The following is a 225715-nucleotide window of genomic DNA, read 5'->3' as shown; positions in this document are numbered from 1 at the left end:
AGGCGTACATGCGGATGACGCAGGGTGCCGTCGACTACCGCTCGACCGCCGACGCGAAGGCCGGGCTCCAGCAGCCGCTGCCGCCCGGTGCGCAGCCCCCGATGCCGGTGCCCGGGCAGGGCCAGCCCGGCTGGTACGCGCCGCCGGCCCAGCCGGCCGGGCCGCCGTTCCCGCCGCCCGGCCAGCGCCCCGGGGTCCCGGGCGCCGGCCCGGGCGCGCCCCTCGCACCGCCCGCCGCGCCGCCGGCCAACCCGTACGCCCAGCCCGCGCCCCAGGCGCCGCAGCCGCCGCCGGCCGCCCCGGGGCCGGTCCCTGGGCAGCCCGCCCCCGCCACGCCCGCTCCCTCCGCGCCCGCTCCCTCCCCCGCGCCCGCCCCCTCCCCGACCGAGCCCGAGGACGCCCGATGAGCACGCCCCAGCCCCCGATGCCGCAGGCCGCACCCGACCGGTGGGCGGCGCCCGGTCCGGCGTACGCCGGTTACACCTCCCCGATCCCGGTCGTACGGGCCAACCTGTCGCACGCCGTCGCCTCCGAGTGGACGAAGATCCGCTCGGTCCGCTCGACGCTGTGGACGCTCGGGGTGTTCGTGCTGCTGGTGGTCGGCATCGGGCTGCTGGCCGGCGCGGTGGTGGCCGGCAACAGCAGCGACGTGTCCGGCAACCCGCTGCAACTGGGCTTCTTCGGTCTGCTGCTGGGCAGCATGTGCCTGATGTCGCTCGGCGTGCTGACCACCGCGTCGGAGTACGGCACCGGTCTGATCCGCACCACCATGACCGCCTGCCCCAGCCGCGGCCGGGTGCTGGCCGCCAAGGGCCTGGTGTTCTTCCTGGTCTCGTTCGTGGTGACGCTGGTCTCCACCGCGCTCGTCGGCTTCGCGCACGTGGCGATGGTGGGCGGGGCGGCGGACCCCACCGGGCAGGACTGGCTCAAGGCCACCGTCGGCGTCTCGTTCTACATGGCGCTGCTCGGCCTGCTCTCGCTCGCCGTCGGTTCGATCATCCGGCACTCGGCGGGCGCCATCACCATCATGATCGGCCTGTTGCTGGCGCCGCTGGTGGTCGCGCTGTTCATGTTCTCGGAGTCGCTGGCGGACGTGCAGCAGTTCCTGCTGGAGTACTCGATCCCCAACCAGCTCAGCATCTTCTACGCCAACTCGCTGTCCGACTCCGGCCCGTCCGGCTGGGACCCGCTGTGGATCGTGCTCGGCGTCACGGTCGTGGTCTACGGCGCCGCGTTCGCGCTGCTCGAGCGGCGCGACGTCTGACCCCGGGCAACGGCCTCAGAACCGCGGCGCGTTGCGGGACCGCTGCACCCGTGTGGTGCGGCGGTCCTTCGCGTTCCAGCAGGACTTGTGCCAGTGCCGGCGGTCGTCGACGCCCGCGTGGTCCGGCCAGGCCACCACGTGCGGGACGCCGTCCGGGATCATCTGGTCGCAGCCCGGGCAGCGGTAGGACTTGCCCTGCGCGCTCGCGCCCGCCACGTGCCGCACGTACCAGTCCTCGCCCTGCCAGCTCTCGGCGGACTGCCAGCCGCCGTAGCGGCCGGGACGGTCCTCCTCGACGCTGCGGCCGGACGAACCGGCTCCCTTGGGTCGGTTGCGACGCGGGGACACAGGACACCTCACGGGGCTATACGGGGAAGTACGTACCGTAACCAGCCTACGCGGGCGCGACAGGGGGTACGCGTACGGCGCCCGGGGCGGCGGGAGATCCGCACCGGGGGTGTTCCGGGCGCCGTCGGCACCCTGCCGGACGGCCCATTCGGCAGACAATCCGCAAATCTCCTCGCCCGGCCGTGTCCTCGGCACGTGTCAAGCGGTTATGCCCTGTGGGGGAGCTCCGTGTCGGAGCCAAGGAAGCAGGAAAGAACGATGCGCGTAGGTAGTTTCGTGCTGGCGGCCCAGTTCCCGGGGCAGGGCCAGGGGGAGGCACTGCACCGGGCGGTCCGCTCGGCCGAGGTCGCCGAGGAGGCCGGGCTGGACGCGGCCTGGCTGGCCGAGCACCACTTCGTGCCGTACGGCACCTGTCCGTCGGCGGTGACGCTGGCCGCCCTGCTGCTCGGCCGCACCCGCCGGCTGCGGGTCGGTACGGCGGTCAGCGTGCTGCCCACGGCCCATCCGGTGGCCCTCGGCGAGCAGGCCGCGCTGCTGCACGTGACCAGTGGCGGCCGGTTCTCGCTGGGCGTGGGCCGCGGCGGCCCCTGGGTCGACCTGGAGGTCTTCGGCGCGGGCCTCGCGGCGTACGAGGAGGGGTTCCCGGAATCCCTGGACCTGCTGCTGCGCTGGCTGCGGGAACCGGCGGTCGGCGCCATAGGGGAACGCTTCCAGTTCCGCGAGGTGCCGGTCGTGCCGCGCCCCTCGGAGGCGCTCAGCGAGGCGGACGGCCCCGAGGTCGTCGTCGCCTGCACCTCACCGGCGAGTGTCCGGCTGGCCGCCGAGCGGGGGCTGCCGATGCTGCTCGGGATGCATGTCGGCGACGAGGAGAAGGCCGAGATGGTCGCCCTGTGGCAGCGCCGCGCGCGAGCGGCCGGCCGGTCCGCCGAGGAGATCCGGTCCGCCGCCCATGTCTCGGCCGGCGTCTGCCAGATCGCCGACCGGCGCACCGACGCCTCGGAGACGCTGGCCAAGGCGATGCCCGGCTGGCTGCGGCAGGGACTCGGCGCCCATGTCACGGTCGACGGCCGTCCCCGCCGGATGCGCGACCCGCTCGCCTACACCGAACTGCTCTCGGGCCTGCACCCGGTGGGCACCCCCCGGCTGTGCGCCGACCGGCTCACCGCGACCAGCGAACGCACCGGCGTCACCCGCTTCGCCCTGCTGGTGGAGGGCTCCGGCGACCTCACGGCCACCGAGGAGAACGTACGGCGGCTCGGCGCGGAGGTGCTCCCGCAGCTCCGCTGACCGACCGCGGAGAGCTTGCCGCTCCGGTACAACCCGCACCTCCCGCGTACGGAGCGGCAAGCCGACGAATCCGGCGTCAGCAGTCGCGCAGTTCGGGCGACTGGTTCAGCAACTGGTTGCGCACCGAGGTGAACCGGGCCAGCGTGGCGTCCACCGCGGGATCGGTCGGGAAGACCGCCACCCGGTGGCAGTTCTGGAAGGCCAGCCGGACCCCGAAGTGCCGTTGCAGGGCGCCGCGTATCGCGTCACTCGCGAGCACACGCAGCAGCTGGCCGCGTGCCTGCTCGTCCGGCGGAGGCGTCTGGTTGTCGGCGAACTCGCCGCCGTCGACCTTCAGCTGTGCCACCAGGGAGCTGATCATCTCCCACGCGTAGGGCAGGGAGGTCCGGACGCAGTCGACGAAGGCCGCTTCGTCGACCTCGCCTCGCTCGGCCTGTTCGAGTAGGGCCGGTGAGACGTCGAGCGACATGAGTACTCCTCTCGCACCCCCGACCAGCAGGGGTTGCCGGACAGTAAAAGGGAGTCCGCGACATCGAACACGCTGTGTACTCAACTCGCGACCTCCCGTTGAATACCGTAAGCACCCCGGCGGGGCGGCACCAGGAGAATGCCCGGATGCGCGGATTCCTGTAGGCGCACAATCGGCCAGTGCGCAAGGTGGGGTCTATGGGAGAAGTGGGACGGACCGCACACCGCCTCCGCGGGGTGCGAATCGCGCCGGGGCGGGCGCGTCGAGTAGCGTTGCCGACCATGCGTCTCGTCATTGCCCGCTGCTCCGTGGACTACGCCGGGCGGCTCACCGCGCACCTGCCCTCGGCGCCCCGCCTGATCCTGGTCAAGGCGGACGGCAGCGTCTCGATCCACGCCGACGACCGGGCCTACAAGCCCCTGAACTGGATGTCGCCGCCGTGCGCCCTGAAGGAGGGCACGGGCGACGAGGCGGGCGTGTGGACCGTCGTCAACAAGGCGGGTGAGAAGCTCATCATCACGATGGAGGAGATCCTGCACGACTCCTCGCACGAACTGGGCGTGGACCCCGGCCTGATCAAGGACGGTGTGGAAGCGCACCTCCAGGAACTGCTCGCCGACCGCATCGAGACCCTCGGCGCCGGCTACACCCTGATCCGCCGCGAGTACCCGACGGCCATCGGGCCGGTGGACATCCTGTGCCGGGACGCCGACGGGAAGACCGTCGCCGTGGAGATCAAGCGGCGCGGCGAGATCGACGGCGTGGAACAGCTCACCCGCTACCTCGACCTGCTCAACCGCGATCCCCATCTCGCCCCGGTGCGCGGCGTCTTCGCCGCCCAGGAGATCAAGCCGCAGGCCCGGGTGCTGGCCACCGACCGGGGCATCGGCTGCCAGGTGCTGGACTACGACGCGCTGCGCGGCATCGAGGACGACAAACTGCGGCTGTTCTAGGCGGCGGTACGCGCGGCGGTACGCGGCGGTACGCCGAAAGGGCCGGGAGAGATCCCGGCCCTTTCGCTTGGGTTCCTCAGATCAGCCTGGGTTCCTCAGATCAGCTGCGGCGACACCGAGCCCGAACCGGACCGCGTACCGCTCGCGCCGGTCCCCGGCGCGCTCGTGGTGGCGCTGGTGGTGGTCGTCGGTCCGCCGGCCGAGTCGGAGGTCTCCGGGGTGGTCTCCGGGTCCGAGGTCTCCGGCGGCGGCTCGGAGGTCTCCGGCGGCTGGGACGTCTCCGGCGGCTCGGAGGTCTCCGGCGGCTCCGAGGTCTTGGGCGGCTGCGAGGTCGGCGGCTTGGAGGTCGCGGGCGGCTTCGTCGACGTCGACGGGTCGTCCGGACCGTCCGAGCCGCTCGGCCCGCGGCTGCCGCTCGGGTCGTCCGAAGGCGTCCCGGTGCCGGTGGGCGTCGGATCGTCGGAGGTGCCGGGCGTGCCGTCGGGGCCGGGGTCGGTGCTGCCGGCGCCGGCCGCGCCGGGCTCCCCGGCGTCGTCGCCGCCCTCGTCGGCGGGCCGGTCGGCGCCCAGGCCGCCGTCGTCGACGCCCTGGCTGGCCGACGGGTTGACGCCGACCTGGTCCGAGGGGTCGCCGCCCTCGCCGTCGGAGGTGGCGCCGAGCGTGACGACCGTACCGAGCACCGCGACCAGCAGGGCGCCGGCGCCGGCCGCGACCAGGTTGCGCCGGGCGAAGCCCTTGAGGCCGCCGCGCGCCTTGCGGGACGGCCCCTTGCGCGCGCCGGCCGGACCGGCCGCACCGCGGTTGACCACGGTCGGGGCGTACGGGGTCGGCTGGAGCGGCGGGAACGGCGCCGGGACCCCGGCGGGCGGCGACGCCGACTCCTCGTGCCGGGCGTCGGGCACCTCCTCCCCCGCGGTCGGTCCGAACGCGGCCGCGGCGGCGGCGATCCCCAGCGGACCGGCCGCGAGCGCGCCGAGGCCCGGGGTGTCGCCGGAGCGGTCGGCGACCAGCGCGAGGGCCCGCCGGCCGGCCACGGTGCCGCGCTTGTCGGCGGCGGCGCCGCGCAGTCCGACGGACGCCTCCAGTTCGGCGCGGGCCCGGTCGAGCTGGTCCTCGCACAGCGCGAGGACGCCCAGCTCGTGGTGGAAGTAGGCCTGTTCGGCGACGTCGCCGGCGAGCCGGCTGGCCTCGCTGCCGGAGCGCAGGGCCCGCTCCCAGGCGCCCCAGTGCAGTCCGGCGGCGAACGCGGGCGCCGCCGCGCGGGCCAGCCGGACGGCCGGGCTCTCCTCGTCCTCGCCGGTCTCGGGGTCCCGGCCGGGCGGAGTCGCGGCCGGCGCCAGCACGGCCAGGGCGGCCAGTACGGCGTCGGCCTCGGCGCAGACCCGTTCCGGGGTGACCGAGGGGTGCCCGGCCCACCAGGCGTAGTGCTGGGCGGCTTCCAGCAGCCGCCCGGCGGCGGTCTCGCCGTACCCGGCGGCCTCCAGCTGGGTCAGCACCCCGGCGGCGAGCCGGTAGCGGGAGCCGACCGGGGAGACCAGGCCGCAGGCGGCCAGCTCGCCGAGGGCGGCGTCCGCGTGCGTGTCGCCCGCCAGCGCCGGCAGATGCGCCTGGTGCGGCACCTCGCCACCGAGGGCGACGGCGAACTCCAGGGCGGCGCGGGCCGAGCCGCTGAGCCGCGAGGCGAGCAGCGGCGCGGGCGCGGCGGCCTCCCCGAGGGACGGCAGCGGTACGTCGTCGGCGGCGGCCGGGTCGTTGGGGGTGGCGTCCTCGGGGGCGGCGTCGGTGAACACGCCGAACTCGTCGACCGCGTCGGCGCCGGCCCGCAGCCGGTCGCGGCGCCGCAGCAGCGCGCCGGCCTGGACGAAGCGCAGCGGCAGGCCCTCGGACTCGAACCAGAGGTCGCCGGCCCAGTTGGCCTCCTCCTCGGTGAGCGGCCGGCCGGCGGCGCGCTCCAGCAGGGCGACGCCGTCGGCGCGGTCCAGGCCGGTGAGGAAGACCTCCTCGACGGCCGCGTCGGCCGAGGGGGCGGCGACCTCTGGGGTGGCGGCGATCAGGAAGGCGCACTCGGGGGTGGCGTCCAGCAGGTCGTCGAGGGCGGCGCCGCCGAACTCGGCGTCGTCCAGGACGACGACCGCGCCGATCTCCCGGACGTACCCGAGGAGTTCCTCGCGCGCCGGGCGGTGCAGGGGGGCCTGGTGGACGGCGTGGAAGAGGTCGTGCAGCAGGTCGTCGGCCGAGCGGCGGAAGCCGCTGAGGCGGACCACGCCGTCGGGGGCCAGGTCGGCGCAGTCCTCGGCGACCCGGTCCAGGAGGCTGGTGCGGCCGGAGCCGCCGGGGCCGGTGAGGCGGACCGAACGGCCGCGGGCCAGCAGCCGCACCAGGCGGTCCCGCTCGTCCTGGCGGGCCAGCAGCGGCAGCGCGGGCAGCGCCGGGCCGGGCGGCACCGGCGGCCGGCCGGCCCGTTCCGCCTCGGCGCGTTCGGCGGCGGTCAGCTTGCGCGGGCGCTCGGGGCGCTCGCCCGGAGGGCAGACCTCGATCTCGCTGCCGTCGACCGGGTTGACGGTGAGCAGGAAGTCGCCGGCGACCAGTTGCACCGTGCGGGCCAGCGCGGGCGCGGACTGGCCGAAGTCGGGTGTGAGGGGGTCCCTGGGCGGGCGTGGGCGCGGCGCGTCGCCGTCGCCGTCATGGCCGTACTCCGCAGGTCCCCGGCTGTTCGGGTCCATAGGTTCAAGCCCCCCAAAAGCGTCGTGTGCTTCGGTCACCGGTCGGGACCACCCTCCCGGCCTTGCCGCACACCGCGCTGTCGCTTCTGGTCCGGGCCCGCCAGTGGGTGAAACAAGGCAGCGGGCAGCCAGACCCTAAACCGTAGTCCAGTATCTCCGACAGTCCGGGGTACCGCCTCGTCCGAGACGTCACAGTCTCGTGAGGATTGCGTATGTCGTGCGGTTCGGCGGCGGCTGTCCCCTCTCGCCCGGCGCTCGGAGCCCGGCGCTTGGAGCCCGGCGCTCGGAGCCCGCCGGTCCGCCGGGTCACACCCGGGGCAGCGTCTCCACCCCGATGCCGCCCTCGATCGCCAGGATGCGGTGCAGCCGGGTGGCCACCAGCAGGCGCTGCATCTGCGGCGGTACGCCGCGCAGCACCAGGCGCCGGCCGCAGCGGCCGGCCCGCCGGTGGGCTCCCATGATCACGCCTAGTCCGGTGGCGTCCCAGGAGTCCAGTTCGGACAGGTCGAGCACCAGGTCGCCGGCTCCGTCGTCGACGGCCGAGTGCAGGACCGTACGGGCGTCCGCCGCGCTGCGGACGTCGAGGCGGCCCCCGACGACCAGCTCGGCGTGGTCGCCCCTGATGTGCATATGCGCTCCCCGTGCGTGCGTCTCGTGCTCCGCGGTGTGGTCTCGTACCGGTGGTCGGTGTGCTCGATGTGCCGTGAAGGTGATGCAACCTCTGACTGTGTGCAACGCGTCGTGGTTGCCACCTGTGAGCCAACCGATACCGAATTCACTCCGGCGTGTGACGTTCACCGGAGCGAGGGCAGGGCTCAGTGCTTGTAGAAGCCCTGCCCGCTCTTGCGTCCGATGTCACCGGCGTCCACCATCCGGCGCATCAGCTCCGGCGGGGCGAACTTCTCGTCCTGTGACTCCGTGTAGATGTTGCTGGTGGCGTGCAGCAGGATGTCCACGCCGGTCAGGTCGGCGGTGGCCAGCGGGCCCATGGCGTGGCCGAAGCCCAGCTTGCAGGCCAGGTCGATGTCCTCGGCGGTGGCGACGCCGGACTCGTAGAGCTTGGCGGCCTCGACCACGAGGGCGGAGATGAGCCGGGTGGTGACGAACCCGGCGACGTCCCGGTTGACGACGACGCAGGTCTTGCCGGCCGACTCGGCGAACTCCCGGGCGGCGGCGAGGGTTTCGTCGCTCGTCTTGTGACCCCGCACCAGCTCGCACAGCTGCATCATCGGCACCGGCGAGAAGAAGTGCGTGCCGACCACCCGCTCCGGGCGGTCCGTCACGGCCGCGATCTTGGTGATCGGAATGGCGGAGGTGTTGGAGGCGAGGATCGCCCCGTCCTGCACCAGCTTGTCCAGGGCCCGGAAGATCTCGTGCTTGACCTCGAGCCGCTCGAACACGGCCTCGACGACGACATCCGCGTCCGCGACGGCGTCCAGCTCGGTGGTCGCGGTGATCCGGGCGAGCGCGGCGTCGGCGTCGTGCGCCTCGAGCTTCCCCTTGGCGACGAACTTGTCGTACGACGCCTTGATGGACCCGGTACCGCGCCGCAGCGCCTCGTCGGTGACATCGCGCAGCACCACGTCCCAGCCCGCCTGCGCGGAGACCTGGGCGATACCGGCCCCCATGAGGCCGGCTCCGATGACGGCGAGCTTCCGTGCCACTGTGCGACTCCCCTGGATGCGGGTGCTTTTGTCTCTCCGGCGGAGATTAGCGGGCGTGCGGGGCCCTGTGACCGGTAAGTAACGCGCGTCACGTCTCACATGACGGACATCACACCATGGTGGGTCACGCGGCGCCTCGTACGGCGTAGTTGAGCACCTTCTCGCCCAACAGGTCCGCCATCTCGTCCAGGACGGACAGCATCTCCCGGGAGACCCCGGAGGGGGTGCCGCCCGCCAGCATGCGCTGTCCGATCCCGGCCATGACCGTGCTGTGCAGCCAGCTGATCTGACCGGCGATCAGTCCGGGCAGCGGGTCGTGCTCCGCGGCGCCGGTCTCCTCCCGCAGGGTCTGTTCGAGGTCGACGACGACCTCCTGGCCGATGGCCCACATCCGGGAGCGCAGCGCGGGCGAGTCGTGCACCACCCGCATGAACGCCGCGTAGCCGTCCATCAGGCCGACCCGGGGCGACACCGACTCGACCTCCTCGCGCAGCTCGCGCAGGACCGCCGCGGCGGCCGACTCGCCGGCCCGCCGGCCCCGCACCCAGCGGGAGAGCCGGTCCACGACCCCCCGGGAGCGGTCGAGGAAGAGGTCCTCCTTGGCCGGGAAGTAGTTGTACACGGTGTTGACCGAGACGTCGGCGGCCTGCGCGACCTCCGCGACGGTGACGGCGTCGAAGCCGCGCCCGATGAACAGACCGGTGGCGACATCGGAGATGTACTGCCTGGTCTGCCGCTTCTTCCGTTCCCTGAGTCCCTCGGCCACAGCGCCATCCTAGCTTCGCTGGTGCGGATGAAAAGTTGGAGGCATTGCAATTTTGGGGTGCCTCTGTTTTTCTGTCGGCATGGCAATCATCAGTACGGCCGGACTGGCGCGTACCTTCCGGACGAAACGCGGCCCCGTGGCGGCCGTGCGCGGCATCGACCTGACCGTCCGCGAGGGCGAGATCCTCGGCTTCCTCGGCCCGAACGGCGCCGGCAAGACCACCACCCTGCGGATGCTGACCACCCTGCTGGCGCCGACCGGCGGCGCGGCCACGGTGGCCGGGTGCGACCTGGCCGGCGATCCGGCCGGGGTCCGCGCGGCCTGCGGGTACGTGGCGCAGTCCGGCGGCGTCGACCCGCAGATCTCGGTACGGGAGGAGCTCGTCACCCAGGGCCGCCTCTACCGCCTGACCAGGGCGCGGGCGGCCGAGCGCGCCGCGGAACTCGCCCGCGACCTCGGCCTGGCCGAGCTGCTCGACCGCAGGTGCGGCGCGCTCTCCGGCGGTCAGCGGCGGCGCCTGGACATCGCGATGGCGCTCACCCACCGCCCGAAGGTGCTCTTCCTCGACGAGCCGACCACCGGCCTGGACCCCGGCAGCCGGGCCGGCCTGTGGGACCTGGTGCGCCGGCTGCGCGACGAGTACGGCACGACCGTCTTCCTGACCACGCACTACCTCGACGAGGCCGACGCCCTCTCCGACCGGCTGGTCGTGGTCGACCAGGGAGTGGTCGCCGCCGAGGGCACCCCGTCCGCGCTGAAGCTGAAGTACGGCGGCTCCCTGGACGCCTCGCTCCAGGACACCTTCCTCGCCGTCACCGGCCGCGGCCCCGCGTCCGCCGCCGACCCCGCCCCCGTAGCCGTCTAGAGCCCCGAGGACCCTTCCCATGCTTGTGCACGACACCGCTGTCGTCTACGGCCGCTATGCCCGCCAGTCGCTGCGCTCCCGGTTCGCGCTGCTCTTCGGGGTGCTGATGCCGATGCTGTACCTGCTCTTCTTCGGCCCGCTGCTGACCGGGCTGCCGCTGGGCGGGCGGGGTGACTCCTGGCAGGTGCTGGTGCCCGGCCTGCTGCTGCAACTCGCCCTGTTCGGCGCCTCGTTCGCCGGTTTCATGGTGGTGCTGGAGAAGAGCACCGGGGTGCTCGACCGGATGCGGGTGACGCCGGTGAGCCGGCTGGCGCTGCTGCTGGGCCGGGTGCTGCGGGACGCCACGCTGTTCGTCTTCCAGGCGGTGCTGCTGGTGCTGGCCGCGCTGGCGATGGGCCTCCGGGCCCCGCTGCCCGGCGTGCTGATCGGCTTCGCGTTCGTCGCGCTGCTCACGGTCGCGCTCGCCGCGCTGTCGTACACGCTGGCGATGAAGGTGAGCAGCCCGCAGGAGTTCGGGCCCACGGTCAACGCGCTGACCATGCCGTCGATGCTGCTGTCCGGCCTGATGCTGCCGATGGCGCTCGGCCCCGCCTGGCTGGACGTGCTGTCCCACCTGATGCCGCTGCGCTATCTGGTGGACGCGGTGCGGGACGCCTACGTCGGCTCGTACGCCACCGCGCACATGCTGTACGGCGTTCTGGTCGCCGTCGCCTTCGCCGCGCTGGCGGTGGCGGCGGGCACGCGTGTGTTCCGTACCGAGGGCGCGTAACTACGCTGGGCACATGGTCAACCTGACGCGCATCTACACCAGGACCGGCGACCAGGGCAGCACCGCCCTCGGGGACATGAGCCGGGTGCCCAAGACCGATCTCCGGATCGCGGCCTACGCCGACGCCAACGAGGCCAACGCGGTGCTCGGTACGGCGATCGCGCTGGGGGCGCTGGAGGAGGAGGTCGTGAAGGTCCTCGTACGGGTGCAGAACGACCTGTTCGACGTGGGCGCGGACCTGTCGACGCCGGTGGTGCGGGACCCGGCGTACCCACCGCTGCGGGTCGAGCAGTTCTACGTCGACCGGCTGGAGGCGGACTGCGACCGCTACCTCGCCGAGCTGGAGAAGCTGCGCTCCTTCATCCTCCCCGGCGGCACGCCCGGTGCCGCCCTGCTGCACCAGGCGTGCACGGTGGTCCGGCGGGCCGAGCGGTCCACCTGGGCGGCGCTCGACGCGCACGGCGAGACGATGAACCCGCTCACCGCGACCTACCTCAACCGCCTCTCCGATCTGCTGTTCATCCTGGCCCGGTACGCCAACAAGGAGACCGGGGACGTGCTGTGGGTGCCGGGCGGGGAGCGGTAGCACAGCGGCCGCCGCGGCCGGGGAGTTTGGTGATGAGTGTTTAAAAGGCACCTCTCCGGCCAGTGGTCCAGACCTATTGACCTATGGTCCAGACCTTTCTATTCTCGCGGCACTGCGGGCCTGTCGGTCAGGCATGCCCACGACATCACCCATACAAGGGAGGCGCACCGTGCGCTTCAGACACAGAGCCGCGGCCCTGCTCGCGACCCTCGCACTCCCCCTCACCGGACTCGTCGCCCTCGCCGCCCCCGCACAGGCGGCCACCGCGGCGACCGCCACCTACACCAAGGCCTCGGACTGGGGCACCGGCTTCGAGGGCAAGTGGACGGTGAAGAACACCGGCACCACCTCCCTCAGCTCCTGGACCGTCGAGTGGGACTTCCCCTCCGGCACCTCCGTCACCTCCGCCTGGGACGCCGACGTCACCTCCGCCGGCACCCACTGGACCGCCAAGAACAAGTCGTACAACGGGACGCTCGCCCCCGGCGCCTCGGTCTCCTTCGGCTTCAACGGCGCCGGCACCGGCTCCCCCACCGCCTGCAAGCTCAACGGCGGCTCCTGCGACGGCACCTCGGTGCCGGGCGACGCGGCCCCCTCCGCCCCGGGCACCCCGACCGCCTCCGCCATCACCGACACCTCGGTGAAACTGTCCTGGTCGGCGGCGACCGACAACAACGGGATCAAGAACTACGACGTGCTGCGCGACGGCAGTAAGGTCGCCACGGTGACCGGCACCACCTACACCGACACCGGCCTGACCAAGGGCACCGCCTACTCCTACAGCGTGCAGGCCCGGGACACCGCCGACCAGACCGGCCCGGCCAGCGGCGCGGTCAAGGTCACCACCACCGGCGGCGGCTCCACCGACCCCGGCACCCCGGCCGGCAAGGTCAACCTCGGCTACTTCACCGAGTGGGGCGTCTACGGCCGCAACTACCACGTCAAGAACCTGGTGACCTCGGGCTCCGCCTCGAAGATCACCCACATCAACTACGCGTTCGGCAACGTGAAGAACGGCCAGTGCACGGTCGACGACACCTTCGCCGCCTACGAGAAGGCGTACACCGCCGACCAGTCCGTCAGCGGCACCGCCGACACCTGGGACCAGCCGCTGCGCGGCAACTTCAACCAGCTGCGGCAGCTGAAGGCGAAGTACCCGAACATCAAGATCCTGTACTCCTTCGGCGGCTGGACCTACTCCGGCGGCTTCGGGCAGGCCGCGCAGAACGCCGCCGCGTTCGCCAAGTCCTGCAAGGCCGTCGTGGAGGACCCGCGCTGGGCCGATGTCTTCGACGGCATCGACATCGACTGGGAGTACCCGAACGCCTGCGGCCTGACCTGCGACACCTCGGGCGCCGCGGCCCTCAAGAACCTCACCGGCGCGCTGCGCACCGAGTTCGGCGACGACTACCTGATCACCGCCGCGATCACCGCCGACGGCTCCTCCGGCGGCAAGCTCGACGCGGCCGACTACGGCGGCGCCGCGCAGTACCTCGACTGGTACAACGTGATGACCTACGACTACTTCGGCGCCTGGGCGACCACCGGCCCGACCGCCCCGCACTCCCCGCTGACCTCGTACTCCGGCATCCCGACCGCCGGCTTCAACAGCGCGGACGCGATCGCCAAGCTGAAGGCCAAGGGCGTCCCGTCGTCGAAGCTGCTGCTCGGCATCGGGTTCTACGGCCGCGGCTGGACCGGCGTCACCCAGGACGCCCCCGGCGGCACCGCGACCGGCGCGGCACCCGGCACCTACGAGGCCGGCATCGAGGACTACAAGGTGCTGAAGACCTCCTGCCCGGCCACCGGCACCGTGGCCGGCACGGCGTACGCGCACTGCGGCACCCAGTGGTGGTCCTACGACACCCCGGCGACCATCGCCGGGAAGATGAGCTGGGCCAAGAGCCAGGGCCTGGGCGGCGCGTTCTTCTGGGAGTTCAGCGGCGACACCAGCAACGGCGAGCTGGTCAGCGCGATCAGCAGCGGTCTCCAGTAACTCGGATCAGGCTACGTTGACGCTCCCCCAGACTTCGTCCGGGGGAGAGTGAATGTGGCTACGCCACATTCACTCGCTGACCGGGCGGGGCTGCCTCCAGCCACGCGAGGAATCCGGTCAGCGCGTCATCGCTCATCGCCAGTTCAAGACGGGCCCCGCGGTGCAGACACGCGAGGACCACGGCGTCGGAGAGCAGCGCCAGCTCCTCCTCGCCGTCCGGGAGCCGGCGCCCGGCCACCTCGATCGAGCCGCGCTCCAGCACCCGGCGCGGGCGGGGCGAGTACGAGAAGACCCGGTACCACTCGACGCGATCGCCGTTGTACCGGGCCACTCCGTACGCCCATCCCTTGCCGTCACCGCCGCCCTCTTTGGGGGCGTCCCAGCGCAGCGAGCAGTCGAAGGTGCCGCCCGAGCGCTGGATCAGCCGGCGGCGCAGGCCGAAGACGAAGAGTCCCACCGCCACGACGGCGATGACGATTCCGCACACAGTCAGAGCGAGGACCACCGGCACCGACCTCCTCGTCTCCTAGGTAACGGAACGTAAAAAACATCCACATCTGCCTCAGCCGCGGCCGGGTCCGGATCGCTCCGGTCCCAGCCGCGGCTGAGTCACGTCATAGCACGGCGCCCAGGCTCAGCGCGCCGATGCCGCCCGCAGTCGGACATCCGCGCGACGCTCGGCGGAGGCGTCGCCCTCCGCCTTGGCGCGCTCCAGTTCCCGCTCCGCGCTCTGGACGTCGATCTCGTCCGACAGCTCGGCGATCTCGGCCAGCAACGACAGCTTGTCGTCGGCGAACGAGATGAAACCGCCGTGCACCGCGGCGACGACCGTCCCGCCGTCACTCGTACGGATGGTCACCGGGCCCGACTCCAGCACACCGAGCAGCGGCTGGTGACCGGGCATGACGCCGATGTCGCCGGACGTGGTGCGCGCGACGACCAGGGTGGCCTCGCCGGACCAGACCTCTCGGTCGGCCGCGACCAGCGCGACGTGCAGCTCAGCAGCCAAGGTGGCTCCTCGGGTCACCACCCGGCGGGTGCGCCGGGTGTTGGTTACAAGTCTAAGGGGCGTGAGTGAGGGGGCGGGACGCGCCCGCCCCCTCACTCATTCACTCACGCGGAAACCGGGGTCAGGAGACGCCCAGCTCCTTCGCGTTCTTCTTCAGGTCCTCGATGCCACCGCACAGGAAGAACGCCTGCTCCGGGAAGTGGTCGTACTCTCCGTCGCAGATCGCGTTGAACGCGGCGATCGACTCGTCCAGCGACACGTCGGAGCCGTCCACACCGGTGAACTGCTTGGCGACGTGCGTGTTCTGGGACAGGAAGCGCTCCACGCGGCGGGCCCGCTGGACGACCAGCTTGTCCTCCTCGCCGAGCTCGTCGATGCCGAGGATCGCGATGATGTCCTGGAGGTCCTTGTACTTCTGCAGGATGTTCTTCACACGCATGGCCGTGTTGTAGTGCTCGGCCGTGATGTAGCGCGGGTCGAGGATGCGGGACGTGGAGTCCAGCGGGTCCACGGCCGGGTAGATGCCCTTCTCCGAGATCGGACGGGAGAGCACCGTCGTCGCGTCGAGGTGGGCGAAGGTGGTGGCCGGGGCCGGGTCGGTCAGGTCGTCCGCGGGGACGTAGATCGCCTGCATCGAGGTGATCGAGTGACCGCGGGTCGAGGTGATGCGCTCCTGGAGGAGACCCATCTCGTCGGCCAGGTTCGGCTGGTAGCCCACCGCGGAGGGCATCCGGCCGAGCAGGGTCGAGACCTCGGAACCGGCCTGCGTGAAGCGGAAGATGTTGTCGATGAAGAACAGCACGTCCTGCTTCTGGACGTCACGGAAGTACTCGGCCATGGTGAGGCCGGCCAGCGCGACGCGCAGACGGGTGCCCGGCGGCTCGTCCATCTGACCGAAGACCAGCGCGGTCTTGTCGATGACGCCGGACTCCGCCATCTCCTCGATCAGGTCGTTGCCCTCACGGGTGCGCTCGCCGACACCGGCGAACACGGAGACACCGTCGTGGTTGTTGGCGACGCGGTAGATCATCTCCTGGATGAGCACCGTCTTGCCGACGCCGGCGCCGCCGAACAGGCCGATCTTGCCGCCCTTGACGTACGGGGTCAGCAGGTCGATGACCTTGACGCCGGTCTCGAACATCTCGGTCTTCGACTCGAGCTCGTCGAAGTTCGGGGCCTTGCGGTGGATGGTCCAGCGCTCGCCCGAGTACGTCTCGTCGGAGTTCAGCACCTCACCGAGGGTGTTGAACACCTTGCCCTTGGTGAAGTCGCCGACCGGGACGGAGATGCCCGTGCCGGTGTCGGTGACCGGGGCCTGGCGGACCAGGCCGTCGGTGGGCTGCATCGAGATGGTGCGGACCAGGCCGTCACCCAGGTGCTGGGCGACCTCCAGGGTCAGCGTCTTCTTCTCGCCCGCGTTCGCCGGGTCGGCGATCTCGACGTGCAGGGCGTTGTAGATCTCCGGCATCGCGTCGACGGGGAACTCCACGTCGACGACCGGGCCGATGACCCGGGCGACGCGGCCCGTGGCAACGGCCGTCTCAACAGTGGTCGTCATTACTTGTCACTCCCCGCGGTCGCGTCGGCCAGGGCGCTGGCGCCACCGACGATCTCGCTGATTTCCTGGGTGATTTCGGCCTGGCGGGCCGCGTTGGCAAGTCGGGAGAGCGTGTTGATCAGCTCACCCGCGTTGTCGGTGGCCGACTTCATCGCGCGCCGCGTGGCGGCGTGCTTGGAGGCGGCCGACTGGAGCATCGCGTTGTAGATCCGGCTCTCGACGTACCGCGGCAGCAGCGCGTCGAGAACGTCCTCGGCGGACGGCTCGAAGTCGTACAGCGGAAGGATCTCGTCCTTCTTCGCCGACTCCTGGGCCACCTCGTCGAGACGCAGCGGCAGCAGCTGGCTGCCGACCGCGGTCTGCGTCATCATCGACACGAACTCCGTGTAGACGATGTGGAGTTCGTCCACGCCGCCGTCCGCGGTGTCCTTCTCGATGGCCTCGATGAGCGGGGCCGCGACCTGCTTGGCGTCCGCGTACGAGGGCTCGTCGGTGAAGCCGGTGAACGACTCCGCGATCGGGCGCTCACGGAAGTTGTAGTGGGCGACACCCCGGCGGCCGACGATGTAGACGACGACCTCCCGGCCTTCGCGCTCCAGCCGCTCGGTGAGCCGCTCCGCCTGCTTGATGGCGTTGGAGTTGAAGGCACCGGCCAGCCCACGGTCGCTCGTCAGCAGCAGCACCGCTGAGCGGGTGACCGTCTCGGCCTGGGTGGTCAGCGGGTGCTTGGTGTTCGAACCCGTACCGACCGCCGTGACCGCCCGGGTGAGCTCGGTCGCGTACGGCGTGGAGGCCGCCACCTTGCGCTGCGCCTTGACGACGCGCGAGGCGGCGATCATCTCCATCGCCTTGGTGATCTTCTTGGTCGCGGTGACGGATCGGATGCGACGCTTGTAGACCCGGAGCTGGGCTCCCATGAGTCAGGTCCTTCCTTACGTCACTTGGCGGCAGCGGCCGGAGCGTCCTCGCCGAGCAGCTTGCCGTCCGAGGTCTCGAACTGCTTCTTGAACTCCACGATGGCGTCGCTGATGGCCTGGATGGTGTCGTCGGACATCTTGCCGCCCTCCTTGATGGAGGTCATCAGGCCCTGCTCCTTGCGGTGCAGGTGCTCGAGGAGCTCCTTCTCGAAGCGGCGGATGTCGGCGACCGGGACGTCGTCCATCCTGCCGGTGGTACCGGCCCACACGGAGACGACCTGGTCCTCGGTCGGCATCGGCTGGTACTGAGCCTGCTTGAGCAGCTCGACCAGGCGCTGACCGCGCTCCAGCTGGGACTTGGACGCGGCGTCCAGGTCGGAACCGAAGGCGGCGAACGCCTCCAGCTCGCGGTACTGGGCGAGGTCCAGGCGCAGCCGGCCGGAGACCTGCTTCATCGCCTTGTGCTGCGCGGAACCACCGACTCGGGAGACGGAGATACCGACGTTCAGCGCGGGGCGCTGACCGGCGTTGAACAGGTCCGACTCCAGGAAGCACTGGCCGTCGGTGATGGAGATGACGTTGGTCGGGATGAACGCCGAGACGTCGTTGGCCTTGGTCTCGACGATCGGCAGACCGGTCATCGAGCCGGCACCCATGTCGTCGGAGAGCTTGGCGCAGCGCTCAAGGAGACGGGAGTGCAGGTAGAAGACGTCACCCGGGTAGGCCTCGCGCCCCGGCGGGCGGCGCAGCAGCAGGGAGACGGCGCGGTAGGCGTCGGCCTGCTTCGACAGGTCGTCGAAGATGATCAGGACGTGCTTGCCCTCGTACATCCACTGCTGGCCGATGGCCGAGCCGGTGTACGGCGCCAGGTACTTGAAGCCGGCCGGGTCGGAGGCCGGGGCGGCGACGATGGTGGTGTACTCCAGCGCGCCGGCCTCTTCCAGGGCGCCCCGCACGGAGGCGATGGTCGAGCCCTTCTGGCCGATGGCGACGTACACGCAGCGGACCTGCTTGTTCGGGTCGCCCGAGCGCCAGTTGTCGCGCTGGTTGATGATCGTGTCGACGGCCAGCGCGGTCTTGCCGGTCTGGCGGTCACCGATGATCAGCTGACGCTGGCCGCGGCCGACCGGGGTCATGGCGTCGACGGCCTTGTAGCCGGTCTCCATCGGCTCGTGCACCGACTTGCGCTGCATGACCGTGGGGGCCTGCAGCTCAAGGGCGCGGCGACCGCTGGTCTCGATCTCGCCGAGGCCGTCGATCGGGTTGCCGAGGGGGTCGACCACGCGGCCGAGGTAGCCCTCGCCGACCGCGACGGAGAGGACCTCTCCGGTGCGGGTGACCGGCTGGCCCTCCTCGATGCCGCTGAACTCGCCGAGGACGATGGCACCGATCTCGCGCTCTTCGAGGTTGAGCGCGAGGCCGAGGGTGCCGTCCTCGAACTTCAGCAGTTCGTTGGCCATGGCCGAGGGAAGACCCTCGACCCTCGCGATGCCGTCGCCGGCAAGGGTGACCGTACCGACCTCCTCGCGCGAGGCCGCGTCCGGCTGGTACGACTGGACGAAGGTCTCCAGTGCGTCCCGGATCTCCTCCGGCCGGATCGTGAGCTCCGCCATCTGGGTTCCCTGCTCTCCTTGTTGGGCCCGAAGTTTCACTTTGGGGGGATGTCTCAAGACTCCGGACTCCCCCCTGAACGAGGTGAATCCTCTGCACGGCCCAACCGGGCCGTAGGTACACGTACGTACTGCTCGTACTGCTCGTACTGCTATGAAGTTGCGGTCAGCCCGCCAGTCGGCGGCCGGCCTCGGCGAGGCGGTCGGCGATGGAGCCGTTGATGACCTCGTCACCGACCCGCACCTGGAGCCCGCCGAGGACCTCGGGGTCCACGTCGAGGTTGAGGTGCATCGGGCGGCCGTAGAGCTTCGCGAGGGCGGCGCCGAGGCGCTGCTTGTGCGAGTCGCTCAGCGGGACCGCCGAGGTGACGACGGCGACCATGCGGTTGCGACGGTCGGCGGCGAGCTTGGACAGGGACTCGAGGCCCGTCTCCAGGCTACGTCCTCGCGCCGCGGTCACAAGGCGCGTGACCAGCCGCTCGGTGACCGGATTGGCCCTGCCCCCGAGCAGGCTGTGCAGCAGCGCGCTCTTGGCGGAGACGGTGGCCTTGCGGTCGGTCAGCGCGGCCCGCAGCCCGGTGTCCGAGCCGACGATCCGGCCGAAGCGGAACAGCTCGTCCTCGACGTCGTCGAGGCTGCCGTTCTTCTCGGCGGCGGTCAGGTCGGCGGTGTCCGCCAGTTCCTCCAGGGCGTCCACCAGGTCGCGGGACTGCGACCAGCGGGAGCGCACCAGGCCGGCCACCAGGTCGGCGGCGGTGCCGCTGACCTGGCCGCCGAGCAGGCGCTGGACCAGTTGGGCCTTGGCCTCGCCGGTCTGCGCCGGGTCGGTGAGGACCCGACGCAGGCCCACCTCGCGGTGGAGCAGCGCGGTGACGGAGGCCAGCTCGTCGGCGAGCGAGCCGGCGTCCACGGACGTGGAGTCCGTCAGCGCGTCGAGACGCTCGCGTGCGGCGGCCAGGGCCTCGCGGCTCGCTCCGTTCATCGCGCCGCCTCGGCCTTCTCCTCGAGGTCACCGAGGAAGCGGTCGATGACGCGGCTCTGGCGGGCGTGGTCCTCCAGGGACTCACCGACCAGCTTGCCGGCCAGCTCCGTGGCCAGCTTGCCGACGTCCTGCCGCAGCGCGGACGCGGCGGCCTTGCGGTCGGCCTCGATCTGGGCGTGACCGGCGGCGATGATTTCCTCACGCTGCCGCTGGCCTTCCGCGCGCATCTCGGCGATGAGCGTGGCGCCCTGCTCCTGCGCCTCCTGGCGCAGTCGCGCGGCTTCATGCCGGGCCTCGGCGAGCTGTGCCTTGTACTGCTCGAGGACGCTCTGGGCCTCGGTCTGCGCGGCCTCGGCCTTCTCGATACCGCCCTCGATGGCCTCGCGACGCTCGTCCAGAACCTTGTTGATGTTCGGGAGGAGCTTCCAGGCGAGGAAGCCGAAGACGATGACGAAGGCGATCAGGCCGATGACAAGCTCGGGGATCGGCGGGACGAGGGGATTCTCCATCTCCTCGGCCGCCACCGTGAGCAGCTGGCTCATGTAAGTGCCTTTCGTCTAGTCGGCTGGAAGTTGATCCGTGATCACTTGCCGTAGACGAACGGCATGACCAGACCGATCAGGGCGAGCGCCTCACAGAAGGCGAAGCCGAGGATCTGGTTGGCGCGGATCAGGCCGGCCGCCTCGGGCTGACGGGCCAGGGCCTGGGTGCCGTTACCGAAGATGATGCCGACGCCGACGCCGGGGCCGATGGCAGCAAGGCCGTAACCGATGGAGCCGAGCGAGCCGGAAACAGCGGCAAGGGTCTGGGACATGCCAGTTCTTCCTTTTCTTTACGGACCGGTGGGGGTTGGCCACCGGACGATCAGGGGTGGGGGCGGGGCGCTCAGTGGTGCTCGGCGAGCGCGCCCTGGATGTACGTGCACGTGAGGAGCACGAAGACGTACGCCTGAAGTGCCTGGATGAAAAGTTCGAAGGCCGTCATGACGATCGTCATGATGAAGCTGACGCCCGCGTAGGCGATGCCGACGCCGTTCAGCAGGTACCAGCTGGCGATCGTGAAGAGCAGCAGCAGGGTGTGGCCCGCGAACATGTTCGCGAAGAGACGCACGGCGTGCGTGAAGGGCCGCACCAGCAGGTTCGAGAAGAACTCGATCAGCATGGCCAGCGGCAGCACCGCGCCCAGGGACTTGTCGTAACCCGTGACGTTCTTGAAGAAGCCGACGAAGCCGTGCCGCTTGAAGGTCAGGGAGACCCACATGACGTACACGATCAGCGCGAGAACCGCGGGGTAGGCGATGATCGATGTCACCGGGAACTGCGCCACCGGGACGATCGACCAGAGGTTCATCATCCAGATGAAGAAGAAGAGGGAGACGACCAGCGGGACGTACTTCTCTCCTTCCTTCTTGCCGATGGTCTCGTAGACGACACCGCGGCGGATGAAGTCGTATCCGGTCTCGGCGACCATCTGGAGCTTGCCCGGGACAACCTTCGGCTTGCGGAAGGCGGCCCAGAAGAACCCGACGATGATGACCGAGCCGAGCAGCGCCAGCAGCATCGGCTTGTTGAAGTACAAGTTGCTGTCGTGGTCGCCCCACAGGGGCTCGAACAGGAACGAGTGCAGGCCGGGAGCCGGGAAGCCACAGCCGTCGAAGATGTGGCAGTCGGTCTCGAAGGCGAGCACCTGCGTCGGGTCAGCACTCACCGCGGGCTCCTTCAGCGTGGCGCATAGGTACGACAACCTCGTTGTGTCGGCGCGGCGCGGGGCCGCGGTTCGGCACGGGACTGGTGTTACGGATGTGGGGGCGGCTGTGGGGCATCTCGCCTCGCGAATGAGCAGGCGTCAGCTCGGATGCCCGCGCCCGCGATGCCGCAGTTGGCACCGGACGATAGCAGGAGTTCACGTGCCTCTTTATCCCGGCCCTACCCCTCACGACGGGCGGCCCGTCTTCTCGGGCTTGTCGGCCGTCGAGTCGGGCTCGACATAGAGGATCTTGGCCTTCATGTGGGCGCGCGTCTGGGCGGCGATCCACACGAGGGTGGCGACGAGCAAAGTGACCGCGAAGGCACGGGGGTTGAACAGAGTCGTGTGCTTGAACGCGGCGAGGAAGATGAACAGCAGAAGAATCTGCGCCGCGTAGAGCATCAGCCCCATCCCCTGGAAGAGATGCGGAAGCGTTTTGGCGACGCGTTGCAGGACGTACAGCCCGAGCCCCATGAACAGCATCACCAGCAACGTCGCGATGACAGCGCCGATCGCTCCCTTGCCGCCGGCCACGACGGCACTGACGACGGTGGCTACGACACCGACGGCAGCCGTGGGCACGGCGGCATGGAGCAGGATCCGGGCGTCATTGGACGGCATGGCGGCAACTCCGCTTTTCGCAGGGGGCAGGGTGTCGTCATGGACGAGCGTAGTCCCGGGCCGAGTGGGGTCCTCACAGCCAAGGGACCGGCGCAGTGCGGCCCTTCGGCTCTATCCGGGGGTTCTCGTGAACCGTATCACAAACTATTTGATGAGGTCTTTACCTGAGCGTGTGCTCGCTGTCACACATGAGAGTGACGGCGCGCGTTTGTGCAGTCACCGCGCCGACTTGTCTGGTAGTGGGGAACTTTGCTCCCCCACGAGTTGGCAATGCTCTAGTCAGATTCTTACCTTGGCAGCCGGGAGCGGGGGCCCACGGCCGTTGCGCCGTTGACGCCGGAGACTCCGGAGACGCCGGCCAGCACCCGGTCCTCGGGCTCGTCGTCCGCCGGCTCCGCACCGGCGGCCGGGGCACCGACCGCCCGTCGCCGGTAGCGGGGCGGCACGATGCGCTGCGCCCACAGCGGGGCGCGCGGTGTGAACCGCGGCAGCAGGAGCAGCAGCAGCCCGATCGCGCTGAGGAAGACCACCCCGAGCACGATCCACATCGACGCCGAGTTGACCGAGTAGGCCAGGGCGCCGAAGGCGATGAGCGCGGACCAGAAGTACATGATGAGGACGGCCCGGCTGTGGCTGTGCCCGACCTCCAGGAGCCGGTGGTGCAGGTGTCCCCGGTCGGCGGCGAACGGCGACTGCCCGCGCCAGGTGCGCCGCACGATCGCCAGGATCAGGTCGGCGGCCGGGATGGCGATGATGGTCAGCGGCATCAGCAGCGGGATGTAGACCGGCACCATCTGGTGCACGGTGTTGCGCTCGGACCCGGAGAACAGCTTCAGCGCGTCCGGGTCGACCTGCCCGGTCACCGAGATCGCGCCGGCCGCCAGCACCAGCCCGATCAGCATGGAGCCGGAGTCGCCCATGAAGATCCGCGCGGGGTGCATGTTGTGCGGCAGGAAGCCGATGCACATGCCCATCAGGATCGCCGCGAACAGGGTGGCCGGGGCGGCCGCCTCGATGCCGTACGAGTACCAGATCCGGTAGGCGTACATGAAGAACGCCGCCGCCGCGATGCACACCATGCCGGCCGCGAGCCCGTCCAGGCCGTCCACGAAGTTGACCGCGTTGATGGTGATGACCACGAGGGCGACGGTGAGCAGGGTGCCCTGCCACTGGGTGAGCGCCACGTTGCCGACGCCCGGGATGGGCAGCCACAGGATGGTCAGGCCCTGCACCACCATCACACCGGCGGCGATCATCTGGGCGCCCAGCTTGATCAGGGCGTCGATCTCGAACTTGTCGTCCAGGACGCCGATCAGCCAGATCACCGCGGCCCCGGAGAGCAGGGCGCGCGGCTCGTTGGAGGTCTCGAAGACCTCGTTGAGGTTGGTGAGGTGGTCGGCGACCAGCATGCCCGCGCACAGGCCGAAGAACATGGCGATACCGCCGAGCCGCGGGGTGGGTTCCCGGTGCACGTCCCGGGCCCGGATCTCCGGCATCGCCCCCGCCACGATCGCGAACTTCCGTACCGGCCCGGTCAGCAGATACGTCACCGCGGCCGTGATGCAGAGCGTCAGGAGGTATTCACGCACGGGCTTCCCCACAGGTCTCGCTGGCCATTCCAGGCCCACACCCTAGCGATGCGCGCATACGGGTGGGGACTTCCGGGTAGCGACGATGGTTGCACGTGTGGCTGTGCACTCGTGAGCGGCTACCCCGCTTCGTTACGGATACGGCGGGAATGCGGCGGCCAGCTCACTCGCCTCCGCACGCACCCGGGCCGCCCGCGTCCCGTCGGTTAGTGCCCTGGCCAGCAGCCCGGCGACGGTCCGCATCTCGCCCTCGCGCATGCCCTGCGTGGTCAGCGCGGCGGTGCCGAGCCGCAGGCCACGGGCGCCGGCGTGGGGAAGGGCACAGCAGTCCAGGACCATCCCGGCCGCCGCCAGCCGGGCCCGGGCGGTGCGGCCGTCGACGCCGAGCGGGGCCGGGTCGGCGGTGATCAGGTGGGTGTCCGTGCCGCCGGTGACGACCACCAGGCCCTCGGCGGCGAGCCGGCCGGCGAGCACCCGGGCGTTGGCGACGACCTGACGGGCGTACCCGGCGAAGGCGGGGGTGGCGGCCTCGCCGAAGGCGACCGCCTTGGCGGCGATGGTGTGCATCTGCGCACCGCCCTGGGTGAACGGGAAGACGGCCCGGTCGACCCGCTCGGCCAGTTCGCTCCCGCACAGCAGCAGGCCGCCGCGCGGACCGCGCAGCACCTTGTGGGTGGTGGCGCAGACGATGTCGGCGTACGGCACCGGACTGGGCGCCACGCCCCCGGCGACCAGCCCGATCGGGTGCGCGGCGTCCGCGATCAGACAGGCGCCCACCTCGTCGGCGATCTCCCGGAAGGCGGCGTAGTCGAGGTGGCGGGGGTAGGAGATCGAACCGCACACGATGGCCTTGGGCCGGTGGGCGCGGGCCAGGGCGCGCACCTGGCCGTGGTCGACGAGGCCGGTCTCCGGGTCCACCCCGTAGCCGACGAAGTCGAACCAGCGGCCGGAGAAGTTGGCCGGTGAGCCGTGGGTGAGGTGGCCGCCGTGCGGCAGGCCGAGGGCGAGCACGGTGTCGCCGGGGCGCAGCAGCGCCGCGTAGGCGGCCAGTACCGCCGAGGAGCCGGAGTGCGCCTGCACATTGGCGTGCGCGGCGCCGAACAGCGCCTTGGCGCGGTCCACGGCGAGCCGCTCGGCGAGGTCGACCAGCTCGCAGCCGCCGTGGTGCCGGGCGCCCGGGTAGCCCTCGGCGTACTTGTTGGCGAGCGGGGAGCCGAGGGCGGCCAGCACGGCGGGCGAGGTGAAGTTCTCGGCGGCGGTCAGCTGGAGCGTGGTGGCCTGCCGGCGGCGCTCGGCGAGCAGGATCTCGGCCAGCTCGGGGTCCTGCCGGGCGACGACGTCGGTTTCACTGCGGACGGTGGGGGTGACCGACATGGCGTGCTCCGGACGTGCTGCGAGGTGCTGGCTCAGTCCACAGTAGGCCCGGTGCGTCCGCTGCGCCCGGTGTGCGCGGTCGTCAGGTCCGGGCGGGTACTCCGGTGAGCGCCGTGACCACCGGATCGAGTGCCTGGTGTATCTCGTCGCCGATCGACCGGAAGAACGTCAGGGGCGCCCCGTAGGGGTCGTAGACCTCGTCCGCCTCGGCGGTGGGCGCCAGCAGCCAGCCGCGCAGTGCCGCCGCGGCCCGCACCAGGGCCCGGGCGCGGGTGACCAGGCCCTCGTCCAGGGAGGGCAGGGTGGCCGGGTCGATGGCGTTGACCAGCCGGGTGAACTCCTTCAGGGTGAAGGTGCGCAGCCCCGCGGAGTGGCCCATGGAGATGACCTGGGCGCGGTGGTCGCGGGTCGCGGTGAGCACCAGGTCGGCGCGGATGACGTGCTCGTCGAGCAGTTCGCGGCCGGTGAAGCCGGCGGCGTCCGCGCCGAAGTCGGCCAGCACGGCCTCCGCGTTGGCCTCCATCGGGGCGCCCTCGTGGCCCCAGGTGCCCGCGCTCTCCACGACGAGCCCGCCGCCCAGGATGCCGAGCCGCTCCCGCACGAGATGGCGGGTCAGCCGCTCGGTGATGGGTGAGCGGCACACGTTGCCGGTGCTGACGTGGAGGATGCGGAAGGTGTCGCGCGGCAGGCCGACGAAGGTCGTCGTCTGCTCATTCATACCGCCTATGCCACGCCCCTCAGGGGCCGTCAATTCGCCACCTCGAGGTCGGGTACGACCTTCCTCAGTTCCTCCGCCGACAGCGCGCCGGCCCGCAGCAGCCGCGGCACCTCACGGGTGACGTCGACGATGGAGGAGGGCACGTTGCCCGGGGTGGGGCCGCCGTCCAGGTAGACGGAGACGGAGTCGCCGAGCATGGCCTGCGCGGCGTCGCAGTCCTCGGGGGCGGGGTGGCCGGTGAGGTTGGCGGAGGAGACGGCCATCGGGCCGAACTCGGTGAGCAGCTCGATGGCGACCGGGTGCAGCGGCATCCGCACGGCGACGGTGCCCCGGGTGTCGCCGAGGTCCCACTGGAGGGACGGCTGGTGCTTGGCGACCAGGGTGAGGGCGCCCGGCCAGAAGGCGTCGACCAGTTCCCAGGCCAGCTCGGAGAAGTCGGTGACCAGGCCGTGCAGGGTGTTCGGGGAGCCGATCAGGACGGGGCTGGGCATGTTGCGGCCGCGGCCCTTGGCCTCCAGCAGGTCGCCGACGGCCTCGGAGGAGAACGCGTCGGCGCCGATGCCGTACACGGTGTCCGTCGGCAGCACCACCAGCTCGCCACGGCGGACCGCGGAAGCGGCCTCACGCAGACCCGTCACGCGGTCGGTCGCGTCATTGGTGTCGTATCGCCGTGCCATGTCTAGCGGTCCTCCTCGGACACGTACTGCGGGATCGGGATCGTCAGGGGGTTCACGGCAGCGCCTTGCGGGCGGTCGCGAACCGGGGACGGTTGTTGAGGTCGGGGTGGTCGGCCGCGTCGGCCCAGCCCCGTTCCTCGGTGAAGATCCAGGGCACCTGGCCGCCCTGGGTGTCGGCGTGCTCGACGACGACCACGCCGCCGGGCCGCAGCAGCCGGTGCGCGGTGCGCTCCAGGCCGCGGATCAGGTCGAGGCCGTCCTCGCCGGAGAACAGCGCCAGCTGCGGATCGTGGTCGCGGGCCTCGGGGGCGACGTACTCCCACTCGGTGAGCGGGATGTACGGCGGGTTGGAGACCACCAGGTCGACCTGGCCGTCGAGGTCCGGGAAGGCGGTCAGGGCGTCGCCCTGGCGCAGGTCGACCCGGGACCCCAGCATGTTCTTGCGGGTCCACACCAGGGCCTCCTCGCTCAGCTCCACGGCGTGCACCCGGGAGCGCGGCACCTCCTGGGCGAGGGCGAGCGCGATGGCGCCGGAGCCGGTGCACAGGTCGACGATGCAGGGCTCGACGACGTCCATGGCGCGGACCGCGTCTATGGCCCAGCCGACCACCGACTCGGTCTCCGGGCGGGGCACGAAGACGCCCGGCCCGACCTGGAGCTCCAGGTACCGGAAGTAGGCCCGGCCGGTGATGTGCTGGAGCGGCTCGCGGGCCTCGCGGCGGGCGATGACCTCCCAGTACCGGGCGTCGAAGTCCGCGTCCTTGACGGTGTGCAGCTCGCTCCGCTTGACGCCGTGCAGATACGCGGCGAGCTCCTCCGCGTCGGTGCGCGGCGAGGGCACGCCGGCGTCGGCCAGCCGCATGGTGGCCTGGGCCACCTCAGCGAGCAGCAGGTTCACGCTGGTCCTCCGAGCTGTCTGGGCGGGGCGGTACGCGGGTCTAGGCGGCGGCGAGCTTGGCGGCCGAGTCCGCGTCGACGCAGGCCTGGATCACCGCGTCGAGGTCGCCGTCCAGGACCTGGTCCAGGTTGTACGACTTGAAGCCGACGCGGTGGTCCGAGATGCGGTTCTCCGGGAAGTTGTACGTGCGGATCTTCTCGGAGCGGTCGACGGTGCGGACCTGGCTGCGGCGGGCGTCGGCGGCGTTCTTCTCCGCCTCCTCCTGGGCCGCGGCGAGCAGCCTGGAGCGCAGGATACGCATCGCCTGCTCCTTGTTCTGGAGCTGGCTCTTCTCGTTCTGGCAGGAGGCGACGACGCCGGTGGGCAGGTGGGTGATGCGCACCGCGGAGTCGGTGGTGTTGACGGACTGGCCGCCGGGCCCGGACGACCGGTACACGTCGATGCGCAGGTCGTTCGGGTTGATCTCGACGTCGATCTCCTCGGCCTCGGGGGTGACGAGCACACCGGCCGCGGAGGTGTGGATGCGTCCCTGGGACTCCGTCGCCGGGACGCGCTGCACGCGGTGCACGCCGCCCTCGTACTTCAGCCGCGCCCAGACGCCCTGCCCCGGCTCGGTGGCGCCCTGGCCGCCCTTGGTCTTCACGGCGACCTGGACGTCCTTGTAGCCGCCCAGCTCGGACTCGGTGGCGTCGATGATCTCGGTCTTCCAGCCGATCCGCTCGGCGTACCGCAGGTACATGCGCAGCAGGTCGCCGGCGAACAGGGCCGACTCGTCGCCGCCCGCGCCCGCCTTGATCTCGAGGATCACGTCCTTGTCGTCGCTGGGGTCGCGCGGGACGAGCAGCAGGCGCAGCTTCTCGGTCAGCTCCTCGCGGCTCTTCTCCAGCTCCTTGACCTCGGCGGCGAAGTCGGGGTCGGCGGCGGCGAACTCGCGCGCGGTCTCGACGTCGTCGCCGGTCTGCTTCCAGGAGCGGAACGTGGCGACGATCGGGGTCAGCTCGGCGTACCGCTTGTTCAGCTTGCGCGCGTTGGCCTGGTCGGAGTGGACCGACGGGTCGGCGAGCTTCTTCTCCAGGTCGGCGTGCTCGGCGACGAGTTCCTCGACGGCCTCGAACATCTTGGGCTCCTGCTACTGCGACGGCTGCTGCGGAATGGGGGGCGAAGGCGGGCGACCAAAAACGCCGGTCCCGGCGCGCCCTGGGAGGGGGCGCGGCCGTGGACCGGCGATCGGTGGCTCGCTACTTCTTGGAGCCGGCGGCAGCCTTGCCGAAGCGGGCCTCGAAGCGGGCCACGCGGCCACCGGTGTCGAGGATCTTCTGCTTGCCCGTGTAGAACGGGTGGCACTCGGAGCAGACCTCGGCCCGGATGGTGCCGGACTCGATGGTGCTACGGGTGGTGAACGAGGCGCCACAGGTGCAGCTGACCTGCGTCTCGACGTACTCGGGGTGGATGTCGCGCTTCAAGGTGTCTCCTAGGTTCGGGAGGGCGCCGGGTCGCCGCCGCGGGGTGCGGGGGCGTGAACCGGAGCCGACGTACCAGTCTGCCAGGACTGGGGCCATCCCCCAAAACCAGGGGCGGGGCTTCGGTATTCCCCGCGGGTCGGCGGGGTGGCTCGCGCCCGCGCGGCGGAGCTGCGAGCTGATACAGCCCGGCGCTTCTACGGGGCGCTTACCACGCCCTTGGCGCCACCTGCCGCCGTGCCCTCGGTCGCCGTCTTGGGAATGGTCTTGTCCGCCTTCAAGGCGTCCCAGACCTGCTTCGACTTGGTTTCCTCCACCAGGACGCGGTTGGCGTTGGCCGGGTCGTACTGGACCGGCATCGTGACCATGTTCATGTTGGCGGGGGTGATGCCCTTGAGGCCGCCGGCGAAGGAGACCAGCTTGTTCACCGAGCCGAGGTCGGAGTCGGTGGTCACCGTCTTGGTGGCGGTGTCGGCGAGGTCGACGAGCTTCTTCGGGTTGGTGAGGACGCCGATGTCCTTGACCCGGTTGACCAGCGCCTTGATGAACGCCTGCTGGAGCTGGATGCGGCCGAGGTCGGAGCCGTCGCCGACGCCGTGCCGGGTGCGGACCAGGCCGAGCGCCTGCTCGCCGTCCAGGGTGTGGGTGCCGGCCTTCAGGTCGAGGTGGCTGTCGGGGTCGGAGATGTCCTGCGTGGTGGTGATCTCGACGCCGCCCAGGTCGTCGATGAGCTGCTGGAAGCCGCTGAAGTCGACCTCCAGGTAGTGGTCCATGCGCAGGCCGCTCATCGACTCGACGGTCTTGACCGCGCAGGCGGCGCCGCCGGTGGAGTACGCGGAGTTGAACATCACGTCGCTGGCCGCGTCGTGGGTCTGGCCGTCGGTGTCGGTGCACTCGGGGCGTTCGACGAGGGTGTCGCGCGGGATGGAGACCACGCTGGCCTTCTTGTGGCCCTGGTAGACGTGCACGACCATCGCGGTGTCGGAGCGGGCGGTGCCGTCGTCGGTGCCGCCGCCGAGCTTGTCGTTGCCGTCTGCCCGGGTGTCGGAGCCGAGCACCAGGATGTTCTCGGAACCGTTGTCGGCCTTGGCCGGCCGGTCGGTGCCGAGCGCCTGGTCGATGTCGACGCTCTTCAGGTTGCCGTTCAGCTTGAAGTAGAGGTAGCCCGCGCCGGTGCCGCCCAGGACCACGATGCCGGCCGTCGTCCACGCGGCGACCAGCAGGCCCTTACGGCGTCTGCTGCGGGGCCTGCGGCGGCGGCCCTTGCCCCGGTGGCGTGGCCCGCTGGTGCCGGACTCCCCCGGTATGCCGGGTTCCGGTGTGCGCTCGGCGGACATGTGCTCCTCGGCTCTCGTACGGCGGCTGTACCCCCTGCTGTCGGTACCGGACATTCCTCACGGCACCATCGTCGCTCCGATCGGTCAGACGGAGAAACCGGGGACAGGGTTGCACGAGGTGCCGCGCGCGAGCCGTGCCCGTTCCGTGACCCCCCGTGTCCGGAGTTGTCCGGACACCCCCCGCTCACCTGCGCTTTCGCCGGTCCGCCGGGTCTCCTCAGCGTACGGACGGAAACCCTCCGTGTGGGGAAGGTCTCGCGCGCCCGGACATGCGTGCAGGCCGCTCCCCCGTACCCCGGGGGAGCGGCCTGCACGGCTGGACCGTCGGACGACGTCAGTCGCCGTTGCCCGGCGTCGGGGTCGTCTTCTGGATCTGGAGCAGGAACTCGGCGTTCGACTTGGTCTGCTTCATCTTGTCGAGGAGCAGCTCGATCGCCTGCTGGGAGTCGAGCGCGTGCAGCACCCGGCGCAGCTTCCAGACGATGGCCAGCTCGTCGCTGCCGAGCAGGATCTCCTCCTTGCGGGTGCCGGACGCGTCGACGTCCACCGCCGGGAAGATGCGCTTGTCGGCGAGCTTGCGGTCGAGCTTGAGCTCCATGTTGCCGGTGCCCTTGAACTCCTCGAAGATCACCTCGTCCATGCGGGACCCGGTGTCGACCAGCGCGGTGGCGAGGATGGTCAGCGAACCGCCGTCCTCGATGTTGCGCGCGGCGCCGAAGAAGCGCTTGGGCGGGTACAGCGCCGTCGAGTCGACACCACCGGAGAGGATGCGGCCGGACGCCGGGGCGGCGAGGTTGTACGCGCGGCCCAGGCGGGTGATCGAGTCGAGCAGCACGACCACGTCGTGCCCCAGCTCCACCAGGCGCTTGGCGCGCTCGATGGCCAGCTCGGCGACGGTGGTGTGGTCCTCGGCGGGACGGTCGAAGGTCGAGGAGATGACCTCGCCCTTGACCGACCGCTGCATGTCGGTGACCTCTTCCGGACGCTCGTCGACCAGGACGACCATCAGGTGGCACTCGGGGTTGTTGTGCGTGATCGCGTTGGCGACCGCCTGCATGATCATGGTCTTGCCGGTCTTCGGCGGGGCCACGATCAGACCGCGCTGGCCCTTGCCGATCGGCGACACCAGGTCGATGATCCGGGTGGTCAGCACGCCCGGGTCGGTCTCCAGGCGGAGCCGGTCCTGCGGGTACAGCGGCGTGAGCTTGTTGAACTCCGGCCGTCCGCGGCCGTGTTCGGGCGCCATGCCGTTGACCGAGTCGAGCCGGACCAGCGCGTTGAACTTCTCGCGCCGCTCGCCCTCCTTCGGCTGGCGGACCGCGCCGGTGATGTGGTCGCCCTTGCGCAGGCCGTTCTTGCGGACCTGGGCGAGGGAGACGTACACGTCGTTCGGACCGGGCAGGTAGCCCGAGGTGCGGATGAACGCGTAGTTGTCGAGGATGTCGAGGATGCCCGCGACCGGGATCAGCACGTCGTCGTCGGTGATCTGCGGCTCGGCGGCCATGCCCTCGTCGCGTCCGCGCCGGCCCCGGCGGTCGCGGTAGCGCCCGCGCCGGCCGCGCCGGCCGCCCGCGTCGTCGTCGTAGCCGTCGTCCTGGGGGCCGTTGTTGCGGTCCTGGCGGCCGCCGCCCTGCTGCTGGCGCTGCTGCTGGCCGCCGCCCTGGTTCTGCTGGTCGTCGCCCTTGCCCCGGCGGTCCCGGTCGCGGCCGCGGTCCCGGCGGTCGCGGCGGCGGCCCTCGCCGCCGTCGGCGTCGGACCGGCCGTCGCCCTGGTGCTGCTGGCCGCCCTGGTGCTGGTTCTGGTTCTGCTGGGACCGGTCGGCCGACTCGGTCTTCTGGTCACCGCGGGCCTCGTTGCGGGCCTCGGCGGCGACCGTCTCGGTCTGGGCCGCCGGGCTGCCGGCGTCGGCGGTGGCGCGGCGCCGGCCGCGGCCGGCCGGGGCCTCGTCGGCGGCGGGCTGCCCCGGGATCTCGATCTGCTGCTGGGCGGAGGCGGCCTTCTCGGCGGAGTCGGTGGCCTTGGCCGCCTTCTTCTCGGCCTTCTCGGTCTTGTCGACCTTGCCGGCCGCGGGGGCCTCGTCGCCGGTACGGGTCCGGGAGGTGGAGCGGCGCTTGGGCTTGGCCTCGGCGGTGCCGTCGGCGGCCTGGGCGGGGGCGCCGCCCTGGGCCTGCGCTTCCTTGATGACCTCGATCAGCTGGCTCTTGCGCATCCGCGCGGTGCCCCTGATGCCCAGGCCGGAGGCGACCTGCTGCAACTCGGCCAGCACCATGCCGTCGAGGCCGGTACCGCGGCGCCGCCGGGAGCCGGCACCGCTGGCAGGCGCGGAGGCGTCCGTGGCGGGCGCGGCAGCGGTCTCCTCGACACGTGCGCCCATCAGATCGGTGGTGTCGCTCACGAAGGGTCCTTCCCTGGAGCGGACGTCGGCCTGTCTGGCTCGGCGACCGGTTGTGCTGTCCGGCTTCGGTCCTTGCTGTGCGAACCGTGCCGGGGCGGTGGTCCGCCTAAGCGGCGGAAGAGATATCTGGTGATGGCGCTTCCCCTGGCCGTGGCACCCGGTGTCTGTGTCACGCGGCCTGGTCGCACCGGTTCCGGAGCGGTTCCGGACCGCTCAGTGTCGATGGACGCCGTACTGCCCGCGTACGGCGCTCACCGCACAAGGCGGTTTGGGGGGCTCCCGGAAGAATGTCTGTCCCGGACGGGGACACGAGGCACCTCGCCATGGTGGGGTCGGGTGCAGACTTGAGGTTAACACTACCGGATCCAACAAATATTCCCCCTCTCGAAATCCGGCAACCGTGCGCGTCTAAATGTCACCGGAGGCTGCCAGCGGGAGCACGCTCGCCCCCTGCTGATCGAGGCTCAGCCGGTTCGCGGCCCAGTCCTCGCCCGCCAGCGCCTCGACCTTGTCGGCGGCGGAGGCGTCGACCAGCGCCATGACCGTGGGTCCGGCGCCGGAGATCACCGCGGGGATGCCGTCCCCCCGCAGCCGCTCCACCAGCGCCGCGCTCTCCGGCATGGCCGGTGCGCGGTACTCCTGGTGCAGCCGGTCCTCGGTGGCCGGCAGCAGCAGCTCGGGGCGCCGGGTGAGGGCCTCGACGAGCAGCGCGGCACGGCCCGCGTTGGCGGCGGCGTCGACATGCGGGACGGAGCGCGGGAGCAGTCCGCGCGCCGTCTGGGTCAGTACCGGTTTACCCGGTACGAAAACCACCGGAACGATGGAATCGGCGGGTTCCATCCTGATCGCGCGGGCGGCGCCGCTCTCCAGCCAGGACAGGGTGAAACCGCCGAGCAGACAGGCCGCGACGTTGTCGGGGTGGCCCTCGATCTCGGTGGCGAGGTCGAGCAGCGCCGCGTCGTCGAGGCGGGCCTCGCCGCCTATGGTCACCGCGCGGGCGGCGACGATGCCGGCGCAGATGGCGGCGGAGGAGGAGCCGAGGCCGCGGCCGTGCGGGATGCGGTTGGCGCACACGATCTCCAGGCCGCGCGGCTGTCCGCCGAGCAGTTCGAAGGCGGTGCGCAGGGAGCGTACGAGCAGGTGTTTCTCGTCGCGCGGCAGCGTCTCGCTGCCCTCGCCCGCGATGTCGATGCCCAGTCCGGAGTCGGCCACCCGGACGACGACGTCGTCGTAGAGCCCCAGGGCCAGGCCGAGGGCGTCGAAGCCCGGGCCGAGGTTGGCGCTGGTGGCGGGGACGCGCACCCGGACGGCGGCGGCGCGGAAGGCGGGACCGGCCATCGCTCGTTGACTCTCCTTGAGCTGCGTGATGGTCGAACGACTGTCGAGGTCAGTGACTTCTTTCGATGACTTTCGATGACTTCGAGGCCGAATGACTTTCGATGAACATCCGATGACGTACGAGAACCCTGGGGCCGCCGCTCCCTGCCGAACGGGTGGCCGCGCCCCCGGCCGCTTCCGGCCGCGTTCCGGCCGCGGAGACGACGCGGCACCGCGGCATATGCGACGGGCGGGTTCAGTACAGCCTATCGAAGGTAGGTTCCGTGGCGACATAGGGCGCACAGGAGGCGCACGATGCGTGTCGCAAGCCCCCTGTGCAACCCCCCGCCTTACGGCTCCCGTACGGACACTTCCCCGGTGGGCGGTGCGTACACCCGCCGGGGAAGTGGGCGGGCCGGATCAGACCAGGCCGAGGCGCTCGGCCGCCGTCGCGGCGTCGACCGGCACGGTGACCGGCTGCGGCGCGCCGGCCACGGCCCAGTCGGGGTCCTTGAGCCCGTTGCCGGTGACGGTGCAGACGATGCGCTGCCCCGGGTCGACCTTGCCCTGCTCGGCGGCCTTCAGCAGACCGGCGACCGACGCGGCGGAGGCGGGCTCGACGAAGACGCCCTCCTGGGAGGCCAACAGCCGGTAGGCGCGCAGGATCTCACGGTCCGTCACCTCGTCGATGGCGCCGCCCGACTCGTCCCGCGCGGCGATCGCGTAGTCCCAGGAGGCGGGGTTGCCGATCCGGATGGCGGTGGCGATGGTCGAGGGGTCCTTGACCACCTCACCGCGCACGATGGGCGCGCTGCCGGACGCCTGGAACCCCCACATACGGGGCGTCCGCGCGCTGATCCCGTCGGCGGCGTACTCCTTGTACCCCTTCCAGTACGCGGTGATGTTGCCCGCGTTGCCGACCGGCAGGACGTGGATGTCGGGCGCGTCGCCGAGCATGTCGACGATCTCGAAGGCGGCCGTCTTCTGCCCCTCGATCCGCACCGGATTGACCGAATTGACCAGCGCGACAGGGTAGTTGTCGCTGAGCGCGCGGGCCAGCGTCAGGCAGTCGTCGAAGTTGCCGTCGACCTGGAGGATCTTGGCGCCGTGCACGAGCGCCTGCCCCATCTTGCCGAGCGCGATCTTGCCCTGCGGCACGAGCACGGCGGACACCATGCCCGCCCGTACCCCGTACGCGGCGGCGGAGGCCGACGTATTGCCGGTGGAAGCACAGATGACAGCCTGCGCCCCCTCCTCCTTGGCCTTGCTGATGGCCATGGTCATGCCGCGGTCCTTGAAGGACCCGGTGGGGTTCGCACCCTCCACCTTGAGGTGGACCTCGCAGCCCGTGCGCTCGGAGAGCACCTGCGCGGGCACGAGCGGCGTGCCGCCCTCGCGGAGCGTCACGACCGGCGTGCTGTCGGAGACGGGGAGCCGGTCCCGGTACTCCTCGATGATTCCGCGCCACTGGTGGGTCATTGCTGGTTACTCTCCTTCAACCCGCATGATGCTGGCGACACCCCGCACGGTGTCGAGCTTGCGCAACGCCTCGACGGTGCCGCCGAGGGCGGCGTCGGACGCGCGGTGGGTGACGACGACGAGAGAGGCCTCGCCGTCCTTCCCGGACTGCCGGACGGTGTCGATCGACACCCCGTGCTCGGCGAACACCGTGGCCACCTGGGCGAGCACACCCGGTTTGTCGGCGACGTCGAGACTGATGTGGTACCGCGTGGCGACCTCGCCCATCGGCGACACCGGCAGCGCGGCGTACGCGGACTCACCGGGCCCGCGCCCGCCGCCGAGCCGGTTGCGGCAGACCGCGACCAGGTCGCCGAGCACGGCGGACGCGGTCGGCGCGCCGCCCGCCCCGGGCCCGTAGAACATGAGCTGCCCGGCCGCGTCGGACTCCACGAAAACGGCGTTGTACGCACCACGCACACCCGCCAGCGGATGGCTCAGCGGAATCATCGCGGGATGCACGCGAGCCGTGACCGACCCGCCGTCCACCGCCCGCTCACAAATCGCGAGCAGCTTGATGGTGCAGCCCATCTCCTTGGCGGAGGCGAAGTCGGCGGCGGTGACCTCGGTCATGCCCTCGCGGTGCACGTCGTCGAGGCGTACTCGGCTGTGGAAGGCAATCCCGGCGAGGATGGCGGCCTTGGCCGCGGCGTCGAACCCCTCGACATCGGCGGTCGGGTCGGCCTCGGCGTACCCGAGCGCGGTGGCCTCGTCGAGCGCCTCCTGGTACCCGGCCCCGGTCGAGTCCATCTTGTCGAGGATGAAGTTCGTCGTCCCGTTGACGATGCCGAGCACCCGGTTCACCTTGTCCCCGGCGAGGGACTCGCGCAGCGGCCGCAGCAGCGGGATGGCGCCGGCGACGGCGGCCTCGTAGTAGAGGTCCTTCTCGTTCGCGGCCGCGGCGGCGTGCAGCGCGGTGCCGTCCTGGGCGATGAGCGCCTTGTTGGCGGAGACCACGGAGGCGCCGTGCTCGAAGGCGGCGGTGATGAGCGTCCGGGCGGGCTCGATCCCGCCGATGACCTCCACCACGACGTCGATGTCGCCCCGCTTGACCAGCGCGGTCGCGTCGGTGGTGACGAGGGCGGGGTCGATGCCGGCCCGCACCCGGTCGGGCCGCCGTACCGCGACACCCGCCAGCTCCAGCGGCGCGCCGATCCGGGCGGCGAGGTCGTCGGCGTGCGTCGTCATGATGCGCGCCACCTCTGAGCCGACCACTCCACAGCCCAGCAGCGCCATCTTCAGCGGACGCGTACGCATCATCCGACCTCGTTTCCTCATACCGTATGCGGTGGAACCAGTCTCACTCACCGGACGGGAGTTTCTGCCCTTCGTCCGGATCGTGAGACATTTATTTCATTTGTGGGGGCCGGTCGGCGTGAAGATCTCCGGCCCCCTTTCATTTCGCCGGGCCGCTCAGCCGACGTCGAGGCGGAGCAGGTCCTCCTCGGTCTCCCGCCGCACGATGACCCGCGCCTCGCCGTCCCGGACGGCGACCACGGGCGGCCGCAGCACGTGGTTGTAGTTGCTGGCCATGGACCGGCAGTACGCGCCGGTCGCCGGTACGGCGATCAGGTCACCGGGTGCCAGGTCGCCCGGCAGGAAGGCGTCCTTGACCACGATGTCCCCGCTCTCGCAGTGCTTGCCGACGACCCGGGCCAGCATCGGCTCGGCGGCGGAGGCGCGGGAGACCAGGGCGACGCTGTATTCGGCGTCGTAGAGCGCGGTACGGATGTTGTCCGACATGCCGCCGTCGACGGAGACGTAGGTGCGCAGGCCGTCGAGGGGCTTGACGGTGCCGACCTCGTAGAGCGTGAAGGCGGTGGGCCCGACGATGGCCCGGCCGGGCTCGACGGAGATACGGGGAGTGCGGAGGCTGGCGGTGTCGCACTCGCGGGTGACGATCTCCGTCAGGGCCTTGGCGATCTCGTGCGGCTCGCGCGGGTCGTCGTCACTGGTGTAGGCGATCCCGAGGCCGCCCCCGAGATCGATCTCGGGCAGCTCCACGCCATGCTCGTCCCGGATGTCCTTCAGCAGCCCGACCACCCGATGGGCGGCGACCTCGAACCCGGACATGTCGAAGATCTGCGACCCGATGTGCGAGTGGATCCCGATCACCTCCAGCCCGTCGAGCTGCAACGCCCGCCGCACGGCCTCCGCCGCCTGCCCGCCGGCCAGCGGAATCCCGAACTTCTGGTCCTCGTGCGCGGTGGCGATGAACTCGTGGGTGTGCGCCTCGACCCCGACGGTGATCCGGATCTGCACCCGCTGACGCCTGCCCAGCTCCTGGGCGATGTGGGCGACCCGCACGATCTCCTGGAAGGAGTCGAGCACGATCCGCCCGACGCCGGCCTCGACGGCCCGGCGGATCTCGCTCGTCGACTTGTTGTTGCCGTGGAAGGCGATGCGGTCGGCGGGCATCCCGGCGGAGAGCGCGGTGGCCAGCTCTCCCCCGGAGCAGACGTCGAGGTTGAGCCCTTCCTCGTGCAGCCAGCGCACGACGGCCCGGGACAGGAACGCCTTCCCGGCGTAGAACACGTCGGCGTCCGTGCCGAAGGCGCCGCGCCAGGCCCGCGCCCGGGCCCGGAAATCGGCCTCGTCCAGGATGTAGGCGGGGGTGCCGTGCTGCTCGGCGAGCGTCTTGACGTCGAGGCCGCCGACGGTGACGACGCCGTCCTGGTTCCGGCCCACCGTATGGGCCCAGACCTTGGCGTCCAGGTCGTTGAGGTCGGTCGGCGGAGCGGAGTAGTGCCCCTCGGGGAGGACGTCCGCGTGACGGGGTCCGGCGGGGTGTGCGGAGCGGCTCATGATTCTGGTGACTCTCTCGGATATCTCGGTGGTCAGAGGTGGTCGGGTGCGTCGATGCCGAGCAGGCACAGGCCGCCGGCCAGCACCGCCCCGGCGGCTTCGGCGAGCGCGAGCCGGGCACGGTGGGCGGCCGAGGGTTTCTCGTCCCCGAGCGGGAGTACGGCGGGGAGCAGCGACAGCGCGGCATCGGCGACGGCGACCAGGTGCCGGGCGAGCCGGTCGGGGGCGTGCTCGCGGGCGGCGGCGGCGAGGAGGCGGGGGTGGTCGGCGAGGAGGGCTGTCAGCGGTCCGGTAGCTGCGCTTGCGCTGCTGCCGGGCTCGGGGGCGAAACCGAGCTCGGCGGCGTTGCGGAGGAGGGCGCGGGTACGGGCGTGGGCGTACCGGACCCGGAAGAGGGGGTTGCTCTCACGCTGGACGAGGTGCTCGCCGGTACCGGTGCGGGGCCGGTCGTGGGGGGCCGGGTGCAGCAGGGCCCAACGCCCGGCGTCGCGCCCTAGGGCGAGGGCGGCGACGGGGTTGGGGGCGGGGGTGGGGCGGATGGTGACGGGGACGGGGCGGATGGTGACGCCGGGAGCCGCGGGTTCACCGATGACATCGACGCGGACCCCGAGCTCCGCCGCCCATTCCTCCGGCGGCGGGGCCGCACAGCTGGTGCGTACGAGTATGCCCTGGGCGCGCAGCAGTCGGGCGACGCTGTCCGTGACGACGAGGGCGCGGAGTTCGCGGGGGCAGTGCAGGTGGACGACGGCGGCCGGGCGATGACTGGGGCCGTCGGGGCGGTCGATGTGCCCGTAGCGGGGCCCGCGCCGCAGCACTTCCGCGACGAGCGCGCCGGGGGCGGCGGCGTGGAGGGCGAGATTGAGGAACCCGGGCCCGGTGACGACGACGTCGGAGATCCCGTCCACGCCGAGGAGATAGGACCGCAGCGTGTCGGCGACCTCCCGGGGTGGCCGCTTGGCCGGCCGGGCGAGCTGGAGGGCGAGGTTGCTGGCGTAGTCCCCGCATCCCCCGGGCCCCGGCGGCGCGACCACGACGCGCTCCGGAACGGTCACGGTGAGCTTCCCGTCGTCGACAGCGCGACGCACCGCGTGCAGCAGGGTGCGGGAGAGCTCGACGGGGGTCACGGGACCAGCGTATGGGAGGAGGGGGGCGGGTGGGCGAACCGGTTTCCGGGTCGTTCCGGGATGTGGACGCAACCCCGTCCACGTCGCCTCGCGGCGGCTACCCGGCCTGCTCGGCGCGGCTCTCGACGTCCCGGTAGCCGGCCGCCGCGCTCCCCTCGCCCGCCCTGCGCTCGGCGAGCCTGCGCACCAGGCCGACGAGCTCGGCCGGCTCGAACGGCTTGGAGAGGAAGGCGTCGACGCCGACCCCGAGCCCGGCGTCGACCTCGTACTGACCGCACGCGCTGATGATGGCGAGGGGAAGATCCCGGGTCCGCGGATCGGCACGCAGCCGCCCGGCGGTCCGGATCCCGTCAAGCCGCGGCATGACAACGTCGAGCGTCACGACATCGGGCCGCACCTGATGAACGACTTCCAGACACTCGGCACCATCGGCCGCGGTCACGACCTCGAAGCCCTCCAGCTCGAGGTTGACCCTGATCAACTGCCGGATGACCTTGTTGTCGTCCACAACAAGCACCCGGCGCGACGCCCCTGGCACACCTCGAGAGTAGGTCGACGTCGGCCATCGCGTCCGGGTTTTCCCTACTTCTGCCCTGCGCGGGGGACTCGGGGCCCGCCCCGGACCACCGGGCACCTACGGCGACCCGCGGAAACCCGTTCATGACCACCCCGAGCGAGCTGGTAGTGTTCTACCCGTCGCCGCGAGCAAGCAACACCGCGACTGACACGCCCCCGTAGCTCAGGGGATAGAGCAACGGCCTCCGGAGCCGTGTGCGCAGGTTCGAATCCTGCCGGGGGCACTTCGCAGGAAGTGCCTAAAGACCCCGCCACCAGCGAGTTCGCTGGAGTCGGGGTCTTCGCGTATGTGCAGGCGGGTGCCGCCGAAAGCAGCCGTTTGCCAGTGATCACGTAACGACGACGTAATGATCTTGGGCGTGGTTCGCACAGGGTGGGACGCCGTTTCGGGACTGCCCGCGCGGACACGAAGAAGACCCCGGAGCGCGACACCGCCCCAGGGCCTCCGAGCGAGGCGTGTACGCCTCTCACGGCATGCCGTCACCCTCCCCCAGCCCTTGCATGATCCGGTCGTTCATCTCCGCCTCCTGGCCGTCGATGCACTTGGCGTAGATCTTGAGAAGCACGTCCACCGAGTGCCCGGCCCAAACTGCCACCTCCGGTGCGGGGACGCCGGAGTTGAGCCACTGGGACACTCCGGCGTGCCTGAGGTCGTAGGGACGGGCCGTCATGACTGAGGTGACCTGATGCGGCAGGAGGGCCAGTTCCCGCGCTTGCTTCCTCGGTTGCGGTCGGCCGAGCCGACGTAAGAGACGACCGTCAGGAGTTCAGCCCCGACTCAATATCGAAAGCCTCGCCCTTAACCATCGCCGCTCACAGGTCAGAACGGCGGCTATCCGCGAGGGTAATGGCGGCAGCACCCGCACATCGGTGGAGAGCATCGGTTCCTGAGCCCCAGAAGGGCGCTCGCTTCCGCGGGCGCCCTTCGAGTTGTTGCGGTAGGTCACGCAGCCTCCTCCCGGGAAGGCACACAGGCGCCGATCGCTCGCCCGCTCGTAGCCGCCCACGTAGGTGAGCAACTCGCAAGCCTGCCGGGGATTGCGAAGCTAGAACCGCCCTCGGATCTGCTTGCCAGTGTCGCTCTCCGGATGGTTCAGCGCGTCGTAGACCTTGTGGCCGGAGTCACGGGCACCGCCAGCCCAAGAGACGGCACCCCGGTCGGTTACCTTGGCCGCGATGCCGCCCCAGTACTTCGCCTCACGCTCCCACTCGATTCCTTCCAACAAGCGCTCCAAGGTCATGTCCTCGGGCAAAGGATCAGTGCTCCAGGACATGGTGCGATTCATGGTCGCGCCAAGGCCAGCCACGACGGCGGGAGCGGTGATAGCAGTCTTGGCGTGAAATAGCGTGGCGTTCTCCTCGAGGAAAGCGCCCACCGTCTCCATGACCTCGCGCTGGACGACGGCCTTCTCCGGACGGTCACCGCTCTCGTTGGCGGGAATGTCCTCATACTCGATGCCGGTCGACGCGGCGTGGATACCGGCCTTACCGAGCATTGCCGTAGCGACGAGGGTCCGCAGGACCGACATCGTCATCCATTCCACCGCCTTGTCCGACACCTGACGCTTGCCAGTGAGGATCAGACTGGACAGAGGAACCGTGGTCTCACCGGCCGGCACCTTCAGCGACTCCATCAGCTTGCGCGTCACGGTGGTGCCAAAGTCGCGGCCATCCATGGACATGGCCAAGGACTTGTCGACCGGAACACCTTTCAGATTACGGTCGTGGAAGATCTGGCGGGCGGCCATGACGCTGATGCCGTGAAAGATCTCGAACGACAGCGGGATGGCGCCGAAGTCACAATCCTCCAGGTCATACGCGGCCGGGTTTTTCTTGATCCGGTGCCAGGCAGTGACCTGAGTCTCGCTGTCGAGGGCGTAGAGGCCGTCCTTGATCGGCAGGGCCGACGAGCCGTCCTCGGCGATGACCAGTGGGCGAGGCGACCACAGGGTGATCTGCGGCAGCGACCAATGCTCATCAAGATCCCCGCGGAGACCAGCCGCGATGTAGTCGGCGTACTCACCGACGTTCTTAGCTTTCTTGCTGCTCGCAGTACCCAGGAGCCGCTGAATCTCGGCGCGCGTGCGAGCGTACTCGCTGATCGGCTGTCCGGCCTTCTGGGCACGCTTGGCGGCGTCCTCGACCTCCTGCGGGTCGTTGACGATGGCCAGCAGGTTTTCGCAGTCGATGACGCCGTTCGCCATGACCCCCTTGCGAATCTCCCGGAGATCGGCGGGCAGGCCGGTGGTTACCGGCTTCAAAGACGTGGGCATGGTCAGGATTCCCCCCTGTTAGGACGCCGACGTTCTGACGCGTCGTCACTTGAGGGGACGCTATCGGACGCTTCGCCGACAGGTCAACTGAGGCGGCGAGGATACTCAAAATCAAACACCTCAGTGGGCAATTTTCATCTGCGGTGTAAGCGAAACCTGCCCATACGAAGCTGCGGTTAGCTCATTTTCAAAATCTTCGTGTCCGCGGTAGCGAAGGGGATGCCGCCGGGCAACCTTTGATCGGATCAGGCCACAACGTCCGTGCGTGCACAGCTGAAAACACGGCGAATGCTTTCGTCCCCGCTGTCGGGCATGCTCTGGTCAGTGCGCAGCGGTGGAGCAGCCTCGCCATCACTGTTCTGTCGAGCCTGACGTTGCCTGCCGGGCGAGGAATTCCTCGAACGCCGCCTTCTGCTTGGGGTCCATGAAGCCTTGGCGGACATTGCGGGACTCTTCCTCAAGCCAGTGCGCCTCGCCAGGATTCAGTAGTTCGGCGACCACCACGCCTTGGCGAACGACCGCCGTGCGCCCTCCCACTCGGCGACGGAAGAGTGTGAATGGGCCGAATCTCGCCGGGTGGGACAGTTCCGGCTCCTCCGTAACAGCCCGGTTCTCGTTCTCGGCGTCGCGCATCGGGTAGGCGGTCGGTGCCCAGTGTTCCCAGAGCGCCAACGTGGCCGCGGGCACCAGCACCGCGCGCTCCGCTTCTTCGCCCCCCTCCCACATGAACGTGACAGCGACAGGCTCGCCTACCGCCTCGGCCAGACCGAGCACTCTTTCCATTTCATCGTTGATCGGGTAGGCCGCCACAACGTCGATCTGTATGCCCATGGCGCCTGAGGCTACTGGTCGTTGCCGGACCTTTGCCGTACGGCCAGGGGTTCCGTCGCGCGGACGCGCAGGGGCGGGGCCTCGTCCAGGGTCAGGACCACGGTGGGGTCGGTCGCGCCGTGGTGTTCGCTTCGTACGTTGATCACCGTGTGCCACTCGCCCCATGATTTCACTGTCTGGCCGGGCCGTACTGCGGCTGCCGCGACCTCCTTTGTGACGGGGGCGGTGATGATGTCCGGGGCCTTCAGTTCGGCCCATACCGTCTTGCCGATTCCGGTCGCCCGTTCCTCGACGCCCCAGCGGTGGGACAGTGCCTCCACCAGGAGCAGACCTCGGCCGCCGGTTTCGTCGTCGTCGGGGGTGCGTACTTCGGGCCGGCCGGGGCCTGCGTCGCTGACCTCCAGCCGCAGGAGTCCGTCCAGTGGCGATCGTGCGATGCGGATGCCTACCTGGCGGTCGCTCGGTACGGGGACCCGTAGGGCGTTCGTCACCAGTTCGGAGAGGATCAACTCCGCGGAGTCCACGGTGTCTTCGTTCAGGCCCCAGTTGCCGAGTACCGCGTGCACCAGCGCCCTGGCTCTCGGCACGCTGCGGCGGCTGCGGGACAGCCGGAAGGTGACTTCGTTCTGCGCTGACATCGCTGCCCCCAGAGGGTCGACATGCGGGCGGAGTCCCACAGAGGTGGCCAGTTGGCCGTGGGACGCCGGTGTCCATGTCCGGCAGAATGACTGCGTATCGAGTGAAACTGCAACGTTGCCGACTAAGGTAGTGGCGAATTTCCACCTTTCGAGTTAAGCGCCGCTTGCTGCGTCCACGTCTCTGCTAAAGGTGTCGGCATGCTTACCAAGAGCACCACCCCGAATCCGTCGACCGTGCTGGGGCGCCAACTCGGAGATGAGCTGCGTCGGTTGCGAGAGGCTGCCAGGCTGACGACCACGCAGGCGGCCGAGGCTCTGGACTGCACGAAAGGGAAGATCAGCCGCATTGAGAACGGCCGAGTGGCGGTCCGGCTTCCGGACCTGACCGCGATGCTGCATGCCTATGGCGCCGCGGACGCTGAGCTTGTCGCGCGGCTGGGCGCGCTGGCTCGTAAGGCCAACCGGCGGCGCAGGCAGGGGTGGTGGAATCAGTACGGGGCCGTGCTCGCGGACACGTACCGCGACTACATCGCTCTGGAGGCCATGGCAGGGGAGATCCGTACCTTTCAGGCGCAGCTCGTTCCCGGTCTGCTTCAGATTCCGGAGTACGTCCGTGCCGTGACGGTGGCCTCGCGGCAGTGGCAGACGGCTGATGAGATCGAGAAGTTCGTGCAGGTGCGACTTGCTCGGCAGGAACGGCTCGCCGGTGACTCGCCCCTGCGTCTTTGGGCTGTGCTGTCCGAGGCCGTGCTTCTCCAGCAGGTCGGCGGAGCGGCGGTCATGCGCGCGCAGTTGGAAAGCCTGCTGGCTGTCTCCGAGCGGGACAACGTGACCGTCCAGGTGCTGCCGTTCTCGCGCGGGGCGCACGCGAGTATGTTCGGCCCGTACGTAGTACTGGGTTTCCCGGAGGAGGCAGCGCTCGATGTGGTGCTGGCGGACAACCCGACCGGCTCCATCTGGTTGGAGCGGGAGGCGGAAGTCGCCCGCTATCAGGACCTGTTCGATGCCGCTCGTACGTCCGCGCTCTCTCCGCTGGAATCCCGCGCCGTCATTCGACGCAGGGCCGAGGAGCACCGAGCATGAATCGCATACGCCACAGCACGCCGGACCTGTCGGGGGCCGAGTGGCGCAGCAGTAGTTTCAGCGGCGGCAACAACGAGTGCGTCGAGGTCGCCGACAACCTCCCCGCCCTCGTTCCCGTCCGGGACAGCAAGCGGGGCGGCGGTCCCGTGCTGGTGTTCGGGAATGCGGCGTGGGCCGCCTTTGTCGGGGAGGTGCGTCAGTGGCAGGGGGTGCCGTCGTCCTCGCGCCAGGTCAGGTCGGTGACGGTCATCGGCATGGTGAAGTAGCTGCCCGAGACGGCGTTGACGCAGGTCGTGTAGGTGGGGCCCTGGCCGGCGTCGGCCGTGATGACGTACGTCATCGTCATGTCCTGGGACGTGTTGTTGTAGAAGATGTGGCCGGGGGCGCTGCCGGACCACTCGGTCTCGGTTGCCAGGGACGGGGTCATGTCCGTGTCGCCGTACCAGTACTCGGGCCAGACGCAGAAGCTGCCCACCGGGCAGTTGCCGGAGGACCACGCCGAGGCGGTGGGGGCGGCTGCCATGACGCCGAGGAAGGCCGCGGGCACGGCGGCGAGGGCGAGGGCCTTTAAGCGCATGAGGGCTCCAGGTGTGTGGGGTCGCCTCACGCTAAGGTGCGGATCTTGAAGGGTCAAGGATCTGCCAACTCGGCTTTGGGGACTGCCTGTTCAGCCGGTGGGTGCGGGGCGGCCGGTCAGGCGGCGGTGCATCGCCTCGCTCGGTTCGTTGAGGCCGGTGATGGTGACCTTCTTGCCGCGTTCCGCGTATTTCTGCTCGATAGCGTCCAGGGCGGCCACCGAGGACGCGTCCCAGATGTGGGTGGCGGAGAGGTCGATGACTACGTCGGGCGGGTCGTTCCGGTAGTCGAACCGGGTGACCAGGTCGTTGGAGGAGGCGAAGAAGAGTTCGCCGGTGACCGAGTAGACGACCTGGTTGCCGTCGGGGTCGACGACGGCGGTGACCGAGGCCAGGTGGGCCACCCGGCGGGCGAAGATGATCATGGCGGTGATGCTGCCGACCACCACGCCGATGGCCAGGTTGTCGGTCGCCACCACGACGATGACCGTCAGGACCATCACCGTTGTTTCGCCCAAGGGCATGCGCCTCAGGGTGCGGGGGGTGATCGAGTGCCAGTCGAAGGTGCCCACCGAGACCATGACCATGACGGCGACCAGGGCGGCCATGGGGATGTCCGAGACGACTGGGCCGAACACGATGCAGAGGATCATGAGGAAGGTGCCGGCCAGGAAGGTGGACAGGCGGGTGCGGGCGCCCGAGACCTTTACGTTGATCATCGTCTGGCCGATCATCGCGCAGCCGCCCATGCCGCCGAAGAAGGCGGTGACGATGTTGGCGATGCCCTGTCCGATGGACTCCCGGGTCTTGTTCGAGCGGGTGTCGGTGATGTCGTCGACCAGCTGAGCCGTCATCAGGGATTCCATCAGGCCGACCAGGGCCATGGCGAGGGCGTAGGGGGCGATCGTCGTCAGGGTGGACGTGGTGAAGGGGATGTCCGGGAGGCCGGGGGTGGGGAGGGACGAGGGCAGGGTGCCCTTGTCGCCGACCGTCGGGACCGCGATGCCCGCGGCGACCGTGATCACGGTGAGGACGACGATGGAGACCAACGGGGCGGGGACCACTCGGGTCAGTTTCGGGGAGAGGACCAGCAGGGTCAGGCCCGCGAGGATCAGCGGGTAGACCGGCCAGGGCACGTCCCGCATGTTCGGGAGCTGGGCCATGAAGATCATGACGGCCAGGGCGTTGACGAAGCCCGTCATCACCGAGCGGGGGACGAAGCGCATCAGGCGGGCCACGCCCAGGGCGCCCAGGACGATCTGGATGACGCCGGCCAGGATGACCGTGGCGATCAGGTAGCCCAGGCCGTGTTCGCGGTTCATCGGGGCGATGACCAGGGCCACCGCGCCGGTTGCTGCCGAGATCATGGCCTTGCGGCCGCCGACCACCGAGATGACGACCGCCATCGTGAACGAGGCGAAGAGGCCGATGCTCGGGTCCACCCCCGCGATGATCGAGAAGGAGATGGCCTCCGGGATCAGGGCCAGAGCGACCACCAGGCCGGCCAGCACCTCCGTGCGCAGCACCTTGGGGGACGCGAGCCAGTCGGGCTTGGACAAGCGCGGCGGGCGGGCCGCGGACAGCGGTGAGGGCATGCGATCGTTTCTGTTGTCTGTTCTGGGTGGGGACGCGGCAACTCTACCCTTACGTTAGGGAAGAGTGTGGCGCCCGGGATCCGGTCGTCTGGAGGAGAAGGCGCGGCGATGAGTGCAGGGCACATGCGGATCGGCGAGGTGGCCGAGCGAACCGGGCTGTCGCTGCGCACCATGCGTCATTACGAGGAAGTCGGGCTGGTTATTCCCTCGGCGCGCAGCAAGGGCGGCTTCCGGCTGTACACCGAGGCGGATGTGGAGCGGCTCATGGTGATCCGGAGGATGAAGCCGCTGGACTTCTCGCTGGAGGAGATGCGGGATCTGTTGGAGATCACCGATCGGCTTCAGGACACCGACTCCGACGCCGACGCCGACGCCGACGGGGCGGAGCGTGAGCGGCTTCGGGAGCGGCTGGATTCCTACCGGGAGAAGGCCGACGCCCGGGTCGAGGCGTTGCGGGTGCGGCTGGGGATGGCGGAGGAGTTCGCCGGGACGCTGCGGGAGCGGTTGGGGGGAGCGCCGGCGGGGGCGGGGCGGCCGTCTCCGGGGCGCGTTGATTGATTCGGGGCTTCCGTCCGTACCTCCTGGCGTACCAGTCGTCGTCGTTGTGGAGGCGCCGTGCGCATGTCCCGCAGCAGGGTCGGGGTCGTCGTCCTGTTCGGTGTGCTGAGTCTGACCCTCACCGCGCTCGCCTTTCCCGGCATGGTCGGGCTGGAGGGGAAGGGCGGCGGCGGGCAGGACCGGCTCGTGGCCAGTACCAAGTACGGGCCGGTGACCGAGGCCGACCGGGACTTCGTGGTGAAGGTGCGGGCCGCCGGGTTGTGGGAGTACCCGCTGGGTGAGCTCGCCATGAGGCGCGGGACCACCAAGGCGATGAAGGAGGCCGGGGAGCATCTGGTCGTCGGGCATGCCGGGCTCGACGCCGAGTGCCGCAAGGTCGCCACCGAACTGGGGATCACGCTGCCCAACAAGGCGAGTCCGCAGCAGCAGGAGTTCGTGGCGACGGTGCGGGGGAAGGAGGGGAAGGACTTCGACGCGACCGCGGTCACCATCATGCGGGTCACGCACGGGCAGATCTTTCCCGTCATCGCCAATATCCGGGCGACCACCCGGAACACGCTGGTGCGTGAGCTGGCCGACCTCGCCAACGACACCGTGCTCGACCACATGACGGTGCTGGAGAAGACCGGGCTGGTCGGGTTCGGCGACGTCAGTTTCAAGCAGACCGCCCCGGCGAAGCTGCCCAAGGACCGGGTCACGCCGCCCCCGCCGCAGCCGGGCGAGCCGACGGCCGTCCTCACTCCGCGGCCGGATCTGAACGTACGGACCAGCGGGCCGACGGTGGCACCGGCGGCGACGCCGAGTGAGGGCTGAGCGGGGGCTGAGCAGCGGCTGAGTGGGGGCTGTACGGGCGGGGCTGGCCCTCGGGTTCGTCCGGCTCGGTTGCGTACTGCGGCGTACGGCCGCTCCCTCCTGATGTTCCCCGGTGTGGGCTGGCGTTTCGTTTTTGCACCGTGCGATGATCCAGGCCCGCGAGAGGAAGAGGCGATCGTGAGCGGTGCCGGGGCGGGCAGCGGCGGAACGCCGGACGAGGTCTGGCAGAAGTTCCTGACGGACAGCGAGGACGCCATACGGGCCTCCGCGCCCCGGGAACCCTCGGCGCGGGACCGGACACCGGGGTGGCGGCCACTGCCCGCGACCCCCGGACCGGCCGAGACCGTCGGAGAGCTGTGGCGGCCGGACGACACCGAACCGGAGCCGGCCTGGCGGGAGCTGGACGGGCGGGGGCGGTGCCGGCGGGTGGCCCGGGTGCTGGTCACGGCGGCGGCGGTGGTCGTCGCCCTGACGGTCTGGTCCCAGCTCACCAGTGAGTCGCAGGTGCCGTCCGGTGGCCCCGGCGACCGCTTGGTGGAGCGGCTGGAGGAGGCCCCGGCGACCCTGCCCACGGCGGCGCCCGCGCCGGCCGCGGTGCCGGAGTCCGTGACGGCCGCGGTGCCGGAGTCCGCGGCGGCCGGCTCCACGGCAACGGTCTCGGCGTCGGCCTCAACGTCGGCCTCAACGTCGGCCTCGGCCACGGCTTGGACGGTCGGCTGATGTTTCCGCGGGCGGGGATGTGTAGGTCAGGCGCTGCGGCGGCCTGACGCCGTCTTCTTGGCGGCGGGCTTCTTCGCGGGGGGCTTCTTCGCCGTCGACTTCTTCGCGGTCGCCTCCTTGGCCGTCGACTCCTTCGCGGTCGGCTTCCTCGCGGTCGACTTCTTGGCCGTGGTCTTCTTCGCCTTCGCCTTGCCGTCCGGCTCGGCCGTCGCCTTCTTGCTCTCCGTGGTCTTCGTGGTCTTCGTGGTCTTCGTGGGCCTGGAGGCGGGCTTCTTGGCGGTCGCGGCCGCCGACGACTTGCGGCGCGGCAGTTCCCGTACCTCCGCGTCCTGTGCCTGCTCCGCAGTCTCCCCCTCGCCCCGTGATTCGCGGGCCGCCCGCACGCTGTTCTCCAGGGCCGCCATCAGGTCCAGCACCTTGCCGGAGGCGGCCGGGCGCGGGGTCTCCGGCGGGGCCTCGCCGGCCGACTTGGCGGCGATGACCTCCTCCACCGCCTCCCGGTACTCGTCGTGCAGCTCCGTCAGGTCGATCTCGCCGAGGGTGTCCATCAGGGCGTCCGCGAGGTCCAGTTCCTGGTCGCGGACGGTGACGTCGGTGTCGGGGGCGACGCCCTCGGGGGCGCGTACCTCGTCCGGCCAGAGCAGGCCGTGCATGGCGATCGCGTCGTCGACCACCCGCAGCATGCCGAGCCGCTCACGACCGCGCAGCGCGTACTTGGCGATGGCCACCCGGTTGCTGCGCTTGAGCGCCTCGCGCAGCAGGGTGTACGGCTTGGCGGCCGGGGCGCCGCTCGCGGCGAGGTAGTACGCGGAACCCATCTGGAGCGGGTCGATGCGGTCCTCCGGTACGAAGGCCACGATCTCGATGGTCCGCGCGGTCGGGATGGGCAGGGCGGACAGGTCCTCGTCGGTGATCGGGACGATCGAGCCGTCCGCGTCCTCGTAGCCCTTGCCGATCTCCGCCTGGGAGACCTCGCGGTCCTCCAGTTCGCAGACCTTGCGGTAGCGGATGCGGCCGCCGTCCTCCGTATGGATCTGGCGGAAGGAGATCGAGTGGCTCTCGGTCGCGTTCACCAGCTTGATCGGGATGCTGACCAGGCCGAACGAGATGGCGCCGTTCCAGATGGATCTCACGTGCAGCACCTTTCCGATCGGGCGGTTTGTACCTTACGTGTGAGATTCTCATCGTATGGCGCCTATCACCGAGGTGGAGGGGCGGCGGGTGGCCCTCAGCAACCTGGACAAGGTGCTGTATCCCGCGACCGGCCTCACCAAGGCCGAGCTGCTGCACTACTACGCGACCGTGGCGGGCGTGCTGCTGCCGCATCTGCGGGACCGGCCGGTGTCGTTCCTGCGGTATCCGGACGGGCCGGACGGGCAGCTCTTCTTCACCAAGAACGTGCCGCCGGGTACGCCCGACTGGGTCACCACGGCGGAGGTGCCGAGGTCGGAGGGGCCGGCCCGGATGGTGCTGGTGCAGGATCTGGCGAGCCTGATGTGGGCGGCGAACCTGGTGACCGAGTTTCATACGCACCAGTGGGTCGCGGACGATCCGGGCGAGGCCGACCGGCTGGTGTTCGACCTGGACCCGGGGGCGCCCGCCACCGTCGTGCACTGCTGCGAGGTCGCCCGGTGGCTGCGTCGGCGGCTGGCGGCGGACGGGATCGCGGCGTACGCCAAGACCTCCGGGGCGAAGGGGCTGCATCTGCTGGCCGGGGTGCGCGGGGCGTCGTCGGAGCGGGTGTCGGAGTACGCGAAGGCGCTGGCGGTGGAGGCGGAGGCGGCCATGCCGGAACTGGTGGTGCACCGGATGACGCGCAGTCTGCGGCCGGGGAAGGTGTTCGTGGACTGGAGCCAGAACGCGGCGCGCAAGACGACGGCCGCGCCCTACACCGTGCGGGCCCGGGCGGCGCCGGGGGTGTCCGCGCCGGTGACGTGGGACGAGGTGGCGGGGTGCCGGGAGCCGCGGGAGATGGTCTTCCTGCCCGGTGACCTGTCGGCGCGGCTGGCGGCGCACGGTGATCTGCTGGCGCCGCTGTTCGACCGGCGGGCGGCGGGGACGCTGCCGTGACGGCGCCCCGTCCTCAAGGTTGTTACAGCTGGTCCCACGTGTTGCGGTCCCGGGCCATCGCGTGCAGGGCCGCCACGTCCGCCGGCTTGAGGACGCCGCCGGGGCGGGCGAGCTGGGGCAGGTCGGTGTCCGGCAGGACGCGGAGGTCGCGTGGTGGTGGGCCGGTGAGCGCGATGCCGGCCGGGGCGACCAGGGCGAGGACGGGGCGGACCTCGGCGGTCAGCGCATAGGAGGCGCGGTCGGCGTCGGCGCGGACCCGGCGCAGCAGCGGGCGCGGCTCGTGCCGGCCCAGCGTGACCAGGGGGTCGGCGACCCGCACCCGGGCCTTGCGGGCGTACAGGGTGTGGACGGCGAACAGGCCGCCGGGGCCGATCAGCAGGTGGTGGACGCGGTCGCCGCCGGGCAGCGGGATGGAGTGCAGGGTGTGCCAGCCCGCTCCGTCGAGCCGGTCGAGGGTCTCGCCCACCGTCTGTTCGGCGGTCAGGGCGCGGCGGCGCGGGTCGGGGCGCAGGCGGCGGGCCGGTCCGGGGTCGCGGTCGAGGGCGACGAGGAGGGCCTCGCCGGGGCGGTTGGGGGCCAGGTCGTCGTCGGGGTGCAGGGCGAGCCGGGCCAGTTCGGCGGGGGTGGGCACGGGCGGCGGGCCGACCGTCACCGGGCCGGTGAGGAAGGGGGCCAGGGCGGCCAGGACGTCGGCCTCGCGGTGGTCGCTCAGCAGGTTGACCCGGCCGGTCTCACGGTCGTACCAGGCGATGTCGCGGCCGTCCGGGAGACAGACGTAGAGCCGGTCCCGGCCGTGTCGCCGGGCCGGCCGGACGCGCAGTCGGTTCATCCGTCATCACCCCCGACCATGGGACCAGGCGGGGTGCTCCAGGGGCAAGAACCCGGTTACCTTTGAGGGGAGTTGCGCCCGCGGGGCAGGCCCGACGGACGTGAGGGCGGGGAGGCAGCGTTGCGCAGGGGGAGCCAGCCCGACGTACCGGTTCCGGACCGTCCGTGGAGCGAGATCGTGCCGGGCCTGTGGATGGGCGGGCACGAGTACCGGGCGGGGCCCGGACAGGTCGCGTTCGCCTCGGTGGAGGACGAGTTCGATCTCGTACAGACGCTGCTGCGGCTGCCCGGGCACGGGCCGGCGCCGGGGGTGGCGCACCAGGTGTGGCCGATCCCGGACGGCCCGCTCGACGGGACGCAGCTCGCCGGGGTGATGCGGCTGGCGCAGGCCGCGTGCGCGGCGCTGGAGGAGGGGCGGCGGGTCCTCGTCCGCTGCTACCACGGGTACAACCGCTCGGGCCTGGTCGTCGCCCACGCGCTGGTGCGGCGGGGGGCCGGCGCGGATGAGGCGATCCGGCTGATCCGTGCCCGGCGTTCGCCGTGGGCGCTGCACAACGAGCTGTTCGTGGAGTATCTGCGGGCCGGGCTGCCCACGGTGCGGCTGCTGGAGGAGTTGGCCGAGTAGGCGGCCGGGCGGCCCTCGCGAATGGCGCAGTGCGACGGGCGGGGCTCGATCGACGCTCTTAATGTGGCGATTGATCAGGTTTGACCGGCTTGGCCAATGCGGCTGGTCCGGCTGGTTCGGCCAGTGCAACTGGTTCCGCCGGTTCGGCCAGTGCAGCTGGTTCGGCCGGTTCGGCCGGTTTGGCTCTCATCTCTGGAGGTCGTCCCATGTCCCGCACCCCGCGTTCGCCCCTCGTCCGCCGTCTCGCCATAACGGCCGCGGCCGGCGCGCTCGTCACCGCCGCGGCCGTCGCGCCCGCCGTCGCCGGGGACGACGACTGGGGCGACGACCCCGGCCGGAGCAGCTACCACGGGGACGGCGGCGGCCACGAGCAGGGCCGGTACCGCGGTGTGGTCACCGCCGACCGGCTCGCGCTGCGCGGCGCGCCCAACCGCGGCTCCGAGATCATCCGCTACGCCCACCGGGGCGAGACCGTCCGCATCTACTGCAAGACCGGCGGCGAGTCCGTCCAGCGCAACCCCATCTGGTACCTGCTGACGGACGGCACCTGGGCGTGGGGCGCGGCCCGCTACATCGACAACGTCGGCCCCGCGCCGCGCTGGTGCTGATGCATGCCACGAGCCCCGCGAAGCCGACCATTGGGTAAGTTCCGGACATGATGAAGGCCGGAACCGGACCCGGGCCCGGGCTCACCGTGGCGGCGGCGGACGCGCCCGCTCCCGTCGCCCGCCTCCCCCGGCGCCGTGGCGTCGAACTCGCCCTGATCGTGCTGGCCGTCCTGCTGTCGGTGTGCGGCTACTGCGCCGTGGGCCTCGCCCAGCACGGCACCCTCCCGCCCGGCGCCGCCGGTTACGGCGCCGGGCTCGGCGTGCTGGCACTGCTGGCGCATCTGGCGGTGCGGCTGCGCGCGCCGTACGCCGATCCGCTGCCGCTGCCCATCGGGGTGCTGCTCAACGGCCTGGGCGCGGTGCTGATCTACCGCCTGGACCTGGAGACGCCGGGCGACCGGGCCGCCCCCACCCAGCTGGTGTGGTCGGCGCTCGGCATCGCCCTGTTCATCGTCATCGTGCTGATCCTGCGCGACCACCGCCTGCTCCAGCGCTACACCTACGTCTGCGTGGTCGCGGCGCTGGTCCTGCTGACGCTGCCGATCCTGTTCCCGGCGGTGAACGGGGCCCGGATCTGGATCCGGATCGCCGGGTTCTCCATCCAGCCGGGCGAGTTCGCGAAGGTGCTGCTCGCGGTGTTCTTCGCCGCGTACCTGGCGGCGAACCGCGGCGCGCTGGCGTACGCGGGCCGCCGCGTCTGGCGGCTGCAACTGCCCACCGGCCGGGTGCTCGGCCCGATCGTCGCGGTCTGGCTGGTCAGTGTGGGGGTCCTGGTCATGGAGCGGGACCTCGGTACCTCGCTGCTGTTCTTCGGCCTGTTCGTGGTCATGCTGTACGTCGCCACCGGCCGCACCGGCTGGATCGCGCTCGGCCTGCTGCTCGCCGCGGTCGGCGCGGTCGCCGTGGGCTGGCTGGAGCCGCATGTGCACAGCCGGGTGGCGGACTGGCTGCACCCGTTCGCGTCCATCGAGGCCGGGCAGGGCCCGGGCCAGCTCGCGCAGTCGCTGTTCGCGTTCGGCGCGGGCGGGCTGACCGGCAGCGGGCTCGGGCTCGGCCACTCGGTGCTGATCGGCTTCGCCGCCAAGTCGGACTTCATCCTGGCCACCGCCGGGGAGGAGCTGGGCTTCCTCGGGCTGTCCGCGATCTTCCTGCTGTACGGGCTGCTGGTGGAGCGCGGCTTCCGGGCCGGGCTGGCGCTGCGCGACCCGTTCGGGCGGCTGCTGGCGGTGGGGCTGGCCACGCTCGTGGCGCTCCAGGTGTTCGTGATCGCGGGCGGGGTGACCGGGCTGATCCCGCTGACCGGGATGGCGATGCCGTTCCTGGCCCAGGGCGGCTCCTCGGTGGTCACCAACTGGGCGATCGTGGCGCTGCTGATCCGGCTGAGCGACTCCGCCCGGCGACAGGTGGCGAACCGATGACCCGGCACATCCGGCACGCCGCCTTCTTCTGCCTCCTGCTGCTGGCCGCGCTGCTGGTGAACGCGGCCCGGGTGCAGGTGGTGCGAGCCCCGGAGTACGACGCGAACCCGGCCAACCGGCGGCCCGACATCGCCCGCTACCAGCAGCCGCGCGGCGACATCCTGGTCGGCGGCCGGCCGGTCACCGGGTCCCGGGACACCGGCCAGCACCTGCGCTTCGAGCGGACCTACGCCGACGGGCCGATGTGGGCGCCGGTCACCGGTTTCGCCTCGCAGGAGTACGGCACGACGCTGCTGGAGCACGCCGAGGACGGGCTGCTGTCCGGCGCCGACCCGATGCTCGCGCCGCTGCCGCTGTGGAACGACGTCACCGGCTTCCGCAACCCGGGCGGCGACGTGCTGACGACGCTGCACCCGGGGGCGCAGCAGGCGGCGTACCGGGGGCTGGGGCGGCGGACCGGGGCGGTGGCGGCGATCGAGCCGGCCACCGGGCGGATCCTGGCGCTGGTGTCCACGCCGTCCTACGACCCCGGGGAGCTGTCCGGGAACGGGACGGCCGCGCTGCGCGCCTGGCAGCGGCTGAACGACGACCCGCGGCGGCCGATGCTGAACCGGGCGGTGCGCCGGACCTACCCGCCGGGGTCGACGTTCAAGGTGGTCACCGCGGCGGCGGCGCTGGACGCGGGGGTGGTCACCGACCTGGACGCGGCCACCCGCTCGCCCGAGCCGTACACCCTGCCCGGCACCCGCACCCGGCTGACCAACGAGGCGTCGGGCTGTGCGGACGCCTCGCTGCGGGAGGCGTTCGAGCGGTCCTGCAACACGGTGTTCGCCAAGCTCGGGGTGGACGTGGGGGTGGACGCGCTGGCGGCGACGGCGGCGGGGTTCGGCTTCAACGACGACGGGCTGCGCGTCCCGTTCTCGGTGGCCCGCTCCACCTTCGACACCTCGGTGGACCGGGCGCAGCTCGCGCTGTCGGCGATCGGGCAGTACAACACGCGGGCCACGCCGCTCCAGATGGCTTCGGTGGCGGGGGCGGTGGCCAACGGCGGGCGGGCGCGGACGCCGTATCTGGTGGAGCGGACCACCCGGGCGGGCGGCGGGATCGTGTCGACGGCCGGGTCGCGGCCCGCGCGGCAGGTGATGCGGCCGTGGACGGCACTGCGGCTGAAGGAGCTGATGACCGGGGTGGTGGAGAGCGGCACGGGCGGCAACGCGGCGATCCGCGGGGCGATCGTGGGCGGCAAGACCGGTACCGCGCAGCACGGCGTCGGCAACTCCGGGACGCCGTACGCGTGGTTCGTCTCCTGGGCGCAGGGCGAGCGGGACCTGGAGCCGAAGGTGGCGGTCGCGGCGGTGGTGGAGGGCACGGCGGCGGACCACGGGGCGGTCAGCGGGGGCGGTCTCGCGGCGCCGGTGGCGCGGGCGGTGATGGCGGCGGTGCTCGCGGGGTGAGCGGTCCGGGGCTCAGCGCCGGCGGTCGATCGCGGTGAGGTCGATGTCGACGGGGAAGGGGACGGTGAGCTTGAGGCGGTTGTGGAAGATGCCGGTGGGCACGTAGGAACGGGTGGCGGGGTCGAGTTCGTAGACGTAGACGACCGGGAGTCCCTCGTTGTTCTCGACCCGCCAGTGGTGCGGGATGTTCGCCTGCGCGTACTTGCGGGGCTTGACTTCGCGGTCCCGGTCCTCCGAGTCGTCGGAGCCGACCTCGATCGCGATCAGGACGTCCTGCGGCCGGAACCACGTCTGCCGGTGTCCCGTGTCGGCGTCGGCCCGATTGACCAGGACGTCAGGCTCCGGCCTGTTCCGCTCGTCGAGTCTGACGGTCATCTCACGGTTGACTTCCCACTCATCCGGCGCCTGTGCGAGCAGAGCGTGCTCGAACAGGTACATGGCGCGTGAGTGGAAACGGGTCTGTGGACTCACGAAGACGAGGCTCCCGTCGATCAGCTCCGTGTGCGGAGGCAGGTTGGGAAGCTCGTCGAGGTCGTCCGCCGTCCAGCCGCCTTCCGGCGGACGGGGCCACTGGTAGTCGTCGCCCAGCCCGTAGTCGCGTGCGGCGCTCATGATCGCTCCCATGTGCCGGAGTCTGGCGGACGCGGCCAGGGTACCGAGGGCGAACGCCGCTCCGGCGCTCCGCCGAGTGAAGTCACCCCGCCGCATTGACACCTGCCACCTTTACTCGCGGTCAACAAGTTCCGTCCAAGGGATTGACGCGCTTGCTGACGAGCAGTCTCATAAGGGAGGAGTAACCACGGGTAACCCGAACGCCGAGGGACAACGAGGTGGAACAGCCATGACGACCCTGACGGAAGCCGACGCGCTCGACGGTCTGCGCGACGCGCTCGGCCTGCTGAAGGACCGGGAGCAGGTGGCCGAACGGCTGCTCGACTCTTCCGCCAAGCACTCGTTCGACCCGGACAAGGAGCTGGACTGGGACGCGCCCTTCGAGGAGGGCAAGTGGTACTGGCCGCCGGAGCTGGTGTCGCTGTACGGCACCCCGCTGTGGAAGCGGATGAGCGAGGAGCAGCGGATCCTGCTCTCCCAGCACGAGGCGGCCGCCCTGGCCTCGCTCGGCATCTGGTTCGAGCTGATCCTGATGCAACTGCTGGTCCGGCACATCTACGACAAGTCCGCGACCAGCGCGCACGTGCGCTACGCGCTGACCGAGATCGAGGACGAGTGCCGGCACTCCAAGATGTTCGCCCGGCTGATATCGCGCGGCGGGACGCCGTACTACCCGGTCAGTCCGGTCCACCAGCACCTCGGCCGCCTCTTCAAGACCATCTCCACCACCCCCGGCTCCTTCACCGCCACGCTGCTCGGCGAGGAGGTGCTGGACTGGATGCAGCGGCTGACCTTCCCCGACGAGCGCGTGCAGCCGCTGATCCGGGGCGTCACGCGGATCCACGTGGTGGAGGAGGCCCGGCACGTCCGGTACGCCCGTGAGGAGCTGCGCCGCCAGATGGTGACCGCGCCGAAGTGGTCGCAGGAGTTCACCCGGATCACCTCCGGGGAGTTCGCCCGGGTCTTCTCGATCGCCTTCATCAACCCCGAGGTCTACTCGAACGTGGGACTGGACAAGCGCGAGGCGCTCGCCCAGGTGAAGGCCAGCGGCCACCGCAAGGAGATCATGCAGACCGGCGCGAAGCGCCTGACCGACTTCCTGGACGACATCGGCGTGCTGCGCGGCGCCGGGCGGCGGCTGTGGAAGTCGTCCGGGCTGCTGGCGTAACGGAAACGGGCGGGGACGGGTGGTCCGTACCGGTTAGTCTGCGGGACATGACCCCGCAGGCTCCCACCCCCGCCTACCGCCGGCTCAGTGTCGAGGAGCGGCGCGTGCAACTGCTCGACGCCGCGCTCACCCTCTTCGCGCACCGGCCACCGGAGGAGGTGTCGCTCGACGACGTGGCGGAGCAGGCCGGGGTCTCCCGCCCGCTGGTGTACCGGTACTTCCCCGGCGGCAAGCAGCAGCTCTACGAGGCCGCCCTGCGCTCGGCCGCCGACGAGCTGCGGCTCTGCTTCGACGAACCCCGCGAGGGCCCGCTGCTCGCCCGGCTCACCCGCGCCCTGGACCGCTACCTCGCCTTCGTCGACGGGCACGACACCGGCTTCAGCGCGCTGCTGCGCGGCGGCAGCGTCGTGGAGACGTCCCGGACCACGGCCATAGTGGACGGCGTACGCCGGGCCGCCGCCGAGCACATCCTGAGCCACCTGCGGGTGGACGGGCCCGGGCCCCGGCTGCGGATGACGGTCCGGATGTGGATCACCGCGGTGGAGGCCGCCTCGCTGATCTGGCTGGACGAGGAGAAGCAGCCGCCCCTGGAGGAACTGCGCGACTGGCTGGTGGAGCAGTTCGTGGCGGTCCTGTCGGTCACCGGCAGGCGCGACGCGCAGACCGCCGCGCTGGTCGAGGCGCTCGCGGAAGACGTCTGACCCGCCGCCCGGCGGCACTCGGTGATCGCCACCGCCGCGCGGCGCACACTGGTGGGGTGAAGAGCGAAGACACCCCCTTCGAGGGCGGCCCGATGGACGGCCGGGTGCTGCCCGTGCTGGTGGGGATGACCGGGCATCCGCCGAAGACGTACCGCATCCCGGTGCCCGGCACCGACGGCCGGCCGCCGACCGTACTGGTGTACCGGCGGGCCCCCCGGGCGGACGGCCCGCGGCTCGGCTTCGCCCGCTGGAAGTACGTCCACGCGCCCCAGGGCGCGCCCCGCCCCCGTCCCCGCTGGCCCTGGTCGCGGCCCGGCGCCGCGCCGGGCGGCAAGCCGGACGACGCCGACGGGTGACGCCGTTGCGCCGGGCGGCGCACACTCCGCGCGCGAAGCCGCGGCCCGCGCCGGATGCTCGCCGTGCGGAGCGGACGGGCCGCCCCGCAGCGGAGGTGATGACATGTCAGGAAGCCTGCTGCGTCTGGTGTGTACGGCGGCGGTGGCGGCCGGGATCGTCCTCGCGCCCCGGCCCGCCGCGGCGGAACCGGAGAGCGGCGAGCGTTCCGTCGCCGAGCTGCTGACGGACCTTCAGCGGCGGTACCGGGAGGCCGAGCAGGCCACCGAGACCTACAACGGCACCGCGGCGAAGCTGACCCGGCAGCGCGCCGCGGTCCGCCGGCTGGACGCCGAGCTGGCCCGGACCCGGGCCACCCTGCGCGACAGCCGGGGCGCGGCGGCCCGGCTGGCCCGGCAGCAGTACCAGAACAGCGGCACCGGCCTCTCCCCCTACCTGCGGCTGCTGCTGGCCCGCGATCCGCAGCGCGCCCTCGACCAGGGCCATGTGATCGGCCGGCTGGCCCGGGACCGGGCCGCGACGGTCGGCCGGCTCACCGGCAGCGAGCGCAGGGCCGGCGAGCTGGCCCGCCGGGCCCGCGCCGCGCTCGACGCCCAACTCGCCCTCGCGGCACGGCAGCGGGCGGATCGGGACGTGGTACGCGACCGGCTGCGGGACGTGGAGGAGATGATCGCCTCGCTGGACGCCGAGCAGCTCACCGCGCTGTCCGCCGCCGAGGAGCGGGGGACCGCGAAGGCGCAGCGGCGGCTCGTGGCGTCCGGCGCGCTCGGGGACGGCGACGGCAAGCCGTCCGCCGGGGGCGACCGGGCGCTGCGCTTCGCCGTCGAGCAGCTCGGCAAGCCGTACGAGTGGGGTGCGCAGGGGCCCGGGTCCTTCGACTGCTCGGGGCTGACCTCGGTGGCCTGGCAGCGGGCCGGGACACCGATCCCGCGCACCAGCCAGGAGCAGTGGGCCCGGCTGAAGCGGGTGCCGCTGGACGAACTGCGCCCCGGCGACCTGGTCGTCTACTTCCCCGAGGCCACCCATGTGGCGATGTACCTGGGCGATGGAAAGGTGGTCCAGGCCCCGCGGCCGGGCGCCGCGGTGAAGGTCTCCCCCATCACCGCCAACCCGGTGCTGGGCGCCGTACGGCCCGATCCCGGCACGCGGCCGGTGGCGCACTACGCGCCGCCGAGGCTGCCGGCGGGGGCGGCGGACGGGTCGGACGCGGGGTACGGGGCGGCTTACGCGCCGGCCGCGCCCGAGACCTCCGTCAGGTAGTCCTCGGACTTCTTCGGGTCGTAGAAGAAGTTCTCGAAGTCGGCGGGGTGGTCGAAGCCGTTGGCGATGCGGTCGGCGGCGGGCTGGATCTCGCCGGCCGCGCCGATCAGGCCGAGGACGTGCTCCGGGGGCGGGGCCAGCATGGCGTTGGTCCACTTGGTGACGTGCCGCGCGGTCTCCCAGTAGCGGTCGAAGGTGGCCCGCATCCACGCCTCGTCGAACTCCCGCTCGCCGTGCTCCAGGATCGAGGCGAGGTAGGCGGCGGCGCACTTGGCCGCCGAGTTGGCGCCCTGGCCGGTGATCGGGTCGTTGGCGACGACCACGTCGGCGACACCCAGCACCAGGCCGCCGCCGGGGAGCCGGCCGACCGGGTCGCGGACGGTGGGGGTGTAGCGGCCGGCCAGGGTGCCGCCGGCGTCGGTCAGTTCGACCCGGGTGGCCCGCGCGTACTCCCAGGGGACGAACCGCTCCATGAGTGCCAGGGTCCGGGAGAGGTGTTCCGCCGGGTCGCGGACGTCCTTGAAGACGTCCAGCGGGCCGCCGGGTATGCCCTCCAGGAAGAGGATGTCGGCGCGCCCCGAGGTGGTGAACGTCGGCATGACGAACAGTTCGCCGACGCCGGGGACCAGGTTGCAGCGGACCGCGTCGACCTCGGGGTGCTCCGGGCGCGGGGCCAGGCCGTGCACGTAGGCGACGGCGAGGGCGCGCTGCGGCTCGGCGTACGGGGAGCGCTCCGGGTCGCGGGCGAACATCTGGACCAGCTCGCCCTTGCCCGCCGACACCAGGACCAGGTCGTAGGCGCGGGAGAAGTAGTCGAGGTCGCCGACGGCGGCGCCGTGGACGACCAGTTGGCCGCCGCGCTGGGCGAAGGTCTCCATCCAGCCGGCCATCTTCACCCGCTGGTCCACCGACTGGGCGTAGCCGTCCAGCCTGCCCAGCCAGTCGATGGCGCGCCGGGCGGGGCCCGGGTCGTGCGAGCCGGGGGCCGCGACCGAGACGCCGAGCCCCTCGGTCCTCGGGGCCTGGGACTCCCAGAAGTTCAGCGACAGGTCCCGCTCGTGCTGGAGCGCGGTGTGGAACATGACCTGCGTCGACATGACCCGCCCGCTGCGGATCTCGTCGGCGGTCCGGTTGGACATGAGGGTGACCTCGTAGCCGTGCGACTGGAGGCCGAGGGCGAGCTGGAGACCGGACTGACCGGCTCCGACGACGAGTATCTTCCGCATGCGGGGGGTCGCGCCTCCTATTCGGGGGTTTCTTCCAGCGCGTGGCCGACCAGGGTCAGGAGGGTCTCGATCACGGAGATGCGGCGGCGCGCGTCCATGATCATGACAGGTATGTGACGCGGGACCGTCAGCGCCTCCCGTACGTCCTCCTCGTCGAACCGCTCACTGCCCTCGAAGTGGTTCACCGCCACGACGTACGGCAGTCCGCAGCTCTCGAAGTAGTCCAGCGCGGGCCAGCTGTCCTTCAGCCGGCGGGTGTCGGCCAGCACGACGGCGCCGATCGCGCCGCGCACCAGGTCGTCCCACATGAACCAGAACCGCTGCTGGCCCGGGGTGCCGAACAGGTAGAGCACCAGGTCGTCGTCGAGGGTGAGGCGGCCGTAGTCCATGGCCACGGTGGTGGTGTGCTTGTCGGGGGTGGCGGAGAGGTCGTCGACGTCCTCGCTGGCCCGGGTCATCAGCGCCTCGGTCAGCAGCGGCGGGATCTCCGAGACGGCGCCGACCAGCGTGGTCTTGCCGACCCCGAAGCCGCCCGCGATCACGACCTTCGTCGCGACGGGGGCGCGGTCGGTGTTGGTCTCCCAGGGCCGCAGCGGCTCGTCGTCACCCGCGGTGACGGGAGCGGCGACGGCGGTATCAGAGACGGCGGAGTCCACTCAGCACCCTTTCAAGCAGCGCGCGGTCCGGGCGGCCCGTGCCATGGCCGGTTCCGGTGCCGTACACACGGATCTTTCCCTGGTCCGCGAGGTCGCTGAGGAGCACCCGGACCACGCCGAGCGGCATCCTCAGCAGCGCGGCGATCTCGGCCACCGTGCGCATCCGGCGGCACAGTTCGACGATGGCCCGCGTCTCCGGCATCACCCGGGCCGGCGGCGCTCCCCCGCCGCCCAAGGCGTGGGCGGTGTCCCCGGTCGCTTCCCCGCGGTCGTCGGCGGCCGCCGGCGCGGCCGGGCCGGTGGTGGCGCCGACGAAGGTCTCCACCAGCAGGACGTGGCCGAAGCGGGTCCGGCCGCCGGTGAGCGAGTACGGGCGGACCCGGGCGGGCGGGCGGGTCCCCCCGCGCGGGCGCAGCCGGGCATGGGGGAGGTCACGGCCGCGCACGGGCAGTTTGTCCGTGGGGCCTCGGCTCATCGCCCGCTCCCGGCCGCCGCCGACTCCACCGATTGCCGCAGCTCGTTCCTGAGCTCCGGGGTCAGCACATGGCCGGCCCGGCCCACGAACAGCGCCATGTGGTACGCCACCACGCTCATGTCGCAGTCGGCGGCGCCGTGCACGCCGAGCAGCGAGCCGTCGCTGATCGACATCACGAACAGGCTGCCCTCGTCCATCGCGACCATCGTGTGCTTGACGGCGCCGAAGTCCATCAGCTTCGCGGTGCCCACGGTCAGGCTGCCGATGCCGGAGACGACGGTGGCGAGGTCGGCGGCGGAGCCGCGCGGGCCGGTGGTGGACCGGCCCGCGCCCCGGCGGGCCGCCTCGTTGCTCTCCTGGTCGGAGGAGAGCAGCAGCAGGCCGTCGGAGGAGACCACCGCGACGGAGCGGATGCCGGGCACCTCCTCGACGAGATTGGTGAGCAGCCAGTGCAGGTTGCGGGCTTCACTGCTCAGGCCGAAGGTACTGGGCGCGGTCAACTGCTTGCCTCCTCGACAGTGCCCCCCGTGGATTCTTCGGTGCGGTCCGGTGTGGCGTCCGGCGCGTCGTGCCGGGTGCTGGTCTGTTCGGCTTCGGCGATCTCGGCCGCCGCCTCGCGCCGTCCGGCCTCCGCGCCCTTGCGGAAGCCGCCCAGACGGCGGCGGAGCGCGTCGGCGTCCACCGCGCCGGTGCGCGGGCGGGGCGTCGACGCGGCGGTGCTGATCCTCGGGGTCCGCTTGGGCAGGCCCTTGTCGGTGACCGGGTCGGGGTCCTGGTCGGTGTCCGGGTCTGAGTTCGGGCCACCGTCCAGGGCGGTGTCCGGGGCGCCGTCCGGGTCTGTGTCCGGGGCTGTGCCCTCCTCGGGGGTCCGGTCGTGGGTCGGTTCGGCTTCCGAGGCGGGGGCGGGAGCGGGGAGCAGTAGTTCCATGGTGACCTCGGAGGTGGTCTCCGGGGCCTCCGGCTCGTCCTTGGCCTCCGGCCCGTCCTCCGGTACGTCCTTGGCCTCCGGCCCGTCCTCCGGTACGTCCTCGCTCTCCTCGGCGCGGCGTACCGCCTCCTGGGCCAGGGACACCAGCGGGTCGGCGTCCCCGTCGGCCTGGGCGCGGCCCTTGAGCACATTGGAGTTGGCCTCGGCGTCGGCGCCCGGCAGCGAGACGGTCTCCGTGCCGTCGGCGGCGGGCACCGCCGGGGGCGCGGCGGCCGACGGGCCCTGGGCGAGCAGCGGCAGCGGCACGACCACGACGGCCGCCATGCCGCCCTGCTGCTGCTCGCGCAGCCGCACCCGGGCGCCGTGCCGGTGGGCGAGGCGGGCCACGACGTACAGGCCGAGCCCGAGGCCGCTCCCGCCCTCCTCGTCCTGAGGCTGCTCGTAGGGGGCCTCGGGGTCGAAGTCGGTGAGCCGGGCGTTGAGCCGCTCCAGCCGGTCCTGCTCCATGCCGATGCCCTCGTCCTGGACGGAGAGCATCACCTCGCCGTTCTCCAGCAGCCAGCCGGAGACCTCGACGGGCAGGTCCGGCGGTGAGAAGGAGGTGGCGTTCTCCAGGAGTTCGGCGAGCAGGTGGGACAGGTCGTCGGCGGCGAACCCGGCCACGTGCGCGTGCGGCGGCAGCGCGGCGATGCGGACCCGCTCGTAGCGCTCGATCTCGCTGACCGCGGCGCGCACCACGTCGACCAGCGGCACCGGTCCGGCGGTGTGCCGGCCGTGTTCGGCGCCGGCCAGCACGAGGAGGTTCTCACTGTGCCGGCGCATCACGGTGGCGAAGTGGTCGAGCCGGAACAGGGTGGCCAGGCGGTCCGGGTCCTGCTCCCGCTCCTCCATCGACTCGATGACACCGAGCTGGCGCTCGACCAGGCCGAGGGTGCGCAGCGCCAGGTTGACGTAGGTGGAGCCGACGCTCTGGCGGACCTGCTCCAGCCGGGCGGCGGACTCGGCGAGTTCGGCGCGCAGTTCCTCGCGGGCGTCGGCCATCTTCTGCCGCTGGCCGACCAGGTGCTTGCGGTCGGACTCCAGGGTGGTGACCCGCTCGGCGAGGGCGACGGCGTGCGCGTGCAGGGCGTTGACCGAGCGGACCGCCTTGGCGAACTCGTCGTTGCGGCCGGTGAAGGTGAGCGGTTCCTCGGCGGCCGGATTCTCGGCCTCGGCGAGCCGGGCGGTGCCCCGGCGCAGTACCGACAGCGGGCGGGTGAGGCTGCGGGCCAGCGCGGTGGCGACGCCCACGGCGATCAGGATCAGCGCGCCGAGCACGGCGATCCGGATCTCCAGCGCGGTGACGTCGTCGTCGCGCAGCTGGGCCAGGTCGGTGCTGCGCCGCTCGTAGAGGGCGGACTCGGCGCCGCGCATGGCGTCGACCCGGGCGGAGAGCGCGGCGGAGAGTTTGGCGACGCTGGTGGCGAGGTCTTCGTCGGAGAGCGTCGGCTGGTCGGTCAGGGCGGCCAGGTACTTCTCGGCGCTGTCCGCCTCGGGGCCGGTGACCGTGGCGTCGTAGCGCTCCTTGGCCGTCTCCGGGGCGCCCTCGCGGAAGTCGGCCAGGGCGGCGTCGGAGCGGACCCGGGCCTCCTGGGCGGCGGCGGCCAGTGCGTCGCGGGTCTTGGCGTCGGCGTCCGAGGTGGTGCTGGTCTCGGTGGGCAGGCCGGTGATCGGGTCGTACGAGGTCCGGGTGGTGCTCGGCACGCTGAGGGCGGCCAGCAGCAGACCGCGGGTGGCGGCGGCCTGCTGGACGGCGGAGTCCAGCTCGGCCAGCGCGTACGCCCCGGCGCCCGCGCGGGGCGGCATCTGCTCGGCCAGTTGTTCGGCGAGGCCGTGCAGTTCGGTGATGGCGGCGGAGTACGCCTCGTGCGCCGCCAGGGCGCTGGACTTGCCGGTGAGCGCGGCCCGGCGCAGCGTGGCGACGGTGTCCAGGTCGGCGCGCAGGGCGGCGGGCAGGTCGGGGTCGGCGCGCAGTTCCTCGACCTGGCGGTCGACGCGCTTGCCGCGCTGCGCCGAGGGCGCCTTGGACTCGGGGCGGCCGGCGGCGATGTAGGGGGTGACCTCGTCGCGTTCGTCGGCCAGCGAGTGGGCCAGGGTGAGCGCGTCCTGGGTCTGCTCGGCGAGGGTCACCAGGTCCTGGGCGTCGCTGAGCTGCTCCGAGGCGGTGATGACCGAGGGCGCGCCGGCGCCGGCGATCGCGGCGGCCACCACCAGGACGGCGACGATCAGCCGGTTGCGTACGTGGGTGGGCCGGCCCCGGCCCACGGTGGGGGCCGCGACGGCCGGGGCGGGGGTCGCCGCGGGGTCCGGGGCGGGGGTGACGGGGGAGGTTCGCTCCGTACCCCCGGCGGGGGCCGTCTGCTTGCCTGTGCGACGAGGCCGCGTCTTCTGCACCGGTGCTCGCATTCCTGACTCGTGTACCCGTGGGGCCGGGTGGCGCTCCGTCAACCGGCCGGCCGGCCCGTACGTCCGTCTTCACGTCCGTGTTCGATCCGTACGGCCGTCTTCATCCGTCGACCATGCCGGGCGGGCCGTCGGTCGGGTACGGACGGGGCGGGACCCCCACCGGCTCCCGACCCTCCCAGTGCCCATGGGCACCGGGTGTGCAACACCTGGCCCGCCACCCGAAGGAGTGAACCCCGGAGGCGAGTTGGGGAGCAAGTTCCCGTGGCACGTTCGACGGGCCCGCCCCGGGGGCCGGTTGGACGTTCTCGGCGGGGCGGTGGCAGGATGTGCCGCCACGTGCCGCCGGAGTGCGGAATTCCGCCCCAAATCAGGCGCCTGACCTGCACGGCGGTGCCGAAATCGGGTCGTCGGCCGACACCTTGCGCAGGTCGTGAAGGACTCGTGCAGACTGATCGGATGCGTACGGATCTGGTCTCCGAACCCAGCACGTCCCGGCTGCCCAACGAGGACTTCGCGAGCGTCGCCCTCCCGGCCTCCGGACGGGGCGGCGCGGTGGTACTGCTGGACGGGGTGACACCGCCGAAGGACGCGACGGGGTGCGTGCACTCGGTGCCGTGGTTCACCGCGCGCCTCGGCGGGGCGCTGACCGAACTGACCGTTTCACTCCCGGATGTTCCTCTCGCCGACGCGCTGTCCCGCGCCATCGCGGCTACCGCCGAGGCGCACGCCGAAACCTGTGACCTTTCTCACCCGCGAACGCCGCAGGCGACGGTGGTGCTGGCCCGTTGGTCGCCGGAGCGGGTCGAGTACCTGCTGCTGTGCGACTCCGCGCTGCTGGTCGAGTCGCCCGACGGCACGGTCACGGCCCACCTGGACGACCGGCTGGCCCGGCTGCCGCGCGCGGCCCGCGCCACGGACGCGCTGGTGGACGCCAACCTGCGGAACAAGGAGGGCGGGTTCTTCACGGCGGCGGCCGACCCGGCGGTGGCGGCGCGCGCGGTGACGGGGGAACTGCCGCGCGGCGAGGTGCGGGCGCTGGCGGCGCTGAGTGACGGGGCGACCCGGTGGGTGGACAAGTTCGGCGCGGGCGACTGGCCGGACCTGCTGCGGATCGTCCGCAAGGAGGGCGCCCAGAGCCTGGTGGACCGGGTCCGCGAACTGGAACGGGCCGACGGCACGGAACGGGTCTTCCTGGGCCGCAGCAAGACGCATGACGACGCGACGGTGGTTTACGTGGAGTTGTGAATCCGGATGGGGGGCGCGTGGGACGCCGGGGCGGGGCGTGAGGGTCGCCGGGGGGGCGTAAGGGATGCCGGGGACGCACGGGATGCCGGGGGGCGGACGGGTGCCGAGGGGCACGCGGGACGAGGGCGCACTGGGTCCGAGGGGCGACGAAGACGTCCGGGGGTGCAGGAGACGCACCGGTCACGGGATACGCAAGGGTCTCGGAGGGGGCAAGGGGCACAGCGGACGCCCGGATCGCTGGGGACGCACCGGCCATGAGGGACGCAAGGGGCCTCCGGGGGCCCAGGAGACCCGCCGGTCACGGGAGACGCAGGGGTCCCGGAAGACGCAAAAGGCACAGCGAACGCCCGGACCGCTGGGAACGCATCGGCCCTGAGGGACCCAAGATGCCTCCGGTGACGCAGGAAACCCACCAGTCACGGCAGACCCAAGGGTCCCGGAGGACGCAAGGGTCCCGGAGGACGCAAAGGACACAGCGAATGCCCGGATCACTGGGGCACGGAAGACGCACGGGTCGCGGAGACACACGGGACGCAGAAGACGCTAGGGCACGGAAGACGCACGGGTCGCGGAGGGCGTAAGGGCCCCGGAGACACACGGGACGCAGAAGACGCTAGGGCGCGGAGGACGTCCGGGGCGCGAAGAACGCAAGGGACCCGTGCGACGCAGAAGACGCTGGAGCACGGAGGACGCCCGGGTTCCGAAGGACGCAAGGTTCCCGGAGGACACGGGTCCCGGAGGACACAAGCCCCGGAGGACACAGGACGACGCAAAAGGCGCCCGGGGCGTGGGGCCCACTGGGCCTCGGGGCTCAGGGGGCACGGAAGGCACCGGCGTCGCAGGCGTCGCGGTGGTTTACTTCGCCATCCCCCGGTTCAGTTCGTGCAGCAGCCGGGCCAGTTCGGACACCTCCCGGGGGTCCCAGTCGGCGAGGCGGCCGGCGTAGCGGGCCCGGCGGGCCTCGCGGACCCGGCGGACCCGGTCGCGGCCCTCCGGGGTGAGGTCGACCAGCCAGGCGCGGCCGTCGGCCGGGTCCGGCTCCCGGGCGATCAGCCCGAGCTCCTCCAGGGCGCGCAGTTGCCGGGACATGGTCGCCTTGCCGACGCCGATGTAGGCGGCCAGCTCGGTGGCCCGCTGCCCGCCGCACTCCCCCAGCCGCACCAGCAGCCCGTACGCGGAGGACTCCAGGTCGGGATGGACCTCGCGGGCCATCTCGGCCTGGTTGCCCCGGGCCCGGCGCAGCAGCACCGTCAGCTCGCGCTCCAGGGCGAGGAAGCCGGGCTGGTCCACGTCCTTGCCGGCCGCCTCGGATTCAGCCTGCCGTCCGCCGCCGTTCCCGTTCTCGTGCACGTCAGTCCCTGCCTCGGTTTTCCCGGTCCTGAAAGTTTCCGCCGTGCGCCGCCATCGCCGCAGTTCGGCAAGTATTTCGCAGGCTTAGACCAACGGCGGCTGCCGGACCCTCTTCCGGCGGCGGGTCTACGTGCGTAGCGTCTGCCTCGCGCATCCGCAGTGGCATGTCCACACCACTCCCGAGCACCACGAGCCTCGGAGGCCCGTCATGCCCGTGCACAGACCAGGTCCGGCCCGCGGCCGGCGCCGCGCCGCCGTCGGCGCCCTGCTCGCCGCCTTCTCACTGCTTCTCACCCTCCCCTCGGCCGCCGCCGACACCCCCGTCCGCGGCTCCGCGTACCTGGGCATGGGGGTCCCGGCCCACGACGGGGAGCACGGCACGCCCGTCCCCGGTGACGCCACCCAGACCGAGGGCGTCGACGTCTCCAGCCACCAGGGGAACGTCGCCTGGTCGACGCTGTGGAGCAGCGGCGTCAAGTGGGCCTACGCCAAGGCCACCGAGGGGACGTACTACACCAACCCGTACTTCGCCCAGCAGTACAACGGCTCCTACAACGTGGGCATGATCCGCGGCGCGTACCACTTCGCCACCCCGGACACCACCAGCGGCGCCACCCAGGCCAACTACTTCGTCGACCACGGCGGCGGCTGGTCCGGGGACGGCCGGACGCTGCCCGGCGCGCTGGACATCGAGTGGAATCCGTACGGGGCGTCCTGCTACGGCAAGACGCAGAGCCAGATGGTCACCTGGATCAGCGACTTCCTGACCACCTACAAGGCGCGCACCGGCCGGGACGCCGTCATCTACACGGCGACCAGCTGGTGGACCGAGTGCACCGGCGGCTACAGCGGCTTCGCCGCCGCCAGTCCGCTGTGGGTGGCCCGGTACGCCTCGGCGGTGGGGACGCTGCCGGCCGGCTGGTCGTACTACACGATGTGGCAGTACACCTCGTCCGGACCGACGGTCGGGGACCACAACAAGTTCAACGGCGCGCTGGACCGCGTGGTCGCGCTCGCCAACGGCTGACGCGCGCGGGGCCCCCGGTGAGTGCTCACCGGGGGCCCCGGGCCGCCGCGTCACGCCGCGACCGGCACCTCGCTGGTGGCCGGCGCCAGCGCCAGTTCCAGCACCTGGCGGACGTCCGTGACGGCGTGCACGTCCAGCTTGTCCAGGATCTCGGCCGGGACGTCGTCCAGGTCGGGCTCGTTGCGCTTGGGGATGATCACCGTGCTGACCCCGGCGCGGTGCGCGGCCAGCAGCTTCTGCTTGACGCCGCCGATCGGCAGGACGCGGCCGGTCAGCGAGACCTCGCCGGTCATCGCCACGTCGGTGCGGACCAGCCGGCCGGACAGGAGGGAGGCGAGGGCGGTGGTCATGGTGACGCCCGCGCTCGGGCCGTCCTTGGGGACCGCGCCCGCCGGGAAGTGGATGTGCACGCCCCGGTCCTTCAGGTCGGCCACCGGCAGTTCCAGTTCGGCGCCGTGCGAGCGCAGGAAGCTCAGGGCGATCTGCGCGGACTCCTTCATCACGTCGCCGAGCTGCCCGGTCAGGGTCAGCCCCGCCGCGCCGGTCTCCGGGTCGGCCAGCGACGCCTCCACGTAGAGGACGTCACCGCCCGCTCCGGTGACCGCGAGGCCGGTGGCCACGCCCGGCACCGAGGTGCGGCGCTCGGCCGGGTCCTGGGCGGACTCGGGCACGTGGTGCGGCCGTCCGATCAGGTCCCGCAGGTCGTCCGCGCCGACCGTGACCGGCAGCTTCCGGGTGCCCAGTTCGTGCTGGGCCGCCACCTTGCGCAGCAGCCGGGCGACGGACCGCTCCAGGGTGCGCACGCCCGCCTCCCGGGTGTACTCCCCGGCCAGCCTGCGCAGCGCGCCCTCGTCGATCGTGACCTCCCGCTGGTCCAGGCCGGCCCGCTCCAGCTGGCGCGGGAGCAGGTGGTCGCGGGCGATGACGACCTTCTCGTCCTCGGTGTAGCCGTCCAGGCGGACCAGCTCCATGCGGTCGAGCAGGGCCTCCGGGATGGCTTCCAGGACGTTGGCGGTGGCCAGGAACACCACGTCGGAGAGGTCGAGTTCGACCTCCAGGTAGTGGTCGCGGAAGGTGTGGTTCTGGGCCGGGTCGAGGACTTCGAGGAGGGCGGCGGCCGGGTCGCCCCGGAAGTCCGAGCCCACCTTGTCGATCTCGTCCAGGAGCACCACCGGGTTCATCGACCCGGCCTCCTTGATGGCCCGCACGATCCGGCCGGGCAGCGCGCCGACGTAGGTACGGCGGTGGCCGCGGATCTCGGCCTCGTCGCGGACGCCGCCGAGGGCGACCCGGACGAACGAGCGGCCCATGGCGTGGGCGACGGACTCGCCGAGCGAGGTCTTGCCGACGCCGGGCGGGCCGACCAGGGCGAGCACCGCGCCGCCGCGCCGGCCGCCGACGACGCCGAGGCCCCGGTCGGCGCGGCGCTTGCGGACCGCCAGGTACTCGGTGATCCGCTCCTTCACGTCCTGGAGGCCCGCGTGCTCGGCGTCCAGGACCCGCTGGGCGCCCTGGATGTCGTAGGCGTCCTCGGTGCGCTCGTTCCACGGCAGTTCCAGGACCGTGTCGAGCCAGGTGCGGATCCAGGAGCCCTCGGGCGACTGGTCGCTGGCGCGCTCCAGCTTGTCGACCTCCTTGAGGGCGGCCTCGCGGACCTTCTCGGGCAGGTCGGCGGCCTCGACCCGGGCGCGGTAGTCGTCGGACTCCTCGCCCTCCTGGTCGCCATTGAGGTCGCGCAGTTCCTTGCGGACGGCTTCGAGCTGGCGGCGCAGCAGGAATTCGCGCTGCTGCTTGTCGACGCCCTCCTGGACGTCCTTGGCGATGGTCTCGGCGACGTCCTGCTCGGCGAGGTGCTCGCGCAGCTGGGCGGTGGCCAGCTTGAGGCGGGCGACCGGGTCGGCGGTCTCCAGGAGCTCGGTCTTCTGGGCGGTGGTCAGGAACGGCGAGTAGCCGGAGTTGTCGGCCAGCGCCGAGACGTCCTCGATGGCCTGGACCCGGTCCACCACCTGCCAGGCGCCGCGCTTGCGCAGCCAGGCGGTGGCCAGCGCCTTGTACTCCTTGACCAGTTCGGTCACCTGGCCCGGCAGCGGCTCCGGCACGGTCTCGTCGATCCTGGTCCCCTCGACCCACAGCGCGGCGCCGGGGCCGGTGGTCCCGGCGCCGATCCGCACCCGGCGCCGGCCGCGGATCAGCGCGCCGGGGTCGCCGTCGGCCAGCCGGCCGACCTGCTCCACGGTGCCGAGCACGCCGGTGCTCGCGTAGGTGCCGTCGACGCGGGGCACCAGCAGGACCTTCGGCTTGCCGGGCTCGTCGCGGGCGGCGGCCTGGGCGGCCTCCACCGCGGCGCGGACCTCGGCGTCGTTCAGGTCGAGCGGGACCACCATCCCGGGCAGCACGACCTCGTCGTCGAGCGGCAGCACAGGCAGGGCGAGCGGTGTGAACGGCGTGGACTCAGCAGCCATGATCTCCCCTTCGGCAGTCAAGTTGAGTTGCTTGCACTCAAGTACATCGACTCAATGCCCAGCAGGCGCCGGATGTTCCCAGCCCGGCGTTCGCTGTGAGCGATCAACGCGCGGCGGCGGCGGATGCCAGGATGACGGGATGCGGGTCCACGAAATTCCCGAACCCCCGGTGGTCCTGGACCGCCGCGAGGGGCCGTACGGCGAGGTCGTACTGCGCAGGCACGGCGAACTGCTCCAGATCATCGCCAACGGCTGCTTCCTGATGGACACCTCCGACGGCCGCTCGGAGCGGCTGTTGGTCGACGCGGCACTGGCCGCGCTGCCCGCCGGCCGCGCGGACCCGCGCCTGCTGATCGGCGGCCTGGGCGTCGGCTTCTCGCTCGCGCACGCCGCCGCCGACCCCCGCTGGGGGCGGATCACCGTGGTCGAACGCGAACCGGCCGTCATCGACTGGCACCGGGACGGCCCGCTGTCCGCGCTGACCCGCGAGGCGCTGGCCGACCCCCGCACGAAGATCGTCGAAGCGGACCTGGTCGGGTACGTCAATGAGACATCCGACACACGCCCCGGCGGCTACGACGCCCTGTGCCTCGACATCGACAACGGCCCCGACTGGACCGTCACCGAGGGCAACGAGGGGCTCTACGGACCGTCCGGACTGGCGGGCTGCGCAAGGATGTTGGGGCCCGGCGGCGTACTCGCCGTGTGGTCCGCGCAGCCCTCCCCCCATTTCGAAGAAACCTTGCGTAATGCCGGTTTCCAGCAGGTGCGTACCGAAGAGATCCGCGTTGCCCGGGGCGTTCCGGACGTCGTGCACATCTGCGTCGGACCTGGATAGCAAAGGCCCGGTGACTCCCCGTACGCTGCTGCTCTGACGCGGTTCATTCAAGCGTCGAGCGCAGTCATGGGATCACCCCACGGATTCCGTAGAGCACACCTCAGGGGCGGGCGATGGAGCAGACACACACCTCCCACAACGGCACGGCGACCGCTACGCAGGGCGCGCAGCGCCGGGTGCTGGTGGTGGAGGACGACCAGACGATCGTGGACGCCATCGCGACCCGCCTGCGCGCGGAGGGTTTCCTGGTGCAGACGGCGGGCGACGGTCCGGCCGCCGTCGACACCGCCGAGGCCTGGCAGCCCGACCTGCTGATCCTCGACATCATGCTGCCCGGCTTCGACGGCCTGGAGGTCTGCCGCCGGGTGCAGGCCGCCCGGCCGGTGCCGGTGCTGATGCTCACCGCGCGCGACGACGAGACGGACATGCTGGTCGGGCTCGGCGTCGGCGCCGACGACTACATGACCAAGCCGTTCTCGATGCGCGAGCTGGCCGCGCGGGTGCACGTGCTGCTGCGCCGGGTGGAGCGGGCCGTGGTCGCCGCCTCCACGCCCCGCAGCGGCATCCTGCGGCTGGGCGAACTGGAGATCGACCACGCGCAGCGCCGGGTGCGGGTGCGCAGCGAGGACGTGCACCTCACGCCGACCGAGTTCGACCTGCTGGTGTGCCTGGCGAACACGCCGCGCGCGGTGCTCTCCCGGGAGCAGTTGCTGGCCGAGGTGTGGGACTGGGCGGACGCCTCCGGCACCCGGACCGTCGACAGCCACATCAAGGCGCTGCGCCGCAAGATCGGCGCCGAGCGGATCCGCACCGTGCACGGGGTGGGCTACGCGCTGGAGACCCCGACGCCATGAGTGCGGGGCGGCAGGCCGCGCGGCGCAGCAGCGGTCCCCGGTCCGCCGGGCAGCCGTGGGGCGGCGTCCGCCCGTTCTCGATCAAGACCAAGCTCGGCGCGCTGGTCGTCACCTCGGTGCTGATCACCACGGGACTGTCGGTGATCGCCGTGCACACCAAGACGGAGCTGCGCTTCATCACGGTGTTCTCGATGATCGCCACGCTGCTGATCACCCAGTTCGTGGCGCACTCGCTGACCGCGCCGCTGGACGAGATGAACGCGGTGGCCCGGTCCATCTCGCACGGCGACTACACCCGCCGGGTCAGCGAGAACCGCCGCGACGAGCTGGGCGACCTGGCCCAGACGATCAACCACATGGCCGACGACCTGGAGGCCCAGGACCGGCAGCGCAAGGAACTGGTGGCGAACGTCTCGCACGAGCTGCGCACCCCGATCGCGGGGCTGCGCGCCGTGCTGGAGAACATCGTCGACGGGGTCACCGAGGCCGACCCGGAGACCATGCGCACCGCGCTGCGGCAGACCGAGCGGCTCGGCCGGCTGGTGGAGACCCTGCTGGACCTGTCCCGGCTGGACAACGGCGTGGTGCCGCTGCGCACCCGCCGCTTCGAGGTGTGGCCGTATCTGTCCGGGGTGCTGAAGGAGGCCAACATGGTCGCCTCGGCCCGCGCGGGCATCGCCTCCGGCTCCGGCAACCACACCCGCAGCGACGTCCACCTGCGGCTGGACGTGGAGCCGCTGAGCCTGACCGCGCTGGCCGACCCGGAGCGCATCCACCAGGTGGTCGCCAACCTCATCGACAACGCGGTCAAGCACAGCCCGCCGCACGGCCGGGTGACGGTGAAGGCGCGGCCGGGCGAGCTGCCGGACTCGCTGGAGCTGGAGGTGCTCGACGAGGGCCCCGGTATCCCCCGGTCGGAGTGGCACCGGGTGTTCGAGCGGTTCAACCGGGGCGCGGTGACCCGGCCGCACGGTCCCGGCAGCGACGGCGGCACCGGGCTGGGCCTGGCGATCGCGCGCTGGGCGGTGGACCTGCACGGCGGCCGGATCGGAGTGGCCGAATCCGAGCGCGGCTGCCGGATTCTTGTCACCCTTCCGGGCCTGTCTTCGACGCCGAGTTGACGTAGGGTGCTCATCGGAGCCACATGATCCACAGACGTTCGCCCTGACGGACACGTGTGATCAGGCGGAGGCCCGCGCCCACGGGGCGCCCGGGCCCGCTCGCGCCTTCCCTTCTGACGCAGAACCACGCTTGTTTCCCGCCATTTCCAGCGCCGAAACACCTGCCGCGATGTGACTTACACGACGATGGCCCGGCCCGGCCTGACCTTCTCGCTCTTGGAGGCGTAGCCTTTATTCCCGCTGTCCATCACCTTGTGAAGCGGAAGAGGGCGGTTGCCGCCGTGTCGCCACAGTCCCCCAGTAACTCGAGCATCTCGACCGACACCGACCAAGCGGGGAAGAACCCCGCCGCAGCGTTCGGTGCCAATGAGTGGCTCGTAGACGAGATCTATCAGCAGTACCTCCAGGACCCGAATTCGGTCGACCGAGCCTGGTGGGACTTCTTCGCCGACTACAAGCCGGGGGCGGCCGCCGCCCAGGCCGCGTCGGGTACCGCGGCCGCGGGGGCCGCGGAGACCACCGCGCCGGCTCCACAGGCCGCCCAGGCACCCGCCCCGGCGCCGGCTCCGGCCGCCGCCCCGGCGCAGCCGGCCCCGGCACCCGCCGCGCAGCCGGCCGCCGCGCGGCCCGCCCCGGCGCAGGCCGCGCCGGCCGCCCAGCCCGCCGCCGCCAAGGCGGCGCCCGCCAAGGCGGCACCGGCCAAGGCGGCACCGGCGAAGGCGGTGCCCGCCGCGGCGAGCGCCGAGGGTCCCGAGCTGGTCACCCTGCGCGGTCCGTCCGCCGCGGTCGCCAAGAACATGGACGCCTCGCTGGAGATGCCCACGGCCACGTCCGTGCGCGCCGTCCCGGTGAAGCTGCTGTTCGACAACCGCATCGTGATCAACAACCACCTCAAGCGGGCCCGCGGCGGGAAGATCTCCTTCACGCACCTGATCGGGTACGCGATGGTGCAGGCCATCAAGGCCATGCCGTCCATGAACTGGTCGTTCCAGACCAAGGACGGCAAGCCGACCATGGTCAAGCCGGAGCACGTCAACCTCGGTCTCGCCATCGACCTGGTCAAGCCCAACGGCGACCGCCAGCTCGTCGTCGCGGCGATCAAGAAGGCCGAGACGCTGAACTTCTTCGAGTTCTGGCAGGCCTACGAGGACATCGTCCGGCGCGCCCGCGACAACAAGCTGACGATGGCCGACTTCACCGGGGTCACGGTCTCCCTGACCAACCCCGGCGGCCTCGGCACCGTCCACTCGGTGCCCCGCCTGATGCCCGGCCAGTCGGTCATCATGGGCGTCGGCGCGATGGACTACCCGGCGGAGTTCCAGGGCACCAGCCAGGACACCCTGAACAAGCTCGGCATCTCCAAGGTCATGACGCTCACGTCGACCTACGACCACCGCACCATCCAGGGCGCCGCGTCCGGCGAGTTCCTCCGCCAGGTCGCCAACCTGCTGCTCGGCGAGAACGACTTCTACGACGAGATCTTCGAGGCGCTGCGCATCCCCTACGAGCCGGTCCGCTGGCTCAAGGACATCGACGCCAGCCACGACGACGACGTCACCAAGGCCGCCCGGGTCTTCGAGCTGATCCACTCCTACCGGGTGCGCGGCCACGTGATGGCCGACACCGACCCGCTGGAGTACCAGCAGCGCAAGCACCCCGACCTGGACATCACCGAGCACGGGCTCACCCTGTGGGACCTGGAGCGCGAGTTCGCCGTCGGCGGCTTCGCCGGCAAGTCGATGATGAAGCTGCGCGACATCCTCGGCGTGCTGCGCGACTCGTACTGCCGCACCACCGGCATCGAGTTCATGCACATCCAGGACCCCAAGCAGCGCAAGTGGATCCAGGACCGGGTGGAGCGCGGCCACGCCAAGCCCGAGCGCGAGGAGCAGCTGCGCATCCTGCGCCGCCTGAACGCGGCGGAGGCGTTCGAGACCTTCCTCCAGACCAAGTACGTCGGCCAGAAGCGGTTCAGCCTGGAGGGCGGCGAGTCCGTCATCCCGCTCCTGGACGCGGTCCTGGACTCGGCGGCGGAGTCCCGTCTCGACGAGGTCGTCGTCGGCATGGCCCACCGCGGCCGGCTGAACGTGCTGGCCAACATCATCGGCAAGTCGTACGCGCAGATCTTCCGCGAGTTCGAGGGCAACCTCGACCCGAAGTCGATGCACGGCTCCGGTGACGTGAAGTACCACCTGGGCGCCGAGGGCACCTTCACCGGCCTGGACGGCGAGCAGATCAAGGTCAGCCTCTGCGCCAACCCGTCGCACCTGGAGACCGTCGACCCGGTCCTGGAGGGCGTCGCCCGCGCCAAGCAGGACGTCATCAACAAGGGCGGCACGGACTTCACCGTGCTGCCGGTGGCGATCCACGGCGACGCGGCCTTCGCGGGCCAGGGCGTGGTGGCCGAGACCCTGAACATGTCGCAGCTGCGCGGCTACCGCACCGGCGGCACGGTCCACATCGTCATCAACAACCAGGTCGGCTTCACGGCCGCCCCGGAGTCCTCCCGCTCGTCCATGTACGCCACCGACGTGGCGCGGATGATCGAGGCCCCGATCTTCCACGTGAACGGCGACGACCCGGAGGCCGTGGTCCGCGTCGCGCGGCTCGCCTTCGAGTTCCGCCAGGCGTTCAACAAGGACGTGGTGATCGACCTCATCTGCTACCGCCGCCGCGGGCACAACGAGTCGGACAACCCGGCCTTCACCCAGCCGCTGATGTACGACCTGATCGACAAGAAGCGCTCGGTGCGCAAGCTGTACACCGAGTCGCTGATCGGCCGGGGCGACATCACCCTGGAAGAGGCCGAGCAGGCGCTCCAGGACTACCAGGGCCAGCTGGAGAAGGTCTTCACCGAGGTCCGCGAGGCCACCTCGCAGCCCGCCTCGGTGGCGCCCTCCGACCCGCAGGCCGAGTTCCCGGTCACCGTGAACACCGCGGTCACCTCGGAGGTCGTCAAGCGGATCGCCGAGTCCCAGGTCAACATCCCCGACCACGTCACCGTGCACCCGCGGCTGCTGCCGCAGCTGCAGCGCCGGGCGTCGATGGTCGAGGACGGCACCATCGACTGGGGCATGGGCGAGACCCTCGCCATCGGCTCCCTCCTCCTGGAGGGCGTCCCGGTCCGCCTGGCCGGCCAGGACTCGCAGCGCGGCACCTTCGGCCAGCGGCACGCGGTCATCATCGACCGCGCCAAGGGCGACGAGTACACCCCGCTGCAGTACCTCTCCGAGGACCAGGCGCGCCTGAACGTCTACAACTCGCTGCTCTCCGAGTACGCCGCGATGGGCTTCGAGTACGGCTACTCGCTGGCCCGCCCGGACGCGCTGGTGATGTGGGAGGCGCAGTTCGGCGACTTCGTCAACGGCGCGCAGACCATCGTCGACGAGTACATCTCGGCCGCCGAGCAGAAGTGGAACCAGACCTCCGGTGTGGTCCTGCTGCTGCCGCACGGCTACGAGGGCCAGGGCCCGGACCACTCCTCGGCCCGTGTCGAGCGGTTCCTCCAGCTCTGCGCCCAGAACAACATGACGGTCGCCATGCCGACCTCGCCGTCGAACTACTTCCACCTGCTGCGGTGGCAGGTGCACAACCCGCACCACAAGCCGCTGGTGGTCTTCACCCCGAAGTCGATGCTGCGCCTCAAGGCGGCGGCGGCGAAGGCGGAGGAGTTCACCACCGGCCAGTTCCGCCCGGTCATCGGCGACGACTCGGTGGACGCGGCTGCGGTGAAGAAGGTCGTCTTCACGACCGGCAAGGTCTACTACGACCTGGAGGCCGAGCGGAAGAAGCGCGGCACCACGGACACGGCCATCATCCGCATCGAGCGGCTGTACCCGCTGGCGGGTGCCGAGCTCCAGGCGGAGATCGCCAAGTACCCGAACGCCGAGAAGTACCTGTGGGCCCAGGAGGAGCCGGCCAACCAGGGTGCCTGGCCGTTCATCGCGCTCAACCTGATCGACCACCTGGACCTGGCGGTCGGCGCGGACATCCCGGCCGGCGAGCGGCTGCGCCGGATCTCCCGCCCGCACTCCTCGTCCCCGGCGGTGGGTTCCGCGAAGCGGCACCAGGCCGAGCAGGAGCAGCTGGTGCATGAGGTGTTCGACGCGTGAGGCGTTGACCTCTGAGGCATTGACCTCGGCCTGAGGTCCGAGATGGCAGGGCCCGGCCCCGGGTTTCCGGGGCCGGGCCCTGCGGCGTGTGCGCGGCGGTCAGGTGATCTCGAGCCGGGCCTCGGCGCCCCTCCTGACCAGGGTGGCGACCCCGGCGTCGATCTTGATGGCGAGCTGCATCTCAATCTCGTCCGGCCGCGCCGCCGCCTCCAGCTCCCCGAACCGCCGTACCGCCTGGGCGGCGCACCGGCGGGCCAGGTCCAGCCCGTCGGTGCAGACGTCCCGGGCGACCCGGACCACCCGCGCTCCGGCGCCGTCCCGGGTCTCCTCGTCGCCGTGGACGAGGTCGAGCCCGTCCACGGCGGACGGGACGGCCGCCGCGTCCACCTCGGTCCAACTCACGTGTGTTGCGGGAGTGTTGAGAGACCCGGTGGGACCGTCACGTGTGCTGCGGTTCGAAGTCCCAGTACGGCCGGTTGCGGGAGCGCGCCGAGACGGTGTGGGAGTGCTTGCTGCCCAGGGTGGCGTCGAGGTCGGACAGGGCTTCCTGCTCGACCTTCTCGGCCCGCCGCCCGTCCCGCAGTCCCCGCAGGTCGGCCGCGTGGGCGACCCGGGTCGACAGCGTGAGCGGGTGGGTGCGGCCGAGCCACTCGGTGGCCCGCCCCACCGTCTGCCGGCTCAGTTCGGCCGCGCCCTCGACGTCGCCCATGAGGTTGCGCAGCGCGGAGGCGTTCAGCGCGCAGCCCAGGGTCCAGGGGTGGCGCTCCCCCACCGCGTCGGTCATCTCCGCCAGCGCCTGTTCGATCAGGGCGTGGCTGTGGTCCCGTTCGCCCACGTTGCGCAGGATCAGCGCCTGGTTGGCGCGGGCGCCGGCGATGAACGGGTGCCCCTCTGCGTGCATCACCTCGTAGCGGGCGACGACGGCCTCGCTCAGTTCACGGGCCTGGTCGATGTCGCCGTGCTCACGGGCCCAGCAGCTCTGGCCGGTGGCGAAGAGCAGCGTCAGCGGGTGGGTCTCGCCGAGCACCCGCTCGCCGCGCTCCAGAACGCTGGCGAGCAGTTCCCCGGGCTCCTGGGGGCCGTCGCCCCGGTCTCGCCTGCGGTCGCGCTCCCCCATGCGGTAGCGGGACATGGCGAGGTTGTACTCGGCCCGCAGGGTCTGCTGGTTGTCCCGGCCCAGCGCGATGCGGCACTGCTCGACGTTGGCCCGCTGTACCGACTCCGCCTCGGCGTACCGGCCCAGCAGCCGCAGGTCGTTGGCGTACTGGATCTCCGAGTTGAGCGTGAACGGATGCCGCGCGCGCAGGAACTGGCGGCGCGCCTCCATGGTTTCCTTGTCGACGTCCAGGGCCTCCCGGTACCAGCCGAGCAGCCGCAGCGACACCGCCAGGTTGTTCTGCGCGTTGAGGGTGCGCGAGTCCTGTTCGCCGAGCAGTTCGCGGTAGGCGGCCAGCACCCACTGGGACATCTCCAGCGCCTCGTCGTAGCGGCCGAGGCCGCGCAGGTCGGCGGCGAGGCCGGAGGCGGCGCGCAGATGCTCCAGGTCCTGCTCGCCGCGCTCCTCGCGCAGGTGGTCGACGGCGGACCGGCTGAGCGACTCGCTGCGCGCGTAGTCGCCGCTGCCGCGCAGCAGGTTGGTGTAGTGGTACGTGAGTTCCCAGATCCGCGGATGCGCCTCCCCCAGCAGCGTCCGCCACGCCGTCATGGCGCGCTCGGCGAGCTTGACGCCGGAGCGGTACTCGCCGGAGAAGTACATGTAGCGCAGGCAGTTGAAGACCAGGCGCTGCACCTGCGGGTCGCGGCTCTTGAGGACGTCGGCGTGCTTGAGGTGCGGGGCGATCTCGGCGTAGCCGGGCCACAGGTCGGGGTCGGTGGGGCGGCGCGGGTCGGCGGCGGCCAGGGCCCGGCGGACGACGTCGACGAACTCCTTGCGGTCGGCCTCCGGCATGTCGTTGTTCACGATCTGGTGCACCATGCGGTGCAGGTACAGCGACTCGCCCGAGGACGCCGTCTCGTCGCCGGACATCTCGTGCGACTCCAGGCGGACCACGGAGTACGTACGCAGCTGGTTGATGGCCCGGTTCCACAGCAGCGGGTCGTTGAAGAGCCGCACGAGCTGTTCCGGCAGTTCGTCGGCCGGGGTCTCGCGCAGCATCCGGACCGGGATGAAGCCGGGGGCGAAGAACGTGCACAGCCGCAGCAGGTCGACCGACTCCGGGACGGTGTCGCGGAGCTTGTTCAGCAGTATCGACCAGGCGGTCTGGAAGGCGAGCGGGAAGTCGGCGGAGACCCGCACGACGTGGCTGTCCACGCCGTCCTCCAGCATGCCGATGTAGCGCTCCACCGACATGTCCGAGTCGTTGAGCCAGCCGGCCGTCTGGTCGAGCAGCAGCGGCAGGTCCTCCAGCGCCTCGGCCAGCTTGTGCGCCTCCGGCTCGGTCAGCCGGGGCGCGCGGCGCCGGATGAAGGCGACCGACTCGTCCCGGGCGTAGACCTTGACCTCCAGCAGCTGGCTGTTGTGCTCGCTCCACTCCGGGTTGCGGGAGGTGATGATGACGTGGCCCGGCCCGCTGGGCACCATGTCCCAGATCTGGTCCGGCTCGTCCGCGCCGTCCAGGATCAGCAGCCAGCGCGAGTACGGATCACCGCGGCGCAGCGAGTCGCGCACCGCGCGCAGCCGCTCGCCGTACTCCTGGCCGGTCTGGAGGCCGAGCTTCGGGGCCAGTTCCGCCAGTTGCCGGCGGTAGGTGACGCGGCCCTCCGCGTTGACCCACCACACCACGTCGTACTCGGAGCCGAACCGGTGCGCGTACTCGGCCGCCAGCTGGGTCTTGCCGACGCCGGACATGCCGTAGAACGTGACGACACCGGCGCCGGGTTCGGCGTTCTGGAGCAGGTTGTACGCGTCGTTGAAGAGCGGCTCGCGGCCGGTGAAGCGGGTGTTGCGGCGCGGTACGGAGCCCCACACGTCCGGCATCGAGGCGGGGAAGCGCGGGCCGCGGCGGCTCAGGGCGGCCGGCTCCGGCAGCGGCTCGGACGGCAGGTCGAGCCGGTCGAGCAGGCGCCGCTCGGCCTCCTCGGCGCCCATGTTGGTCAGCGCCACCGGGCCGAGCACCGCGGCGGCCGACGGGATGGGCGCCGTGGTGACGGAGACGGCGGCGAACCGGGACGGGTCGGGGCCGACCACCTCGCGCAGCGCCTCGTTCCACTCCTCGTGGGAGCGCGGGCCGAGCTGGAAGTACCAGTCACTGACCACGATGAGGATGCGGCCCTCGGCGAGTTTCAGGTCGCGCAGCAGGTCCACCAGCGGAACGTCGGCCGGTGACTCCCAGCGCAGGTACACCACCCGCTGCCCGCGCCGCTCCAGCCGGTCTCCGATCCAGGCCGCCCAGGCCCGGTTGAAGCCGGCGAAGTGGATGGTGACGGTCTGTTTCGCGGCCCCCCTCTCGGTCGGCCCGACCGGCTTACGAGCTCCAGACATGCAGCGGCCTCCAGCGCGCGTGATACCACGGAATCCTAGGACCTCGGCGCGTCGTACGTAAGGTCGTACGTGAGTCCGCCGGACGACGGAGACACACCTCGGCCAGACGATCTTTCCGCACCCGGGCGGCGCGCGCAGGCATCCTCACTCATTCGGCCCCGGGAGTGCGGAAGCGTGCCGCTGAATCCACAGGGCGCGCGCCGACCTCATGTACGCCCGCGCACGGGCCGTGTGGTCCCGGGGCGCCGGATGGTCGGCCATCCGCTGGTAGCCGGCGGCCATCTCGTCGACGAACCGGCGGCCGGGCCCGGTGAGGTCCGGCGAGCCGACCAGCGCGGGCAGCGCGGCGCCGACCTGGGCGCGGTAGCGGGCGTGCTGGGACCAGGCCCAGTCGCGTTCCGGCGGGCGGGTGAGCAGGGCCCGGCGCTGGTAGTACGCGGCCATCGCCAGGTGCGAGTAGGTGCCCTGGAGCAGGCCGTCGTAGGGGCGCGGGTCGGGTCGCCAGGGGGCGAAGTAGCGGGCCTCGGGGCCGGCCCGGTGCAGGGTCACCAGGTCGGTGAGGGCGGCGAGTTTGGCGTGCTGGAGTTCGTGCACCAGGGTCGCGGCGAAGGTCACCGGGTCGGGCGGCGTACTGCTGAGCAGCGCGCCGAACGCCTCGCGGCGGGTGGCGCTGCAACTGCCCCGGCCGGTGCCGATGTCGGGCGGCATCTCCAGCGGGACCAGGCAGCGCAGCAGGGCCGTGGTCTCGGTGAGCCGGTGGGCGCCGCCGGACCGCAGGGCGACGGCGGTGCCGTTCCACACCTGGAGCCAGCGTTTGCGTTCCGCGTCGTCCAGGGTGGCGGCGCCGCTGAGGCTGCCCCGGTGGGTGCTGTAGGGGGCCTCGCGGTACGGGTCGAGGTCGTCGAGGGGCATGGGCGGCGCGCTGGGGAGCAGTCCGGGGAGCACGTGCGCCGGCGTCCACGCGGGCGCGCCGGACCAGGCGCCGCTGCCGTTCTCCAGGTGGACCCGGACGTCGGGCACGTCCGGCTGCCGGATGGTCAGCACGCCGTCCCGGTGTCGGACGTCGACCGGTACGTCGCCGGCGGCCGCCGTGTGCAGGGCGCCGAGGGACGGGAGGGTGAGGACGCCGGCCCGGGCGGTCAGCCGGGTGGCGAACGCGATGCCCGCCTGGGCGGCGGCGACCGCGGCGACCGCGCTGAAGTGGGCGAGGTCGCGGCGCAGGGTCCGGCCCTCGTCCGGTGTGCCGGGCCGCCCACCGCCGTCCAGGCCGCGCAGGCAGGAGCGGGCCCAGGGGCCGGTGAGAGGGTGGAGGAGGCGGGCTCGGGCGGGGGTGGCAGGGGGAGTGGCGAGAGGGGGAGTGGCAAAAGGGGGAGTGGCGAGAGGGGGAGTGGCAAGAGGGGTGGACGCGGACACGAGGGTGACGCGACCCACCGCGGTGCCCGCGTCCACCGCCGACGTCGCGTCCACTGCCGCCGGCGACGCCACCCTCGCACCCGCGTCCGCCCCGGCAACCGCGTTCACCCCCGCCCCCGCGTCCGCCTCCGCCAACATCGCCCAGTCCTCCCGCAACCGGGCCTTCCGTCCCGCGTCGCACACCGCCCGGTCGGCCCCCTGGGCCGCGTCCAGCACGGCGCGCAGCATCAGCAGCCGCCGGAGGTCCTGGTCGCGTACGAGGAGGCCGAGGGCGTCGGGGCCGCCCTCGGTGCGGGCGAGTTCGGCCAGGATCTGGTCCGGGACCGTCGGGAACATCACGGAGCGCTCCCTTCGCGCAACGGGGACGGGGCGGGCGCCGCGCCGCCGGCCAGCCGCAGCCGCTCGGCCACGTGCCGGATGAAGCGCTCCAGGTCGGCGCAGTACACGGACGGGTTCCGGAAGCCGTGTCCGGCCCGGTAGCGGTGGGCGTAGTGGCCGCCGCCGCAGACCCGCAGCAGCGGACAGGCCCGGCACTGCCCGGCGAGGGCCGCCGCGCCCGCCTGCCGGGCGGCCACACCGGGGTGCCGCAGGGCCTCGTCGAAGGTGTGCCGGAACACGTCGAGGCCGGTCTCCGCGGCGCCCGGGTAGGCCGACTTGAGGGAGTCGACCTGCTCGATCGACCCGTCGGTCTCCACCACCACCGCGTCGAACGGCGCGAGCCCCAGCGCCTCGCCGGCCGCCGGCAGGCCCAGCAGCAGCGCCACGCACTCCTCGAAGAGCCGCACCCGCACCTCCCGCCGCCCGGCCGCCCACCAGCGGTCGAAGACGGCGCACAGCCAGTCGCCGTAGCGGACGCCGGTGCGTCCCGGCGGCGGGGCGGACCAGTTCCCGTGCGGCAGCAGCAGGTCGAGCGCGGGCGGCCGCAGGGCGAGCAGCGACTCGTACGTCTCGACCGGGTCGAGGGCCGGGTCGACGACGGTCAGGACGCCCGCGTACGACGCCGGGAACCGGTCGGCGACCAGCCGGGCGCCGCGGGCCGCCGCCGGCCAGGACGGGCGCCCCGCGTGGTCGACGCGCCGCCGGTTGTGCGCGGCGGTGCCGCCGTCGAGGCTGATGCCGACCCGGATGCCGGCGCCGGCCAGCACGCCGAGCCGGGCCGCGGTCAGCAGCGTGCCGTTGGTCTGCACGACGGCGTGCACGGCGCATCCGGCGGGCACGCGCGCCCGCACCCGATCGGTGAAGCGGGCGAGCGGGCCGGCGCCGGACAGCAGCGGTTCGCCGCCGTGCAGCACCAGGGCGAGGTCGCCGAGGGCGTGCGCGCGGGCGTGTTCGGCGATGCGCGCGGCGGTGCGGTCCAGGACGTCGGCGGAGGCGGCGGCGGGGCGGGTGCGCCAGCCGTGGTCGGGGCCTTCGTACAGGTAGCAGTACGTGCAGGCGAGGTTGCAGCGGCCGTGCGTCTTGATGATGAACTGGCGGAAGGGGACGGGCTGTTCGGTCACTGTGCGCCCACCCCCAGGCCGTACGCCCCCGCGCCGTCACGGCCGTTGCCGTATGAAGCCAAATGCCCGGCGCGGCACCCGCCCGAAACCCGGGCCGCTCGAAGTTGGCCTGATCGGAACGAGTCGTCCCGAATCAGAACGGAACGAGTCGTCCCGGATCAGAACGAGTTGTCGAACCCCCACATCATGTCGCTGGGCTCCGCGGCCCGGGCCCGCAGTTCCCGGAGTACCTCCCGCAGCACCGGATGGTCGACCGTGCCCAGCTCCGCCAGATCCAGTGTCAGCAGGTCGGGCAGCGGCTCGCCGCCGCCGGACTCGTACCCTGCGCCCATGTCCCCGTTCCTCTCCCTCGATGCGCCCCGGCCCGTGCGCCGGCCGGCGCGTCACTCCAGTTCGGCCAGCCGCTGCGCGGTCTGCCGGGCCGTCGGTTCGCCCGTGCCCAGCCGGTCCTGCGGCAGCCGGGCCCAGCGCGCGCGGGCCGCCCGGTAGGCGTCCCGCGCGGCGCGCGGCCGTGCGGCCGCCTCGAAGGACATACCCCGCCAGTGGTGTGCCTGCGCGGCCAGTTCCACGGCCTCCTGCCGGCGGCGTTCCGTTTCGGCCGCCTCCTCCGCGCGGGCGGCGGACTCGGCGGCGGCCCGGAAGACGTCGGCCGCCACGTCCAGCCGGGCCGCCCGGCCCAGGTTCTGGTACGCCTCGAACTGGGCCTGCCCCAGCTCCAGCCGGCAGCGCGCCGCCAGCAGCGGATCGGCCGCGTCCGCCGCCGCGAGCCCGAGCAGGTGCTCGGCCTCCCGCAGGTCCACCCGGTCGCCGCGCACCTGGTAGCGGCGCATCAGCGCCCGGCCGAGGAGCAGCAGCCGGTGGGCCGCCCGCGCGCTGCCCGCCGGGGTCTCCATCCGGCAGTCCCGCAGTACCCGGATCGCCCGGGACAGTTGTTCCCGGGACCGCGGGCCGCTCTCCAGGGCCGCCAGCCGCAGCAGTACCTCGCCCCACTCGGCGAGCACGTCGGCGTGCGCCGGCGCGTCCCGCGGCATCCACTGCGCGGCCTGCGCGAACCAGTCCGCCGCGTGGTGCAGTTCGGCCGGCTCCCCCGAGTCGGCGTACCGGGCCCCGGCGATCCGCCCGGCCCGTACCAGCAGCGCGGCCCGCTGCGCCTGCTCCCGTACCAGGCCGAGCGCCTCGTCGACGCGGGCGCGGGCCGCGTCCAGCGAGCCGCCCGACCCCAGCAGCGCGTCCACCAGGTCGGTCAGGGTCCGCACCCGGGCCCGCACCGGCTCTGCGGCGTCGGCGGGCGGGCCGCTCTCCAGTGCCTGGCCCAGCGAGCGCGCCGCCTGCTCCGCGTAGAGCCGGCGCTGCGCCGGGTCGGGCGTCACCTCCGACAGCCGCAGCAGCACCCGGCCGTGGGCGAGCGGCAGTTCGGCCGGGCGGTCGCGCCGGTCGGGCCAGGCGTCGGCGAACGCCTCCAGCATGCCGACCGCGCCCTGGAGCAGGGCGCTGTCCTTGCCGAGCAGGTACTGGCTCTCCAGGGCGCCGACCCGTTCCAGGGTGAGCCGCAGCGCCTCCCGCTCGTCCAGGCCGGGGGCGGCGCAGGCCACGGCGTACTCGCGGTCGGCGCGGCGCAGCAGTTCCTGGGCGCCGGTCCGGTCGCCGCGCCGCCGGGCGTCGGTGGCGGCGGCGTGCAGCACCCGCGCGAGGACGGCGCGTTCGCGCAGGGCGTGCGGGTGCGCGGCGGCGCGTTCGGCGGCCTGTTCGGCCTCGCCCAGCAGCGCGTCGCCGCCCTGCACCTCCCACAGCCGGAGCGTGCAGCGCGCGTACTCCGCCCACAGCGCGGGGTCGGCGCCGGCCGGGCCGTCGTGCTCGGTGGCGCCGCGCAGCAGCTGCACCGCGTCGATGAGGTCCTGCACCATGCCCTCGTCGTCGAACCGGACCAGCAGGTCGCGGGCCCGGGTGACGGCCTGGTGCGGGGGCCGGGCGGCGGGCGGCGCGGTGCCGCCGGGGCCGGCCGGCCGGCCCTCGTACCGGGCGAACTGCTCGGGCAGCGGCATGAACCGCTCCAGCACCCGGGCGGCGATCTCCGCGAAGGGCTGCGGGACCCGGTCGTCCTCGCCGTGGTCGCCGTTGTCGCCGTTCTCGGCGGGCCCGCCGGCGTAGCGCACGCCGCGGCCCTGGGTACCGCCCGCGCCCCCGCCGCCACCGCCCCCGCTGCCGCCGCCGTCGCCGAGCTGGGCCAGGGCGAGGGCCGGGAAGTTGGGTCCGCCCTTGCCGAAGCGCTGCTCGATGTACTCCGAGCAGTGCTTGAGGACGAGCATGGCCTCGTCGCGGCCGAGCCGGGACAGCAGGGCCTCGCGGACGTCCGGTTCGATCTCGTACCACTGGGTGCCGTCCGGGCCGTACTCCGCGCCGGCCCGGGTGACCAGGCCGCTGACCAGTACCTCGGCCAGTTCGGAGGGGCCGGAGTCGGGCAGCATGGTGCGCTGCACGAGCTGCATCACCGGCAGGCACAGCGGGGCCGCCGCGAGGTACACGGCGAGCCGCCCGGCGGCCGGGGAGGCGACCGAACTGAACCGGCTGACCCGCTGGTACGGCGTCCGCTGCCGGTCGGCGCGCGGCGCCGGGGCGGCCGGCTGGCCGGCCCGTACCCAGCCCACGGCGCCCGGCACCGGGCCCGCGCCGGCCCCGGACAGCAGCCGGGCCCAGGCGCCGAGGGCGACCGGCTCGGGCGGCAGCACCGGCACCGGCAGCGCGCCCTTGCGGGCCGCGGCGGGCCGGCCGCCGGGGACGCGCACCCGCAGGGCGGCGGCGCCGCTCAGGGTGTCGCCGCGCGACAGTTCGCCGAAGGTGACGGGCAGCCGGGTGCGGTTCCACATGCGCTGCGGCAGCGGCTGGAGGACGGCCACCGGGCCCTGCCGGGAGAGCTGGTGGAGCAGCCGGTGGGCGTGCCCGCTGTGCCACAGCGGGCCGGCGCAGTCGCTGACGAACAGCACGATCCGGCGGCCGGTCGGGTCGCTGAGCCGGTCCGCGGAGTGCAGCGGCGCGGTGTGCGCGTCGGGGCCGCGGCTGACCGCCGCGCCGCCGTCCGGGCCCTGGTGCAGATAGCTGACCTCGATGTCCGAGAAGGCGCCCAACTGGCCGAATATCTTCTCCAGTTCGTCGAACAGCCGGTCCCACACCCGCATCGAGGAGGAGGCGTCGAGGACCAGGTGCAGCCGGGCGTCGCGCCGGGTCACCGAGCGGTGCACGGGCAGGATCAGCCCGCCCGCCTGGGCGCTGCGCTCGGCCGTGGCGACCTCGTCCAGCTCGGTGCGCCGGGGCGGGGCGGGGCTGCGGTACGCCTGCAACGGACGTAAGGCGCGCTGGAGTTCGAGCGGGGAGGGCAGTACGGGGGCGGCGGGCACCCCCACCGGCAGCGCGCGGGCCCGGCCGGCGCCGCCCGGTGCCCCGGCGCGCGGCACCGGGTACAGGGCCACCCGCCGGTCGGCCGGGTCGGCGTACGGCGGTTCCTCGGGCGCGGCGGTGCGGGCCGGGTCGTCCGGTCGCGCGTCCGCGGGCCGGGTCCGCGCCGGGAGCTGCGGGGGCGTCGGCCGGCCGGCCCGCGGGTCCGGCACGTCCCCGGGGTCGGCCCGGCGGGCCCAGCCGGCCAGCCACAGGGCGTCGCAGAGCTGCTCGGCGTCGGGGTCGAGGCCGGCCTCCCGCAGCGTGCGGACGAGTTCGGCGAAGGGGTCGGCGCCGGGCGGGCCGGGGCGTCCGGGACCGTGACGGGCCGCTGCGTCGGGCATCAGCGCGTCACCTCGGGCGGTCGAGCCGCTGGACGAGCAGGTCGGCGAGGCGGTCCCGGCTCGGCGCGGCCGCGGCGTCGGTGAGGTAGATGGCGTTCAGCAACTGGTCGGCCGCCAGCAGTTCGCTGCGGGACCGCTCCAGGAACCGGGTGATCAGGTCGTCGCCGGCGCGCGCCGCCTCGTCGCCCAGGTGGGCCCGGACGAAGGTGGCCAGCCGTTTGTGGTCGGGGCGGCCCAGCTCCAGGTGGATGCAGCGGCGCATCAGGGGCGGCGGGAAGTCGCGCTCGCCGTTGCTGGTGAGCACGACGAACGGGAAGGCGCGGCAGCGCACCCGGCCGTCACGCACCCGGACCTTCACCCCGTCCGCGGTGAGCACCTCGGCCTCCCCGTCGGGCAGCCGGTCGGCGATCCGCTCCAGCTCGGGGATGGCGAACTCGCCCTCCTCCAGGACGTTCAGCAAGTCGTTGGGCAGGTCGATGTCGCTCTTGTCCAGCTCGTCGATGAGCAGGACGCGCGGGGTGTCGGAGGGCAGCAGCGCGGTACCGAGCGGCCCGAGCCGGATGTAGCTGCCGATGCCCTCCACCGCCCCCGGCGACCCGGCCGCCGAACCGAACCCCCCCTGGGCGGCGATCTGCACGTCCTGGAGCCGGGCGATGGCGTCGTAGTGGTACAGCCCGTCCTGGAGCCCGGACCGGCTCACGATGGACCAGCGCAGCACGTTGCCCAGCCCGAGTTCGTACGCCACCGAGTGGGCCAGCGTGCTCTTGCCCGCGCCGGGACTGCCGGTGACCAGCAGCGGGCGGCGCAGATACAGCGCCGCGTTGATCATCTCCAGCTCCTCGGCGCCCGGCCGGTGCAGCTCGGCCATGTGCCGGTGGGCGCCGAGCCGGCGGTCCTCGGAGCCGTCGCCCGCGCCCGTCACCTCGTCCCGGCCGGCGAAGTCGCGCCAGGGCGGCGGAGCGGGCAGCCGATCGATGCCGCCGTGGGGCTCCCCGGCGCCTCGGTAGATGAGCCACTCACTGGATTCGGTCATGATCCGGTCCTCGTCGTCACTCGTCCACAGGGGCGGGCGTTCGAACGCCCCTCACGGTATCGATCCTCAAGGGGCCTGGTAAGAAGGCCGACGGACTCGGGGGCGGGCGGGGGCGCGGACGTGGTGGGGGGCCGGGGCGCGGCTCCGGAGGCGGGCGCGGTCAAGGAGCCTCCAGCAGGTCGCCCGCGCCCGGCAGCGGCTGGTGCGGATCGTCGTACAACAGGGCTATTCCGGCCGCCCAGAAGGTCTCGGGCTGGCCGACGCGGAGCTTGCGCCGCAGGTCGTGCACGATCTCGGGCAGTTGGTGGGCGCTCGGCGGGCCGGCGATCTCGTCGAACGTGCCGCGGTGGAACTCGCCGCACACCGCCTCGGGCGAACCGCGCCGGCTGCGCCACAGCGCGACGCTGAAGCCGCCGCGCACGATCCGGGCCAGCTCGGCCGCGTCGTCCTCGTAGCGGTCGTCGCCGAACTGGCACAGCACGGGCACCGTGGCGTGCGACAGACCGCGCAGCTCCTCCAGCCGCGGCACGGGTCCGCGCAGCCCGTCGTCGCAGTCGAGCACCTCGACGGCGGCCCGGTGCCGGTGCAGCCAGCGCCAGCGCGCGCGGCGCTCCTCCTCCAGTTCGAACGGGTCGACGGCCACCGGCCCGGCCCAGTCGCCCGCGCCGCCCGCACCGCCCTCGCCGCTCTCTCCACCCGCGCCGCTCGCGCCGCCCTCGCCGAACGGGTCGTCGTCGCCGAACGGGTCGTCCTCGACGAGCCGGTCCCGGTCCTTGCAGCGCAGCACGACCTGGCGCAGCGCGCCCACCGGCTCGGTGTCCGGGCCCAGCCGCCAGTCGTCGACCGCCAGCCGGCCGAGCAGCCGGTAGGGCACGGCGACCTGGAGCACGGCGGGCCGGCCCGGCCGGTCGGACTGGCGGAACGCCTCGACCAGGGGGGCCGTCAGCCGCTCGGCGAGCTCGGCCAGCGGCACTTCCTCGGCGCCGGTGAGGCGGCGCGCCTCCGCGCCGAGCGGGGCGACGGTCACCGACCAGTCGCAGCGTTCCGGGTCCCAGTGCCGCTGTTCCAGTTCGACCAGGACGACCGGCTGGGCGGGACGCGGGCGCGGGCGGAGCGGGCCGGGGCGGTGCGCCGGGCGCTCCTGGGACCAGTACGTGGCCAGGACGTGGCGCTGGCGGGCCCCGAGCCGCTCGCCGGCCCGCCGCACCCAGTCCCACAGCGCCTCCTCGGCGGCCGGCGTCCGGGGCGCCACGTAGGGCCGCTCGGCGCCGATGACCCGGACCGCGTAGCCGAGGACGAGGTCGAGCGCGCCGTCGTCCCGGGCGCTCTCGTACAGCGCGCCCAGCCCGTCGCGCCAGCCGCGCGGCGCGGGCAGCGGCAGGGGCGCCTCGAAGTCCGGCAGCGACTCCAGGATGTCGAGCAGCGAACGGGTGCTGGCCGGCGGCGGGAGGTCCGCGAGCCGGCCGAGCAACTGGACCCGCTCGTCCGGGCTGAGCGTGCGGCCGGGCCGGGCGCCGAGCTGGCTCTGCACGTCCACCCAGGTGTGCCGGCGCGCGGCGGGGTGGCGCTGCCGGTCCCGGTGGTAGCGGTCGTGGGCCTGGAACACCGCCTGGTACAGGTCGTCGTGCTCGGCCGCCAGCGGCTCGGCGGACACCGGCAGCGTGCGCAGCTGTTCCAGGCCGATGGAGGTGCCGCCGCGCGCGTGGTGCGCCCGGGACTTGACGATGCCGATGACCTCGCCGCGCACCGGGTCGATCACCGGACCGCCGGAGACGCCGTACGGCAGGTCGTTCTCCCCGAGGCGCATCTGGACGTCCGCGGACCAGCTGCCGATCGTGCCCTCGACGCTGAGCGTGCCGTAGAGCATCTGGAGCTGTCCGCCGTACTCGGTCCAGCCCGCGTAGAGCACCTTGCCGTCGCCGTAGTACGCCGCCGGGCGCTCGGACACGTACACGCACTCGTGGTCGACGGGCTCGCTCAGCCGGATCAGCGCGAGGTCCGGCGCCGGCCAGTTGCCGGACGCGGGGGCGGCGCCGTCCGGCAGCGTCGCCACGACCTGGCCGGGGACCGCGGACCTGCCGCGACCCGGCGCCGGCTCGTAGACCACGGCGACTTCACCCCCCTCCCCCTCGCATGCCACGTGCGCGCAGGTCAGAACCCAGTTGGGAGCGACGAAGAAGCCACTTCCCAGAAAGCCGCCGGGTTCGTCCAGGGCATACCCGGCCCCCGCCCGATGAATGCGCACGGTGGCCGCCATGACGAGGCCACTGAGCGCACGCCGGGCGGCATCGAGGGCGCTCGACGCGCCCGGGGCGTGCCCGCCCGTCACGTCCCGCTCCCGGCCGCGGCACCCCCGGTGCCGTCGTGCCCCGCAGCGCCGGGGGACGCGCCGTCGCGCGCGCCAGCGGCCGTACCGGACGACGCGCCCCCCGCGCCCGCCGCCGGCCGCCCCGGGTCGTACGGCACCGCCGGTCCGCTGTTCCAGGTGAGGGTGACCGTGAGGCCGGCCTTGGCCTCGCCGTCGGCGAGCAGGCCGACGACCTTGCCGGCCTTGGCGGTCAGCTCGATGCCGAACTGCACGCTGACCTCGTCGGGCCGCACCGCGCGCAGCGGCTCGGCCAGCGACCGCGCCACCCCGGTCACCAGCGCGTGCAGGCTCTCCACGCTCGCCTCGACCCGCTCGGCGAACCCGGTGTCGCTGTACGCCAGCCCGTCCGGCCGCCCGGACAGCTCGGCCGCGCCCGAGATCCGGGCCCACACCGGGGTCCCGTCCGGTAAGGCGATCCGTGCGACTCTCGTCACTTCCTGGCTCATGGAAGTCCCCCGTTCCCCCGCGTCCCCCTGGCGCCGGCCGCCTTGCGCGGCCAACCGCCGGGTTCCGCCGGCGCGAGGGCTCCGGCGGCCCACCGGGCGCGCCACTCCCTGCGCCTATCCTTTTTCCTGTCTTCTCCGGTCCTCCCCGTCCGGTTCCGCACCGGGCGGAACACCGGGCGGGAAAGACCTCACCTCTTTTTCCCGCAGGAACAGGGTCCTTCCCGCACGGGAGGCTCCCTACCCCTGCGCCGACCGACGGAGCACCACCCATGTACTTCACCGACCGCGGCATCGAGGAGCTGGCGAAGCGGCGCGGCGAGGAGGAGGTCACCTTCGAGTGGCTCGCCGAACAACTGCGCACGTTCGTCGACCTGAACCCGGACTTCGAGGTCCCGGTGGAACGCCTGGCGACCTGGCTGGCCCGGCTGGACGACGAGGACGACGAGTAGCGCCCGGCGCCCGGCCACCCGATCGGGTGTGTTGACTTTCCCCCCGCACGACATATCGTGAATACGCGAAGACACGATATGGCGTGTCGACAGGAGGTCCCACCATGCCCGAGTGGTCCGTCACGGAACCGCAGAAGCTCACCTTCGACACCCCGGTGAACGAACTGCGCGTACGCATCGTCGACGGCACGGTCAACGTCGTCGGCACCGAGGAGGCCCCCGCCCGGCTGGAGGTCACCGCGATGGAGGGCGCCCCCCTGACCGTCACCCAGGTGGGCGGCACCCTCACGGTGGCCTACGACGACCTGCCCTGGAAGGGCTTCCTCAAGTGGCTCGACCGCAGGGGCCGGTGCCGCAGCGCGGTGGTCTCCCTGGCCGTCCCCGCGGGCACCCGCGTGGAGGTGGGGGTGGTCGGCGCCACCGCCGTGGTCTCCGGCGTCGACGGCCGCACCGATGTCCGGGGCGTCACCGGCGACACCACCCTGGTCGGCCTCGCGGGCCCGGTGCGGGCGGACACCGTCTCGGGCGACCTGGATGCCCAGGCCCTCACCGGAGACCTCCGCTTCCACTCGGTCTCCGGCGACCTGACCGTCGTGGAGGCGGGCTCCTCCGTGCGGGCCGACTCGGTGAACGGTTCGATGATCGTCGACTGCGACCCGGCGAGCCGCCCCACCGACATCAACCTGACCAGCGTCTCGGGCGAGATAGCCATCCGGCTGCCCCAGCCCGCCGACGCGCGGGTGGAGGCCAACACGGCGAGCGGCACGGTCTCCAGCGCCTTCGAGGACCTCAGGGTCACCGGCCAGTGGGGCGCCAAGCGGATCACCGGCCGGCTCGGCGCGGGCACCGGCCGCCTGAAGGCGACGACGGTCTCCGGCTCGATCGCCCTGCTGCGCCGCCCGCCGGCGGAGGAACAGCCGTGGGACCCGGAGCCGGTGGACACCCCCGGCGACGCCCCCACCGCCGGCCCGACCGACAAGAAGGTGCTCTGACATGCCCTCCGTCTTCGCCCACGGCCGTCTGCGCCTCTACCTCCTGAAGCTGCTCGACGAGGCCCCCCGGCACGGCTACGAGGTCATCCGCCTCCTGGAAGAACGCTTCCAGGGCCTGTACGCGCCGTCGGCCGGCACGGTGTACCCGCGCCTGGCGAAACTGGAGGCCGAGGGCCTGGTCACGCACACCACCGAGGGCGGCCGCAAGGTCTACTCCATCACGGACGCCGGCCGCTCCGAACTGGCCGACCGCAGCGGCGAGCTGGCCGACCTGGAGCTGGAGATCCGCGAGTCGGTCGCCCAACTGGCCGCGGAGATCCGGGCCGACGTCCGGGGCGCCGCGGGCGACCTGCGCCGCGAGATGCGGGCGGCGGCGGCCACCGCGGCCCGCCGGAGCCCCGGTCCGGGCGGCTCCGGCGACGGGCCCGCCGCCGGCGACTACGAGAGTGCCGAGGCGTGGCGCACCGCCAAGGAGGAGCTGCGCCGCGTCAAGCAGGAGTGGAAGGAGCAGGCCCGGCGCGCCAAGGACGAGAGCCGCCGAGCCCGCGAGGAGGCCCAACGGGCCCGCCGCCAGGCGAAGGAGGCCCAGGAGTGGGCCCGGACCCAGGCCCAGGAAGAAGTACAGCGCATCGCCCGCCGGGTCCAGGAACAGGTACAGACCCACTTCGTCCGGGGCGACTGGCCGACCGGCCTGCGCGAGGGTCTGAGCGAACTGGCCAGGGAGGTGGGCGAGTTCGGCAAGGACTTCACAAAGCCCGCCACCCCCCACCCGGACAACTCCCCGCCGACACCCCCAAAAACACCCCCGACGACACCCCCGGAGTACTCACCCACCCCCGAGGACTTCCCCGCCGCCTACGAACCGTCCTGGGCCCACGAGACCCCCTCCGACACCACCACCGACACCACCGGCGACCCGGCCCGCGACCTGGACCGCCTGCTGGACCGCTTCCGGGACGACATCCGGGACGCGGCCCGGGACCACGGCGTCACAACGGACCAGTTCCGCGACGCCCGCCGCCACCTGTCGACGGCGGCAGCCCACATCGCCGCCCTGCTCAACACACCAAAAACCTGACCGCGAGAGGAGCGAGAGGGAGCGAGAGGCAGCCCTCTCACCCCTCCCCTCCCCCTCCCCTCCCGTCACCCGAACCGTCGGCAGTCAGCCACCCGCCGCCAACCACCCGCCGTCAGCCGCCCGCCGTCAGTCACCGGCCCCCAGCACGATCTTGCCGAAGCGCTCCCCCGACGCCATCCGCTCGAAGCCCTCGCGCGCCCGGTCCAACGGCAGCACCTCATCGATCACGGGACGCACCCCGGTGGCCGCGCAGAACGCCAGCAGGTCCTCCAACTCGTCCTTGGTCCCCATCGTGGACCCCACGACCTTCAACTCCAGGAAGAAGATCCGGGTCAGCTCGGCGTGCGCCGGCCGGTCCCCACTCGTCGCCCCGGAGATGACCAGCGTCCCCCCGGGCCGCAACGACTTCACCGAATGCGACCAGGTGGCGGCCCCCACCGTCTCGATCACGGCATCCACCCGCTGCGGCAGCCGCGCCCCCGGCTCGAAGGCCGCCACGGCCCCCAGCTCCACCGCCCGCTTCCGCTTGGCCTCGTCCCTGCTGGTGGCGAACATCCGCAGCCCGGCGGCCTTGCCCAGCACGATCGCGGCCGTCGCGACCCCGCCCCCGGCCCCCTGCACCAGCACCGAGTCCCCGGGCCGCACGCCCGCGTTGGTGAACAGCATCCGGTACGCCGTCAGCCAGGCCGTCGGCAGACAGGCCGCCTCGGCGAACGACAACTCCTTGGGCTTGGGCAGCAGATTCCAAGTCGGCACCGCGACCTTCTCCGCGAAGGTCCCCTGGTAGCGCTCGGTCAGGATGGACCGGGGCTCCCCCACCCGCACCCCATAACCACTCTGGCCGATGACGGAATGCAGGACGACCTCGTTGCCGTCCTCGTCGACCCCGGCGGCATCGCACCCCAGGATCATCGGCAGCCGGTCCTCCGCGAGGCCGACGCCGCGCAGGGACCACAGGTCGTGATGGTTGAGTGAAGCGGCCCTGACCTCGACGACACTCCAGCCGGACCGGGCCTCGGGAGCCGGCCGCTCCCCCAACTCCAGACCACTCAGCGGCTGATCACGGTCGATTCGGGCGGCGTAGACAGCGAACATGCCCCCGACGATAGATTCCCCACCGCCCCACGAGAACCGACCGCCCTTGTGACACGCGTCCTCTTGCCAACACGCACGGGCGCGGGAGGGCCGGGGGTCCGCCCCCGCACTCGCGTACGGCGGCAAGGGGACGGGGTGGGGGGTGTCCGCCCGCAGCGGTTGGCGCGTCAACCCGGGTGAGCCCCGTAGCAGACCGACTCCGCGCCGTTCCGAGGACGGACACCCCCCACCCCGGCCCCGACCCACCACCAAACCGAAGGCGCTACGCGCACCCCCACCAAACCCGCACAGGCCGCCGCAGGCATACGGCGAAGGGCCCGCCCCGGAAAGCCAAGGACGGACCCTTCACGCCGAACACGGCGTCGATGTCGGCATCGTCACCGACGCGCGACCCCCTCCGCCCGAGCCGCCGCGGCCACCGCCGCCGTCACCGCCGGCGCGACCCGCTCGTCGAACGGGGACGGAATCACATAGTCCGCCGAGAGATCGTCACCCACGACGGACGCCAGCGCCTCCGCCGCCGCCAGCTTCATCCCCTCGGTGATCCGAGCGGCCCGCACCTGCAACGCCCCCGCGAAGATCCCCGGGAACGCCAGCACGTTGTTGATCTGGTTCGGGAAGTCCGACCGCCCGGTGGCGACCACCGCCGCGTACTTGTGCGCGACCTCCGGATGCACCTCAGGATTCGGGTTCGCCATCGCGAACACGAACGCCCCCGGCGCCATCGACGCCACCGCGGCCTCCGGCACCGTACCCCCGGAGACTCCGATGAAGACGTCCGCCCCGTCCAGCGCCGCCTCCAGCGACCCCGTCCGCCCAGCCTTGTTCGTGAACTCGGCCAGCTCCCGCTTGACCGGCGTCAGATCGTCCCGGTCCGCCGACACGACCCCCTTCCGGTCGGCCACCGCGACATCCCCGATCCCGGCCTCGACAAGCATCTTCGCGATGGCGACCCCCGCCGCACCCGCGCCCGAGATCACCGCCCGCAGCTCCCCGATCGACCGCCCGCTCAGCCGCGCGGCGTTCCGCAGCGCCGCCAGCGTGACGACCGCCGTACCGTGCTGGTCGTCGTGGAAGACCGGAATGTCCAGCCGTTCCTGAAGCTTCCGCTCGATCTCGAAGCACCGGGGCGCCGAGATGTCCTCCAGGTTGACCCCGCCGAACGACGGCGCCAGCCGCACCACCGTCTCGACGATCTCGTCCGCGTCCGTGCAGTCCAGCGCGATCGGCACCGCGTCCACGCCACCGAACTGCTTGAACAGGATGGCCTTCCCCTCCATCACCGGAAGGGACGCCTGCGGCCCGATGTCTCCGAGCCCGAGCACCGCCGTACCGTCCGTCACGACGGCCACGACCGATGACTTCCACGTGTACTCGTCGACCAGCTCCGGCCGCTCGGCGATCGCGCTGCACACTTTCGCGACCCCGGGCGTGTAGGCCAAGGACAGGTCGTCCTTGTCCCGCACCGGCACCGTGGCCTGCACGGCCATTTTGCCGCCGCGATGCAACGCGAACGCGGGATCGAGGTCGAGGGAGTCGACGGAAGAGTCACTGTCGCTGCGAGGATTGACGATCTCCGCTGCCACTTCGTAATACCCCTTAAGAGTTCATGAGTGAGGGTGTGTCCGCTCCTGGTGAGGAGCGGGCGGGACCGCGCAAGACCCAGGTCACTGATACGTACGGGCCTGTACGCGACGAGCGCGCCGCACACGCGCCCTGAGCCCCGGATGAGGGGTGTAAAGAACCTTCTTACCGGACGGACACCCCCCGCGACGAGTCCAATGGGCGCAAGCTCACATACCGACCCCCGCACACCTCACACGGCTCCCCGCACACTCCCCACCCGCACCCCACCCGCACCCCGTACGCACCCGCACACCACATCCCGTACGCACCCGCACGCCGCCCCGGTACGCCGCCCCCGTACACACCCCCACACGACTCCGTACGCACCCGCACGCCACCCCGGCCGCCCGCATGCCGGACACCCGCCACCACATGCCGGTGATACACCCCACACCCCGCCCCGCCCCGGCCCCGAGAACAACTTCCGGCCGACCCCCCGGCGCCGTAAATCTTGCGGCCAGCCACCCCGCACACGCCGATTCCCGCAAACCTTCGGCCGAGATTGACCGACCTGCTCCACTTCGCGCCCGTACCCGTTATCCGATTTTGACATCGCAGGTCCCCTGAACAGCGGCGTCCGAATGGCAAGATGCCGTAATCGCACGAGGTGGCGACACTCAAAGACGTGTGCCAACGCCACCCCTCGCGCACCGCCGTCGACAACCGCCGCGCGCACCCGTCGACCCACGGCGCCCGCCGGCCCCGCCGACGGACGCCCCGCCCCATCGGCTGCTCCAGTCAGGCTGCTCCACTCATCCGCCGGAGGAACCCACATGACCGCACGCTCCACCCGTCGCACGACCGCCGCGTCCTCCCGCACCGCCGCGGTCGGCGCGATCGCGGTCGCGGGCGCGCTGCTGCTCACCGGCTGCGGCGACCAGACCAAGGACAAGGACTCCGACGAGACCGCCTCGTCGAGCAGCGCCCCGCTGGCCGACAAGCTCCCCCAGGCCATCCGCGACAAGGGTGTCGTAAAGGTCGGTTCCGACATCGCCTACGCACCGGTGGAGTTCAAGGACGACTCCGGCAAGACGGTCGGTATCGACCCGGACCTCGCGGTGGCGATGGGCAAGCAGCTCGGCGTGACGTTCGAGTTCGAGAACGCCACCTTCGACACCCTGATCGGCGGCCTGGCGTCCAAGCGCTACGACATCGCCATGTCGGCGATGACCGACACCAAGGACCGCCAGGAGGGCGTCGACGCCGACACCGGCAAGAAGGTCGGCACCGGCGTCGACTTCGTCGACTACTTCACCGCGGGCGTCTCGCTCTACACCAACAAGGGCGACGACCAGGGGATCAAGACCTGGGACGACCTGTGCGGCAAGACGATGGCCGTGCAGCGCAACACGTTCTCCCACGACCTCGCCAAGGACCAGGCGAAGAAGTGTACGGAGGACGGCGAGAAGACCCTGAAGATCGAGCCGTTCGGCACCAACCCCGAGGCCGAGACCCGGATGCGTTCCAAGGGCGCGGACGTCGTCTCCGCCGACTTCCCGATCGCCGCGTACTCGGTGAAGAACTCCGGCGGCGGCAAGTACTTCGAGCTGGTCGGCGACCAGGTCGAGGCCGGCCCGTACGGCATCGCCGTGGCCAAGGACAACACCGAACTGCGGGACGCGCTCCAGGCGGCCGTCCAGGCCATCATCGACAACGGCGAGTACAAGAAGATCATCGACAAGTGGGGCGTGGCGGACGGCGCGATCACCGAGTCCAAGATCAACGGCGGCTCCTGACCGGCTGCCCGACCCGGTACCGACCCGGCACTGAAAGGCTCCACCCGTGACTGCTGACGTCAGCAAGACGGACGGCGACGGCCCCGGCACCACTCCCCCCGCCCGGCCGGAGGCCGTCAAGGCCATCCCGGTCCGGCACCCGTGGCGGTACGTGTCCGCGGTCGTCGCCCTCGCCCTCCTGGGCTCCGTCGTCTACGCCTTCGCCCAAGGCAAGATCAACTGGGGCGCGGTCCCCGACTACTTCTTCGACGACCGCATCCTCGAAGGCGTCTGGAACACCCTCCTGCTCACCGTGCTGTCGATGGTCATCGGCATCGTCGGCGGCATCCTGCTCGCGGTGATGCGTCTGTCGAAGAACCCGGTGACCTCGTCCATCGCGTGGTTCTACATCTGGTTCTTCCGCGGCACCCCGGTCCTGGTCCAGCTCTTCGTCTGGTTCAACCTCGGCCTGGTCTTCGAGTACATCAACCTGGGCCCGATCTACAAGGACTACTGGTCGTCCTTCATGACGCCGCTGCTCACGGCGCTGCTCGGCCTCGGCCTGAACGAGGCCGCGTACATGGCCGAGATCTGCCGGGCCGGCCTGCTCTCGGTCGACGAGGGCCAGACCGAGGCGTCGCACGCGCTCGGCATGAGCCAGGGCCGGACCCTGCGCCGGATCGTCATCCCGCAGGCGATGCGGGTGATCGTGCCGCCCACCGGCAACGAGGTCATCAACATGCTGAAGACGACCTCGCTCGTCTCGGCGGTGCAGTACTACGACCTGTTCAAGGAGGCGCAGGACATCGGCCAGAACGCGGGTTCCACGGTGGAGATGTACTTCCTCGCCGCCGCCTGGTACCTGATCATGACCTCGGTCCTGAGCGTCGGCCAGTACTACATCGAGCGCTACTACGCCCGGGGTTCGACCCGCGCGCTGCCCCCGACCCCGCTCCAGCGCTTCCGGTCCGCCGTCCTCCCCGCCCGCCGCCCGAAGGGAGTCCCGGCATGACCCAGGAGACGACACAGGCCGCCCCGATGGTGCGGGCCGAGGGCGTCCACAAGTCCTTCGGCCCGGTGGAGGTCCTCAAGGGCATCGACCTCCAGGTCGACTCCGGCGAGGTCTTCTGCCTCATCGGCCCCTCCGGCTCCGGCAAGTCCACCTTCCTGAGGTGTATCAACCACCTCGAGAAGATCAACGCCGGGCGTCTGTACGTCGACGGCGAGCTGGTCGGCTACCGGCAGAAGGGCGACAAGCTCTACGAGCTCAAGGACAGCGAGGTCGCCCGCAAGCGCCGGGACATCGGCATGGTCTTCCAGCGCTTCAACCTGTTCCCGCACATGACGGCCGTGGAGAACGTCATGGAGGCCCCGGTCCAGGTCAAGGGCGTGCCCCGGCCCCAGGCCCGGGACCGCGCCGGCGAACTGCTGGACCGCGTCGGCCTGGCCGACAAGGCGAACAGCTACCCCTCCCAGCTCTCCGGCGGCCAGCAGCAGCGCGTGGCGATCGCCCGGGCGCTGGCCATGGACCCGAAGCTGATGCTGTTCGACGAGCCGACCTCGGCGCTCGACCCGGAACTGGTCGGCGACGTCCTGGACGTCATGCGCGACCTGGCCGAGTCCGGCATGACGATGGTCGTCGTCACCCACGAGATGGGTTTCGCCCGCGAGGTCGGCGACAGCCTGGTCTTCATGGACGGCGGCGTGGTGGTCGAGTCGGGCAACCCGCGCGACGTCCTGACCGACCCGCAGCAGGAACGCACGAAGGCGTTCCTGTCCAAGGTGCTCTGAGGCCCCCGGCCGAACCGCGGGGGCGGTACGGAAACACGTACCGCCCCTGGCACCCGCCCCTCCCACTTCCTACTTCCTACTTCAGAGCCAGCAGCAACGTGTCCGAGGGTGAGCACCACACCGGCCGCACCTCCCCGAACCCCTTCTCCCGCAGCACCCGGGCGTGCCACGCCACCGGCGGCGTGTCCCCCTCGGCATGCTCGCCGTAGAGGGCGAACCGCCGGGCCGTGGGCTCCGCGAGCACCGGGTCCTCGGCGGCCAGTCGCCACCACTGGGACCAGTCCAGCGCCCCGTCCCGCCGGGCCGCCGCCATCCCGGCGTGCCGCAGTGCCCGCTCGGCCGCGTTGATCCGGGGCGTCGTGTCGTCGATCATGTGGTCCGCGTTCAGGAAGACACCACCGTCGCGGACCAGCTCCGCGACCCGACCGTAGAGAGCCGCGAGGGGTTCGGCGTGCAGCCAGTGCAGGGCCGTGGCGGTCAGTACCGCGTCGTACGAGTCGTACGGCAGTCCGTCCGCCCAACCGGGGTCCTTGAGGTCGGCGGTGACCAGCGAGACCCGCTCGTCACCGGCGAACGTACCCGCCGCGATGGCCAGCAGCGCCGGATCGAGGTCGACCCCGGTGCTGGTGGCCTCGGGGAACCGGGCGAGTACCCGCGCCGTGATACTGCCCGTGCCGCACGCGAGATCGAGCACCCGCGGCGCCGGGCCGACCAGGGCCGCCACCATGTCCAGCATGATCCGGAAGCGTTCCTCCCGGTCGGGCATGTACCACTCCTGCTGCCGGTCCCAGCTCTCCTGCCAGGCCTGCCAGTCGACACCGGCGGTGGTCGTGTCCGCGTCCGTCATGGAGCCCTCCCGAATACCGTGCGCGTAATACCCTGAAAGCACGATCAGCCATTACCCGACCGCAGGCACGACCATAGAGCCCCCTCGTAAGGACTACAAGTGGAACTGGCCTATTACTCGGATTACGCCGTACGTCTCGTCAACACCGAGGAACCGGCCCGGGGCAAGGACTCCCTGACCTCGGTCGCGGCCGTCCGCGAGCTGTTCGGCACCAACCAGTCGGCCGCCCGGCGGACCGCGGAGGCGGACGTCACCCGGTTCCGCGCGGTCCGCGCCCGGCTGCGCGCGGTCTTCGAGGCCGCCGACGCCGGCGACGAGACGCTCGCCGTGGACCTGCTGAACTCGCTGCTGCTGGAGTTCCCGGTCAGCCCCCAGATCTCCGGCCACGACCACCGCGACGACGACGGCCACCCCCTGTGGCACATGCACCTGGCGGACCACCCGTCCAACGCCACGGCCGGCTACGCCGCCATCGCCGCGATGGGCCTCGCCTTCCACCTCACCGAACACGGCGTGGACCGGCTCGGCCTGTGCGAGGCGTCCCCCTGCCGCAACGCCTACCTGGACACCTCCACCAACCGGTCCCGGCGCTACTGCTCCGACCGCTGCGCCACCCGCGCCAACGTCGCCGCCTACCGGGCCCGCAAACGCCTGGCGGCGGACCGGTCGGACAGCACCGGCCTGACCGCCGACAGCCCCCAGCGCAGCATCGCGAACGGCGACCGCCGCCCCGGCCTCAGCGGGCGGTAACGCAGCCGCACCCGCCCCAGCACCAGCTCCTCGGGCACGGCCCCGTAATCGGTGCTGTCACCCCCGGCGTACGCGTTGTCCCCGAGCACCCACCAGCCGCCCTCGCGCAACTCTACGGCCCGCTTGACGACCAGCAGGTCCTGTTGGAAGGGATGCCGCAGCACGACCACGTCCCCCGCCCGGACCCTGGCCCCCCAGTGCACCAGCAGCACGTCCCCGTGATGCAGCGTGGGCACCATGGACGGCCCGGTCACCTCGGCTGGTCCGAAGGGCAACGGCCCGCTCGCGCGCTCGGTCTCCTGCGACAGCTCCGGCATCACCCGGCACCTCCCCGGTCATTCCTCCACCAGTCTCAGTGTCACCCCGGACTTTTGTCCTAAGCCCACGGGGGCACTCGCGAAATCGCCTCCTCCAGGGAGTAATGTCCCCCCTGAGAAGACGATCACGAGGAAGGAACGCTTCATGCTTTCCCGCCTGTTTGCCCCCAAGGTCAAGGTCAGCGCCCACTGCGACCTGCCCTGCGGCGTGTACGACCCGGCCCAGGCCCGTATCGAGGCGGAGTCGGTCAAGGCCGTCCAGGAGAAGATGGCCGGCAACGACGACCCGCACTTCCAGGCCCGCGCCACGGTCATCAAGGAGCAGCGCGCGGAGCTGGCCAAGCACCACGTGTCGGTCCTGTGGAGCGACTACTTCAAGCCGCCGCACTTCGAGAAGTACCCGGAGCTGCACCAGCTGGTCAACGACACCCTGAAGGCCCTCTCGGCCGCCAAGGCGTCCACCGACCCGGCGACCGGCCAGAAGGCCCTGGACTACATCGCCCAGATCGACAAGATCTTCTGGGAGACGAAGAAGGCCTGACCACCGGTCGGCCTCCGGGAGGCCGGCGATCGGTGCACCATCGCGGGCCCACGGGCATGTCCGAAGGGGCCCGGCCACACCGGCCGGGCCCCTTCGCCGTGCGCGGGCCGGGGACCCGTACCGGAACCCAAGACCGGCCGCAGACCGGACAGACCTGCCGGCCGCTGTCCATAGCCCCGGCGTGAAGCGGCGCGGGCCCGCCGGAGGACGGGGCCGCACCCCGTGACGTGGGCGCGGCCCCGTCGGGCCGGAGCCGGGCGGTGCGGCCGTACGCCGACGGGCGCCGTACGGCTCTGCGGGCTCCGGGGTCTCGGACCACCGGCACCCGAGAGGCTGCCTCGGGTGCCACCCGAAGGGCCGTCTCAGGTGTTTCTGCGGGTCACGAACTCGGCCAGGGCGAGCAGACCGCCCGCCGCCTCCGGGTCGGGTACCGCCCGGGACAGTTCCTGCATCGCCCGGCCCATCCGGTCGGCCGCCTCGGCCTGGGCCCAGTCCCGGCCGCCCGCCCGCTCCACCAGCAGCGCGGTGGCGGCGAGGTCCTCCGTGGCCTCCTCGTACGGCCGCGCGTACAGCGCGGCCAGCTCGGCCGCCGCGGGGGTGCCGGAGGTGAGCGCGGCCACCACGGGCAGCGACTTCTTGCGCACCGCCAGGTCCGCGCCGGCCGGCTTGCCGGTGCGGCGCGGATCGCCCCACAGGCCGATCACGTCGTCGATCAGCTGGAAGGCGAGCCCTGCCTCCCGGCCGAACGCGTCCAGCGCCCGTACGTCCTCCTGGGGGGCGCCCGCGTACAACGCGCCCAGGGCGGCGGCACCGCCCAGCAGCGCGCCGGTCTTGGCCTCGGCCATGGCGAGCGTCTCGTCGAGGGTGATGCCGACCGGGCCGCGCCGCTCCATGGCCGTGTCCGCCTGCTGTCCCGCGCACAGTTCCACCACGCAGTCGGCGAGCCGGACGAGGGCCGCCGCGGACGCCGGGTGCGGGTCCTCGGCGAGCAGTCTCAGCGCCAGCGCCTGGAGCGCGTCGCCCGCCAGGATCGCGTCGGCGTCACCGAACACGGTCCAGGCGGTGGGCCGGTGCCGCCGGGTGGTGTCCCGGTCCATCACGTCGTCGTGCAACAGCGTGAAGTTGTGCACCAGTTCCACCGCGGCCGCCGCCCGCACGGCCGCCGCCGTGGCCTCGGGACCGCCGAGGGCGGCGGCCGAGGCGAGGACCAGCGCGGGCCGGATCGCCTTGCCGGAGTTGCCCGCCGCCGGTGTCCCGTCCGCCTCCTGCCAGCCGAAGTGGTGCAGCGCCACCCGGCCCAGCGGCCCCGGCAGGGAGCCGAGCGCGGACCGCAGCTCCGGGTCGACCGACGCCCGGGCCCGGCGCAGCAGGTCCGCCGCCTCGTGCCCGTCGGCGCCCTCCGGCTCGGCGGGCCCCCGCCCCTCGGCCGGCGGCCCCTGGGACACCGGCCCCCGGCTCGTGGGGCCTTCGGTCGCCGGCCGCCCGTCGTCCCGCTGTGTCCCGAGGGGACCGCGCCCTTGTGGTGTCACGTGCTCTTCCGGTGTCACGTGCCGTTCCAGCGACACGTCCGTCATGGACTCCCCCCGCCCCGGCCAGCCCACGGCGTCCGGGCGCCGGACGTCACCGCCAGCGGCCGATCTCGACGTTCTCCAGCACGCCGAGCGCGTCCGGCACCAGCACCGCCGCCGAGTAGTAGGCCGTGACCAGGTACTTGATGACGGCCTGTTCGTTGATGCCCATGAAGCGCACCGACAGGCTCGGCTCGATCTCGTCCGGGATGCCGGTGGCGCGCAGGCCGATGACGCCCTGGTCCGCCTCACCGGTACGCAGCGCGATGATCGAGGTGGTGCGGGCCTCGGTGACCGGGATCTTGTTGCACGGGTAGATCGGTACGCCGCGCCAGGTGGGGATGCGGTTGCCGGCGATGTCGATGGTCTCGGGGACCAGGCCGCGCTTGTTCAGCTCGCGGCCGATCGCGGCGATCGCGCGGGGGTGGGCGAGCAGCAGCTTGGTGCCCCGGCGCCGGCTGAGCAGCTCGTCGAGGTCGTCCGGTCCCGGCACGCCTTCGTGCGGCTGGATGCGCTGGTCGTACTCGCAGTTGTGCAGCAGGCCGAACTCGCGGTTGTTGACCAGCTCGTGCTCCTGGCGCTCCTTGAGCGCCTCGACGGTGAGCCGGATCTGCTGCTCGGTCTGGTTCATCGGCTGGTTGTAGAGGTCGGCGACGCGCGAGTGGATGCGCAGCACGGTCTGGGCGACGCTCAGCTCGTACTCGCGCGGCTTGGCGTCGTAGTCGACGAAGGTGTGCGGGATGTCCGGCTCGCCGCTGTGGCCGGCGGCGAGGTCGATCGCCTTCTCGCCGTGCTTGTTGGTGTCCTGCTGGGGCTCCGCGCGGCGCTGCTGGAGGTGCTCGCGCAGGGAGTCGCTGCGCTCGGCGACCTGGTCCACCGCCTGGCGGGGCAGCACCAGGACGGTGCAGGCGGTCACCGCGCGGGCGGTGTACTCCCAGATGGCGTCGCCGTCGAGCAGCGCCTGCTCGCCGAAGTAGGCGCCGTCGGCGAGGACCGCGAGGACCGCGTCGTCGCCGTAGGGGCCGGTGCCGACCTTCTCCACCTTGCCGTGCGCCAGCAGGTGGACCTCGTCGTTCGCGCTGCCGAACGAGGCGATCACGTCGCCCGGGCCGAACTGGCGTTGCTCGCAGCGCCGGGCCAGTTCCGAGAGCACCTCGTCGTCCTCGTACGACCGCAGGGCCGGCAGCTCGCCCAGCTCCGCGGGGATGACCTCCACCCGGTCGCCGGTCTTCACGAACGTCACCCGGCCGTCGCCCACGGCGAAGGTCAGGCGCCGGTTCACGCGGTACGTACCGCCCTGGATGTCCACCCAGGGCAGCATGCGCAGCAGCCAGCGGGAGCTGATCTCCTGCATCTGCGGTACGGACTTGGTCGTGGTGGCCAGGTTCCGCGCGGCCGCCGTGCCGAGGCTCTGCTGCGGCCTGGTCTGCTCGGTGCGGACCTCTTCGCCTACCGACATAAGGAATTGCCCTCCCGGTCATGCCCGGCGCGACCGCGCACGGGCATCGATGTGCAGGGGCCAGCCTTCCGCACGGAACGTGCCGGTGCTATTACCCGAAAGAGCGGGAATGGATCAGGCTCCGCCGGGGCAGACTTGGGCCTTCCGTCCCGCCCTTCCGGGACCCGGCGGCCCCTTCGAAGGCGCCTGCGGGGCAGCGAAGTTGTCCGAATCGGCTCGCACGGCGGCCGAACAGGCGGTAGACATGCCTCCGTTTTGGTACAAGCACCGTACGAGGCGGTCGCGTCGGGCGGTCGCGCGAAGGCTAAGGAGCCGGTGATGGCCACACCGATGTCCGCGAGCGGATTCCTGAGGGCGCTGAGGGCGGAGGGCCTCACGGTCGTCGAGGTGGGCGACTGGCGTACGCACAACCGCAACTCCAAGGGCGCCTGGGGCCCGGTGCACGGCGTGATGATCCACCACACGGTGACCAAGGGCAGCGCGCGGACCGTGGGCCTCTGCCGCAAGGGCTACGAGGGGCTGCCCGGCCCGCTGTGCCACGGCGTCATCACCAAGGACGGCAGAGTCCACCTGGTCGGCTACGGCCGGGCCAACCACGCCGGGCTCGGCGACGACGAAGTGCTGCGCGCGGTGATCGCCGAGAAGGCGCTGCCCAAGGACAACGAGGCGAACACCGACGGCAACGCCCGCTTCTACGGGTTCGAGTGCGAGAACCTGGGCGACGGCGACGACCCCTGGCCCGAGGCCCAGCTGGAGGCCATCGAGAAGGCCGCCGCGGCGGTCTGCCGGCACCACGGCTGGAACCAGCGGTCGGTGATCGGGCACCTGGAGTGGCAGCCGGGGAAGGTGGACCCGCGCGGGTTCACGATGGCGTCGATGCGCGAGCGCGTCCGGGACCGTCTCAAGTGACCCCGGCCCGCCCCGGCGCGTCCCGGCGCACGGGGTGACAATGGCCAGGTGACCAGTACCGCCGCCCTCGGCCCCCGGCTGCCCTCGCCGGTCCAGGAGCTCACCGACGAGCGGTTCGAGCGGCGCGGCGTACGGCTGCTGCTCAAGCGGGACGACCTGATCCACCCCGCGCTGGTCGGCAACAAGTGGCGCAAGCTGGCGCCGAACCTGGCGGCGGCGGCCGGCCGGCCGGTGCTGACCTTCGGCGGCGCCTACTCCAACCACCTGCGCGCCACCGCCGCCGCCGGGCGGCTGCTCGGCCTGTCCGCGGTCGGCGTGGTGCGCGGCCAGGAGCTGGCCGGCCGGCCGCTCAACGACTCCCTCGCGCGGTGCGCCGCCGACGGCATGCGGCTGCACTTCGTGGACCGGTCGACGTACCGCCGCAAGACCGAGCCCGAGACCCTGGCGGCGCTGCTGACGGCGGCCGGGGCGCCGGAGGCGTACGTGGTGCCCGAGGGCGGCAGCAACGCCGAGGCGGTACGCGGCTGCCGGGCCCTGGGCGAGGAGCTGGACGGGGCCGCCGACGTGGTCGCCGTCGCCTGCGGCACCGGCGGCACGCTGGCCGGGCTGGCCGCCGGTCTCGGCCCCGGGCAGCGGGCGCTCGGCGTCCCGGTGCTCAAGGGCGGCTTCCTGGCGGGCGACATACGGCGGCTCCAGGAGCGCGCGTTCGGCGGACCGCGCGGCACCTGGAGCCTGGACGACCGGTTCCACTTCGGCGGGTACGCGCGCGTACCCGCCGGGCTGGACCGCTTCGCCGCCGACTTCGAACACCGGCACGGGCTGCCCGTGGAGCGGCTCTATGTCGCCAAGTTGCTGCACGCCCTGCTCACCCTCACCGAGGAGGGTGCCTTCCCGCCCGGGACCGCGCTGGCCGCGGTGATCACCGGCCGCCCGTTCCCCGAGCACCCGTGAGTGCTCACGCGGTCTCCCGGTACGCCGCCGCCTCCTCCAGGTCCAGCCGGCGCAGCAGCGTGCGCAGCATCTCGTCGTCGATGTGCCGGCCGTCCCGGAGCTTGACGAAGACCTCGCGCTCGGCGCCGATCATCTCCCCGGCCAGCCGCCGGTAGGTGTCGTCGACGGTCTCCCCGGTGACGGTGTTCACCTGGCCGAGCCGTTCCCAGACGGCGTTGCGGCGGCGTTCCAGGACCGTGCGCAGCCGCTCGGCGAGCGGTCCGGGCAGCGCGTTGCGCGGGTCGGTGAGCAGGTCGTCCAGGCGCTGTTCGGCGACCCGGGACGCCTGTGCCTGGGCGTTGGCCTCGGCCAGCGTCTCGGCCTGGACGTCGTGGCCGGGGAACTTCAGCAGCCGGATCAGCGGCGGCAGGGTCACGCCCTGCACCACCAGGGTGCCGATGACGGTGGTGAAGGTGAGGAACAGGATGAGGTTGCGCTCGGGGAAGGGTTCGCCGCCGTGCACGGTGAGCGGGATGGAGAAGGCGATGGCCAGGGAGACCACGCCGCGCATCCCGGCCCAGCCGATGACGAAGGGCTGTTTCCAGGTCGGGTTCTCCTCGCGGGCACGCACGCGTGCCGACAGCAGGCGGGGCAGGAAGGTCGCCGGGTACGACCAGACGAACCGCGCGGCGACCACCACCAGGAAGAGCGCGAGCGCGTACCAGGCGGCCTCGATCCCCTCGTAGGCGCCGAGGCCCTTGAGGACCACGGGGAGCTGGAGGCCGATCAGGGCGAACACGGCCGACTCCAGGACGAAGGCGACCATCTTCCACACCGCGTCCTCCTGGAGGCGGGTGGCGAAACCGACCTCCCACGCGCGGTGGCCGAGGTGCAGCGCGACGACGACGACCGCCAGCACCCCGGAGGCGTGCACCTGCTCGGCCGCCGCGTAGGCGACGAACGGGATGAGCAGCGAGAGGGTGTTCTGGAGCAGCGGCTCCTTCAGCCGGGTGCGCAGCCAGTGCAGCGGCACCATGAGGATCAGTCCGACGCCGACGCCGCCGACCGCGGCGATCAGGAACTCGCCGATGCCGCCGGCCCAGGTGGCGCCCTCGCCGACCGCCGCGGCGAGCGCCACCTTGTAGGCGGTGATGGCGGTGGCGTCGTTCACCAGGGACTCGCCCTGGAGGATGGTGGTGATCCGGGACGGCAGTCCGACCCGGCGGGCGACCGCCGTGGCGGCCACGGCGTCCGGCGGCGCCACCACCGCGCCGAGCACCAGGGCGGCGGTCAGCGGCAGCCCCGGCACGATCAGGTAGGCGGCCCAGCCGACCACGAAGGTCGCGAACAGCACGTAGCCCACGGAGAGCAGGGCGACCGGCCGGACCTGGGCGCGCAGGTCCAGATAGGAGCTGTCGGTGCCCGCGGTGTACAGCAGCGGGGGCAGCAGCAGCGGCAGTACGACGTGCGGGTCGAGGGTGTAGTCGGGCACGCCGGGGACGTAGCTGACCGCCAGCCCCACGGCGACCAGCAGCAGTGGGGCCGGTACCGGTGTGCGCCGGCCCGCCGCGGCGACCGCCGCGCTCCCCGCCACCAGCAACAGCAGCGGCATCACATCCATGGTCCCGGCCCACCCTTTTCCTCCGCGCGGTCTTCCGCACGCCCGTCGTAACCTGGCAATCATGAAACAGTGCACGCATGCCGACGCGCTGCCGCACCCGGAGCCGGAGCCGCTGAGCGAGACCTGCCCGGAGTGCCTGGCCGACGGCACGGACCCGGTGCAGCTGCGGCTGTGCCTCACCTGCGGTCATGTCGGCTGCTGCGACTCCTCCCCGAAACGGCATGCCACGGGGCATCATGAACAGACCGGGCATCCCGTGATGCGGACCTTCGAGCCCGGCGAGAACTGGCGCTGGTGCTTCGTCGACCATGTGCTCGTGTAGCCGCGCAGGGGCGACAGGAAGGTACGGTTCGACCGCCTGACGTCTGGGTACGTCAACCCGGCGCGCGCTCTTCCGATTTGGACCCGCCCAACCCCTAGCCACTGTGCGTGTTCACGTGTTTACTATGAGTGACAGCAAGGGGTTGGGGTCTCGGGGACAGGAAAGTACGGAGCGCGATAACGTCACCGCTGAACCACGTATCGCGTCACCGCGTTACCCGAGGGGTGACCCTCGGCCCTGAAACGCTTGTACCACCTTGGAGGTGAGGGTGTCCCAGTTCGCAGGCGAGCCCGCGACCCAGGACTTCGTGGAAGTCCGGCTGCCGGCCGCGGGGGCCTACCTGTCGGTGCTGCGTACGGCGACGGCCGGCCTCGCGGCCCGTTTGGACTTCACCCTCGACGAGATCGAGGACCTGCGCATCGCGGTGGACGAGGCCTGCGCGATCCTGCTTCAGCAGGCCGTGCCCGGCTCCGTGCTCAGCTGCGTCTTCCGCCTTGTCGACGACTCGCTGGAGGTCACCGTCTCGGCACCGACCACGGACGGCCACGCGCCCGCGCGGGACACCTTCGCCTGGACCGTGCTGTCCGCGCTGGCGGGCAAGGTCTCCTCCGCAGTCGACGAGGACGACACCGTGTCGATCAGCCTCTACAAACAGCGCGGCGCGGGACCCGGGCCGGCGTGAGGGAGGACGGGCCGGTGCGGGACGAAGAGCGCGGCACGCGGGAGCTGCCGGCCGAGGGCACACGTTCTCCGAGCGGGGCCCGCGGCAGGGCGGCCGGCATCGACGGCATTCCCGAGCAGGCCCGTCCGCATCCCGAGGACGCCGGTGTCCGGTCCGGCCTCCCGGGCGGCGGGCAGCGGGCCGGGGAGCCGGACGACGCCGTGCAGAGCGTGCCTTCGGACGGGCGGGGCGGGGGCGATCCCGTTCTGCCCGGCCGATCGGAGGCGAGGGCTCCGGAAAGGGCTACGGGCGGGACCATGAGCGAGCACGAGCGACACTCCGAGGACGAGGTGCCCGGCGCGCGGAGCGTGCCGGCGCAGCACGGCCGGCACGACCGGCACGACCCCCAGGACCGCAGCGGGGCGCGTGCCCTCTTCGCGGATCTGCGCCGCATGGACGACGGCAGCGCCGAGTACGCGGAGCTGCGCAACCGGCTGGTGCGCATGCACCTGCCACTGGTCGAGCACCTCGCCCGCCGCTTCCGCAACCGCGGCGAGCCGCTCGACGACCTCACCCAGGTCGCCACCATCGGGCTGATCAAGTCGGTCGACCGGTTCGATCCGGAGCGCGGCGTGGAGTTCTCCACGTACGCCACCCCGACGGTCGTCGGCGAGATCAAGCGGCACTTCCGCGACAAGGGCTGGGCGGTGCGGGTGCCGCGCCGGCTCCAGGAGCTGCGGCTGTCCCTGACCACGGCGACGGCCGAGCTGTCCCAGCTGCACGGCCGCTCCCCCACCGTGCACGAGCTGGCCGAGAAGCTGGCCATCTCGGAGGAGGAGGTCCTGGAGGGCCTGGAGTCCGCCAACGCGTACTCCACGCTGTCGCTGGACGTCCCCGACACCGACGACGAGTCTCCGGCGGTCGCGGACACCCTCGGCGCGGAGGACGAGGCGCTGGAGGGGGTGGAGTACCGGGAGTCGCTCAAGCCGCTCCTGGAGGATCTGCCGCCCCGGGAGAAACGCATCCTGCTGCTGCGCTTCTTCGGCAACATGACGCAGTCGCAGATCGCGCAGGAGGTCGGCATCTCCCAGATGCACGTGTCCCGGCTGCTGGCCCGCACGCTGGCCCAGCTGCGGGAGAAGCTGCTGGTCGAGGAGTAGGGCCAAGAGGAGCAGGGCCAAGAGAGCAGGGCCAAGAGAGCAGGGCCGAGGAGAGAGCTCCGCCGGCGCCGTTACCGCTGCGGCGGCCGGCCGGGTCCCCGGATGCCGAGGGCCCGGGTGGTCTCGGGGTTGACGAGCAGGACCAGCGCCGCGACGGCCACCGCGGCCAGCGCGATGCCCCCCGGGATCGCCATGCTGTCGGCCTGGAGCAGGTTGTAGGCCACCGGCAGCGCCATGATCTGCGTGATCACCGCCGGGCCCCGGCTCCAGCCGCGCCGGGCCAGCAGCCCCCGGGCGGCGAGCAGCGGCAGCAGGGCCAGGACGATCAGGGTGACGCCGCCGGTGACCGCCTGGGTGCGGTCGTCGGGGTGGCCCGTGAGACCGCCGACGAGGATCCAGGCGCCGCCGGCGACGAGTGCGAGGCCCTCCAGACCGGCGAGCGCCGCGGCGGCGGTCACCCGGGCGGGACGGGCGCCCGCCTCCTCGGCGGGGGCGGCTCCATCGGTACGGGGGTTCTGCTCGCTGCTCACCCCAGCAGGGTAGCCCGCACCGCGGGGCCGCTCCGGGGCGAGGTTCCCGTACCCCGTCGACCACCCGCCGCCGGGACCCTCTGCCAGTGCCGGGGGCGCCCGTGGTGAGGTTCACGTCGGTCAGGTGTCCTGATCCACCGATCGGCCTGGGCCCGGTACCACCCAGTAGGTACGCTCGTCCCATGCGTGCACTTCTCGTGGTCAACCCGGCGGCAACCACCACGAGCGCGCGCACGCGCGAAGTACTGATCCACGCGCTCGCCAGCGAGATGAAGCTGGAGGCGGTCACCACCGAGTACCGCGGGCACGCCCGTGACCTGGGCCGGCAGGCCGCGCAGAGCGACGACGTCGAGCTGGTGGTGGCGCTCGGCGGCGACGGCACGGTCAACGAGGTCGTCAACGGCCTGCTGCACGCCGGCCCCGACCCGGACCACCTGCCGCGCCTCGCGGTCGTCCCCGGCGGTTCCACCAACGTCTTCGCCCGCGCCCTCGGCCTGCCCAACCACGCGGTGGAGGCCACCGGCGCCCTGCTGGACGCGCTGCGCGAGGGCAGCGAGCGGACCGTCGGGCTGGGGCTGACGTCGGGCACCCCGGGGACCGAGGACGAGGCGGTGCCGTCCCGCTGGTTCACCTTCAACGCGGGCCTCGGCTTCGACGCCGGCGTGGTCGGCCGGGTCGAACAGCACCGCGAGCGGGGCCGGAAGTCCACCCACGCGCTCTACGTCCGTCAGGTGCTGCGCCAGTTCTTCGGCGAGGCGCACCGGCGGCACGGGACGATCACGCTGGAGCGGCCGGACGCCGACCCGGTGACCGATCTGGTGCTCTCCATAGTCTCGAACACCTCGCCGTGGACCTTCCTGGGCAATCACCCGATGTACGCGTCGCCTAAGGCTTCGTTCGATAAAGGGCTCGACGTACTCGGTCTCAGCCGCATGACGACGACCGCGGTCGCCCGGTATGGCACCCAGTTGCTCACTTCGTCCCCCGAGCGCGGACCCCACGGCAGACACGCGGTCTCTCTGCACGACATGTCCGAGTTCACCTTGCATTCGAAGGTCCCGCTCCCCCTCCAGATGGACGGTGACCACCTGGGGCTGCGCACGAGCGTGACGTTCACAGGCGTACGCCGTGCACTGCGTGTGATTGTGTGAGCAGAAGCGGCGAAAGTCCTTTCACTCGAACGTTTAGGCCACGGTCCACCCCTTAGAAGTACGGCTGTGACCTAGTCGACACCGAAGAATCAAAAAAAACTTTCCGGAAGGGGTTGTATCCGCCGCTGAGGTTTGCGAGTCTCTACGTGGCGATCGGGACGGCCCGCAACATCGGCCTCCACAGATCACCGGAACCCCTCTTCAAACCAAGGACCACGCCAGGGAACCTGGCAGTCGGCCCTTCCCTTGTTGAGGGATTCGTGAAAGCGTTCACATTCACAAGCAATCTGCATGTAATACCAAGGAGAGGTAGCAGCCATGGACTGGCGTCACCGCGCCGTTTGCCGCGAGGAAGACCCCGAGCTCTTCTTCCCCATCGGCAACACCGGTCCTGCGCTGCTGCAGATCGAGGAAGCCAAGGCCGTCTGCCGCCGCTGCCCCGTCATGGAGCAGTGCCTGCAGTGGGCGCTCGAGTCCGGTCAGGACTCCGGCGTCTGGGGTGGTCTCAGCGAGGACGAGCGCCGTGCCATGAAGCGCCGCGCCGCCCGCAACCGGGCCCGTCAGGCCTCCGCCTGACACACCCGCCCCACGACAGCCTCAGCTTGGCGGCGCGTACAGCGAGTACGCATCCCCCCGCCCCCGAGCCGCAGCGCGCAGTACCCCCGCAGCGAGCACTGGCCCCGGATCACTGTTGATCCGGGGCTTTTTGCTGCGCCGGGCACCGGCAGCAACCGCCTACTTCTGTGAGCGCACCGGCAGGTCGAGGATCACCCGGGTGCCGCCGCCGGGCGCCGGCACCATGTCGAAGGAGCCGCTCAGCTCGCCCTCCACCAGCGTGCGGACGATCTGGAGGCCGAGGTTGCCCGAGCGGTGCGGGTCGAAGTCCGCGGGCAGGCCGACCCCGTCGTCCTGGACGGTGACCAGCAGCCGCGCCTCCTTCGACGTGCCGCCGCGGACCGCGGAGACCTCCACCGTGCCGGTGTCGCCCTCCCGGAAGCCATGCTCCAGCGCGTTCTGCAGCACCTCGGTCAGCACCATGGACAGCGGGGTCGCCACCTCGGCGTCCAGGATGCCGAAGTGACCGGTGCGCCGGCCGGTGACCTTGCCCGGCGAGATCTCGGCGACCATCGCGAGGACCCGGTCGGCGATCTCGTCGAACTCCACCCGCTCGTCCAGATTCTGGGACAGCGTCTCATGCACGATGGCGATCGAGCCGACCCGGCGGACCGCCTCCTCCAGCGCCTCGCGCCCGCGTTCGGACTCGATGCGCCGGGCCTGGAGCCGGAGCAGGGCGGCCACCGTCTGGAGGTTGTTCTTCACCCGGTGGTGGATCTCCCGGATGGTGGCGTCCTTGGTGATCAACTCGCGCTCCCGGCGGCGCAGTTCCGTGACGTCCCGCAGCAGCACCAGGGAACCGATGCGGGTGCCCTTGGGTTTGAGCGGGATGGCGCGGAACTGGATCACGCCGTCGGCGGCCTCGATCTCGAACTCGCGCGGCGCCCAGCCGCTGGCCACCTTGGCCAGCGCCTCGTCCACCGGCCCGTGGGTCGGGGCGAGTTCGGCGGTGGTACGGCCCAGGTGATGGCCGACCAGGTCGGCGGCGAGGCCCATGCGGTGGTAGGCCGACAGGGCGTTCGGCGAGGCGTACTGGACGATGCCGTCGCCGTCGACCCGGATCAGGCCGTCACCGACGCGCGGCGAGGCGTCCATGTCGACCTGCTGGTTCTCGAACGGGAAGGCGCCCGCCGCGATCATCTGGGCGAGGTCGGAGGCGCTCTGCAGGTAGGTGAGTTCGAGGCGGCTCGGGGTGCGCACGGTCAGCAGGTTGGTGTTGCGGGCGATCACACCGAGCACCCGGCCCTGGCGCCGGACCGGGATCGACTCGATGCGGACCGGGACCTCCTCGCGCCACTCCGGGTCGCCCTCGCGCACGATCCGGCCCTCGTCCAGGGCGATGTCCAGCATGGGGCGCCGGCCGCGCGGGACGAGGTGCCCGACCATGTCGTCCTGGTACGAGGTGGGGCCGGTGTTCGGCCGCATCTGCGCGACGGAGACGTACCGGGTGCCGTCCCGGGTGGGGACCCACAGGACCAGGTCGGCGAAGGAGAGGTCGGAGAGGAGCTGCCACTCCGACACCAGCAGGTGCAGCCATTCCAGGTCGGACCTGTCGAGGGCGGTGTGCTGGCGTACGAGTTCGTTCATGGAGGGCACGGGGTTGAGCGTACCTGGCGGTACGGACCGCCCCCGGAATCAGCCGCCTTCGGGCCCCTGGGGGGCACCCGCGGGCCGCGGCGCCTGGGAGGGACCCTCAACCCTCCCGGCACCGCAGCCCGGAGCAACCACGGCCGTGGGGTGTGCGGTCCCGGTCGGCCGAAGGTCGAGGAGCCGGAGCAGTCAGGGCAGAGAGCCTCGGATCCTCGGTCCGCCCTCCTGTGCGGGGAGAGCGGAAGCATGACGTCATTCTGGACTAGACCACTAGTGGTGTCCATGCATCGGAACGGGTCAGTCGTTGTCGGTTTCCCACGACTGCTCGGACGTCCGAGCAGTCGGCAGCAGCCTAGCCCGGACGGGGCAAGCGCGGGACCGGTAAGGGGCCGCTCTGTTAGATTGGTCCGAGGATTGGTCTAAACCACAGAACGGCTAAACCACAGAACGGCAGGCCAGCGTGGAAGTTGTCATCGTTTCGGACGCCAGGGCGGGCGGCGAGCTGATCGCCGAGGCCATGGCGCAGCTGCTCAGGCGCAAGTCCGACGCCCTGCTCGGGGTGGCCACCGGCTCGACGCCACTGCCCGTGTACGAGGCGCTCGCGGCGAAGGTGCGCGCGGGTTCGGTGGACACCGCGCGGGCCCGGATCGCCCAGCTCGACGAGTACGTGGGGCTGCCGGCCGACCATCCGGAGTCGTACCGGTCGGTGCTGCGGCGCGAGGTGCTTCAGCCGCTCGGCATCGGCATGGACGCGTTCCTGGGGCCGGACGGCACGGCGGCGGACGTACAGGCGGCGTGCGAGGCGTACGACCGGGCGCTGGCCGGGGCCGGCGGGGTCGACCTCCAGCTGCTGGGGATCGGCACCGACGGGCACATCGGTTTCAACGAGCCGTGTTCCTCGCTGGCCTCGCGGACCCGGATCAAGACGCTGACCGAGCAGACCCGGGTGGACAACGCGCGGTTCTTCGGCGGTGACATCGCGCAGGTGCCGCACCACGTGATCACGCAGGGCATCGGCACCATCCTGGAGGCCCGGCACCTGGTGCTGCTGGCCACCGGCGAGGGCAAGGCGGACGCGGTCGCCGCGACGGTGGAGGGACCGGTGGCGGCGGTGTGCCCGGCCTCGGCGCTCCAGCTCCACCCGCACGCCACCGTCGTGGTCGACGAGCCGGCCGCGTCCAAGCTGAAGCTGGCCGACTACTTCCGGCACACCTACGCCAACAAGCCGGAGTGGCAGGGCATCTGAGTCCCCGGTACGGACGGACGGACCGAAAAGGCGCCGGCTCCCTCTCAGGGGGCCGGCGCCTTTCGCGGTACGTACCTGCCATCACACCCCCGCGACGACCTCCGCCGCCGCCCGGCCGCAGACCCGGGCCGCGCCGTGGGTGGCCAGGTGGAGGGCGCCGCGGGGCGGGGCCTGCGGGATGCCCATCTCGACCACGATCGTGTCGGGGCGGGCGGCCAGCAGGGTGTCCAGGGCCGTCGCCATCCAGGGGTGGCGGTGCTCGTCGCGGACCACGGCCACCACCCGGCGCGCCCCGGCCGCCCGCAGCACCTCGGGGCCGGCCGCCGGACCGGTGAAGCTGCCCGTCTCCGTCCCCGGCAGCAGCCGCGACAGCTCGGCGGCGACGCCCCAGGGGGTCTCGTCGCCGACCGCGATGTTCGGGGCGGGGGTGAGCTGGGCGACGTAGGGCGGTGCGGTGAGGGGGGCGAACGGGGCGCCGGTGACCCGCAGGGCGCGGCGGGCGGCGCGCAGGCCGACCTCCGGGTCGGGGGCGGGCCGGGTGCCGGAGTTGCGGGCGGCCGTCGTCCAGCGGGCCAGCGAGCGGACCCGTTCGGCGGCGTCGGCGAGGCGTTCCTCGGGCAGTTCGCCGGCGCGGACGGCGCCGACCAGGGCGTCCCGCAGCCGCCGTACGGTGTCCTCGTCGCTGAGGCCGCCGCCCACGCAGATGGCGTCGGCGCCGGCCGCGATGGCCAGGGCGGTGCCGCGTTCGATGCCGTAGGTGCCGGCGATGGCGCGCATCTCGATGCCGTCGGTGACGATCAGGCCGTCGTAGCCGAGTTCCTCGCGGAGCAGTTCGGTCAGCACCCGCCGGGAGAGGGTGCCGGGAAGGTCGGGGTCCAGGGCCGGGGCCAGGATGTGGGCGCTCATCACCGCGCGGGTGCCGGCGGCGATCGCGGCGCGGAAGGGGACGAGGTCGCGCTCCGCCAGCACCGTGGCGTCCGCGTCGATCCGGGGCACCGCGTGGTGGGAGTCGACGGCGGTGTCGCCGTGGCCCGGGAAGTGCTTGGTGCACGCCGCCACGCCCGCCGACTGCAGGCCGGTGACATAGGCGGCGGTGTGCCGGGCGACCAGGGCCGGGTCGGCGCCGAAGGAGCGGACGCCGATCACCGGGTTGTCGGGGTTGGCGTTGACGTCGGCGGCCGGGGCCCAGTCGAAGTCGACGCCGCAGGCGGCGAGCCGGCGGCCGAGTTCGGCGGCGACCGCCCGGGTCAGAGCGGTGTCGTCGACCGCGCCGAGGGCGTTGTTGCCGGGGAAGGACGATCCGGTGCGCACCTCCAGCCGGGTGACGTCGCCGCCCTCCTCGTCGATGGCGATCAGTACGTCGTCGCGTTCGGCGCGGACCTGCGCGGTGAGCGCGGCGACCTGCTCGGCGGTGTGGATGTTGCGGCCGAACAGGGCGACCGCGGCCAGTCCTTCGCCGAGCCGGCGCAGCAGCCAGTCGGGGGCGGTGGTGCCGGTGAAGCCGGGCTGGAGGACGGCGAGCGCGTCGCGGGTGAGGGTGTCGGTGCCGCTGGTGAGTGTCGTCATCGGTGGCGTCAGCCCTTCACGGCACCGGCGGTCAGGCCGCTGACGGCCCGGCGCTGGAGGAAGACGAACAGGATCAGGATCGGGATGGCGAAGAGCGAGGAGGCGGCCATGGTCGCGCCCCAGTCGTCGCCGAAGACGGTCTGGAAGCTGGACAGCCACAGCGGCAGGGTCTGCGCCCCGGCCTCCTTGTTGACCACCAGGACCAGCGGGAACTCGTTCCAGGCGGTGATGAAGCCGAACATGGAGGTGGACATCAGGCCCGGGGCCAGCAGCGGCAGGATGACCAGCCGGAACGCCTGCGGGCGGGTGCAGCCGTCGACCATCGCGGACTCCTCCAGCTCCTTGGGCACGGCGGCGACGAAGCCGCGCAGCGTCAGGATGGTGAAGGGCAGGATCATCATCGTGTAGAAGAGCGTCAGCGGGACCAGGCTGTTCAGCATCGAGGCGTCCCGGACGATCATGTAGATCGCGATGATCATGACTTCCCAGGGTGCCATCTGGGCACACATGAAGCCGATGATGAAGCCGCGCCGCCCCTTGAACCGCATCCGGGCCAGCGCGAAGGCGCCGAGCAGCGCGACGACCAGGGAGAAGACCACCGCGAGGACGGTGACGATCAGCGAGTTGGCGACCATCGTCCAGAAGTTGTCGGCGTCGATCGCCGTCCGGAAGTGGTCGAAGGTGACCTCGGTCGGGAACCAGACCGGGGTCTCCGAGATGATGTCGCCGGTCGGTTTGAACGCCGTGGCGAACATCCAGTACACCGGGAAGACGAAGCCGATGAACAACACGACGGCCGTGACGTTGGGCCACAGGCGGCCGAAGAGCGAGCGCTTCACGCCTCGTCCTCCTCTTGCTTGAGCACGATCCTCAGGTAGTACGCGGTCAGGCCGAGCATGATCAGGATGGTCAGGACGGCGATCGCCGCGCCCATGCCGTAGTGCTGGTTGCCGACGCCCTCGACGTAGGCGTAGACGGGCAGGATCTCGGTGAGCCGGTCCGGGCCGCCGCCGTTGAAGCTGAAGACCTGGACGAACGCCTTGAAGACCCAGATGATCTCCAGGAACGTCGTCGCGTACAGGAACGGCCGCAGGAACGGCATGGTCACGGTGGTGAAGCTGCGCCAGACCCCGGCCCCGTCCAGGGCGGCGGCCTCGTAGAGCTCGCCGGGGATGGTGGTGGTCGCCGCGTAGAGGTTGATCGCGACGAACGGGATGGACATCCAGACGATCAGCAGGGTGACGACGAAGAACGTCGACAGCTGGCTGCTGGTCCAGGAGTAGTCGGCCATCGAGTGCCAGCCGAGCTTGTCCAGGACCCAGTTGACGACGCCGAAGCGCTGGGCGAACAGCCACTGGTAGACAGTGGTCGCCGCGACCACCGGCATCGCCCAGGCCAGCACCAGGCCGATCAGCAGGGTGACTCGCATCCGCTTGCCGAGCCGGGCCAGCAGCAGGCCGGTCAGGGTGCCCGCGATCATGATCAGGGCGACGTTGACCGCCGTGAACAGGATCGAGCGCAGGGTGACCCGCCAGAAGTCCTCGCCGGTCAGGACCTGCTTGTAGTTCTCGACGCCGTTCCACTCGGTGGCGTGCTGGATCAGCTGCGCCATGTTGAGGTTCTGGAACGACAGCAGCAGGTCCTTCAGCAGCGGCCAGCCGAGCAGCAGCACGGTGGCCGCGACGGCGGGCAGCAGCAACAGGTAGGGGGCGAGCCGGCCGGCCCGCGACCCGGCTTTCGGGGCCGGCCCGCCAGCTGCCCCACCGGCCGTCCCCCGGACGTCCGACGGGCCGGACGGCGGCCGTTCGGTCTGCACGGTCATGCTCGCGATCTCTCTACTCGGCCTGTACGACACCGGGCACGGGGACCGGTACGGCAGCCGGTCCCCGTGTCCGCCGAAGCGCTTGCGGCTGCTACTGCTGCTGCGCCAGGCGCTTGTTGAACTCGCCCTCGACCTGCTTCGCGGCCGCCGCCGGGGACTTCCCGTTCAGCACGGCCGTCATGTACGTCTTGATCGGGTTGGGCGCGTTCTCCACCGCGGCCCACTCCGGGATCAGCGGCGTGGTGCCGCCGACCGCGGCGGCCGGCGCGGCGGCCTCGGCCGGGGCGTTGCCCTTCAGGTTGGTCTGCAGCGACTCCTTGTTCGGGATGACGCCGTTCTCCTTGGCGAGCTGGCCCTCGAACTTGTCGGACAGGGCGAGCTTCAGGAACTCCTTGGCCAGGTCCTGCTTGCTGGAACCGGCCGCGACGGCCAGGTTGGAGCCGCCGAGGAAGACGCCCTCGGGCTTGTCGGCCGTGGCGCCCGGGATGGTGAAGTAGCCGATGTCCTGCTCGATCTTCGGGTTGGCCTGGATGGCGGTGGCGGCCTCCCAGCCCATGCCGATGAAGGCGCCGACGTCGCCCTTGGCGAACACCTCGGCCTGCTGCGGGGTGGCCTCGTCCTTGTCCTTGGGGGCGTCGGAGAGGGCCTGGAACTTCTGGTAGGTCTCCATCGCCGCGGTGACCTTGGGGTCGTCGAGGTTGGAGACGTACTTGTCGCCGTCCTTCTTGACCAGTTCGGCACCTTCTCCGACCACCAGGCCGACGAAGTGGTACCAGTTCTGACCGGGCAGGTAGATCGGCTCGGCGTCGGTCTTGTCGCCGATGGTCTTCAGGTCGGCGTAGAACTCGTCCCGGGTCTTGGGCGTGTCCTTGATGCCCGCGTCGGCCCAGACCTGCTTGTTGTAGACGACGACGCGGTTGGCGAAGTACCAGGGCGTCGCGTACTGCTTGCCCTCGTAGACGGACGAGGCGTTGAGGGACTCGGTCCAGTCGCCGCCGATCTCGGACTTCAGGTCACCGAGGTCGGCGAGGCCGCCGGTCTTGGCGTAGGCCGGGGTCTGGGTGTTGCCGATCTCGAAGACGTCCGGCGGGTTCTCCTCGGAAAGGGCGGTGGTCAGCTTCTGCTGGATGCCGTTCCACTGCTGGATCTCGAACTTGACCTTCGATCCGGTCTGCTTCTCGAAGGCGGCGCCCAGGTCCTTCTGCCACTTGTCCGGGGAGGAGCCGTCCATCACCCACACGGTGAGGGTCTGGCCCTTCGTCCCGGCCTCGCTGTCGCCGCCGTCGCCCCCGCACGCCGCGATGGAGACCATCATGCCCGCGACACCGATCGCGGATATCAGCTTGCGCTTCACGCCACCCTCCTCAGGGATGCCACAACCCCCCTGCCTCCCCGCGGTAACTCGCCGACGCGTGACCGCCCTTGGGGCCGGGACTGGACCAATGGTGTAGACCAGTACGGGGAGACTGGCCCAGACCAATAAGACTGTCAAGGGTGTTCCACCACCCTCCGGGCCTCCGTGATGCGACCGAGATATGCAGGGTTCCTTCATTCCGCGAGCCGCCGCCCGGACCCCGCCCGGCGCCTGTACCAGACCGCCGCGGACCGCGGTCCGAAGGGGCTCCGCGGGCGCGTACCACCGGGTCTTGACGGCGCGGTGGACTAGACCAACGGGGGTCGCGCAGGTATACAGAGTGAGTCACGGAGCGTGCGGGGCCACCCGGTAGCGAGCCGTGCCACGATGTGAGCCGTGGCCGACCGGGGACGTCGGCCGCTTCGGCATCCGGAGCCGGGAAGGCAGCGATGAGCACCGACGTCAGCAGTGCGGAGAACGAGGGTGGGGCGAGTGTCCGTACCGCGCGCGTGCCCAAGTACTACCACCTGAAGAAGCACCTGCTGGACATGGTGCGGACCCAGGCGCCCGGCACCCCGGTCCCGCCGGAGCGCACGCTGGCCGCCGAGTTCGACACCTCCCGCACCACGGTCCGCCAGGCCCTCCAGGAACTGGTGGTCGAAGGCCGCCTGGAGCGCATCCAGGGCAAGGGCACCTTCGTCGCCAAGCCCAAGGTCTCGCAGGCGCTGCAACTGACCTCCTACACCGAGGACATGCGCGCCCAGGGCCTGGAGCCCACCTCGCAGCTCCTCGACATCGGCTACATCACCGCCGACGACCGGATCGCCGCGCTCCTCGACATCACCGCCGGCGGCCGGGTGCTGCGCATCGAGCGGCTGCGGATGGCCAACGCCGAGCCGATGGCCATCGAGACCACCCACCTGAGCGCCAAGCGCTTCCCGGCGCTGCGCCGCTCGCTGGTCAAGTACACGTCCCTCTACACGGCACTCGCCGAGGTCTACGACGTCCGCCTGGCCGAGGCCGAGGAGACCATCGAGACCTCGCTGGCCACCCCGCGCGAGGCCGGCCTGCTCGGCACCGACGTGGGGCTGCCGATGCTGATGCTCTCCCGGCACTCCCGGGACCGGGACGGACAGCCGGTGGAGTGGGTGCGGTCGGTGTACCGGGGGGACCGGTACAAGTTCGTGGCCCGGCTCAAGCGGCCGGTCGAGTAAGCCATTTGAGGCGTCCGCGTACCTAGCCGAACGGCGCTCGCTGTTCTACGTTCCTCCCGTCGCCGCGTGGACGGGAGGGCTCCCCCAGTGCGTACCGCGAACCCTCGTACGGTCGTCGTGTGGGCCCTGGTCGCGCTGGTCGGCGCGGCGGGCTGGTCGGTGCTGGCGCTGTCCAGGGGCGAGGAGGTCTCGGCCGCCTGGATGGTGGCGGCGGCCCTCGGCTCGTACGCCATCGGCTACCGCTTCTACGCCAGGTTCATCGCGCGCCGCGTGCTCGAGGTCGACGGGACCCGGGCCACCGCGGCCGAGCGGCTGGACAACGGCATCGACTTCCACCCGACCGACCGCCGGGTGCTGCTCGGCCACCACTTCGCCGCCATCGCGGGCGCCGGACCGCTGGTCGGGCCGGTACTGGCCGCGCAGATGGGCTATCTGCCCGGCACCATCTGGATCATCGTCGGGGTGATCTTCGCGGGCGCGGTGCAGGACATGATCGTGCTGTTCTTCTCCACCCGCCGGGACGGCCGCTCGCTGGGGCAGACGGCCCGGGAGGAGATCGGCCCGTTCGGCGGGGCGGCGGCGCTGGTGGCCGCGTTCGCCATCATGATCATCCTGCTCGGGGTGCTGGCCCTGGTCGTCGTCAACGCGCTGGCCGGCTCCCCGTGGGGCACCTTCTCCATCGCGATGACCATCCCGATCGCCCTGCTGATGGGCTGCTACCTGCGGGTGCTGCGCCCCGGCCGGGTGGTGGAGGTCTCCCTGATCGGCGTGGCGCTGCTGCTCCTCGCGCTGGTCTCCGGCCGCTGGGTCGCCGAGTCGTCCTGGGCGGACGCCTTCACCCTCGCCCCCGCCACCCTGGTCGTCTGGCTGGTGGCGTACGGCTTCATCGCCTCGATCCTGCCGGTGTGGATGCTGCTCGCGCCGCGCGACTACCTCTCCACCTTCCTGAAGATCGGCACGATCGTGCTGCTCGCGCTGGGTGTCGTCGTCTCCCTGCCGACGCTGCGGATGGACCCGGTCACCGACTTCGCCGCGCGCGGCGACGGTCCGGTCTTCGCGGGGTCGCTCTTCCCGTTCGTCTTCATCACCATCGCCTGCGGCGCGCTGTCCGGCTTCCACGCGCTGATCTCCTCGGGCACCACGCCCAAGATGATCCAGAAGGAGACGCAGGTCCGGATGATCGGCTACGGCTCCATGCTGATGGAGTCGTCGGTCGCGGTGATGGCCCTGGTGGCGGCGAGCGTGATCGACCCGGGCCTGTACTTCGCGATGAACGCGCCGGCGGGGGTGATCGGCGACACGGTGCAGAACGCCTCGCAGGTGGTGACCGGCTGGGGCTACGCCATCTCGCCGGGCGACCTGGCGCGGGCGGCGCGGGAGGTCGAGGAGGCGAGCCTGCTCTCCCGCACCGGCGGCGCGCCGACGCTGGCGATCGGCATCTCGCAGATCTTCTCCGACGTCACCGGCGGGAGCCTGCGCGCGTTCTGGTACCACTTCGCCATCATGTTCGAGGCGCTGTTCATCCTGACCGCGGTGGACGCCGGCACCCGGGTCGGCCGCTTCATGCTCCAGGACATGCTGGGCAACGTGCACCGGTCGTTCCGGAACGTCAGCTGGAAGCCGGGCCTGGTCCTCACCAGCGCGCTCGTCTGCGGGGCGTGGGGCTACTTCCTGTGGGTCGGCGTCCACGAACCCCTCGGCGGCATCAACCAGCTGTTCCCGATCTTCGGCATCGCCAACCAGCTCCTCGCGGCGGTCGCGCTGGCCGTCTGCACCACCCTGCTGGTGAAGTCCGGCCGCCTGAAGTGGGCCTGGATCACCGGGATTCCGCTGGCCTGGGACGCCACGGTGACGCTGACCGCGAGCTGGCAGAAGGTCTTCTCCGGCGACCCCAGGGTCGGCTTCTTCAAGCAGCGCCAGGTCTTCCAGGACGCCATCGACCGGGGCGAGGTGCTGGCGCCCGCCAAGTCCATGGCCGACATGCGCACCGTCGTCACCAACTCCACGGTGGACGGCGTCCTCACCGCCGTACTGGCCCTGCTGATCGTGGTGGTGATCGCGGACGCCCTGCGGGTCTGTGTCCGGCATGTCCGCCGCCCCGCGCTCTCCACCCTCAGCGAGGCACCGTACGTCGAGTCGCGGATCGTCGCCCCGGCCGGGCTGATCCCGACCCGCGAGGAGAAGGAGGCGGCCCGCCGTGCGACGTCTGTTTAGGGCCGTGCGCTGGTACCTGCGGGAGCTGACCGACGAGACGGCCTACGACCGCCATGTCGCCCATCTGCGCGTCCACCGGCCCGAGGCCCGGGTGCCGTCCCGGCGCGACTTCGAGCGGATGCGCTCGGACCGGCGGGAGGCGGACCCGCGTTCGGGTTTCCGCTGCTGCTGAGAAGCCTCGCGGACCGATATACGGACCGGGTCTTCCGCTGTCGTGTCACCGTCACCTAGATTGCCTGCGCGTTACTTCTGGTGATCAGTGAGGGGACGGAGCCGCCGTATGTCGCAACCAGCTCAGCCGGGCAGAGAGCCGGTGGTGACGCCGGTCCGGGTCGTCATCGGCCTCTGCCTCGTCGCACCGTTCGTGGCCATGCTGTGGGTCGGTTCCTACGCGAAGACCGACCCGGCCTTCATCGGCATCCCGTTCTTCTACTGGTACCAGATGGCCTGGGTGCTGATCTCCACCGCGCTGACGATGACCGCGTACAAGCTGTGGCAGCGCGACCAGCGGGCCCGTAAGGGAGGTGCGGCCAAGTGAACGACGGCGTGAACGGCGTGGCACTCGCCGTCTTCATCATCTTCTTCGCCCTGGTCACCGCGATGGGCTTCCTGGCCGCGCGCTGGCGCCGGGCCGAGAACGAGCACAGCCTCGACGAATGGGGCCTGGGCGGCCGGTCGTTCGGCACCTGGGTCACCTGGTTCCTGCTGGGCGGCGACCTCTACACGGCGTACACCTTCGTCGCCGTCCCGGCGGCGATCTACGCGGCCGGCGCCTCCGGCTTCTTCGCGGTGCCGTACACGATCCTGGTCTACCCGCTGATCTTCACCTTCCTGCCCCGCCTGTGGTCGGTCTCGCACAAGCACGGGTACGTGACGACCTCGGACTTCGTGCGCGGCCGGTTCGGCTCCAAGGGCCTGTCGCTGGCGGTCGCCGTCACCGGCATCCTCGCCACGATGCCGTACATCGCCCTCCAGCTGGTCGGCATCCAGGCCGTGCTCGACGTGATGGGCGTCGGCGGCGGCGAGGACACCAACTGGTTCGTCAAGGACCTGCCGCTGCTGATCGCCTTCGGCGTGCTGGCCGCGTACACGTACTCGTCCGGGCTGCGGGCGCCCGCGCTGATCGCGTTCGTGAAGGACACGCTGATCTACATCGTGATCGCGGTCGCCATCATCTACATCCCGATCAAGCTGGGCGGCTTCGACGACATCTTCGCCGCGGCGGGCGACAAGTTCGAGGCGGCGGGCGCGGGCGGGGTGACGCCGCCCGCGACCGGCCAGTGGACGTACGCCACCCTGGCCCTCGGCTCCGCGCTGGCCCTGTTCATGTACCCGCACTCGATCACCGCGACGCTGTCCTCGCGCAGCCGTGAGGTGATCCGCCGCAACACCACGATCCTGCCGCTGTACTCCCTGATGCTGGGCCTGCTCGCGCTGCTGGGCTTCATGGCGATCGCGGCCGGCATCAAGGTGGACAACGGGCAGTTGGCGATCCCCCAGCTGTTCGAGGACATGTTCCCGGACTGGTTCGCGGGCGTGGCCTTCGCGGCGATCGGCATCGGCGCGCTGGTCCCGGCGGCGATCATGTCGATCGCCGCCGCCAACCTCTTCACCCGCAACATCTACAAGGACTTCCTCAAGCCCGACGCCACGCCGGAGCAGGAGACCAAGGTCTCCAAGCTGGTGTCGCTGCTGGTGAAGGTGGGCGCGCTGATCTTCGTCCTCGGCATGGACAAGACGGTCGCGATCAACTTCCAGCTGCTCGGCGGCATCTGGATCCTGCAGACCTTCCCGGCGCTGGTCGGCGGCCTGTTCACCCGCTGGTTCCACCGCTGGGCACTGCTGGCCGGCTGGGCGGTCGGCATGGTCTACGGCACGCTCGCCGCGTACGGGGTCGCCTCGCCGACGCAGTCCCACTTCGGCGGCTCGTCGAAGGAGATCCCCGGCATCGGCGAGATCGGTTACATCGGCACGACGGCGTTCGTCCTGAACGTGGTGGTGACGGTCGTGCTGACCTTCGTGCTGCGCGCCGCCAAGGCCCCCGACGGCATCGACGAGACCAGCCCGGAGGACTACACGGCGGACGCGGGCGACCCGGGGGTGCGGGTGGAGCTGCCGCCGGCCACCGCTGGTTCGGCCCACTGAAGCACCCCGTCAGGGCGCTGGAACCGCCCGCTCAGTCCCACATCCCCGCGGCGGGCCGCCGGCGTGAAGCAGCACGGCGGCCCCCCGGGTGGCGGCGGCCGGCCCCGTCGGCCGCTCCGCGGACCTCTGCGCCTCCAGCGCCCGCCGGGCCCGCGTGATCTCCCGGTCGATACGCCGCTCGCGCACGATGCCGAACAGCGAGGGCAGGACCATCACGACCAGGATCGCGAAGGTCAGGCCCATTCCGATCAGTGCTTGCGTCTGTTCTCCAGTCATGACATCACTGTCGCGCGGGGGACCGCCGACCATGAGTGGCAGGACTGCCGTAGGGGCTCGAATTCCTGCCAAGGGCGGGGCACACTGGCGGCATGCTGAAGAACGTGGCCGCCGTCCTGCTGGACGGAGTACACCCTTTCGAACTCGGCGTCGTGTGCGAGGTGTTCGGCATCGACCGCGCCGACGAGGGGCTGCCCGGGTACGACTTCGCGGTGGTCTCCGCGGAGGGGCCGGTGCTGACCACCCACGTCGGCGGGCTGACCGTCGGCACGCCGTACGGCCTCGACCGGCTCGACGAGGCCGATCTGATCGCCGTACCGGCGGGCAACGAGTTCGCGCGCCGGAGCTTTCCGCCGGAGCTGCTCGACGCCCTGCGGCGGGCGGTGGCGCGCGGGACGCGGGTGCTGAGCGTGTGCTCCGGGGTCTTCGTGCTGGGCGCCGCCGGTCTGCTGGACGGGCGGCGCTGCGCGGCGCACTGGCACCACGCCGAGGAGCTGACCCGGCGCTATCTGCGGGCGGCGGTCGAGGCGGACGTGCTCTACGTCGACGAGGACCCGGTGATCACCTCGGCCGGCACGGCCGCCGGGATCGACGCCTGTCTGCACCTCGTCCGCAAGGAGCAGGGACCGGAGGTCGCCAACGGGATCGCCCGCCGGATGGTGGTGCCGCCGCACCGGGACGGCGGGCAGGCGCAGTACATCGAGCGTCCGCTGCCGCGCTCGTCGTGCGACACCGTCGGCGGGGTGCTGGCCTGGATGGAGCAGCACCTCGACGAGGAGATCACGGTCGAGCAGCTGGCCGGCCGCGCCGCCATGTCCCCGCGCACCTTCGCCCGCCGCTTCCAGCAGGAGACCGGCACGACGCCCTACCGCTGGCTGCTGCGCCAGCGGGTGCTGCTGGCCCAGCGGCTGCTCGAGGGCACGGACGAGACGATGGACACGATCGCCTGGCGGACCGGGTTCGGCACGGCGGCGGCGCTGCGGTACCAGTTCACCCGGGTGCTGGGCACCACCCCGGGGACCTACCGGCGCACGTTCAGGGGCCCGCGGGCCGCCTGAACGTGCCGGGCCCCGCTCACCTCGGCAGTGCCCGCAGCCGCAGCCGGCGCGGCCGCAGGGTGATGCCGATCCGCGGCCGGGTGTCCGACCCCGGCGCGTGCTCGAACCGGAAGGCGGCGGCGATCACCGCGGTGACCAGGGTCAGCTCCGCCATGGAGAAGTGGTCGCTGGGGCACTTGCGGTTGCCCACGCTGAACGGGGCCATCGCGTACTTCGGTACTTCCCCGCCCCGGCCGGGCAGCCACCGGTCGGGGTCGAACTCCTCGTGCCGCTCGAAGGACCGCCGGTCGCGCTGGACGGCGTACGGGCTGTAGATGACGTCCGCCCCGGCCGGAATGCGATACCCGCCCAGCTCCGTCTCGGCCACCGTCCGGCGGGTCAGAATCCACACGGCGGGATACAGCCGCATTGTCTCGACGACCACATTCGCGGTGTACGTCAGCCGCCGGGCGTCCTCGAATGCGAGCGGCCGGCCCGCCGCGACGCTATTCACCTCGGCGCGGATCTTGTCGCCCAGTTCCGGGTGCTCGGTGAGCACCAGCAGCAACGACATGAGCACGGAGCCGACGGTTTCGCTGCCGGGGGTGAGTATCGCGATGACCTGGTCGTGGATCTCCTGTTCCCCGATGGGCTCGCCATTCTCGTCCGTCGCGTCCAGCAAAGCCGTCAGCAAATCGTCCGGTTTCTGCCCGCCGGCCCGCCGGTCGGCGACGATCTCGTCCACCAGGAGATGCAAATCGGCCAATGCCCGGTTGAATTCGCGGTTGCTCGGCACGGGTATCCGGTAAAGCGGTCCGAGCGGGACGACCATGCGCTGGTACATGCCGCTGAACAGCGTGGCCAGGTCGGTGCATATCCGTTCGGCACGGTCGTCCATGTAGCTGCCGCGCATCAGGCAGCGGGCCGAGATCCGGACGGCCACCCTGAAGGACTCCGAGGTGATGTCGAGGACCTGGCCGTCGCTCCAGCGGCGTACCAGCGCGTACGCCTCCTCGGCCATGATCGGTCCGTAGCCGGGGATCGCGTCGAGCCGGAACGCGGGCTGGATGGTGCGCCGCTGGCGCCGGTGCATCGGGCCGTTGGCGGTGGCCACGCCCTCCTTGCCGAGCAGGCTCTCCAGGGATTCCCAGAGCGGTCCGGCGATGACGTAGTCGGGGCTGAGCGCCAGCGCGCCGGTGAGGTGCGGGGCGGTGACGGCGTACACCGTCTTGGGGCCGAGGCGCAGGCGGACCACGTCGCCGTGGTCGCGCAGCCGGGCCATGAAGGCCAGCGGGTCGCGGACCAGCTTCAGGCCGTGGCCGAGCAGCGGCAGGCCGCCGCCGGCCGGCGGCGGCTCGCTCGCCGCCGCGGTGGTGCGGGGGTCCGCTGACTCGTTCACTGACTCGACGGTCATTTCTCACCTGCCGCTGCGTTGGTGACGTACGGGGGCGTGGACCGGTCGTCCCAGCTGTCGACGGCGTACCGGCCGGACTCGTGGTGGAACCAGTAGACCGAACTGAACCAGTTCCGCATATTGCTCACACAGGTGCGCACGGCGATGCCGAGTTCTTTTCCGCGTACGGTCCCGTCGGCGAGTTCGTCGGCGAACCGCAGCGCGTCCCGTTCGGCCGCGATGAATTCCACCACGCATTGCTGCACACGTCGCCGGAGTTCGGTCGTCGCCTCCTCCAGCGTCAGTTCCTCGTGCACGATGAGGCTGATTCCGAGATTGTGCACCTCGGCTCCCGCCAGTTCTTTCGGCAGCGAACAGAGGTCGTTGTACCAGGCGGCGAATTCCTGGCTCAGCAGCGCCGCCCGCCGGTATGCCGGGTGTTTTCGCACGGCGTCCGGCAGTTCGCATCCCGCGCTCGGTTCCAGCAGATCGGTCCAGATCCAGTGCGCGAAGGTGAGGCGGCGCAGGGCGAGGTAGTCGTCGACGCGCGGCACGAGGCCGTGCGTCCGGTTGTGGAACTCCCGGTCGTAGGCGTCGATCACCGCGTGGAAGTGCCGGGCGAACCGGGCGTTCCAGGTCGCCGGCAGAAACGAGTACAGCCTGCGCACACTGTCCGCGAACCCGGCCACCAGGGCGTCCTCGTGGTGCAGATGGTCCCAGGGGGAGTCGAGGGCCGTGTGCAGCCGGTCCCGCAGCCGCCGCCAGGCGGCCGCCCGGCCGTGCACGATGTCGCGGTCGTGCCGGTCGTCCCAGACGAAGAACCAGGCGCTGTAGTCCGCTATCGCCTGGAGCACCTCCTCGGGCGCGTCCAGGTAGTACCCGGCCATGAGGTCCGTGTAGCACAGGCCGTCGGCATATTCCTCGACCTTGTCCGCGGGCATCAGCCGCTTTTCCAGGAGCCACCCACGGGTCTTCTCCTGAAGCTTTGGCCAATACTCGTGGAGGCGGCGCGGAAATGCCGCTTCGATCAGAGGGAGGGAGAGCGACGGTGGGACCGCGATCGCGGTCGGTGTCGATGTGGTGCCGGATGGGAAAGCAAGCACGAACTAGCCCCTCTCAGCCGCCGGTGGCGCGCGCCTCCCGCAAGCCGAGCGCGCGCTCTTGCGTATCCCCGCACTCCCATTCAGCCCTACAACTGACCGATTTGGGAACGGATTTGCCGCATTCGCTGCCCGCAGCGCCGGAATTCTCCTGGTGTGTGGCGGCTTTTGGGGAACACGCGCGCGAACGGCGCCTGTTCCGGAAGGTGTTCCGGTACAGACGCCGTTCGAAAGCGAAGGGAGGGGCCGATGATCCGATTCAGTCGTTCGCGACCACGGGGTAGCGCGGCTCGTTCTCGGCCATCTGCCGCAGCGCGTCCTTGCGCTCCCGCTTGGAGAGCCGGTCGATGTACAGGTACCCGTACAGGTGATCGGTCTCGTGCTGCAAACACCGTGCGAAGTAGCCGGTGCCGCGCACCTTGACCGGGTTGCCCCGCTCGTCCTGCCCGGTCACCTCGGCGTAGTCGGGGCGGGCCAGCGGCGCGTAGGCGGTGGGCACCGACAGGCAGCCCTCGTTGCTGTCGTCGAGCCGGCGCGACTCGGCCGGCAGCTCGACCAGCCGGGGGTTGCAGACCACGCCGACGTGCCGGACGCCCTCGTCGTCGGGGCAGTCGTAGACGAAGACCTTCAGGTCCACACCGATCTGGTTGGCGGCCAGGCCGACGCCCTCGGCGGTGCGCTGGCTGGCGAACATGTCCGCGACCAGCTGCTGGAACTCGTCGCCGAAGTCGGTGACGTCACGGCACTCCTTGTGCAGCACCGGGTTCCCGACCACCGTGATCGGCCGCGAGGTCCCGCGCTCCCGCCAGGCGGCCTCGCGCTCCTCGCAGTCCTCCGTGTCGACGACGTATCCCTCGTCATCCACGGGATCCGCGCCCACGTGCTGCTGATCGGTGTCCTGCTGCGCCATGACGGACGTACGCCTTCCTAGAAAAACCGGGGGGATGTCGCTGTTACAGGGTACGGGCAACGGGTCCCGTCAGGGGCGCGGGACCGGGTCCGTACGCGGGCGCCAACAACCAGGACGGCGCCGCGCCTAACAGACTTCCTCAAGATCCCGCCAGTCCCGCGACTCCGGACTGTCCGCGACCCACCCGTCCAGCAGCCCCCGCACCAGAGAAGCCGGCGCGGCCACCCCGCACTCCCGCTCCGGTACCCACAACTGCCCGTCCGTCCGGTGCCCCAGCGGCCCCGGATGCCCCGGCTCACTGTGGTCGTGCGGGTCGAGATGCTCCCCGTCGCCCTCGTCGGACGGCATCCGGGACTCCGAGCACATCCGGCACAGCAGCCGCACCGACGACGACCAGTCCTCCGCCGCGAACCCGGCGTCGGCGGCGAGCTGCTCCAGCGCGTCCCGGTCGGACTCGGTGGCCGCCTCCAGCAGCACCACCCAGGTCGGCACCGGCGACGGCGCCCACAGCTCGATCTCGTCGAAGACCGGGTAGGCGTGCCCGGCGGCGGTGGTCCGCTCGCCGTGCGGGACGCCGTCGTGCAGCACCACCTCGCCCCAGCGCCGGCCGGACGACGGCAGCGGGATCGACAGCACCTCGATGCGGGCCGGGTCGAGGCGCCGCCCCCACACCACCTCGGCCTCGCCTTCCGGAGAGAGCCGTACGGCCGCGCTGCCCAGCTCCATGCCGAGCGGTTCACCGGAGTCGGTCGCGTCGCCGGGGGGCCGCAGCCCGTACGCCTGCCAGGCCCGGCGGGCCAGCGGCCAGTCCTGGAGGGCGGTCGCGGCGATGCCGACGTTCCACCAGTCGGGGGCCCCGGTGTCCCGGTCGAGCAGGGCGACGGCCCTGAGCCCGGCCGTGCGGGCCTGCTCCCAGTCGTGCCGGAACTTGTGCAGCAGGGCGAGGTTGAACCACGACTCCGACAGCCAGGGCTCCAGATCGGCGGCCCGCGTCAGCAGCGCCCCCGCGTCGTCGTACCTGCCGTCACCGATCAGGGTGAACGCCCGGTCGGTGGCCTGCCGCCAGGAGGCGGAGGGCCGGTGCCGTCCCTTGCCGAAGATCCTCACGATTCCCGCCTGCCAGTTCCGTTCTGTGGGCTGGCTGTGCCTTTTTGCCCCCCGGACACCCTCTCCTGCGCATCAAACCACGTACGGCTGGAGAGGCGCTCATTACCCATGGGTTACCCAGCCGCGCGGGAGGTAAGACAGCGGCGGGACACGGCGAACCACCTCGCCATGTCCCGCCGGTTAGCACGTTCGAGTGACGCGGTACGCCGCTCAGGCATCCCGCGACTGAGAAGGGGCAGCCGCGATGTCGTGATCGGGGACGGCATCCCCGGAGCGGATCAGCTCCAGTCGGCCCATGACCTTGGAGCGGAGGTCACCGGGCACGTCGTCCTGCCCGCAGCACCGCTTGACCAGCTTCTTCACCGCCTGCTCCAGGCCGTACTTCTCCAGGCACGGCGAGCATTCCTCGAAGTGCGTCTCGAACTTGGAGCACTCCGTGTCCGGCATCTCCTTGTCGAGGAACTCGTAGAGATGATCGAGGATTTCGCTGCAATCCGTCTCGTGCGGCTCTCCGCAGCTCATGACCCCGAGCCTTTCGCTTCGTTCGACTCTCCGGCGCCGGCCGGGACCAGTCCGCGGTCGCGGGCGTAGTCCTCCAGCATGCCGCGCAGCTGGCGGCGCCCACGGTGCAGCCGTGACATCACGGTCCCGATGGGTGTCCCCATGATGTCCGCGATCTCCTTGTAGGCAAAGCCCTCTACATCGGCCAGGTACACGGCGATGCGGAATTCCTCGGGGATCGCCTGGAGCGCCGACTTCACGTCCGAATCGGGCAGGTGGTCGAGCGCCTGCGACTCGGCGGAGCGCAGACCGGTCGACATGTGCGACTCGGCGCGGGCCAGCTGCCAGTCCTCGATCTCCTCGGCCGCGCTGCGCTGCGGCTCGCGCTGCTTCTTGCGGTACGAGTTGATGAAGGTGTTGGTGAGGATCCGGTAGAGCCACGCCTTGAGATTGGTGCCCTCGCGGAACTGGTGGAAGGACGCGTACGCCTTCGCGTACGTCTCCTGCACCAGGTCCTCGGCGTCGGCCGGGTTGCGCGTCATGCGCAGCGCGGCCGAGTACATCTGGTCGAGGAACTCGAGCGCGTCCCGCTCGAAGCGCGCGCTGCGCTCCGCGGTCGTCTCCGTGCTCGCGCCGCCCCGGCCCTCGGGCTGCTCCGCCTGGCCGTTGTCGGTCCCTGCGTCGGTACCGGTGACCGGACCCACCTCCTCCAATGCCGTCACGGGACCGAATCCGGGCCCGCTCGAATCGGAGGATAGACGACTTCCCGGTCCGCCCGCCGCCCGCACTGGGGCGGTCTTCGCCGCGTGCAGCACCGACCACTCGAGGTCTGGGCGGCTGCCACGGGCGGGGCAGAAGGTGGAACCCATGCGGTGGACTTCCTCTCCTACGGCTGCGGTGCCGGGGGCACCATCACGTACGCCCCTCACAACAGCCGTCGCCCGCCGGTCATTCCCTGGAGTTCACTCCAGTGACCCGGTCCACTTCACGACCGCCCCGGTGAGCTGTGCCAGCGCCTCGTCCTGGCCGACCGGGGCCCGTTTGGGGACGGCGAAGCCATGATCGCCGTACGCCACCTCGGTCAGTTCGTACGGGCCGGCCGGGAACTCCGACGGTTTCCCGAAGGGGTCGTTGCCGCCCTGCACGACCAGGGCGGGGACCCCGGCGCCGAGCAGTTCCCCGGCGCGGGACCTGTCCGGCTTGCCCGGCGGGTGCAGCGGGAAGCTGAGCGCGAGGACGGCGCGGGCGCCCAGTCCGGCGGCGGTACGGCAGGCCACCCGGGCGCCGGCGCTGCGGCCCCCGGAGATCACCGGCAGGCCGGGGCGGGCAAGGACCGGCCACAGGCCGCGCCAGCCGGTGTCCAGGGTCTTCGGGGCGGGCGCCAGCTTCTTGCCCGCCACCCGCCAGGGCTGCTCGACGAGGGCGACGGTGACGCCGTGGAAGGGGAGGGCGGCGGCCAGGGCCACCAGGTCGCGGGCCTCGATGCCGCCGCCGGCGCCGTGGCTCAGGGCGAGCACCAGTCGGGGGTCCTCGGCCTCGTGCCAAGTGATGCGGGCGGTGCCCGCCGCCGTCTCGGTGGTCTCTTGGATAACCGTCACGTCAGAAGAGTGTGCCCTCCTCCGGCCCCTCCAGCTCCTTCAGCAGCTCCGGGCCGTTGTTGCGGACGTTGCTGACGGCGGTGGTGACCGGGTACGCCCGCATCAGGCCCGCGGGCGGCGGCGCGAGCAGCGCGCGCAGTTCGTCCGGGTCGGTGCGGGCCGGGTCCAGCCAGGCGTCCCAGCGGTCCGGGGTCAGCATCAGCGGCATCCGGGGGTGGATCTCGGCGAGCGCGTGCGGGCCGTCGGCGGGCGCGACGGCCAGCGGGGCGGTCTCGGCCTCCGTGGTGATCACCGAGCAGGTCACCCACCAGGCGCCGGGGTGGTCGTCCGGCAGCGTGCGGTCGCGCCAGAACTCGTACAGCCCGGCCATCGCGAAGACCGACCCGTCGGCCGGGGTGACGAAGTAGGGCTGCTTGCGGGGCCGCTTCTTCTTCCCCTCCACCTCCAGGTCGCGTTCCTGCCTGCCGGTGACCCACTCGTAGTAGCCGTCGGCGGGCAGCACGCAGCGGCGGGTGGCGAAGGCGCGGCGGAAGGAGGGCTTCTCGTGGACGGTCTCCGCGCGGGCGTTGATCATCCGCGCGGCGCCCTCGGGCGTCTTGGACCAGGAGGGCACCAGCCCCCACCTCAGCTTGCGCAACTGGCGAACCGGCCGGGGGTCGCCGGCGTCCTTGAGAGGGCGGTCGAGGACGGCGTAGACCTCTTTTGTAGGGGCCACGTTGTAATCCGGCTCCAGAACCGTCTCCTGGGGCTCCCACTTCTCGATCTCAAAGACTCCTGCGAGATCCTCGGGTCCACGACTCGCCGCATACCGTCCGCACATACGTGCAACACTGCCAGATTCCGCCGGACCGGAGGGGCCCTCACCGCACATGGACAGCACCACAGCCACCTCGCTCTGGGACGAGGTCACCGGTACCCAGCCCGATCCCGACCTGTGGGTGGTGATCGCGACCGTGGTCGCCGCGCTGGTGGTCGTCGTGCCGCACCGGCCCTGGCGGATAGCGCGCAACGCCATCACCATCGCCCACGAGGGCGGGCACGGGCTGGTGGCGCTGCTCACCGGCCGGCAGCTCACCGGCATCCGGCTGCACTCGGACACCAGCGGCCTGACCGTCAGCCGGGGCAGGCCGACCGGCCTCGGCATGATCCTGACCGCGGCGGCCGGCTACACCGCTCCCCCGCTGCTCGGTCTCGGCGGCGCCGCGCTGCTGGGCGCGGGCCGCATCACGCTGCTGCTGTGGCTGGCCACCGCGCTGCTGCTCGCCCTGCTGGTGATGATCCGCAACGCCTACGGGGCGCTGACGGTCGTCCTGACCGGCGGTGCCTTCGTCCTGGTGTCGTGGCTGACCGGTCCGCAGGTGCAGGCGGCGTTCGCGTACGCGGTGGTGTGGTTCCTGCTGCTCGGCGGGGTGCGGCCGGCGTTCGAGCTCCAGGCGAAGCGGTCACGCGGGGGTGCCGGGGACTCGGACGCGGACCAGTTGGCGCGGCTCACCCATGCGCCGGCCGGGGTGTGGTTCTTCCTGTTCCACATGGTGTCGCTGTGCTCGCTGCTCGGCGGGGGGCGCTGGCTGCTGGAGCTGTGAACCGGGCCGTCCGGGGCACCTTCCCGGTGAGATCGAACGCATATATGCACGGCACGTACCATGACGGTGTTTCGGTCTGGTTTCGCCACTTTTGATCAAGATCTCCGGTCGCGCTCAGCCACTAAAGTGGGCCCCATGACGCTGAACCCCGCGCACACCGCCCTCTGGCCCGCCCCGCACGCGAGCGGAGCCGTGGACGCGACCGTCCACGTGCCCGGGTCCAAATCGGTCACCAACCGCGCCCTGGTGCTCGCCGCCCTGGCCTCCGAGCCCGGCTGGCTGCGCCGCCCGCTGCGCTCCCGCGACACCCTGCTGATGGCGGGCGCGCTGCGGGAGCTGGGCGTGGGCATCGAGGAGGGCGTCGGTCCGGACGGCACCGGCGAGTTCTGGCGGGTCATCCCGGCCGGGCTGCGCGGCCCGGCCACCGTCGACGTCGGCAACGCCGGCACCGTGATGCGCTTCCTGCCCCCGGTCGCCACCCTCGCCGACGGCCCGATCCGCTTCGACGGCGACCCGCGCTCCTACGAGCGTCCGCTGCACGGCGTGATCGACGCGCTGCGCGCGCTGGGCGCCCGGATCGACGACGACGGCCGCGGCGCGCTGCCGCTGACCGTGCACGGCGGCGGTGCCCTGGAGGGCGGCCCGGTGGCGATCGACGCCTCCTCGTCCTCGCAGTTCGTCAGCGCCCTGCTGCTCTCCGGCCCGCGCTTCAACCAGGGCGTCGAGGTCCGGCACACCGGCACGGCGCTGCCCTCCATGCCGCACATCCGGATGACCGTCGACATGCTGCGCGCGGTCGGCGCCCAGGTCGACACCCCGGAGTCGGGCGGCGAGCCCAACGTGTGGCGGGTGACGGCGGGCGCGCTGCTCGGCCGCGACCTCACCATCGAGCCGGACCTGTCCAACGCGCAGCCGTTCCTCGCGGCGGCGCTGGTCACCGCCGGCAAGGTCACCGTCCCGGACTGGCCGGCCCGCACCACCCAGCCCGGCGACCGGCTGCGCGAGATCTTCACCGAAATGGGCGGTTCCTGCGAACTGACCGACTACGGCCTGGTCTTCACCGGCTCGGGCGCGGTGCACGGCATCGACGTGGACCTCTCCGAGGTCGGCGAGCTGACCCCGGGCATCGCGGCGGTCGCCGCCCTCGCCGACTCCCCCTCGACCCTGCGCGGCGTCGCCCACCTGCGGCTGCACGAGACGGACCGGCTGGCCGCGCTCACCAAGGAGATCAACGAACTCGGCGGCGACGTCACCGAGACCGCCGACGGCCTGCACATCCGCCCGCGCCCGCTGCACGGCGGCACCTTCCACACCTACGAGGACCACCGCATGGCCACCGCCGGCGCGATCCTCGGTCTGGCGGTGAAGGACGTGGTGATCGAGAACGTGGCGACGACGGCGAAGACCCTGCCGGACTTCCCCGACCTGTGGACCGGGATGCTCGGGGCGTAGGGGACGCGGGACAAGCCATGCGCCGCTACGGCAAGCACACCGACGAGGACGACATCCGCACCCGGCCGGGCCGCCGCAACACCCGGCCCAGGACCAACATCCGCCCCAAGCACGAGGACGCCGCCGAGGGCATGGTCCTCACCGTCGACCGGGGGCGGCTGACCTGCCTCGTCGAGGGCCGTACGGTCCTGGCGATGAAGGCCCGCGAACTGGGCCGCAAGGCGGCGGTGGTCGGCGACCGGGTCGCCCTGGTCGGCGACATGTCCGGCAAGAAGGACACGCTGGCCCGGATCGTCCGCATCGAGGAGCGCACCTCGGTGCTGCGCCGCACCGCGGACGACGACGACCCCTTCGAGCGGGTGGTCGTCGCCAACGCCGACCAGCTCGCCATCGTCACCGCCCTCGCCGACCCCGAGCCGCGCCCCCGGCTGATCGACCGCTGCCTGGTCGCGGCGTTCGACGGCGGTCTCACCCCGCTCCTGGTGCTGACCAAGTCGGACCTGGCCCCGCCGGACGAACTCCTCGAGCTGTACGGCGCCCTGGACATCCCGCACGTGGTCACCAGCCGCGAGGAACTGGCCGACGGGGAGGCCGCCGACCGGGTCCGGGACCATCTCACCGGCAAGATCACCGCGTTCGTCGGCCACTCCGGCGTCGGCAAGACCACGCTGGTCAACGCACTGGTCCCGGACGACCGGCGGCGCTCCACGGGGCATGTCAACGCGGTGACGGGCCGCGGCCGGCACACCACCACCTCGGCGCTCGCGCTGCCACTGGCGGCCCCCGACAGCTGGGTCGTCGACACCCCGGGGGTACGGTCGTTCGGGCTCAACCACGTCGACCCGTCGCGCGTGATCCACGCCTTCCCCGACCTGGAGCCGGGTACGGAGGGCTGTCCGCGCGCGTGCGGGCACGACGAGCCCGACTGCGCGCTGGACGCCTGGGTGGCCGAGGGCCACGCGGACCCGGCGCGGCTGTACTCGCTGCGCCGGCTACTGGCGACGCGGGAGCGGAAGGAAGGCGACTGACCTTCGCGTTGTTTGCGGGGGACGCGGCACCGGTAAGTGCATAATCGCACCAAGCCGGACCCAAGCCCGAGCAAAGCGGTCACGGTGCCCGGGACTGCGGCTGGACCTTACGGGAGGACGAACACATGGCGTGGCTGCTGGTCATAGTGGCCGGGTTGCTGGAGACCGGTTTCGCCGTGTGTCTGAAGCTGTCGCACGGCTTCACCCGGCTGTGGCCGACCATCGCCTTCGCCGCCTTCGCGCTGGGCAGCTTCGGCCTGCTGACCCTGTCCCTGAAGAAGCTCGACGTGGGCCCGGCCTACGCCGTGTGGACCGGCATCGGCGCGGCGGGCACCGCCATCTACGGCATGATCTTCCTCGGCGACCTGGTGTCGACCCTGAAGATCGTCTCGGTCAGCCTGGTCATCCTGGGCGTCATCGGACTCCAGCTGTCGGGTTCCTCCCACTGATCCCCTGATTCCGCTGAGCCGCTGACCGCTGGTCCCCTGATTCCGCTGATCCGCCGGCCCCGCCGGCCGTCAGTGCGTCAGCTGCCGCGGCAGCGCGGTCCGTACCAGATCGGCCACCCCGCCCTCGCCCGGCGGCGCGGCGACACAGGACAGGGCCAGCCGGACGGCCAGCTCGCACACCCGGGTCAGGTCGACGGCGTCGGGCTGCTCGGGGCGGCCGTCGCCGGACCCCGCGCCGGCTCCGGACCCGGGGGCCGCCTCCCGCCCCGACACAGTCGCCGCCGCCCGGTCCCGGACCAGGGCCACGAACTCGCCGGGTGAGGGCAGCGGTCCGTCCGCCCGGCGCTGGGCCGGGACCGCGGAGGTGGACTCCACCGCCGCCAGCGCCGGGGCCGGCAGCCGCGGCTCCCAGCAGCCGGTGAGCAGGGCCCGTACCAACGGGCTGCGGCGGGCGGCCGACGTGGTCCACTCGGCGGCGGCGGTGAGCTGTGCGCAGGGGCCGCCGGGGCCGGCGAGGGCGCGTTCGATCCCGGCGAGGAAACCGTCCGCCTCCCGGCGCACCAGCGCCCGCCCGAGCCCCTCCTTGCTGCCGAACTCGTTGTACAGGGTCTGCCGGGACACTCCGGCCGAGGTGGCCACGTCCACCATGCGCACGGCGGACCAGGGCTGCCGGGACAGCGCCTTGTGGGCGGCGTCGAGCAGCGATTCCCGCGCTCCAGGCATCATCGCCTCCCCAGCGGCGAGCGGCTCTGCGGCACAGGTTTGACGCGCTCCGGGGCACTGTCAAGGGTGCGCGTCACGACCGCGCGCCCCCCGGGGCGGCCGTCCGCTGCGCCCGTACCGGGGGCACCGCGCGCCACTCGCGGGCCGGCCACCCTGTTGGCCCGCCGCGGTCCCCGGCCGATACGGTTGCCGCATGCCCGACTATCTGGACGACCTCCGCCTGGCCCACGTCCTCGCGGACGCCGCCGACGCGACCACCATGGAGCGCTTCAAGGCGCTCGACCTCAAGGTCGAGACCAAGCCGGACATGACGCCGGTCAGCGAAGCGGACAAGGCGGCCGAGGAGTTGGTGCGCGGCCACCTCCAGCGGGCCCGCCCCCGGGACGCGGTCCTCGGCGAGGAGTACGGCGTGGCGGGCACCGGTCCGCGCCGCTGGGTGGTCGACCCGATCGACGGCACCAAGAACTACGTCCGCGGCGTCCCGGTCTGGGCCACGCTGATCTCCCTGATGGAGGCGGGTGAGGGCGGCTACCAGCCGGTCGTGGGCGTCGTCTCGGCGCCCGCCCTGGGCCGCCGCTGGTGGGCCGTCAAGGACCATGGCGCCTTCACCGGCCGCAGCCTGACCTCGGCCTCCAGGCTGCACGTCTCCAAGGTGTCCGGGCTCCCCGACGCCTCCTTCGCGTACTCCTCGCTCAGCGGCTGGGAGGAGCAGGGCCGCCTCGACGGCTTCCTGGACCTGACCCGCAAGGTGTGGCGCACGCGCGCGTACGGCGACTTCTGGCCGTACATGATGGTCGCGGAGGGCTCCGTCGACCTGTGCGCGGAGCCGGAGCTGTCCCTGTGGGACATGGCCGCCCCCGCGATCGTCGTCACCGAGGCGGGCGGCACCTTCACCGGCCTGGACGGCCGCCCGGGACCGCACAGCGGCAACGCGGCGGCGTCGAACGGCCTGCTCCACGACGAACTGCTGCGCCACCTGGAAGCGCGGCACTGACCGCACCCTTGTTTGCTTCCGCTTTACCTGTCACTCTGAGAGCCCCCTCACTTGTGAACTTGTGAATCCATGAACTAATCATGGTTCAGGAGGTGGCTCCACCCATGCTCGTCCGCGACGCCATGAGCACGGTCGTCCTCACCATCGGCCCCGACCACACGCTGCGCCAGGCCGCCGCCCTGATGGCCGCCCGGCGCGTGGGCGCGGCCGTCGTCCACGACCCCGACGCCGAGGGCATCGGCATCCTCACCGAACGCGACATCCTCAACTCCGTCGGCCGGGGCCAGGACCCGGACGCCGAGCGCACCCACGCCCACACCACCGGCGACGTCGTGTTCGCCGCGCCGTCCTGGACGCTGGAGGAGGCGGCGCGGGCGATGACGCACGGCGGCTTCCGCCACCTCATCGTCCTGGACCGCGGCGGGCCGGCCGGCATCGTCTCGGTCCGCGACATCATCCGCTGCTGGGTCCCCGACCGCGTACCGGCCTGAACGCGCGAAACGGGCCGGGCCCCTCGAACCAACGAGGTGCCCGGCCCGCCGCCCCGACAAGCGGTCCAGTGCTGTCAGCCGCGCAGGGCCTGGACCGCGGCCTCCAGCCGCTTGCCGAAGTCGCCGTCCGCCTGGCGGAAGTTGTTGATCGCGCGCTCCCGGATGTCCTCGCGCGAGACCTTGGCGATACCGCCGGCCAGGTTGTTGACCAGGCGCTCCTTCTCGTCCTCCGACATCAGCCGGTAGAGGTTGCCGGCCTGGACGAAGTCGTTGTCCTCGGTGTGCACCGGGGTCACGGTCTCGCCGGTGACACCGGTGACCTGGACGCCCTGCCACAGCGCGCGGTCCGTCTGGAACGGGCCGCCGAAGCTGTTCGGCTCGTAGTTCTTCGCACCGTTGTGGCGGCCGTCGTACAGGTAGCCGTCACGGGCGTGGGTGCGCGCCTCGGTGGCGTGCGGGCGGTTCACCGGCAGGTGGTCGGCGTTGATGCCGACGCGGTAGCGGTGGGCGTCGCCGTAGGCGAAGAGGCGGCCCTGGAGCATCTTGTCCGGGGACGGGCCGATGCCGGGCACGAAGTGCGCCGGGGAGAAGATCGACTGCTCGACCTCGGCGAAGACGTTCTGCGGGTTGCGGTTGAGCTCCATCTTGCCGAACCAGACGATCGGGTAGTCCGCGTGCGGCCACACCTTGGTCAGGTCGAACGGGTTGAAGCGGTACGTCGCCGCCTCGGCCACCGGCATGATCTGCACACCGACGGTCCAGGACGGGAAGTCGCCGCGCTCGATGGCCTCGCGCAGGTCGCGCTGGTGCGAGTCGGGGTCCTTGCCCGCCAGCACCTCGGCCTCCTCGGCGGTCAGGTTCTTGATGCCCTGGTCCGTCTTGAAGTGGTACTTCACCCAGAAGGCCTCGCCGGCCTCGTTGTTCCACTGGTACGTGTGCGAGCCGAAGCCGTCCATGTGCCGGTAGGAGGCCGGGATGCCGCGGTCGCCGTGCAGCCAGGTCACCTGGTGGGTGCTCTCCGGGCTCAGCCCCCAGAAGTCGAAGACGTTGTCCGCCTCCTGCGAGCCGGTGTACGGGTCGCGCTTCTGGGTGTGGATGAAGTCGGGGAACTTGATCGCGTCCCGGATGAAGAACACCGGGGTGTTGTTGCCGACGAGGTCGTAGTTGCCCTCTTCGGTGTAGAACTTCACCGCGAAACCGCGCGGGTCACGGACGGCGTCCGCCGCGCCCAGGTTGCCGGCCACGGTCGAGAAGCGGAGGAAGACCTCCGTCTCCTTGCCGACCTCGGAGAGGAAGGCGGCGCGGGTGTACTTGGTGACGTCCGCGGTGACCTTGAAGGTGCCGTAGGCACCGGCGCCACGGGCGTGCACGACACGCTCCGGGATGCGCTCGCGGTTGAAGTGGGCCAGCTTCTCCAGAAGGAGCTGGTCCTGGACGAGCACCGGGCCACCGACACCGGCCGTCTCGCTGTTCTGGTTGTCGGCGACCGGAGCGCCGGCCTCCGTAGTAAGCGGTCCCTGAGTCACGTGGGCCTCCTGGCCATTCTTGCTGTTCCTGTCCCTTGGCCTAAGCCGTTGCCGATCCTACAATGGACAATGTCTAAGTCAAGTAAGACTCCAAAGTCACACTGGTTCGGGACACGGCTCCCCTGGCTGTTAGGCTGGTTCGCATGAGTGACCTACTGGAACGGCTGCGTGGACGTGGATGGCGTATGACCGCCCAGCGGCGCGTCGTGGCCGAGGTCCTGGACGGCGAGCACGTCCACCTGACGGCCGACGAGGTGCACGCCCGGGCCGTCACGAAACTCCCGGAGATCTCCCGGGCCACCGTGTACAACACGCTGGGCGAGCTGGTCTCGCTCGGCGAGGTGCTGGAAGTGGCGACGGACAAGCGCGCCAAGCGCTACGACCCGAACGCCCATCAGCCCCACCACCACCTGGTCTGTGCCCAGTGCGGCGCGATCCGCGACGTGCACCCCTCGGGCAACCCGCTGGCCGACCTCCCCGACTCGGAGCGCTTCGGCTTCACGGTGTCGGACGTCGAGGTGACCTACCGCGGCGTCTGCCCGAACTGCGCGGCGGCCTGACCGTCCGCCTTCCCCCGGCACCCTCACGGTGCCGGGGTTTTTTCACGCCCGTGCACCGGACAACGCGTCGAGGGCCGGAACCCTTTCGGATTCCGGCCCTCGACGATCAGTAGCGGGGACAGGATTTGAACCTGCGACCTCTGGGTTATGAGCCCAGCGAGCTACCGAGCTGCTCCACCCCGCGGCGATGAATGCAACATTACGTCAAGGTCGCGCGCGCAGGCAAATCGCGTGCCGTCAGGCCGACAGCTCCTCCCGCAGCGCGTCCCGCAGCCGGGCCGCCCGGCGGGCCACCTCGGTGGGGCCCAGGGTGACCGCGCGGTCGGCCCAGCGCTGGCCCTCGGCGAGCTCCCCGCGGCGGGCGTAGACCAGGGCGAGGCGGAGCGCCGCCCGGCCGTGGCCGGCGTCGGCCGCCCGGGTCCACCACAGGGCGGCCTCCGGCTCGCTGCCCTCGCGGGCCAGCAGCAGCCCGAGGTTGAAGGCGCCGTTGCGGGAGCCCGCCTCGGCCGCCGCCCGGTACCAGCGGGCCGCCTCCATGACGTCGCCGCGCGCCGCGGCCAGCATCCCGACCCGCACCTGGGCGCGCCGGTGCCCCTGCCCGGCCGCCCGCTCGTACCACTCCTCGCACTCGGTCTTCTCGTGCGCCGGCTCGCCCAGTTCGTGCGCCGGCTCCGGCGGCCGGCGCGCGTCGAGCAGCGTGGCCAGCCGGTACGCGGCCTCCGCGCTGCCGCCGCCGGCCGCGCACCGCAGGTGCCGCTCGGCCTCCTGCTCGTCGCCGTCCCGCAGCCGGGCCATCCCGACCTGGAGCGCGGCCTCGGCGTGCCCGGCCGCGGCGGCCCGCCCGTACCAGCGCAGCGCCTCCGCGTCCTGCCCGCGCCCGGCGTACAGGATGCCGAGGTTGAAGGCGGCGTCCACGCTGCCCGCCTCCGCGGCCTTGGAGAACCAGGGCTCGGCCCCAGTCCGGTCGCCGCCCTGGAGCAGCAGGATGGCCAGCGCGTTGGCGGCCTCCCGGTGTCCGGCGTAGGCCGCCCGCCGGTACCACTGCTCGGCCTGCTGGACCCGGCCCTGCGCGGCGCAGAGCAGCCCGAGGTTGTACGCGCCGTTGTCGTCGCCCGCGTCAGTCGCCGCCCGGTACCAGCGCTCCGCGGTCTGCGGCTCGCCCCGCTCGGCGTGCAGCGCGCCCAGCGCGTTGGCGGCGTTGCCGTCGCCCTCCTGCGCGGCCCGCAGCCACCAGACGGCCGCGCTCTCCGGGTCCCCGGCGTCGCGCAGCAGGAAGCCCAGCGCGCAGGCGGCGCGCGCCTCGCCGTCCTTGGCGGAGGTCAGGTACCAGCGCCCGGCCTCCTTCAGCTCGCCCCGGCGCTCCAGGATCGCCCCGAGGTGCAGCGCGGCCCGCCGGTGGCCGCGGGCCGCCGCCTGCCGGTACCACCGCTCGGCCTCCTCGGCGGCCCGCGCGGCGCGCTCGTCGTCCCCGATCGTGTCGCTGGTGCGCGGGTCCAGGGTCCGGGCCAGCCGGTACGCGGCCTCCCGGTGGCCCCGCTCGGCGGCCACCCGCATCCAGCGCTCGGTCGCGCTGTCGCCGCGGTGTTCCAGCAGGTCGGCGAGGGCGTAGGCGCCCAGCACATGGCCCTGCTCGGCGGACTGGCGCAGCCAGTACTCGGCGGCGGGCTCGTCGCCGCGCTCGCGGAAGTGCCGCCCCAGCGCGTGCGCGGCCGCGGCCGATCCGGCGACGGCGGCGATCCGCCACCACCCGGCGGCCTCGTCGGCGTACCCGCGCTGGTGCAGCAGGACACCCAGGTTGTTGGCGGCGGCCCGGTCTCCGGCCGCGGTGGCGGCCCGCAGATGCGGCTCGGCCCCGTCGAGATCACCGCGGCGCAGCAGCATGGACCCGAGCACGCTCATCGCCTCGACGTCGCCGGCCTCGGCGGCGAACCGCCGGCGCACCTCTTCGGCCGCCTCGTCGGCGGCCTCCCCGGTCTCGTCCCGGACCCCGTCGGGACCGGATGGCTGCACAAATCGCCCCGTCTCGAACAGAGTTGCCATGTCCCCCATAACGTCCATCGTCGCACCACCTGCAACCTGCGTACACCCGGTATACCGCAGTCAGTGAGGTCACTTCAGCGTTTTGTCGACATGCCCACAGAGAGACAAGTCAAACACAGATCGCCCAACTCCCGCGCCCGGCACGGCCGTCACACCGGACCGACACATGCGTTCGCACATGACGAAGGCCCGGATCCCTGATGGGATCCGGGCCTTCGCTGTCAGTAGCGGGGACAGGATTTGAACCTGCGACCTCTGGGTTATGAGCCCAGCGAGCTACCGAGCTGCTCCACCCCGCGCCGTTGTGATCTCAACCTATCACGGCGCGGGAGGGAGCCTGACCAGGCGGGTCAGCCGCTGTCCCCGGCACTGGCGCTGGGACTCGGACTGGCCTCGCCGTCGTCCCCGTTCTTGCCGCTGCCACTGCCGCCACTGCTCTTGTCGGCCTCCGCCTGGGCCTCCTCGGCCCGGCTCAGCGCGTCCTCGAGGTCCTTCTGGGCCTCGCCGTACGCCGTCCAGTCGTTCTCCTTCAGGGCCTTCTGGCCGGCCTCGAAGGCTTCCTGGGCGTCGTTCAGCGCCTCCTGGACCGTGGGATCGCTCGATGTCGGCGGTGGCTGGGTGGTGTCGTCGCCCTCGTCCGGCGGCTCGGTGGTCGTACCGCCGTCCCCGAAGACCTTGTCGAGGGCCTCGTCCAGGGTGTCCTCGAAGGCCGTCTGACCGCCGTAGGTCACCAGCACCTTGCGCAGCAGGGGGTACTTGAGGCCGCCGCCGCGCACATAGACCGGTTCCACGTAGAGCAGTCCGCCGTCGAGCGGCACCGTCAGCAGGTTGCCGTACTCCACCTCCGAGTCGCCGCCTCTGAGCAGTCTGATGGACTCGGCGATGTCCTGTTCGGAGTTGAACTGGCTCTGCACCTGTTTAGGACCGTCGACGGTCGTGCTCGTCGGCAGTTTCAGGATTCTGATCTTGCCGTAGCCGCTGGTGCCGGCCTCGGCGTCGACCGACATGAACGCGCTGAGGTTGTCCCGCCCGTTGGGGGTGAACGTGGTCGTCAGCGAGAACGCCTGCTGGTCCTGGTCGGGCATCTTCATGCTCAGGTAGTACGGCGGCACCGCGTCGCCCGACTTGTTGGTCGGGTCCTCCGGCACCTGCCACACCTCGCTGCCGCTGAGGAACGTCTCGGCGTCGTCCACGTGGTAGCGGCTGAGCAGCTCGCGCTGGACCTTGAACAGGTCCTGCGGGTAGCGCAGATGGGCCATCAGGGCGTCGGAGATCTCCGACTTGGGCTGCACCGTGTCCGGGAACGCCTTCATCCAGGTCTTCAGGACCGGGTCCTCGGTGTCCCACTGGTAGAGCTTGACGTCGCCGGTGTACGCGTCGACGGTCGCCTTCACCGAGTTGCGGATGTAGTTGACCTGGTTCTGCTGGGCGACCACCGCGCGGTTGTCGTTGGTCGCGGTCAGCGAGTCGGCGGTGGTGTCGCCGAGCGTGGTGCGGGAGGCGTACGGATAGCCGTTGGTGGTCGTGTAGGCGTCCACGATCCACTGGATCCGGCCGTCCACCACCGCCGGATAGGCGTCGCCGTCAATGGTCAGCCAGGGCGCGACGGCCTCGACCCGGTCCTTGGGCGTGCGGTTGTACAGGATGCGCGAACCGTCGCCGATCGCCCCGGAGTACAGGATCTGCGGCTCGTTGAACGCCACCGCGTACGCGGCCCGGTTGACCGGGTTGGAGAGGTTGACCCCGCCGTCGCCCTGGTAGCTGGTGGTCTTCTCCCCGTTGTCGTCGGAGTAGTCGATCTCCTTCTGGGGACCGCCGACGATGGAGTAGGTGTTGGTCTTCTCGCCGTAGTAGATCCGCTGTTCGTAGGTGCCGAGGTCACCCTTGGACGGCAGGTTGGACTCGGTGAACACCGGGCGGCCCTCGGCGTCGACCTCGGTGCCCTTGGCGGCGACCACGCCGAAACCGTGGGTGTAGCGGAAGTGGTTGTTGATCCAGTTCTGCTTGTCCACACCGGCGAGGTTCAGCTCGCGCAGGCCGATGACGGTGTCCTGGTCGGCGCCGTCCTCGGTGCTGTAGCGGTCCACGTCCAGGTTGGTCGGGAAGGCGTAGTACTTCCGCATCTGCTGGAGCTGCTGGAACGTCGGCGAGACGATGTTCGGGTCCATGATCCGGATGCTGGCGGTGTCGTCGACGTCGTCCCGCAGCTGGGTCAGGTCCGTGGTGTCGCTCTTGCCGTCGTACTCACTGACCTTGGTGCCGTCGATGCCGTAGGCGTCCCGGGTCGCCTTGAGGTTCTTCTCGACGTACGGCGCTTCCTTGGCCTGCTCGTTCGGCTGGACCTGGAACTTCTGCACGATCGCCGGGTAGAGACCGCCGATCAGGATGGCGGACAGCACCATCAGGCCGAAGCCGATCACCGGCAGCTGCCAGGTGCGCCGCCAGATGGTGGCGAAGAACAGCAGCGCGCAGATGACGGCGATGCAGAACAGGATCGTCTTGGCCGGCAGATAGGCGTTGGCGTCGACGTACCGCAGGCCGGTCCAGTTGTCGGTGGCCTTGAAGTCGCTGGACTTGACCGCCAGTCCGTACCGGTCAAGCCAGTACGCCACCGCCTTGAAGGCGACGAAGATGCCGATCAGCACGGAGAGGTGGCCGGTGGCCGCTCCCGTGGCGCGGGCGCCGGGGCTGGTGACGCGCAGGCCGCCGTACAGGTAGTGGGTGAGCGCGGCGGCGATCACCGAGATGATCACGGCGGCGAAACCGAAGCCGAGCAGGAACCGGTACCAGGGCAGGTCGAAGGCGTAGAAGGAGACGTCCAGCTTGAACTGCGGGTCCTTCTGGCCGAAGGGCACGCCGTTGACCCACATCAGCCAGGTGCGCCACTGGCCGGCCGCGGAGGCGCCGGCGATCAGGCCGACCAGGGCGGTGATGCCGAACAGCAGCCACTTCTTGTAGGGCGCGATGCCCATCCGGTAGCGGTCGAGGTTCTGCTGCTCCATCGACATGGCGCTCAGCGGCGGGCGCATCCGGTGGGCCAGCCAGATGTTGAACCCGACGGCGAGGGCCATCAGCAGTCCGAAGACGAAGAAGAGCCCGATCTTCGTCCACAGGGTGGTGGTGAACACCGACGAGTAGTTGACCGACCGGTACCACAGCCAGTCCGTCCAGAAGCCCGCGAACATGGTGAACGCCATGGCCAGCACGGCCAGGACGCCCAGCGTCAGGAGCAGGGTCCGGACCCGCCGGGACGGTCGTCCCACTCTGATCCGTGGCCCCGTCGGGCCTCCGCCGCGGTCCGGCATCTGGAAAGCCAAGGTGAGCACCTCGAAGTTCGCTGTCGTATGTCTCGGACCCCCGGGTTCGCGGGCCCTTCGTGCGCCCCCGTGCTCGTGGGCCCACTCTTATGCAACTTACTCATCGTTTACTCGGTTCCCGATTCCGGCCCCGAACGAGGCAGGATTGTGACCATGTCCAACACCCCCATGGCGGCGAGCCCGCTGACCCGGTCCGTACTCGAGATCGACGAGTACGTCGCCGGTCTCGGCTGGGACCAGCCCGCCCGCCTTTTCGCCCTCGTAGACACCGCACGGCTCCAGGCCGAACAGCCCACGCTCGCGGACCGGCTCGGTCTCGCCGACGAAGGAGAGTCGGCCGGTCTCACCCCGATCGAGCAGGACGAAGTACCAACGGACCGGCCGCTGGACGAGTTCCTGGGCACCATCGCCTGGCCGGACGCGGTGGCCGGCTGCGCGCTCGCGGTGGAGCGGCTGATGCTGCCGCCGTCCGCCGAGGCGCAGGTGCCCGAGGGCCTGGGCGAGGCCGAGCTGGCGAAGTGGGTGGCGGACCACCCGGACCGGCAGGAGGTCCGGATGACGGTGGCCGTGCTGCGCGACGGGGCGCGCGAGTCGGCGCTGCGGCTGCGCGAGAAGGACACGCCGACCGAGGTGCTCACCGGCTCCGATCTGGTGCCGGGGCTGGCGGAGGCGCTGGCGGCGACGTTCGCCGAGTAGGGGTCAGCTCGCCGTGCAGGAGGGCAGCGCGTCGGTGTCGCCGGAGCGGATGTCCTTCAGCGCGGCCAGGGCGTCGTCGATGGTGCCCACCTTGACCAGGGTGAGCCCGTCGGGGGTGTCCTTCGCGGCGGCGGCGCAGTTGTCGGCGGGCGTCAGGAAGTACTGGGCGCCCTTGCTGCGGGCGCCGACCGTCTTCATCTCGATGCCGCCGATCGGGCCGACCGTGCCGTCGTCGTCGATGGTGCCGGTGCCCGCGACGAACTTGCCGCCGGTCAGGTCGCCGGGCGTCAGCTTGTCGTAGATGCCGAGCGAGAACATCAGGCCGGCGCTCGGCCCGCCGACGTCGGCGAGCTTGATGTCGATGCTGAACGGGAAGGTGTGGTCGGTGCCGGCCGAGATCCCGACGATGGCCCGCTTCTCGCCGGTGTCGTCGGAGGCGGCCGTGGTGATGGTGACCTTCTCGGTCGTGGTCGCCGTCCGGTTCTCCTTCTCGGCGGCGGCCTGCTCCTTGGCGGGCACCACCGTGAACGTCACGTCCTCGCCGGGCTTGTGCTTGGTGACCAGCTCGGCGACGTCGGCGGGCTGCTTCACCGCCGTGCCGTCGACCGACTTGATGACGTCACCGGCGTGCAGCTTGCCCTCGGCCGGGGAGTCCTTGACGACGGTGGAGACCACCACCCACGACTTCACCGGGATGCCCAGCTCCTTGAGCGCCGCCACCTTGGCGCTCTCCTGGGACTGGCTGAACTCCTCGGCGTTCTCCTGGGTCGACTGCTCCTCGGTCTTGCCGTCCGGGTAGAGCGTGTCGTGCGGCACCACCTTGTTGTCGTGCGCGAGCCAGCCGTACACGGCCTCGACCAGGTTCATCTTGTAGTCGGCGCTGGTGACGCGGACCGTGGTCATGTTGAGGTGCCCGCTCGCCTCGTACGTCTTGTGCCCGGAGATCTGCAGCACCGGCTCGCCGTCATGATCACCCAGCGTGTTCACCGTCGGCCCCGGGGACATCTCCGCGTAAGGCACGGGGATGAACACCCCCGCGCACAGGAGCGCGATCAGCATCAGGGTGGAGGCGAGCATCGTCGCGGTGCGGCGTGGCATGGAACGACAGTACGGGACGGTCCTGTCAGCGCACCGTCGGGGCAAGCCCTCCTAGGTACGGCTGTGCTGCTTCTCCATGGCTTCGCGGAAGCGCGCGTACCCGTCCAGCTCGGGGCCGTCGCTGCGTACCCTGCGGGTCCGGTTGGCCCAACTTCCCCACAGACCCGCGACGATCGCGGCCACCAGTGGAATGAGCAACCAGGCGAGCGCCCCCATGCCGACCTCCCGACCCCGTGTACGCGACTGACTGATCAGCAGATTAACCATCCGCAAGGTCAACGGTCGGGCCGGGGGTGCGGTTACGCAACCGGACGACCGCGCGGTGGCGTCAGCAGGCGCCCACCCGTCGCCCGACCACCACCCCTCGACGACGGCGCTACGCGCCGACCCGCCCTCCCGTCACCCGACCACCACCCCTCAACGACGGCGCTACGCGCCGACCCACTCCTCCGTGCCGTCGCTGAACGTCTGGTGCTTCCAGATCGGCACCTCGTGCTTGAGGTCGTCGATCAGCTGCCGGCACGCCTCGAACGCGTCGCCCCGGTGCGGGCAGGAGACGGCCACCACCACGGCGAGGTCACCGACCTGGAGGTCACCCACGCGGTGCACGGCCGCCAGGGCGCGCACCGGGTGCCCGGCGACGACCTTCTCGGCGATCCGCCGCATCTCGGCCTCGGCGCTCGGGTGGCAGGAGTAGCCGAGCCGGTCGACGTCCGCTCCCCCGTCGTGATCCCGCACGGTGCCCACGAACAGGGCGGTCCCGCCGGCCGAGGTGTCCCCGACGGCGCGGAAGACCTCGTCCACGCTGAGCGGCGTGTCCCGGACCGCGATCAGCTTCACGGGGTCCTGCGCGGCCTGCTCGCCGGGGTGATCGTTCATGGCTGCCATACGTCCATCGTGCCGCACCGCGCGGACGACGCGGAACCGTACGGTCGGCCGGTACGCGCGCGTACCGCTTCGGAGGCAGCTACGAGGACGGACGCGGCTCAGATGCTGGCTCAGATGCGCCGCCGCGCCTTGCGGGCCCGGCGGACCACCGCCGCCGCGCCCAGCAGCGCCACCGTCGCGCCCGCCGCGCCCGCCGCCGTCGCGTCCTTGCGGCCGAGCCGCCGCCCGGCGACCGTGTGCCGCCCGGACACCTCCTCCAGGAGCTCGGCGAGCACCTCCTCGTTGGTGTACCTGGGCCGCCACCCGGCGTCGTGCAGCCGGCTGCCGCTCACCACCCAGGGGTACATCGTGTACGCCAGGTCGCCGGCCGGGGACGGTGTGAGCCCGATGCGGTGCAGCCGGGCCGCCGCGCCCAGGGCGACCGCGGAGGGCAGCTCCATGCGGCGGATGCCGCTGAGCTCCTCGACCTCCTCCTGCTCCAGCCAGCCGTCGCACCCGACGGCCAGCTCGCCATCGACCTTCTCCAGGGCGGCGTACTCCAGCGCCCCGCACAGGTCGTCGACGTGGCAGAACTGCCAGGCGGGCCGCGACCCGGCCACCACCAGCAGCCGAGGGGACTCGAAGTACCTGGTCAGCGCGGTGTCGGTGCCACCGACCAGGGTGGCCGGGCGGACCACCGTGACGTTCAGGCCGGGGTGTGCGCGGGGGGCGCGCCGGGCGAGCCGCTCGATCTCCAGCAGGTCGCCCACGCCGGTGGCCTCGGCCGTGGCCCGCAGCTCGGCGTCCTCCGACAGCGGCAGCTCGTTGTCCGGCAGCGCGCCGTAGACCATCGCGGACGTGCACAGCACCACGCGGTGCACACCGGCCGCCGCGGCGGCGGTCAGGACGGTCTGCGTCCCCCGGACGTTGTAAGCCGTCCGGGCGGCCGCGTCGGTCTCCAGGTCGAGGTCGAGCGCGAGGTGCACCACGACGTCGGCGCCGCGCAGCTTGTCGGCGATGGCCGGGTCCCGCACGTCCAGGACGTGCCAGTGCGCCTCGGCGCACTCGCCGCGCCGCTCGTCGATCGCCACGACCCGCTTGACCTCGTCGGACGCGGCGAGCCGCGCGGTGAGCAGCGCGCCGGTCCCGGACGCGGCACCGGTCACCGCCACGACGGGACCTCGCGCCACGGAGCCGGCGGGACTGGTTGACTGGTTTCGCGCTGCGCGAACCTGCGGATCTGGGGAACTCACCGGGCGTCTCCAGCGGTTGTCTTCAGTAAGCACGCGGTGACGCGTACGTACCAGGTGGCATCCATCCTGCCGCAGGCCGTCAGTCGGCGAAGCACCGAGGCCCGATCCGCCCCGGGTGTCTACGCTGGGTGGTGAATGTCGGGCAGCCGTGCCGCCGGAAAGAACCGGCGGCCCTACCAGCCGAGGAACCCCGTGAGTGACACCCCATTCGGATTCGGCCTTCCGCCGGAGGAGCCGGACGACGGCGACGAGGGCAAGAAGAAGGACCAGCAGAGCGGTGGTGGTCAGGGACCGGCCAACCCGTTCGGTTTCGGCGGCCTGCCCGGAGCCGGGGGCTTTGGTGGCCCCGGCGCCGACAATCCGTTCGCCGCCATGTTCGGTTCCATGAACCCCAACGACCTGGGCGCCGCGTTCCAGCAGCTGGGCCAGATGCTCTCCTACGAGGGCGGCCCGGTGAACTGGGACATGGCCAAGCAGATCGCCCGCCAGACGGTCGCCCAGGGCGCCCCGGACGGCACCAAGGACGCGAGCGTCGGCCCGGCCGAGCGCAGCGCCGTCCAGGAGGCCGTCCGGCTGGCGGATCTGTGGCTCGACGACGCGACCGCGCTGCCCTCCGGCGCGGGTTCCGCGGTGGCCTGGAGCCGCGCGGAGTGGGTCGAGGCGACCCTGCCCGCCTGGAAGGAGCTGGTCGACCCGGTCGCCGAGCGCGTCGGCAACGCCATGGGCGACGTGCTGCCGGAGGAGATGCAGGCCATGGCCGGCCCGCTGATCGGCATGATGCGCTCGATGGGCGGCGCCATGTTCGGCACGCAGATCGGGCAGGCCGTCGGCGTGCTCGCCGGTGAGGTGGTCGGCTCGTCCGACGTCGGTCTGCCGCTGGGCCCGGCCGGCAAGGCCGCCCTGCTGCCGGCGAACATCGAGCGGTTCGGCAAGGACCTGGGCGTCCCGCAGGAGGAGGTGCGGCTGTACCTCGCCCTGCGCGAGGCCGCCCACCAGCGCCTCTTCGCACATGTGCCGTGGCTGCGCTCGCACCTGTTCGGCGCGGTCGACGGCTACGCGCGCGGCATCAAGGTGGACACCGCGAAGCTGGAGGACGTGGTCGGCCAGTTCGACCCGCAGAACCCCGAGCAGTTGCAGGAGGCGCTCCAGCAGGGCATGTTCCAGCCGGAGGACACCCCGGAGCAGAAGGCGGCCCTGGCCCGCCTGGAGACGGCCCTGGCACTGGTCGAGGGCTGGGTGGACGCGGTGGTGCACGCCGCCGCCAAGCCGCGCCTGTCGTCGGCCGACGCGCTGCGCGAGACGCTGCGCCGCCGCCGCGCCTCCGGGGGCCCGGCCGAGCAGACCTTCGCCACGCTGATCGGCCTGGAGCTGCGTCCGCGCCGGCTGCGGGACGCCTCCCGGCTGTGGGCGTCGCTGACCGACGCGCGCGGCGTGGACGGCCGGGACGGCCTGTGGGCCCACCCGGACATGCTGCCGACGGCGACCGACCTGGACGACCCGGACGGCTTCGTCCACCGCGAGCAGCTGGACTTCTCCGAGCTGGACAAGATGCTCGGCGAGGCGGCCGGCAAGCCCGACCTGCGCAAGAAGGGCAAGGACGAGGGCGACGCGGGCGACGAGGGCGACGCCAAGGGCGACGACGCCGAGTGAGCCTGTACGACGACGCGGTCCTCGTACTGAAGGAGTACGAGGACCAGGACGAGGTGCGCCGGCTGTACCTGGACCATCTGGCGGCCCATCCGGACGGGATGTGGAAGTCGTGCGGCGACGGGCACATCACGGCCAGCGCCCTGGTGGTCGACCCGGCGCGCGGCCGGGTCCTGCTCACCCTGCACCGCAAGCTGCGCATGTGGCTCCAGATGGGCGGCCACTGCGAGCCCGAGGATGTCACGCTCGCCGCGGCCGCCCTGCGCGAGGCCATGGAGGAGTCCGGCATCGCCGGCCTCACCCTGCTGCCCGGCGGCCCGGTGCGGCTGGACCGCCACCACACGCCCTGCGCCTGGCACCTGGACGTCCAGTACGCGGCGATCGCCCCGCCGGGCGCCGTCGAGGCGATCAGCGACGAGTCGCTGGACCTGCGCTGGTTCGGCTACGACGAGGTCGCGGACGTGGCCGACGACTCGGTGGTCCGGCTGGTGGCGGCCACCCGGGCCGCCCTCTGACGGAGTACACGCAGTACGGGGACAGGCTCCGGCGGCGTACGGGTGTCCGGCTCTGCCGGTGTACGGGTAAGGGGCGGGCACCCAGGTGCTCGCCCCTTACCCGTACACCTTGGGTCAGCTCCAGACGTTGCCCTGGTTCTGCGCCCGGGCCCCGTGCTGGCCCACGCCGTACTGCGCGGCCAGGCCGGACCCGATCCCCGCGTTCTGCGGCGGCAGCAGCTCGCTCGGCTGCACCAGGGCGAAACCGCTGCCCATGAAGCTGAGCTCCCAGCCCTCACCGGTGTTGCCGCGCCGCCGGAACACGCCCGAGGAGTGCGTCTGGGCCTGCATCTGCACCCGCAGCCCCGTGGACCAGGCCACGATCGCGTCGGCGTCGCAGTTGACGTACGTCTCGGGTGTCACCCGCATCAGCAGCGGGGCGCCCGAGGTCATCAGCGCGACCCGGCCGCGCCCGGTGATGTTGAGCTGGTACTTCCCGGAGCCGGAGATGCCGTAGAGGCTGTCCACGGCGATGACCTCGTGGTGCAGTGAGGAATCCATCGCCAGCACGTAGGCGCTGTCGACGGTGAGGCCCTCCTGCTCCACCTCCATCACGTGGATCTGCTGGGCGAGGTTGGCGAAGTAGACCGTGCCCTGCCCGTGGCAGCGCATCAGGTCCAGGCCCTCACCCGTGTGCGCACGCGCGCGTGCCTGGCCGTGGCCCTGGTACTCGGCGTCGAACTCGACGAGCCCCTGGTAGGCGACCATCGTGCCCTTGCGGGCGAGGATGTCGTCGTGTCCCGCCAGGGCGACCCGGAGCAACTGCTTGTTCTGAAGGCTCCAGCGTTCCGAGGTCTGCTGGTCGTTGTAGGCGAAAAGCGGGCTCTGCATGGTGTTCTGCTCCCCCTCAGCCCCGGACCCGGAGACGGTCGGTGCTGTCCTCACTGGGCTGGACGACGACGATGCCCTCACCGGAGAAGGCCATCTGGTAGGCCTCGCCGCTGCCGCGGCCGATCAGTGAGCCCGCCTTGAAGCTGCGCTTGCCCTTCACCTTCAGGTTCGGCGACCAGGCGACGAGCGCGTCCGGGTCGACGTACGTCTCGTCCTCGCCGCCGCCGCAGTCGACGACGATCGGCTTGCCCCGCGAGGTGAGCGCCACCCAGCCCTGTCCGGTGATCCTGGTGTTCCACAGCCCCTGGCCGGCGAACTTCGCCAGCCCCTTGACCCGCTCCACACCCCAGGTGAGGTGGGCGTCGAAGGCCAGCAGGTTGGTGGCGTTGACGGAGATCCCGTCGCCGTCGAGCTGGATCACGACGACGTCCGCGCCGTAGTCGGCGAGGTAGAGCAGGCCGTCGCCGGAGCACTTCATCAGGGGCGCGCCCTCGCCGGTCATCCAGTCCTTGGCGATCTGGCGGACGGCGGGCGGGTTGGGCTCGTACTGCACGAATCCCTCGTAGGCGACCATCGAGCCCACGCGCGCGAAGAGGTCGCTGCCGGTCTGCATGGCGACCTTGAGCATGTGCTCGCCGTGGTTCTCCATCCGGGCGGTGACCGGGGCGGGGGCGTAGCCCGCGAGCGGCTGGTTCATGTCGGGCTCTCCCTCAGATCTCGTACGGCTGGACGACGACGAAGCTGCCGGGCGCCGCCCGGAACTGGAGGTTGACGCTCTCGCCGGTGTCACCGGCGTAGGAGTTGCGGCGCATCCGCACCTGGCTGGAGACGATGACCTGGGCGGCGGCCGACCAGGCGACGACCGCGTTGCAGTCGGCGAACGTGGTGGGCGTGACCGGCAGGACCACGGGCGTGCCGTGCGTCTTGACGACGATCGTGCCGGTGCCCTGGAACTGCATGGTGAACAGCGCGCCGCCCGGGATGCCGTGCCCCTCGATGCGACGGACCTCGTACTGGAGGCTCTCGTCGAACGCCAGGACGTTCTCGGCGGAGACGCAGACCGCGTCGCCCTGGAGCTCGATGGGGTGCAGCATCGTGGACTGGTCGGCGAAGAACACCTGGCCCTTGCCGGTGCAGCGCATCAGCTGCATCTCCTGGCCGGTGGCGTTGCCGACGACGCGGCCGGCGAAACCGGCGCCCTTGTAGCCGAAGTCGACCTTGCCCTGGTAGAGCACCATGCTGCCCTGCCGGGCCAGCACGGGCTGGTCGCCGAGGCCGAGATCGACCCGGACCAGCTTCTCGTTCTGCTGCGTCCAGCGCTGGCCGGTGGGTGTCTCGCGGAACTTCAGCAGCGCGGCGGTGACACCAGGGGCCTGCGGCGCGGTCTGCGGGGTGCCCGGGGCCAGGACCGTGGGCGAGACCGGGGTCTGGGGGATGCCCGGGGGCGGCTGCATGCCTTGGGGCGGGATGCCTTGGGGAGGGGTGCCTTGGGGCGCGCCGACGCTGTGCGGGGCTTGCTGACCGTAGCCGGGGGGTGGGGGTGGGGCCTGCGGGGCCTGCGGGGCCTGCGGGGCCTGCGGCTGGCCGTAGCCCGGGGGCAGCGGTGCGGTCTGGGCCGGCTGGCCCGGCTGGCCCGGGACAGGAGGATACGGCTGGCCCGAGCCAGTGGGATACGGCTGCTGCGGGGCCTGCGGCTGGCCGTACGGCGCGGCGGGCGCGGGTGCCGGGGGCGGCGTGGGTGCGGGCGGCGGGACGAAACCCTGCGAGCCCTGCGTGGCGGGCTGGGGCGCGGGTGCCGGAGCGGCGGGGGCGCCGAACGCCGGGGGCTGCGGAGCCGGCGCGGGCGCGGCAGGCGGGGCGAACCCCGGAACGGCACCGGCAGCGGCATCGGCGGCCGGTTGCGACGGCTCGGGAGTCTCCTCCTCGGCCACCTCGCCGCCGAAGTTCCGCAGCAGCGCGTCCAGGCCGCCGTCGAAGCCCTGCCCGACGGCGGCGAACCGCCACACGTCCTTCAGGTAGAAGTCGCCCAGCATCACGGCCCGCTCGGTGGAGAACTCCGAGCCGTCGAACGGGTAGCGGGCCACTTCCTCGCCGCCCGCGACGATGCGGAGGTAGCCGGGGCCGATCTGCGACATCTGCCCGGCGCCGTCGAGCGTCGCCGTGAAGGACAGCTTCTGGATCTGCGGCGGGATCCGGTCCAGCGTGACCCGGAAGGACTCCGTGTCGCCGGCCTGCGCGCCCAGGAGCTGAATGGCCTCCTCGGGGGACTTCGGCTGGTTGAAGAAGACGAAGTACCGGTCGTCCGAGAGCCGCTCGTCGGCGTCCAGTCCGAAGCAACTGATGTCGAAGGTCAGCCCGGGCCCGGAGATCTGCACACCTACGTACAGATCCGTGCCCGCGGTGAGATCACTGATCCTGGCCTTGTGGCCGCGTTGGAATTCCCTGGCCATGCGTACGACCGTCCCCCATCCCGAATGCAAGTGCGTCGCGCCAGGCTAACGGCAAAGTCCGACACCGCCCGAAGTCGGTACGGACCCGGTACAGACACCGGCGTCGGGAGGAGCTGGCGGGGCCGCTGGGGAAGCTCAGCGCTCGCGCGCGCCGGGCACGTGCGGGAGCCGGTCGGCGGCGACCACTCCCTCGAGGTAGCCCCGGGCCCGCTCGGTGCGCGGATACGCCTCCAGCAGGCGCCAGAAGCGGGGTCCGTGCCCGGGAACCAGCAGGTGCGCCAGCTCGTGCAGGAGGACGTAGTCGACCACGTACTCGGGCATGCCCTGGAGGCGGTGCGAGAGCCGGATGCTGCCCTCCGCCGGGGTGCACGAGCCCCAGCGCGTGTTCTGGTTGGTGACCCAGCGCACCGAGCCGGGGCGGGCACGTCCCTCGAAGTACTGGGCGGACAGCCGCTCGGCGCGCTGCGCCAGCTCGGTGTCGCCCAGGACGCGCTTGCTCTCCTGTGCTTCCAGTTTGTCGAGCATGACGCTCACCCAGCGCTGCTCCTCCGCCTCGGACATCCGGGCGGGGATCAGCACGACGGTGCGATCGCCCTCGCGGTACGCGGAGACCGTCCGGCGGCGACGGCTGCTTCTGCGGACCTCGATCGCGCGTGCCCCGGAGCCGCTGGGCGGCGGGCTCGTCGGCAGGCGTTGTGGCGTTCCGGCGCGGTGCAGTGGGTCGGCGGAGGACACGCCCCGACGTTACCCGCTGCACACGGGGAAGTCCCGGTTCCGGGAGGGTTGGATGCACCTCCGTGCCTTCGACCGCGCCCACGCCCGGTATGGCAGTACGACAAATACCCACTGCCTGTGGATAACTTTCGGCACCCGGAGACGGGACCGGGCATGCTGGCACTCGTCGGCGCAGCCATGACCACGCGGTCATGAGCACCGAGCCGGCAACACGGGGAGTACTGGAACGTACGGGGGCCTGGCATGCATCCGATGGTGAAACCGGCGCTGCGGCGCGGCTGGCGCGATCTCAACACCGTCCAGTTCGGGATGACCCCGGCGCACGCGCTGACCCTGGGGCCGGTGGACACGGCGACGGGCAGCTTCCTCGAACTGCTCAACGGCACCCGGGGGCTGCCGCTGCTGCGCGAGGAGGCACGCCGGATGGACCTGCCCGACGGCCATGTCGACCGGCTGGTGAAGCGGCTGGCGGGGGCCGGGCTGCTCGACGACGCCCGGGGCGGCGGCCCCGCCGCCGACGCCCTGCGCCGCAACAAGGCGGCCCTCGACCGGCTCCGCCCGGACCTGGCCTCCCTCTCCCTGACCACCTCCGAGCCGGGCGAGGCCATCGGCCGGCTGGCCGCCCGGCGCGCGCAGCGGGTGCAGGTCAGAGGCGCCGGCCGGGTCGGTGCCGTCCTGGCCTTGTTGCTGTCGGCCGCCGGGGTCGGCGAGGTCGACGTGCTCGACGGCGGTCGCGTCGAGCCGTGGGACGTCGCCCCGGGCGGACTCCCCGCGGAGGCGGTCGGTGACCGCCGGGACGAGTCGGCCCGCCGCGCCGTCCGCCGGGCCGCCCCCGGCCGCGCACCGCGCCGCGCCGCCACGGCACCGCCCGAGGACGGCGGCTCGGGCTTCACCCTGGTGGTCCTCGCCCCGCGCGACGACATCGCCGTGCACGCGCCCCAGGCGTCCGCCGCCGAACCCTTCATGGCCTCCGGCACCCCCCACCTCTACGCCGGTGTGGTGGAAGGCACAGGTGTCGTCGGTCCCTTCGTGCTGCCGGGTGAGACGGGCTGCGCGGGCTGTCTGCACGAGGGCCGCACCGACCGGGACCCGACCTGGCCCCGGCTGATCACCCAGTGGCGCTCGGGCTCGCAGCGGCGGGTACGGCCGTGCGACCTCGCGCTGGCCACCACGGTCGCCGGACTGGCCGCCGCGCACGCCCTCGCCTTCCTCGACGGCCACCTGCCCTCCAGCGCCGGCGCCCGCTGGGAGGCCGCCCTGCCCGGACTGCACTGGCACGCGCGGCCGGTCCCGGCCCATCCGGCGTGCCCCTGCGCGGCAGCGGGGAGAAACAAGGAGCAGAGCACCGAGAAGGGCCACGAAGAGAGCCCCGGACCCGGAAAGAGCCCTGAAAAGAGCGACGAGAAGAGCGGCGGGGCGAGCAACTGGCAGAGCGAACGGAAAGGTGAGCGGGAACACGCCTCCGGTCAGGGGGAGCAGCGCGCGACAATGGCGGGGCAACGGCCGTCGGCACGAGTACGACGTGAAGCACGTACGGTGCGGCCGGCGCGGCCGGCTGGGACTTGGAGGGCGCATGTCTGATCTTCCCCGGAAGGCGGTCACCCGGACCGCCAAGCTCGCCGCGCTCCCGCTCGGCTTCGCCGGGCGGGCGACCTGGGGACTCGGCAAACGGATCGTGGGCGAGTCCGCGGAGCTGGTCGGCCAGCAGTTGCAGCAGCGCACCGCCGAGCAGCTGTTCAAGGTGCTCGGGGAGCTGAAGGGCGGGGCCATGAAGTTCGGCCAGGCCCTCTCCGTCTTCGAGTCGGCGCTGCCCGAGGAGATCGCCGGTCCCTACCGGGCGGCCCTGACCAAGTTGCAGGAAGCGGCCCCGCCGATGCCGACCCGCACGGTGCACGGCGTGCTCGCCGAGCGGCTCGGCGAGAACTGGCAGGAGCTGTTCCTGGAGTTCGCGGACAAGCCCTCGGCCGCGGCCTCCATCGGCCAGGTGCACCGGGGAGTGTGGCACGACGGCCGCGAAGTGGCGGTCAAGGTCCAGTATCCCGGGGCGGGCGAGGCCCTGCTGTCGGACCTGAACCAGCTCGGCCGCTTCGCCCGCCTGCTGGGCCCGCTCGTCCCGGGCCTCGACATCAAGCCGCTGATCACGGAGCTGAAGGACCGGGTCGCGGAGGAGCTCGACTACGGTCTGGAGGCCGAGGCCCAGCGGGCCCACGCCGAGGAGTTCGCGGACGACCCGGACATCCTGGTGCCGGACGTGGTCCACCAGTGCGAGCAGGTCCTGATCACCGAGTGGATCGACGGGGTCCCGCTGTCGGAGATCGTCGCGGACGGCACCCCGGAGCAGCGGGACCGGGCCGGCCAGCTGCTGGCCCACTTCCTGTTCGCCGGTCCGGCCCGCACCGGCCTGCTGCACGCCGACCCGCACCCGGGCAACTTCCGGCTGCTGCCCGGCGGCCCGGACGGCGACGACGACTGGCGGCTGGGCGTGCTGGACTTCGGCACGGTCGACCGTCTCCCGGGCGGTCTGCCGATCACCATCGGCACCTGCCTGCGCATGACCCTCGACGGCCGGGCGGAGGCCGTCTACGAGGAGCTGCGCACGGAGGGCTTCGTCAAGGAGACGGTGGAGCTGGACCCCGACGCGGTCCTCGACTACCTGTTGCCGATCATCGAACCGGCCCAGGTCGACGAGTTCACCTTCAGCCGCGGCTGGATGCGCAGCCAGGCCGCCCGCATCGGTGACATCCGCTCACCCGCGTACCAGTTGGGCAAGCAGCTCAACCTGCCGCCGGCCTACCTCCTGATCCACCGGGTCACGCTGAGCACCATCGGCGTGCTGTGCCAGCTGGGCGCGACGGTGCGGTTGCGCGAGGAACTGGAGGCGTGGCTGCCGGGGTTCGTGGCGGAACCTACGGAGACGGAACGTCTGGAGGAGTCGGAGGAGCTGGACGCACTGGAGGAACTGGACGAGCTGGAGGAACTGGAGGCCGAGGAGACGGCGGCGGAGGCTTAGGCACCCGACCACCGAACCCACCCGACCTACCGGACCCACCGGACCCACCGGACCCACCGGACCCACCGGACCCACCGGACCACTCGGCCCAACCGGACCACCCAGCCCAAACGCCCTCCCGGGCCCGTTCCAGGTATCCGGACCGCACGCCGCGGGGGCCGGCCCGTTCGGACGGACCGGCCCCCGCGAGGAGAGCTTCGCCTCCCCGGCCAGCCGGCCGGGGGAGGCCACCGCTTCAGGTGGGATCGGTTACTGCATCACGGCCATGGCGAGCGCACGCCGGGCACGCATCGAGGCGCGCTCCGCCCGGCGCTGCATCCGCCGGGCGGTCGCCAGGCGCAGCGCCCGGCGTTCCCGCTCGGCCTGGTGCAGTCGCTCGTGCATATGCGCACGAGCCAGGGCTTCTGGGATGAGTTGCATCTCTCGGGTCCTGTTCTGGCGCGAGTCGTTCGCACCACTGGTGGTGAAGTCTTCGGGCGCGGAGCCTGCGGGCTCAGGGGTGGACGGCTTCATCGGGGCCTGCTTCGTGGGGTCGTACGTGAGGGGACGGTCGATCGTGCCTACGGTGTTCATGCCGTGACCGGGTTCTTGCGCGGGCGGCCACGGGGCCGCTTCCGGGCGACGACAACACCCTGGACGAACAGCTCCCCGCCCCAGACGCCCCAGGGCTCACGCCGCTCCTTGGCACCGGCGAGGCAGGCCTCGACCAGCGGGCAGGTACGGCAGAGGGACTTGGCGTACTCGACGTCCGCCGGCGACTCGGCGAAGAAGACCTCCGGGTCGTAGGAACGGCACGGGACGGGCACGCCGAGGTTCTCGATGGCTTCGTCGAGCGCGGTGAGCGCGGTGAGCGGGGTCAAGGCGGGGTCCTCCGTGGAGCCGGGCTTGGGGATGGTGCCGGAAGGTGGTACGGACGGGGCGTGCGCTTCGAGTTGCACGGTTCGTCTTCCTCGTCTGGTCGGTCCGGCCGGTCGGCCGGGGCGGCTTGGTACCGGGTTCTCTGGTTGTCCCGAGGCCCCTTCGCGCTGTCGTCCCCGTTCGGGACAAACAGAAGGGCCGCGGATCCCGGGTGGGGTTCCGCGGCCCTGAAGGCGCCGGCCTGATCGAATCAGGCTGGATCACTCCAGGGTTCTGGCCCACGGAAGGCCCACATCAGGTGCTGCTGCGTCGTCTGCTTCCGGAATCCGGCACCGGCCGCCGCAAAGGCATAGGCATGTGCCTGTGCCACTACTGCCGCTTCCAGTGCCTTGGTCGGTCGCTCATTGCGCTCACGGACGGGCAGGTCCGAAAGAACAGGGGAGGACGCCGGGCGGACGGCACGAATGCCGGACAGACCGGTGCCCGAGTCGGAGGCGCCGAGCATGGACAGGGAGACGGTCGAGCGATCGGTCAGTTTGCTGACAGAGATGGTGTTGATGCTGATCACTGGACTCGCCTCCTCTCGGCGTCTCGGGGGATCGGCGTGAACCGATCCGCGGATATGCAAGTACAACACGGATTCAGGGCCTTCGGGAAGGCCGCTGCTCCCGTGTCCAAGAACCTATGGGGATTGCCGGGGCATGCGCAAACTATTTTTTCGACGAGTTGGGATCAGTCGTCGCCGTCCGGCCCGTCGACCTCCTGACCGGCGCAGATGGCCAGGACATCGGCTCCGTAGCGGGTGAGCTTGCGGGCTCCGACGCCCGGGATGCGGACCAGCTCCCGTTCGTCCTCCGGGACGTTCTCGGCGATCGCCATCAGCGTCTTGTCGGTGAAGACGCAGTAGGCGGGCTGGCCGCTCAGCCCGGCCTGCACCGCACGCCAGTCGCGCAGCCGCTCGTAGACCCCCTCGTCCATGTCGGAGGGGCAGTCCTCGCAGCGCATCAGTTTCATCTCGCCGGCGTCGGTGAGCGTGCGCCCGCAGACCTTGCAGCGGGCCGGGGCGCGCTGGGTGCGCCGCGGCGCCGGCGCGAGCGCGGAGCGGCTCGTGAGGCCGGCGCGGCCGTGTTCCACTCCCCCGGCGCCGCCGGCCGCCACCCGTCCGCCGGCGCCGACCGAGCCGGGCCGCAGTCCGTCGAGGAAACGGCTCGGGCGGCGGCTCGCCCGGCCGCCGGGCGAGCGGGCCAGTGACCAGGACAGGTGCAGACGTTCGCGGGCGCGGGTGACACCGACGTAGAGGAGGCGGCGCTCCTCCTCTATCTGTTCGTCGGTCTTTGCGTAGGTGATCGGCATCATGCCCTCGGCCAGGCCGACCAGGAAGACGGCGTCCCACTCCAGGCCCTTGGCCGAGTGCAGGGAGGCGAGGGTGACGCCCTGCACGGTGGGGGCGTGCTGGGCGGCCGTGCGCTCGTCGAGTTCGGCGACGAGGTCGCCGAGGGTGGCGCCGGGCTTGGCGGCGGCGAAGTCCTGCGCGAGGTTCACCAGGGCGGCCAGTGACTCCCAGCGCTCGCGGACCGCGCCGGAGCCGGCCGGCGGTTCGGTGGTCCAGCCCTCCCCGGACAGCACGGCACGGACCTGGGACGGCAGGTCGACCGTGTCGTCGAGGAGGGCGTCGTTGCCGCCGAAACGGGCCGCGGCGCGCAGGGCCGTGCCGGCTCTGCGCACCTCAGGACGGTCGAAGAACCGTTCCGCGCCGCGCAGCTGGTAGGGCACCCCGGCGTCGGCGAGGGCCTGCTCGTAGATCTCCGACTGGGAGTTGGTGCGGAACAGCACGGCGATCTCGGCGGGGCGGACGCCGGAGTCGATCAGTTCCCGGATGCGGCGGGCGGCGCCCTCGGCCTCGGCGGGCTCGTCGGGGTACTCGGTGTAGCCGGGCTCGGTTCCGGCCGGGCGCTGGGAGAGCAGCTCCAGACGGTGGTCGGCGGCGCGGCCCCGGGCCTGGGCGAGCAGACCGTTGGCGAGGTGCACGACCTGGGGCGTGGAACGGTAGTCACGGACCAGCTTGACGACCGTGGCACCTGGATGGCGGAGCCGGAAGTCGAGCAGATGGTCGGGGGTTGCTCCTGTGAACGAGTAGATCGTCTGGCTGGCGTCGCCGACCACGCACAGGTCGTCGCGGTCCCCGAGCCACAGATCCAGCAGCCGCTGCTGGAGCGGGCTGACATCCTGGTACTCGTCGACCACGAAGTGCTGGTACTGGGCACGGACCTGCTGGGCGACGTCCTGCCGGTCCTGGAGGACCCCCACGGTCAGCAGCAGCACGTCCTCGAAGTCGATCACCCCTCGACCGCGCTTGAGCTCCTCGTACGCCAGGTAGAGCTGCGCGATCTCGGCGGGGTCGCGGGGCGTCTCACGGCCGGCCTTGGCCGCCGCGGGGGCGTAGTCGTCCGGCACGGTCTGGGTGACCTTGGACCACTCGATCTCGGCGGTGACGTCCCGCAGCTCGCCCCGGTCGAGGCGGATGCGGCAGGCCGCGGCGGCGTCGGCGACCAGCTGGATCTTGCGGTCGACGATCCGGGGCAGGGCGCCGCCGATCGCCTTCGGCCAGAAGTACTGGAGCTGGCGCAGCGCCGCCGAGTGGAAGGTGCGGGCCTGGACACCGGCGGCGCCGAGCTGGCGCAGCCGGCCGCGCATCTCCCCGGCGGCGCGGTTGGTGAAGGTGACGGCGAGCACGGTGGTGGGCTGGAGGATGCCGGCCCGCACCCCGTAGGCGATGCGGTGGGTGATCGCCCGGGTCTTGCCGGTGCCCGCACCCGCCAGTACGCACACCGGGCCGCGCAGGGCGGTGGCCACTTCGCGCTGCTCGGGATCGAGTCCGTCGAGCACCGCGTCGGCCGAGTCCGGTACCTGCGGGAAGAGGGAGGAGTGCGTTGCTGCTGTCACACAGCCATGCTGCCAGGTCGGCCGGGACGGGTGCGCCGGTTGTCCACAGGCGGGCCCTCGCGGTCGTATTAATGCGGGGGCTGGTTCCGGACGGTCCTCGTAGGGGAATGGGGGCGCCGTCGCGGACGTTGGTGGAGTGCGAGCGAACGCACCCCGAGCCGCTGAAGGAGAATGAGGGACATGCCGGGCACTGTGACGATGTACAGCACCACGTGGTGCGGCTACTGCCGTCGGCTGAAGAGCCAGATGGACCGGGAGGGCATCGCGTACACCGAGATCAACATCGAGCAGGACCCGGACTCGGCGGCGTTCGTGGAGAAGGCGAACGGCGGGAACCAGACGGTGCCGACCGTGCTCTTCCCCGACGGCTCGACGCTCACCAACCCGTCGCTGGCGCAGGTGAAGCAGAAGATCGGCGCCTGAGCGGGTCGCACGCGTGGCTGAGGGGGCCGTCCCGGGCGGGACGGCCCCCTCAGCCGTGTCCGGCCGGGCTCAGACGAAGCTGCGGGTCGGCAGCGGCTTGCCGTACCAGAGTTCGATCAGGCGGGCCGCGATCGAGATGCCGTAGGGCGGCAGGACCTCGCCGGAGTCGAAGGCGGCGCTCAGTTCGTCGCGGGAGAACCAGCGGGCCTCGTGGATCTCGTCGCCGTCGACGGTGATGTCGGTGGAGACGGCCCGGGCCATGAAGCCGAGCATCAGGCTGGACGGGAACGGCCAGGGCTGGCTGGCGACGTACTCGACCGGGCCGACGGTGATGCCGGCCTCCTCCTGGACCTCGCGGCGCACCGACTGCTCGATGGACTCACCGGGCTCCACGAAGCCCGCGAGCGTCGAGAAGCGGCCCTCGGGCCAGTGCACCTGGCGGCCGAGCAGGATGCGGTCGGTGTCGTCGATCACGGCCATGATCACGGCCGGGTCGGTGCGCGGGTAGTGCTCGGCGCCGCAGGCCGGGCAGCGGCGGATGTGGCCGGCCGCGGCGATGGCGGTGCGCTCGCCGCAGCGGGAGCAGAAGCGGTGGGTGCGCTGCCAGTTCTCCAGGCCGACCGCGTGCACCATCAGGCCGGCGTCGCGCGGGGAGAGCAGCAGGCCCGCCTCCCGGAGGCCGGCCGGGCGCGCGGACTGGTCCATGCGGCCGGGCAGCGAGTCCTTCTGGAGCGCGAAGTAGCTCACGCCGTCCTCGTCGGTGCCGAGGAAGTAGCGGTGCGCCTCGGTGAGCGGGGCCTCGAAGGAGGGTGTCATGACGAGTTCGGTACGCCCGTCCGGCGTCTCGTCGATGAGGACCTGACCGCCGGAGACCACGAAACAGCGCGTGGAGGGGTGGCTCCACGCGGCGGCGAGCCAGGCCTCGTCGAGGCGGTGGTGCGCGGCGCGGTCGACACCGCTCGGTGCGGTGAGCGAGATGGGACGTTCGGCGGTGCGGTCGGTCCAGATGGTCACAGGTGCTTCCAACTCCCCCGGTACGGCGGTCAGTGGTTCGGCGGGCGGTTCGGCGGGTCTGGGGCGCGTTCCGGACGGACGGCGACCGGGGCCGGGCGGGCCCGGTGGTTCGGGCCCTTCCAGTGTGCCCCGGGCCGCGCGGGCCGGTCCGGACGGTGCGACGGCATCGGTCAGGGGCCGTGCCGCCAGTGTGCTGCCAGGTCGCTCCACAGGTACGCGGAGGTCTCCACGCCCTTGAGGAGGAGGTCGAGCTCGATCTTCTCGTCGGGGGCGTGCCAGCCGTCGGACGGGACGGAGATGCCCAGGAAGAGCACCGGGGCCCCGAGGACGTCCTGGAGGTCGGCGGCGGGTCCGGAGCCGCCCTCGCGGGTGAAGCGGACCGGCTGGTCGAAGGCGCGCTCCATGGCCCGGACGACGGACCGGAGCGCCGGGTGGTCCAGCGGTGTCAGGCACGGGCGGGTGGCGGGGGCGAACTCGATCTCGCAGCGGATGCCCGGCGGGACCCGCCCTGCGACCCAGCCGCGGACGGCCTTCGCCACGTGGTCGGGGTCCTGGCCGGCGACGAGGCGGAAGGAGAGCTTCACCATCGCGTCGGCCGGGATGATCGTCTTGCTGCCGGGGCCCTGGTAGCCGCCGCCGATGCCGTTGACCTCGGCGGTGGGGCGGGCCCAGATCCGCTCCAGGGTGGTGTGCCCGGCCTCGCCGTGGGCGGCGCGGGACTTGGCCGTCTCCAGCCAGCGCCGCTCGTCGAAGGGCAGCTCGGCGAAGAGTTCGCGCTCGCGGTCGGTCAGCTCGGTCACCCCGTCGTAGAAGCCGGGGATCGCCACGCGTGCGTGCTCGTCGTGCAGGGCCGCGACCAGGCGGGCCACCTCGGTGGCCGGGTTGGGCACGGCGCCGCCGAAGGAACCGGAGTGGATGTCCTGGTCGGGGCCGTACAGCCGGATCTCGCACTCGGCCAGGCCGCGCATGCCGGTGCACACCGTGGGGGTGTCCGCGGCCCACATGCCGGTGTCGGAGACGATCACGGCGTCGGCGGCGAGCCGCCCGGCGTGCTCCTCGACGAGGGCCCGGAAGTGCGGGGAGCCGGACTCCTCCTCGCCCTCGATCAGCAGCTTGAGGGTGACGGCGGGGGCGGTGCGGCCGGTGGCGGCGAGGTGGGCGCGGACGCCGAGGGTGTGGAAGAACACCTGCCCCTTGTCGTCGGCCGCCCCGCGCGCGTACAGCCGGTTGTCGCGGACGACGGGCTCGAAGGGGTCGCTCGACCAGCCGTCCTCGCGGGCGGCGGGCTGTACGTCGTGGTGTCCGTAGACCAGGACCGTGGGCGCCGCGGGGTCGCCGGCCGGCCACTCGGCGTAGACGGCGGGGGCGCCGGGCGTCTCCCAGACCTCGGCGGTCGGGAACCCGGTCGCCGTCAGCTTGGCGGCGAGCCAGTCGGCGCTGCGGCGTACGTCCGGCGCGTGCCCGGGCTGGGCGGAAACCGACGGGATGCGCAGCCACTCGGCCAGGTCGGCGAGGAAGGCGGCGCGGTGGCGGTCCAGGTACGCGCGGACGGCGCTGACGGCACTGTCAACGGGCTTGCTCATACTCCCGAGCCTACTGGCCCGCACCGACACCCTGGCCGTGCGGTTCGTCACCGTAAGACGCACCGTACGACCCGTCGAGCAGCAGTCTCTCCAGGGCGGCGCGGTCCGGCAGACCGTCCGTGCGCACCACCTCGCCGGTGCGCACGTACAGGAACGCGGCCGTCACCGAGGTGAGCGGTACGCCCTGCTGCTCGGCCCAGGCCAGGCGGTACACGGCGAGCTGGAGCGGGTCCGCGGAGTGGGTGCGGGAGGTCTTCCAGTCGACGATCTCGTACCTGGCACCGGGCCCGTCGCCCTCCTTGTAGACGGCGTCGATACGGCCTCGCACCACGCGGCCGGCGACCGCGAACTGGAAGGGGGTCTCGACTCGGTACGGGGTGCGGTGCGCGTACGGGGTGCGTTCGAAGGCCGCCTTGAGGGCGGCCAGGTCCTGTTCGCCGGTGATCTCGGCGTCGCCGCCGGGCAGCTCGTCGGGTTCCAGCAGCGGCAGGGTCAGCTCTTCGAAGCGGGACTCGACCCAGGCGTGGAAGCGGGTGCCGCGGCGGGCGGCGGGCCGCGGCGGCTGGGGCATCGGGCGGGCCAGTTCCTGGGCGAGGCCGTCGGGGTCGGCGGCCAGCCGCAGCAGTTGGGTGGCGGTCAGCGAGGCGGGCAGCGGTACGTCGGTGACGGCCTCCCGCGCGCGCAGCAGCTCGCCGGCGAGGGCGTCGAGATCGCGGTCCCAGGAGGCGACGGCCCGGGCCTCCTCCGGAGTGAGAAACGTCTCCCCGCGCGGTGCGGCGTCCTGCGGGCGGGGGCGGGGGGCGCCGGCGCCGGTGATCGGCTCGGGGGGCGGGGCCTGGTGGGGGACGGTGTGCTCGTCGGGGGCCGGGGCGCCGGGGGCCGGGGTGCCCGCGGCCGGGATGGTGTGCTCGTCGGGGGCCGGGGCGTCCGCGTCCGGGAACGGGGCGTCGTCGTGGGCGGGATCGTCGTCGTAGGGCGGCTCGTCGTAGGCGTCATAGGCGCCATAGGCGTCACCGGCGTCATAGGGAGGCTCGTCGTCCTCCGGAGGCGGTGGCCAGTCGGGGTCGTCGTAGGTGTCCGGGTCGTGCACGGCGGCGGGACGGGCGCCCCCGGACCCCCCGGCATTCCCGGGCTCCCCGGCGTTCCCGGCGGCGGCGAGGCGCTCCAGGTGGGCCAGCACCGTCTCGGCGGCCGTCCGGCGGCGGGCGAGGGCCTTCTCGTCCAGGGGCAGCGGCCACGCCTGGTCGGTGTCCGCGCGGTGCAGGGCCGGGTTCTCCTCGTCCTCGGCGGGCTGGTCCGCCCAGAACTCGATCTCGCCGTGTCCGGCCGCGCAGTGGTCGTACAGGGCCTGGAGGAAGTCGGACGGTCCGCGGGGCTTCTTCTGGCTGGGGCCCCACCAGTGGCCACAGCCCAGGAGCAGGGACCGGGGGCGGGTGAAGGTGACGTAGCCGAGGCGGAGCTCCTCGGTGTGCTGGTGCTCCTTCATGGCCTCGTGGAAGTCCTTCAGGCCGCGGGCGTCCCAGGAGCCGACGTCGGGGAGGGTGTCGGCGTCGCCGCGCAGCCGGTGCGGCAGGACCTTGCCCTGGGCGGTCCACTTCTCGCGGCCCTGGGTGCTGGGGAAGGTGCCGGTGACCAGTCCGGGGACGGCGACGACGTCCCATTCCAGGCCCTTGGACTTGTGCGCGGTGAGCACCTTCACGGTGTTCTCGCCGCCGGGCAGGGCGTTGTCGAGTCCCTTCTCGTACTGGGCCGCGGTGCGCAGGAAGCCCAGGAAGGCGAGCAGCGACGCCTCGTTGTCCCCGGCGGCGAAGGAGGCGGCGACGTCCAGGAAGTTGGACAGGGTCTCGCGGCGCCGGGCGGCCAGCGCGTTCGGGGACGCCGACAGCTCCACCTCCAGGCCGGTGACGGCGAGGACGCGGTGCAGTACGTCCATCAGCGGGTCGGCGAGACAGCGGCGCAGGTCGCGCAGCTCGGTGGCCAGGCGGGCGAACCGTACGCGCGCGTCGGGCGAGAACGGCAGTCCGTCGTCGTCCCCGCCGCCCGCCATCGGTGTCTCCAGGAAGGTGTCCAGCGCGTCCGCGAGCGATATCACCTCCGACGGGTCGACGCCCTCGACGGCCTCGGCCAGCCGCCGGTCGGGGTCGTCGTCGCCCGCCACGCGCGCGTGGGCGACGAGCCGGCGGGCACGGCGCCCCAGCAGGGCGAGGTCGCGCGGGCCGACGCGCCAGCGCGGCCCGGTGAGCAGCCGCACCAGGGACGCGTTCGCGCCGGGGTCCTGAAGGACTTCGCAGACGGCGACCAGGTCGGCCACCTCGGGCAGGTGCAGCAGCCCGGAGAGGCCGACGACCTCGACGGGGACGTCCCGGGCCACCAGGGCGCCCTGGATGTCCGCGAAGTCCGTGGCCGTGCGGCACAGGACGGCGATCTCGCCGGGCGCCGTCCCGGTCCGTACCAGGTGGGCGATGGAGTCGGCGAGCCAGTCCAGCTCCTCGGCGTGGGTGGGCAGCAGGGCACAGCGGACAGTGCCGTCGCGTTCGGCACCGGGGGCCGGGCGCAGGGCCTCCACGCCCGCGTGCATGACGCGCAGCGGGGTGGCGAGGCCGTTGGCGAGGTCGAGCAGACGGCCGCCGCTGCGGCGGTTCTCGCTGAGCGACTGGCGCACGGCGGGGCGGCCGTCGGCGCGGGCGAAGTGCTCGGGGAAGTCGTCGAGGTTGGCGACGGAGGCGCCGCGCCAGCCGTAGATCGCCTGGCAGGGGTCGCCGACGGCGGTCACGGGGTGACCGGTGCCGCCGCCGAACAGACCCGCCAGCAGGACGCGCTGGGCCACCGAGGTGTCCTGGTACTCGTCGAGCAGCACGACCCGGAACTCCTCGCGCAGCAGCCGGCCCACCTCGGGGAGCCGGGCGAGCTGGGCGGACAGGGCGATCTGGTCGCCGAAGTCGAGCAGGTCACGGTCGCGTTTGGCGGACCGGTAACGGATCACCAGGCCGGCCAGTTCGCGCCGGGCGGCGGCGGCCTCGGGGACCTTGCGCAGGTCGGCGTTGGTGAGCTTGGCGCCCTGGAGCGTCTCCAGGAGCTCGGCGTCCCAGGTGCGCAGCCGCTCGGGTCGTACCAGGTGTTCGGAGAGCTCGGAGTCGAGGGTGAGGAGGTCGCCGACCAGGTCGGGGAAGGAGCGGGTCAGCGCCGGGTACGAGCCGGGGGCCTCGCGCAGCACCCGGGCGGCGAGCTGGTAGCGGGTGGCGTCGGCGAGCAGCCGGGAAGCCGGCTCCAGGCCGATGCGCAGGCCGTGGTCGGCCAGCAGCCGGCCGGCGAAGGCGTGGTACGTGGAGATCACCGGCTCGCCCGGCGGGTGGTCCGGGTCGATCGCGTCGGGGTCGGTGACGCCTGCCTTGATCAGCGCCTTGCGGACGCGTTCGGCGAGTTCGCCGGCCGCCTTGTTGGTGAACGTGAGACCGAGTACCTGTTCGGGGGCGACCTGGCCGGTGCCGACCAGCCAGACCACGCGCGCCGCCATCACCGTCGTCTTGCCGGAACCGGCTCCGGCCACGATCACCTGCGGGGCGGGCGGCGCGGTGATGCAGGCCGTCTGCTCCGGGGTGAACGGGATGCCGAGGAGCTCCTTGAGCTGCTCGGGATCGGTGATACGGGCGGGCATGCCGAAAGGCTAGCGGCGGCCACTGACAGCCGAGACCGGATTGGTCGTCCGGGGCGGGAGAAACGCAGGTCAACGGGTGTGGTGCGATGAGTCACTCGACTACCTGCCGAAGAGTCACTCGACTACGTGCCGATGAGTACTACGTGCCGAAGAGTCACTCGACTACGTGCCGCCCCTCGGGCCGGGCGCTGCACGAGGCGCGGAAGGCGCAGTGCGCGCAGTGCTGGCCCGAGGTCGGCGTGAACCGTTCGTCCAGGACCTTGCCCGCGGCCGTGGCCAGCAGGTCGCCGACCCACTCGCCCTCCGGCCCCGCCAGTGGCTCCTGGGCCTGCACCTTGGGGAGCGTCTCGCCGCCGTCCCGCTTGGCGGCGCCCTGCCGGAGCTGGACCAGTTCGGCGCCGCCCGGCTCGGGGCGTACGCCGTCGAACGCGTCGTCGACGGCGCCCTCGCGGACGGCGAGCTGGTAGACGGCGAGCTGCGGGTGCCGGGCCACCTCGGCGGAGCTGGGCGCCTGCTTGCCGGTCTTGAAGTCGACGACGTAGGCGCGGCCGTCGCCGTCGGCCTCCACCCGGTCCAGCTGGCCGCGGATGCGCACCTCGTAGTCGCCCGCCGCGAGCGTGACGTCGAAGTCGTGCTCGCTGGCCACCGGCGTGCGTCCGGTGCGGTCCATGACGTGCCACTTCAGGAAGCGTTCGAGCGCCACGCGCGCGTGCGCCTTCTCCTGCTCCGACTTCCACGGCGCGTCGAAGGCGAGCGCGTTCCACACCGAGTCCAGCCGTTCCATGAGCACGTCGAGGTCGGCGGGCGTGTGCCCGGAGGCGACCTCGTCGGCGAGGACGTGCACCACGTTGCCGAAGCCCTGGGCGGTGGTCGCGGGGGCGTCGGCCTTCACCTCGCGGCCCAGGAACCACTGGAGCGCGCAGGTGTTCGCGAGTTGGTCGAGCGCGCTGCCGGAGAGCACGACGGGCTGGTCGCGGTCGCGCAGCGGCACCTTGGACTCGGTCGGTTCGAACATGCCCCACCAGCGGTAGGGGTGCGCGGCGGGCACCAGGGGGCGGCCCTCGTCGTCGCTGAGCGCGGCCAGCCGGGCCAGCCGGCGGGCGGCGGCCTCCCGCAGGGCGTCGGAGACACGCGGGTCCACGGTGGTGGCGCGCAACTCGGCGACCAGGGCGGCCACGGACAGCGGGCGGCGCGGGCGGCCGGTGACGTCCTTGGGCTCGACGCCCAGCTCGGTCAGGAACCGGGAGGGCTGGTCGCCGTCGTCGGCCGGTGCCTTGACGGCCGTGACGACCAGGCGGTCCCGCGCGCGGGTGGCGGCCACGTAGAACAACCGGCGTTCCTCGGCGAGCAGCGCACCGGGCGTGAGCGGCTCGGCGAGTCCGTCCCGGCCGATCCGGTCGGCCTCCAGCAGGGAGCCGCGGCGCCGCAGGTCGGGCCAGAGTCCCTCCTGGACGCCGGCGACCACGACCAGTCGCCACTGGAGGCCCTTGGCGCGGTGCGCGGTCATCAGGCGTACCGCGTCGGGGCGCACGGCCCGCCGCGCGAGGGTGTCGGCGGCGATGTCCTCGGCCTCGGCCTCCTCCAGGAAGTTCAGGGCGCCCCGGCCGCCGGTGCGCTCCTCGGCGCGCGCGGCGGTCGCGAACAGGGCGCATACGGCGTCCAGGTCGCGGTCGGCGTTGCGGCCGGCGGCGCCGCCGCGCCGGGCGGCCCGCTCCAGGCGGCCGGGCCACGGAGTGCCCGCCCACAGCTCCCAGAGCGCCTCCTCGGCCGTACCGCCGCCCGCCAGGCACTCCCGGGCCGTGCGCAGCAGCGCGCCCAGGCGTTGCGCGCCCCGCGCGTACGCCGGGTCGTGCACGGCGAGCCGCTCCGGCTCGGCCAGGGCCCGGGCGAGCAGTTCGTCCGAGGGGGGCGGCAGCGCGTTGCCGGCGGTCCGCTGCTCCTCGCGCAGCGCCCGGCCGAGGCGGCGCAGGTCGGCGGCGTCCATGCCGGCGAGGGGGGAGGTGAGCAGGGTGAGAGCGGTCTCGGTGTCCAGCCAGCACGCCTCCTGCGCACCGGAACCGTCGGCCTGCGTTTCCCTCGGTTCCGCCGTCCCCGCTGTCTCCGCCGTCCCCGCCGTCTCCGCCGTGTCTGCCGTCTCCGCCGTGTCTGCCGTCTCCGCCGTGTCTGCCGTCTCCGCCGTCTCCGCCGTCCCCGCCGTGTCTGCCGTCCCCGCCGTCCCCGTCCCCGCCGCTTCCACCGTCCCCGCCGTCCGCGCGGTCGCCGCCCTTTCCGCTACCGGCCCCGTCTCGGCCAGAGCCACCGCCCGCAGTGCCGTCAGCAGCGGGGCCACCGCCGGCTCGTGGCGCAGGGGCAGGTCGTCGCCGTCCACGTCGACCGGGACGCCGGCCGAGGTGAGGGCGCGGCGGACCGCCGGGAGGGTGCGGGAGCCGGCCCGCACCAGGACGGCCATCTCGCCCCAGGGGACGCCGTCCTCCAGCCGGGCCCGGCGCAGGATGTCGGCGACGTTGTCCAGCTCCGTGCCGGCCGTCGGGTACGTGTACACCTCGACCTGGCCGCCGTCCCGTACCGGGGCGAGCTCGCGGTGGGCGCGTACCTGGTCGGCGGGGAGCCGGGTGAGCGGCATGCGCCGGGTCAGCAGCCGGGTGGCGGCCAGCAGGGCGGCGCCGGAGCGGCGGGCGGTGCGCAGCACCCGTACCGGCGCCGGGCGGCCGTCCGCGCGCGGGAAGGCGTGCGGGAAGTCGAGGATGCCGCCCACGTCCGCGCCGCGGAACGCGTAGATCGACTGGTCGGGGTCGCCGAGGGCCACCAGGGTGCGGCCGCCGCCCGCCAGCGCGTGCAGCAGCCGTACCTGGGCCGGGTCGGTGTCCTGGTACTCGTCGACGTAGACGGCGTCGTACTGCCCGGCGAGCCGTTCGGTGACCTCGGCGCGCTGGGCGAGGAGCACCGCGCGGTGGACGAGTTCCGCGTAGTCGAGGACTCCCTGGAGGTCGAGCACGTCGAGGTACTCGGCGAGGAAGACGGCGGCGGCCCGCCAGTCGGGGCGGCCGATGCGGCGGGCGAAGTCCGCCAGGGCGTCCGGGCCGAGGCCCAGCTCGCGGCTGCGGGCGAGCACCGCGCGGACCTCGTCGGCGAAGCCCCGGGTGGTCAGGCAGGCGCGCAGTTCGTCGGGCCAGCGCACATGGGCCAGGCCGAGCCGTTCGAGGTCGGTCTGGCCGGCCAGCAGCTCACGGACGGTCACGTCCTGCTCGGGGCCGGACAGCAGCCGCAACGGCTCGACGAACAGCTCGCTGTCCTGGTGGGCGCGGACCAGGGCGTAACTGAAGGAGTGGAACGTGGTCGCGCGCGGGGCGCGCGCGGCTCCCGTGCGCCGCGCCATGCGGTCGCGCAGTTCGACGGCGGCCTTGCGGCTGAAGGTCAGCACGAGGATGCGTTCGGGGTCGGCGCCGCGGGCGATCCGCGCGGCGACGGATTCGACCAGCGTGGTGGTCTTGCCGGTGCCGGGACCCGCGAGGACGAGCAGCGGACCGGTGCGGTGGTCAACCACCGCGCGCTGGGCGGCGTCCAGGAGAGGGGGGTCCTCGCGCGGGGGCGGGGTACGAACCAGTCGGTAAGCGCCACGGGCCCCCGGGCGCACCTGGGGGTGCGACGGGTGCCTGAGGGAGGAAGAGGAGCTCACGTGGTTCGCCGGTCCTGGTGGGTGTGCTGGTGGGACGACCGCCGCGCGGGACGGGCGGTGGGCGCGGGATGGAAGGTGGACGGGGGACGGACGGTGGACGGGGAAGGGGCGGTGGGCGCGGGGTGAACGGGACGAGCGCAGCCGACGCTACGCCGCCGCACGGACGGGAAGCAGGGCTTCCGCTTCTTCCCTCCCGCCACCCGCGACGCGGATGTCCCGTGCCCCTCGAACGTACGTCATGCCACCGACGTGCCCGCTCTGCCCCGATTCCCTCATACGGATCACCGGTCACCCCTCGGGGCGTCCGATGGCCGAAGCTGTCAGGTGTGACCCTGCGCGTGCTCGCCGCCGTCCCACCGCGCCCGTCTCATGTCGACGCGCGGCAGGTGGTCCTCCGCGGCCCGGCCCGCCTCCTTCAGGGGCGTCCCCTCCACCCGGTACCGGCCGAGCGCCTCCTGTTCGTGGCCCGCCAGCAGCACCCCGTCGGCGCGGACCACGCGCCACCAGGGAACTCCCACCCCGTAGAGGGACATCACCCGGCCGACCTGCCGGGGACCGCCCTCCTCCAGCCACTCGGCGACGTCCCCGTAGGTCATCACGCGTCCCGGCGGGATCAGCTCGGTGACCTCCAGGACCCGCTCGGCGTACTCGGGCAGCGCGGCCGCGGGCTCTGGACGGGCACCGTCCGGAAGACTTTCCTCGCTCATCCGCCCCATACTGCCGCACCCCACCGACACCGCGACGCGCTCGCGCGGCCGGTCCGGGTCCCTCGCCCGGGGGCGGCGCTTCGGGCAGACTGTGCGGCCCGCGAGTGCGCCCTGATCCACCCTGATGCCCCCGTGTGTCGGTGCGGCATGCCACCATCGTGCGGGCGGTGACCAGTGATACGAGAGCAAGAAGAGACGATGAAGCAGCAGGGTGTGCGACCCGGCGGCACGCGGGGTACCTCCGGCGCTTCGTCGCGCCCCGGTGCCGTCGGCGGCAAGGGGGGCACCGGGAGCACCGCCCCGGACGGTGACCCGGCGGACACCGCGCACGTCGACGAGGTGGAGGGCGACGAACCGCTCCTGCCCGCGCGTGTGCACCGTCCGTCCGACCTGATGCGGCTCCTGGTGGGCGTGCTCGCGGTCGCCGTCCTGCTCGCCGTCGCCGCGTTCGCCCACGGCACCACCTCGGGCCTCGAACAGGACATCAACAAGGGCACCGGACAGGCACCCGATCTGCTGATCAAGATCGCGGGGCTGGCCTCCAGCATCGCGATCCTGCTGGTCCCGGTCGCCTTCGCGATCGAACGGTTGATCAAACGCGACGGGCTGCGGATCGCCGACGGCGTCCTGGCCGCCGTACTCGCCCACGGAGTGACGCTCGCCACCGATCTGTGGGTCGCCAAGGCCGCGCCCGGCTCCATCCAGGAGGCGCTCACCCAGCCCTCGCCCGGTGACGTCCACGCCCTCACCGACCCGGTGCACGGTTATCTGGCCCCGGTCATCGCGTACATGACGGCGGTGGGCATGTCCCGCAGACCGCGGTGGCGCGCGGTGCTGTGGATCGTGCTGCTCCTGGACGCCTTCTCCATGCTCGTCACCGGCTACACGACGCCGTTCTCGATCATCCTGACGGTGCTCATCGGCTGGACCGTGGCCTACGGGACGCTGTACGCGGTCGGCTCGCCCAACGTGCGGCCCACCGGGCGGACGCTCGTGGCGGGCCTGATGACGGTCGGCTTCCGCCCGGTGACCGCCTCGCGCGAGGACACCTCGTCGGACACCCTGGAGACCGGCGACCGCGGCCGGCGGTACTTCGTCACCCTGGAGGACGGCCCGCCGCTGGACGTCACGGTGGTCGACCGCGAGCAGCAGGCACAGGGCTTCTTCTACCGCGCGTGGCGCAATCTGACGCTGCGCGGCTTCGCCACCCGCAGCAGCCTCCAGTCGCTGCGCCAGGCGCTGGAGCAGGAGGCCCTGCTGGCCTACGCGGCGATCGCGGCCGGCGCCAACGCCCCCAAGCTGATCGCCACCTCGGAACTGGGCCCCGACGCCGTGATGCTCGTCTACGAGCACACCGGCGGCCGCTCCCTGGACACGCTGGCGGACGAGGAGATCACCGACGACCTGCTGCGCGACACCTGGGAGCAGGTACGGGCCCTCCAGTCCCGGCGGATCGCGCACCGCAGGCTGGTCGGCGACGCGATTCTGGTGGATCGTTCCGGCACGGTGACCATCACGGACCTGCGCACCGGCGAGATCGCCGCGGGCGACCTGCTGCTGCGCATGGACATCTCCCAGTTGCTGGTGACGCTCGGCCTGCGGGTGGGGGCGGAGCGTGCGGTGGCCTCGGCGGTGGGCGTGCTCGGTCCGGACGCGGTGGCGGACTGCCTGCCGATGCTCCAGCCGATCGCGCTGAGCCGCTCCACCCGTGCGACGCTGCGCAGACTCGCCCGGGAACGGTCCCAGCGCGAACGCGAGGCCGTCCTGGAGGCGTCCCGGCAGGCCAAGCAGGCCCGGGTGGAGGCGGCGGGCGGCGACGGTTCGGGCGCCACGGCCGTCAGGCTCGACAAACCCGGCAAGCCGGACAAGAAGTTGGAGCGCGCGGAGCAGCGGGCCGAGAAGCGGGCCCTGGACGAGGCCATGGACGAGGCGCGCGAGGAGGACCTGCTCACCCAGATCCGCCACCAGGTGCTGCGGATCAGGCCGCAGGCGCCGGTCGAGCCGGCCCGCCTGGAGCGGATCCGGCCGCGCACCCTGATCAGTTTCATCGCCGGCGCGATCGGCGCGTACTTCCTGCTCACCCAGCTCACCCACATCGAGTTCGGACCGCTGATCAGCAACGCCGAGTGGGGCTGGGTCGTCGCGGCCGTGCTGTTCTCGGCGGTGAGTTACGTGGCCGCGGCGATGTCCCTGCTCGGATTCGTGCCGGAGCGGGTGCCGTTCCTGCGGACCGTGGCCGCGCAGGTCGCCGGGTCCTTCGTCAAGATCATCGCGCCCGCGGCGGTCGGCGGCGTGGCCCTGAACACCCGCTTCCTGCAGCGCGCCGGAGTGCGCCCCGGGCTCGCGGTGGCGAGCGTCGGCGCGTCACAGCTGTTCGGGCTCGGCTGTCACATCCTGATGCTGCTGTCCTTCGGTTATCTGACCGGCACCGAGAAGACGCCGTCGCTGTCGCCGTCCCGGACGGTCATCGCGGGCCTGCTGACGGTGGCGGTGCTGGTGCTGGTGGTCACCTCGGTGCCCTTCCTGCGGAAATTCGTCGTCACGCGCGTGCGCTCGCTCTTCGCCGGTGTCGTACCGCGCATGCTGGACGTGCTCCAGCGCCCGCAGAAGCTGGTCACCGGCATCGGCGGCATGCTGCTGCTCACCGCCTGCTTCGTGATGTGCCTGGACGCCTCGATCCGCGCGTTCGGCGACGAGTCGACGTCGATCAGCCTGGCCAGCGTCGCCGTCGTCTTCCTCGCGGGCAACGCGCTGGGCTCCGCGGCGCCGACCCCCGGCGGCGTGGGCGCGGTGGAGGCGACCCTGACGCTGGGCCTGATCGCCGTGGGCCTGCCCAAGGAGGTCGCCGCCCCGGCGGTGCTGCTCTACCGGCTGCTGACCCTGTGGCTGCCGGTGCTGCCGGGCTGGCTGGCCTTCAACCACCTGACCCGGAAGCAGGCCCTGTAGGGGCGCGCGCCACGGCAGGCGCGTGAGAGGCACACCGCCGCGTGGCGCGAGCAAGGCCGCCGTACCTCGTACGAGGCGAGCTGCGGCCGGCGCCCGAGTAGCACACCACCGCGTGGCCCGAGCAAAGCCACCACACCTCGTACGAGACGCGCCACGGCCGGCGCCCGAGTAGCACACCACCGCGTGGCCCGAGCAAAGCCGCCACACCTCGTACGAGACGCGCAGCGGCCGGCGCCCGAGAGGCACACCACCACGTGGCCCGAGCAGACCGCCGTACCTCGTACGGCCCGTGCCCCGAGCGTCCCGCCCGGCGCCACCGCACGATGGGAGCATGCCGAATCCCGCCCGGCTGCGTGCCGCCGCCCCCGCCGTCACCGTCGCCCTGCTGTCCGCCCTGCTGGCCGGCTGCGGCGACAGCGCGGCGGACGGGAGCGGGGACGTGACCCAGCAGAAGCTCTCCTGGCAGGACTGCCCGGCGCCCTCCCAGGCGCAGGGCGGCGGCGCGGCTCCCTCACCGCTGCCGGACGGCGGCGCCTGGCAGTGCGCCACCATGCGGGCCCCGCTCGACTGGGGCGACCCCGACGGCGACACGATCGGCATCGCGCTGATCCGGGCCAAGGCCAGCGGCGCCGCCAGTCAGCGGATCGGGTCGCTGGTCTTCAACTTCGGCGGCCCGGGCGGCTCGGGCGTCACCACGCTGCCCTCCTTCGGTACCGACTACACCAAGCTGCGCACCCGCTACGACCTGGTCAGCTTCGACCCGCGCGGCGTCGGGCGCAGTGTCCCCGTGGAGTGCCTGGACGACCAGCAGCTCGACAGCTACTTCCAGCAGGACGCCACCCCGGACGACGCCGCCGAGCGCACCGAACTGGTGGACAGCAACAAGAACTTCAACGCGGCCTGCGAGAAGAACTCGAAGAAGATGCTGCCGCACGTCGCCACCACCGACGCCGCCCGCGACATGGACCTGATGCGCCAGGTGCTGGGCGACGACAAGCTGCACTACTTCGGCATCTCCTACGGCACCGAACTCGGCGGCGTCTACGCCCACCTGTTCCCCAAGAAGGTGGGCCGGGCCGTCTTCGACGCCGTCGTCGATCCGACACAGGACTCGGAACAGGGCTCGCTCGGCCAGGCCAAGGGCTTCCAACGGGCCCTCGACAACTACGCCGAGAACTGCGTGTCGGGGACCGAGGACTGCCCCGTCGGCGACTCCGCCCAGGACGTCAAGAACCGCATCGCCCAACTGCTGAAGGAGCTCGACCGCACACCGATTCCCGGCATCTCCCCGCGCGAACTCACCCAGACCGCCGCCACCAGCGGCATCGCGCAGTCCCTGTACTCGCAGGACCTCTGGGAGTACCTCACCGAGGGCCTGGAGCAGGCGTACGACGGTGACGGCCGGATCCTGATGGCGCTGTCGGACGCGCTGAACGGGCGCGCGGAGAACGGCGAGTACAGCAACATCACCGCGGCCAACATCTCCATCAACTGCGCCGACGACAAGCCGCGGTACGACGCCGCGGACGTGCAGAAGAAGCTGCCGCAGTTCCGCGCCGCCTCGCCGCTGTTCGGCGACTATCTCGCCTGGTCCATGGTCAGCTGCACCGACTGGGCGGTGGCCGGCGCCGCCGACCACCCCGACGTCAGCGCGCCGGGCGCCCCGCCGATCCTGGTCGTCGGCAACACCGGCGACCCCGCCACGCCCTACGAGGGCGCGGGCAAGATGGTGGACGCGCTGGGCGAGGGCGTCGGCGTCGAGCTGACCTACAAGGGCCAGGGCCACGGCGCCTACGACAGCAAGAACACCTGCGTGCGCGAGGCGGTCGACGGCTATCTGCTCAACGGCCGGACACCGAAGGCCGGGACGGTCTGCTCCTGACCCCGCCGCACCACCCAAGGTCAAGTGAACCAGCAGGTCAAAGCGTTATCCACAGGCCGCAGCGGCCTTCGGGCACTCCCCCTACCATGGCATGACAGCCATCCGCCGCACGGCGCGGACGGCCCGTCGGGGGGAGCGCGCATGGGGCGGTACACACGGTCACGGCAGGTACGGTGGACGGCTTCGCTGGCCGCCGCCGGGCTGCTGCTGGCGGGGTGCAGCGGGAGTTCGTCCGGGGACGGCGAGAACAGCTCGGGCGGCGGGGACAGCGGGGGCGGCAAGACCGCCGGGGGGTCTCTGACGTCCCAGCGGCTGGACTGGGGCCGCTGCGAGGCCACCGACGACGCCCCGGCGCCGGGCAGCGAATGGCGGTGCGCCACGCTCCAGGTGCCGGTGGACTGGGCGAAACCGGACGGCGAGCGGATGGGGCTGGCGCTGATCCGCTCCGAGGCCACCGGCGACCGGCGGGCCGGCTCGCTGCTGTTCAACTTCGGCGGCCCCGGCGGCTCGGGCGTCTCCACGATGCCGTCGTACGCCTCCCTCGCCTCCTCCCTGCACGAGCGGTACGACCTGGTCAGCTGGGACCCGCGGGGAGTGGCCGCCAGCGAGGGCGTCCGCTGCCGCGACGACGAGGAGATCCAGGCCGCCGAGTCGACGGTGGACGTCACGCCCGACACGGCGGCCGAGGAGCAGGCGTACCTGGCGGACGCCGCCGACTTCGCCGAGGGCTGCGAGCGGACCGCCGGGAAGCTGCTGGCCCACGTCTCGACCACGGACACTGCCCGCGACATGGACCTGATGCGCCAGGTGCTGGGCGACCGGAAGATGCACTACTTCGGCATCTCCTACGGCACCGAGCTCGGCGGCGTCTACGCCCACCTGTTCCCCGAGAAGGTGGGGCGGATGGTCCTGGACGCGGTGGTCGACCCGACCGCCGACACCATCGGCCACGCCGAGCACCAGACCAGGGGCTTCCAGCGCGCGCTGGACGACTACCTCCGGTCCACCGGACAGGATCCCGAGCAGGCTTCGCAGAAGATCGCCGACCTGCTGGCGCGGCTCGACGCCGAGCCGCTGCCCACGTCGTCGTCCGGCCGGAAGCTGACCCAGACCCTGGCGCTCACCGGGATCGTGCTGCCGCTGTACAGCAAGGACAGCTGGCCGGCGCTGACCAGCGCGCTGTCGGCGGCCGAGAAGGGCGACGGCTCGGAGCTGCTGGCGCTCGCCGACGGCTACAACGAGCGTGACTCGTCGGGGCACTACGGCACGGCCACCCACTCCCAACGGGTCATATCGTGCCTGGACGACAAGGAGCGGCCGACGCTGGCGGAGACGAAGAAGCTGCTGCCCGAGTTCGAGGAGATCTCCCCGGTGTTCGGCGCCTTCCTGGGCTGGGACACCGCCGGGTGGTGCCACGACTGGCCGGTGGCCGGGCAGTACGAGACGCCCGAGGTGAACGCGGCCGCGGCGGCGCCGGTCCTGGTGGTCGGCAACACCGGCGACCCGGCGACGCCCTACGAGGGGGCCCGCAAGATGGCGGACGAACTGGGCGAGGACGTCGGTGTGATGCTCACCTGGAAGGGCGAGGGGCACGGTGCGTACGGCAGCGGGAGCGACTGCGTCGACTCCACGGTCGACGCCTATCTGCTGGACGGGACCGTGCCGCGGGACGGCAAGACCTGCTCGTGACGGCAACGCCGACGGCGGGGGCCCCGGGCACCTGTGGTGCGCGAAACCCCCGCCGTTGGCGAGACGTTGCCGACCTGGCCGGCCGTGGCTCAGTAGACGGGCTTGTCCGGCTCGATCTGGTTGACCCAGCCGATCACGCCGCCGCCGACGTGCACGGCGTCCGAGAAGCCCGCGGACTTCAGCACCGCGAGGACCTCCGCGCTGCGGACACCCGTCTTGCAGTGCAAGACGATCTTCTTGTCCTGCGGGAGGCTCTCCAGGGCCGTGCCCATGAGGAACTCGTTCTTCGGGATCAGCCGCGCGCCCGGGATCGAGACGATCTCGTACTCGTTCTGCTCGCGGACGTCGATGATCTCGATGTTCTCGCCGTCGTCGAGCCACTCCTTGAGCTGCTTGGGAGTGATCGTGGAACCGGCCGCCGCCTCCTGGGCCTCCTCGGAGACGACGCCGCAGAAGGCCTCGTAGTCGATGAGCTCGGTGACGGTGGGGTTCTCGCCGCAGACCGCGCAGTCGGGGTCCTTGCGGACCTTGACCTGGCGGTACTGCATCTCCAGGGCGTCGTAGATCATCAGGCGGCCGACCAGCGGCTCGCCGATGCCCGCGAGCAGCTTGATGGCCTCGTTGACCTGGATGGAGCCGATGGACGCGCACAGCACGCCCAGCACGCCGCCCTCGGCGCAGGAGGGGACCATGCCGGGGGGCGGGGGCTCCGGGTAGAGGCAGCGGTAGCAGGGGCCGTGCTCGGACCAGAAGACGGAGGCCTGGCCGTCGAAGCGGTAGATCGAACCCCAGATGTACGGCTTGTTCAGCAGCACACAGGCGTCGTTGACCAGGTAGCGGGTGGCGAAGTTGTCCGTGCCGTCGACGATCAGGTCGTACTGGCTGAAGATGTCCATCACGTTGTCGGCTTCGAGCCGCTCCTCGTGCAGGACCACGTTCACGTACGGGTTGATGCCCTTGACGGTGTCACGCGCCGACTCGGCCTTGGAGCGACCGATGTCGGCCTGGCTGTGGATGATCTGGCGCTGCAGGTTCGACTCGTCGACCTCGTCGAACTCCACGATGCCGAGGGTGCCCACGCCCGCGGCGGCGAGGTACATCAACGCCGGCGAACCCAGGCCGCCGGCGCCCACGGCGAGCACTTTGGCGTTCTTCAGCCGCTTCTGCCCGTCCATCCCGACGTCGGGGATGATCAGGTGGCGGGAGTACCTGCGGACCTCGTCTACGGTGAGCTCAGAGGCTGGCTCGACCAGGGGTGGCAGCGACACGGGGACTCCGTTGGTCGGTTAATCGATGGTTGTTCCCCCGTAACACTGCCACGGCCTTTTTCATTCCGAGACACCTGTCCCGATGCGCGAGACGATGTCGTCCCAGTAGCCGGGCATCGTCTCCCAGGGGCTCGCGTCGACGCGTCCTCGGTGGTCGGCGCGGTGGGTGCGGTCGGTGAACCAGACGGTCGCGGCGCCCTGCCAGCGGGCGAGGCGCAGGGCCTCGTCGAGGTGCGGGCCGGGTACGCCGTGGACGAGGTGGCAGAAGCGCTCGGGTGGGTAGTCGGCGGTCCACTCGGCCACTTGGGACCAGCGGTAGTCGCTCCAGGAGCCGCGGAAGGTGACCAGTTGGTCGGCGTTCTCGGCGTAGCCGGGATACGGGTGGGTGTCGTGGCCGAGGACGATGTGGGCATCGTCACGGACCGCCCGCAGCGTGGCGACCGCGCGGCGGACGGCGGGGAGCGCGTGCCGCTGGCCGGGGCAGCGGTTCAGGAGGAAGCCGTCGGTCCGGTACCAGTCGAGATACCGGTGGGCGTCGGCGACCAGTTCGCCGACGGGGCGGGCGCCGTGCGCGGTGTCGAGCCGGCCGAGCACCCGGTGGCCCGCGTTGCGCAGCCGGCCGGCCGCCGCCAGGCAGTGCGGGTCGGGCGCGGCGCCCGGGCCGTCGGCGACGTCGAGGACGGCCCAGTGCAAGGGGGTGCCGGGGCGGGTGAGTTCCGCCCACTCGGCGGGCGCGACCAGCGGGTGGGCCAGGCCGGGGACACCGAGGCCGGTACGGACGCCGGTGCTCGCGGTGCCCGTTCTGGTACTGGTCAGATACGGCACGCGGCCTCCATCCAGATGTCGGCGAGGGACTCCTCGAGGTTGATACGGGGCCGCCAGCCGAGCCGGTCGCGGGCGGTACGCACGTCGGCCTGCTGCCAGCTGCCGCAGCCGTCCGGGTACGGGTAGGCGACCGGTGCCGGGTGGTCGTCGCTCCGGGGGCCGAGGCCGTCCACGCGGTGGCCCACGGTGTCGGCCCGGTGGTGGCCGGTGGTCTCGGCGCGGTGGCCGAGCACGTCGGTGCGGTGGGCGACGGACTCGGCCCGGGGATGGCCGATGACCGGACGCAGGGCGCCGGGCGGGCCGTCGAGTTCGTGCAGGGCGCCGCCGTAGCCGGCCACCCGGGCCAGGGTGGCGGCGGCGTCGCGCAGCCGGACCGCGCGGCCGGAGCCGATGTTGATGACGCCCTGCGCGGCGGACAGCGAGGCGGCGTGCACGGCGCGGGCGACGTCGCGGACGTCCACGAAGTCGCGCTGGGCGCCGAGGCCGCCGAGGCGCAGTTCTCCGTCGCCGGACTGCATGGCGCGGCGCATGGCCTCGGCGAGCCGGCCCAGCGGGGAGCCGGCGGGGGTGCCCGGTCCGGCCGGGGAGAAGACCCGGAGGACCACGGCGTCCAGGCCGGAGCCGAGGACCAGTTCGGTGGCGGCGAGTTTACTGACGCCGTAGGGGCCGCCGGGGCGGGGTACGGCGTCCTCGGCCGTGGAGGACCCGTGCTGGCTGGGGCCGTACTCGGCGCTGCACCCGATCTGCACCAGCCGGGCGCCGCAGCCGCTGCGGCGCAGGGCCTCGCAGACGGTGGCGACGGCGACGGTGTTGTGCCGGGTGAGTTCGCGGGCGCCGCCGCGGGTGGCGCCGGCGCAGTTGACCACCACGCCGGGGTGGACGGCGTCGAGGAAGCGGGTGAGCGCGCCGGGGCTGCCGCTGGCCAGGTCGAAGCGGACGTCGGCGTCGTCGCCGCGGCCGAGCGCGGTGAGCTGGACGGCCGGGTCGGCGAGCAGACGGTCGGCGACGAAGCGGCCGAGGTAGCCGTTGGCTCCGATCAGCAGGACTCTCATCGGACGACTCCCGGGGCCGAGGCTTCGGGTCGGGAGGTGGTCATGTCGGGTTCTCCTTCGGGGGTGGTGCCGGGAGGGAGCGGCGGGAGGACGGAAGTGGTCGCGGTGGCGGGCACCGGACGGCTGGGCGGGCGCCCCGGCGGGCCGTGCGCGGTGGGGAACCCGCCGCGCACGGTGGCGTGCCGGGGTGGGCTGTCCGGCCGGGCGACCGGGACGAGGGCAGGAAGGGGCGTGTTCATCGGCGGGGCTCCGGGTGGGCGTGGGCCGAGGCTCTCGTCAGGCGCCGGGTCGTGTGCGGCAGCAGGAGCAGGGCTCCGACGCCGCACGCCACGGCCGGCACACTTCCGGTCCCCCAGGCGGCGACCAGCGTCTCCACCGGGACGGCCAGGCCCCCGCAGCCGGGCAGCCGGCCGGCGAAGAGGCTGGCCACCGCGGTGGCCTCGGCGGTCGCCGCCGCCGTGAGGACGAGCGCCGGCGCGTACCCGGACCCGTGGGCGGTGAGGAGACCGGCCAGCAGCAGGAGGGCGCCCAGGGTGAGGCCCTGGGCATGGGCGGCAGGCTGGCCCAGGACCGCGCCGGTGAGGGCGAGGAGGGCCGAGAGGGCACCGAGGAACAGGACGAGGACGCCGAACAGCAGCGGTCGTACGGCGGCGGCGAACTCCCCCAGTCCGCGGCTCTTCTCCAGTCGGCGGCGGGCGTGGACGGTGAAGAGGCGGGTGCACCAGGCCGCGGGGGCGCAGGCCAGGGTCAGGGCCAGCACGGGGGCGACGGCGACGGGCCAGGGGCCGTCGGCGGCGCCGGTGGGCAGGCCGTCGGGGCCGCCGCGGAGGGCGGCGCCGAGCAGACCGTCGCCCAGGAGGGCGTAGCCGAGCAGGCAGTGCACCCAGACGCCGCTGTGGGGGTCCTCGGCGCCCGGCAGCCGGCTCCGGCGCAGGAGCGCGCGCCCGGCCAGGGCGACGGCCAGCGCACCGACGACGGCCGTGACCAGGCGCGGCTGCCCGTGGGTGAGACGCAGACCGGCGACCGTCGCCGCGCTCAGGGCACCGGGCAGCAGGGTGAGGACGAACCAGCCGAGGCCCGGCCGAAGGGCAGCGGCGGCGGCGACCGCCCGTTCGGCGGGAACGGGAGAACCGGCGGGAACGGGAGAACCGGCGGAATCGGGAGCACCGGCGGAATCGGGAGCACCGGCGGAGTCGGCGGGAACGGCGGGATCCGGCACCTTCTCGTTCCGGTCGCCGTCGCGCGGAACACGGGCGTACATCTCCTCGGCCAGGGAGAAGACATCGCGGTGGCGGAAACGGGCGGCGGTCCGGTCGGTGACGCCGTGGGCCTCCAGGCCCGCCGCGATCTCCAGGGGGTCCACGGCCCGTTCGCACAGGTCGTGGTGGCGGTGCATCAGGGCCTTGACCGGGTCCGCGCCGGTCCGCCGGGCGGGGCCCGGGCGGGCCGCCTCCCGGTACGCCGACAAGGAAGCGGCCTCCGATGCCGACGCCAGACATTCCCGCGAGCGCTCGTCCCAGGCCCCGGGACTGCCCGGAGTCCCGGGACGGTCCAGGCCCGTGTCGCCGGGGTGGCTCATCGGACCCCCTCGCCGACGCGGACCGGCGCGTCCGTCGCCCAGCCGGGGCCGCCGCGGGCCACCGCGCGGGAGACGGCGCCGGTCCGTACCCGCCCGGCGCCGGGGCCAGGACTGAAACTGGGACTGGGACCGGTGCCGGGGCCAGCGACATGTGCCTCGGCCGGCACGGCGAACGGCAGGGGTGTGCCGGTCGCGTCGAGGAGGTCCCGGCGGAGCGGCGCGCGGGAGAGGATCTCCAGGTAGATGCCCTGAAATGCCGCGGTGTTCTGCTCCACGGTGAACAGTTCGAGTGCGCGGGCGCGCGCGGCGGCGCCCAGGCGCTCACGGCGCTCGGGGTCGCGCAGCAGGGAGACGCACGCCTCGGCCAGCGCCCGCGGATTGCGCGGCGGTACCACCAGGCCGGTGCCTCCGATCACCTCCACCACCGCGCCGGCCTCCGTGGACACCGTCGCGCGAGCGCAGAACATGGCCTCCACCAGCCCGACCGGGAACCCCTCGACCACGCTGGAGCTGACGACCAGCGCACCGGCGGCGTAGGCGTCGGCGACGGACGGCAGTTCCGGCCCGCCGACCTCTTCGAAGGAGACCGGGTTCCGCCCGACCGCATGCGGGCCGTCCGCCTCGTCGGGGAAGAGCTGGGCGGCCAGGCCCCGGCAGTGCGCGAGATAGGCCGCGTCCCCGGAGAAACCGGCACCACCGGCACCACCCGGGACACCGGAAACACCCGGGCCACCGGAAGCACCCGAGACCCCCGGGACATCGGCAGCGCCCGGGACATCGGCAGCGCCCGGGACACCGCAGACGGACACCATCCGCAGCCGGGCCCGGGGGCGCGCCCGGCGGATCTCGGCGAAGGCGTGCAGCAGGGACACCAGGTCCTTGGCGGGTTCCACGCGGCCGACCCAGACGAGGGTGTCCGGGTCGGCACCGCCCGGCGCCTCCCCGACCTCGGTGAAGGCGGCCGCGGCCATGCCCGGGTGGACCGTGCGCAGCTTGTCGCGGCCGGCTCCGCAGCGCTCCTGCCAGCGGCGGGCGTGTGCGTTGCCGTGCGTGACGACGGCGGCCCGGCGGTAGATCTCGGCGGCGAGCCGGCCGTGGAAGGCGGCGAGCAGGGCGCGTATGGGGGGCGTGGAGCCGGGAGCGGTCAGGTAGTGCGTGCGCAGCCGCACCCCGTACTCGGTGACCAGCAGGGGGACGCCGAAGAAGTGCCGGGCGAGGAGGCCGGGCAGGGCGGCCGCGCCGCCGGACGCGGCATGGCACAGGTCGACCGCGCCGAGGCCGGCGTCCTCGTACCAGTCGAGCGAGAGGGGGCGCAGGGCGCGTTCCAGGTGGGCCGCGACGGCGAGGAGATCCGGAACGCGGGCCTCGCGCGCGGGGCGTCGGGCGCCGGGCGCGCGACAGGCGTGCTCCAGGGCGCGCACGGCGGCTTCGGAGCGCAGCGCGCCCACCAGTCCGCCTTCCTCGCGGGCGAGTTCGGCGAGCCCGTACAGGGCGTTGGCGAAACGGTCCGCCTCGGCCGCCGGGGCGTCTTCCGCCGTACCCGGCGGACCTCCGTGACCCGCGGCGCACAGGACGGCGGCGAGGTCGCCGTAGTACTGGGCGAAGCGCCTGCGCGCCCGCCTGCCGTAGGTCACGCCGTCGTCCTCGGCCGTCCACAGCGGCGCGGTGCGTACGCGGCTGACCTGCGGCGGCAGCGGGACCCAGCCCTCGTCCTCCTGGTGTTCGCCGCGGCTGAGCGCGTAGACGTCGAACTCGTGCTGCCCGAGCCCGCGCACGAGCCGGTCGCACCAGAGTCCGGCGTCGCCGCTGACGTACGGGTAGCCGCCCTCCGTCAGTAGTCCGATGCGCACGTCCACTCCCGATCTCCCGTATGGGGAGCCGCCGTTGCTCCGGCGGCTCGCAGCGGGGACGAACGTATGCGGACAAGGCGGTGGCGCGATGGACGGTTGTCCATCGCGCCACCAAAAGGGGTGAACGGGCGTAACTTTCCCGCGCGGAGAGCGTTCAGCCTCGCCAACGGTTCGAACAGTTACCGAACATCATGCGGCGGGTCAGCCGGACGGGTACGCCCAGGCGTTGGGGCGGCACCGGATGCCGTTGTACTCGAGGAACTTGGTCTGCTGCTGCATGACGGGAGCGAGGTCGCCGTCCTTGTCGCAGGTCACGTGGTTGTAGCCGAGCCGGTGGCCGACCTCGTGGTTGATCAGCATCTGCCGGTACGGGTAGATCTTGTCGTCGCCGTAGGTCTTCGCGCCCCGCGCCCACCGGTAGGCGTTGATCATCACGCGCTCGGTGGCGGCGGAGTCGCAGGAAACGTTGTCGACCGTGGTGTCCAGACCCGACTTGGCACACCAGTCGGCGGTGGTGCCGGGGCTGGCCAGGGTGATCACGAAGTCGACCTTGCCGGAGTGCCGGCGCTCGAACGTGCGGGCGTTGTTGTGAGCCCAGCTCCGGTCGTCGTTGAGGGTCTTCTGTACGGCCTCCGCGAAGAGATCGGCATCGAGGCCGAGCCCTTGTTCGACGTCCACGCGGTAGGTGTACTTCTGCCCCTTCCCCGGCGCCTTGGCGACGCCCTCCACCGCGTCGAACTTCCCGGAACCCTTGAGGGTGGCGGCGAGCGGGTAGATCTTGCCCATCTTCTGCGCGTACGTCAGCGGCGCCGAGGCGTCCGCCCCGGACTGGGCCTTCTGTTCGTTCGCGCCCGCGTCCGCGCCCCCGGCGGGCTCGCTGGTGTCGCGCGCCTGCGCGGTGGCGGGTCCGGACCCCACGTCCTCGCCGTCGCCCCCGCCGGTGACCTGCCCGGCCACGACGATCGCCAGCACGGTGGTGACGGCCGCGGCGGCGATGCCGGTGAAGGTCCGCCCCTTGGCGCCCTTGGCCGCCTCGGGACTGCCGCGCTCACCCAGCTCGTCGGCCAGGTCCGGGGCCGCGTCTTCGCCGAGACCGTCCGCGGCACGAACGGTGTCGGCGTTCCAGTCGGTGACGGTGGCTTTCGAGTCGGGAGTGGGCGCGTCGGCACGGCTGTGCGCGGGCATGCGGGCCGCGAAGACGTCGTCGCCCGCGCCCCCGTCGCCGCCCCGCTCGAAGGCGTCGAGGTAATCCTGCCGAGGTCCGCCTGCCGGTGTCCGTGACGCCCGCGGCACGGACGGCCCCTGCCGCTGCCGCGGAAGGGGCACATCACCCGGGCCGGAACCTGGACCCCGACCCGGACCTGGAGCCGGCCCCGGACCTGGACCCGGACCAGAAACGGGAGGCGCGCCGGGCGCACCACCGCGCCCCCCGAACGCGCCCCATCCGCCCCCGGCTTCCCGCTGCTCGGGATGTCCGCCCCGCACCTGCCGTACACCGTGGGCCGGGGTGCCGTCCGGCAGCCTCGGTACGCCTCTGGCAGGTGTCCCGTCGGCGGTGTGCGGCGCTCCGTACGCCGGCGTGCCGTAGGCCGGCGTCCCGTCTCCGGGCGCGGCTTCGGGCGCCGGTCCGCGCCCCTGCCCCGGCGGTACGGCCGGGCCGCCCCGCTCCTGCGGCCGGCCGCCGCTTTCCTGTGGCCGGTCGCTCCGGCGTTCCCGTGCTGCGGTGGCGTCCGCGGTGTCGCCCTTGGGGGCCGGTCCGCGGCGGCTGTGGCGTCCCACTCGCGCCTCAGCCTCCTGTGTTCTCGTCGGTGTGCGGGTCAGCGGCGGCGCGGCGGGCGCCGCCGGCGGGCGCCGACCCGGCCGTGTCCGCGAGGAGTTCGCGGAAGGCGGTGGCGACCGTCTGCGGATACTCCATCATGGCGACGTGCCCCGCGTCCGGAAGGGTGAGCAGCCGCGAGTCGCGGAAGGCCCGGGCCGCCCGCTGGGCCATGCGGTAGCCGACGAGTCTGTCCCGGCCGCCGTAGATGAGCAGGGTCGGGGCGAGGACGCGCTCGGCCTGGCGCCACAGGCTGTGCTGGCCGCCCACCGTGTAGGCGCTGACGATGCCCCGCGCGGAGCGCGTCATCGCGTCCCAGAAGTACGGCAGCCGCTGCCGCCGTTCCATCTCCTCCACCGCGTGCCGCAGTCCTTCTTCGGACACCCGCGCGGGATCGCCGTAGCACAGGGCCGTGACGCCGCGGACCCGCTGTTCGGCGGTCCAGTCCCGGCTCATACGGGTGAACAGGGCGGCGACCCCCGGCACCGCCAGCAGCCCGGTCGGCACGGCGCTGCGCTGGACGCGGATCTCCGGGAGGGCCGGCGAGACGAGGGTGAGCGTGCGCACCAGGTCGGGGCGGACGGCGGCGACGCGGGTGACGACGGCACCGCCGAGCGAATTGCCCACCAGGTGCACCGGGCCGCGGCGCTCCGCGTCGAGGAGGCGGATCACCGCGCGCGCGTGCCCGGTGATCGAGTAGTTGCCGTCGTCCGGTGGCGGGGAGTCGCCGAAGCCCGGCAGGTCGACCGCCTCGTTGTCGACGACGTCGTCCAGCAGCGGCATCAGCGCCGACCAGTTCTGCGACGAGCCGCTGAGACCGTGCACGTACAGGGCGGGCGGCAGCCCCTCGCGGGACGGGCGCCGCGAGCGCACCGTCAGGGTGCCGCCGGGCAGCCGCACCGACCTCAACCGCTCGCCTTCCGCGACCCTGACGGCCACTGCCTTCGGCAGCACGTTGGCAGGCGGCACGGACGGCAGCTCGGTCGAAGACATGCGGCAATATTACGAGACGATCACACAGGGGTTCATGTGTTCGGCATCACTGGAGGGGCGCATTTGTTCGGCATGGGCGCACGAACCCGCACAGCACTCCACAGCACCTCAGGTACCGCGCATACGGCAGCAGATCGCCCAGCATCCGAATCGGGTGTCTCCTAGGCTCGTACCGAGGGCACCCGCACCTGACCCCCCGCCCGCCGGCGGGGACGTTCACAGAAAGGGAGCCGGCATGGCCATTGACCCGAGCGACCCCGAGACGTTCGAGCACGACGAGGCGCAGGCCGCGCAGAACGTCGGCGTCGAGGCGCCGGACGCCGACGCGGCCGAGCAGCGGACGGACATCGCCCCGGACCGGGACGACCCGCTGACCGACGTGGACCCCGACCGCGGCAACGAGGCCGATCTCGCCGAGCAGGCCCGGGTGGTCTCCCTCGACGAGGACGACTACCGCTGACGCGCACCCGACAGGAACCAAGCAAGCAACCAAGCAGGCAGGCAGGCAGGTAGCCAGGCAACCAGGCAGCACCGAGCAGGGAAGAGGCCGAGACGTGCCCGACCTGAACCCGTTGACCGCCTTATGTGCTCTTTTCGCCCGCGTCCGGTCCGTGAAATTCTCCGCTCGCACCGCGCACACCACGGTTACCGAAAAGTACGATGGCCACGCGGCGCACACCGCGCAGGGACGACTTTGGGAGGCGGCGTGACAGCCATCGAGCAGACAGAGGCGGCACGCCCGCGGGGCACGCGCCTGCCGCGTCGCGCCCGACGGAACCAGCTGCTGGGCGCCGCTCAGGAAGTGTTCGTGGCGCAGGGCTACCACGCGGCCGCGATGGACGACATCGCCGAGCGGGCCGGCGTCAGCAAGCCGGTGCTCTACCAGCACTTCCCGGGCAAGCTGGATCTCTACCTCGCCCTGCTGGACCAGCACTGCGAGTCCCTGATCCAGTCCGTCCGCAACGCGCTCGCCTCCACGAACGACAACAAGCAGCGGGTCCGGGCGACCATGGACGCCTATTTCGCCTACGTCGAGGACGACGGCGGCGCCTTCCGGCTGGTCTTCGAGTCGGATTTGACCAACGAGCCCGCCGTGCGCGAGCGGGTGGACAAGGTCACCGGCGAGTGCGCCGAGGCGATCTGCGACGTCATCGCCGAGGACACCGGCCTGTCCCGCGCGGAGTCGATGCTGCTCGCCTCCGGTCTGGGCGGGCTCGCCCAGGTGGTGGCCCGCTCCTGGCTGCACAGCGACCGCAGTGTGCCGCGCGACCAGGCGGTGCAGTTGCTCGCCTCGCTGGCCTGGCGGGGCATCGCCGGCTTCCCGCTGCACGGCACCGAGCAGCACTGAGCGACGAGCGGCGGGCGGCTGTTTGTTCCCGCCCGCTGTTCGCTCGTGGCGTTGCCGCGCGCACCGTGTACGTCCCCTCACCGGGCTAATGTGTGCTGGGTACGGCGCGGAAGATCGCGCACATCACTGACCGTCGGAGGGACAAAGCCGTGGAGGTCAAGATCGGCGTGCAGCACGCGCCCCGCGAGATCGTTCTGGAGAGCGGTCAGAGTGCCGAGGAGGTAGAGCGCGTGGTGTCCGAGGCACTGGCCGGCAAGTCGGCGCTGCTCAGCCTCGTGGACGAGCACGGCCGCAAGGTGCTGATCCCGGCCGACCGTCTCGCCTACGTGGAGCTGGGCGAGCCGGCCCCGCGCAAGGTGGGCTTCGGCGCGCTGTAGCCGAACGGCATACGGAAGGGCCCGGCGGTCACGTACCGCCGGGCCCTTCCGCACATCTCGCACCGTCGGCCTGTCCGGCACCTCTCCGCACATCCCGCACCGCCCGCACCACCGCCCGCCGAACCACCACCCACGCGCCCCGCTCGCCGTCCACAAACGGAGCACAACTCCCCCACAGAGGAGGATTGCATTCCGCAGGTCAGGGGTATGACGGCTACGACCGTTCGGGCAGGCCGGCCGTGTGGGAGGGAACCCGACATGCTGTTGGAAGCGCTCAGCGCCACGATCCTCGGGCTGGTCCTGGCGTGGGCCGCCGCCCGCCGTCTGCCGCACCGCCTCCCGGCCCCCGCCCTCGTCGTGCCGACGGGCGTGGCGGGCGCCCTGTTCGGCGCGTTCCTCACGCACAGCGCGGTGGGCGCCGCGAGTCTGCTGCCCGTGCTGCTGGGCTCGGCCGCCGTCTCCGCCGCCTCACTGTCGCTCCTGCTGCGCCCGGCGGGAAGGCTGCGCGGCCGGTCGGCGACCGCCTGACCGGCCGCCGCCCACCCCGCGCCGACCAGTGACTGACGACAGGTGACTTGTACCTGGTGCCTGGCGACAGGTGACAGGTGACAGGCGACAGGCGAGAGGTGACCGGCGTCAGGCCGCCAGCCCCAGCGCCGCCATCCGCTTGGTGTGCGCCTCGGTGATCCGGGAGAACATCCGGCCCACCTCCGCGAGGTCGAACCCGTCCGCGACCCCGCCCACCAGCATCGTCGACAGCGCGTCCCGGTCGGCCACCACCCGCTGGGACTGCGACAGCGCCTCGCCCATCAGCCGCCGCGCCCACAGCGCCAGCCGGCCGCCCACCCGCGGGTCGGCGTCGATCGCCGCGCGCACCTTCTCCACGGCGAAACCGGCGTGCCCGGTGTCGTCGAGCACCGCCAGCACCAGCTCCCGGGTGTCGGTGTCGAGGCGGGCCGCGACCTCCCGGTAGAAGTCACTGGCGATCGAGTCGCCGACGTACGCCTTGACCAGCCCTTCCAGCCAGTCCGAAGGCGCCGTCTGCTTGTGGAAGCTCTCGTAGGCGGTCACGAACGGGGCCATCGCCTCCGTCGGCTCCTCACCGATCTCGGCGAGCCGGCCGCGCAGCCGCTCGAAGTGGTGGAACTCCGCCGAGGCCATCTTCGCCAGCTCCGCCTTGTCCGACAGCGTCGGCGCCAGCTTGGCGTCGTCCGCGAGCCGCTCGAACGCCGCCAGCTCGCCGTACGCGAGCGCTCCGAGCAGGTCCACGACCGCGGCCCGGTACTGCGGGTCGGCGGCCGCCGCCGACCAGTCCCGGGCGGCGACTGCGATACGTTCGGCGGGGGCGTCCACAGGGGTGTCGGCGGCGGTGCCAGGCGTGTCAGAGCTCGTCATGCAGCGCACAATAGCCCGCCCGTCGAGGACCGGAAGGGCCTGGTCAGTCAGTGTGACGACGACTACGTGACCAATTCGGCCATCGCATGTGCGCGAATCCGGGGTATGGTGGTAATGCGCCTGCCGAGTATGTGACGTACGAGTACACGACGTACGGCTTACGTGACGTGTTCGTCGGGCCGACGCATGAGGATGCCCGGTCGGTGGCCCGATCGGCTCCGCCCGACAGCCCTCCCGGCCGTACGCCGATGTGTACGGCAGCCCGGAGGGGGACCCTCAGCGGTTCGAGCGCTAGAGCGTCGGCAGAGGTCCCGTGTCACGGCTCGCCCGTACGGCGGCCGACGTCCCCGGCACGGTCCTGACACGACCCCCGCGCTCGCCTCGCACCGCGCACACAGAAGAGGCAGCACCCTGACTACGACGTTTCGTTCCCTCGGAATCCTTCCCGAGACCGCCGAGGCCCTTGAGGCCGTCGGCATCATCACTCCGTTCCCCATCCAGGAGCTGACGCTCCCCGTGGCCCTCTCGGGCACGGACGTCATCGGCCAGGCCAAGACCGGCACCGGCAAGACGCTGGGCTTCGGCCTCCCGCTCCTCGAGCGGGTCACCGTCCCCGCCGACGTGGAGGCCGGCCGCGCCGCTCCCGAGGCCCTCACCGACACCCCGCAGGCCCTCGTCGTCGTCCCGACGCGCGAGCTGTGCCAGCAGGTCACCAACGACCTCCTGACCGCCGGCAAGGTGCGCAACGTGCGCGTCACCGCGATCTACGGCGGCCGTGCCTACGAGCCCCAGGTCGAGGCCCTCAAGAAGGGCGTCGACGTGATCGTCGGCACCCCGGGCCGCCTCCTCGACCTGGCGGGCCAGAAGAAGCTGAGCCTCAAGCACGTCAAGTGCCTGGTCCTGGACGAGGCCGACGAGATGCTCGACCTGGGCTTCCTGCCCGACGTCGAGAAGATCATCAACCTGCTGCCGGCCAAGCGGCAGACGATGCTGTTCTCGGCCACCATGCCGGGCGCGGTCATCGGACTGGCCCGCCGTTACATGTCGCAGCCCACGCACATCCGCGCCACCTCGCCGGACGACGAGGGCCAGACGGTGGCCAACACCAAGCAGTTCATCTACCGCGCGCACAACATGGACAAGCCGGAGATGGTCTCGCGCATACTGCAGGCCGAGGGCCGTGGCCTGGTCATGGTCTTCTGCCGCACCAAGCGCACCGCGGCCGACCTGGCCGACCAGCTCCAGCAGCGCGGCTTCGCCTCCGGCGCGGTCCACGGCGACCTGGGCCAGGGCGCCCGCGAGCAGGCGCTGCGCGCCTTCCGCAACGGCAAGGTGGACGTGCTCGTCTGCACCGACGTCGCCGCCCGCGGCATCGACGTCGAAGGCGTCACGCACGTCATCAACTACCAGTCGCCGGAAGAGGAGAAGACGTACCTGCACCGCATCGGCCGGACCGGCCGCGCGGGCGCCAAGGGTACGGCGATCACGCTGGTCGACTGGGACGACATCCCCCGCTGGCAGCTGATCAACAAGGCGCTGGACCTGGGCTTCAACGACCCGCCGGAGACGTACTCCACCTCCCCGCACCTCTACTCCGACCTCGGCATCCCCGAGGGCACCAAGGGTGTCCTGCCGCGCGCGGCCCGTACCCGCGCCGGTCTGGCCGCCGAGGAGCTGGAGGACCTGGGCGAGCCCGGCGGCCGGGGCGGCCGGGACCGGGGTCGCGGCGGCCGGGGCGGCCGGGACGAGTCCCGGTCCGGCGGCCGGGACCGCGCGGCCGACCGCGAGAGCTCGTCGACGCGTACGCCGCGCCGTCGGCGCCGTACCCGCAGCGGTACGCCGCTGGACCCGGCGGCCCCGGCGACCGAGGCGGTCACGGCCGTGCCCGGCGACGGCGCGCCGGAGGACGGCGACACCGCCCCGCGCACCCTGCGCCGGCGCCGCCGCACCCGTAACGGGGCCCAGTCCCGCCAGCCGCAGCCCACGACCACGTCCGGCTCCGCCGGCGCGGAGGACACGGCCACGGCCGTGAGCGCCTCCGAGGCCGCTACGGCGGTGCAGGCACCGGTGGTCACCGAGGCACCGGCCGTCGTCGAGGCACCGGCAATCGTCAAGGCTCCGGCCGTCGTCGAGACCCCGGCGGTCACCGAGGCTCCGGAAGCCCCGGAGAAGCCGCGCCGCCGCCGCACCCGCAAGTCGGCGGAGACGCGGACCGCGCCGCAGGCCCCGGCCGAGGCCGCCCCCGTGACCGCCGAGGCTCCGGTGATCACCGAGGCGCCCGTGGTGGTCGAGGCCGCGTCCGTCGTCGAGACCGCGCCGGTCACCCCGGCCGCCCCGGTCGAGGAGGCCCCGGCCGTCAAGCCGCGCCGCCGCACCCGTAAGGCCGCGGCGTCCGCCGAGACGGCCGTCGAGACCGCCGAAGGCACGGCGATCGAAGGCACCACGACCGAAGGCACGGCGTCCGAGGCCCCCGAGGCCGAGACCAAGCCGAAGGCCCGCCGCACCCGCAAGACGGCGGCAGCCACGGCCGTCCCCGCGCCGACCGCGGAAGCCGCGGAGCCCGAGGCCAAGCCGAAGGCCCGCCGTACGCGGAAGGCGACGACGGCCGCCGAAACAGCGGCCGACACCGCCGAAGGCACCGAAACCAAGCCCAAGGCCCGCCGCACCCGCAAGACCGCGGCCGCCACCGCGGCACCGGCCACGGCACCCGCCACGGCCACCGACCCCACCGCCGACATCCCGGCCCAGACCTCCACCGAACCCGGACCGGGACCCGAGGCCGAAGCCGGGACCAAGCCCCGCCGCACCCGCAAGACCGCGGCGAAGGCCACCACCACGGCCGAGACGGTGGCCGACACCGCCGAGGGCACGACGGTGACGGAGACCAAGCCGCGCCGCACCCGCAAGACCGCGGCCGCCAAGGCCGTACCGGCGCCCAGCACGGAAGCCGCGGAGCCCGAGGCCAAGCCGAAGACCCGCCGCACCCGCAAGGCAACGACGGCCGCCGAACCCACCGCCGGCATCCCGGCCCAGACCTCCACCGAATCCGAATCCGAATCCGAATCCGAATCCGGACCCGAGGCCGAAGCCGGGACCAAGCCCCGCCGCACCCGCAAGACCGCGGCGAAGGCCACCACCACGGCCGAGGACGCGGCGGCCAAGCCCAAGGTCCGCCGCACCCGCAAGGCCGCGGCGGCCCCGCAGCCCGCGGAGTCCCCGGAGAGCTGATCTCCACGCCTCGTCGGCCCGGTCCCGCCCCGCGCGGGACCGGGCCGACGGCGTTCCCGCGTACCCTCCCCCGGGCCCGCCCCGATACCCTCGCCCCGTGAGCAGGAACGCCGCCTTCGACCCGCCCCCCGCCGCCCGCGCGTACCGGCTGCGGACCGCGCGCGGCGAGTTCGCCGCCGTCGACTCGCCCGTGGCCGAGGGGGCCGAGCCGCGCGGCACCGTGCTGATGCTGCCCGGCTTCACCGGCAGCAAGGAGGACTTCACCCTGCTGCACGAGCCGCTCGCGGCCCGCGGCTACCGCACGGTCGCCGTGGACGGACGCGGCCAGTACGAGTCCGACGGCCCCCGGCACGACGAGTCCGCCTACGCCCAGCGGGAGCTCGCACGGGACGTACTCGCCCAGGCGACCGCCCTCGGCAGCCCCGCGCCCCACGCCCCGATCCACCTGCTCGGCCACTCCCTCGGCGGTCAGATCGCCCGCGCCGCCGTCCTCCTGGACCACTCCCCCTTCCGCTCGCTCACCCTGATGTCGTCGGGGCCGGCGCAGATCTCCGAACCCCAGCGGCAGCGGGTGAAGCTGCTCCGGGACGCGCTCGCCGTGCTGACGATGGCCGAGGTCTGGGAGACGATGCAGGCGATGGGGCCGCCCGAGGAGGTCGGCGGACCGGTCCGCGGGCCGGTCGACGAGGAGCGGCTGCGGCTCCGCTGGCTGGGCACCGCGCCCGCACAACTCCTCGCCGGGGGACAGCAGTTGTGCACCGAGCCGGACCGGGTCGCGGAGCTCACGGCCGTGCCGTTGCCGTGCCATGTGCTGTCCGGCGAACGCGACGACACCTGGCCGGTGCCGCTCCTGGACGACATGGCGGTACGGCTGGACGCGCGCCGGACCGTGATCGCCGGCGCCGAGCACTCCCCCAACGCCGACCAGCCACTGCCCACCGCCACGGCCCTCGCCGACTTCTGGGACCACGTCACCGGCCACTGAGGCCCGGAACCGGCCGATCAGACCCGGAACCAACCGCCGAGACCGGGGAACGGGGAACGGGGAACCACCCACTGACACCCGGGAACCAACCGCCGAGACCCGGAAACCCCCCGGCTCAGCCGCGCCCGCCGTCCGCCGCCATCGGGAACGCGTCCAGCCGCAGCGCGCTCGGCGGCGGCAGCGCCGAGCGCGCCGGGTGGGCCCGGAACGCCTCCAGGAAGTAGGCCACCAGGCGCCGGGAGGCCGCGTCGTCGGCGGGCAGCGCGGCGACCATGCCGCAGTGCGCCAGCAGAACCACGCCGAGGTCGGACGGGTGGAAGTCCGGCCGCAGCGCCCCCGCCGCCTGCGCCCTGCGGATCAGGGTCATGAGCTGCCGCTCGGCCCCCGCCCGGGCCCGCACCCGCTCCCGCGAGCGGTCCGGGAAGGCCGCGGCGAACGCCGCGGGGAACCCCCGTTCCTCCCGCTGCAACCGGCAGACCGTCTCCACCAGCCGCTGGAAGCCGTGCCAGGGGTCGGGGTCGGCCACGGCCTCCGCCAGCACCCGGGTGCAGGCGGTCAACTGGTCCTCGAACGCCGCGTGCACCAGGTCGTCGCGGGTCGGGAAGCGCCGGTAGAGCGTGGCGACGCCGACGCCGGCCCGGCGGGCCACGGTGGCCATCGGCGCGTCGATGCCGTACTCGGCGAAGACCGCCCGGGCGGCCACGAGTATCCGCTCCCGGTTGCGCCGCGCGTCCGCCCGCAACCCGCCGGCCGTCCCGCGCCCGCCGCCCCCGAACCGAGAGGAACCGACCGTCACTGTCTCTCACCTCCGCCGGAACTGGACGATGCCGTCCACTTGGCACCCTACGCTCGGCGTCCGGACCCGGAGGAAGAGGCAGGCACCATGCACGACGACAGCGACCGCACGATGAGAGCCGTACTGTACGACCGCTTCGGCGGCCCCGAGGTGCTCTACGTGGGCCGGGTACCGCGCCCCGCCCCCGCCCCCGGCGAGGTACTGGTCCGGGTCCGCGCCTTCAGCGTGAACGGCGGTGAGCTGCTGGCCCGCTCCGGCCGGGCCCGCCTGGTCACCGGCGCCAGGTTCCCCCAGCGCACCGGCATCGACTTCACCGGCGAGATCGCGGCGCTCGGCGCCGGCACCGGCGCGTGGGCGGTCGGCGACCGCGTATGGGGCACCGCGGGACGCTCGCCGAAGGGCACCGCCGCCGAGTACGTGGCGGTGCCCGCCGACCGGGTCGGGCCGGTCCCGGCGGGTCTGGACCTCGTGGAGGCCGCGGCGCTCCCGGTGGGCACCACGGCCGTCACCGCCCTGCGCGACAAGGCCGCGCTGCGCCCGGGCGAACGGCTCCTGGTACGCGGCGCGGCCGGCGGGGTCGGCAATGTCGCCGTCCAGCTCGGCCGGGCGCGCGGCGCCGAGGTGACCGGTCTGGCGCGCGCGGCCAACCTCGGCTTCGTGCGGGAGCTGGGCGCCCAGGAGGCCGTCGACCACCGGGCCGTGCGCCCCGCCGACCTGGGCCGGTTCGACGTCGTACTGGACACCGTGGGCACCGAGCTGAGCGGCTACCGGCGCCTGCTCCGCCCCGGCGGTCGGATGGTGACCATCGCCGTCGACCCGACGCGGATCCTGGCGACGGTGGGCTACCTGGCCGCCAGTGCCGTGCACGGCCGCGGCCGGGTGCGGGCCTTCAGCGGCAACCCGAAGCGCCCCCTCCTGGACGCCGTCGCCCGCCATGTCACGGACGGCGCCCTGCGCCCGGCGGTGGACACCGTCTTCCCGCTGGCGGAGACCGCGGCGGCGCACCGGGCCCTGGAGGCGGGCGGAGTGCGCGGCAAGTTCGTAGTACGGGTCGACTGAGCCGCGACCACCGCCGGTGGCCGCCACGCCCCGCGGCCTCATCCAGCAGACAGATCTAACACTGCGTCTGCACGTACTCCCAGAACCCGTCCCGCAGCGCCCGCCGCAGATCGGGCTGGCCGCGCAGCGAGTACTGGAGCAGCCCCTCGGCCTCGACCAGCAGGTCCTGGTCGACCGGGCCGGGCAGGTACGGGTGGCCGTCGAGGAGTTCCACCAGCGCCTCCCGGCCCCGGGAGGCCAGCCACTTCGCGGCGATCTGCGCACCGACGAAGCGGACGTTCTCCCGGGTGGGCCGGCCCGCGCCCGGCGTCTCGTAGGCGGGCAGGGTGCGCCGGGAGACGTAGGGCTTGAAGAAGTCCAGGTCGAAGGTGCGCTGGCTGTCGACCTCCCAGAGCAGCGGGTCGGCCTGGTTGCGTCCCTCGGGTGCCTCGACGCCCCACAGGTGGACGCGGGCGCCGTATCCCTGGGCGGCCTCGACCGCCGACACCAGGTCCTCGTCGCCGCCGAGCAGAGCCGCGTCGCTGATCGCGCGGTGCCGGGCGAGGGACTCCAGGTCGCTGCGGATCAGGGAGTCGACGCCCTTCTGCTGGTTGTTGGCGTTCAGATTGCCCAGCCGGACCTTCACGTCGGGCAGCTCGGCGATGGACTGCTGCTCGGCGGTGTGGATGCGGCGCCGGGCGCCGTCGTACCAGTAGACCCGCAGCAGCCGGCTGTCCGCGAAGATGGTGCGGGCCCGGTCGATGAGAGCCTCGATCAGCCCCTCGGCGTCCAGCTCGAAGGCGCGCCGGTCCTCGGTTCCGGCGACCAGCCGTCCCGCCGCCGCGTACAGGTATCCCGCGTCCACGAAGATCGCGTGGGTGGAAGGCGTCTTCGCCACCTCGGCGAGCATGCGCTGGAGCAGCTCGTTGGTGCGTTCGACACGGGTGGACAGGGATGCCAGGTCGTCGTTCATCGACTCCATTGTCCCGGCGGTCACGCAGCGAACACAACCGGTCCCGGTCAGTCTTGTTCCGGCCGTTTAACGAACTAGTAATTAGCCTGTCGAAAATTTTCTTTAGCGTAGGGAATGTTCGAACCATCAAGCCCGTTGGGCATGAGTGGAACCCCGGGCACCGATGACCCTTGGGGCTCCCCTCAGTAGTTCTCCTCAGGAGGATGACCAGACGAAGGGAGAGGCCATGCGCTTTGAAGTCATGCGACTCGACGACATCGACGGCACGCCCGTGGACAGCACGGTCGTGGACGCCGCCTCCGTCAACCGGATAGTCCAGCAGGCCGCCGCCATCGGGCAGCGCCTGTGGATCCGCCCCGCCGAGACCTCGGCCTCGTAACGGCGGATCGTTCACACCGCTCCGACCGGGCCCCCGTACGCACGCCGTACGGGGGCCCGGTCGCATCCGCGAACGATGCCTCAGCCGCCCTGGATCACCTGGGTGACGCCGTTGATGATCTGCTGCACGGCGATCGCGGAGAGCATCATGCCCGCGAGCCGGGTCACCAGGACCACGCCGCCGTCCTTGATGACCCGGATGATCAGCAGCGAGTACCGCATCACCAGCCAGAGCACCACATGGATGGCGAGGATCGCCGACCACACCGACACCTGTCCGCCGACCCCGTCGGCCTTCTGCACGGCGAGGATCACGGACACGATGGCGCCCGGCCCGGCGAGCAGCGGCATGCCGAGCGGCACCAGCGCGACGTTGACGTCCTTGGTCTGCTTGGGCTCGTCCGTCTTGCCGGTGAGCAGGTCCAGCGCGATCAGGAGCAGCAGCAGACCGCCCGCGATCATCAGCGCGGGCACCGACACATGCAGATAGTCCAGGATCTGGTGCCCGAGCAGCCCGAACACGGTGATCACACCGCCGGCGACACAGACGGCCTGGAACGCCATCCGCTTCTGCACCCGGCCGGGCCGCCCGGCGGTCAGGGCGAGGAAGATCGGGGTGATCCCGGGGGGATCCATGATGACAAAAAGGGTCAGGAAGAGGGAGCCGAAGACGGCGACGTCGAACATGGGTGAGCCACTGGCCTTGCGGTGGTGCGGGTACGGGTGGGCGGAGGCGGCCCTCAGGCCTCGCGGACTCCGCCGGCCCCCGGCACCGGGAACGCGCCGAACGCGCGCCGCGTGATCTCCCCGTAGACCTCGGGGTCGGTCGTGTACTCGCCGAGCACACAGGTCTTCCGGCTGCCGTGGTAGTCGCTCGACCCGGTCGTCAGCAGGCCCAGCTCACCGGCGAGACCGCGCAGTCGCGTCCGGGTCTCCGCGTCGTGGTCCATGTGGTCGACCTCGATGCCGTCGAGTCCGGCGGCGGCCAGCTCGGCGATCACGGACTGGGGCACCGTACGGCCGCGCTTGGCCGCGGCCGGGTGCGCGAACACCGCGACGCCGCCCGCGCCCTTGATCAGCCGGACCGCCTCGAACGGGTCGGTCTCGTGCTTGTCCACGAAGGCCCGGCCGCCGTCGGCCAGCCAGTCCGCGGTGAAGGCGTCGCCCACGGTCGGTACGACGCCCAGCTCGACCAGGGCGGAGGCCACGTGCGGCCGCCCGACCGAACCGTCGCCGGCGATCCGCGCGACCTGCTCCCAGGTGACCGGCACGCCCAGCTCGTTGAGCTTGGCGATCATGCCCTTGGCGCGCGGCACCCGGTCGTCCCGGACCAGCTCCCGCTCGGCGAGCAGGGCCGGCTCCTCGGGGTCGAAGAGGTAGGCCAGCATGTGCATGCTGACGCCGTCGATACGGCAGGACAGCTCGGCGCCGGTCACCAGGGTGAGCCCGGCGGGCAGCGCGGCGACGGCCTCGGCGTAGCCCCGGGTGGTGTCGTGGTCGGTCAGCGCGACCACGTCGAGACCGGCCGCCGCGGCGTTGCGCACCAGCTCGGCCGGGGTGTCCGTACCGTCGGACGCCGTCGAGTGGCAGTGCAGATCGATACGCACGGCGGGCTCCAGACGGCGCGGCGGACAAACGGACGTGGAAAGGATAACCGGACTTTCCCGCTCCCCCGCGCGACAGCCGATCCCCGCGGACGCGGGCCGCCGCCCGACAGGGGCCCTCCGCCCACGGGAGGGGGAGGGCCGCCGCACGGCAGGGGCAACGTGGGCGCTATGGCTCGAGCAGCCGCGGCGACAGCGCCCCGCACGGCACCAGCTCCACCTCCGCGCCCGCCTCCCGCAGATCCGTGAGCACCAGTTCGTCGTACATCAGCAGCCCCGACTGCTCGGGCCAGACCACCGCCCACAGCCACATGCCGAGCGCCTCCCCGGCGAAGACGGCCCGGTCGACGGGGGCCCCGGAGACGTGCCAGAGGGGGGTCGGGCGGCCGGCCGCGAGCACCTTGGCCTGCGGCGGCTTCTCGACGTCGAAGGAGGGGCCCGGGTCCGGCCCGTCGAGACCGGCGAAGTAGGCGCCGAGTCCGACCCCCAGTTCCTCGGCCACCAGGATCAGCTCACCGACGCCGCCGAGCGGTCCGGGTCCGGAGCAGGCCACCGCCGTCGCCCGGCCGCCGCTGCGGTCGTCGCCCGCGCAGGTGACGCCCGTGAAGAGCCAGCCGACCGGCAGCGGCCACGGCATCCACACCGGCACCTGGGTGCGGCCCACCACGACCTCGAGGGCTTCGACGCTCGGCGGTATCACGGGCTGGACCGGGTGGACCGGGCCGTGCGTGTCGCACTGCCAGGAATCGGCGAAGAGGCCGGGAGCCCTGACCCGGCCACCACACTTCGGGCAACTGGGTTCGCCCCTCATAGGGCCCCACGGTCCTACCCCCGCTGCGCCGCGTCAAGGACGATCACCCATCCGGAGGCCGGGGCTGACCAGGGAAAACTAGATGTAGTTTGCACTAATTAGCGGATCTAACTTAATGTGTGTATACACCAACCATCTACCCGCCGGCCCTCGCCGGACATTGGAGTCAGCATGGACCCCTTCGAAGCAGGGGCAGGCAGCATCCTGCGACAGCCCAAGGCCGTATGGGCGACCGCCGGCGCGTCCGTCGTCGCCTTCATGGGCATCGGTCTCGTCGACCCGATCCTGCCGTCCATCGCGACCGGACTGCACGCGACCGCCAGCCAGGTCTCCCTGCTCTTCACCTCGTACTTCCTGATCACCGCGATCGCGATGCTGGTCACCGGCTTCGTCTCCAGCCGGATCGGCGGCAAGAAGACCCTGCTGCTCGGCCTCGCCTTCGTCGTCGTCTTCGCGGGCCTCGCGGGCACCTCCGACACCGTCGGCCAGCTCGTCGGCTACCGGGCCGGCTGGGGCCTGGGCAACGCGCTGTTCGTCTCGACCGCCCTCGCGGTCATCGTCGGCGCGGCGGCCGGCGGCAGCTCCGCGGCCATCCTGCTCTACGAGTCCGCCCTCGGCCTCGGCATGGCCTGCGGCCCGCTGCTCGGCGCGCTGCTCGGCGACGCGAGCTGGCGCTACCCGTTCTTCGGCACCGCGTTCCTGATGGCGGTCGGCTTCCTGTGCATCACGGCGTTCCTGAAGGAACAGCCGAAGCCCGCCCGCAAGACATCCCTCCTGGACCCGGTCAAGGCGCTCGGCCACGGCGGTCTCGCCTCGGCCGCGATCTCGGCGTTCTTCTACAACTACACGTTCTTCACCGTGCTGGCCTTCACGCCGTTCGTGCTGAACATGACCCCGTACAAGTCGGGGGCCGTGTTCTTCGCCTGGGGTGTGCTGCTGGCGGTCTTCTCGGTACTGGTCGCGCCGCGCATGCAGAAGAGGTTCGGGTCGCTGAAGGTGCTCGGCGGCTCGCTGGTGCTGCTCGCCGTCGACGTCCTGGTCCTCGGCTACGGCAGCCACACCGCCGCGATCGTCTGCACGATCCTGTCCGGCGCGTTCATCGGCGTGAACAACACCGTCTACACCGAACTGGCGCTCGGCGTCTCGGACGCCCCGCGGCCGGTGGCGAGCGCCGGCTACAACTTCGTGCGCTGGTTCGCCGCCGCGGCGGCCCCGTACTTCGCGCCGAAGATCGAGGAGTGGACCGACATCCACATCCCGTTCGTGGTGGCGGCGGTCACCGCGGTGATCGGCGCGGCCGTGGTCGCCGTCCGCCGCCGGGCCCTCACTCACGAAGCCGCGGAACTGGAGCCGAGGCACCGGACCGAGGACGGCGTGTCCGCCTTCGCCAACTGACCCGCCCCGGCGGTGAGTCGCGTCACTCCAGCGGTACGGACCGGCGGGCCGGATCCCGCAGGTCCGTACCGTGCGTCAGCCAGCGTTCCTGGAGCGCCGGCCCGCCGTGCACCCGCTTCCAGGCGGCCTCGTTCGGCGTCATCGGCAGCAGCGGCAGGAACCGCACCGGGTCCAGCGGCGCGGCCAGCTCCAGGTCCGCCACCAGGCCGCCCGGCTCGGCGACCAGGACGGAGCTGAACGGGGCGCCGGGCCACAGCGGCTCACCCACGTCCAGCGCGGCGCCGGGAGCCACGATCACCCCCTCCACCTGCGGGGACGCGGCGAGCACGGCGAGCGGGCGGAGCACCTTGCCGGTGTCGGCGAGCCCCGCCCGTACCGACAGGACCAGTTCGGCCCGGGGCCCCCGCACCGGGTCGGCGAGCATCGCCGTGGGGTCGGCCATCGGCTGCGCGGACATGCCGAGGGTGGCGTAGCGGACGACGTCGCCCTCCTCGGCGGAGCGGCCCGCGGCGTGGAAGCGGAGCACCTCGATGCGGTCCGTGCCGAGGAAGGTGACCCCCGCGCGGGCGTCCGGTTCGCCGAGCGCGCTGCGCAACCGGGCCTCTACCAGAGGAAGAACATCAGCCATGCGGCGAGCATAGAACTCGTCAGTACGCGGCAAAGCGGCACCTTGACACGACGGGCGGCTGGTACTCTGGCCCGGTCGTTGGGGCAGCACGCAAGAGCGCGAGACTCACGCCCCGTCGCTGCAATGAACACTCCCCTACGGGGAATCCCTCTAAACGGGGGAATGGACATCCCTTACGAGGGATCGGCCGGAGGAGGTGGGGTCGGCATGGACCGAAGTCGACCGTGCAGTACCACCCGCTCTTCCGGCCGCTGACGCCGCCGCCTCCGGACTCTCACCGGTCGCCGCCTCCCGTCTGCCGCGCGCTTTCCTGCGGAAGAGCACTTCGTCTCGTGAGAACTCATGAGAACTCATGTGAACCAGCAGTGAAGCCACGCCACCGCGACGGTGGGGTGCTCCCCGCTTTGTGGACGCGCCAGGCCCGCGCACGTACAGGACGTCCTCATTCCGGGTGGTTCCACCCGTCGCCCGGCGCCGTTCGCTGCCCGTAGCGAAGGAGCCTGCCATGTCGATGATCCGTGACCTGCGAGCCGCGGTCCGCCCCTCCTCCCGGGTCCCGCTGCGCAAGGACAGCGGTCCCTACGACGCCACCCGGGACCCGGCCAGCTCCTCGGCCGTGATCGACTGCGCCGTCTACCGGGACGGCCGCCGCGTGCAGACCGAGGCCCCGCTCAGCCCGCACGAGGCGATGCGCCGGGTGCGCCGCGACGGCGGGTTCGTGTGGATGGGGCTGCACGAGCCCACCGAGGACGAGTTCGCCGGTATCGCCCGCGAGTTCGGGCTGCACCCGCTGGCCGTGGAGGACGCCGTCGTCGCCCACCAGCGGCCCAAGCTGGAGCGCTACGACGACTCCCTGTTCACCGTCTTCAAGACCGTCCACTACGTCGACCACGACGAGCTGACCGCCAACAGCGAGGTGGTCGAGTCCGGCGAGGTCATGTGCTTCACCGGACGGGACTTCGTGATCACCGTCCGGCACGGCGGCAAGGGCTCGCTGCGGGCGCTGCGGCACCGGCTCCAGGACGACCCCGAGCTGCTGCTCAAGGGCCCCTCGGCGGTGCTGCACGCCATCGCCGACCACGTCGTCGACGGGTACATCGCGGTCGCCGACGCCGTGCAGGACGACATCGACGAGGTCGAGACCGAGGTGTTCTCGCCGGGCCGCAAGGGCAGCCCGCGCGGCACCGACGCCGGCCGGATCTACCAACTCAAGCGCGAGGTACTGGAGTTCAAGCGGGCGGTGTCGCCGCTGCTGCGGCCCATGCAGCTGCTCAGCGAGCGGCCGATGCGGCTGGTCGACCCCGACATCCAGAAGTACTTCCGCGATGTCGCCGACCACCTCGCCCGGGTGCACGAGCAGGTCATCGGCTTCGACGAGCTGCTGAACTCCATCCTCCAGGCCAACCTCGCCCAGGCGTCCGTCGCGCAGAACGAGGACATGCGGAAGATCACCTCGTGGGCCGCGATCGTCGCCGTACCGACGATGATGTGCGGCGTCTACGGCATGAACTTCGACCACATGCCCGAACTGCACTGGCGGTTCGGCTACCCGATGGTCCTCGGCGTCACCGTCGCCATCTGCTTCGGCATCCATCGCACGCTGAAGCGCAACGGCTGGCTGTAGCCCGTCTCGTTAGGCTGGTCGGCATGACAAGTGAGCTGCTCGGCCAGGCCCTCGTCGAGGAGGCCGCCAAGAAGTCCGGCCTCATCTGGGTCGCGGGCCCCGGCACCGCCGCCCGTGCGCTGTGGCACGTCTGGCACGAGGGCGCGGCGTGTGTGGTGGGCGACGGTCCCGGTGAGCAGCCGCTGCCGTCGCTGGCCGACGGCTCCACCGCCGAGGTGACGGTGCGCAGCAAGGACAAGGGCGGCCGGCTGGTCTCCTGGACGGCCCGGGTCGCCGAGCTGCCGGCCGGCTCCGAGCAGTGGCGGGCGGCGGTCGCGGAACTGAAGGGCAAGCGGCTCAACGCGCCCGACGGCGAGGCGATGGTGGAGCGCTGGGCGCGGGAGTGCCGGGTGCTGCGGTTGTCTCCGACGGGGGTGGCCGGGGAGCTGCCGGACGGGTCGCTGGCCGCGCCGCCGTTGCCTACGCCGGCGACGACCCGGGGGCCGGTCCCCGCGGGGTTGCCCCGGTTGCTGCGGCGTAAGCGGTAGTGCTCCGGGTGCCGGTTTCGCCGTGGCTGGTCGCGCCCGCGCGGCGGAGCCGCATGGTGTGACAGTCCCGCGCCCCTTGTGGGGCGCCTGTCACGACGTCGGCAGTTGCTTGCCGTAGTCCAGGGTGTCGTCCTTGCCCGGTTCCGTCAGGGCGAAGTCCTTGTTCCAGTCCGAGAAGGTGAGGGTGCCCGCGCTGCCCGCCCGGACCAGGCGCAGTGGATACGGCCGGCCCTCCAGGGAGACGTCCAGTGAGCCGCCGTCGCCGTCGTCGCCGCTGATGCGGACGGTGCGGGTGCCGGCCTGCTCGTGCCGGCCGTCCGTCGCCACCGTGCCGTGCAGCGCCAGCAGCCCGTCGAGGAGCACGTCCTTGTCCGTGAACCCGCTGAACTTCTTGTACGAGGGGTCGCCCTGCGGCACCTTCACGTACTTGCCGGCCAGCTTCTCGGCCGCGGCGGCGTCCGCGTCGCCGGTGTCATGGCTCCAGAACCCGGCGTCGGCCTTCAGGAAGAGCTGCTCGCCGACCCGCAGCAGCCCGAACGTGGTGCCCTTGGCGGTGACCGACCCGGTGCCGCCGTCGGACTTCAGCCGCATGTCGAGCGCGTACGTGCTGCCGCTGGTGACGACGGAGCCGTGCAGCCGCACGGTCTCGGCGGCCTCGGCGGCGCTGCGGGTCTTGCGCTGGATCTGCGCGGCGGACAGCTTGCCGACCCCGTTGGTGCCCGCGTCGGGGTCCTCGCCGCCGCATCCCGTCAGCCCGGTCCCGACGGCCAGGACGCACACGGCACCGGCGAGAGCGGACCGGGGATTTCTGCGCCGGGGAGTCACAGTCACAGGTGAGGCGCCTTTCTCGCGGGAGACCGGTACGGCGTACGGCAGCGTACCGGGGCGGCGCACGGGCGGCGGAGCCAGTCCGTCCGGACCGGCCACCAGCGCGGACGACTTCAGGACGGGCTAGCCTGAAGGCCATCCGAGCGGGCAATTCGGAAAAGAGACACAGCAGGCAGCAGCCGTCACGAAAAGGAGCCGCGGCCATGGCAGCGGGCGCCCCCCGGATCTTCGTCTCGCACCTCTCCGGTGTCGCCGTCTTCGACCCCAACGGCGACCAGGTGGGGCGGGTGCGCGATCTGGTCGTCATGCTGCGCGTCGGGCAGAAACCCCCGCGGCTGCTCGGCCTGGTCGTCGAAGTCGCCACCCGCCGCCGGATCTTCCTGCCGATGACCCGGGTCACCGGCATCCAGTCCGGCCAGGTCCTCACCACCGGCGTGCTCAACGTCCGCCGCTTCGAACAGCGGCCCACCGAGCGCCTCGTCTTCGGCGAACTGCTCGACCGGCGCGTCACCCTCGCCGAGACCGGCGAGGAGGTCACCGTCCTGGACCTGGCGGTGCAGCAGCTGCCCGCCCGCCGGGACTGGGAGATCGACAAGGTCTTCGTCCGCCGGGGCCGGCGCGGCGGCGCCTTCCGGCGCGGCCGGGGCGAGGCGCTGACCGTGGAGTGGTCGGCGGTCACCGGGTTCTCCGCGGAGGAGCAGGGACAGGGCGCGGAGAACCTCCTCGCCACCTTCGAACAGCTCCGCCCCGCCGACCTGGCCAACGTCCTGCACCACCTGTCCGCCAAGCGCCGCGCCGAGGTCGCCGCCGCCCTCGACGACGACCGGCTGGCCGACGTACTGGAGGAACTGCCCGAGGACGACCAGATCGAGATCCTCGGCAAGCTGGCGGAGGAGCGGGCCGCCGACGTGCTGGAGGCGATGGACCCGGACGACGCCGCCGACCTGCTGGGCGAACTGCCCGAGCCGGACAAGGAACGGCTGCTCAGCCTGATGAAACCGGCCGACGCCGCCGACATGCGCCGGCTGATGGCGTACGAGGAGCACACGGCCGGCGGTCTGATGACGACCGAGCCGATCGTGCTGCGCCCCGACGCCACCGTCGCCGACGCCCTGGCCCGGATCCGCAACCCCGACCTGTCCCCGGCGCACGCCGCGCAGATCTACGTCTGCCGCCCGCCCGACGAGACGCCGACCGGCAAGTACCTCGGCACGGTCCACTTCCAGCGGCTGCTGCGCGACCCCCCGTACACCCTGGTCGGCTCGATCATCGACGACGACCTCCAGCCGCTGGAGCCGGACGCCGCACTGCCCGTGGTCGCCGGGTTCTTCGCCACGTACGACATGGTGGCCGCCCCCGTGGTCGACGACTCCGGGGCGCTGCTCGGCGCGGTCACCGTGGACGACGTACTGGACCACATGCTGCCCGACGACTGGCGGGAGACCGAATACCACCTGGCGGAGACCGGGGCGGAGGAGGTGAGCGGGGATGGCGCCGGAGCGTGAGACGCCCGTGCGGGAGCGCGCCGTGTCCGGTGCGACGGCCACCTCGCGGCACCGCGGCCCCCGCCTCGACCAGCCGCGCCCGGCGCGCCGCCGACTGCTGCCCGAGTACGACCCGGAGGCGTTCGGCCGGTTCTCCGAGCGGATCGCCCGCTTCCTGGGCACCGGGCGGTTCATCGTCTGGATGACGGTCGTCATCATCGTGTGGGTGGTGTGGAACATCGCCGCCCCGGCGGGCCTGCGGTTCGACGAGTACCCGTTCATCTTCCTGACCCTGATGCTGTCCCTCCAGGCGTCCTACGCGGCCCCGCTGATCCTGCTCGCGCAGAACCGGCAGGACGACCGGGACCGGGTCAACCTGGAGCAGGACCGCAAGCAGAACGAGCGGTCGATCGCCGACACCGAGTACCTGACCCGCGAGATCGCCGCGCTGCGCATCGGTCTGGGCGAGGTCGCCACCCGGGACTGGATCCGCGACGAACTCCAGGAGATGATCAAGGAGCTGGAGTCACGGCAGAACGGCCACCGCCCCGAGACCGCCGCCAACCCGGCAAACACCGCGAACCTGGCACTCCCGGCAGAACGGCCGCCGGGACGTGACGCAGCCGACCGCGACGACCGCTGACGGGCTTACCGGGGGCGGCGCCGGGCGCCGTACCATCGGAGTCATGGCTACGGAAGACGCGGTGCGCGAGGCACTGGCGACGGTGAACGACCCCGAGATCAACCGGCCCATCACGGAGCTCGGGATGGTCAAGTCGGTGGAGATCGGCGCGGACGGAGCGGTCGCGGTCACCGTGTACCTGACGGTCTCCGGCTGCCCGATGCGCGACACCATCACACAGCGCGTCACCGAGGCGGTGTCCCGGCTCGACGGCGTCACCCGGGTCGACGTCACGCTGGACGTGATGAGCGACGAGCAGCGCAAGGAGCTGGCCACCGCGCTGCGCGGCGGCCAGACCGAGCGCGAGGTCCCGTTCGCCAAGCCCGGCAGCCTGACCCGGGTCTACGCGGTCGCCTCCGGCAAGGGCGGCGTCGGCAAGTCCTCGGTGACGGTGAACCTGGCGGCGTCGATGGCGGCGGACGGCCTGAAGGTCGGGGTCGTGGACGCCGACATCTACGGCCACTCGGTGCCGCGCATGCTGGGCGCCGACGGGCGGCCCACCCAGGTCGAGAACATGATCATGCCGCCGTCGGCGCACGGCGTGAAGGTCATCTCCATCGGCATGTTCACCCCGGGCAACGCGCCGGTGGTCTGGCGCGGCCCGATGCTGCACCGCGCGCTCCAGCAGTTCCTGGCCGACGTGTACTGGGGCGACCTGGACGTCCTGCTGCTCGACCTGCCGCCGGGCACCGGCGACATCGCGATCTCCGTCGCCCAGCTGGTGCCGAACGCCGAGATCCTGGTCGTGACGACGCCGCAGCAGGCGGCCGCCGAGGTGGCCGAGCGGGCCGGCGCGATCGCCGTGCAGACCCACCAGAAGATCGTCGGCGTGGTCGAGAACATGTCCGGGCTGCCCTGCCCGCACTGCGGCGAGATGGTCGACGTCTTCGGCACCGGCGGCGGCCAGATGGTCGCCGACGGCCTGACCCGCACGACGGGGGCCCCGGTCCCGGTGCTCGGCGCCATCCCCATCGACGTCCGGCTCCGCGAAGGCGGCGACGAGGGCAAGCCGGTGGTCCTGACCGACCCGGGCTCCCCGGCGGGGTCGGCCCTGCGCGACATCGCGGGGAAGCTGGGGGGACGGCAGCGGGGCCTTTCGGGCCTGTCCTTGGGGATCACTCCCAAGAACAAGTTCTAGAACTGACCGCGCGAGCGACCGCGCCGCAGCCGCCGAGCGACCGCGCCGCAGCTACGGCCGCCCACGGCGAAGGGGCGCCACCACCGGCGCCCCTCGTGTCACGCGTACTCGGCGATGTCCTTCACCGCGGCGAAAGCCAGCCCGTACGCGCTCATCCCCCGCCCGTACGCCCCGAGATGCGCCCCCTGCCCGGTGGACCCGGCCAGCACCCACCCGAACTCCGACTCCCGGTAGTGGAACGGCGTCGGCACACCGTCCACCGGCAGCGACAGCGTCGACCAGTCGGACCCGTCGAGGTCGTCCGCAAGGACCCACGCCGTCTCGGTCTGCTGGTCCAGCCAGTCGTCCCGCAGCGAGTGGTCCATCTGCCCCGGCCAGGTGAAGGACAGCAGCCCCACCCCGGCCAGCCAGGCCGCCGAGGACACCGAGGTGGCCTCCAGCGTCCCCGTACCATCCGCGCTGCGCCGCACCGGATTGGCCGCGACCGTCACCACGACCGCGAACTTCTCCTTGGCGTCCTGCTCGTCACCCGCCACGTGCTCGTTGCGTACCGACGGCTCGTCCCCGTGTCCGATCGAGCCGTGCTCCACCGCCCCGTCGGCGGCCGTGCCGACCTGCATCAGCCAGCGTGGCCCGGTGAACGCCTCGTCGAGGCCGTACCAGGGAAAGGCCGCCCGCAGGTAGCCGTCGACCGCACTCGGGGCGGAGGGGGACGCTGGTCCGCCCTCCGCGGCCGACGCCTGCGCGACTGCCCGACTCGTCGTCTCCATGTGCCCGGACGCCTCCTCGCTCTAGTCGGACCGGCACGGCCCGCCCCCCTTCGGGCGTACTCGTACGATCCGCACAACAAGTCGGCAGCATAGCCACCCCGGTCGGGGCGGCCGGGAAAGCGCCCGGCGCGTGGGCCGCGCGGGCGGCGGGTTCAAGCCGCGCACCACCGCAACGGAGTATGACAAGCGTCGGGCGTCAGGTGGCGTCCGCGTCGAAGGGCGGACGCTCCTCGCGGGCGGTGCCCGCCGTGCTCTCCGGCTTCTTGGTCATGTCGATCCGGCCCGCGGCGGAGCCGGACGCTTCCGCCTCGCGGCTCTGGACGGCGTCGGTGACCTCGGCCATCTCCTTCTTCAGGTCGAAGCCGCTGCGGATCTCCTTGAGCCCCAGGTCGTCGTTGTCCAGCTGCTTACGGATGAACGTCTTGGGGTTGAGGTCCTCGAACTCGAAGTCCTTGAACTCCGGGCCGAGCTCCTGCCGGATGTCCTGCTTGGCGCTCTCCGAGAACTCCCGGATCTTCCGGATCGTGCGCGTCACGTCCTGGATGACCTTGGGGAGCTTGTCCGGACCGAAGACGAGCACGGCGAGGACGACGAGCGTGACCAGCTCGAGTGGTCCTATGTCATTGAACACCTGAAGCTCCTTGGGATGTCCGGGCCGCCTCCACGGTACCCGCCCATCCCGTGAGACCGGTACAGTCCCGTCCGCTCCTCATGCGCCGGGTCCGGCCGCTTTCCGCATTGTTTGCCATTCGGTTCAGTCTCCGGCCGGGGAACCGAGCGGCTGCGAGACCTTCCTCACCCCGCTGTCCCGGTCACCGGCGCGCGGTGGCCGGTCAGGGCGTGGCAGGGAAGGCGGACGCGGCCGGCGAGGCCGAGGGCGCGGAGGGGTCGGGGACGGGCGCGGCGAGCAGGCCGGGCGGGTTGACCTCGGGCGTCGTCGGCCAGGCGGACAGCGCGACCGGCGGAACGGCCTCGAAGGGCCGTATCAGCGGGGACATCGCGACCGCGCCGGCCATGACGGGAGTGGTCAGCGGATGACCGGACTGCCCGCTCTGGTCGTCGGGGCCCGCGGAGGGCGCCGGCAACCCCGGCAGCAGCGGCGCGGAGACCGAGGTGGACGCTATCGGCGCGTCACCCGGCGAGCCCTGTCCCGCGGCCTGTCCGAGCAGCGGCGCGCCGGTGCGGCGGCGCTGGGCCTCGGGGGCCGTGGCCGATCCCGTGCCCTGGGTGCGGGCCGGGGTGACATTGCTGCCGGCGCCCGCCCCGCGCGCCTCGGCCGTGCTGTCCGGCGCACCGGCCGTGACGCCGCCGAGGGCGACCGCGGCGAGCGACACCGCTCCGGCGGCGGCGAACGCGAACCGCAGGCCGCGCGAGGCCGACCGGTCGGATTCGTGCCGTCCGACGTCGTGGATGCGGAAGCCGCGGCCCGGCGCGGCGGGCGCCAGCACCGAGGAGACGGGCGACCGGGAGGGCACGTACTCGAACTCGAACCGCTCCCCCCGCTTGAGCCCGAAGACCCCGGAGGCCCCGGTGCCGCCGAACCGTCCGGCCAGCTCGGAGAAGCCGGACAGCGCGCCGCCGCCCGGTGCGCCGCCGTCCCCGCCGGGGAGCCCCTGGAGGCGGGCCAGCAGGCTCTCGGAGGGGGCCGGACCGGCGGCCTCGGCGAAGACGTTCTTCAACCGGCGCTGCGCGTCCACTTCCGCCTTGCACTTGGGGCAGGTGGCCACATGCGCCAGCACGCGCTCCCGCGCGTCATGACCGAGCTCGCCGTCCACCAGGGCGGAGAGTCGGTCTCCCAGATGCTGCTCTGCGAGGTGTCCCTCGGAGTTCGGCCGTGAACCGCTCACGCGCTCGCGCCCCCTCCTCCCAGTGCGGGAACGCGCGGCATGAAGGAGCGGCGCTCGGCGCGTGCCTGGGGCGAGCGGTGGGCGAGGGCCTTGCGCAGCTGGGAGCGGCCGCGGTGGATGCGGGAGCGGACCGTGCCGAGCTTGACGCCCAGGGTCGCGGCGATCTCCTCGTAGGACAGTCCCTCGATGTCGCACAGGACGACGGCGGCGCGGAACTCGGGCGCGAGGGTGTCCAGCGCCTGCTGGACGTCGGCGTCGAAGTGCGCGTCGTTGAAGACCTGCTGCGGGGTGGGCTCCCGGCTCGGCAGCCGCTCGGCGGCGTCGTCGCCGAGCGCGTCGAAGCGGATGCGCTGCTTGCGGCGGACCATGTCCAGGAAGAGGTTGGTCGTGATGCGGTGCAGCCAGCCCTCGAAGGTGCCCGGCGTGTAGGTCGACAGGGAGCGGAAGACGCGGACGAAGACCTCCTGGGTGAGGTCCTCGGCGTCGTGCTGGTTGCCGGTCAGTCGGTAGGCGAGCCGGTAGACCCGGCCGCTGTGCGTGCTGACGATCTCCTCCCAGGTGGGCGGAGTCCACGCCTGCCCGTCCGCGTCGGTGGAGAAGGTCGCGGTCCGGTCCTGGCCGGCCGGGCCGGCGGCGGGGCTGTGGTCAGCAGCGGTGTCGTTCACGGATTTCGGCCTGCCCACCGAGGCGAGGAAGCGCCGCAGCACTCCTCCACGGTCCCCGGGCGCGGCCGCACCTCCCCTGTCGGCTCTGGTGGTGTCCAGTGGAGCCCCTACCATAGCCACCTCGCCCGTTAGCTCCGGATAAGCGGTTTTACGAGAATTTGATTCGGGCCGGCCCGGCTGGGCCGTCTCGTCCCCACCCCTTCAAACGACCGGTCCCATCTGCGGGTTCCCGACGCCAACGGATACAGTCACGCCGAGGCTTCAACGGGGACAGGAGAGGGTCATTACCGGCAACCGGCAGACGAGCTGGGCGTTCGCCGACGCCTATGTCGCCGAGGACGACGCGCTGCACTGGGCCCGCGACCGGGCCCATGACGCCGGCCTGCGCTCGGTGACGCCCGGCACGGGCTCCGCGCTGCGGCTGCTCGCCGCCGCCGTGGACGCCAAGGCGGTCGCGGAGATCGGCACCGGCTGCGGCGTCTCCGGGATCCACCTGCTGCACGGCATGCGGCCGGACGGCGTGCTCACCACGGTCGACCCCGAGCCGGAGCACCAGCAGTTCGCCCGCCAGGCGTTCCGCGCCTCCGGGTTCGCCAGCAACCGGGCGCGCTTCATCCCGGGCCGGGCGCTGGACGTGCTGCCCCGGCTCGCGGACGCCGGCTACGACCTGGTGTTCTGCGACGGCGACCGGCTGGAGTACCTCGACTACCTCGATGAATCGTTGCGCCTGCTGCGGCCGGGCGGCCTGGTGGTGTTCGAGGGCGTCTTCGCGAACGGCCGGACGGTCGACTCGGGCCCGCAGCCCACCGAGGTGCTGCGGCTGCGCGAGCTGCTGCGGGCGGTGCGGGAGAGCCAGGAGCTGGTGCCCTCCCTGCTGCCGGTGGGCGAGGGCCTGCTGTGCGCGGTGAAACGGTAGGCGCGGGTCCGCCGGGACGTCCGTCATGCAGTGGGCCCGGTACCGCGTGCGGTACCGGGCCCACTGGACATGTATGGTCGCTTGCGCGTCAGCCGACGACCTTCTTGAGGGCATCGCCCAGTGCGTCGGCCTCGTCGGGGGTCAGCTCGACGACGAGCCGACCGCCACCTTCGAGCGGAACGCGCATGACGATGCCCCGCCCCTCCTTGGTCACCTCGAGCGGGCCATCGCCCGTCCGCGGCTTCATGGCCGCCATGCTCGTTCCCCTTCCTGATACCAGTTCATCGTCCAGGCCGACGGCCCTTTAGGGCACGCGCAGCCCCATACTCGGGACACGCGACACCGGCATCGAACACATTGCTTCCAAGCCATTATCCCGCATCGCGGGACCCGATGACCAACATCGGTCGGCATCGCTTGGGCAACGCACGCGAGCAAAACCACTCAATTCGGGGATGTGACTGCGATACTGCGCGCCCGCACGCACTTCCGCCGAACGGATACGGCCCAGAATTCTTTGACGGAGGTCACACCCCCGCCGCGGTCCGCCCCCGGTGAACTCCGCCATGCTGTCCTGCACAGGTACGACGACGCGGAGGGGATACGCCATGGCCGACACCGTGCGCTACGAGGTGAGCGACGCGCTCGCGACGATCACGCTGAACCGCCCGGAGGCGATGAACGCGCTGAACACCGAGACCAAGGTCGCCCTGCGGGAGGCGGCGCGCAGCGCGGCGGACGACGACGCCGTGCGGGCGGTGCTGCTCACCGCGGCCGGTGACCGGGCGTTCTGTGTGGGCCAGGACCTCAAGGAGCACATCGGGCTGCTGGCCGCCGACCGGGAGACCGGCTCGGAACGGACCATGAGCACGGTGCGGGAGCACTACAACCCGATCGTGCGGGCGCTGGCCGAGGCGCCCAAGCCGGTGGTGGCCGCGGTGAACGGGGTGGCGGCGGGGGCGGGCCTCGGCCTGGCGCTCGCGGCGGACTACCGGATCGTCGCCGAGACGGCGGCGTTCACCACGTCGTTCGCCGGCGTGGCGCTCACCGCCGACTCCGGGGTCTCCTGGACGCTGCCGCGGGTGGTCGGCCCCGGGCGCGCCGCCGACCTGCTGCTCTTCCCGCGCACCATCACCGCGCGGGAGGCGTACGAGCTGGGCATCGCCAACCGCCTGGTGCCGGCCGCCGAGCTGCGCGCGGAGGCCGAGAAGGTGGCCCGGGCCCTGGCCGAGGGCCCGACGGTGGCGTACGCGGCGCTGAAGGAGTCGATGGCGTACGGCCTGACGCACACCTTCGCCGAGACCCTGGAGAAGGAGGACGAGCTCCAGTCCCGGGCGGGCGCCTCCGAGGACCACGGCATCGCGGTGCGGGCGTTCATCGACAAGGAGCGGCCGAAGTACCTGGGCCGCTAGCTCCCCCGCTTCAGGAGCGGCCGCGGGCCACGCAGTCCGCGAGGTGGTCGTCGACCAGGCCGCACGCCTGCATCGTGGCGTACGCCGTGGTCGGGCCGACGAAGCGCAGGCCGCGCTTCTTCAGCGCCTTCGACAGGGCGGTCGACTCGGGGGTGACCGGCGGGACGTCGGCCAGCGACCTGGGGACCGGCCGGCCCGCCGGGTCGGGGGCGTGCGACCAGATCAGCTCGTCCAGCTCGCCCGGGGCCCAGCCGGCCAGCTCCCGCGCGTTGGCGAGGGTCGCGTCGATCTTGGTGCGGTTGCGGATGATGCCCGCGTCGGCGAGCAGCCGCTCACGGTCCGCGTCGGTGAACTCCGCCACCGCGTCGATCTTGAACTCGGCGAAGGCGGCGCGGAAGCCGGGGCGGCGGCGCAGGATGGTGATCCAGGACAGGCCGGACTGGAACGCCTCCAGGGTGAGCCGCTCGAACAGGGCGTCGTCGCCGTGGACCGGGCGGCCCCACTCCTCGTCGTGGTACGTGAGGTAGTCGGCGGTGGACACGGCCCAGGGGCAGCGCGGCGCGCCGTCCGGACCGACGGCGGCGGCTCCTGCGCTCAACTGCGTCCCTCCTCGTCGGGCTGCTGCATGGCGACGCGGTGGGCGGCGGCGCGGGCGCCCGCCAGCGCGGACTCCAGCTCGGCGATCCGGGCGTCCCGCTCGGCGAGCTCGGCGCCGAGCCGGCCGAGGGCGTCGTCGACGTCCGCCATACGGTACCCGCGGACGGTCAGCGGGAAGCGCAGGCGCTCCACGTCGGCGCGGTTCACCGGCCGCTCGGCGGGCAGCGGGTCGACCAGCCGCTCGGGCGCGGCGTCGGGCAGCGGGCCGCTGTCGCCGCCGCCGACCACGGCGAGGGTCACCGCGGCGACCACCACGGCGAGCGCGACGACGAGGAACAGGAACATAACCACCGCTGGGCCCCCACGGTCGGATCATCGGATGGATTCACGAGGTCCCCATTGAATCGCGTGAATCGTGTGCATCGGAGTCGGGTGTGTCGGGTCGATCGTGCCATGCGAGTCTGACAGCCGGGTCCGCAGGAGGTCCCGCACACCGGACGGACGAGAAGGAGTCACAGGGGATGCTCAGGCTGGGCAGGCGCGTGTTCGAGGCGCACGAGCCGGTGATCATGGCGATCGTCAACCGGACCCCTGACTCCTTCTACGACCGGGGCGCCACCTTCCAGGACGAGGCGGCGCTCGCGCGCGTGGAGCGGGCGGTCGCCGAGGGGGCCGCGATCATCGATGTCGGCGGGGTGAAGGCCGGACCCGGCGACGAGGTGAGCGCCGCGGAGGAGGCGCGGCGCACGGTCGGCTTCGTGGCTCAGGTGCGGCGGCGCTTCCCGGACGTGGTGATCAGCGTGGACACCTGGCGGCACGAGGTCGGCGAGGCCGTCTGCGAGGCGGGCGCGGACCTCCTGAACGACGCGTGGGGCGGCGTGGACCCGAAGCTCGCCGAGGTCGCGGGCCGCTACCGCGTGGGCCTGGTGTGCACGCACGCCGGGGGCGCCCAGCCGCGCACCCGTCCGCACCGGGTGGCGTACGAGGACGTCATGGCCGACATCCTCCGGGTGACGCTGGGACTGGCCGAGCGCGCGGTGGCGCTCGGGGTGCCCCGGGAGTCGGTGCTGATCGACCCGGGGCACGACTTCGGCAAGAACACCCGGCACAGTCTGGAGGCGACCCGGCGGCTGGGCGAGATGACGGCGACCGGCTGGCCGGTGCTGGTCTCGCTGTCCAACAAGGACTTCGTCGGCGAGAGCCTGGACAAGCCGGTCAAGGAACGCCTCCTGGGCACCCTGGCGACGACAGCGGTCTCCGCCTGGCTCGGCGCGCAGGTGTACCGGGTGCACGAGGTGGCGGAGACCCGGCAGATCCTGGACATGGTGGCGTCCATCGCCGGCCACCGGCCGCCCGCGGTGGCCCGCCGGGGCCTGGCCTGACCGTCAGCGGGTCAGCGCCCGGCCTCCTTGGACACCAGCGCGACCGCCTCGTCCACGTCGTCCGTCAGGTGGAACAGCAGCAGGTCCTTCTCCGCCGCCTTGCCCTGCGCGACCAGCGTGTGCTTCAGCCAGTCGACCAGTCCGCCCCAGTACTCGGTGCCGAACAGGACGATCGGGAAGCGGGTCACCTTCTGGGTCTGCACCAGGGTGAGGGCCTCGAACAGTTCGTCGAGGGTGCCGAGGCCGCCGGGCAGTACGACGAAGCCCTGCGCGTACTTGACGAACATCATCTTCCGGACGAAGAAGTAACGGAAGTTGAGGCCGATGTCGACGTACTGGTTCAGGCCCTGTTCGAAGGGCAGCTCGATGCCGAGGCCGACCGAGGTGCCGTTCGCCTCGCAGGCGCCCTTGTTGGCCGCCTCCATGGCGCCGGGGCCGCCGCCGGTGATCACCGCGAAGCCGGCCTCCACCAGGCCGCGGCCGAGCCGGACCCCGGCCTCGTACTCCGGGGAGTCCGCCGGTGTGCGCGCGGAGCCGAACACGCTGATCGCGGGCGGGAGTTCGGCGAGGGTGCCGAAGCCCTCGATGAACTCCGACTGGATGCGCAGCACCCGCCAGGGGTCGGTGTGCACCCAGTCGGTGGGGGCCCGCTCGTCCAGCAGCCGCTGGTCGGTGGTGCTCGCCTTGACCTGGTCCCGCCTGCGCAGGACCGGCCCGGTGCGCTGCTCGTCCGGCGGTTGCTTCTTGCCGATCGGGTTGCCGGTGGGCATGGGCGCTCCCTTGCGTCGTGCGGTCGTTCCACCTCAGCGTAGATCCACGCGGGTTACGTGCGGGGTACCTCAGCATGTCCGCCGTGCAGCGCCGCAAACCACGCCTGCGTCACGCGGTCAGCCAGGACCGCAGCCGCTCCTCCCCCGCCAGCACCTTGGCCACCTCCACCCGCTCGTCCCGCTTGTGCGCCAGGTGCGGGTTGCCGGGGCCGTAGTTGACCGCGGGGACGCCGAGCGCGGCGAACCGGGAGACGTCGGTCCAGCCGTACTTCGGCTGCGGGGTGCCGCCGACCGCCTCGATGAAGGCGGCGGCGGCCGGGTGGGACAGGCCGGGCAGGGCGGCGCCGCTGTGGTCGTCGACGACGAACTCGCTCACCCCGCAGTCCGTGAACACCTCGCGGACGTGGGCGAGGGCGTCCTCGGGGGAACGGTCGGGCGCGTAGCGGAAGTTGACGGTGACCACGCACTCGTCGGGGATCACGTTGCCGGCCACTCCACCGCCGATCCGGACCGCGTTGAGGCCCTCGCGGTACTCCAGGCCGTCGATCACCGGGTAACGCGGCTCGTACGCGGCGAGGCGGGCCAGGATCGGGGCGGCGGCGTGGATGGCGTTGGCGCCCATCCAGCTCCGCGCGGAGTGGGCGCGCTCGCCGGCCGTCTTCAGCAGCACCCGCAGCGTGCCCTGGCAGCCGCCCTCGACCTGCCCGTCGGAGGGTTCGAGCAGCACCGCGAAGTCGCCGGCCAGCCACTCGGGCCGCGCCTCGGCGATGTGCTTGAGCCCGTTCAGGTCGGCGGCGACCTCCTCGTTGTCGTAGAAGACGAAGGTCAGGTCCCGGTTGGGGGCCGGGACGGTGGCGGCGATGCGCAGCTGCACCGCGACGCCCGCCTTCATGTCGCAGGTGCCGCAGCCCCACAGCACCCCGTCCGCGTCCAGCCGCGAGGGCACGTTGTCCGCGATCGGCACCGTGTCGATGTGCCCGGCGAGGATCACCCGCTCACCGCGCCCGAGGTCGGTGCGGGCCACGACGTTGTTGCCGTACCGGTCGACCGTCAGGTGCGGCAGGGCGCGCAGGGCGTCCTCGATCGCGTCGGCGAGCGGCTGCTCGGAGCCGCTGACGGAGGGGAAGTCGACCAGCCGGGCGGTCAGCTCGGCGGCGTTCAGCGAGAGGTCAAGCGGGGTGTCGGCCATGACGCCGACCCTAACGCCCTGCCCTTTCGGGCACCGCTCGTGCCTGTTCGGACATCGTTCCCGCCCTCCAGTACCTTGTACCGCGTGTCACAGCCGCTCACCGTCCGCAATCGTCGAGGCCGTCTGTTCCGTCGCGGGGCGGCCCTGCTGGTGCTGGCCGCGCTCGCCGGATACCTGGTGGTCCAGTACCTCACGGCGGGCACCGGCGCGACCGGCTGCACGGTCGTCGCGGCCGGGGACGGTGACGGTCAGTACACGTTCACGCCGGAGCAGGCGGTGAACGCGGCGACCGTCACGGCCGTCGGCACCGCGCGCGGGCTGCCCGAACGGGCGGTGACGATCGCCCTGGCGACCGCGCTCCAGGAGTCGGCGCTGCTCAACGTCCGGCACGGCGACCGCGACTCCCTCGGCCTGTTCCAGCAGCGGCCCTCGCAGGGCTGGGGCGCCCCGGCCCAGATCATGGACCCGATGTACGCGGCGGGGCGGTTCTACGACGAGTTGGCCGAGGTGCCCGGCTACACCCGGCTGCCGCTGACCGTCGCCGCCCAGCGGGTGCAGCGCAGCGGCTTCCCGGAGGCGTACGCCAAGCACGAGCCGGACGCCGCGCTGCTCGCCGCCGCCCTCACCGGCCGGTCCGCGGCCACCCTGACCTGCGCGGGCCGCCCGGCCGCCACCCGGGCCGGCGGTCCGGCCGCGGTACGGGCGGCGCTGGTCCGGGACTTCGGGCGGACCGTGCTCCGGCCGGCCGGCGCGGCGGCGGGCGCCGCGCCGGTGGCGGTGGCGGCGAAGTCGGCCGGGCCGGTCGTGG

At 72.1% G+C, this 225715-nt stretch carries 206 protein-coding genes, 3 tRNA genes and 1 pseudogene (1 of these 210 cut by a window edge); 85 read left to right on the top strand and 125 right to left on the bottom strand.

Annotated elements, in window-relative coordinates; translation table 11 throughout:
* Both AB0G32_RS11600 and AB0G32_RS11595 read left to right on the top strand, forming a co-directional pair.
* Positions 1 to 407 carry the 3' portion of an ATP-binding cassette domain-containing protein gene (locus tag AB0G32_RS11600; protein WP_361161564.1) on the top strand. 868 nt of this gene lie to the left of the window's left edge, so the window shows 407 of its 1275 coding nt (coding positions 869-1275); its start codon lies off the left edge, out of view; it ends in the stop codon at positions 405 to 407.
* Positions 404 to 1264 carry an ABC transporter permease subunit gene (locus AB0G32_RS11595; RefSeq protein ID WP_361161562.1) on the top strand — a complete coding sequence of 287 codons (861 nt, stop codon included), beginning with the start codon at positions 404 to 406 and terminating at the stop codon, positions 1262 to 1264. Before AB0G32_RS11600 ends, AB0G32_RS11595 begins: the two co-directional genes overlap by 4 nt.
* Before the next feature lie 15 nt (positions 1265 to 1279).
* Here the strand turns inward: AB0G32_RS11595 and AB0G32_RS11590 are convergent, their stop codons facing one another.
* Positions 1280 to 1612, bottom strand: a complete 333-nt coding sequence (locus tag AB0G32_RS11590; protein ID WP_361161560.1) for an ATP/GTP-binding protein — start codon at positions 1610 to 1612, stop codon at positions 1280 to 1282.
* Positions 1613 to 1870: 258 nt separating this feature from the next.
* On the opposite strand from AB0G32_RS11590, the gene AB0G32_RS11585 reads away from it, so the two are divergent.
* Positions 1871 to 2899 carry an LLM class flavin-dependent oxidoreductase gene (locus AB0G32_RS11585; RefSeq protein WP_361161558.1) on the top strand — a complete coding sequence of 343 codons (1029 nt, stop codon included), beginning with the start codon at positions 1871 to 1873 and terminating at the stop codon, positions 2897 to 2899.
* 76 nt (positions 2900 to 2975) lie between these two features.
* Here AB0G32_RS11585 and AB0G32_RS11580 read toward each other — a convergent pair whose 3' ends face one another.
* Positions 2976 to 3368, bottom strand: coding sequence for an SCO5389 family protein (locus AB0G32_RS11580; RefSeq protein WP_361161556.1), 393 nt, complete (start codon positions 3366 to 3368; stop codon positions 2976 to 2978).
* A gap of 281 nt (positions 3369 to 3649) precedes the next feature.
* Between AB0G32_RS11580 and nucS the strand changes: the two genes are divergently transcribed.
* A complete protein-coding gene (gene nucS, locus AB0G32_RS11575; RefSeq protein WP_361161554.1) occupies positions 3650 to 4321 on the top strand; it encodes an endonuclease NucS in 672 nt (223 codons plus the stop codon).
* A gap of 95 nt (positions 4322 to 4416) precedes the next feature.
* Here the strand turns inward: nucS and AB0G32_RS11570 are convergent, their stop codons facing one another.
* The 4 genes from AB0G32_RS11570 to AB0G32_RS11555 form a co-directional block, all read right to left on the bottom strand.
* Positions 4417 to 7044 carry an ATP-binding protein gene (locus AB0G32_RS11570; RefSeq protein ID WP_361161552.1) on the bottom strand — a complete coding sequence of 876 codons (2628 nt, stop codon included), beginning with the start codon at positions 7042 to 7044 and terminating at the stop codon, positions 4417 to 4419.
* A 306-nt stretch (positions 7045 to 7350) separates the two neighbouring features.
* Positions 7351 to 7674 carry an STAS domain-containing protein gene (locus tag AB0G32_RS11565; protein ID WP_029382901.1) on the bottom strand — a complete coding sequence of 108 codons (324 nt, stop codon included), beginning with the start codon at positions 7672 to 7674 and terminating at the stop codon, positions 7351 to 7353.
* A gap of 185 nt (positions 7675 to 7859) precedes the next feature.
* Positions 7860 to 8708 (bottom strand): 3-hydroxyacyl-CoA dehydrogenase family protein, encoded by an 849-nt coding sequence (locus tag AB0G32_RS11560; RefSeq protein WP_361161550.1) that lies wholly within the window; start codon positions 8706 to 8708, stop codon positions 7860 to 7862.
* 124 nt (positions 8709 to 8832) lie between these two features.
* Complete coding sequence (locus AB0G32_RS11555; RefSeq protein ID WP_361161548.1) at positions 8833 to 9474, bottom strand: TetR/AcrR family transcriptional regulator; 642 nt, start codon at positions 9472 to 9474, stop codon at positions 8833 to 8835.
* Positions 9475 to 9553: 79 nt separating this feature from the next.
* On the opposite strand from AB0G32_RS11555, the gene AB0G32_RS11550 reads away from it, so the two are divergent.
* The 4 genes from AB0G32_RS11550 (at position 9554) to AB0G32_RS11535 (ending at position 13690) form a co-directional block, all read left to right on the top strand.
* Positions 9554 to 10339 (top strand): ATP-binding cassette domain-containing protein, encoded by a 786-nt coding sequence (locus tag AB0G32_RS11550; RefSeq protein WP_361161546.1) that lies wholly within the window; start codon positions 9554 to 9556, stop codon positions 10337 to 10339.
* A 19-nt stretch (positions 10340 to 10358) separates the two neighbouring features.
* On the top strand, positions 10359 to 11108 hold the full coding sequence (locus AB0G32_RS11545; protein ID WP_361161544.1) for an ABC transporter permease: 750 nt from the start codon (positions 10359 to 10361) through the stop codon (positions 11106 to 11108).
* A 13-nt stretch (positions 11109 to 11121) separates the two neighbouring features.
* The gene (locus AB0G32_RS11540; RefSeq protein ID WP_361161542.1) at positions 11122 to 11694 is read left to right on the top strand and encodes a cob(I)yrinic acid a,c-diamide adenosyltransferase; all 573 of its coding nucleotides are present in this window, start codon (positions 11122 to 11124) and stop codon (positions 11692 to 11694) included.
* 169 nt (positions 11695 to 11863) lie between these two features.
* Positions 11864 to 13690: a glycoside hydrolase family 18 chitinase gene (locus AB0G32_RS11535; protein WP_361161540.1), complete on the top strand. Its 1827-nt coding sequence runs from the start codon at positions 11864 to 11866 to the stop codon at positions 13688 to 13690.
* A gap of 58 nt (positions 13691 to 13748) precedes the next feature.
* Here the strand turns inward: AB0G32_RS11535 and AB0G32_RS11530 are convergent, their stop codons facing one another.
* From AB0G32_RS11530 to AB0G32_RS11410, 25 genes are all read right to left on the bottom strand, one after another.
* On the bottom strand, positions 13749 to 14195 hold the full coding sequence (locus AB0G32_RS11530) for a DUF2550 domain-containing protein (RefSeq protein ID WP_361161538.1): 447 nt from the start codon (positions 14193 to 14195) through the stop codon (positions 13749 to 13751).
* 129 nt (positions 14196 to 14324) lie between these two features.
* Entirely contained in the window at positions 14325 to 14699 is a 375-nt protein-coding gene (locus tag AB0G32_RS11525; protein WP_361161536.1) for a F0F1 ATP synthase subunit epsilon, read from the bottom strand.
* Positions 14700 to 14820: 121 nt separating this feature from the next.
* On the bottom strand, positions 14821 to 16257 hold the full coding sequence (gene atpD, locus AB0G32_RS11520) for a F0F1 ATP synthase subunit beta (protein ID WP_361161534.1): 1437 nt from the start codon (positions 16255 to 16257) through the stop codon (positions 14821 to 14823).
* Entirely contained in the window at positions 16257 to 17174 is a 918-nt protein-coding gene (locus tag AB0G32_RS11515) for a F0F1 ATP synthase subunit gamma (protein ID WP_361161532.1), read from the bottom strand. Before AB0G32_RS11515 ends, atpD begins: the two co-directional genes overlap by 1 nt.
* Positions 17175 to 17194: 20 nt before the next feature.
* Complete coding sequence (gene atpA / locus AB0G32_RS11510) at positions 17195 to 18787, bottom strand: F0F1 ATP synthase subunit alpha (protein WP_361161530.1); 1593 nt, start codon at positions 18785 to 18787, stop codon at positions 17195 to 17197.
* A gap of 163 nt (positions 18788 to 18950) precedes the next feature.
* Complete coding sequence (locus AB0G32_RS11505) at positions 18951 to 19766, bottom strand: F0F1 ATP synthase subunit delta (RefSeq protein ID WP_361161528.1); 816 nt, start codon at positions 19764 to 19766, stop codon at positions 18951 to 18953.
* Positions 19763 to 20308, bottom strand: coding sequence for a F0F1 ATP synthase subunit B (locus AB0G32_RS11500; RefSeq protein WP_361161526.1), 546 nt, complete (start codon positions 20306 to 20308; stop codon positions 19763 to 19765). Before AB0G32_RS11500 ends, AB0G32_RS11505 begins: the two co-directional genes overlap by 4 nt.
* Before the next feature lie 41 nt (positions 20309 to 20349).
* On the bottom strand, positions 20350 to 20580 hold the full coding sequence (gene atpE, locus AB0G32_RS11495) for an ATP synthase F0 subunit C (protein ID WP_024884520.1): 231 nt from the start codon (positions 20578 to 20580) through the stop codon (positions 20350 to 20352).
* 71 nt (positions 20581 to 20651) lie between these two features.
* Complete coding sequence (atpB, locus tag AB0G32_RS11490; protein ID WP_361161524.1) at positions 20652 to 21473, bottom strand: F0F1 ATP synthase subunit A; 822 nt, start codon at positions 21471 to 21473, stop codon at positions 20652 to 20654.
* 225 nt (positions 21474 to 21698) lie between these two features.
* A complete protein-coding gene (locus AB0G32_RS11485; protein WP_361161522.1) occupies positions 21699 to 22133 on the bottom strand; it encodes a hypothetical protein in 435 nt (144 codons plus the stop codon).
* Positions 22134 to 22420: 287 nt separating this feature from the next.
* Positions 22421 to 23722 carry an MraY family glycosyltransferase gene (locus AB0G32_RS11480; protein WP_361161520.1) on the bottom strand — a complete coding sequence of 434 codons (1302 nt, stop codon included), beginning with the start codon at positions 23720 to 23722 and terminating at the stop codon, positions 22421 to 22423.
* Positions 23723 to 23854: 132 nt separating this feature from the next.
* Positions 23855 to 25096, bottom strand: a complete 1242-nt coding sequence (gene glyA / locus AB0G32_RS11475; RefSeq protein WP_361161518.1) for a serine hydroxymethyltransferase — start codon at positions 25094 to 25096, stop codon at positions 23855 to 23857.
* An 82-nt stretch (positions 25097 to 25178) separates the two neighbouring features.
* Positions 25179 to 25847 carry a protein-tyrosine-phosphatase gene (locus AB0G32_RS11470; protein WP_361161516.1) on the bottom strand — a complete coding sequence of 223 codons (669 nt, stop codon included), beginning with the start codon at positions 25845 to 25847 and terminating at the stop codon, positions 25179 to 25181.
* Positions 25844 to 26491: an L-threonylcarbamoyladenylate synthase gene (locus AB0G32_RS11465; protein ID WP_361161515.1), complete on the bottom strand. Its 648-nt coding sequence runs from the start codon at positions 26489 to 26491 to the stop codon at positions 25844 to 25846. Before AB0G32_RS11465 ends, AB0G32_RS11470 begins: the two co-directional genes overlap by 4 nt.
* A 52-nt stretch (positions 26492 to 26543) precedes the next feature.
* Positions 26544 to 27389, bottom strand: a complete 846-nt coding sequence (gene prmC / locus AB0G32_RS11460) for a peptide chain release factor N(5)-glutamine methyltransferase (RefSeq protein ID WP_361161513.1) — start codon at positions 27387 to 27389, stop codon at positions 26544 to 26546.
* A 40-nt stretch (positions 27390 to 27429) separates the two neighbouring features.
* Positions 27430 to 28506: a peptide chain release factor 1 gene (gene prfA / locus AB0G32_RS11455; RefSeq protein WP_361161511.1), complete on the bottom strand. Its 1077-nt coding sequence runs from the start codon at positions 28504 to 28506 to the stop codon at positions 27430 to 27432.
* Positions 28507 to 28627: 121 nt separating this feature from the next.
* Positions 28628 to 28852 carry a 50S ribosomal protein L31 gene (gene rpmE / locus AB0G32_RS11450; protein WP_019326867.1) on the bottom strand — a complete coding sequence of 75 codons (225 nt, stop codon included), beginning with the start codon at positions 28850 to 28852 and terminating at the stop codon, positions 28628 to 28630.
* A gap of 194 nt (positions 28853 to 29046) precedes the next feature.
* Entirely contained in the window at positions 29047 to 30186 is a 1140-nt protein-coding gene (locus AB0G32_RS11445) for an LCP family protein (protein WP_361161509.1), read from the bottom strand.
* Between the two features lie 334 nt (positions 30187 to 30520).
* Positions 30521 to 32581 (bottom strand): transcription termination factor Rho, encoded by a 2061-nt coding sequence (rho, locus tag AB0G32_RS11440; RefSeq protein ID WP_361161507.1) that lies wholly within the window; start codon positions 32579 to 32581, stop codon positions 30521 to 30523.
* A 408-nt stretch (positions 32582 to 32989) separates the two neighbouring features.
* On the bottom strand, positions 32990 to 33919 hold the full coding sequence (gene thrB, locus AB0G32_RS11435) for a homoserine kinase (protein ID WP_361161506.1): 930 nt from the start codon (positions 33917 to 33919) through the stop codon (positions 32990 to 32992).
* A 399-nt stretch (positions 33920 to 34318) separates the two neighbouring features.
* The gene (gene thrC, locus AB0G32_RS11430) at positions 34319 to 35377 is read right to left on the bottom strand and encodes a threonine synthase (protein WP_361161504.1); all 1059 of its coding nucleotides are present in this window, start codon (positions 35375 to 35377) and stop codon (positions 34319 to 34321) included.
* A 6-nt stretch (positions 35378 to 35383) separates the two neighbouring features.
* Entirely contained in the window at positions 35384 to 36673 is a 1290-nt protein-coding gene (locus AB0G32_RS11425; protein WP_361161603.1) for a homoserine dehydrogenase, read from the bottom strand.
* A 156-nt stretch (positions 36674 to 36829) separates the two neighbouring features.
* Positions 36830 to 38221: a diaminopimelate decarboxylase gene (gene lysA, locus AB0G32_RS11420; RefSeq protein WP_361161502.1), complete on the bottom strand. Its 1392-nt coding sequence runs from the start codon at positions 38219 to 38221 to the stop codon at positions 36830 to 36832.
* Positions 38222 to 38253: 32 nt separating this feature from the next.
* Positions 38254 to 39345 carry an ArgS-related anticodon-binding protein NrtL gene (nrtL, locus tag AB0G32_RS11415; protein ID WP_361161500.1) on the bottom strand — a complete coding sequence of 364 codons (1092 nt, stop codon included), beginning with the start codon at positions 39343 to 39345 and terminating at the stop codon, positions 38254 to 38256.
* Between the two features lie 97 nt (positions 39346 to 39442).
* On the bottom strand, positions 39443 to 39979 hold the full coding sequence (locus AB0G32_RS11410) for a response regulator (protein WP_361161498.1): 537 nt from the start codon (positions 39977 to 39979) through the stop codon (positions 39443 to 39445).
* A gap of 94 nt (positions 39980 to 40073) precedes the next feature.
* Between AB0G32_RS11410 and AB0G32_RS11405 the strand changes: the two genes are divergently transcribed.
* A tRNA-Arg gene (locus tag AB0G32_RS11405) sits at positions 40074 to 40145 on the top strand.
* 243 nt (positions 40146 to 40388) lie between these two features.
* On the opposite strand, the pseudogene AB0G32_RS11400 reads toward AB0G32_RS11405, so the two are convergent.
* The 4 genes and pseudogenes from AB0G32_RS11400 to AB0G32_RS11385 form a co-directional block, all read right to left on the bottom strand.
* Positions 40389 to 40640, bottom strand: a pseudogene (locus tag AB0G32_RS11400) (site-specific integrase); the annotation flags it as partial.
* Between the two features lie 327 nt (positions 40641 to 40967).
* Entirely contained in the window at positions 40968 to 42194 is a 1227-nt protein-coding gene (locus AB0G32_RS11395) for a DNA sulfur modification protein DndB (RefSeq protein WP_361161496.1), read from the bottom strand.
* 351 nt (positions 42195 to 42545) lie between these two features.
* A complete protein-coding gene (locus tag AB0G32_RS11390; RefSeq protein WP_361161494.1) occupies positions 42546 to 43025 on the bottom strand; it encodes a hypothetical protein in 480 nt (159 codons plus the stop codon).
* 11 nt (positions 43026 to 43036) lie between these two features.
* Positions 43037 to 43663: an ATP-binding protein gene (locus tag AB0G32_RS11385; protein WP_361161492.1), complete on the bottom strand. Its 627-nt coding sequence runs from the start codon at positions 43661 to 43663 to the stop codon at positions 43037 to 43039.
* 198 nt (positions 43664 to 43861) lie between these two features.
* Here AB0G32_RS11385 and AB0G32_RS11380 point away from each other — a divergent pair, with 198 nt between their 5' ends.
* Positions 43862 to 44746: a helix-turn-helix transcriptional regulator gene (locus AB0G32_RS11380; RefSeq protein WP_361161491.1), complete on the top strand. Its 885-nt coding sequence runs from the start codon at positions 43862 to 43864 to the stop codon at positions 44744 to 44746.
* The gene (locus AB0G32_RS11375; protein ID WP_361161489.1) at positions 44743 to 45012 is read left to right on the top strand and encodes a DUF397 domain-containing protein; all 270 of its coding nucleotides are present in this window, start codon (positions 44743 to 44745) and stop codon (positions 45010 to 45012) included. Before AB0G32_RS11380 ends, AB0G32_RS11375 begins: the two co-directional genes overlap by 4 nt.
* On the opposite strand, the gene AB0G32_RS11370 is transcribed toward AB0G32_RS11375, so the two are convergent.
* Together AB0G32_RS11370 and AB0G32_RS11365 are read right to left on the bottom strand one after the other, a co-directional pair.
* Positions 44943 to 45323 (bottom strand): hypothetical protein, encoded by a 381-nt coding sequence (locus AB0G32_RS11370; protein WP_361161488.1) that lies wholly within the window; start codon positions 45321 to 45323, stop codon positions 44943 to 44945. The two genes, AB0G32_RS11375 and AB0G32_RS11370, sit on opposite strands and share 70 nt — an antisense overlap.
* 90 nt (positions 45324 to 45413) lie before the next feature.
* Entirely contained in the window at positions 45414 to 46916 is a 1503-nt protein-coding gene (locus AB0G32_RS11365; protein ID WP_361161486.1) for a SulP family inorganic anion transporter, read from the bottom strand.
* A gap of 108 nt (positions 46917 to 47024) precedes the next feature.
* On the opposite strand from AB0G32_RS11365, the gene AB0G32_RS11360 reads away from it, so the two are divergent.
* From AB0G32_RS11360 to AB0G32_RS11350, 3 genes are all read left to right on the top strand, one after another.
* On the top strand, positions 47025 to 47474 hold the full coding sequence (locus tag AB0G32_RS11360; RefSeq protein WP_361161484.1) for a MerR family transcriptional regulator: 450 nt from the start codon (positions 47025 to 47027) through the stop codon (positions 47472 to 47474).
* 57 nt (positions 47475 to 47531) lie between these two features.
* On the top strand, positions 47532 to 48287 hold the full coding sequence (locus tag AB0G32_RS11355; RefSeq protein WP_361161482.1) for a DUF4142 domain-containing protein: 756 nt from the start codon (positions 47532 to 47534) through the stop codon (positions 48285 to 48287).
* A 177-nt stretch (positions 48288 to 48464) separates the two neighbouring features.
* Positions 48465 to 49007: a hypothetical protein gene (locus AB0G32_RS11350; protein ID WP_361161480.1), complete on the top strand. Its 543-nt coding sequence runs from the start codon at positions 48465 to 48467 to the stop codon at positions 49005 to 49007.
* 26 nt (positions 49008 to 49033) lie between these two features.
* Here AB0G32_RS11350 and AB0G32_RS11345 read toward each other — a convergent pair whose 3' ends face one another.
* Positions 49034 to 50140: a Ku protein gene (locus tag AB0G32_RS11345; protein WP_361161478.1), complete on the bottom strand. Its 1107-nt coding sequence runs from the start codon at positions 50138 to 50140 to the stop codon at positions 49034 to 49036.
* Positions 50141 to 50195: 55 nt separating this feature from the next.
* On the opposite strand from AB0G32_RS11345, the gene ligD reads away from it, so the two are divergent.
* Complete coding sequence (gene ligD / locus AB0G32_RS11340; RefSeq protein ID WP_361161476.1) at positions 50196 to 51077, top strand: non-homologous end-joining DNA ligase; 882 nt, start codon at positions 50196 to 50198, stop codon at positions 51075 to 51077.
* A gap of 22 nt (positions 51078 to 51099) precedes the next feature.
* Here the strand turns inward: ligD and AB0G32_RS11335 are convergent, their stop codons facing one another.
* On the bottom strand, positions 51100 to 51906 hold the full coding sequence (locus AB0G32_RS11335; RefSeq protein ID WP_361161474.1) for a nuclease-related domain-containing protein: 807 nt from the start codon (positions 51904 to 51906) through the stop codon (positions 51100 to 51102).
* Between the two features lie 192 nt (positions 51907 to 52098).
* Here AB0G32_RS11335 and AB0G32_RS11330 point away from each other — a divergent pair, with 192 nt between their 5' ends.
* From AB0G32_RS11330 to AB0G32_RS11315, 4 genes are all read left to right on the top strand, one after another.
* Positions 52099 to 52530: a dual specificity protein phosphatase family protein gene (locus tag AB0G32_RS11330; RefSeq protein ID WP_361161602.1), complete on the top strand. Its 432-nt coding sequence runs from the start codon at positions 52099 to 52101 to the stop codon at positions 52528 to 52530.
* 206 nt (positions 52531 to 52736) lie between these two features.
* Positions 52737 to 53138, top strand: coding sequence for an SH3 domain-containing protein (locus tag AB0G32_RS11325; protein ID WP_361161472.1), 402 nt, complete (start codon positions 52737 to 52739; stop codon positions 53136 to 53138).
* Between the two features lie 47 nt (positions 53139 to 53185).
* Positions 53186 to 54556, top strand: a complete 1371-nt coding sequence (locus tag AB0G32_RS11320) for an FtsW/RodA/SpoVE family cell cycle protein (RefSeq protein WP_361161470.1) — start codon at positions 53186 to 53188, stop codon at positions 54554 to 54556.
* Positions 54553 to 56010: a penicillin-binding transpeptidase domain-containing protein gene (locus AB0G32_RS11315; protein ID WP_361161468.1), complete on the top strand. Its 1458-nt coding sequence runs from the start codon at positions 54553 to 54555 to the stop codon at positions 56008 to 56010. Before AB0G32_RS11320 ends, AB0G32_RS11315 begins: the two co-directional genes overlap by 4 nt.
* 12 nt (positions 56011 to 56022) lie before the next feature.
* Here the strand turns inward: AB0G32_RS11315 and AB0G32_RS11310 are convergent, their stop codons facing one another.
* Positions 56023 to 56622 carry a Uma2 family endonuclease gene (locus AB0G32_RS11310; RefSeq protein ID WP_361161466.1) on the bottom strand — a complete coding sequence of 200 codons (600 nt, stop codon included), beginning with the start codon at positions 56620 to 56622 and terminating at the stop codon, positions 56023 to 56025.
* Positions 56623 to 56851: 229 nt separating this feature from the next.
* Here AB0G32_RS11310 and AB0G32_RS11305 point away from each other — a divergent pair, with 229 nt between their 5' ends.
* The 4 genes from AB0G32_RS11305 to AB0G32_RS11290 all read left to right on the top strand — a co-directional run bounded on the left by AB0G32_RS11305 (position 56852) and on the right by AB0G32_RS11290 (position 60105).
* The gene (locus AB0G32_RS11305; protein ID WP_361161464.1) at positions 56852 to 57790 is read left to right on the top strand and encodes a diiron oxygenase; all 939 of its coding nucleotides are present in this window, start codon (positions 56852 to 56854) and stop codon (positions 57788 to 57790) included.
* 47 nt (positions 57791 to 57837) lie between these two features.
* Positions 57838 to 58491 (top strand): helix-turn-helix domain-containing protein, encoded by a 654-nt coding sequence (locus AB0G32_RS11300; protein ID WP_361161462.1) that lies wholly within the window; start codon positions 57838 to 57840, stop codon positions 58489 to 58491.
* 56 nt (positions 58492 to 58547) lie between these two features.
* Positions 58548 to 58847 (top strand): hypothetical protein, encoded by a 300-nt coding sequence (locus AB0G32_RS11295; protein WP_361161460.1) that lies wholly within the window; start codon positions 58548 to 58550, stop codon positions 58845 to 58847.
* Between the two features lie 103 nt (positions 58848 to 58950).
* A complete protein-coding gene (locus AB0G32_RS11290; RefSeq protein WP_361161458.1) occupies positions 58951 to 60105 on the top strand; it encodes a C40 family peptidase in 1155 nt (384 codons plus the stop codon).
* Here the strand turns inward: AB0G32_RS11290 and AB0G32_RS11285 are convergent.
* The 5 genes from AB0G32_RS11285 to AB0G32_RS11265 are packed head-to-tail and all read right to left on the bottom strand — an operon-like array spanning position 60069 to position 65823.
* Positions 60069 to 61331: a styrene monooxygenase/indole monooxygenase family protein gene (locus AB0G32_RS11285; RefSeq protein WP_361161456.1), complete on the bottom strand. Its 1263-nt coding sequence runs from the start codon at positions 61329 to 61331 to the stop codon at positions 60069 to 60071. The two genes, AB0G32_RS11290 and AB0G32_RS11285, sit on opposite strands and share 37 nt — an antisense overlap.
* A 17-nt stretch (positions 61332 to 61348) precedes the next feature.
* Positions 61349 to 61987, bottom strand: coding sequence for an ATP/GTP-binding protein (locus tag AB0G32_RS11280; protein ID WP_361161454.1), 639 nt, complete (start codon positions 61985 to 61987; stop codon positions 61349 to 61351).
* Complete coding sequence (locus AB0G32_RS11275; protein ID WP_361161452.1) at positions 61968 to 62462, bottom strand: DUF742 domain-containing protein; 495 nt, start codon at positions 62460 to 62462, stop codon at positions 61968 to 61970. The genes AB0G32_RS11280 and AB0G32_RS11275 overlap by 20 nt, the downstream gene beginning before the upstream one ends.
* A complete protein-coding gene (locus AB0G32_RS11270; protein ID WP_361161450.1) occupies positions 62459 to 62962 on the bottom strand; it encodes a roadblock/LC7 domain-containing protein in 504 nt (167 codons plus the stop codon). Before AB0G32_RS11270 ends, AB0G32_RS11275 begins: the two co-directional genes overlap by 4 nt.
* Positions 62959 to 65823 (bottom strand): nitrate- and nitrite sensing domain-containing protein, encoded by a 2865-nt coding sequence (locus AB0G32_RS11265; RefSeq protein WP_361161448.1) that lies wholly within the window; start codon positions 65821 to 65823, stop codon positions 62959 to 62961. Before AB0G32_RS11265 ends, AB0G32_RS11270 begins: the two co-directional genes overlap by 4 nt.
* A 468-nt stretch (positions 65824 to 66291) precedes the next feature.
* Here AB0G32_RS11265 and AB0G32_RS11260 point away from each other — a divergent pair, with 468 nt between their 5' ends.
* On the top strand, positions 66292 to 67080 hold the full coding sequence (locus tag AB0G32_RS11260; RefSeq protein WP_361161446.1) for a protein phosphatase 2C domain-containing protein: 789 nt from the start codon (positions 66292 to 66294) through the stop codon (positions 67078 to 67080).
* Between the two features lie 855 nt (positions 67081 to 67935).
* Here AB0G32_RS11260 and AB0G32_RS11255 read toward each other — a convergent pair.
* Positions 67936 to 68430 (bottom strand): MarR family transcriptional regulator, encoded by a 495-nt coding sequence (locus AB0G32_RS11255; protein WP_361161444.1) that lies wholly within the window; start codon positions 68428 to 68430, stop codon positions 67936 to 67938.
* A 208-nt stretch (positions 68431 to 68638) separates the two neighbouring features.
* On the opposite strand from AB0G32_RS11255, the gene AB0G32_RS11250 reads away from it, so the two are divergent.
* Positions 68639 to 69457, top strand: coding sequence for a lysozyme (locus AB0G32_RS11250; RefSeq protein ID WP_361161442.1), 819 nt, complete (start codon positions 68639 to 68641; stop codon positions 69455 to 69457).
* A 50-nt stretch (positions 69458 to 69507) separates the two neighbouring features.
* Here AB0G32_RS11250 and lon read toward each other — a convergent pair whose 3' ends face one another.
* Entirely contained in the window at positions 69508 to 71919 is a 2412-nt protein-coding gene (lon, locus tag AB0G32_RS11245) for an endopeptidase La (protein WP_361161440.1), read from the bottom strand.
* Between the two features lie 139 nt (positions 71920 to 72058).
* On the opposite strand from lon, the gene AB0G32_RS11240 reads away from it, so the two are divergent.
* The 4 genes from AB0G32_RS11240 (at position 72059) to AB0G32_RS11225 (ending at position 78844) form a co-directional block, all read left to right on the top strand.
* A complete protein-coding gene (locus AB0G32_RS11240) occupies positions 72059 to 72757 on the top strand; it encodes a spermidine synthase (RefSeq protein WP_361161438.1) in 699 nt (232 codons plus the stop codon).
* Positions 72758 to 72870: 113 nt separating this feature from the next.
* A complete protein-coding gene (locus AB0G32_RS11235; protein WP_361161436.1) occupies positions 72871 to 73611 on the top strand; it encodes a response regulator transcription factor in 741 nt (246 codons plus the stop codon).
* Positions 73608 to 74732, top strand: a complete 1125-nt coding sequence (locus AB0G32_RS11230; RefSeq protein WP_361161434.1) for an ATP-binding protein — start codon at positions 73608 to 73610, stop codon at positions 74730 to 74732. The genes AB0G32_RS11235 and AB0G32_RS11230 overlap by 4 nt, the downstream gene beginning before the upstream one ends.
* A gap of 281 nt (positions 74733 to 75013) precedes the next feature.
* Positions 75014 to 78844 carry a multifunctional oxoglutarate decarboxylase/oxoglutarate dehydrogenase thiamine pyrophosphate-binding subunit/dihydrolipoyllysine-residue succinyltransferase subunit gene (locus AB0G32_RS11225; RefSeq protein WP_361161432.1) on the top strand — a complete coding sequence of 1277 codons (3831 nt, stop codon included), beginning with the start codon at positions 75014 to 75016 and terminating at the stop codon, positions 78842 to 78844.
* Between the two features lie 99 nt (positions 78845 to 78943).
* On the opposite strand, the gene AB0G32_RS11220 is transcribed toward AB0G32_RS11225, so the two are convergent.
* The 9 genes from AB0G32_RS11220 to AB0G32_RS11180 all read right to left on the bottom strand — a co-directional run bounded on the left by AB0G32_RS11220 (position 78944) and on the right by AB0G32_RS11180 (position 92857).
* Positions 78944 to 79246 (bottom strand): CU044_2847 family protein, encoded by a 303-nt coding sequence (locus AB0G32_RS11220; protein ID WP_361161430.1) that lies wholly within the window; start codon positions 79244 to 79246, stop codon positions 78944 to 78946.
* Between the two features lie 37 nt (positions 79247 to 79283).
* Positions 79284 to 82325 (bottom strand): FxSxx-COOH system tetratricopeptide repeat protein, encoded by a 3042-nt coding sequence (gene fxsT / locus AB0G32_RS11215; protein ID WP_361161428.1) that lies wholly within the window; start codon positions 82323 to 82325, stop codon positions 79284 to 79286.
* A gap of 144 nt (positions 82326 to 82469) precedes the next feature.
* Complete coding sequence (locus tag AB0G32_RS11210; protein ID WP_361161600.1) at positions 82470 to 84074, bottom strand: HEXXH motif-containing putative peptide modification protein; 1605 nt, start codon at positions 84072 to 84074, stop codon at positions 82470 to 82472.
* Positions 84074 to 85237, bottom strand: coding sequence for an FxsB family cyclophane-forming radical SAM/SPASM peptide maturase (locus AB0G32_RS11205; RefSeq protein ID WP_361161426.1), 1164 nt, complete (start codon positions 85235 to 85237; stop codon positions 84074 to 84076). Before AB0G32_RS11205 ends, AB0G32_RS11210 begins: the two co-directional genes overlap by 1 nt.
* Positions 85238 to 85395: 158 nt before the next feature.
* Positions 85396 to 85569, bottom strand: coding sequence for an FxSxx-COOH cyclophane-containing RiPP peptide (gene fxsA, locus AB0G32_RS11200; RefSeq protein WP_361161424.1), 174 nt, complete (start codon positions 85567 to 85569; stop codon positions 85396 to 85398).
* A gap of 51 nt (positions 85570 to 85620) precedes the next feature.
* A complete protein-coding gene (locus AB0G32_RS11195; protein ID WP_361161422.1) occupies positions 85621 to 89010 on the bottom strand; it encodes an SAV_2336 N-terminal domain-related protein in 3390 nt (1129 codons plus the stop codon).
* 7 nt (positions 89011 to 89017) lie between these two features.
* The gene (locus AB0G32_RS11190; RefSeq protein ID WP_361161420.1) at positions 89018 to 90043 is read right to left on the bottom strand and encodes a MoxR family ATPase; all 1026 of its coding nucleotides are present in this window, start codon (positions 90041 to 90043) and stop codon (positions 89018 to 89020) included.
* A gap of 160 nt (positions 90044 to 90203) precedes the next feature.
* On the bottom strand, positions 90204 to 92300 hold the full coding sequence (locus tag AB0G32_RS11185; RefSeq protein WP_361161598.1) for a trypsin-like peptidase domain-containing protein: 2097 nt from the start codon (positions 92298 to 92300) through the stop codon (positions 90204 to 90206).
* Between the two features lie 68 nt (positions 92301 to 92368).
* Complete coding sequence (locus AB0G32_RS11180) at positions 92369 to 92857, bottom strand: CU044_2847 family protein (RefSeq protein ID WP_361161418.1); 489 nt, start codon at positions 92855 to 92857, stop codon at positions 92369 to 92371.
* A 269-nt stretch (positions 92858 to 93126) separates the two neighbouring features.
* Between AB0G32_RS11180 and AB0G32_RS11175 the strand changes: the two genes are divergently transcribed.
* From AB0G32_RS11175 to AB0G32_RS11165, 3 genes are all read left to right on the top strand, one after another.
* On the top strand, positions 93127 to 93306 hold the full coding sequence (locus AB0G32_RS11175) for a DUF6104 family protein (RefSeq protein ID WP_147993681.1): 180 nt from the start codon (positions 93127 to 93129) through the stop codon (positions 93304 to 93306).
* A 104-nt stretch (positions 93307 to 93410) separates the two neighbouring features.
* Positions 93411 to 94298 (top strand): hypothetical protein, encoded by an 888-nt coding sequence (locus AB0G32_RS11170; protein WP_361161416.1) that lies wholly within the window; start codon positions 93411 to 93413, stop codon positions 94296 to 94298.
* A 1-nt stretch (position 94299) separates the two neighbouring features.
* Positions 94300 to 95376 (top strand): helix-turn-helix transcriptional regulator, encoded by a 1077-nt coding sequence (locus AB0G32_RS11165; RefSeq protein WP_361161414.1) that lies wholly within the window; start codon positions 94300 to 94302, stop codon positions 95374 to 95376.
* A 126-nt stretch (positions 95377 to 95502) separates the two neighbouring features.
* Here the strand turns inward: AB0G32_RS11165 and AB0G32_RS11160 are convergent, their stop codons facing one another.
* Complete coding sequence (locus tag AB0G32_RS11160) at positions 95503 to 96471, bottom strand: zinc-binding dehydrogenase (RefSeq protein ID WP_361161412.1); 969 nt, start codon at positions 96469 to 96471, stop codon at positions 95503 to 95505.
* Between the two features lie 377 nt (positions 96472 to 96848).
* Positions 96849 to 98057: an NADP-dependent malic enzyme gene (locus AB0G32_RS11155; protein ID WP_361161410.1), complete on the bottom strand. Its 1209-nt coding sequence runs from the start codon at positions 98055 to 98057 to the stop codon at positions 96849 to 96851.
* An 813-nt stretch (positions 98058 to 98870) separates the two neighbouring features.
* Between AB0G32_RS11155 and AB0G32_RS11150 the strand changes: the two genes are divergently transcribed.
* The 3 genes from AB0G32_RS11150 to AB0G32_RS11140 are packed head-to-tail and all read left to right on the top strand — an operon-like array spanning position 98871 to position 101603.
* The gene (locus tag AB0G32_RS11150) at positions 98871 to 99833 is read left to right on the top strand and encodes an ABC transporter substrate-binding protein (RefSeq protein ID WP_361161408.1); all 963 of its coding nucleotides are present in this window, start codon (positions 98871 to 98873) and stop codon (positions 99831 to 99833) included.
* A gap of 46 nt (positions 99834 to 99879) precedes the next feature.
* Complete coding sequence (locus AB0G32_RS11145; protein WP_361161406.1) at positions 99880 to 100824, top strand: amino acid ABC transporter permease; 945 nt, start codon at positions 99880 to 99882, stop codon at positions 100822 to 100824.
* Positions 100821 to 101603 (top strand): amino acid ABC transporter ATP-binding protein, encoded by a 783-nt coding sequence (locus AB0G32_RS11140; RefSeq protein WP_361161404.1) that lies wholly within the window; start codon positions 100821 to 100823, stop codon positions 101601 to 101603. Before AB0G32_RS11145 ends, AB0G32_RS11140 begins: the two co-directional genes overlap by 4 nt.
* Before the next feature lie 76 nt (positions 101604 to 101679).
* Here AB0G32_RS11140 and AB0G32_RS11135 read toward each other — a convergent pair whose 3' ends face one another.
* Positions 101680 to 102450: a class I SAM-dependent methyltransferase gene (locus AB0G32_RS11135; RefSeq protein ID WP_361161402.1), complete on the bottom strand. Its 771-nt coding sequence runs from the start codon at positions 102448 to 102450 to the stop codon at positions 101680 to 101682.
* Positions 102451 to 102549: 99 nt separating this feature from the next.
* Between AB0G32_RS11135 and AB0G32_RS11130 the strand changes: the two genes are divergently transcribed.
* Complete coding sequence (locus tag AB0G32_RS11130; protein WP_361161400.1) at positions 102550 to 103200, top strand: CGNR zinc finger domain-containing protein; 651 nt, start codon at positions 102550 to 102552, stop codon at positions 103198 to 103200.
* Here the strand turns inward: AB0G32_RS11130 and sodX are convergent.
* On the bottom strand, positions 103083 to 103517 hold the full coding sequence (gene sodX, locus AB0G32_RS11125; protein WP_361161398.1) for a nickel-type superoxide dismutase maturation protease: 435 nt from the start codon (positions 103515 to 103517) through the stop codon (positions 103083 to 103085). The two genes, AB0G32_RS11130 and sodX, sit on opposite strands and share 118 nt — an antisense overlap.
* A gap of 145 nt (positions 103518 to 103662) precedes the next feature.
* On the opposite strand from sodX, the gene sodN reads away from it, so the two are divergent.
* Positions 103663 to 104058 carry a superoxide dismutase, Ni gene (gene sodN, locus AB0G32_RS11120; RefSeq protein ID WP_004983535.1) on the top strand — a complete coding sequence of 132 codons (396 nt, stop codon included), beginning with the start codon at positions 103663 to 103665 and terminating at the stop codon, positions 104056 to 104058.
* Between the two features lie 362 nt (positions 104059 to 104420).
* Here the strand turns inward: sodN and AB0G32_RS11115 are convergent, their stop codons facing one another.
* Together AB0G32_RS11115 and AB0G32_RS11110 are read right to left on the bottom strand one after the other, a co-directional pair.
* Positions 104421 to 105503, bottom strand: coding sequence for a family 2 encapsulin nanocompartment cargo protein polyprenyl transferase (locus AB0G32_RS11115; protein ID WP_361161396.1), 1083 nt, complete (start codon positions 105501 to 105503; stop codon positions 104421 to 104423).
* 175 nt (positions 105504 to 105678) lie between these two features.
* Positions 105679 to 107085: a family 2B encapsulin nanocompartment shell protein gene (locus AB0G32_RS11110; RefSeq protein WP_361161394.1), complete on the bottom strand. Its 1407-nt coding sequence runs from the start codon at positions 107083 to 107085 to the stop codon at positions 105679 to 105681.
* Between the two features lie 330 nt (positions 107086 to 107415).
* Here AB0G32_RS11110 and AB0G32_RS11105 point away from each other — a divergent pair, with 330 nt between their 5' ends.
* On the top strand, positions 107416 to 107994 hold the full coding sequence (locus AB0G32_RS11105; RefSeq protein WP_361161596.1) for an N-acetylmuramoyl-L-alanine amidase: 579 nt from the start codon (positions 107416 to 107418) through the stop codon (positions 107992 to 107994).
* A gap of 48 nt (positions 107995 to 108042) precedes the next feature.
* Positions 108043 to 108945 carry a pyridoxal-phosphate dependent enzyme gene (locus tag AB0G32_RS11100; protein WP_361161392.1) on the top strand — a complete coding sequence of 301 codons (903 nt, stop codon included), beginning with the start codon at positions 108043 to 108045 and terminating at the stop codon, positions 108943 to 108945.
* Between the two features lie 4 nt (positions 108946 to 108949).
* On the opposite strand, the gene AB0G32_RS11095 is transcribed toward AB0G32_RS11100, so the two are convergent.
* Positions 108950 to 110545 (bottom strand): Na+/H+ antiporter, encoded by a 1596-nt coding sequence (locus tag AB0G32_RS11095; RefSeq protein WP_361161390.1) that lies wholly within the window; start codon positions 110543 to 110545, stop codon positions 108950 to 108952.
* A gap of 61 nt (positions 110546 to 110606) precedes the next feature.
* On the opposite strand from AB0G32_RS11095, the gene AB0G32_RS11090 reads away from it, so the two are divergent.
* From AB0G32_RS11090 to AB0G32_RS11080, 3 genes are all read left to right on the top strand, one after another.
* Positions 110607 to 110867, top strand: a complete 261-nt coding sequence (locus AB0G32_RS11090; protein WP_361161388.1) for a UBP-type zinc finger domain-containing protein — start codon at positions 110607 to 110609, stop codon at positions 110865 to 110867.
* 268 nt (positions 110868 to 111135) lie between these two features.
* Positions 111136 to 111549 (top strand): anti-sigma regulatory factor, encoded by a 414-nt coding sequence (locus tag AB0G32_RS11085; protein ID WP_361161387.1) that lies wholly within the window; start codon positions 111136 to 111138, stop codon positions 111547 to 111549.
* Positions 111550 to 111563: 14 nt separating this feature from the next.
* Complete coding sequence (locus tag AB0G32_RS11080) at positions 111564 to 112688, top strand: RNA polymerase sigma factor SigF (RefSeq protein ID WP_361161385.1); 1125 nt, start codon at positions 111564 to 111566, stop codon at positions 112686 to 112688.
* Between the two features lie 71 nt (positions 112689 to 112759).
* On the opposite strand, the gene AB0G32_RS11075 is transcribed toward AB0G32_RS11080, so the two are convergent.
* Positions 112760 to 113218 (bottom strand): hypothetical protein, encoded by a 459-nt coding sequence (locus AB0G32_RS11075; protein ID WP_361161383.1) that lies wholly within the window; start codon positions 113216 to 113218, stop codon positions 112760 to 112762.
* Between the two features lie 182 nt (positions 113219 to 113400).
* On the opposite strand from AB0G32_RS11075, the gene AB0G32_RS11070 reads away from it, so the two are divergent.
* On the top strand, positions 113401 to 114369 hold the full coding sequence (locus AB0G32_RS11070; protein ID WP_361161381.1) for a diacylglycerol kinase family protein: 969 nt from the start codon (positions 113401 to 113403) through the stop codon (positions 114367 to 114369).
* A 318-nt stretch (positions 114370 to 114687) separates the two neighbouring features.
* Positions 114688 to 114945: a WhiB family transcriptional regulator gene (locus tag AB0G32_RS11065; RefSeq protein WP_003973730.1), complete on the top strand. Its 258-nt coding sequence runs from the start codon at positions 114688 to 114690 to the stop codon at positions 114943 to 114945.
* Positions 114946 to 115104: 159 nt separating this feature from the next.
* Here the strand turns inward: AB0G32_RS11065 and AB0G32_RS11060 are convergent, their stop codons facing one another.
* Entirely contained in the window at positions 115105 to 116571 is a 1467-nt protein-coding gene (locus tag AB0G32_RS11060) for a PAS domain-containing sensor histidine kinase (RefSeq protein WP_361161595.1), read from the bottom strand.
* Positions 116572 to 117034: 463 nt separating this feature from the next.
* Here AB0G32_RS11060 and nagB point away from each other — a divergent pair, with 463 nt between their 5' ends.
* Complete coding sequence (gene nagB / locus AB0G32_RS11055) at positions 117035 to 117820, top strand: glucosamine-6-phosphate deaminase (RefSeq protein ID WP_361161379.1); 786 nt, start codon at positions 117035 to 117037, stop codon at positions 117818 to 117820.
* A gap of 81 nt (positions 117821 to 117901) precedes the next feature.
* Here the strand turns inward: nagB and AB0G32_RS11050 are convergent, their stop codons facing one another.
* The 4 genes from AB0G32_RS11050 to AB0G32_RS11035 all read right to left on the bottom strand — a co-directional run bounded on the left by AB0G32_RS11050 (position 117902) and on the right by AB0G32_RS11035 (position 122562).
* Positions 117902 to 119386 carry a glycoside hydrolase family 3 N-terminal domain-containing protein gene (locus AB0G32_RS11050; protein WP_361161377.1) on the bottom strand — a complete coding sequence of 495 codons (1485 nt, stop codon included), beginning with the start codon at positions 119384 to 119386 and terminating at the stop codon, positions 117902 to 117904.
* A gap of 8 nt (positions 119387 to 119394) precedes the next feature.
* On the bottom strand, positions 119395 to 120225 hold the full coding sequence (locus AB0G32_RS11045; protein WP_361161375.1) for a carbohydrate ABC transporter permease: 831 nt from the start codon (positions 120223 to 120225) through the stop codon (positions 119395 to 119397).
* A complete protein-coding gene (locus AB0G32_RS11040; RefSeq protein WP_361161373.1) occupies positions 120222 to 121208 on the bottom strand; it encodes a sugar ABC transporter permease in 987 nt (328 codons plus the stop codon). Before AB0G32_RS11040 ends, AB0G32_RS11045 begins: the two co-directional genes overlap by 4 nt.
* 91 nt (positions 121209 to 121299) lie before the next feature.
* A complete protein-coding gene (locus tag AB0G32_RS11035) occupies positions 121300 to 122562 on the bottom strand; it encodes an extracellular solute-binding protein (RefSeq protein ID WP_361161371.1) in 1263 nt (420 codons plus the stop codon).
* A gap of 449 nt (positions 122563 to 123011) precedes the next feature.
* Between AB0G32_RS11035 and AB0G32_RS11030 the strand changes: the two genes are divergently transcribed.
* The 5 genes from AB0G32_RS11030 (at position 123012) to mctP (ending at position 128135) form a co-directional block, all read left to right on the top strand.
* Entirely contained in the window at positions 123012 to 123776 is a 765-nt protein-coding gene (locus tag AB0G32_RS11030; protein WP_361161369.1) for a GntR family transcriptional regulator, read from the top strand.
* 87 nt (positions 123777 to 123863) lie between these two features.
* The gene (locus AB0G32_RS11025) at positions 123864 to 125990 is read left to right on the top strand and encodes a carbon starvation CstA family protein (protein WP_361161366.1); all 2127 of its coding nucleotides are present in this window, start codon (positions 123864 to 123866) and stop codon (positions 125988 to 125990) included.
* Positions 125983 to 126162 carry a YbdD/YjiX family protein gene (locus tag AB0G32_RS11020; protein WP_361161593.1) on the top strand — a complete coding sequence of 60 codons (180 nt, stop codon included), beginning with the start codon at positions 125983 to 125985 and terminating at the stop codon, positions 126160 to 126162. Before AB0G32_RS11025 ends, AB0G32_RS11020 begins: the two co-directional genes overlap by 8 nt.
* Positions 126163 to 126270: 108 nt before the next feature.
* A complete protein-coding gene (locus tag AB0G32_RS11015; RefSeq protein WP_361161364.1) occupies positions 126271 to 126528 on the top strand; it encodes a DUF3311 domain-containing protein in 258 nt (85 codons plus the stop codon).
* Positions 126525 to 128135: a monocarboxylate uptake permease MctP gene (mctP, locus tag AB0G32_RS11010; RefSeq protein ID WP_361161362.1), complete on the top strand. Its 1611-nt coding sequence runs from the start codon at positions 126525 to 126527 to the stop codon at positions 128133 to 128135. The genes AB0G32_RS11015 and mctP overlap by 4 nt, the downstream gene beginning before the upstream one ends.
* Positions 128136 to 128144: 9 nt before the next feature.
* Here mctP and AB0G32_RS11005 read toward each other — a convergent pair whose 3' ends face one another.
* Positions 128145 to 128411 carry a hypothetical protein gene (locus tag AB0G32_RS11005; RefSeq protein WP_361161360.1) on the bottom strand — a complete coding sequence of 89 codons (267 nt, stop codon included), beginning with the start codon at positions 128409 to 128411 and terminating at the stop codon, positions 128145 to 128147.
* A gap of 92 nt (positions 128412 to 128503) precedes the next feature.
* Here AB0G32_RS11005 and AB0G32_RS11000 point away from each other — a divergent pair, with 92 nt between their 5' ends.
* Positions 128504 to 129469 carry a helix-turn-helix domain-containing protein gene (locus tag AB0G32_RS11000; RefSeq protein ID WP_361161359.1) on the top strand — a complete coding sequence of 322 codons (966 nt, stop codon included), beginning with the start codon at positions 128504 to 128506 and terminating at the stop codon, positions 129467 to 129469.
* 16 nt (positions 129470 to 129485) lie between these two features.
* On the opposite strand, the gene AB0G32_RS10995 is transcribed toward AB0G32_RS11000, so the two are convergent.
* The 8 genes from AB0G32_RS10995 to AB0G32_RS10960 all read right to left on the bottom strand — a co-directional run bounded on the left by AB0G32_RS10995 (position 129486) and on the right by AB0G32_RS10960 (position 136877).
* Positions 129486 to 130862 (bottom strand): cytochrome P450, encoded by a 1377-nt coding sequence (locus AB0G32_RS10995; protein WP_361161357.1) that lies wholly within the window; start codon positions 130860 to 130862, stop codon positions 129486 to 129488.
* Positions 130859 to 131944: an epi-isozizaene synthase gene (gene cyc1, locus AB0G32_RS10990; protein ID WP_361161356.1), complete on the bottom strand. Its 1086-nt coding sequence runs from the start codon at positions 131942 to 131944 to the stop codon at positions 130859 to 130861. The genes AB0G32_RS10995 and cyc1 overlap by 4 nt, the downstream gene beginning before the upstream one ends.
* Before the next feature lie 256 nt (positions 131945 to 132200).
* The gene (gene def / locus AB0G32_RS10985; RefSeq protein ID WP_361161354.1) at positions 132201 to 132851 is read right to left on the bottom strand and encodes a peptide deformylase; all 651 of its coding nucleotides are present in this window, start codon (positions 132849 to 132851) and stop codon (positions 132201 to 132203) included.
* A gap of 126 nt (positions 132852 to 132977) precedes the next feature.
* Positions 132978 to 133958 (bottom strand): hypothetical protein, encoded by a 981-nt coding sequence (locus AB0G32_RS10980; RefSeq protein WP_361161353.1) that lies wholly within the window; start codon positions 133956 to 133958, stop codon positions 132978 to 132980.
* A gap of 210 nt (positions 133959 to 134168) precedes the next feature.
* A complete protein-coding gene (gene rsrA, locus AB0G32_RS10975) occupies positions 134169 to 134480 on the bottom strand; it encodes a mycothiol system anti-sigma-R factor (protein WP_361161351.1) in 312 nt (103 codons plus the stop codon).
* Complete coding sequence (sigR, locus tag AB0G32_RS10970) at positions 134477 to 135163, bottom strand: RNA polymerase sigma factor SigR (RefSeq protein ID WP_215168234.1); 687 nt, start codon at positions 135161 to 135163, stop codon at positions 134477 to 134479. The genes rsrA and sigR overlap by 4 nt, the downstream gene beginning before the upstream one ends.
* 258 nt (positions 135164 to 135421) lie before the next feature.
* Positions 135422 to 136048 (bottom strand): alpha/beta family hydrolase, encoded by a 627-nt coding sequence (locus AB0G32_RS10965; protein WP_361161592.1) that lies wholly within the window; start codon positions 136046 to 136048, stop codon positions 135422 to 135424.
* A 10-nt stretch (positions 136049 to 136058) separates the two neighbouring features.
* Positions 136059 to 136877 (bottom strand): SOS response-associated peptidase, encoded by an 819-nt coding sequence (locus AB0G32_RS10960; protein WP_361161591.1) that lies wholly within the window; start codon positions 136875 to 136877, stop codon positions 136059 to 136061.
* A 49-nt stretch (positions 136878 to 136926) separates the two neighbouring features.
* On the opposite strand from AB0G32_RS10960, the gene AB0G32_RS10955 reads away from it, so the two are divergent.
* The 4 genes from AB0G32_RS10955 to AB0G32_RS10940 all read left to right on the top strand — a co-directional run bounded on the left by AB0G32_RS10955 (position 136927) and on the right by AB0G32_RS10940 (position 140569).
* Positions 136927 to 137640 (top strand): M50 family metallopeptidase, encoded by a 714-nt coding sequence (locus tag AB0G32_RS10955; protein WP_361161350.1) that lies wholly within the window; start codon positions 136927 to 136929, stop codon positions 137638 to 137640.
* A gap of 135 nt (positions 137641 to 137775) precedes the next feature.
* On the top strand, positions 137776 to 139092 hold the full coding sequence (gene aroA / locus AB0G32_RS10950; protein ID WP_361161348.1) for a 3-phosphoshikimate 1-carboxyvinyltransferase: 1317 nt from the start codon (positions 137776 to 137778) through the stop codon (positions 139090 to 139092).
* Between the two features lie 17 nt (positions 139093 to 139109).
* A complete protein-coding gene (gene rsgA / locus AB0G32_RS10945) occupies positions 139110 to 140120 on the top strand; it encodes a ribosome small subunit-dependent GTPase A (protein WP_361161347.1) in 1011 nt (336 codons plus the stop codon).
* Positions 140121 to 140245: 125 nt separating this feature from the next.
* Positions 140246 to 140569, top strand: coding sequence for a multidrug efflux SMR transporter (locus AB0G32_RS10940; RefSeq protein ID WP_361161345.1), 324 nt, complete (start codon positions 140246 to 140248; stop codon positions 140567 to 140569).
* A 69-nt stretch (positions 140570 to 140638) separates the two neighbouring features.
* Here AB0G32_RS10940 and AB0G32_RS10935 read toward each other — a convergent pair whose 3' ends face one another.
* On the bottom strand, positions 140639 to 141292 hold the full coding sequence (locus AB0G32_RS10935) for a TetR/AcrR family transcriptional regulator (protein WP_361161343.1): 654 nt from the start codon (positions 141290 to 141292) through the stop codon (positions 140639 to 140641).
* Positions 141293 to 141485: 193 nt separating this feature from the next.
* Between AB0G32_RS10935 and hisN the strand changes: the two genes are divergently transcribed.
* Complete coding sequence (hisN, locus tag AB0G32_RS10930; RefSeq protein ID WP_361161341.1) at positions 141486 to 142286, top strand: histidinol-phosphatase; 801 nt, start codon at positions 141486 to 141488, stop codon at positions 142284 to 142286.
* 104 nt (positions 142287 to 142390) lie between these two features.
* The gene (locus AB0G32_RS10925; protein ID WP_361161339.1) at positions 142391 to 142777 is read left to right on the top strand and encodes a CBS domain-containing protein; all 387 of its coding nucleotides are present in this window, start codon (positions 142391 to 142393) and stop codon (positions 142775 to 142777) included.
* Positions 142778 to 142851: 74 nt separating this feature from the next.
* On the opposite strand, the gene AB0G32_RS10920 is transcribed toward AB0G32_RS10925, so the two are convergent.
* On the bottom strand, positions 142852 to 144303 hold the full coding sequence (locus AB0G32_RS10920) for a catalase (RefSeq protein WP_361161337.1): 1452 nt from the start codon (positions 144301 to 144303) through the stop codon (positions 142852 to 142854).
* A gap of 143 nt (positions 144304 to 144446) precedes the next feature.
* Here AB0G32_RS10920 and AB0G32_RS10915 point away from each other — a divergent pair, with 143 nt between their 5' ends.
* Positions 144447 to 144863 (top strand): Fur family transcriptional regulator, encoded by a 417-nt coding sequence (locus AB0G32_RS10915; RefSeq protein ID WP_361161335.1) that lies wholly within the window; start codon positions 144447 to 144449, stop codon positions 144861 to 144863.
* Between the two features lie 110 nt (positions 144864 to 144973).
* Here AB0G32_RS10915 and AB0G32_RS10910 read toward each other — a convergent pair.
* The 4 genes from AB0G32_RS10910 to AB0G32_RS10895 form a co-directional block, all read right to left on the bottom strand.
* Positions 144974 to 145047: transfer RNA gene (locus AB0G32_RS10910), tRNA-Met, on the bottom strand.
* A gap of 53 nt (positions 145048 to 145100) precedes the next feature.
* The gene (locus AB0G32_RS10905; protein ID WP_361161334.1) at positions 145101 to 146921 is read right to left on the bottom strand and encodes a tetratricopeptide repeat protein; all 1821 of its coding nucleotides are present in this window, start codon (positions 146919 to 146921) and stop codon (positions 145101 to 145103) included.
* A 207-nt stretch (positions 146922 to 147128) separates the two neighbouring features.
* Positions 147129 to 147202 (bottom strand) — tRNA-Met (locus AB0G32_RS10900).
* A 51-nt stretch (positions 147203 to 147253) separates the two neighbouring features.
* On the bottom strand, positions 147254 to 150208 hold the full coding sequence (locus AB0G32_RS10895; RefSeq protein ID WP_361161589.1) for a UPF0182 family protein: 2955 nt from the start codon (positions 150206 to 150208) through the stop codon (positions 147254 to 147256).
* A gap of 165 nt (positions 150209 to 150373) precedes the next feature.
* Here AB0G32_RS10895 and AB0G32_RS10890 point away from each other — a divergent pair, with 165 nt between their 5' ends.
* On the top strand, positions 150374 to 150916 hold the full coding sequence (locus AB0G32_RS10890; protein WP_361161332.1) for a PPA1309 family protein: 543 nt from the start codon (positions 150374 to 150376) through the stop codon (positions 150914 to 150916).
* A 3-nt stretch (positions 150917 to 150919) separates the two neighbouring features.
* Here AB0G32_RS10890 and AB0G32_RS10885 read toward each other — a convergent pair whose 3' ends face one another.
* The 4 genes from AB0G32_RS10885 to AB0G32_RS10870 all read right to left on the bottom strand — a co-directional run bounded on the left by AB0G32_RS10885 (position 150920) and on the right by AB0G32_RS10870 (position 154134).
* Positions 150920 to 152014, bottom strand: a complete 1095-nt coding sequence (locus AB0G32_RS10885) for a PDZ domain-containing protein (RefSeq protein WP_361161331.1) — start codon at positions 152012 to 152014, stop codon at positions 150920 to 150922.
* Positions 152015 to 152065: 51 nt separating this feature from the next.
* Positions 152066 to 152212, bottom strand: a complete 147-nt coding sequence (locus tag AB0G32_RS10880; protein ID WP_361161608.1) for a hypothetical protein — start codon at positions 152210 to 152212, stop codon at positions 152066 to 152068.
* Positions 152213 to 152443: 231 nt separating this feature from the next.
* Entirely contained in the window at positions 152444 to 152902 is a 459-nt protein-coding gene (locus AB0G32_RS10875) for a molybdenum cofactor biosynthesis protein MoaE (protein ID WP_361161330.1), read from the bottom strand.
* 110 nt (positions 152903 to 153012) lie between these two features.
* Positions 153013 to 154134: an SDR family oxidoreductase gene (locus tag AB0G32_RS10870; protein ID WP_361161327.1), complete on the bottom strand. Its 1122-nt coding sequence runs from the start codon at positions 154132 to 154134 to the stop codon at positions 153013 to 153015.
* 192 nt (positions 154135 to 154326) lie between these two features.
* Here AB0G32_RS10870 and AB0G32_RS10865 point away from each other — a divergent pair, with 192 nt between their 5' ends.
* Entirely contained in the window at positions 154327 to 155784 is a 1458-nt protein-coding gene (locus AB0G32_RS10865) for a zinc-dependent metalloprotease (protein WP_361161325.1), read from the top strand.
* On the top strand, positions 155781 to 156296 hold the full coding sequence (locus AB0G32_RS10860; RefSeq protein ID WP_361161323.1) for an NUDIX hydrolase: 516 nt from the start codon (positions 155781 to 155783) through the stop codon (positions 156294 to 156296). Before AB0G32_RS10865 ends, AB0G32_RS10860 begins: the two co-directional genes overlap by 4 nt.
* Positions 156297 to 156410: 114 nt before the next feature.
* Here the strand turns inward: AB0G32_RS10860 and AB0G32_RS10855 are convergent, their stop codons facing one another.
* From AB0G32_RS10855 to AB0G32_RS10840, 4 genes are all read right to left on the bottom strand, one after another.
* Positions 156411 to 157166 carry an AIM24 family protein gene (locus AB0G32_RS10855; protein ID WP_361161320.1) on the bottom strand — a complete coding sequence of 252 codons (756 nt, stop codon included), beginning with the start codon at positions 157164 to 157166 and terminating at the stop codon, positions 156411 to 156413.
* A 16-nt stretch (positions 157167 to 157182) separates the two neighbouring features.
* Entirely contained in the window at positions 157183 to 157863 is a 681-nt protein-coding gene (locus tag AB0G32_RS10850; protein WP_361161318.1) for an AIM24 family protein, read from the bottom strand.
* A gap of 13 nt (positions 157864 to 157876) precedes the next feature.
* Positions 157877 to 159616, bottom strand: a complete 1740-nt coding sequence (locus AB0G32_RS10845; RefSeq protein WP_361161315.1) for a TerD family protein — start codon at positions 159614 to 159616, stop codon at positions 157877 to 157879.
* 135 nt (positions 159617 to 159751) lie between these two features.
* A complete protein-coding gene (locus tag AB0G32_RS10840) occupies positions 159752 to 160351 on the bottom strand; it encodes a M48 family metallopeptidase (protein ID WP_361161312.1) in 600 nt (199 codons plus the stop codon).
* A 243-nt stretch (positions 160352 to 160594) separates the two neighbouring features.
* Here AB0G32_RS10840 and AB0G32_RS10835 point away from each other — a divergent pair, with 243 nt between their 5' ends.
* On the top strand, positions 160595 to 161932 hold the full coding sequence (locus AB0G32_RS10835; protein WP_361161309.1) for a ThiF family adenylyltransferase: 1338 nt from the start codon (positions 160595 to 160597) through the stop codon (positions 161930 to 161932).
* Positions 161925 to 163361, top strand: coding sequence for an AarF/ABC1/UbiB kinase family protein (locus tag AB0G32_RS10830; RefSeq protein ID WP_361161306.1), 1437 nt, complete (start codon positions 161925 to 161927; stop codon positions 163359 to 163361). The genes AB0G32_RS10835 and AB0G32_RS10830 overlap by 8 nt, the downstream gene beginning before the upstream one ends.
* A 249-nt stretch (positions 163362 to 163610) precedes the next feature.
* Here AB0G32_RS10830 and AB0G32_RS10825 read toward each other — a convergent pair whose 3' ends face one another.
* The 4 genes from AB0G32_RS10825 to AB0G32_RS10810 all read right to left on the bottom strand — a co-directional run bounded on the left by AB0G32_RS10825 (position 163611) and on the right by AB0G32_RS10810 (position 167162).
* Entirely contained in the window at positions 163611 to 163934 is a 324-nt protein-coding gene (locus AB0G32_RS10825; RefSeq protein WP_361161304.1) for a hypothetical protein, read from the bottom strand.
* On the bottom strand, positions 163931 to 164299 hold the full coding sequence (locus AB0G32_RS10820; protein WP_361161301.1) for a WhiB family transcriptional regulator: 369 nt from the start codon (positions 164297 to 164299) through the stop codon (positions 163931 to 163933). The genes AB0G32_RS10825 and AB0G32_RS10820 overlap by 4 nt, the downstream gene beginning before the upstream one ends.
* Before the next feature lie 170 nt (positions 164300 to 164469).
* Positions 164470 to 164787, bottom strand: a complete 318-nt coding sequence (locus AB0G32_RS10815; protein WP_361161298.1) for a hypothetical protein — start codon at positions 164785 to 164787, stop codon at positions 164470 to 164472.
* Positions 164788 to 164951: 164 nt separating this feature from the next.
* Entirely contained in the window at positions 164952 to 167162 is a 2211-nt protein-coding gene (locus AB0G32_RS10810; protein WP_361161296.1) for an ATP-dependent DNA helicase UvrD2, read from the bottom strand.
* Between the two features lie 180 nt (positions 167163 to 167342).
* On the opposite strand from AB0G32_RS10810, the gene AB0G32_RS10805 reads away from it, so the two are divergent.
* Positions 167343 to 167585 carry a mycoredoxin gene (locus tag AB0G32_RS10805; protein ID WP_161168532.1) on the top strand — a complete coding sequence of 81 codons (243 nt, stop codon included), beginning with the start codon at positions 167343 to 167345 and terminating at the stop codon, positions 167583 to 167585.
* Between the two features lie 69 nt (positions 167586 to 167654).
* Here AB0G32_RS10805 and nudC read toward each other — a convergent pair whose 3' ends face one another.
* The 5 genes from nudC to AB0G32_RS10780 form a co-directional block, all read right to left on the bottom strand.
* Positions 167655 to 168599: an NAD(+) diphosphatase gene (nudC, locus tag AB0G32_RS10800; protein ID WP_361161293.1), complete on the bottom strand. Its 945-nt coding sequence runs from the start codon at positions 168597 to 168599 to the stop codon at positions 167655 to 167657.
* Between the two features lie 170 nt (positions 168600 to 168769).
* Complete coding sequence (locus AB0G32_RS10795) at positions 168770 to 170182, bottom strand: dipeptidase (protein ID WP_361161291.1); 1413 nt, start codon at positions 170180 to 170182, stop codon at positions 168770 to 168772.
* Positions 170183 to 170192: 10 nt separating this feature from the next.
* On the bottom strand, positions 170193 to 173837 hold the full coding sequence (locus AB0G32_RS10790; RefSeq protein ID WP_361161289.1) for a UvrD-helicase domain-containing protein: 3645 nt from the start codon (positions 173835 to 173837) through the stop codon (positions 170193 to 170195).
* 154 nt (positions 173838 to 173991) lie between these two features.
* On the bottom strand, positions 173992 to 177513 hold the full coding sequence (locus AB0G32_RS10785) for an ATP-dependent DNA helicase (RefSeq protein WP_361161286.1): 3522 nt from the start codon (positions 177511 to 177513) through the stop codon (positions 173992 to 173994).
* 320 nt (positions 177514 to 177833) lie between these two features.
* Complete coding sequence (locus tag AB0G32_RS10780) at positions 177834 to 178220, bottom strand: MGMT family protein (RefSeq protein ID WP_361161284.1); 387 nt, start codon at positions 178218 to 178220, stop codon at positions 177834 to 177836.
* Between the two features lie 198 nt (positions 178221 to 178418).
* On the opposite strand from AB0G32_RS10780, the gene AB0G32_RS10775 reads away from it, so the two are divergent.
* From AB0G32_RS10775 to AB0G32_RS10765, 3 genes are all read left to right on the top strand, one after another.
* Entirely contained in the window at positions 178419 to 181166 is a 2748-nt protein-coding gene (locus tag AB0G32_RS10775; protein WP_361161282.1) for a lysylphosphatidylglycerol synthase transmembrane domain-containing protein, read from the top strand.
* 331 nt (positions 181167 to 181497) lie between these two features.
* Complete coding sequence (locus AB0G32_RS10770) at positions 181498 to 183048, top strand: alpha/beta hydrolase (protein ID WP_361161279.1); 1551 nt, start codon at positions 181498 to 181500, stop codon at positions 183046 to 183048.
* Positions 183049 to 183189: 141 nt separating this feature from the next.
* The gene (locus AB0G32_RS10765) at positions 183190 to 184737 is read left to right on the top strand and encodes an alpha/beta hydrolase (protein WP_361161276.1); all 1548 of its coding nucleotides are present in this window, start codon (positions 183190 to 183192) and stop codon (positions 184735 to 184737) included.
* An 89-nt stretch (positions 184738 to 184826) separates the two neighbouring features.
* Here the strand turns inward: AB0G32_RS10765 and moeZ are convergent, their stop codons facing one another.
* The 7 genes from moeZ to AB0G32_RS10730 form a co-directional block, all read right to left on the bottom strand.
* Positions 184827 to 186005, bottom strand: coding sequence for an adenylyltransferase/sulfurtransferase MoeZ (moeZ, locus tag AB0G32_RS10760; protein WP_361161273.1), 1179 nt, complete (start codon positions 186003 to 186005; stop codon positions 184827 to 184829).
* Positions 186006 to 186065: 60 nt separating this feature from the next.
* Complete coding sequence (locus tag AB0G32_RS10755) at positions 186066 to 186830, bottom strand: spherulation-specific family 4 protein (protein WP_361161270.1); 765 nt, start codon at positions 186828 to 186830, stop codon at positions 186066 to 186068.
* A complete protein-coding gene (locus AB0G32_RS10750) occupies positions 186818 to 187882 on the bottom strand; it encodes an NAD-dependent epimerase/dehydratase family protein (protein ID WP_361161267.1) in 1065 nt (354 codons plus the stop codon). The genes AB0G32_RS10755 and AB0G32_RS10750 overlap by 13 nt, the downstream gene beginning before the upstream one ends.
* 235 nt (positions 187883 to 188117) lie before the next feature.
* Positions 188118 to 189461, bottom strand: coding sequence for a hypothetical protein (locus tag AB0G32_RS10745; RefSeq protein ID WP_361161264.1), 1344 nt, complete (start codon positions 189459 to 189461; stop codon positions 188118 to 188120).
* Positions 189458 to 191311: a DUF3492 domain-containing protein gene (locus AB0G32_RS10740; RefSeq protein ID WP_361161261.1), complete on the bottom strand. Its 1854-nt coding sequence runs from the start codon at positions 191309 to 191311 to the stop codon at positions 189458 to 189460. The genes AB0G32_RS10745 and AB0G32_RS10740 overlap by 4 nt, the downstream gene beginning before the upstream one ends.
* 201 nt (positions 191312 to 191512) lie before the next feature.
* On the bottom strand, positions 191513 to 193090 hold the full coding sequence (locus AB0G32_RS10735; protein ID WP_361161258.1) for a DUF3152 domain-containing protein: 1578 nt from the start codon (positions 193088 to 193090) through the stop codon (positions 191513 to 191515).
* Between the two features lie 7 nt (positions 193091 to 193097).
* Entirely contained in the window at positions 193098 to 194120 is a 1023-nt protein-coding gene (locus AB0G32_RS10730) for an alpha/beta hydrolase (RefSeq protein WP_361161255.1), read from the bottom strand.
* Positions 194121 to 194355: 235 nt separating this feature from the next.
* On the opposite strand from AB0G32_RS10730, the gene AB0G32_RS10725 reads away from it, so the two are divergent.
* From AB0G32_RS10725 to AB0G32_RS10710, 4 genes are all read left to right on the top strand, one after another.
* Entirely contained in the window at positions 194356 to 194580 is a 225-nt protein-coding gene (locus AB0G32_RS10725; RefSeq protein ID WP_361161252.1) for a hypothetical protein, read from the top strand.
* A gap of 246 nt (positions 194581 to 194826) precedes the next feature.
* Positions 194827 to 195468 carry a TetR/AcrR family transcriptional regulator gene (locus AB0G32_RS10720; RefSeq protein WP_361161249.1) on the top strand — a complete coding sequence of 214 codons (642 nt, stop codon included), beginning with the start codon at positions 194827 to 194829 and terminating at the stop codon, positions 195466 to 195468.
* A 149-nt stretch (positions 195469 to 195617) separates the two neighbouring features.
* On the top strand, positions 195618 to 195845 hold the full coding sequence (locus AB0G32_RS10715) for a DUF3107 domain-containing protein (RefSeq protein WP_215172720.1): 228 nt from the start codon (positions 195618 to 195620) through the stop codon (positions 195843 to 195845).
* Positions 195846 to 196103: 258 nt separating this feature from the next.
* Positions 196104 to 196373, top strand: a complete 270-nt coding sequence (locus AB0G32_RS10710) for a hypothetical protein (protein ID WP_361161245.1) — start codon at positions 196104 to 196106, stop codon at positions 196371 to 196373.
* Positions 196374 to 196481: 108 nt separating this feature from the next.
* On the opposite strand, the gene AB0G32_RS10705 is transcribed toward AB0G32_RS10710, so the two are convergent.
* Positions 196482 to 197240, bottom strand: a complete 759-nt coding sequence (locus tag AB0G32_RS10705) for a ferritin-like fold-containing protein (RefSeq protein WP_361161242.1) — start codon at positions 197238 to 197240, stop codon at positions 196482 to 196484.
* A 516-nt stretch (positions 197241 to 197756) separates the two neighbouring features.
* On the opposite strand from AB0G32_RS10705, the gene AB0G32_RS10700 reads away from it, so the two are divergent.
* Both AB0G32_RS10700 and AB0G32_RS10695 read left to right on the top strand, forming a co-directional pair.
* Positions 197757 to 200468: a DEAD/DEAH box helicase gene (locus AB0G32_RS10700; RefSeq protein WP_361161239.1), complete on the top strand. Its 2712-nt coding sequence runs from the start codon at positions 197757 to 197759 to the stop codon at positions 200466 to 200468.
* A gap of 97 nt (positions 200469 to 200565) precedes the next feature.
* A complete protein-coding gene (locus AB0G32_RS10695; protein WP_361161236.1) occupies positions 200566 to 201453 on the top strand; it encodes an alpha/beta hydrolase in 888 nt (295 codons plus the stop codon).
* Positions 201454 to 201568: 115 nt separating this feature from the next.
* Here AB0G32_RS10695 and AB0G32_RS10690 read toward each other — a convergent pair whose 3' ends face one another.
* The gene (locus tag AB0G32_RS10690; RefSeq protein WP_361161233.1) at positions 201569 to 202249 is read right to left on the bottom strand and encodes a helix-turn-helix domain-containing protein; all 681 of its coding nucleotides are present in this window, start codon (positions 202247 to 202249) and stop codon (positions 201569 to 201571) included.
* A gap of 87 nt (positions 202250 to 202336) precedes the next feature.
* Between AB0G32_RS10690 and AB0G32_RS10685 the strand changes: the two genes are divergently transcribed.
* On the top strand, positions 202337 to 203308 hold the full coding sequence (locus AB0G32_RS10685) for an NAD(P)-dependent alcohol dehydrogenase (RefSeq protein ID WP_361161230.1): 972 nt from the start codon (positions 202337 to 202339) through the stop codon (positions 203306 to 203308).
* Positions 203309 to 203363: 55 nt separating this feature from the next.
* Here the strand turns inward: AB0G32_RS10685 and AB0G32_RS10680 are convergent, their stop codons facing one another.
* Positions 203364 to 204260: an NYN domain-containing protein gene (locus tag AB0G32_RS10680; RefSeq protein WP_361161227.1), complete on the bottom strand. Its 897-nt coding sequence runs from the start codon at positions 204258 to 204260 to the stop codon at positions 203364 to 203366.
* A gap of 226 nt (positions 204261 to 204486) precedes the next feature.
* Here AB0G32_RS10680 and AB0G32_RS10675 point away from each other — a divergent pair, with 226 nt between their 5' ends.
* A complete protein-coding gene (locus AB0G32_RS10675) occupies positions 204487 to 204639 on the top strand; it encodes a hypothetical protein (RefSeq protein WP_361161224.1) in 153 nt (50 codons plus the stop codon).
* 80 nt (positions 204640 to 204719) lie between these two features.
* Here AB0G32_RS10675 and AB0G32_RS10670 read toward each other — a convergent pair whose 3' ends face one another.
* The 3 genes from AB0G32_RS10670 to AB0G32_RS10660 form a co-directional block, all read right to left on the bottom strand.
* The gene (locus AB0G32_RS10670) at positions 204720 to 205325 is read right to left on the bottom strand and encodes a MarC family protein (RefSeq protein ID WP_361161221.1); all 606 of its coding nucleotides are present in this window, start codon (positions 205323 to 205325) and stop codon (positions 204720 to 204722) included.
* 53 nt (positions 205326 to 205378) lie between these two features.
* Entirely contained in the window at positions 205379 to 206245 is an 867-nt protein-coding gene (locus tag AB0G32_RS10665) for a PHP domain-containing protein (RefSeq protein ID WP_361161218.1), read from the bottom strand.
* Between the two features lie 166 nt (positions 206246 to 206411).
* The gene (locus AB0G32_RS10660; protein WP_361161215.1) at positions 206412 to 207053 is read right to left on the bottom strand and encodes a DUF6758 family protein; all 642 of its coding nucleotides are present in this window, start codon (positions 207051 to 207053) and stop codon (positions 206412 to 206414) included.
* A gap of 171 nt (positions 207054 to 207224) precedes the next feature.
* Between AB0G32_RS10660 and AB0G32_RS10655 the strand changes: the two genes are divergently transcribed.
* Positions 207225 to 208448 carry an MFS transporter gene (locus AB0G32_RS10655; protein ID WP_361161211.1) on the top strand — a complete coding sequence of 408 codons (1224 nt, stop codon included), beginning with the start codon at positions 207225 to 207227 and terminating at the stop codon, positions 208446 to 208448.
* A 22-nt stretch (positions 208449 to 208470) separates the two neighbouring features.
* Here AB0G32_RS10655 and AB0G32_RS10650 read toward each other — a convergent pair whose 3' ends face one another.
* The gene (locus AB0G32_RS10650; RefSeq protein ID WP_361161209.1) at positions 208471 to 209076 is read right to left on the bottom strand and encodes a suppressor of fused domain protein; all 606 of its coding nucleotides are present in this window, start codon (positions 209074 to 209076) and stop codon (positions 208471 to 208473) included.
* Between the two features lie 505 nt (positions 209077 to 209581).
* On the opposite strand from AB0G32_RS10650, the gene AB0G32_RS10645 reads away from it, so the two are divergent.
* On the top strand, positions 209582 to 210700 hold the full coding sequence (locus AB0G32_RS10645) for a magnesium and cobalt transport protein CorA (protein ID WP_361161206.1): 1119 nt from the start codon (positions 209582 to 209584) through the stop codon (positions 210698 to 210700).
* 23 nt (positions 210701 to 210723) lie between these two features.
* Positions 210724 to 211227, top strand: coding sequence for a hypothetical protein (locus tag AB0G32_RS10640; RefSeq protein ID WP_361161203.1), 504 nt, complete (start codon positions 210724 to 210726; stop codon positions 211225 to 211227).
* 90 nt (positions 211228 to 211317) lie between these two features.
* Here the strand turns inward: AB0G32_RS10640 and AB0G32_RS10635 are convergent, their stop codons facing one another.
* Positions 211318 to 212058 (bottom strand): hypothetical protein, encoded by a 741-nt coding sequence (locus AB0G32_RS10635; protein WP_361161200.1) that lies wholly within the window; start codon positions 212056 to 212058, stop codon positions 211318 to 211320.
* A gap of 200 nt (positions 212059 to 212258) precedes the next feature.
* Between AB0G32_RS10635 and AB0G32_RS10630 the strand changes: the two genes are divergently transcribed.
* The 3 genes from AB0G32_RS10630 to AB0G32_RS10620 are packed head-to-tail and all read left to right on the top strand — an operon-like array spanning position 212259 to position 215359.
* Positions 212259 to 213560, top strand: a complete 1302-nt coding sequence (locus tag AB0G32_RS10630) for a CBS domain-containing protein (protein ID WP_361161197.1) — start codon at positions 212259 to 212261, stop codon at positions 213558 to 213560.
* Complete coding sequence (locus tag AB0G32_RS10625) at positions 213544 to 214182, top strand: DUF1003 domain-containing protein (RefSeq protein ID WP_361161194.1); 639 nt, start codon at positions 213544 to 213546, stop codon at positions 214180 to 214182. The genes AB0G32_RS10630 and AB0G32_RS10625 overlap by 17 nt, the downstream gene beginning before the upstream one ends.
* A gap of 43 nt (positions 214183 to 214225) precedes the next feature.
* Positions 214226 to 215359 carry an Mrp/NBP35 family ATP-binding protein gene (locus AB0G32_RS10620; protein ID WP_361161191.1) on the top strand — a complete coding sequence of 378 codons (1134 nt, stop codon included), beginning with the start codon at positions 214226 to 214228 and terminating at the stop codon, positions 215357 to 215359.
* A gap of 98 nt (positions 215360 to 215457) precedes the next feature.
* On the opposite strand, the gene AB0G32_RS10615 is transcribed toward AB0G32_RS10620, so the two are convergent.
* The 4 genes from AB0G32_RS10615 to sigE form a co-directional block, all read right to left on the bottom strand.
* Positions 215458 to 216129: a hypothetical protein gene (locus tag AB0G32_RS10615; protein WP_361161188.1), complete on the bottom strand. Its 672-nt coding sequence runs from the start codon at positions 216127 to 216129 to the stop codon at positions 215458 to 215460.
* A gap of 196 nt (positions 216130 to 216325) precedes the next feature.
* On the bottom strand, positions 216326 to 216760 hold the full coding sequence (locus AB0G32_RS10610) for a sec-independent translocase (protein WP_361161185.1): 435 nt from the start codon (positions 216758 to 216760) through the stop codon (positions 216326 to 216328).
* Positions 216761 to 216962: 202 nt separating this feature from the next.
* Positions 216963 to 217976, bottom strand: coding sequence for a zf-HC2 domain-containing protein (locus AB0G32_RS10605; RefSeq protein ID WP_361161182.1), 1014 nt, complete (start codon positions 217974 to 217976; stop codon positions 216963 to 216965).
* Complete coding sequence (sigE, locus tag AB0G32_RS10600) at positions 217973 to 218755, bottom strand: RNA polymerase sigma factor SigE (protein ID WP_361161179.1); 783 nt, start codon at positions 218753 to 218755, stop codon at positions 217973 to 217975. The genes AB0G32_RS10605 and sigE overlap by 4 nt, the downstream gene beginning before the upstream one ends.
* A 103-nt stretch (positions 218756 to 218858) precedes the next feature.
* Here sigE and AB0G32_RS10595 point away from each other — a divergent pair, with 103 nt between their 5' ends.
* Complete coding sequence (locus AB0G32_RS10595; RefSeq protein WP_361161588.1) at positions 218859 to 219557, top strand: O-methyltransferase; 699 nt, start codon at positions 218859 to 218861, stop codon at positions 219555 to 219557.
* Between the two features lie 88 nt (positions 219558 to 219645).
* Here AB0G32_RS10595 and AB0G32_RS10590 read toward each other — a convergent pair whose 3' ends face one another.
* Positions 219646 to 219813, bottom strand: a complete 168-nt coding sequence (locus AB0G32_RS10590; protein ID WP_003966491.1) for a DUF3117 domain-containing protein — start codon at positions 219811 to 219813, stop codon at positions 219646 to 219648.
* A gap of 352 nt (positions 219814 to 220165) precedes the next feature.
* Here AB0G32_RS10590 and AB0G32_RS10585 point away from each other — a divergent pair, with 352 nt between their 5' ends.
* Positions 220166 to 220969 (top strand): enoyl-CoA hydratase-related protein, encoded by an 804-nt coding sequence (locus tag AB0G32_RS10585; protein ID WP_361161176.1) that lies wholly within the window; start codon positions 220166 to 220168, stop codon positions 220967 to 220969.
* A 10-nt stretch (positions 220970 to 220979) separates the two neighbouring features.
* On the opposite strand, the gene AB0G32_RS10580 is transcribed toward AB0G32_RS10585, so the two are convergent.
* On the bottom strand, positions 220980 to 221567 hold the full coding sequence (locus AB0G32_RS10580; RefSeq protein WP_361161173.1) for a DNA-3-methyladenine glycosylase I: 588 nt from the start codon (positions 221565 to 221567) through the stop codon (positions 220980 to 220982).
* Complete coding sequence (locus AB0G32_RS10575; protein ID WP_361161586.1) at positions 221564 to 221911, bottom strand: DivIVA domain-containing protein; 348 nt, start codon at positions 221909 to 221911, stop codon at positions 221564 to 221566. The genes AB0G32_RS10580 and AB0G32_RS10575 overlap by 4 nt, the downstream gene beginning before the upstream one ends.
* A 176-nt stretch (positions 221912 to 222087) precedes the next feature.
* Between AB0G32_RS10575 and folP the strand changes: the two genes are divergently transcribed.
* Positions 222088 to 222948, top strand: a complete 861-nt coding sequence (gene folP, locus AB0G32_RS10570; RefSeq protein WP_361161170.1) for a dihydropteroate synthase — start codon at positions 222088 to 222090, stop codon at positions 222946 to 222948.
* 11 nt (positions 222949 to 222959) lie between these two features.
* Here folP and AB0G32_RS10565 read toward each other — a convergent pair whose 3' ends face one another.
* Positions 222960 to 223718 (bottom strand): TIGR00730 family Rossman fold protein, encoded by a 759-nt coding sequence (locus AB0G32_RS10565; RefSeq protein WP_361161167.1) that lies wholly within the window; start codon positions 223716 to 223718, stop codon positions 222960 to 222962.
* 109 nt (positions 223719 to 223827) lie between these two features.
* Entirely contained in the window at positions 223828 to 224907 is a 1080-nt protein-coding gene (dapE, locus tag AB0G32_RS10560) for a succinyl-diaminopimelate desuccinylase (protein ID WP_361161164.1), read from the bottom strand.
* Positions 224908 to 224991: 84 nt separating this feature from the next.
* Here dapE and AB0G32_RS10555 point away from each other — a divergent pair.
* On the top strand, positions 224992 to 225715 hold a 724-nt coding region (locus AB0G32_RS10555; protein WP_361161161.1), incomplete at its 3' end, for a heavy metal transporter.

The organism is Streptomyces sp. NPDC023723 (assembly GCF_040639815.1).
GTDB lineage: Bacteria > Actinomycetota > Actinomycetes > Streptomycetales > Streptomycetaceae > Streptomyces.
The sequence above is the reverse complement of the archived record's forward strand: the minus strand, read 5'-3'. Positions and strand labels throughout refer to the sequence as shown.

Excerpts from the sequence above, each read along its gene's own strand:
- AB0G32_RS11320 (WP_361161470.1), top strand. The coding sequence starts at position 53,186 with ATGATGAAGGCCGGAACCGGACCCGGGCCCGGGCTCACCGTGGCGGCG.
- rsrA (WP_361161351.1), bottom strand. The coding sequence starts at position 134,480 with ATGAGCTGCGGAGAGCCGCACGAGACGGATTGCAGCGAAATCCTCGAT.
- dapE (WP_361161164.1), bottom strand. The coding sequence starts at position 224,907 with ATGGCCGACACCCCGCTTGACCTCTCGCTGAACGCCGCCGAGCTGACC.
- AB0G32_RS11015 (WP_361161364.1), top strand. The coding sequence starts at position 126,271 with ATGTCGCAACCAGCTCAGCCGGGCAGAGAGCCGGTGGTGACGCCGGTC.
- AB0G32_RS11090 (WP_361161388.1), top strand. The coding sequence starts at position 110,607 with ATGAAACAGTGCACGCATGCCGACGCGCTGCCGCACCCGGAGCCGGAG.
- AB0G32_RS10825 (WP_361161304.1), bottom strand. The coding sequence starts at position 163,934 with ATGAACACCGTAGGCACGATCGACCGTCCCCTCACGTACGACCCCACG.
- AB0G32_RS11065 (WP_003973730.1), top strand. The coding sequence starts at position 114,688 with ATGGACTGGCGTCACCGCGCCGTTTGCCGCGAGGAAGACCCCGAGCTC.
- AB0G32_RS11315 (WP_361161468.1), top strand. The coding sequence starts at position 54,553 with ATGACCCGGCACATCCGGCACGCCGCCTTCTTCTGCCTCCTGCTGCTG.
- sodN (WP_004983535.1), top strand. The coding sequence starts at position 103,663 with ATGCTTTCCCGCCTGTTTGCCCCCAAGGTCAAGGTCAGCGCCCACTGC.
- AB0G32_RS11260 (WP_361161446.1), top strand. The coding sequence starts at position 66,292 with ATGCGTACGGATCTGGTCTCCGAACCCAGCACGTCCCGGCTGCCCAAC.
- AB0G32_RS10850 (WP_361161318.1), bottom strand. The coding sequence starts at position 157,863 with ATGAACCAGCCGCTCGCGGGCTACGCCCCCGCCCCGGTCACCGCCCGG.
- AB0G32_RS11505 (WP_361161528.1), bottom strand. The coding sequence starts at position 19,766 with ATGAACGGAGCGAGCCGCGAGGCCCTGGCCGCCGCACGCGAGCGTCTC.
- AB0G32_RS10890 (WP_361161332.1), top strand. The coding sequence starts at position 150,374 with ATGTCCAACACCCCCATGGCGGCGAGCCCGCTGACCCGGTCCGTACTC.
- AB0G32_RS10835 (WP_361161309.1), top strand. The coding sequence starts at position 160,595 with ATGCATCCGATGGTGAAACCGGCGCTGCGGCGCGGCTGGCGCGATCTC.
- AB0G32_RS11050 (WP_361161377.1), bottom strand. The coding sequence starts at position 119,386 with ATGACGACACTCACCAGCGGCACCGACACCCTCACCCGCGACGCGCTC.
- AB0G32_RS10675 (WP_361161224.1), top strand. The coding sequence starts at position 204,487 with ATGCGCTTTGAAGTCATGCGACTCGACGACATCGACGGCACGCCCGTG.
- AB0G32_RS11060 (WP_361161595.1), bottom strand. The coding sequence starts at position 116,571 with ATGAACGAACTCGTACGCCAGCACACCGCCCTCGACAGGTCCGACCTG.
- AB0G32_RS10770 (WP_361161279.1), top strand. The coding sequence starts at position 181,498 with ATGCCGAATCCCGCCCGGCTGCGTGCCGCCGCCCCCGCCGTCACCGTC.
- AB0G32_RS10705 (WP_361161242.1), bottom strand. The coding sequence starts at position 197,240 with ATGACGAGCTCTGACACGCCTGGCACCGCCGCCGACACCCCTGTGGAC.
- AB0G32_RS11310 (WP_361161466.1), bottom strand. The coding sequence starts at position 56,622 with ATGAGCGCCGCACGCGACTACGGGCTGGGCGACGACTACCAGTGGCCC.
- AB0G32_RS11250 (WP_361161442.1), top strand. The coding sequence starts at position 68,639 with ATGCCCGTGCACAGACCAGGTCCGGCCCGCGGCCGGCGCCGCGCCGCC.
- AB0G32_RS11095 (WP_361161390.1), bottom strand. The coding sequence starts at position 110,545 with ATGGATGTGATGCCGCTGCTGTTGCTGGTGGCGGGGAGCGCGGCGGTC.
- AB0G32_RS11380 (WP_361161491.1), top strand. The coding sequence starts at position 43,862 with ATGCTTACCAAGAGCACCACCCCGAATCCGTCGACCGTGCTGGGGCGC.
- hisN (WP_361161341.1), top strand. The coding sequence starts at position 141,486 with ATGCCCGACTATCTGGACGACCTCCGCCTGGCCCACGTCCTCGCGGAC.
- AB0G32_RS11135 (WP_361161402.1), bottom strand. The coding sequence starts at position 102,450 with ATGACGGACGCGGACACGACCACCGCCGGTGTCGACTGGCAGGCCTGG.
- AB0G32_RS11500 (WP_361161526.1), bottom strand. The coding sequence starts at position 20,308 with ATGAGCCAGCTGCTCACGGTGGCGGCCGAGGAGATGGAGAATCCCCTC.
- AB0G32_RS11230 (WP_361161434.1), top strand. The coding sequence starts at position 73,608 with ATGAGTGCGGGGCGGCAGGCCGCGCGGCGCAGCAGCGGTCCCCGGTCC.
- lon (WP_361161440.1), bottom strand. The coding sequence starts at position 71,919 with ATGGCTGCTGAGTCCACGCCGTTCACACCGCTCGCCCTGCCTGTGCTG.
- AB0G32_RS10685 (WP_361161230.1), top strand. The coding sequence starts at position 202,337 with ATGCACGACGACAGCGACCGCACGATGAGAGCCGTACTGTACGACCGC.
- AB0G32_RS11165 (WP_361161414.1), top strand. The coding sequence starts at position 94,300 with ATGCCCTCCGTCTTCGCCCACGGCCGTCTGCGCCTCTACCTCCTGAAG.
- AB0G32_RS11485 (WP_361161522.1), bottom strand. The coding sequence starts at position 22,133 with ATGCCGTCCAATGACGCCCGGATCCTGCTCCATGCCGCCGTGCCCACG.
- AB0G32_RS10845 (WP_361161315.1), bottom strand. The coding sequence starts at position 159,616 with ATGGCCAGGGAATTCCAACGCGGCCACAAGGCCAGGATCAGTGATCTC.
- AB0G32_RS10955 (WP_361161350.1), top strand. The coding sequence starts at position 136,927 with ATGGACAGCACCACAGCCACCTCGCTCTGGGACGAGGTCACCGGTACC.
- AB0G32_RS10915 (WP_361161335.1), top strand. The coding sequence starts at position 144,447 with ATGAGTGACCTACTGGAACGGCTGCGTGGACGTGGATGGCGTATGACC.
- AB0G32_RS11365 (WP_361161486.1), bottom strand. The coding sequence starts at position 46,916 with ATGCCCTCACCGCTGTCCGCGGCCCGCCCGCCGCGCTTGTCCAAGCCC.
- AB0G32_RS11005 (WP_361161360.1), bottom strand. The coding sequence starts at position 128,411 with ATGACTGGAGAACAGACGCAAGCACTGATCGGAATGGGCCTGACCTTC.
- AB0G32_RS10680 (WP_361161227.1), bottom strand. The coding sequence starts at position 204,260 with ATGAACGACGACCTGGCATCCCTGTCCACCCGTGTCGAACGCACCAAC.
- ligD (WP_361161476.1), top strand. The coding sequence starts at position 50,196 with ATGGCGCCTATCACCGAGGTGGAGGGGCGGCGGGTGGCCCTCAGCAAC.
- AB0G32_RS11425 (WP_361161603.1), bottom strand. The coding sequence starts at position 36,673 with ATGCGTACGCGTCCGCTGAAGATGGCGCTGCTGGGCTGTGGAGTGGTC.
- AB0G32_RS10790 (WP_361161289.1), bottom strand. The coding sequence starts at position 173,837 with ATGCCCGCCCGTATCACCGATCCCGAGCAGCTCAAGGAGCTCCTCGGC.
- AB0G32_RS10875 (WP_361161330.1), bottom strand. The coding sequence starts at position 152,902 with ATGGCAGCCATGAACGATCACCCCGGCGAGCAGGCCGCGCAGGACCCC.
- AB0G32_RS10710 (WP_361161245.1), top strand. The coding sequence starts at position 196,104 with ATGCTGTTGGAAGCGCTCAGCGCCACGATCCTCGGGCTGGTCCTGGCG.
- AB0G32_RS11240 (WP_361161438.1), top strand. The coding sequence starts at position 72,059 with ATGCGGGTCCACGAAATTCCCGAACCCCCGGTGGTCCTGGACCGCCGC.
- AB0G32_RS11000 (WP_361161359.1), top strand. The coding sequence starts at position 128,504 with ATGCTGAAGAACGTGGCCGCCGTCCTGCTGGACGGAGTACACCCTTTC.
- AB0G32_RS10640 (WP_361161203.1), top strand. The coding sequence starts at position 210,724 with ATGACAAGTGAGCTGCTCGGCCAGGCCCTCGTCGAGGAGGCCGCCAAG.
- AB0G32_RS11385 (WP_361161492.1), bottom strand. The coding sequence starts at position 43,663 with ATGTCAGCGCAGAACGAAGTCACCTTCCGGCTGTCCCGCAGCCGCCGC.
- AB0G32_RS11390 (WP_361161494.1), bottom strand. The coding sequence starts at position 43,025 with ATGGGCATACAGATCGACGTTGTGGCGGCCTACCCGATCAACGATGAA.
- AB0G32_RS10660 (WP_361161215.1), bottom strand. The coding sequence starts at position 207,053 with ATGAGGGGCGAACCCAGTTGCCCGAAGTGTGGTGGCCGGGTCAGGGCT.
- AB0G32_RS11540 (WP_361161542.1), top strand. The coding sequence starts at position 11,122 with ATGGTCAACCTGACGCGCATCTACACCAGGACCGGCGACCAGGGCAGC.
- AB0G32_RS10765 (WP_361161276.1), top strand. The coding sequence starts at position 183,190 with ATGGGGCGGTACACACGGTCACGGCAGGTACGGTGGACGGCTTCGCTG.
- AB0G32_RS11515 (WP_361161532.1), bottom strand. The coding sequence starts at position 17,174 with ATGGGAGCCCAGCTCCGGGTCTACAAGCGTCGCATCCGATCCGTCACC.
- AB0G32_RS11565 (WP_029382901.1), bottom strand. The coding sequence starts at position 7,674 with ATGCACATCAGGGGCGACCACGCCGAGCTGGTCGTCGGGGGCCGCCTC.
- AB0G32_RS11550 (WP_361161546.1), top strand. The coding sequence starts at position 9,554 with ATGGCAATCATCAGTACGGCCGGACTGGCGCGTACCTTCCGGACGAAA.
- AB0G32_RS11105 (WP_361161596.1), top strand. The coding sequence starts at position 107,416 with ATGTCCGCGAGCGGATTCCTGAGGGCGCTGAGGGCGGAGGGCCTCACG.
- aroA (WP_361161348.1), top strand. The coding sequence starts at position 137,776 with ATGACGCTGAACCCCGCGCACACCGCCCTCTGGCCCGCCCCGCACGCG.
- AB0G32_RS11580 (WP_361161556.1), bottom strand. The coding sequence starts at position 3,368 with ATGTCGCTCGACGTCTCACCGGCCCTACTCGAACAGGCCGAGCGAGGC.
- AB0G32_RS11170 (WP_361161416.1), top strand. The coding sequence starts at position 93,411 with ATGCCCGAGTGGTCCGTCACGGAACCGCAGAAGCTCACCTTCGACACC.
- AB0G32_RS10895 (WP_361161589.1), bottom strand. The coding sequence starts at position 150,208 with ATGCCGGACCGCGGCGGAGGCCCGACGGGGCCACGGATCAGAGTGGGA.
- thrB (WP_361161506.1), bottom strand. The coding sequence starts at position 33,919 with ATGGCCGGTCCCGCCTTCCGCGCCGCCGCCGTCCGGGTGCGCGTCCCC.
- AB0G32_RS10750 (WP_361161267.1), bottom strand. The coding sequence starts at position 187,882 with ATGAGAGTCCTGCTGATCGGAGCCAACGGCTACCTCGGCCGCTTCGTC.
- AB0G32_RS11595 (WP_361161562.1), top strand. The coding sequence starts at position 404 with ATGAGCACGCCCCAGCCCCCGATGCCGCAGGCCGCACCCGACCGGTGG.
- AB0G32_RS10575 (WP_361161586.1), bottom strand. The coding sequence starts at position 221,911 with ATGTTCCTGTTCCTCGTCGTCGCGCTCGCCGTGGTGGTCGCCGCGGTG.
- AB0G32_RS10830 (WP_361161306.1), top strand. The coding sequence starts at position 161,925 with ATGTCTGATCTTCCCCGGAAGGCGGTCACCCGGACCGCCAAGCTCGCC.
- glyA (WP_361161518.1), bottom strand. The coding sequence starts at position 25,096 with ATGTCGGTCACCCCCACCGTCCGCAGTGAAACCGACGTCGTCGCCCGG.
- atpE (WP_024884520.1), bottom strand. The coding sequence starts at position 20,580 with ATGTCCCAGACCCTTGCCGCTGTTTCCGGCTCGCTCGGCTCCATCGGT.
- AB0G32_RS11375 (WP_361161489.1), top strand. The coding sequence starts at position 44,743 with ATGAATCGCATACGCCACAGCACGCCGGACCTGTCGGGGGCCGAGTGG.
- AB0G32_RS10995 (WP_361161357.1), bottom strand. The coding sequence starts at position 130,862 with ATGACCGTCGAGTCAGTGAACGAGTCAGCGGACCCCCGCACCACCGCG.
- AB0G32_RS11300 (WP_361161462.1), top strand. The coding sequence starts at position 57,838 with ATGACCCCGCAGGCTCCCACCCCCGCCTACCGCCGGCTCAGTGTCGAG.
- AB0G32_RS11465 (WP_361161515.1), bottom strand. The coding sequence starts at position 26,491 with ATGGCACGGCGATACGACACCAATGACGCGACCGACCGCGTGACGGGT.
- AB0G32_RS11210 (WP_361161600.1), bottom strand. The coding sequence starts at position 84,074 with ATGTTCCCGACGGTCCCGGACCAGATCCTGGCCGAACTCGCCCGCACC.
- AB0G32_RS11305 (WP_361161464.1), top strand. The coding sequence starts at position 56,852 with ATGACGACCCTGACGGAAGCCGACGCGCTCGACGGTCTGCGCGACGCG.
- AB0G32_RS11140 (WP_361161404.1), top strand. The coding sequence starts at position 100,821 with ATGACCCAGGAGACGACACAGGCCGCCCCGATGGTGCGGGCCGAGGGC.
- AB0G32_RS11395 (WP_361161496.1), bottom strand. The coding sequence starts at position 42,194 with ATGCCCACGTCTTTGAAGCCGGTAACCACCGGCCTGCCCGCCGATCTC.
- atpD (WP_361161534.1), bottom strand. The coding sequence starts at position 16,257 with ATGACGACCACTGTTGAGACGGCCGTTGCCACGGGCCGCGTCGCCCGG.
- atpA (WP_361161530.1), bottom strand. The coding sequence starts at position 18,787 with ATGGCGGAGCTCACGATCCGGCCGGAGGAGATCCGGGACGCACTGGAG.
- AB0G32_RS10565 (WP_361161167.1), bottom strand. The coding sequence starts at position 223,718 with ATGCCCACCGGCAACCCGATCGGCAAGAAGCAACCGCCGGACGAGCAG.
- AB0G32_RS10650 (WP_361161209.1), bottom strand. The coding sequence starts at position 209,076 with ATGGCTGATGTTCTTCCTCTGGTAGAGGCCCGGTTGCGCAGCGCGCTC.
- AB0G32_RS10630 (WP_361161197.1), top strand. The coding sequence starts at position 212,259 with ATGGCAGCGGGCGCCCCCCGGATCTTCGTCTCGCACCTCTCCGGTGTC.
- AB0G32_RS11360 (WP_361161484.1), top strand. The coding sequence starts at position 47,025 with ATGAGTGCAGGGCACATGCGGATCGGCGAGGTGGCCGAGCGAACCGGG.
- AB0G32_RS10670 (WP_361161221.1), bottom strand. The coding sequence starts at position 205,325 with ATGTTCGACGTCGCCGTCTTCGGCTCCCTCTTCCTGACCCTTTTTGTC.
- AB0G32_RS11190 (WP_361161420.1), bottom strand. The coding sequence starts at position 90,043 with ATGACCGAATCCAGTGAGTGGCTCATCTACCGAGGCGCCGGGGAGCCC.
- AB0G32_RS11545 (WP_361161544.1), top strand. The coding sequence starts at position 10,359 with ATGCTTGTGCACGACACCGCTGTCGTCTACGGCCGCTATGCCCGCCAG.
- AB0G32_RS11335 (WP_361161474.1), bottom strand. The coding sequence starts at position 51,906 with ATGAACCGACTGCGCGTCCGGCCGGCCCGGCGACACGGCCGGGACCGG.
- AB0G32_RS10620 (WP_361161191.1), top strand. The coding sequence starts at position 214,226 with ATGGCTACGGAAGACGCGGTGCGCGAGGCACTGGCGACGGTGAACGAC.
- AB0G32_RS11070 (WP_361161381.1), top strand. The coding sequence starts at position 113,401 with ATGCGTGCACTTCTCGTGGTCAACCCGGCGGCAACCACCACGAGCGCG.
- AB0G32_RS10730 (WP_361161255.1), bottom strand. The coding sequence starts at position 194,120 with ATGTCTTCGACCGAGCTGCCGTCCGTGCCGCCTGCCAACGTGCTGCCG.
- AB0G32_RS10625 (WP_361161194.1), top strand. The coding sequence starts at position 213,544 with ATGGCGCCGGAGCGTGAGACGCCCGTGCGGGAGCGCGCCGTGTCCGGT.
- AB0G32_RS10905 (WP_361161334.1), bottom strand. The coding sequence starts at position 146,921 with ATGGACGTTATGGGGGACATGGCAACTCTGTTCGAGACGGGGCGATTT.
- AB0G32_RS11585 (WP_361161558.1), top strand. The coding sequence starts at position 1,871 with ATGCGCGTAGGTAGTTTCGTGCTGGCGGCCCAGTTCCCGGGGCAGGGC.
- AB0G32_RS10590 (WP_003966491.1), bottom strand. The coding sequence starts at position 219,813 with ATGGCGGCCATGAAGCCGCGGACGGGCGATGGCCCGCTCGAGGTGACC.
- folP (WP_361161170.1), top strand. The coding sequence starts at position 222,088 with ATGCTCAGGCTGGGCAGGCGCGTGTTCGAGGCGCACGAGCCGGTGATC.
- fxsA (WP_361161424.1), bottom strand. The coding sequence starts at position 85,569 with ATGGGCGCAGGGTACGAGTCCGGCGGCGGCGAGCCGCTGCCCGACCTG.
- AB0G32_RS11150 (WP_361161408.1), top strand. The coding sequence starts at position 98,871 with ATGACCGCACGCTCCACCCGTCGCACGACCGCCGCGTCCTCCCGCACC.
- AB0G32_RS10615 (WP_361161188.1), bottom strand. The coding sequence starts at position 216,129 with ATGGAGACGACGAGTCGGGCAGTCGCGCAGGCGTCGGCCGCGGAGGGC.
- lysA (WP_361161502.1), bottom strand. The coding sequence starts at position 38,221 with ATGAGCCGCTCCGCACACCCCGCCGGACCCCGTCACGCGGACGTCCTC.
- AB0G32_RS10960 (WP_361161591.1), bottom strand. The coding sequence starts at position 136,877 with ATGTGCGGACGGTATGCGGCGAGTCGTGGACCCGAGGATCTCGCAGGA.
- AB0G32_RS10745 (WP_361161264.1), bottom strand. The coding sequence starts at position 189,461 with ATGAGCCACCCCGGCGACACGGGCCTGGACCGTCCCGGGACTCCGGGC.
- AB0G32_RS11180 (WP_361161418.1), bottom strand. The coding sequence starts at position 92,857 with ATGAGCCAGGAAGTGACGAGAGTCGCACGGATCGCCTTACCGGACGGG.
- rsgA (WP_361161347.1), top strand. The coding sequence starts at position 139,110 with ATGCGCCGCTACGGCAAGCACACCGACGAGGACGACATCCGCACCCGG.
- AB0G32_RS11160 (WP_361161412.1), bottom strand. The coding sequence starts at position 96,471 with ATGTTCGCTGTCTACGCCGCCCGAATCGACCGTGATCAGCCGCTGAGT.
- AB0G32_RS10940 (WP_361161345.1), top strand. The coding sequence starts at position 140,246 with ATGGCGTGGCTGCTGGTCATAGTGGCCGGGTTGCTGGAGACCGGTTTC.
- AB0G32_RS11570 (WP_361161552.1), bottom strand. The coding sequence starts at position 7,044 with ATGGACCCGAACAGCCGGGGACCTGCGGAGTACGGCCATGACGGCGAC.
- AB0G32_RS11185 (WP_361161598.1), bottom strand. The coding sequence starts at position 92,300 with ATGGCGGCCACCGTGCGCATTCATCGGGCGGGGGCCGGGTATGCCCTG.
- AB0G32_RS10925 (WP_361161339.1), top strand. The coding sequence starts at position 142,391 with ATGCTCGTCCGCGACGCCATGAGCACGGTCGTCCTCACCATCGGCCCC.
- AB0G32_RS10775 (WP_361161282.1), top strand. The coding sequence starts at position 178,419 with ATGAAGCAGCAGGGTGTGCGACCCGGCGGCACGCGGGGTACCTCCGGC.
- AB0G32_RS11325 (WP_361161472.1), top strand. The coding sequence starts at position 52,737 with ATGTCCCGCACCCCGCGTTCGCCCCTCGTCCGCCGTCTCGCCATAACG.
- AB0G32_RS11275 (WP_361161452.1), bottom strand. The coding sequence starts at position 62,462 with ATGAGCCGAGGCCCCACGGACAAACTGCCCGTGCGCGGCCGTGACCTC.
- thrC (WP_361161504.1), bottom strand. The coding sequence starts at position 35,377 with ATGACCCACCAGTGGCGCGGAATCATCGAGGAGTACCGGGACCGGCTC.
- AB0G32_RS10795 (WP_361161291.1), bottom strand. The coding sequence starts at position 170,182 with ATGAGCAAGCCCGTTGACAGTGCCGTCAGCGCCGTCCGCGCGTACCTG.
- AB0G32_RS10935 (WP_361161343.1), bottom strand. The coding sequence starts at position 141,292 with ATGCCTGGAGCGCGGGAATCGCTGCTCGACGCCGCCCACAAGGCGCTG.
- AB0G32_RS11285 (WP_361161456.1), bottom strand. The coding sequence starts at position 61,331 with ATGCGGAAGATACTCGTCGTCGGAGCCGGTCAGTCCGGTCTCCAGCTC.
- AB0G32_RS10885 (WP_361161331.1), bottom strand. The coding sequence starts at position 152,014 with ATGCCACGCCGCACCGCGACGATGCTCGCCTCCACCCTGATGCTGATC.
- AB0G32_RS11235 (WP_361161436.1), top strand. The coding sequence starts at position 72,871 with ATGGAGCAGACACACACCTCCCACAACGGCACGGCGACCGCTACGCAG.
- prfA (WP_361161511.1), bottom strand. The coding sequence starts at position 28,506 with ATGTTCGAGGCCGTCGAGGAACTCGTCGCCGAGCACGCCGACCTGGAG.
- AB0G32_RS10655 (WP_361161211.1), top strand. The coding sequence starts at position 207,225 with ATGGACCCCTTCGAAGCAGGGGCAGGCAGCATCCTGCGACAGCCCAAG.
- AB0G32_RS11370 (WP_361161488.1), bottom strand. The coding sequence starts at position 45,323 with ATGCGCTTAAAGGCCCTCGCCCTCGCCGCCGTGCCCGCGGCCTTCCTC.
- AB0G32_RS10805 (WP_161168532.1), top strand. The coding sequence starts at position 167,343 with ATGCCGGGCACTGTGACGATGTACAGCACCACGTGGTGCGGCTACTGC.
- sigE (WP_361161179.1), bottom strand. The coding sequence starts at position 218,755 with ATGGTAGGGGCTCCACTGGACACCACCAGAGCCGACAGGGGAGGTGCG.
- AB0G32_RS11290 (WP_361161458.1), top strand. The coding sequence starts at position 58,951 with ATGTCAGGAAGCCTGCTGCGTCTGGTGTGTACGGCGGCGGTGGCGGCC.
- AB0G32_RS11330 (WP_361161602.1), top strand. The coding sequence starts at position 52,099 with ATGGGCGGGCACGAGTACCGGGCGGGGCCCGGACAGGTCGCGTTCGCC.
- AB0G32_RS11030 (WP_361161369.1), top strand. The coding sequence starts at position 123,012 with ATGAGCACCGACGTCAGCAGTGCGGAGAACGAGGGTGGGGCGAGTGTC.
- AB0G32_RS11195 (WP_361161422.1), bottom strand. The coding sequence starts at position 89,010 with ATGCCCGACGCAGCGGCCCGTCACGGTCCCGGACGCCCCGGCCCGCCC.
- AB0G32_RS11040 (WP_361161373.1), bottom strand. The coding sequence starts at position 121,208 with ATGACCGTGCAGACCGAACGGCCGCCGTCCGGCCCGTCGGACGTCCGG.
- AB0G32_RS11110 (WP_361161394.1), bottom strand. The coding sequence starts at position 107,085 with ATGTCGGTAGGCGAAGAGGTCCGCACCGAGCAGACCAGGCCGCAGCAG.
- def (WP_361161354.1), bottom strand. The coding sequence starts at position 132,851 with ATGGCGCAGCAGGACACCGATCAGCAGCACGTGGGCGCGGATCCCGTG.
- AB0G32_RS11445 (WP_361161509.1), bottom strand. The coding sequence starts at position 30,186 with ATGTCCGCCGAGCGCACACCGGAACCCGGCATACCGGGGGAGTCCGGC.
- nucS (WP_361161554.1), top strand. The coding sequence starts at position 3,650 with ATGCGTCTCGTCATTGCCCGCTGCTCCGTGGACTACGCCGGGCGGCTC.
- AB0G32_RS10725 (WP_361161252.1), top strand. The coding sequence starts at position 194,356 with ATGGCCATTGACCCGAGCGACCCCGAGACGTTCGAGCACGACGAGGCG.
- fxsT (WP_361161428.1), bottom strand. The coding sequence starts at position 82,325 with ATGTCTGGAGCTCGTAAGCCGGTCGGGCCGACCGAGAGGGGGGCCGCG.
- AB0G32_RS10645 (WP_361161206.1), top strand. The coding sequence starts at position 209,582 with ATGTCGATGATCCGTGACCTGCGAGCCGCGGTCCGCCCCTCCTCCCGG.
- AB0G32_RS11175 (WP_147993681.1), top strand. The coding sequence starts at position 93,127 with ATGTACTTCACCGACCGCGGCATCGAGGAGCTGGCGAAGCGGCGCGGC.
- AB0G32_RS10780 (WP_361161284.1), bottom strand. The coding sequence starts at position 178,220 with ATGAGCGAGGAAAGTCTTCCGGACGGTGCCCGTCCAGAGCCCGCGGCC.
- AB0G32_RS10855 (WP_361161320.1), bottom strand. The coding sequence starts at position 157,166 with ATGCAGAGCCCGCTTTTCGCCTACAACGACCAGCAGACCTCGGAACGC.
- sodX (WP_361161398.1), bottom strand. The coding sequence starts at position 103,517 with ATGCCGGAGCTGTCGCAGGAGACCGAGCGCGCGAGCGGGCCGTTGCCC.
- AB0G32_RS10585 (WP_361161176.1), top strand. The coding sequence starts at position 220,166 with ATGGCCGACACCGTGCGCTACGAGGTGAGCGACGCGCTCGCGACGATC.